Annotated in this window: 182 protein-coding genes, 4 tRNA genes, 3 rRNA genes and 1 pseudogene (2 of these 190 running past the window's edge); 112 read left to right on the top strand and 78 right to left on the bottom strand. The window is 35.8% G+C overall.

Going from position 1 to position 230686, the window contains the following annotated elements; translation table 11 throughout:
- The 3 genes from HOO91_01910 to HOO91_01920 all read right to left on the bottom strand — a co-directional run.
- Positions 1-51 carry the 5' end (the start) of a DUF2185 domain-containing protein gene (locus HOO91_01910; GenBank protein ID NOU16301.1) on the bottom strand. The gene continues 282 nt to the left of window position 1, outside the view, so only the first 51 of its 333 coding nucleotides appear in the window; its start codon is at positions 49-51; the stop codon falls past the left edge of the window.
- 27 nt (positions 52-78) lie between these two features.
- On the bottom strand, positions 79-720 hold the full coding sequence (locus HOO91_01915) for a hemolysin III family protein (GenBank protein NOU16302.1): 642 nt from the start codon (positions 718-720) through the stop codon (positions 79-81).
- 219 nt (positions 721-939) lie between these two features.
- Positions 940-1197 (bottom strand): SemiSWEET transporter, encoded by a 258-nt coding sequence (locus HOO91_01920; protein ID NOU16303.1) that lies wholly within the window; start codon positions 1195-1197, stop codon positions 940-942.
- Positions 1198-1350: 153 nt separating this feature from the next.
- Here HOO91_01920 and HOO91_01925 point away from each other — a divergent pair, with 153 nt between their 5' ends.
- From HOO91_01925 to HOO91_01935, 3 genes are all read left to right on the top strand, one after another.
- Positions 1351-2928, top strand: coding sequence for a serine hydrolase (locus HOO91_01925; GenBank protein NOU16304.1), 1578 nt, complete (start codon positions 1351-1353; stop codon positions 2926-2928).
- Between the two features lie 249 nt (positions 2929-3177).
- Positions 3178-4074 carry a DNA/RNA non-specific endonuclease gene (locus HOO91_01930; protein ID NOU16305.1) on the top strand — a complete coding sequence of 299 codons (897 nt, stop codon included), beginning with the start codon at positions 3178-3180 and terminating at the stop codon, positions 4072-4074.
- A gap of 536 nt (positions 4075-4610) precedes the next feature.
- Positions 4611-5978 (top strand): DNA/RNA non-specific endonuclease, encoded by a 1368-nt coding sequence (locus HOO91_01935; GenBank protein ID NOU16306.1) that lies wholly within the window; start codon positions 4611-4613, stop codon positions 5976-5978.
- Between the two features lie 131 nt (positions 5979-6109).
- Here the strand turns inward: HOO91_01935 and HOO91_01940 are convergent, their stop codons facing one another.
- From HOO91_01940 to fbp, 17 genes are all read right to left on the bottom strand, one after another.
- Positions 6110-8479, bottom strand: coding sequence for an OmpA family protein (locus HOO91_01940; protein NOU16307.1), 2370 nt, complete (start codon positions 8477-8479; stop codon positions 6110-6112).
- Between the two features lie 40 nt (positions 8480-8519).
- A complete protein-coding gene (locus tag HOO91_01945) occupies positions 8520-9881 on the bottom strand; it encodes a hypothetical protein (protein NOU16308.1) in 1362 nt (453 codons plus the stop codon).
- A gap of 12 nt (positions 9882-9893) precedes the next feature.
- Positions 9894-11552 carry a hypothetical protein gene (locus HOO91_01950; GenBank protein NOU16309.1) on the bottom strand — a complete coding sequence of 553 codons (1659 nt, stop codon included), beginning with the start codon at positions 11550-11552 and terminating at the stop codon, positions 9894-9896.
- Positions 11553-11722: 170 nt separating this feature from the next.
- Positions 11723-13828 carry a peptidylprolyl isomerase gene (locus HOO91_01955; GenBank protein NOU16310.1) on the bottom strand — a complete coding sequence of 702 codons (2106 nt, stop codon included), beginning with the start codon at positions 13826-13828 and terminating at the stop codon, positions 11723-11725.
- A 420-nt stretch (positions 13829-14248) separates the two neighbouring features.
- Positions 14249-14860 (bottom strand): LPS export ABC transporter periplasmic protein LptC, encoded by a 612-nt coding sequence (gene lptC / locus HOO91_01960; protein NOU16311.1) that lies wholly within the window; start codon positions 14858-14860, stop codon positions 14249-14251.
- 57 nt (positions 14861-14917) lie between these two features.
- The gene (locus tag HOO91_01965; protein ID NOU16312.1) at positions 14918-16198 is read right to left on the bottom strand and encodes a hypothetical protein; all 1281 of its coding nucleotides are present in this window, start codon (positions 16196-16198) and stop codon (positions 14918-14920) included.
- Entirely contained in the window at positions 16185-16910 is a 726-nt protein-coding gene (locus HOO91_01970; GenBank protein ID NOU16313.1) for a type III pantothenate kinase, read from the bottom strand. Before HOO91_01970 ends, HOO91_01965 begins: the two co-directional genes overlap by 14 nt.
- Positions 16911-16937: 27 nt before the next feature.
- A complete protein-coding gene (gene mfd, locus HOO91_01975) occupies positions 16938-20294 on the bottom strand; it encodes a transcription-repair coupling factor (GenBank protein NOU16314.1) in 3357 nt (1118 codons plus the stop codon).
- Positions 20295-21306: 1012 nt separating this feature from the next.
- Positions 21307-21450 carry a hypothetical protein gene (locus tag HOO91_01980; GenBank protein ID NOU16315.1) on the bottom strand — a complete coding sequence of 48 codons (144 nt, stop codon included), beginning with the start codon at positions 21448-21450 and terminating at the stop codon, positions 21307-21309.
- Between the two features lie 30 nt (positions 21451-21480).
- Positions 21481-21627: a hypothetical protein gene (locus tag HOO91_01985; GenBank protein NOU16316.1), complete on the bottom strand. Its 147-nt coding sequence runs from the start codon at positions 21625-21627 to the stop codon at positions 21481-21483.
- Positions 21628-22047: 420 nt separating this feature from the next.
- Entirely contained in the window at positions 22048-23283 is a 1236-nt protein-coding gene (locus HOO91_01990) for a hypothetical protein (GenBank protein ID NOU16317.1), read from the bottom strand.
- A 118-nt stretch (positions 23284-23401) separates the two neighbouring features.
- Positions 23402-23569 carry a hypothetical protein gene (locus HOO91_01995; GenBank protein NOU16318.1) on the bottom strand — a complete coding sequence of 56 codons (168 nt, stop codon included), beginning with the start codon at positions 23567-23569 and terminating at the stop codon, positions 23402-23404.
- Between the two features lie 20 nt (positions 23570-23589).
- Entirely contained in the window at positions 23590-23745 is a 156-nt protein-coding gene (locus HOO91_02000) for a class IIb bacteriocin, lactobin A/cerein 7B family (protein ID NOU16319.1), read from the bottom strand.
- 61 nt (positions 23746-23806) lie between these two features.
- Positions 23807-24148, bottom strand: coding sequence for a DNA-binding protein (locus tag HOO91_02005; GenBank protein ID NOU16320.1), 342 nt, complete (start codon positions 24146-24148; stop codon positions 23807-23809).
- A 17-nt stretch (positions 24149-24165) separates the two neighbouring features.
- The gene (locus tag HOO91_02010) at positions 24166-26322 is read right to left on the bottom strand and encodes a peptidase domain-containing ABC transporter (GenBank protein ID NOU16321.1); all 2157 of its coding nucleotides are present in this window, start codon (positions 26320-26322) and stop codon (positions 24166-24168) included.
- Entirely contained in the window at positions 26323-27510 is a 1188-nt protein-coding gene (locus HOO91_02015) for an HlyD family efflux transporter periplasmic adaptor subunit (protein NOU16322.1), read from the bottom strand. It lies immediately after the preceding gene.
- Positions 27511-27777: 267 nt separating this feature from the next.
- Positions 27778-28788: a class 1 fructose-bisphosphatase gene (gene fbp / locus HOO91_02020; protein NOU16323.1), complete on the bottom strand. Its 1011-nt coding sequence runs from the start codon at positions 28786-28788 to the stop codon at positions 27778-27780.
- A 185-nt stretch (positions 28789-28973) separates the two neighbouring features.
- Between fbp and HOO91_02025 the strand changes: the two genes are divergently transcribed.
- Positions 28974-30242, top strand: a complete 1269-nt coding sequence (locus HOO91_02025; protein ID NOU16324.1) for an aspartate kinase — start codon at positions 28974-28976, stop codon at positions 30240-30242.
- On the opposite strand, the gene HOO91_02030 is transcribed toward HOO91_02025, so the two are convergent.
- The 3 genes from HOO91_02030 to HOO91_02040 are packed head-to-tail and all read right to left on the bottom strand — an operon-like array spanning position 30229 to position 32894.
- The gene (locus tag HOO91_02030) at positions 30229-30735 is read right to left on the bottom strand and encodes a hypothetical protein (protein NOU16325.1); all 507 of its coding nucleotides are present in this window, start codon (positions 30733-30735) and stop codon (positions 30229-30231) included. The two genes, HOO91_02025 and HOO91_02030, sit on opposite strands and share 14 nt — an antisense overlap.
- A 29-nt stretch (positions 30736-30764) precedes the next feature.
- Entirely contained in the window at positions 30765-32114 is a 1350-nt protein-coding gene (locus tag HOO91_02035) for a dihydroorotase (GenBank protein ID NOU16326.1), read from the bottom strand.
- Positions 32115-32150: 36 nt separating this feature from the next.
- A complete protein-coding gene (locus HOO91_02040) occupies positions 32151-32894 on the bottom strand; it encodes a polyprenol monophosphomannose synthase (GenBank protein ID NOU16327.1) in 744 nt (247 codons plus the stop codon).
- A gap of 549 nt (positions 32895-33443) precedes the next feature.
- On the opposite strand from HOO91_02040, the gene HOO91_02045 reads away from it, so the two are divergent.
- The 5 genes from HOO91_02045 to rrf all read left to right on the top strand — a co-directional run bounded on the left by HOO91_02045 (position 33444) and on the right by rrf (position 38397).
- A 16S ribosomal RNA gene (locus tag HOO91_02045) occupies positions 33444-34972 on the top strand.
- 110 nt (positions 34973-35082) lie between these two features.
- A tRNA-Ile gene (locus tag HOO91_02050) sits at positions 35083-35157 on the top strand.
- A 6-nt stretch (positions 35158-35163) separates the two neighbouring features.
- A tRNA-Ala gene (locus HOO91_02055) sits at positions 35164-35237 on the top strand.
- Positions 35238-35379: 142 nt separating this feature from the next.
- Positions 35380-38200: ribosomal RNA gene (locus HOO91_02060) — 23S ribosomal RNA — on the top strand.
- An 88-nt stretch (positions 38201-38288) separates the two neighbouring features.
- Positions 38289-38397: ribosomal RNA gene (gene rrf, locus HOO91_02065) — 5S ribosomal RNA — on the top strand.
- The 16S, 23S and 5S rRNA genes sit together here with 2 tRNA genes alongside, the layout of an rRNA operon.
- A 155-nt stretch (positions 38398-38552) precedes the next feature.
- On the opposite strand, the gene HOO91_02070 is transcribed toward rrf, so the two are convergent.
- Positions 38553-40460 (bottom strand): AMP-binding protein, encoded by a 1908-nt coding sequence (locus HOO91_02070; protein ID NOU16328.1) that lies wholly within the window; start codon positions 40458-40460, stop codon positions 38553-38555.
- 172 nt (positions 40461-40632) lie between these two features.
- On the opposite strand from HOO91_02070, the gene HOO91_02075 reads away from it, so the two are divergent.
- From HOO91_02075 to HOO91_02100, 6 genes are all read left to right on the top strand, one after another.
- Entirely contained in the window at positions 40633-41562 is a 930-nt protein-coding gene (locus HOO91_02075) for a 4Fe-4S cluster-binding domain-containing protein (GenBank protein NOU16329.1), read from the top strand.
- A gap of 129 nt (positions 41563-41691) precedes the next feature.
- Positions 41692-42135: an SPOR domain-containing protein gene (locus HOO91_02080; protein ID NOU16330.1), complete on the top strand. Its 444-nt coding sequence runs from the start codon at positions 41692-41694 to the stop codon at positions 42133-42135.
- Positions 42136-42300: 165 nt separating this feature from the next.
- Entirely contained in the window at positions 42301-43692 is a 1392-nt protein-coding gene (locus tag HOO91_02085) for an MFS transporter (protein NOU16331.1), read from the top strand.
- Between the two features lie 110 nt (positions 43693-43802).
- Complete coding sequence (locus HOO91_02090; GenBank protein ID NOU16332.1) at positions 43803-45887, top strand: hypothetical protein; 2085 nt, start codon at positions 43803-43805, stop codon at positions 45885-45887.
- A gap of 32 nt (positions 45888-45919) precedes the next feature.
- Positions 45920-47953 (top strand): DUF3857 domain-containing protein, encoded by a 2034-nt coding sequence (locus HOO91_02095; GenBank protein NOU16333.1) that lies wholly within the window; start codon positions 45920-45922, stop codon positions 47951-47953.
- 20 nt (positions 47954-47973) lie between these two features.
- Positions 47974-49869 carry a DUF3857 domain-containing protein gene (locus HOO91_02100; GenBank protein NOU16334.1) on the top strand — a complete coding sequence of 632 codons (1896 nt, stop codon included), beginning with the start codon at positions 47974-47976 and terminating at the stop codon, positions 49867-49869.
- A 44-nt stretch (positions 49870-49913) separates the two neighbouring features.
- Here HOO91_02100 and HOO91_02105 read toward each other — a convergent pair whose 3' ends face one another.
- The 8 genes from HOO91_02105 to HOO91_02140 all read right to left on the bottom strand — a co-directional run bounded on the left by HOO91_02105 (position 49914) and on the right by HOO91_02140 (position 59332).
- Positions 49914-51176: an adenylosuccinate synthase gene (locus HOO91_02105; GenBank protein ID NOU16335.1), complete on the bottom strand. Its 1263-nt coding sequence runs from the start codon at positions 51174-51176 to the stop codon at positions 49914-49916.
- Between the two features lie 197 nt (positions 51177-51373).
- Positions 51374-51838, bottom strand: a complete 465-nt coding sequence (locus tag HOO91_02110; protein NOU16336.1) for a transcriptional repressor — start codon at positions 51836-51838, stop codon at positions 51374-51376.
- 97 nt (positions 51839-51935) lie between these two features.
- Positions 51936-54203 carry a bifunctional (p)ppGpp synthetase/guanosine-3',5'-bis(diphosphate) 3'-pyrophosphohydrolase gene (locus HOO91_02115; GenBank protein ID NOU16337.1) on the bottom strand — a complete coding sequence of 756 codons (2268 nt, stop codon included), beginning with the start codon at positions 54201-54203 and terminating at the stop codon, positions 51936-51938.
- 213 nt (positions 54204-54416) lie between these two features.
- Complete coding sequence (locus tag HOO91_02120; GenBank protein ID NOU16338.1) at positions 54417-55991, bottom strand: hypothetical protein; 1575 nt, start codon at positions 55989-55991, stop codon at positions 54417-54419.
- A gap of 19 nt (positions 55992-56010) precedes the next feature.
- The gene (locus tag HOO91_02125) at positions 56011-56364 is read right to left on the bottom strand and encodes a DUF86 domain-containing protein (GenBank protein ID NOU16339.1); all 354 of its coding nucleotides are present in this window, start codon (positions 56362-56364) and stop codon (positions 56011-56013) included.
- On the bottom strand, positions 56357-56653 hold the full coding sequence (locus tag HOO91_02130; protein NOU16340.1) for a hypothetical protein: 297 nt from the start codon (positions 56651-56653) through the stop codon (positions 56357-56359). The genes HOO91_02125 and HOO91_02130 overlap by 8 nt, the downstream gene beginning before the upstream one ends.
- A 106-nt stretch (positions 56654-56759) precedes the next feature.
- Positions 56760-58052 (bottom strand): insulinase family protein, encoded by a 1293-nt coding sequence (locus HOO91_02135; GenBank protein ID NOU16341.1) that lies wholly within the window; start codon positions 58050-58052, stop codon positions 56760-56762.
- Between the two features lie 41 nt (positions 58053-58093).
- Complete coding sequence (locus tag HOO91_02140; protein ID NOU16342.1) at positions 58094-59332, bottom strand: insulinase family protein; 1239 nt, start codon at positions 59330-59332, stop codon at positions 58094-58096.
- Between the two features lie 254 nt (positions 59333-59586).
- On the opposite strand from HOO91_02140, the gene HOO91_02145 reads away from it, so the two are divergent.
- Positions 59587-61362, top strand: a complete 1776-nt coding sequence (locus HOO91_02145) for a chloride channel protein (GenBank protein ID NOU16343.1) — start codon at positions 59587-59589, stop codon at positions 61360-61362.
- A gap of 270 nt (positions 61363-61632) precedes the next feature.
- Entirely contained in the window at positions 61633-62913 is a 1281-nt protein-coding gene (locus HOO91_02150; GenBank protein ID NOU16344.1) for a serine hydroxymethyltransferase, read from the top strand.
- A 95-nt stretch (positions 62914-63008) separates the two neighbouring features.
- On the opposite strand, the gene HOO91_02155 is transcribed toward HOO91_02150, so the two are convergent.
- The 5 genes from HOO91_02155 to HOO91_02175 all read right to left on the bottom strand — a co-directional run bounded on the left by HOO91_02155 (position 63009) and on the right by HOO91_02175 (position 67333).
- A complete protein-coding gene (locus tag HOO91_02155; protein NOU16345.1) occupies positions 63009-63359 on the bottom strand; it encodes a hypothetical protein in 351 nt (116 codons plus the stop codon).
- Positions 63360-63701: 342 nt separating this feature from the next.
- Positions 63702-63923, bottom strand: coding sequence for a type II toxin-antitoxin system Phd/YefM family antitoxin (locus HOO91_02160; GenBank protein NOU16346.1), 222 nt, complete (start codon positions 63921-63923; stop codon positions 63702-63704).
- A 309-nt stretch (positions 63924-64232) separates the two neighbouring features.
- A complete protein-coding gene (locus HOO91_02165; protein NOU16347.1) occupies positions 64233-64472 on the bottom strand; it encodes a tRNA pseudouridine synthase A in 240 nt (79 codons plus the stop codon).
- 249 nt (positions 64473-64721) lie between these two features.
- On the bottom strand, positions 64722-65261 hold the full coding sequence (locus HOO91_02170) for a hypothetical protein (protein ID NOU16348.1): 540 nt from the start codon (positions 65259-65261) through the stop codon (positions 64722-64724).
- 5 nt (positions 65262-65266) lie between these two features.
- The gene (locus HOO91_02175; GenBank protein NOU16349.1) at positions 65267-67333 is read right to left on the bottom strand and encodes a hypothetical protein; all 2067 of its coding nucleotides are present in this window, start codon (positions 67331-67333) and stop codon (positions 65267-65269) included.
- 581 nt (positions 67334-67914) lie between these two features.
- On the opposite strand from HOO91_02175, the gene HOO91_02180 reads away from it, so the two are divergent.
- Both HOO91_02180 and HOO91_02185 read left to right on the top strand, forming a co-directional pair.
- Complete coding sequence (locus tag HOO91_02180; GenBank protein NOU16350.1) at positions 67915-68418, top strand: hypothetical protein; 504 nt, start codon at positions 67915-67917, stop codon at positions 68416-68418.
- A complete protein-coding gene (locus HOO91_02185) occupies positions 68418-69167 on the top strand; it encodes a sulfite exporter TauE/SafE family protein (GenBank protein NOU16351.1) in 750 nt (249 codons plus the stop codon). The genes HOO91_02180 and HOO91_02185 overlap by 1 nt, the downstream gene beginning before the upstream one ends.
- Positions 69168-69423: 256 nt before the next feature.
- Here HOO91_02185 and HOO91_02190 read toward each other — a convergent pair whose 3' ends face one another.
- Positions 69424-70275: a TonB family protein gene (locus HOO91_02190; GenBank protein ID NOU16352.1), complete on the bottom strand. Its 852-nt coding sequence runs from the start codon at positions 70273-70275 to the stop codon at positions 69424-69426.
- Between the two features lie 397 nt (positions 70276-70672).
- Complete coding sequence (locus tag HOO91_02195) at positions 70673-74857, bottom strand: hypothetical protein (GenBank protein NOU16353.1); 4185 nt, start codon at positions 74855-74857, stop codon at positions 70673-70675.
- Between the two features lie 484 nt (positions 74858-75341).
- Between HOO91_02195 and tsaD the strand changes: the two genes are divergently transcribed.
- The 10 genes from tsaD to HOO91_02245 all read left to right on the top strand — a co-directional run bounded on the left by tsaD (position 75342) and on the right by HOO91_02245 (position 83872).
- Complete coding sequence (gene tsaD / locus HOO91_02200; GenBank protein ID NOU16354.1) at positions 75342-76358, top strand: tRNA (adenosine(37)-N6)-threonylcarbamoyltransferase complex transferase subunit TsaD; 1017 nt, start codon at positions 75342-75344, stop codon at positions 76356-76358.
- Positions 76359-76401: 43 nt separating this feature from the next.
- Positions 76402-77811, top strand: a complete 1410-nt coding sequence (locus HOO91_02205) for a radical SAM protein (protein ID NOU16355.1) — start codon at positions 76402-76404, stop codon at positions 77809-77811.
- A gap of 18 nt (positions 77812-77829) precedes the next feature.
- Complete coding sequence (locus HOO91_02210) at positions 77830-78858, top strand: bile acid:sodium symporter (GenBank protein NOU16356.1); 1029 nt, start codon at positions 77830-77832, stop codon at positions 78856-78858.
- Between the two features lie 30 nt (positions 78859-78888).
- On the top strand, positions 78889-79692 hold the full coding sequence (locus HOO91_02215) for an alpha/beta hydrolase (protein NOU16357.1): 804 nt from the start codon (positions 78889-78891) through the stop codon (positions 79690-79692).
- Positions 79693-79891: 199 nt separating this feature from the next.
- On the top strand, positions 79892-80404 hold the full coding sequence (locus HOO91_02220; protein ID NOU16358.1) for a hypothetical protein: 513 nt from the start codon (positions 79892-79894) through the stop codon (positions 80402-80404).
- A 230-nt stretch (positions 80405-80634) separates the two neighbouring features.
- Positions 80635-81225, top strand: coding sequence for an MBL fold metallo-hydrolase (locus HOO91_02225; GenBank protein ID NOU16359.1), 591 nt, complete (start codon positions 80635-80637; stop codon positions 81223-81225).
- Positions 81226-81709: 484 nt separating this feature from the next.
- Entirely contained in the window at positions 81710-82423 is a 714-nt protein-coding gene (locus tag HOO91_02230) for a DNA repair protein (GenBank protein ID NOU16360.1), read from the top strand.
- A 117-nt stretch (positions 82424-82540) separates the two neighbouring features.
- Positions 82541-83269 carry a hypothetical protein gene (locus HOO91_02235; GenBank protein ID NOU16361.1) on the top strand — a complete coding sequence of 243 codons (729 nt, stop codon included), beginning with the start codon at positions 82541-82543 and terminating at the stop codon, positions 83267-83269.
- A gap of 11 nt (positions 83270-83280) precedes the next feature.
- Positions 83281-83466: a hypothetical protein gene (locus HOO91_02240; GenBank protein ID NOU16362.1), complete on the top strand. Its 186-nt coding sequence runs from the start codon at positions 83281-83283 to the stop codon at positions 83464-83466.
- The gene (locus HOO91_02245; GenBank protein NOU16363.1) at positions 83456-83872 is read left to right on the top strand and encodes a hypothetical protein; all 417 of its coding nucleotides are present in this window, start codon (positions 83456-83458) and stop codon (positions 83870-83872) included. Before HOO91_02240 ends, HOO91_02245 begins: the two co-directional genes overlap by 11 nt.
- A 265-nt stretch (positions 83873-84137) precedes the next feature.
- Here HOO91_02245 and HOO91_02250 read toward each other — a convergent pair whose 3' ends face one another.
- The 14 genes from HOO91_02250 to HOO91_02315 form a co-directional block, all read right to left on the bottom strand.
- The gene (locus tag HOO91_02250; GenBank protein NOU16364.1) at positions 84138-85046 is read right to left on the bottom strand and encodes a protoheme IX farnesyltransferase; all 909 of its coding nucleotides are present in this window, start codon (positions 85044-85046) and stop codon (positions 84138-84140) included.
- Complete coding sequence (gene coxB, locus HOO91_02255) at positions 85018-85941, bottom strand: cytochrome c oxidase subunit II (GenBank protein NOU16365.1); 924 nt, start codon at positions 85939-85941, stop codon at positions 85018-85020. The genes HOO91_02250 and coxB overlap by 29 nt, the downstream gene beginning before the upstream one ends.
- A gap of 143 nt (positions 85942-86084) precedes the next feature.
- Positions 86085-86366: a cytochrome-c oxidase gene (locus HOO91_02260; protein NOU16366.1), complete on the bottom strand. Its 282-nt coding sequence runs from the start codon at positions 86364-86366 to the stop codon at positions 86085-86087.
- 12 nt (positions 86367-86378) lie between these two features.
- Complete coding sequence (locus tag HOO91_02265; protein NOU16367.1) at positions 86379-86996, bottom strand: cytochrome c oxidase subunit 3 family protein; 618 nt, start codon at positions 86994-86996, stop codon at positions 86379-86381.
- A 10-nt stretch (positions 86997-87006) separates the two neighbouring features.
- Positions 87007-88617: a cytochrome c oxidase subunit I gene (locus tag HOO91_02270; GenBank protein ID NOU16368.1), complete on the bottom strand. Its 1611-nt coding sequence runs from the start codon at positions 88615-88617 to the stop codon at positions 87007-87009.
- 15 nt (positions 88618-88632) lie between these two features.
- Positions 88633-89388: an SCO family protein gene (locus HOO91_02275; GenBank protein NOU16369.1), complete on the bottom strand. Its 756-nt coding sequence runs from the start codon at positions 89386-89388 to the stop codon at positions 88633-88635.
- Positions 89389-89404: 16 nt separating this feature from the next.
- On the bottom strand, positions 89405-89794 hold the full coding sequence (locus tag HOO91_02280) for a DoxX family protein (GenBank protein NOU16370.1): 390 nt from the start codon (positions 89792-89794) through the stop codon (positions 89405-89407).
- Between the two features lie 139 nt (positions 89795-89933).
- Positions 89934-90311 carry a GxxExxY protein gene (locus tag HOO91_02285; protein ID NOU16371.1) on the bottom strand — a complete coding sequence of 126 codons (378 nt, stop codon included), beginning with the start codon at positions 90309-90311 and terminating at the stop codon, positions 89934-89936.
- A gap of 44 nt (positions 90312-90355) precedes the next feature.
- Positions 90356-91249, bottom strand: coding sequence for a c-type cytochrome (locus HOO91_02290; GenBank protein NOU16372.1), 894 nt, complete (start codon positions 91247-91249; stop codon positions 90356-90358).
- A gap of 12 nt (positions 91250-91261) precedes the next feature.
- Positions 91262-92605: a polysulfide reductase NrfD gene (nrfD, locus tag HOO91_02295; GenBank protein ID NOU16373.1), complete on the bottom strand. Its 1344-nt coding sequence runs from the start codon at positions 92603-92605 to the stop codon at positions 91262-91264.
- A gap of 3 nt (positions 92606-92608) precedes the next feature.
- A complete protein-coding gene (locus HOO91_02300; protein NOU16374.1) occupies positions 92609-93547 on the bottom strand; it encodes a 4Fe-4S dicluster domain-containing protein in 939 nt (312 codons plus the stop codon).
- A gap of 163 nt (positions 93548-93710) precedes the next feature.
- The gene (locus tag HOO91_02305) at positions 93711-94067 is read right to left on the bottom strand and encodes a DUF4870 domain-containing protein (GenBank protein ID NOU16375.1); all 357 of its coding nucleotides are present in this window, start codon (positions 94065-94067) and stop codon (positions 93711-93713) included.
- 49 nt (positions 94068-94116) lie between these two features.
- Positions 94117-95790 carry an energy-dependent translational throttle protein EttA gene (ettA, locus tag HOO91_02310; protein ID NOU16376.1) on the bottom strand — a complete coding sequence of 558 codons (1674 nt, stop codon included), beginning with the start codon at positions 95788-95790 and terminating at the stop codon, positions 94117-94119.
- A 97-nt stretch (positions 95791-95887) separates the two neighbouring features.
- On the bottom strand, positions 95888-96742 hold the full coding sequence (locus tag HOO91_02315; protein ID NOU16377.1) for a hypothetical protein: 855 nt from the start codon (positions 96740-96742) through the stop codon (positions 95888-95890).
- Between the two features lie 446 nt (positions 96743-97188).
- On the opposite strand from HOO91_02315, the gene HOO91_02320 reads away from it, so the two are divergent.
- From HOO91_02320 to HOO91_02350, 7 genes are all read left to right on the top strand, one after another.
- Positions 97189-99009 carry a lysophospholipid acyltransferase family protein gene (locus tag HOO91_02320; protein NOU16378.1) on the top strand — a complete coding sequence of 607 codons (1821 nt, stop codon included), beginning with the start codon at positions 97189-97191 and terminating at the stop codon, positions 99007-99009.
- 205 nt (positions 99010-99214) lie between these two features.
- Positions 99215-100450: a membrane dipeptidase gene (locus HOO91_02325; protein NOU16379.1), complete on the top strand. Its 1236-nt coding sequence runs from the start codon at positions 99215-99217 to the stop codon at positions 100448-100450.
- Positions 100451-100793: 343 nt separating this feature from the next.
- Positions 100794-101411, top strand: coding sequence for a YihA family ribosome biogenesis GTP-binding protein (locus tag HOO91_02330; protein ID NOU16380.1), 618 nt, complete (start codon positions 100794-100796; stop codon positions 101409-101411).
- A 61-nt stretch (positions 101412-101472) separates the two neighbouring features.
- Entirely contained in the window at positions 101473-102420 is a 948-nt protein-coding gene (locus HOO91_02335) for a ribose-phosphate pyrophosphokinase (GenBank protein NOU16381.1), read from the top strand.
- 157 nt (positions 102421-102577) lie between these two features.
- Positions 102578-103183: a 50S ribosomal protein L25 gene (locus HOO91_02340; GenBank protein ID NOU16382.1), complete on the top strand. Its 606-nt coding sequence runs from the start codon at positions 102578-102580 to the stop codon at positions 103181-103183.
- A 25-nt stretch (positions 103184-103208) separates the two neighbouring features.
- Positions 103209-103793, top strand: a complete 585-nt coding sequence (locus HOO91_02345) for an aminoacyl-tRNA hydrolase (protein ID NOU16383.1) — start codon at positions 103209-103211, stop codon at positions 103791-103793.
- Entirely contained in the window at positions 103774-104196 is a 423-nt protein-coding gene (locus tag HOO91_02350; protein ID NOU16384.1) for an RNA-binding S4 domain-containing protein, read from the top strand. Before HOO91_02345 ends, HOO91_02350 begins: the two co-directional genes overlap by 20 nt.
- Positions 104197-104306: 110 nt before the next feature.
- Here HOO91_02350 and HOO91_02355 read toward each other — a convergent pair whose 3' ends face one another.
- From HOO91_02355 to HOO91_02370, 4 genes are all read right to left on the bottom strand, one after another.
- Positions 104307-104825, bottom strand: a complete 519-nt coding sequence (locus HOO91_02355; protein NOU16385.1) for a flavin reductase family protein — start codon at positions 104823-104825, stop codon at positions 104307-104309.
- A 66-nt stretch (positions 104826-104891) separates the two neighbouring features.
- Positions 104892-105869, bottom strand: coding sequence for a hypothetical protein (locus HOO91_02360; GenBank protein ID NOU16386.1), 978 nt, complete (start codon positions 105867-105869; stop codon positions 104892-104894).
- A 122-nt stretch (positions 105870-105991) separates the two neighbouring features.
- On the bottom strand, positions 105992-106576 hold the full coding sequence (locus tag HOO91_02365; protein ID NOU16387.1) for a hypothetical protein: 585 nt from the start codon (positions 106574-106576) through the stop codon (positions 105992-105994).
- Positions 106577-106702: 126 nt separating this feature from the next.
- Complete coding sequence (locus HOO91_02370) at positions 106703-107689, bottom strand: class I mannose-6-phosphate isomerase (protein ID NOU16388.1); 987 nt, start codon at positions 107687-107689, stop codon at positions 106703-106705.
- 133 nt (positions 107690-107822) lie between these two features.
- On the opposite strand from HOO91_02370, the gene udk reads away from it, so the two are divergent.
- On the top strand, positions 107823-108446 hold the full coding sequence (gene udk / locus HOO91_02375) for a uridine kinase (GenBank protein NOU16389.1): 624 nt from the start codon (positions 107823-107825) through the stop codon (positions 108444-108446).
- 6 nt (positions 108447-108452) lie between these two features.
- Positions 108453-109175 carry a 3'-5' exonuclease gene (locus HOO91_02380; GenBank protein ID NOU16390.1) on the top strand — a complete coding sequence of 241 codons (723 nt, stop codon included), beginning with the start codon at positions 108453-108455 and terminating at the stop codon, positions 109173-109175.
- Positions 109176-109187: 12 nt separating this feature from the next.
- On the opposite strand, the gene HOO91_02385 is transcribed toward HOO91_02380, so the two are convergent.
- Both HOO91_02385 and HOO91_02390 read right to left on the bottom strand, forming a co-directional pair.
- Positions 109188-109991, bottom strand: a complete 804-nt coding sequence (locus tag HOO91_02385) for an alpha/beta fold hydrolase (protein NOU16391.1) — start codon at positions 109989-109991, stop codon at positions 109188-109190.
- Positions 109992-110705 carry a pyridoxine 5'-phosphate synthase gene (locus HOO91_02390; protein ID NOU16392.1) on the bottom strand — a complete coding sequence of 238 codons (714 nt, stop codon included), beginning with the start codon at positions 110703-110705 and terminating at the stop codon, positions 109992-109994.
- A gap of 62 nt (positions 110706-110767) precedes the next feature.
- On the opposite strand from HOO91_02390, the gene HOO91_02395 reads away from it, so the two are divergent.
- The 32 genes and pseudogenes from HOO91_02395 (at position 110768) to HOO91_02550 (ending at position 149860) form a co-directional block, all read left to right on the top strand.
- On the top strand, positions 110768-111433 hold the full coding sequence (locus HOO91_02395) for a CBS domain-containing protein (protein NOU16393.1): 666 nt from the start codon (positions 110768-110770) through the stop codon (positions 111431-111433).
- Between the two features lie 11 nt (positions 111434-111444).
- Positions 111445-112359: an NAD kinase gene (locus tag HOO91_02400; protein ID NOU16394.1), complete on the top strand. Its 915-nt coding sequence runs from the start codon at positions 111445-111447 to the stop codon at positions 112357-112359.
- Between the two features lie 138 nt (positions 112360-112497).
- Complete coding sequence (locus tag HOO91_02405) at positions 112498-113253, top strand: hypothetical protein (GenBank protein ID NOU16395.1); 756 nt, start codon at positions 112498-112500, stop codon at positions 113251-113253.
- Positions 113254-113277: 24 nt separating this feature from the next.
- On the top strand, positions 113278-113925 hold the full coding sequence (locus HOO91_02410) for a hypothetical protein (GenBank protein ID NOU16396.1): 648 nt from the start codon (positions 113278-113280) through the stop codon (positions 113923-113925).
- 12 nt (positions 113926-113937) lie between these two features.
- Positions 113938-114675 (top strand): isoprenyl transferase, encoded by a 738-nt coding sequence (locus tag HOO91_02415; GenBank protein NOU16397.1) that lies wholly within the window; start codon positions 113938-113940, stop codon positions 114673-114675.
- A gap of 121 nt (positions 114676-114796) precedes the next feature.
- Positions 114797-117385: an outer membrane protein assembly factor BamA gene (bamA, locus tag HOO91_02420; protein ID NOU16398.1), complete on the top strand. Its 2589-nt coding sequence runs from the start codon at positions 114797-114799 to the stop codon at positions 117383-117385.
- 84 nt (positions 117386-117469) lie between these two features.
- On the top strand, positions 117470-117982 hold the full coding sequence (locus HOO91_02425) for an OmpH family outer membrane protein (protein NOU16399.1): 513 nt from the start codon (positions 117470-117472) through the stop codon (positions 117980-117982).
- A gap of 39 nt (positions 117983-118021) precedes the next feature.
- On the top strand, positions 118022-118552 hold the full coding sequence (locus HOO91_02430) for an OmpH family outer membrane protein (protein NOU16400.1): 531 nt from the start codon (positions 118022-118024) through the stop codon (positions 118550-118552).
- Positions 118553-118637: 85 nt separating this feature from the next.
- The gene (murI, locus tag HOO91_02435) at positions 118638-119459 is read left to right on the top strand and encodes a glutamate racemase (GenBank protein ID NOU16401.1); all 822 of its coding nucleotides are present in this window, start codon (positions 118638-118640) and stop codon (positions 119457-119459) included.
- 74 nt (positions 119460-119533) lie between these two features.
- On the top strand, positions 119534-121204 hold the full coding sequence (locus tag HOO91_02440; GenBank protein ID NOU16402.1) for a nucleoside kinase: 1671 nt from the start codon (positions 119534-119536) through the stop codon (positions 121202-121204).
- Between the two features lie 213 nt (positions 121205-121417).
- Positions 121418-122794: an SPOR domain-containing protein gene (locus HOO91_02445; protein NOU16403.1), complete on the top strand. Its 1377-nt coding sequence runs from the start codon at positions 121418-121420 to the stop codon at positions 122792-122794.
- 22 nt (positions 122795-122816) lie between these two features.
- On the top strand, positions 122817-124247 hold the full coding sequence (locus HOO91_02450; protein ID NOU16404.1) for a hypothetical protein: 1431 nt from the start codon (positions 122817-122819) through the stop codon (positions 124245-124247).
- Positions 124248-124609: 362 nt separating this feature from the next.
- Positions 124610-125827, top strand: a complete 1218-nt coding sequence (locus HOO91_02455; protein ID NOU16405.1) for a PQQ-binding-like beta-propeller repeat protein — start codon at positions 124610-124612, stop codon at positions 125825-125827.
- Positions 125828-125894: 67 nt separating this feature from the next.
- A complete protein-coding gene (locus HOO91_02460; protein ID NOU16406.1) occupies positions 125895-127112 on the top strand; it encodes a PQQ-like beta-propeller repeat protein in 1218 nt (405 codons plus the stop codon).
- Positions 127113-127154: 42 nt separating this feature from the next.
- Complete coding sequence (locus HOO91_02465; protein NOU16407.1) at positions 127155-128372, top strand: PQQ-like beta-propeller repeat protein; 1218 nt, start codon at positions 127155-127157, stop codon at positions 128370-128372.
- Between the two features lie 23 nt (positions 128373-128395).
- Positions 128396-129613 carry a PQQ-like beta-propeller repeat protein gene (locus HOO91_02470; protein NOU16408.1) on the top strand — a complete coding sequence of 406 codons (1218 nt, stop codon included), beginning with the start codon at positions 128396-128398 and terminating at the stop codon, positions 129611-129613.
- Positions 129614-129782: 169 nt separating this feature from the next.
- A complete protein-coding gene (locus tag HOO91_02475) occupies positions 129783-131054 on the top strand; it encodes a PQQ-binding-like beta-propeller repeat protein (GenBank protein NOU16409.1) in 1272 nt (423 codons plus the stop codon).
- Between the two features lie 125 nt (positions 131055-131179).
- The gene (locus tag HOO91_02480) at positions 131180-132607 is read left to right on the top strand and encodes a PQQ-binding-like beta-propeller repeat protein (GenBank protein ID NOU16410.1); all 1428 of its coding nucleotides are present in this window, start codon (positions 131180-131182) and stop codon (positions 132605-132607) included.
- Between the two features lie 121 nt (positions 132608-132728).
- Positions 132729-133081, top strand: a pseudogene (locus HOO91_02485) (endonuclease domain-containing protein).
- Between the two features lie 128 nt (positions 133082-133209).
- Positions 133210-134172, top strand: coding sequence for a hypothetical protein (locus tag HOO91_02490; protein NOU16411.1), 963 nt, complete (start codon positions 133210-133212; stop codon positions 134170-134172).
- A gap of 9 nt (positions 134173-134181) precedes the next feature.
- Positions 134182-134379 carry a hypothetical protein gene (locus HOO91_02495; protein NOU16412.1) on the top strand — a complete coding sequence of 66 codons (198 nt, stop codon included), beginning with the start codon at positions 134182-134184 and terminating at the stop codon, positions 134377-134379.
- 43 nt (positions 134380-134422) lie between these two features.
- Entirely contained in the window at positions 134423-135007 is a 585-nt protein-coding gene (locus tag HOO91_02500; GenBank protein NOU16413.1) for a ferredoxin, read from the top strand.
- A 56-nt stretch (positions 135008-135063) separates the two neighbouring features.
- Complete coding sequence (locus HOO91_02505) at positions 135064-136329, top strand: 4Fe-4S binding protein (GenBank protein ID NOU16414.1); 1266 nt, start codon at positions 135064-135066, stop codon at positions 136327-136329.
- A 41-nt stretch (positions 136330-136370) separates the two neighbouring features.
- A complete protein-coding gene (locus HOO91_02510) occupies positions 136371-138254 on the top strand; it encodes a PQQ-binding-like beta-propeller repeat protein (protein NOU16415.1) in 1884 nt (627 codons plus the stop codon).
- An 82-nt stretch (positions 138255-138336) separates the two neighbouring features.
- Complete coding sequence (locus HOO91_02515) at positions 138337-140673, top strand: 4Fe-4S binding protein (protein ID NOU16416.1); 2337 nt, start codon at positions 138337-138339, stop codon at positions 140671-140673.
- 94 nt (positions 140674-140767) lie between these two features.
- Positions 140768-141142 carry a four helix bundle protein gene (locus HOO91_02520; protein NOU16417.1) on the top strand — a complete coding sequence of 125 codons (375 nt, stop codon included), beginning with the start codon at positions 140768-140770 and terminating at the stop codon, positions 141140-141142.
- A 10-nt stretch (positions 141143-141152) separates the two neighbouring features.
- Positions 141153-142721, top strand: coding sequence for an FAD-dependent oxidoreductase (locus tag HOO91_02525; protein ID NOU16418.1), 1569 nt, complete (start codon positions 141153-141155; stop codon positions 142719-142721).
- A gap of 85 nt (positions 142722-142806) precedes the next feature.
- Positions 142807-143160: an endonuclease domain-containing protein gene (locus HOO91_02530; GenBank protein NOU16419.1), complete on the top strand. Its 354-nt coding sequence runs from the start codon at positions 142807-142809 to the stop codon at positions 143158-143160.
- A gap of 58 nt (positions 143161-143218) precedes the next feature.
- Positions 143219-144322 carry a PQQ-binding-like beta-propeller repeat protein gene (locus HOO91_02535; protein ID NOU16420.1) on the top strand — a complete coding sequence of 368 codons (1104 nt, stop codon included), beginning with the start codon at positions 143219-143221 and terminating at the stop codon, positions 144320-144322.
- A 122-nt stretch (positions 144323-144444) separates the two neighbouring features.
- On the top strand, positions 144445-145740 hold the full coding sequence (locus HOO91_02540; GenBank protein NOU16421.1) for a glycosyltransferase family 4 protein: 1296 nt from the start codon (positions 144445-144447) through the stop codon (positions 145738-145740).
- Positions 145741-145807: 67 nt separating this feature from the next.
- Positions 145808-146482: an ABC transporter ATP-binding protein gene (locus tag HOO91_02545; protein ID NOU16422.1), complete on the top strand. Its 675-nt coding sequence runs from the start codon at positions 145808-145810 to the stop codon at positions 146480-146482.
- A 78-nt stretch (positions 146483-146560) separates the two neighbouring features.
- Positions 146561-149860: an FtsX-like permease family protein gene (locus HOO91_02550; GenBank protein ID NOU16423.1), complete on the top strand. Its 3300-nt coding sequence runs from the start codon at positions 146561-146563 to the stop codon at positions 149858-149860.
- A gap of 107 nt (positions 149861-149967) precedes the next feature.
- Here HOO91_02550 and HOO91_02555 read toward each other — a convergent pair whose 3' ends face one another.
- A complete protein-coding gene (locus HOO91_02555; protein NOU16424.1) occupies positions 149968-152196 on the bottom strand; it encodes a PQQ-binding-like beta-propeller repeat protein in 2229 nt (742 codons plus the stop codon).
- A 435-nt stretch (positions 152197-152631) separates the two neighbouring features.
- Between HOO91_02555 and HOO91_02560 the strand changes: the two genes are divergently transcribed.
- Together HOO91_02560 and HOO91_02565 are read left to right on the top strand one after the other, a co-directional pair.
- Positions 152632-154227: a T9SS type A sorting domain-containing protein gene (locus HOO91_02560; protein ID NOU16425.1), complete on the top strand. Its 1596-nt coding sequence runs from the start codon at positions 152632-152634 to the stop codon at positions 154225-154227.
- Positions 154228-154229: 2 nt separating this feature from the next.
- Positions 154230-155915, top strand: coding sequence for a T9SS type A sorting domain-containing protein (locus HOO91_02565; GenBank protein NOU16426.1), 1686 nt, complete (start codon positions 154230-154232; stop codon positions 155913-155915).
- 145 nt (positions 155916-156060) lie between these two features.
- On the opposite strand, the gene HOO91_02570 is transcribed toward HOO91_02565, so the two are convergent.
- Complete coding sequence (locus HOO91_02570) at positions 156061-156891, bottom strand: glycerol acyltransferase (GenBank protein NOU16427.1); 831 nt, start codon at positions 156889-156891, stop codon at positions 156061-156063.
- Positions 156892-157090: 199 nt separating this feature from the next.
- Here HOO91_02570 and HOO91_02575 point away from each other — a divergent pair, with 199 nt between their 5' ends.
- From HOO91_02575 to HOO91_02595, 5 genes are all read left to right on the top strand, one after another.
- Positions 157091-159922: a tetratricopeptide repeat protein gene (locus HOO91_02575; GenBank protein ID NOU16428.1), complete on the top strand. Its 2832-nt coding sequence runs from the start codon at positions 157091-157093 to the stop codon at positions 159920-159922.
- 27 nt (positions 159923-159949) lie between these two features.
- Positions 159950-160237, top strand: a complete 288-nt coding sequence (locus tag HOO91_02580; GenBank protein ID NOU16429.1) for an ATP-dependent Clp protease adaptor ClpS — start codon at positions 159950-159952, stop codon at positions 160235-160237.
- A gap of 239 nt (positions 160238-160476) precedes the next feature.
- Positions 160477-160568, top strand: a tRNA-Ser gene (locus HOO91_02585).
- A 10-nt stretch (positions 160569-160578) separates the two neighbouring features.
- A tRNA-Pro gene (locus HOO91_02590) sits at positions 160579-160653 on the top strand.
- A gap of 114 nt (positions 160654-160767) precedes the next feature.
- Positions 160768-161241 carry a hypothetical protein gene (locus HOO91_02595; GenBank protein ID NOU16430.1) on the top strand — a complete coding sequence of 158 codons (474 nt, stop codon included), beginning with the start codon at positions 160768-160770 and terminating at the stop codon, positions 161239-161241.
- Here HOO91_02595 and ribD read toward each other — a convergent pair.
- The gene (gene ribD / locus HOO91_02600) at positions 161236-162336 is read right to left on the bottom strand and encodes a bifunctional diaminohydroxyphosphoribosylaminopyrimidine deaminase/5-amino-6-(5-phosphoribosylamino)uracil reductase RibD (protein NOU16431.1); all 1101 of its coding nucleotides are present in this window, start codon (positions 162334-162336) and stop codon (positions 161236-161238) included. The genes HOO91_02595 and ribD overlap by 6 nt on opposite strands.
- A gap of 43 nt (positions 162337-162379) precedes the next feature.
- Here ribD and prmC point away from each other — a divergent pair, with 43 nt between their 5' ends.
- From prmC to HOO91_02630, 6 genes are all read left to right on the top strand, one after another.
- Positions 162380-163240 carry a peptide chain release factor N(5)-glutamine methyltransferase gene (gene prmC, locus HOO91_02605; GenBank protein ID NOU16432.1) on the top strand — a complete coding sequence of 287 codons (861 nt, stop codon included), beginning with the start codon at positions 162380-162382 and terminating at the stop codon, positions 163238-163240.
- Entirely contained in the window at positions 163237-163707 is a 471-nt protein-coding gene (locus HOO91_02610) for a RecX family transcriptional regulator (protein NOU16433.1), read from the top strand. The genes prmC and HOO91_02610 overlap by 4 nt, the downstream gene beginning before the upstream one ends.
- Before the next feature lie 65 nt (positions 163708-163772).
- Positions 163773-164138 carry a response regulator gene (locus HOO91_02615; protein NOU16434.1) on the top strand — a complete coding sequence of 122 codons (366 nt, stop codon included), beginning with the start codon at positions 163773-163775 and terminating at the stop codon, positions 164136-164138.
- Between the two features lie 6 nt (positions 164139-164144).
- The gene (locus tag HOO91_02620) at positions 164145-164741 is read left to right on the top strand and encodes a hypothetical protein (protein NOU16435.1); all 597 of its coding nucleotides are present in this window, start codon (positions 164145-164147) and stop codon (positions 164739-164741) included.
- A 5-nt stretch (positions 164742-164746) separates the two neighbouring features.
- Positions 164747-165931, top strand: a complete 1185-nt coding sequence (locus tag HOO91_02625; protein ID NOU16436.1) for a PAS domain-containing sensor histidine kinase — start codon at positions 164747-164749, stop codon at positions 165929-165931.
- Between the two features lie 161 nt (positions 165932-166092).
- Entirely contained in the window at positions 166093-167028 is a 936-nt protein-coding gene (locus HOO91_02630; GenBank protein ID NOU16437.1) for a TerC family protein, read from the top strand.
- 61 nt (positions 167029-167089) lie between these two features.
- On the opposite strand, the gene HOO91_02635 is transcribed toward HOO91_02630, so the two are convergent.
- The 6 genes from HOO91_02635 to HOO91_02660 all read right to left on the bottom strand — a co-directional run bounded on the left by HOO91_02635 (position 167090) and on the right by HOO91_02660 (position 173157).
- Positions 167090-167890, bottom strand: a complete 801-nt coding sequence (locus HOO91_02635; protein NOU16438.1) for a hypothetical protein — start codon at positions 167888-167890, stop codon at positions 167090-167092.
- A 15-nt stretch (positions 167891-167905) separates the two neighbouring features.
- Positions 167906-168520 carry a L,D-transpeptidase gene (locus HOO91_02640; protein ID NOU16439.1) on the bottom strand — a complete coding sequence of 205 codons (615 nt, stop codon included), beginning with the start codon at positions 168518-168520 and terminating at the stop codon, positions 167906-167908.
- A 174-nt stretch (positions 168521-168694) separates the two neighbouring features.
- Positions 168695-169801 carry a L,D-transpeptidase gene (locus HOO91_02645; GenBank protein ID NOU16440.1) on the bottom strand — a complete coding sequence of 369 codons (1107 nt, stop codon included), beginning with the start codon at positions 169799-169801 and terminating at the stop codon, positions 168695-168697.
- 81 nt (positions 169802-169882) lie between these two features.
- Positions 169883-170479, bottom strand: a complete 597-nt coding sequence (locus tag HOO91_02650) for a hypothetical protein (protein NOU16441.1) — start codon at positions 170477-170479, stop codon at positions 169883-169885.
- Positions 170480-170853: 374 nt separating this feature from the next.
- Positions 170854-171780, bottom strand: a complete 927-nt coding sequence (locus tag HOO91_02655) for an SPFH domain-containing protein (protein ID NOU16442.1) — start codon at positions 171778-171780, stop codon at positions 170854-170856.
- 114 nt (positions 171781-171894) lie between these two features.
- Positions 171895-173157, bottom strand: a complete 1263-nt coding sequence (locus HOO91_02660) for an Nramp family divalent metal transporter (protein NOU16443.1) — start codon at positions 173155-173157, stop codon at positions 171895-171897.
- Between the two features lie 721 nt (positions 173158-173878).
- Between HOO91_02660 and HOO91_02665 the strand changes: the two genes are divergently transcribed.
- The 4 genes from HOO91_02665 (at position 173879) to HOO91_02680 (ending at position 184046) form a co-directional block, all read left to right on the top strand.
- A complete protein-coding gene (locus HOO91_02665) occupies positions 173879-174628 on the top strand; it encodes a DUF169 domain-containing protein (GenBank protein ID NOU16444.1) in 750 nt (249 codons plus the stop codon).
- A gap of 229 nt (positions 174629-174857) precedes the next feature.
- Positions 174858-178211 carry a SpoIIE family protein phosphatase gene (locus tag HOO91_02670; GenBank protein ID NOU16445.1) on the top strand — a complete coding sequence of 1118 codons (3354 nt, stop codon included), beginning with the start codon at positions 174858-174860 and terminating at the stop codon, positions 178209-178211.
- Between the two features lie 475 nt (positions 178212-178686).
- Positions 178687-181779 carry a tetratricopeptide repeat protein gene (locus tag HOO91_02675; GenBank protein NOU16446.1) on the top strand — a complete coding sequence of 1031 codons (3093 nt, stop codon included), beginning with the start codon at positions 178687-178689 and terminating at the stop codon, positions 181777-181779.
- A 179-nt stretch (positions 181780-181958) separates the two neighbouring features.
- The gene (locus HOO91_02680; GenBank protein ID NOU16447.1) at positions 181959-184046 is read left to right on the top strand and encodes a S9 family peptidase; all 2088 of its coding nucleotides are present in this window, start codon (positions 181959-181961) and stop codon (positions 184044-184046) included.
- A 280-nt stretch (positions 184047-184326) separates the two neighbouring features.
- Here the strand turns inward: HOO91_02680 and HOO91_02685 are convergent, their stop codons facing one another.
- Both HOO91_02685 and HOO91_02690 read right to left on the bottom strand, forming a co-directional pair.
- The gene (locus HOO91_02685; protein NOU16448.1) at positions 184327-186279 is read right to left on the bottom strand and encodes a hypothetical protein; all 1953 of its coding nucleotides are present in this window, start codon (positions 186277-186279) and stop codon (positions 184327-184329) included.
- Positions 186280-186346: 67 nt separating this feature from the next.
- On the bottom strand, positions 186347-187960 hold the full coding sequence (locus HOO91_02690) for a M28 family peptidase (protein ID NOU16449.1): 1614 nt from the start codon (positions 187958-187960) through the stop codon (positions 186347-186349).
- Between the two features lie 276 nt (positions 187961-188236).
- Between HOO91_02690 and HOO91_02695 the strand changes: the two genes are divergently transcribed.
- Complete coding sequence (locus HOO91_02695; GenBank protein NOU16450.1) at positions 188237-190348, top strand: S9 family peptidase; 2112 nt, start codon at positions 188237-188239, stop codon at positions 190346-190348.
- Positions 190349-190646: 298 nt separating this feature from the next.
- Here HOO91_02695 and miaA read toward each other — a convergent pair whose 3' ends face one another.
- Complete coding sequence (gene miaA, locus HOO91_02700; protein NOU16451.1) at positions 190647-191579, bottom strand: tRNA (adenosine(37)-N6)-dimethylallyltransferase MiaA; 933 nt, start codon at positions 191577-191579, stop codon at positions 190647-190649.
- 225 nt (positions 191580-191804) lie between these two features.
- Between miaA and smpB the strand changes: the two genes are divergently transcribed.
- From smpB to HOO91_02770, 14 genes are all read left to right on the top strand, one after another.
- Positions 191805-192254 carry an SsrA-binding protein SmpB gene (gene smpB, locus HOO91_02705; GenBank protein ID NOU16452.1) on the top strand — a complete coding sequence of 150 codons (450 nt, stop codon included), beginning with the start codon at positions 191805-191807 and terminating at the stop codon, positions 192252-192254.
- Positions 192255-192663: 409 nt separating this feature from the next.
- Positions 192664-193347 (top strand): hypothetical protein, encoded by a 684-nt coding sequence (locus HOO91_02710; GenBank protein NOU16453.1) that lies wholly within the window; start codon positions 192664-192666, stop codon positions 193345-193347.
- A 102-nt stretch (positions 193348-193449) separates the two neighbouring features.
- Entirely contained in the window at positions 193450-193842 is a 393-nt protein-coding gene (locus HOO91_02715; protein ID NOU16454.1) for a hypothetical protein, read from the top strand.
- 87 nt (positions 193843-193929) lie between these two features.
- The gene (locus HOO91_02720; protein ID NOU16455.1) at positions 193930-194304 is read left to right on the top strand and encodes a hypothetical protein; all 375 of its coding nucleotides are present in this window, start codon (positions 193930-193932) and stop codon (positions 194302-194304) included.
- Positions 194305-194324: 20 nt separating this feature from the next.
- On the top strand, positions 194325-195209 hold the full coding sequence (locus HOO91_02725) for a hypothetical protein (GenBank protein ID NOU16456.1): 885 nt from the start codon (positions 194325-194327) through the stop codon (positions 195207-195209).
- Positions 195210-195250: 41 nt separating this feature from the next.
- The gene (locus HOO91_02730) at positions 195251-195796 is read left to right on the top strand and encodes a YceI family protein (GenBank protein ID NOU16457.1); all 546 of its coding nucleotides are present in this window, start codon (positions 195251-195253) and stop codon (positions 195794-195796) included.
- A 47-nt stretch (positions 195797-195843) separates the two neighbouring features.
- Positions 195844-196263, top strand: a complete 420-nt coding sequence (locus HOO91_02735; protein ID NOU16458.1) for a hypothetical protein — start codon at positions 195844-195846, stop codon at positions 196261-196263.
- A 144-nt stretch (positions 196264-196407) separates the two neighbouring features.
- Positions 196408-197892: a B12-binding domain-containing radical SAM protein gene (locus tag HOO91_02740; GenBank protein ID NOU16459.1), complete on the top strand. Its 1485-nt coding sequence runs from the start codon at positions 196408-196410 to the stop codon at positions 197890-197892.
- A gap of 180 nt (positions 197893-198072) precedes the next feature.
- A complete protein-coding gene (locus tag HOO91_02745; GenBank protein NOU16460.1) occupies positions 198073-199293 on the top strand; it encodes a PQQ-like beta-propeller repeat protein in 1221 nt (406 codons plus the stop codon).
- Positions 199294-199316: 23 nt separating this feature from the next.
- Positions 199317-200039, top strand: coding sequence for a hypothetical protein (locus tag HOO91_02750; protein NOU16461.1), 723 nt, complete (start codon positions 199317-199319; stop codon positions 200037-200039).
- A gap of 275 nt (positions 200040-200314) precedes the next feature.
- A complete protein-coding gene (locus tag HOO91_02755) occupies positions 200315-200890 on the top strand; it encodes a TetR/AcrR family transcriptional regulator (protein ID NOU16462.1) in 576 nt (191 codons plus the stop codon).
- 50 nt (positions 200891-200940) lie between these two features.
- On the top strand, positions 200941-201723 hold the full coding sequence (locus HOO91_02760) for an SDR family oxidoreductase (GenBank protein ID NOU16463.1): 783 nt from the start codon (positions 200941-200943) through the stop codon (positions 201721-201723).
- Between the two features lie 355 nt (positions 201724-202078).
- Positions 202079-202273 carry a YwbE family protein gene (locus HOO91_02765; GenBank protein NOU16464.1) on the top strand — a complete coding sequence of 65 codons (195 nt, stop codon included), beginning with the start codon at positions 202079-202081 and terminating at the stop codon, positions 202271-202273.
- Complete coding sequence (locus tag HOO91_02770) at positions 202274-203182, top strand: RluA family pseudouridine synthase (GenBank protein NOU16465.1); 909 nt, start codon at positions 202274-202276, stop codon at positions 203180-203182.
- Positions 203183-203398: 216 nt separating this feature from the next.
- On the opposite strand, the gene HOO91_02775 is transcribed toward HOO91_02770, so the two are convergent.
- The 4 genes from HOO91_02775 to HOO91_02790 form a co-directional block, all read right to left on the bottom strand.
- Positions 203399-205354: a patatin-like phospholipase family protein gene (locus HOO91_02775; protein ID NOU16466.1), complete on the bottom strand. Its 1956-nt coding sequence runs from the start codon at positions 205352-205354 to the stop codon at positions 203399-203401.
- A gap of 251 nt (positions 205355-205605) precedes the next feature.
- Positions 205606-206160 carry a DNA-3-methyladenine glycosylase I gene (locus HOO91_02780; GenBank protein NOU16467.1) on the bottom strand — a complete coding sequence of 185 codons (555 nt, stop codon included), beginning with the start codon at positions 206158-206160 and terminating at the stop codon, positions 205606-205608.
- A 126-nt stretch (positions 206161-206286) separates the two neighbouring features.
- The gene (locus HOO91_02785) at positions 206287-207930 is read right to left on the bottom strand and encodes a hypothetical protein (protein ID NOU16468.1); all 1644 of its coding nucleotides are present in this window, start codon (positions 207928-207930) and stop codon (positions 206287-206289) included.
- A gap of 2 nt (positions 207931-207932) precedes the next feature.
- Positions 207933-208721, bottom strand: coding sequence for an ABC transporter ATP-binding protein (locus HOO91_02790; GenBank protein NOU16469.1), 789 nt, complete (start codon positions 208719-208721; stop codon positions 207933-207935).
- A gap of 687 nt (positions 208722-209408) precedes the next feature.
- Here HOO91_02790 and bcp point away from each other — a divergent pair.
- The 4 genes from bcp to HOO91_02810 all read left to right on the top strand — a co-directional run bounded on the left by bcp (position 209409) and on the right by HOO91_02810 (position 214844).
- Positions 209409-209873, top strand: coding sequence for a thioredoxin-dependent thiol peroxidase (gene bcp, locus HOO91_02795; protein ID NOU16470.1), 465 nt, complete (start codon positions 209409-209411; stop codon positions 209871-209873).
- A 16-nt stretch (positions 209874-209889) separates the two neighbouring features.
- The gene (gene recA / locus HOO91_02800; protein NOU16471.1) at positions 209890-210912 is read left to right on the top strand and encodes a recombinase RecA; all 1023 of its coding nucleotides are present in this window, start codon (positions 209890-209892) and stop codon (positions 210910-210912) included.
- A 214-nt stretch (positions 210913-211126) separates the two neighbouring features.
- Positions 211127-214228: an N-6 DNA methylase gene (locus HOO91_02805; protein NOU16472.1), complete on the top strand. Its 3102-nt coding sequence runs from the start codon at positions 211127-211129 to the stop codon at positions 214226-214228.
- Position 214229: 1 nt separating this feature from the next.
- Positions 214230-214844, top strand: a complete 615-nt coding sequence (locus tag HOO91_02810) for a hypothetical protein (protein NOU16473.1) — start codon at positions 214230-214232, stop codon at positions 214842-214844.
- A 102-nt stretch (positions 214845-214946) separates the two neighbouring features.
- Here the strand turns inward: HOO91_02810 and HOO91_02815 are convergent.
- Positions 214947-216036, bottom strand: a protein-coding gene (locus HOO91_02815; protein NOU16474.1) for a peptide chain release factor 2 whose coding sequence is annotated in 2 segments (ribosomal slippage) — positions 214947-215972 and positions 215974-216036 — 1089 coding nt in all. Because the reading frame shifts where the segments join, the coding sequence is not laid out codon by codon here.
- Positions 216037-216339: 303 nt separating this feature from the next.
- Here HOO91_02815 and HOO91_02820 point away from each other — a divergent pair.
- The 4 genes from HOO91_02820 to HOO91_02835 all read left to right on the top strand — a co-directional run bounded on the left by HOO91_02820 (position 216340) and on the right by HOO91_02835 (position 220243).
- Positions 216340-217374 (top strand): threonine aldolase, encoded by a 1035-nt coding sequence (locus tag HOO91_02820; GenBank protein ID NOU16475.1) that lies wholly within the window; start codon positions 216340-216342, stop codon positions 217372-217374.
- 471 nt (positions 217375-217845) lie between these two features.
- Complete coding sequence (locus HOO91_02825; protein NOU16476.1) at positions 217846-218016, top strand: hypothetical protein; 171 nt, start codon at positions 217846-217848, stop codon at positions 218014-218016.
- Between the two features lie 209 nt (positions 218017-218225).
- Positions 218226-218984: a cyclase family protein gene (locus HOO91_02830; GenBank protein ID NOU16477.1), complete on the top strand. Its 759-nt coding sequence runs from the start codon at positions 218226-218228 to the stop codon at positions 218982-218984.
- Between the two features lie 149 nt (positions 218985-219133).
- The gene (locus tag HOO91_02835; protein ID NOU16478.1) at positions 219134-220243 is read left to right on the top strand and encodes a hypothetical protein; all 1110 of its coding nucleotides are present in this window, start codon (positions 219134-219136) and stop codon (positions 220241-220243) included.
- 298 nt (positions 220244-220541) lie between these two features.
- Here the strand turns inward: HOO91_02835 and HOO91_02840 are convergent, their stop codons facing one another.
- Positions 220542-223775: a SpoIIE family protein phosphatase gene (locus HOO91_02840; protein NOU16479.1), complete on the bottom strand. Its 3234-nt coding sequence runs from the start codon at positions 223773-223775 to the stop codon at positions 220542-220544.
- 3 nt (positions 223776-223778) lie between these two features.
- The gene (locus HOO91_02845; GenBank protein ID NOU16480.1) at positions 223779-225635 is read right to left on the bottom strand and encodes a caspase family protein; all 1857 of its coding nucleotides are present in this window, start codon (positions 225633-225635) and stop codon (positions 223779-223781) included.
- Between the two features lie 495 nt (positions 225636-226130).
- On the opposite strand from HOO91_02845, the gene HOO91_02850 reads away from it, so the two are divergent.
- Entirely contained in the window at positions 226131-227264 is a 1134-nt protein-coding gene (locus HOO91_02850; GenBank protein NOU16481.1) for a helix-turn-helix domain-containing protein, read from the top strand.
- Between the two features lie 136 nt (positions 227265-227400).
- A protein-coding gene (locus HOO91_02855; GenBank protein ID NOU16482.1) for a PKD domain-containing protein crosses the window boundary here: on the top strand, positions 227401-230686 show its start. 4403 nt of this gene lie beyond the right edge of the window; 3286 of the gene's 7689 nt are visible here — the first part of the coding sequence; it begins with the start codon at positions 227401-227403; the stop codon falls past the right edge of the window.

Genomic DNA, 230686 nt, shown 5'->3' on the forward strand with positions numbered 1-230686 from the left:
GTGAATCAAATCTTTGATATCCTCAGGTTTTATCTTGTAATTATTATTCATTTTGTTCATTCTTTAAGATATTCAAAGTTAAATCATAAATATTAAAGAGAAAAAGTGGCAGATACTTCCACCGATTATAAGTAGGTGGAACACACCGTGTCCAAAAGGAATTTTTTCTATTAAGTAAAAGATTACGCTAAAAGAATACGTTAAACATCCTGCCATCAAAAACCATAAAGAGGTTATTGGAACATTCCTAATAATTGGAACAATTGCAATTATTCCAGTCCAGCCCATAATGACATATAGCCATGTCGATAAACGTCTGTATTTTAGAGAATAAAACCAAATCTTAAAGATAACACCCGAAATAGCCATTGCCCACAGAAGTCCAAAAATTACCCATCCGAATGCACCTCTAATGCCCACTAATGCAAAAGGCGTGTAGGTTGCTGCAATTAGGATATAAATTGATGAGTGATCGAATCGGTTAAGGTTTGATTTGGTTTTTAGATTTACTGCACTATGAAATAGAGTAGATGCGGTATAAAGATTAATCATGCCCGCCCCAAAGATGCTAAATGTTACTATATGCCAAACATTACCATAGTATGCACCTCTAATAATCAATAAAGCAGTACATGCAAATGCAATAAGTAATCCAATTCCATGAGAAGTGCTGTTTACAATTTCCTCGTTCTTAATTCGTTGTTTTGTTTTTGGAACCATTTTCTCAGCAAGAATTTTATTATATGATTGTCCGCAATGATACCTAGTGGATAATAAATAATCCAAATTGTCATTGCCTTGCGGCGAACTCGCAAAAAAACGCTCGGTTCCTGCGAATGCAGGAATCCATCTCTTTAGCTAGATTCCGGGACTTCGCCCGGAATGACAATGGAGTGTGTTTTGCTTATAGGTAATATAGCGAATATGTATTTTTTATTATTATGATTCTCTATATTTCACTTTAAAAAAAAGCATAATTAATGAAAATACTAAAACAATTACATTGGTGAAGGTCAAAGCAAAACTCTGGATCAGAATACCATAAAGAAGCCACAGTGCGCTACCCAGTGCTGCTATAATAAACATCAATAAAGAAACATCATCTGTCGATTTTGACCTATACGTTTTAATTACCTGTGGTAAAAAGGTTGTACAGGATAATACTCCAGCCACAATACCTATAATCTCTACATTCATACTTTCACCTATTAAACAATTTAGCTGTAAAATAAAGCATAAGATTTTTAATATGGTAGTAAATGATTTATTTTTCCAAAAAAAGAAAGTTGAAAAACGCAAAGAATGATTTGTTTTTTGTTATACCTTTATTTTCTCTAACCTAGAATTTATATGACAGTTAAGACTCTTAATCGTAATAATATCCAAATGAAAGGTATTATTACATTTCTGTGCTATTTTTTATTATCAGCAGGTTATCCAACATTTGCCCAAACGGATAATGAAAAGAATCTAAAATGTTTAGATGAATATTATGCAAAGGCAATAAATGATTGGCGAGTTCCTGGGATGGCTATAGCCATTGTTAAGGATGATTCAGTAATCTTTGCTAAAGGTTATGGGGTTAGAGAGATAGGCAAACCCGAAAAAGTTGATAAAAATACTCTATTCGCCATTGCTTCCAACACAAAAGCTTTTACCTCTGCAGCAATGGCAATTCTGGTTGATGAAGGGAAAGTAAATTGGGACGACAAGGTCATTAAATATCTTCCTTGGTTTCAAATGTATGATCCTTATGTAACGTATAATATGACAATTCGCGACCTCCTTTGCCATAGAAGCGGTTTGGCTACCTTTAGTGGAGATTTAATTTGGTTTGCTTCAAATTATTCAAGAGAAGAGGTAATTAAAAGGGTAAGATTTTTAAAACCAGTTTATGGTTTTCGTGAGCGATTTGGTTATTCAAATATTATGTATTTAACCGCTGGGGAGGTGATTCATTCCGTAAGTGGTAAATCTTGGGATATTTTTGTTGCTGAGAAGATATTCAAGCCATTGGGAATGAGTAGAACTTTTACATCTGTAAATGACTTGAAGAGTATGGATAATGTAGCAATGTGCCATACTCAGTACAATGATAAGATCATATCAATTCCCTATCTAAATTGGGATAATATTGCTCCTGCTGGCGCAATTAATTCTTGCGTTGCAGATCTTGCAAAATGGATGAAACTTCAATTAAGGAATGGGAAAATTGGCTCAAATCAGATTTTTTCGGAAAAACGAAGTAAGGAAATGTGGTCGCCTAATACACCTCAGAATATATCATTCTTTTCAGAAAAGCAGTTTCCATCTACCCATTTTAAAGCATACGCTTTGGGTTGGGGTGTTAGTGATTATCTTGGTAAAAAAATTGTATCTCATAGCGGAGGATATGATGGTATGTTATCTTACACCTGCTTGATCCCAGAAGAAAAAGTAGGTTTTGTTATCCTTACAAACTGCAATAATTCTGTTTATAATCCATTAGTTTTTAAAACGCTTGATGTTCTTTTAGGCGGGAAGGAAACAGATTGGAGTCAGCTAATGTTAGAAAATATGAAGAGGCAACAAGAACTTGAAAAGAAGAGTAGCCTTGAGGAAGAGCAAAAAAGGGTAAAAGAATCTCATCCAACTCTTAACTTAAAAGAATATGAGGGATTATATGGTGGTGAACTATATGGAAATGCAATAATTACAAATGAGAATGGTTCTCTTAAACTATCATTTGTTCCGGCACCTAAGTTCCATTCATTACTAAAACATTGGCAGTACGATACTTTCTTTATACAATTTCCTGATTTTCCATCATTACCCGAAGGTAAAGTTACTTTTATCATTAATGCTGCTGGAAAAGTAGAAGAGATGAGAGTTAATGTTCCAAACCCCGATTTTGATTTTAAAGAATTGTTATTTAAAAAATTAGAATAGATTCATTAAAACCTGTTTTTATATTTTTTGCATTAAACCAAAACTTTGATATTTGGAAAATAAGTATATAAAGCAAGCCTTTATATTTATTAAACCCCAAACAACACAGTAATTTAACGTCATTATTCTAAAAAACACTCCGTAAATATATAGAAAAGTTCTATTTTTTTACTGAATTTTTTTGAGGCTATTTACAAGTGGTTATAATCGCTCTAATTTGGAGAACCTAACTTTTTAAAATTATAACCTATGAAAAAATTAATTTCAAGAAGCAGAATTATCGCATTAACTGCTCTTATAGCTATGTCAGCTATTATAATCTCTTGCCAAAAAGAGAATATTGAACCATCGAACCCTCCTCAAACTGGAATTCAAAAAGCAGCCGCTACTCGTGACAATAATATGGCACTGGGTAACCCATCTGGCGCAGTTGCTAGTACAAGTTATCCAACTAACTACCTGATGACTAAAACCCAATACACAATGTCATATAACAACACTAAGAAGACTTGTAATTGGGTATCTTGGCATCTAAGTACCGCATGGCTTGGCTCTACAGCGAGGCAGGATAATTTCAGGAATGATACTTCTCTTCCCACAGGTTGGGTTCAAGTAGGGGGTACCGATTATTCAGGTTCAGGATTTGATAGAGGTCATATGTGTCCAAGCGCAGATAGAACAGGTTCTGTAACTGATAACTCTGCAACTTTCCTAATGACCAATATGATTCCACAGGCACCAGTTAATAATCAACAAACTTGGGCTAACCTTGAGAATTATTGCAGAACCCTTGTTAATGCAGGTAATGAGTTATATATAATTTCGGGTCCTTCAGGACAAGGGGGAACAGGTTCTGCTGGAACAAAAACTACAATTTCAACCAAAAGTATTGTAGTTCCAGCTTATACTTGGAAGGTAATTGTTGTACTTCCTAATGGAACAAGCGATGTAACCAGAATAACCTCAGCTACTCGTGTTATTGCTATATGGGTACCAAATACCCAAAGTGTTAGTAGCTCATGGGGAAGTTATCGTAAAACCGTAGATTATATTGAAAGTCAAACAGGATATGATTTTCTAAATAGTGTATCTACTACAATACAAAGCGCAATTGAATCTAAAGTTGATACTGGTGCAACCAGCTAGTATTTAATCAGGTTTATCTCCCGCTAATAAGCAATTAAGTCATAGAGGATAAATAAGATTTTCTTTAATAGAAAGGAATCATCTCAAAAATATATCGAGATGGTTCCTTTTTTAATTGTTATTAGATTCTCCTGATTTTTCAATATTCATCGAGAAAAAATATTTTGCAAACAATTCGATTTACTTGTTCAAATATCTACAGTTCAATGCTGCAATTTCAATCTTGTTAATTCAACTATAAACCCTGATATATAGTGCAATAAACTTATCAAATAGAAAATAAAACTGATAGGATTAAACTTAATTTCAGTGTTTTTATTTAAAAGACAAAAGTTCATTTTTTGGAAAAATCACCCAGAAGAAGTGACTAGATATATTCTTTTTTCATAAAAAGGAAAGAACAGATTCTTTTCGTCTAAAACAATCGTTTAGCTGTAAAGAACAATTCTATTTATTAACGTACTGTTAATATTTAATTTTCATTCTTAGTAATAAATACCCTTACATTTAGTTACCTAACTTTTAAACTATATATCATGAAAAAAAATTTACTACGAAGCAGAATCATAGTATTATCAGCCTTGATAGCTATTACTGCTTTTTTTATCTCCTGCCAAAAGGAGTATGTTGAGCCAACAGTTTCAACACAGGAAACACTTCGTAAAGCAACAGCATCACCAATGGCTGAGAATTTTGAAAGTGGGACTAAAACTGCTTATACGGCAGCGAGTGTAACCCTTACAAGCGGATCTTGGTATTTTAACGATGCGCTTCTAGGAACACTGTCTACCGATAGAAAGAACGGTACAAAATCGGCCAGAATTAGGAATACTGGAAAAATAACTATGCAGTTTGATTATGCAAATGGTGCCAGCACTGTCGATATTTACCATGCTAAATTTGGTACAGATGCTACAAGTACTTGGGATCTTTACCTTTCAACGAATGGCGGAACAAGTTGGACAAAAATGGGTTCAACTGTAACCACCTCATCAACAACTCTTACAAAAGTTTCATTTACCGTTAGCCAATCAGGGAATGTTAGATTTGAAATCCGGAAAATTTCAGGAGGTACAGCACGTATTAATATTGATGATTTCACAATTAACGACTATTCTGGCGGTGGTGGAGGCGGTGGAACCCCATCATGTGATGATAATATGGCACTAGGAAATCCTTCAGGTGCTGTTACAAGCACATCTTATCCCAATAATTACCTAATGACCAAAACGCAGTATACAATGTCATATAATGATAGTAAGAGAACTTGTAACTGGGTATCATGGCATCTTAGTACCGCATGGATTGGTACTACTCCAAGGCAGGACGATTTTCGTGCTGATGTTACTTTACCTGCTGGTTGGGTACAAGTAGGGGCTACAGATTTTTCAGGTTCGGGATTTGATAGAGGACATATGTGTCCAAGTGCGGATAGAACTGGTTCCGTAGCTGATAACTCCGCAACATTCCTAATGACCAATATGATTCCACAGGCACCAATTAATAATCAACAAACCTGGGTTAACCTTGAAAATTATTGCAGAACTCTTATTAATGCTGGTAATGAATTATATATCATATCAGGCCCATGGGGACAAGGCGGAACAGGTTCTGCTGGAGCAAAAACTTTAATTTCGACCAAAAACATTGTAGTTCCTGCTTATGTTTGGAAAATAGTCGTTGTGCTTCCAGTTGGAACTAACGATGTAACAAGAATAACCTCAGCTACTCGTGTAATTGCTATATGGACACCGAATACTCAAAGTGTAAGTAGTGCATGGGGAGGATATCGTACTACAGTAGATTATATTGAAAATCAAACTGGTTATGATTTTCTAAATAGTGTATCTACTACAATACAAAGCGCAATTGAATCTACGGTTGATACGGGTGCAACAAGCTAATAACTAGATTGGCTATATATTTTATAAAACAATAGGTTTACAAAGGTTAATTAAGGTTTTGAATGAAAAGGAAGAGACCGTCTCAAAAGTAAAACGAGACGGTCTCTTTTTTTAAACGATCAATAAATAGTCTATATTCCAGTAATCATAAACTCAACTCTTCTATTTTTTGCTCTTCCCTGAGCCGTTTTATTGGTGTATTTGGGCTTAGTTAAACCATATCCCTTAGAAACAACCCTTGACGCTTGTACGCCCATAGAGATGACATATTCTGCAACTGACTGGGCTCTTTTTTCTGATATGGACATGTTAATATATGCGGCACCAACATTATCGGTATGCCCACTAATCTCAACCCGTACATTTGGGTACTCATTTAGGAATGAAACTAGAGCATTAAGAGATTTAAATGATGCCGGTTTTAGTTCTGCTTTTGCAGTTTCAAAGAAAACATGCTCAATATCAACCGATTGACCAACCTCAATAGGAGTAACATAAAAATTCTTTGGGATTTTGGTCATTGCAGCAACCTTGGTAAGATCTAGGGGTTCATATTTATTGTAGAAATTGTAAACCGATGGAGTAAGATCGTATACAAAACCAACGGGGAGTTTAAGTGTATACTCCAATTTAACAGAATCGTATTTAAATGCTGCAGAAACAACCCCATTAATTTTTAGTTTAACTGGAATACCGATTTCAAGGGGTTTGTCTGTTTTAGTATTTATAACTTTACCTGAAAGAATGGCCATTTTTGCATCCTTTCGCTCACCGAATACATTATGTTTTACCGTTGTAAACTCAACATAGCCAGATAGATCAAGTTCGTTTTCAATAGTATTATAATCCTTAGAAGCGATAGCAGTTTTGTATTTCTTACCATAAGGAAGTCGAATAGTAAATTCACCCGATGCAGGATCAATAATAATACTATCAACTCGAACACCATCTATAACAAGTTTTGGATTTGAATTTCCAATAATTGGGGTAAACGAATTATTATCGAGTGCTACCCCTTTGACTTCAATCCATGGATGAGAGGATAGATATAGATTGACCTCACGTTCTTGGTAAACAGTCTCCTTTAATACATCTACTGTATCTGCTTTTGATATAAAATTTTTAACTTTTGCTTCTACCACATACTTTGAGCCAAGTGGAAGGAGTACTTGGTAGCTTGCCGAGAATTGATCGTATTTAACGGAGTCATATTCCAGACCGTTGATAAGAACCCTTGGATTTTTCTCAAGAGAAATGGGCAGGTTAGTTCTTTTATCAATGATTTTTCCTTTAATTAAAACAAACGGTATTGTTGATAGGTAAAGGTTTAATTTAGATTCAGAATATTCCTTTACATTCCTTACATCGATATCGCTTGATATCCCATTCCAGTTTTTTAAGACAGGTTTTATAGAGTAAAGGCTACCCAGGGGGAGTAATACCTCATATGAAGCGGATGCTTTATCAATTTTGATGTTAGGATGAAATTCTCCATTAACTAATATTTGATAACAGGTATCAACTTGCATTAGAGTTTCATCCAGTTTGTTAAGAATTAAACCGGATACCTTCACAAAAGGGTTCTCTTCAAAGAGTTTAATTCTAAAAATATCAGATTTACCCAGAGAGTTGGTAATTGAGCAGTAGTAAGCCCAACTTCCTTTGACATTAAGTTTATAGTACGAATCCCAATTGGGTGTGTTTATGGAGTCAGTGATTAATTCAGGTTTTGACCATTTTCGAAATGAATCATCAGTACGTTCACATTTGTAAAAATCAAAATTATCACGACCATTACCATAGTTGGCAGAAAAGTAAATAGTCTTTCGATCTGCACTAAGAAATGGTGCTTCGGCACTTTTACCTTTATTTAATTCACCTTTAAGCTCTTTGGGTTTATCGTATCTTAAGCTATCACTTTGCCTAGATACGTAAATGGTTAACTTTGAATTATTAGGTTTTGGAGAATAGGCCAAGAATAAAAGATCTCTATTGGGTGAAATATAAGCATTTGAAACCTTGCCTTTGTTCATTCGTGAATAACCTTTGATATGAATGCGTTTGGGTTTACCCCAAGTATGGTCATCAATCTTTTCAATGATAGAATATCCGCGCTCTAGCCACAAAGTTCCTCTTCTATTATAGACGCCATTAATTAGAAATGATTTGCCATCGCTTAGGGCTGCAAGAATAGCGTTATAGCGACCAATGTTAACCTCTTTTGGTAGTCGTTTAGCGAGACTCCATGTACCATCATCATTTAGGGTACTATACCAAACATCTTGACTATTTAAACGACCAGCAGTGTTTTCTGGGTGATTAACTCTAGAAAAATACAACGTTTTACCATCTATAGATAAAACAGGGTTAATCTCAGAATATTCTGAGTTTATACTTGATCCTAGATTTTGGGGTGCAAAGGTTGATTGTGCTGGTACATTAGCAACAATCAGTAAAAATCCTACTGCAATTGGGAGTATATGTTTAATGAGTTTTTTCATAGTGGTCTTTGTTGAGTTCTTCATAACATAAAAATTGCAATTATCGGTAAGGTAATCCAACCGCCGATTTAACCCTTCCAAATACTAGATTTACTCCAAACCTGAAATTAACGTTTGTAGTATAAAGCGGATTAATTGCAGGATAAACATTATCAGCAATTATATAAATCTGCATAGGCCCTGGCTTAATAACCAAACCTACGCCAAGGTTATTAATTGTTTTCTGGTTGTAGGATATTGTTGAGATCAGATTAAGAAATCTACCTAAACCCTGTGAGAGTCCTAGCGTAAATGCGGGGTAAAGTTTTTTATTGTAAACCCCTGTGGCTGATATTCCAATGGTTGTTCGGCGGAATATATCGTAACTTGCCGATACTAAGAATTTAGGATGTAGGTATGTTCTATAGTTGCTATGAATTGTATCGCGAACAAAATCATCCTTCATCTTATTAATCAAAGAATCAGTATTAATTTCATTGTTGTATAACCATCCAGTTAGCATATCGACACCACCAAAGTTAGTTGTACCTTTCATAGTGTAGTTTGTAACGCTATCCTTCCAGTTTATATACCCCAGATCAGAAAAGGCGGCAGAAAATCTTGTTTTATCATCTAATTTATATGTTACCCCAGCACTGAGGGATACCCCCTTATTATTAAAATTAGAAAAATAGTTTGTTAAATAGGTTATATCCTGAGCATGATCGAAACTGAAATCGCCCTTACTATTTTTGGGTATACCGGCTGTATTCATTTTCACGTCAGCTTCAGCGGTATGAACATACATGTCATTATCAATGCTGATGTTAAAACTTTTAGGTTCAAACTGAACATTTGATAATCCTTGCAGTAGACTCACTCTTCCACCGAATACCCATCGATTAAGTTCTTTTGCCATACCGAAGGAATACTCATTGTAAAGGGTCACATCAACTCTAGTATTAGATAAATCAAGGCTATTACCAATAAATTGCTTATTCCCATTTATTATTAGGGACATGAGGCTTTTGGGGTACTGTAACCCTAAATTAAGATTGTTTCTTATACCAATCCAATAGTAGCCATTGCGAACTTTTATGCGTAAGTGAAAAATATCTACAGTTGTCCCTGTGTAAATAAGATTTTTATCACTTAGTCCAGCTAATAGTTTATTGGGGTTAATATGTGTTGTGTCGTTCCTGAAATCCGTAAAATCTTTCAAAACAAGACCATTTTGGATAACCTGACCATAAACCGAAGACATCCCTGGTAATCCCAGACTAACTGTATGTTCAGGAAGAACAGTAGGGTTAATATATGAGGATTGAAAAACATCCCTTAAGAAAGGCAATGTTAGCTCCGATTGAGCCTTAACATGTAAAACCAATCCTATGCTGAGTATTATAATTGATATTCTTTTCACGGGTTAACAATTTTAGAGTTTAGGCTTAACTGTTCCACTAACTTCTACGCTCATATCAACTGCAATTGAATTTGTTGAAAGAATAGTAATATTCTGAGGAGGAATGTTGTCAGCACCACCCGTTTTAAATCTAAAGAGCAAAATCATGTTTTTGGATGTTGATATTTTATCGTATTTGACTTTATTCATTTTGACATAAGAATAAGCATTGGTTGAGCCAGAAGACTCCCCTGTTGCCGCAGCAACCGGAGCACTTTTTATAAACCAATTGGATCCAGTATTGTATAATGAGTCAACAGCTAATCCTACCTGATTCAGAAAGTACGCTTGGAGGTACATATCTAAAGGTAACTCATTTGAAAACTTAAACTTTAAGGTAACTTTTGTTGAATCATCAAGGAGGATATCCGAATTTTGAAGATCTGGCCAATTAATATTTGCTATTGTATCAGCAATCTGATTGGTAACCACCCAGCCAAGAAGTGGTATTTCTATTTCAGATAATAGTTGAAACTTGCTATCGTTTCTTATAAAATAATCGTGATTTGTAGTTGCATCACCGATACCAAAGGTTGCACCAAAACCAATAGTGCGGGGGGCAATATCAAAAACATCTTCAATATTAGAATTAGTATGGTCAAGTTTAAGTTTAGTAGTATCAACGGGTTTACTGATTGTGGCGTATTTAAGCATATTAGGAGTTCCTATCAGCAGGTCTCCAGGTTGAGTTGTTGCACTGTTTGTAACCGAAATAATAGTACCCAGATTATTCTCAACATCAAAACGAGTAAAATTCACATTTGAGGGTATGCCAAAACTATTTATAAAATCCAATGAAAGTTTTGGTTCTGCCAAATGCTGTTGTGCAAGAATTGTTGAATTGAAAATGCTGATTGAGTAGGGTTGGTTTGTATGAATAAAAGAGTAGTTAATTTTCCCTGTTATCTTTTGATAGGTAGGGCTATTTATTGATAATTGTATTGCTATATTCCCTGCTAAACTCGGGTTCCCGCTTGAGGTGATTGTGGCGGTTACGGAGTATTTTACATTATTGTAAGTACTTGGGGCATCTAAAAGATCTAAGTAGTATCCGTTTAGGTTAATAGAATTATTATAGGTTGAACCATTATTAGGTAACGTAAAATTTAATACAGTTGAACTATTGGATACATTTTTAAGCGAAGTGATGGTAATATCTCCGCTGATACTGTGGTTAAATGTATTAGTAAGACTTACCTGAAGTGTTCCTCCTGATAAATCAACTCTTTTCAGTTCGGCTCCAGCAAAAGTCGTATAGGTTTGATCATATGTTTTTGTAAGTGGTCCCAGTACAGTTCCTGCAGGAAAAATGGGAGGAATTTCACCTGCAGAAAGTCCGTAGGTATCGTTAAATGTTATTGGAGGGATGTTAAATAGTGAGGTTGCCAATCCAATGTCAATAGTGTCTCGGAAGGCCAGAAAATACATGTTACTTCCGGGATGCTGTTCAACTAGCGTATTGGCTCCACTTTTTTCTGCAAGTTCTTTAAATGTAATCTTGGATTTCACCACAGGAAATACAAACGATGGAGAGAAAGGATCAATAGCGATGTTCTGAAAATTTGAGTAGTCGTAACAGCCAGTCATCCCTATTAATAAAACTCCAAGCCATTTAACAATTCTGGTTTTCATATATGTAGTGGTTAGGTTTCTATTTGCACTTTTACGTATAAAATGCCAAATTGATTAAATATAAGCGATGTAATTTAGATATTTATTTATTGTTGATCAAGTAAAAATGGATTTAGAGCAAAAAAGGAGGGTTAAAACCCTCCTTTTTTATTCGTAATTTATTGAAAATATTAATAAAATTTCGAGCGATTATCCTTAATATTTGCATCTTTCTTTACGGCTTCATAAGCTTCGTAGTAAGCCCGTGAGGCATATGAACCTTGAATTCTATTTTTTTCAGATATTAAATCCCCTTCTTCTTTATTCAAGGCTGTTACGCTAAGTATAAAGACGCCACTATTTCCAATAACTGGACCTACAATTTTTCCTTCGGGACTAATAGTTGCTGTAGCAATTACTGATGGCTCAACCCCAGCATTTGGTAATGAGAAAGAGCTGAAAGATACCCTTGAAGCTTGTTCTACCCTAGAACCAATATTTTGCGCAATTGATTCAATATTTTGTGAACCTTTCATCGCATCACGGAGTTTTTGTGACAGAACTTCTCCCTTCTTTTCAAGAATAACTTTTAACCTTATTTCTTCCCTAACCTGAGAAAGAGGGGCAAAACCTTCCTCACGAATTTCTGAAAGAGTTGCAACTACAAAATTTTCTCCAAGTTCAAAAACTTCTGATACATTTCCTTTTTTAGATTTGAATGCCCAGCGGATAACTTCCCTAGGATTATCAAGGCCAGCAATTTTACGATCGTTTGCAAGAAGGTTTGAAGCAATGCGTGGGGTTAATTTTTTACTAGTAGCAGCTTTTGTGAATAGCTCTTTGGTTGTATTTGTTCCAGCAAATTGGGATGCTTCTGAAAATATTGATTGAATAGTTTTGGAACTAGCAGTAACTTTTCTTTCAACAACAGCAACTTGAACCTTTTTAACCTCTTTACCTTTGTCAACCACATTTATTATATGATAACCATATTGTGTTTCAACAACAGAAAGTTCTCCCTTTTTCCCATTAAAACACGCATCGTTAAATGGTTTAACCATCATACCTTCACGCACCCAACCTAGTTCTCCACTTTTATCTTTTGAGCCAGGATCACTAGAGTATTCCTTTGCAAGTTTTTCAAAACTTCCACCTCTTTTCAAAACTGCTAATAAACTATCTGCAGTTGCTTTAGCTTTATTAACGGACTCTTGGGTTTTTTCCATGGGGCTAATTAGGATGTGGCGAACTTTTACAGAATCTGGCAAGTAGTTAATACTTGCAAGTCTTACAAGTTTATAGCTATTCCCATCGTAAATTGGTCCCATTATATCGCTTTGCTTTGCAAGAAAAGCCCAATTATTATAATCTTTTGGCAGTTCACCATCTTTATAGTTTTTACCGTCAAATGGGGTATCGGAATTAAGGGTTGCGTACTGTTTTGCATCAGGAGCATTTTGAAACTCTCCCTTAACTTTATTGATCCACTCTTCTACAATTTTATTATCTTCATCGGAAGGACGAATTGGAAAAATAACATATTCAATATCACGTGTTGCCTTTTGCTCATAATCCTGTTTGTGAGAATCGTAGTATTTTTCTAAATCAGATTGAGTGTATTTAACTAAAGAATCTGATATTGAAGAGTAAGGTTTATTTACATAAGCAAAATCAACCTTAGTATTTTTGTCATTTATGGATCTACGAGTTTCTAGGTTAGTTGCGTAAAGACCTTTGCGAATTAAATTTGTATACTTTGTAAAAATACGCTCAGTTTTAATCTCGTTCTCAACATATAGCCATATTGTTTTTTGACGACCGCTCGGATCTTCATCCATCCTCTTAAGGAATTGGATAATTGCTTCCTTTTTCACCTCGCCTGTTTGAGGATTTCCGAAAAGTTGCTGAATCATGGGATGAATATTACGACCCTGAACCATATCAAACAGCTCATCGGGATGTAATGCCAGACCAAGATCTTTATACTGATCATCCATCACATTCTCTCTCACGAGTTGTTGCCATACCTGTTCACGCAAGTTCTCTGAGGTTTGTTCATCAAGATTGTTTTTACCTGTAAAAAGTTTATTAATCTCATAGATTTCCTCAACTTTTCCTTGGTATAACTGGTAAGGAATTGATCTTCCTGCTATTTTAGCTAGTTCATGTTCAGAATTTGCAAAAATCGATTTACCTGGTTTGACAAAATCACCTAGGATGAATGAAAAAAGTGCTATTCCAATTACAACTGCTAGAAGAACACCTGCTCGGTTTCTTAATTTCTCTAGTGTAGCCATTTAATTCTTATTTAGTTCTCTTTTTAATTTCGTTTTTTTGAAGCTACGAATATAGCAATTTTAGTTTTTGCCTTTCAAAAGTCGAGCTTCAATTTTTAAAAAATAGCCGATTATTAATTATATTAGAAATAATATGCTTTTTTAGGGAGTAGTGAATGTTGAAAAAAGCAATTTTGAAAAGCCTCAAGATTGCTTTAAACGTCTAGATCTTCTCATAAGGTACATAAGGAACGCAACTATGCTTAAGACCAAAAACATAGAATTTGCCTTTATTCCAGGAAAAATAAATGTATACAATGCAATGGCTAAACAAATTGCAGATAGACTTAACCATGTCATTTCAAGGATATAGGCTAATTTTTTCATCAAATATTAGAGTACAACTGAAGACAAGTATTTACACAAAAAGACACTAATGAATTATTTCTTGCTTAAAGTAGAATCCTTTTTCACCTCTGTATTTTCATCCAAATAATAGAAACTGTTAGGTTTCTTTATTTCCCAATTATTAAAAGCTTCATCAGAAACAAAACCTTGACCATATTGAATACCATCTGCTGTGGTTATTTTAACCATATCTTCGGTATAGATTGTTCTTTTGTTTTGATCCCAAAAAAGATGCTCAGTATTTAGGGTTTCTCCTTTTTTGTTTTTAGCTATAACATTGTTACTGGCAGACCAAAGTTTCTTTTTATCGTAGTAATTGGCATAATTTGAGGTAAGTTCTGATTCAATTTCCATTGAGTCAGAAAAGTTGTACACCGTTATACCTTCTGGAAATTCTGTGTATGGTTGTTCAACGTTTTGAAAGATTTTGGTTACCGGGGCAATTACTTTAAGTTTAACCTTCCCATTCTCTGTATATATAATTTCTGACTTTTTTGCAGTTATTGAAGCTTTATCCTCTTTATTCTCTAGTACACTTGCTATATCTATATTATTAGTGCATGAAAAAAGTGTAATAACCCATGAACTTACAAGGGTAAAGAATATCAGATTTTTATGGTTCTTCTTTAAGTTAAAGCTACTCACAAGTTCAGATAATATTTCAACCGTAATAAAAATGGAACAATAAAGTATTAGAGGGAATTAGTTGTACTTTCTCTTAATAAACCAGAAATCATAGAATGTTAAACTAAGACTAAATAATCCGTAGGTTTCTCTTACAAGATTATTGTTAGTTGTTCCTCGTCTTCCCAACTCAAAAGAAACGTTGAATTTTGTGTTATTCCGAAAAGGGAAACCCATTCCAGCACTAACTCCATACTCATTAATTTGATCATCATTAATCTTAATATATGAGTTGGTATAGTGTGAGCCGAATCTGTAATTGACCCTTTTGAAATAACTCTTTAAATCATTACGATTTGGTGTATACTCAACTCCAAAACGATAAGTTTGGGAGTTTGAAAGAGGCTGTTTTGTCCCCAAAAACATGGAGTTAGACCAATTCTGAGTGGAGTATTCAATTGAAGTGAAAATCTTGTTTTTATAATTATAGGCAGCACCTACGCTAATATTTCGCGGGAAAGTTATATGACCATATGTGCTATCCTTAAATGAAACCGTATCGGCACTACCAGCAAGTTCCGATTGTGCAAAGTATTTTCGTTTGGCTCTAATACTGGATTCGTTATCTAAAGTAGCGCCAAATTGAAAGTAGTTATTATCTTGTTTATTAACAAACAATGTGTATTGTGCTCCAACACTGAGAGCGACATCACCTATAACGATACTGTTTCTTTCCTTAAAATTAGCATAGGAACTTTGTTTATCTAAAGGGTAAACAATCTCATTAATATAATCGAGGCTACCAAAGAAGTATGAAAGGTTAAAACCAACCGATAAGTTTTTTAACTTAAAGGCATTCCCAATAAATGCTTGATTAATTCCTCCTTCGCCGCTATGATAGTATTTAATACGACCAATGGAACTAAGCAGAATTGGATCTGTTTCATAATTCTTAATTTTATAACCAACATGGCTATATGGTACAATACCAATACTTGCTCCCCACCACTTTGTCATTGGGAAAGATATGGCGATATGGTGAATTCCTCCGGATCCGTTGGTTGCTGATTGATCCAAGGTCTCATATTTAGTTCCACCAGTTTCCATTCCAAAATCTAGGATAAACGACATTGAGTCCTGAGCGGTATATGAAGCAGGGTTTAGGTAGTTTATTCCAAAAGGGTTTCTTATGGTCTGTGAAATTCCTCCCATTGCTTTTGTTGCAGCAAATCCACGGGTTGGTATTTGACCAACCCCATAGCGTGAATAGGGTGAATATGTATTGACACTTTGAGTGTAAGCAAAAATTGAGGCAATAACTAATGCGCTGGTTAAGAATGTTTTTTTAATGTTTTGCATTGAATTCAAGTATTCGGTTTAAGCCTATTATTACTAAATTTTGGACTACAAAGATGCTATTTTTTAACTTATTAACAAAGAAATTCACATCACCCCCTGTTACTATTACCATTGGCGAGGGAAACTCTTCTTTTATTCGATTTATATAGTAATCAATCTCACCAATAACCCCGTTTAGCACTCCTGACTCAATACATTCTGATGTACTTGAGCCAATCAATTCAAATGTATCTACTCGTTCTAAAAGCGGGAGGTTTGCGGTGTGCTGATGTAATGATTTAAATCTTAGTGCAATACCAGGTGATATTGCACCTCCATGGTACTGACTTTTATTATCTATTAGATCATATGTAATAGCGGTACCACAACCTATTACAAGTAGATTTGTAGAAGGGTAGAGATAATTAGCACCAACCACTAAAGCTATTCTATCTAGCCCCAAGGTTTGTGGCGTTTTATAATTATTGGTGATAGGTATTTTAGTTAAACTGTTAAATTCAATTGTTGGAATAATACTTATTAAATGACTTGCAACTTCTTTATCAATCTTGCCTACGTTTGAAATAATTGCTTTATCAGGAGAATATTTCGATATGGTTTTATCAATAACTTCAGTTGATAAAAATTCATATTTATCAACATTGATTATAGTTTCACCCTCGGCAATAGCAACTTTAGTTAAAGAATTTCCGATATCGATAACAAGGTTCATCCTGTAAAAAAATTTATTTACACGCAGCTAGTTAGTAATTTGTTGTAATACTTTAATAGCGTTTTCGATATTTTCAATTTTTTTAACAGTTAGCGAGAGCTTTTCCTTCGATTCTTTAAACTGGAATAATTGATGGTGTTTTTGAATGTATCCTATAATATTTGCAAATGTTTCAGAGCGATAGAACGATGATTGTTGGTTGGAAATAAAATACCCTACTAATATTTCATTCTTAAGTACAATCTTCTCCATCCCAAGTTCTATGGCTATCCATCGCAAACGAACAACATTAAGCAATTCAATTGCTTGCTTTGGTATTTCACCGAAGCGATCCTTTAGATGAGTTTCGAATTTTTGAAGATCTTCTGCTCTCTCAATACTATCAAGCTCTCTATAAAGCCTCATTCGCTCAGGGACACTATTTACATAATTATCAGGGAGTAAAAGTTCAAAATCTGTTTCGATATGACAATCTGCATGTAATGGTTTCCATGCCATATCTTTTTCATCATTTTCGGATTCAAACACCGATTTAAACTCAGTTTCCTTAAGCTCTTGAATAGCTTCGTCCAGAATTCGGTGATATGTTTCAAACCCTATATCAGCAATGAATCCACTTTGTTCACCACCAAGCAAGTTTCCAGCACCTCTAATATCTAAATCTTGCATGGCAATACTAAATCCGCTTCCAAGATCTGAAAACTCTTCTATTGCCTTCAACCTTCTTCGAGCCTCATTGGTAAGAGTTTCAATAGGAGGGGTGATCAAATAGCAAAAGGCTTTCTTGTTTGATCGACCTACGCGACCGCGGAGCTGATGTAAATCGCTCAAACCAAACATATGAGCGTTGTTTATGATAATTGTATTTGCATTCGGTATATCAAGACCTGATTCAATAATAGAAGTTGCTATCAGTACATCATAATCACCGCTAATAAAATCAAGCATAGTTTTTTCAAGCCTTGAGGGTTCCATTTGTCCATGACCTATAACGGTTCTAACATGTGGACATAATTTATGGATCATCACCTGAATCTCGATAATATTCTGTACACGGTTGTGAACAAAAAATATCTGTCCACCCCTTGAAACCTCATATTCAATGGCCTCTTTTATAATCTGTGAGCTGAATACATGAATTTCGGTGGATATTGGATGCCTGTTTGGAGGAGGAGTATTAATAATGGACAAATCCCGAGCTCCCATTAACGAGAATTGAAGAGTTCTTGGGATTGGTGTGGCTGTTAGTGTTAGAGTATCAACATTAACCCTTAGTTGCTTAAGTTTTTCTTTAGCGGCAACGCCAAATTTTTGCTCTTCATCAACAATCAGTAGACCAAGATCTTTAAATTTCAGGGTATCTTTAATTAGGGCATGTGTACCTATTATAATATCAATCTTTCCTTCGATCACCTTTTGAGTAATCTCCTTCTGCATTTTAGCAGATTTCATTCTGCTTATAAAATCAATAGAACAAGGAAAATCCTTTAATCTTGAGGTAAATGTTTGATGATGCTGAAGTGCAAGAATTGTAGTGGGAACTAAAATAGCAACCTGTTTGCTATCAGCAACCGCTTTAAAAGCCGCTCGGACGGCAACCTCTGTTTTTCCAAAACCCACATCACCACATATTAGCCTATCCATAGGGATTCGTGACTCCATATCCTCCTTTACAGCAATGGTTGCTTTTTCTTGATCGGGTGTATCTTCAAAAATAAATGATGCTTCGAGTTCTTGCTGCATGTATGTGTCGGGAGAGAAAGCAAATCCGTGCTCCGCTTTGCGCTTTGCGTATAAGGCAATTAAATCCTTGGCAATATCTTTAATCTTCCGTTTTGTATTCTGCTTCAATCTTTGCCAAGCACCACTACCAAGTTTATGCACTTTAGGGGCGTCTGAATCTTTGCCCCTGTATTTCGAGATGCGGTGTAGATTATGGATATTAACAAGAAGGGTATCGCTATCCTGATAGATCAATCTTACAGCCTCCTGCTTTTTCCCATTCACATCAGTTTTAACCAGCCCACCAAAGACTCCAACCCCATGATCGATATGGACAACATAATCTCCCGGTTTTAAATTAATCAACTCCTGTATCGATATGGCATCTTTGCGATTAAATTCATGTTTCAGAGTAAACTTATGATATCTATCGAATAGTTGGTGGTCAGTATAAAGGCAGATTTTAAGTGTATGATCGATAAACCCCTCGTGAATTGTAGTTGGAACTGAAGTAAAATGAATTTGTTTATTGATGCTTTGAAAAATTCCTGAAAGTCTTTCAAACTGAGTTCTATTATCGGCTAGAATATATGTTTTGTAATCCTTTCCTGTATTCTCTTCGATATTTTGAGCTATCAACTCAAAATTTTTATGAAATAAAGGTTGAGGTGAAGTTTCAAAATTAATTATATAATCGGGTTTAAAGAGATGCTTAAGGCCAAAATCCACAGATCCTTTATCTTTTAAAAAATCAAATAACTCCTTTCCTTTTGCAAAATTCGATTCAATATTTCCAGAATAGCCTTCATTATTTGAGGTAGATGCAAGTTCATAAAGTTCGTTCATTCTGCCAATGGCAACTTCACTATTTTTCGCCCAAACGGATATATTTTTGGGAAGAGTATTGGAGAGAAAAGTACGTGCAAGATTTTCACCTCCTATATGCATATTCGGGATGATTGTTATTTCATTCAGCTGCTCGCGTGAAAGTTGATCCTCTACATCAAAAACTCTAATGGATTCAACCTCATCGCCAAAAAAATCTACTCGATAAGGATTTGCGTCAGAAAATGAGAATATATCGACTATGCTACCACGAATTGAGTATTGTCCAGGTTCATACACAAACTCAATCCTCTCAAAACCATACTCATCCAAAAGATCCATTATAAATGAAGGTGGAATCTTCTCTCCTTTCTTTATAATGAGCGTATTTTTTTCAAGATTCTCTATGGTTACTACCTTTTCAAATAGGGCATCGGGGTAGGTAACTATTGCTATATTAAGGTTTGAGTTATGAGCCAGCCTTGGTAGAAGATTAAGAACATCGGTTCTTTGAATTACAGCTTCAGATAAGGTTTGGCTATACTGTACAGATCGTTTAAAGGATGAAGGGAAGAAAAAGATTTGCTCAGGTGATAATATATTAGAAAGATCATTAAAAAAATAAGCTGCCTCCTCCTTATCAGTTAGTATAAAAAGGAATGGTCTATTTGATTTTTTAATACACGCAGAGGCTACTAATCCAATTGATGAGCCCGATAAACCCTTGATAAATAAATTTGTAGGTTGATTCTTTGAAAGGCTATCTACAACATTTAAGGTATTACTGTTTTGAAGGTAGAGTTCAAGGATATTATCAATATTAAGCACCTGTTCCATTGGCAGACTTAAAGTTTAATCCGCAAAGTTATACCAATTGCATTGATATTTAAACCAAGGTCAAAATATAAATTGGTATACCTTTGTTTTAAACTTTCAAGTTCATTTGTGCTATCTTACTTACATGGGTTTTTCATATGTCATCTTATTCCTTTTCAAAAGGTACAATAAAAAAATTATTGCGAAGAAAAGAAGTACACTAAAAATCTTAAAAGCTGAACTGAAACTTTGGAATGACTCTAAAAAATAATCCCAGAATTCGCTTCTTAATGGATTACTCATGTAGCATAAGGATTCAACCAAACAGTAGGCACTTCTTAACAATACTAGCAGACCTATTGAAATGGTAATTGATTGTAAGTAGAAATGAGCCTTTGTCATAAAAATAAAATTAAGTTATATTATTGTTTATCTTCATGTTGAAGATATCAAGGCATAACATTTCAACTTTATCGATGAAAAATCATTCATTTTTTTTAAATAGTAAAAGAGTAGGAATAATTGTGCAAATGCTTATCATCCCACATATTATTGGGTATTGCAAATCATTTGTTTTTATGTACACAAAGATGGTTAAACCAATAAGTATTAAATTAATACCTATAGCTAATACCCTAAAATAAAACTTCTCGTTTTTCATTTTTTTAGAATAACAAAACCAACCACATCTTAGTCAAGTTTATACTCTTTTCAATTGTTTTATAATATTTGCCTTCGAGTCAAAAACAAATTGTAAGGCTAGGCTAACCAAGCATAAAACTATTTATTTTTTATAAAAAAGTAGACTCATAGCAACAGCTGTGATAGTGCACCCCAAAAAAATAAAATATTGTTGTTTAAATAAAAAAATACCAAGTAACACAGTAACTAGTCCTAAAAAACTTAGTATTAAACCAATTGTTTTTATCATAACTTTATATTATTTATTGAGATACATGGATTACAGATCCATACATCTCAAAGGTTATAATTAATTATCACTTGTAAGAGTGCCAATAGCATAACCTGCAGCTTAAGAAGCGGATAAGCCTAATGCAAGACCCGCAAATACTTCTCCTAGAAGGGGTAGTATTCCCCCTGAACATTCTAATAATTCATTTTGATCGAGGGGAACAAGTTTTGTATCCTCTAAATTATTGATATCTTGGTTATTCATTTTCGTAATTTCATTAAGTTATGTTAATAATTAGTTTTTTTGAGCAGCATCATATCCTGCTTGAAATGACCCATAAAAAGCAAGACCCCAAAAAGTTGCAGTTACTGCTACAACAAGGTAAGGAATTATACCACCTTCAAATTCCTTTTGATAATATTGTTCCTGTAATAATCCCACTAAAAAAAATTACTAAAGTCCAGATAATCTTTTTTTAGAATTGGCTGATTTCATTTATGCAAAATTTAGCAAAAATAATACTTATGGTTTCTTCTTATAGAGGAAAAGGTTTACTATTAAAGCGATTGATATAAAATCAATAAAATTTATGTAATAAAAAGGAACTTTACTTTCAATATTTTTTAAATATGTGAGTAATAAATTGAGTATTATTACAATACTAAAAGTTGCGAAGGTTCCGATAATTGCTTTATATAATAGTTCAGTTTTTTTTGACTTTATGGTGTAATAAAGTAATACTAAACATATTATATATTTAGCAATAAAAATAATAACTTCATAGTTTTCCATTCGTACAAAATGTTAAATTTATTAATAATCGGTGCTTTGATCCTCAAATCCCCAGAATTTTCAAAGTACTTAAAGATATATACTTGCTCCAATTCTAACTCCAAAATATTCTTTAAGATAAACTTCTTCTGGAAGAAATCCTTTGGTTTTGTATATTATTCCCAGATCAATTGAAAATCCATTAAACGAAGTATTATGCTTGTTAAGGAAAAAATATCTTAAATCCATATCAACAGCTCCGCCAGTAAAAGAATCGCTAGTATTAAAATCAAGGTTAGTGGGTTGCTGCCAAAAATGACCATATAGACTGGCTGATAGTTTCTCAAAAGGTTTGTAATCATTCAAACTTACCCCAAAACCATTAAACCAATTTTCTTTGTTTTGAAATTGACGAATATATACTCCAACATTTATTGATTTATGTTTGAACCACACATTTTCATCAATAAAATCACCAAAGGGCGACATAGTGTAGCCCATTCCAATGTTAAAACTTGAATTTTCTGTTAATCTGAAATTACCTTTTCCTATTAGTAATGGATTTAATAAGTTCAATAATGAACGATAACCAACTTTAGTTACATATTTTTTTTCATCAGCAGTTAAATCTTTATATTGAGTATATCTGTAAAAAGCCATTGTTGGTCTATGTAGGTGTTTCACAGCACCATAGGTGTCAAAACCGACAATGTCTCTGTTAAGTTCATTGGTTTCTTCTTTTAAATTAATTTCGTATTTAAAAAGTCCTAATACATAGTATTGAAGTATTGCAAGTTTTCGAAAACAATATTCCCATTTATAATATTTGAATTTATCTTGCCCAAAACTACCTATTGTTTCCATTCTTTTTGTAAGCATGTAATCTGATTCTAGCCCTGCTGTATGCAACCTTATGTAAGTTGGTAAGTTGTTGTCCCGTAAGTTCTGCAATGTTTGGTCAGTTACTCCTTTTACATATGCAGCACCATATTTATTGAAAAAGGGTTGAGAAATTGAACCTATATTATTAGCCGTTAATATCGACCTATGTCCTTCCTCATGAGATAAAGGCATCAAAAATAAAGTTTCTAGGCCAATTTGTAATAAGTCAGACACTTTATCATTTTTTGAAACGGAATATAGTCCTCTAGTAAAAAGTCTATAACCCGACAAATAGTTCTGATTGAATTGTCTCATCGTAAAAAGTTGAGAAGGAGAGTCTTGAATGATGAAACTATAATAGGTTTTCTTTTTTAAAGAATCATTCTGAGCAAAAACATTATAAAAAGAGAAAAACATTAAGGCAAAAATCAATGTATTCTTCATTGTGAGAGTATCTTTTATATTAGTAATGCAAATATAAATTAAATAAAAAAATGAAAAATCACAGAGAGTCAAATATAATTTAAATACACGCTCTGTGATTATTCATATTAAAATTATGTTATTCTGTTGTTACAGGATCTCCTCCCATCCAACGACCCAAAAAATAGCCCATTCCAAAAGCAGCCATTAGGCCTATAATTGCTAAGACAAAACCACCATTGATGTTTTTTTTATCTTCAAGAGTTAATTCAGTAGTTCCAAATTGTTCTATGTCAATAGTTTTCATAATTTAATTGTGTTTTAAGATTAACTTTCTTGTGATTTACCAGCATCGGAAAGACCATACGCAACACCAGCGATTAAAGCAATTAGTCCGAAAACTAACCATAACGCAATACCTCCATTGGTGTCTTGACATTCTTTCTTTGTTAGTTCCTTAAGTCCATACTTTTCAAGTTCCATAACAAATTGTATTAAATTCAATAAGCAAAAACAACCCTCATTCTTTACCCTGCCGAGAGCTTTAGCACTGTAACGTTACAGATGCTAAGGTAGATTCCCAGCGTTCACAAAAAAAGAACGGAAGTAAAAAACCTCCACCATTTGTCTCCACACACTCTTTTTTGTTCAAGGGTTGCATTATATATTCCAAACTAATACTGTAGGGGTATTCATAGTAAAAAGTATTACCTATTTTGGAGTAAATTATTGGTGCTCCTTTAGATTTAAGTTCATCAATTATTACGTATAATCTAGTACGTCCAATGCCAAGTCTTGCTGCGAATTCATCAGGCGTCCCAGTTTTTCTATTATAAATCAATTTATGCATTAAATTAATACGGTCGATGTATTCAAAAATCTTCATTTTGTTTTACTATTTGGTTAAACTAACTGATTTTCTAATGTTTGGTGCTGCCACATCTTGCAAAAAATGCTCTTGCTTGAGGTTAGCTCTTTAAACGTTCCTTGCTCAACAACCGTTCCTTTATCCAGCACTACAATCTGATCGGCAAGGGCAATGGTGGATAGCCTATGGGCTATTACTATCACCGTTTTCCCTTTTTCCCGCATCAATTGTATGGTTCTTTGCACATAGCCTTCAGCTATGGAATCGAGCGAGGAGGTTGCCTCATCAAGTATCAGAATTTCGGGGTTTCGGTAAAGCGCACGGGCAATGGCAATGCGTTGCTTTTGTCCACCCGAAAGGGATGCCCCATTCTCACCGATATAGGTATTGAACCTATTGGGGAGATTCTCAATAAATTGGGTCATTCCCAGTTGGTTGCAGATATCCATAATCTGTTCCATATCAGGAGCAAACTCACCAACGGCAATATTATCAATAATATTACCTGCAAAAAGATCTATGTTTTGTGGTACTACAACTACTTTCTCGCGCAATGACTCATTTGTAAAGTAGCGGATATCATAGTTTCCAAGGTAAATATTGCCGTTTTGTATTGGGTATATATTTTGTAAAATGGAGATAAGTGTGGTTTTTCCAGAACCGCTCTCGCCAACCACAGCTGTTACCTTACCAGCTTGTATGTTAAGGTTTAAACCTTTAAAGACTTCTACCCTTGTACCATACCTAAAATCAACATTTTGGAAACGGATATCTCCAATATGTTCCGTTTTTAGCATCATTTTATTGATCTCATCCTCAACTTCCAGATCAAAGATTTCAAACAGACGATCAGAAGCAATTTTGGCATCCTGATAGGTTTTATTAAAGCCTATAATGCTTGTAACAGGGCTTGTAAAGTACCCTATCACTGAGTAGAACGAGAGTAACTCACCTGGCGTAATTGTATTTTCTAACACAAATCCAGCTCCTACCCAGAGCAGTACTATTGTTATTACCTGTGATATTAGACCGGTTGAGGCCGATGAGAAAATAACATTAATTCCCGAACTGTATATGGTTTTTAATAGTGATACAAACCTAGTTTCGGTTTTTAGGTTAGAAAAACCTTCCAACCCAAACCTTTTAATAGTTGCAACTGAATTTAACGATTCAACAAGATGGGCTTCCAGTTCCGCTGAGTTCTCCATTATCTTCCTTTGAACTTTTTTGTTTAACCTGTTAAGGATAAAATAGGTGATTGCGTAAAGAGGAATAACCATTAACATTATAGCTGCAAGTTTCCAGTAAAAACTGAACATAAGGAGGAATGATACAATAAGGATTAGAATATTTACGATGAGATTTACTGTAACCTCGTTTACAAAAAGTCTGATTTTTACGGCATCGTTTATCCTTGATATAATTTCGCCAACCCTCATGTTATCGAAAAACGATTGAGGTAGCCTTAGCAGGTGTTGGTAGTAGCCTAAAATCAAGGTAGCGTCAATCTTCTGACCTATCTTCAACACAAATACTGATTGAATAGTGCTTAGCAAAACTCTTATTCCCACAACGATAAGCATAGCAATACCAAGCAGGTTTAAAAGGTTAAGATTTCCACTAGGTATAGCATAGTCTACAATTTTTCCAACATAAATTGAGGTGGAAAGCCCTAGAACTGCGTATAGAATAGCCCCAATAAGTGCTTGGGACAAAACTCCTTTATGAGGTTTTATGAGTTGCCAAAACCTTATGGATGTAGATATCCTTTCGGATTTTGGTTGAAAGGTATCCCCTGGTGTCAGAAGAACAAGAACCCCTGTCCATGATTTCTTAAAATCTTCGTGCGGAATTTTATGATACTCCCCATCTCCAGGATCCATTACTTCTATGTAATCTTTCGTTACCTTTATTAATACAACATAATGTTGAAGAACTTCTTTTACAACAACATGGGCTATTGTGGGCATTGGAATTTTAAACAAGCTATCCCAATCGCCTCTTACCCCTTTGGCGTGAAAACCCATTTTCTGAGCTGCTTCAATCATTCCCAGAACATTTGTTCCTTTCTTATCAGTACCCGCCATCTGCCTGATTTTTGCAATTGGCAAATTTAATTTATGGTGAGCGGCAACTGAGGCTAAACAAGCTGCGCCACAATCGGTGATATCACGTTGTTTTATTTTCACAATTTAATCGGTTCTTTGTAAATTATTATGTGGGTTGAACCAGTTATCGGCTTTATCAAAGAGTAAGTTGTAAAGTGAACGCTTGGTTACAATTATTCGTGATGAAACGGTCATCCCTTTTTTAATGTACCCTTTATACCCATTTTTGAGTGTGAGATAATTTTTTGAGAGTATACACTTCACTCTAAAGTAGGCTTTATTCCCATTATCCATTAGTACGTCATCAGATATTTCGTTAATCTTTGCTGGTAAAAACCCCCATTGGTTATAGTTAAAGGCTGCAACCTGTAATTTTGCCTCCTGATCAACTTTTATGTAACCAATATCTTCGGGTTTTACATAGCAGATTGCAATCAACTCACAATCTGGCGATAGTTCCGCAATGCTTTGATTGGTATAAACATTATTTCCAACTTGTAATTCATTGCTTTGCTGGATAGTACCTTTTAAAGGAGAGATAATAAAGTGTTTTGATAACTCTGAGTAAGAGTTATTAAGGTTGGATTTTATTTTTTCAACTTCCTCTTTAAGCGCAGCCAAACTATTCTGCCAATCGGATATCTGCTGACTTAGTTGTTGATTATAAAGTAGTTGTTCATTATTTAAGTTAAATCGTGAAGTCTCAAAATCAACCTCTGAAATTACTTTTTGCCTATACAATAAGGTATTCCTGTCGTGATCTTTCTTAAACTTCTCGATCTTTCTTTTAGATGTTGATAGTTGCTTCAAGAACTTATCCAGTTCCATCCTATATTTTGGTGTTCCCGCATAATTCTTGTAGTTTATCCTCTTATTAAAATCGATTTTTAGCAGAGTATCTAGATCTTTAATGAAAAGTAGATCCTCTTTCTTATTATATTCAAGTACTCTAATACTCGATTTTATTGGCAGCGTATCAAGAATCAGTAGCGTGTCACCAGCAAGTACTTTTGAATCGTTCCTAAGGTTGGTGTAGATTATTTTCCCGTTAAGAGAGGATATTATAGGTTGTTTTTCAATGCTTGCCTGAATCATCCCGGTTGTTTGAACGGTAATATCAATATAGATTATAGGGAGTAGGACTAGCACTGCTATTATCGAAATAATTATTATCCAAAGAATAGACTTGCTTTTGCTGGATATCCCATGTAGATAGGATTCTATTGAACTTTGAATGATAAAAGAAGGATAAATTTTATTTTCAGATGACATTTTATACAATTAATTGCTAATATAAGGTTTCAAATATTTTTTTTGGTTTTTGTAAAATCTATATCAAAATTAATAGAAATTGTTAAGAATCAAAGAGCGGCTTAGTTTTTTTAACTTTTTTTAAGATTCTAACTTTAGAATTATCAGGGAGGTTTGTGTATGGTAATAGGGAGGAGTGTGGGCAAAGTAATAACTTACCCTAATTTTGGAGGATGGTTGTCTTGTCTATCGGTTTCGCTTTAGGATATTTTACAAGGAAACCCTAACTTATTTCGAATTCTGAAACTCTTCAAGTTTATTAACCATATTAGTAGAACCAACTATAAAGGGTACACGTTGATGAAGCGATTGAGGTTTAATGTCTAAGATACGTTGAGTTCCATCGGTAGCTTTTCCTCCTGCTTGCTCAGCAAGGAATGCTATTGGATTACACTCGTACATTAAGCGAAGCTTGCCGTTTGGAGCAGCAGAAGTTTGTGGGTAAATAAAAATTCCACCTTTGAGCAGATTCCTATGGAAATCGGCAACCAGTGAACCAATGTAGCGAGCAGAATAGGGTCTATTGGTGGATTTATCAATTTCCTTACAATAGTCTATATAGTCCTTAACCCCCTGTGGGAATGATTTATAATTTCCTTCATTTATTGAATATATGCTTCCATCGCTAGGTGTGCTAATGCTATAGTTTGACAAACAGAACTCTCCTATAGAGGGATCAAGAGTAAACCCATATACTCCATTTCCTGTAGTGTACACGAGCATTGTTGAAGAACCATAAATAACATAACCTGCTGCTACCTGCTTGTCTCCACCTTGAAGAAAATCTGCTATGGTAGGCTTCTCTCCTCGAGGGCTAACTCTTCGATAAATACTAAATATCGTTCCAATTCCAACATTAACATCAATATTTGAAGAGCCATCCAGAGGATCCATACAGAAAATATAGTTACCATCACGGGTAAGATCATCGTCCCAAGTAATAATCTCCTGATCTTCCTCCGATGCAGCACCGCAGCATTCGCTGCTATTTTTAAGAGCCTGAATTAGTTGCCAGTTCGCAAAAAGATCGAGCTTTTTCTGTTCTTCTCCTTGGACGTTTATATCACCTGCAGTGCCAAGAATATCCACAAGTCCAGCCTTATTAACCTTTTTATTGATAACCTTTGCTGCAACTCCCACATGATAAAGTAGTCGGGTGAATTCTCCGGTGGCATAAGGTATGTCCGCTTGCCTTTCAATAATAAACTGGGTAAGTGTTTTAATCTTATATCCTTCCATTTCCGGTATATGAAAAGTGTAATTTCGATAAAGGTAATAATTTTAAGTAATTTGAATATTCATGTGAGTATTTTTTGTAGAGTTAAAACGATTGCGCTTGTAAATTGCATGATTCTTTATTTGATATTTGAATTCTCTACACTATGTTTGTTAAGCATTTCAAAATTGATTTTATGTCATCATCAATGGTAAAAGTATTTAAGTTTGGTGGAGCATCTGTTCGCTCTGCTGAAGGGGTTCGCAATTTAGTCGAAGTAGTAAAAAGGTATACCGAGAACCTTGTAATTGTTGTCTCGGCAATGGGTAAGTCCACCAATGCACTCGAGATAATCCTTGCAAAGTATTTAGAAAACGACCTTTCATATTCCAACGATATAGCCAAACTGAAGAATTTTCATCTCGATATTTTAAAGGAACTATTTAGCAAAACCTTTGATACCGAGAGTCAGAAGATGAATGCCTTATTCTCAGAAATGGAAGAGTTCATCAAGTCAAATAAAAATACCGATTACAATTATTGTTATGATCAGATAGTTTCATACGGCGAATTAATCTCCACTACAATTGTTAGCGCATACCTTAATGGTATGGAAATTAAAAATCAGTGGGTCGATATTCGTACGTGTATAAAATCTGATGCTACTTATCGTGAAGGGAATATAGATTATAAAAAATCGGAAGTGCTTTCTAAAGATACATTTACTTTTAAAAATGATAGAATCTATTTAACTCAAGGATTTATTGCAGGAACACCATTTAGAACAACAACAACCCTTGGGAGGGAGGGCTCTGACTACACTGCGGCTATTCTGGCAAATCTCCTCAATGCACAAGATGTAACCATTTGGAAAGATGTGGAGGGTGTTTTAAATGCAGATCCGAAATTCTTTAAAAATACATGCAAGTTAGATTTTGTCTCTTTTCAGGAGGCTATAGAGTTGGCATATTGTGGAGCTCAGATAATACATCCCAAGACAATAAAGCCATTACAGAATAAAAAAATACCACTTTACGTAAAGTCATTCATTAAACCCGAAGCAGTTGGTACAAAGATTCTCCATTCCGATGTACCGCTCCAGCTACCACCTGTATTGGTATTAAAGCAAAATCAGGTTCTTATATCAATATCACCCAAAGATTTCTCATTTGTAATAGAAGATAGTTTGAGTCAAATCTTTGCACTTCTTTACAAGCACAGAGTTAAAGTGAATATGATTCACACATCTGCTATATCATTCTCAATTTGTGTTGATGAGGAGAAGCATTACCTTCCAGCAGCAATAGCGGATTTACAAAAAGATTTTAATGTTAAGTATAATAAAAACCTTGAATTGCTTACTGTTAGGCACTATACTACAAAAGTGATTGATGATCAAATATCAGGTCGACAGGTTTATATGCAGCAAAGGACAAGAAGTACAGCTCGATTCGTGATGGATGCTATTGAGCGATAGGCTTAAACTTTATGGTAAAAAGGGCATTATATCCAGTAAAATTTCCTTGGTTGCTGTATGATTCTATCCCGAAGGTCATGCTGTTAACACGTTTGTTTAGCATACCATTATTATCGAAGTACCATTGTTCGTTGAACTGCACCTTACCAATCTTAGTTCGACTAAAACCATTCGCTTTTTCAATCTCTCGAATCTCTTTAATACTGAGTTCTTTATCAGAGAAGAAATCATAGGCTTTGAGTTTTCCATCATACAACTTTTCAAAAATGGCACTAATCAATTTACCATGAAGGAACGATTTAAATCTATCATTCTCATACGTATCAATATTCTCACTTACATGTGTTACAATCCCGTATACTAGGCTATCTTCAAGGATATTTGCGTTTATTGGAGTTATTTTATCAGATGTATTAGTAATTTCGGTTGTATTGTTTTTGCAAGAGACAAATGCCATAGCAGTTACAACTAATCCAGTTAATAGATATTTCATGTTTTCTAATAATATAGTTGATGAATTTATTATCGTGAGAACTTCAAAGCCGATCCCCTAAAACTTTCATCAAATCGGCCATTATCGAATACAATTTTACCATTAATAATAGTATAAGTTACTTTCGATGATAATTTTTGACCTTCAAGCGGTGACCAGCCGCATTTGTAAAGCAGGTTATCCTTATTTACATACCAACTCTCGTTCGGGTCAACTAAAACTAAATCAGCAAAATAGTCCTCTCTTACAAACCCCCTATTCTCTATGCCATAAACAATTGCGGGTGCATGACACATTTTTTGCGCAACAAGCTCGAGGCCAAAATAACCCCTTTTAGAAAGCTCAATCATCGCAACAAGGGAATGTTGAACCATTGGCCCTCCTGAAGCAGATTTAAAATACCCAGCCTCCTTTTCTGCTAAAAGATGAGGGGCGTGGTCTGTAGCAACTATATCAATCTGATTGCGTTTCAAACCACTGATAAGAGCTAATCTATCACTCTCTTTCTTTATAGATGGATTCCATTTAATTCTCCATCCATACTTTTCATAATCATCTTGCGAGAACCATAAATGGTGTATACAAACTTCTGATGTAATTCGCTTATTATATAAAGGTATACTCTCGTCGAAAAGTTCAAGTTCTTTTTCAGTAGATAGATGTAATATATGAAGCCTTGAGTTATACCTTTTTGCAAGCCTTACAGCTAGTGATGATGATAGGTAACAGGCCTCTTCACCCCTTATGTCAGCATGATATCGGAACGGAACATCCTCTCCGTAAAGCTCTTTATACTTGATGATATTTTCTTTAATTGTAGTTTCATCTTCGCAATGAGTAGCAATAAGTACTGGAGATAGTTTAAAGATCTTCTCAAGCGACTCAACTTTATCAACAAGCATATTTCCAGTTGAGGAACCCATGAACACCTTAATTCCACAAACATTTTTTGGGTCAACCTTGATAATCTCCTCTATATTATCGTTAGTTGCACCAAGATAAAAAGAATAATTTGCCAATGATTTTTCAGATGCGATTTTGAATTTATCATTGAGAAGGCTTATCGTGGTTGTTTGTGGACTTGTATTGGGCATCTCCATAAATGAAGTAACTCCGCCCGAAACACCCGCTTTTGATTCAGTATAGATATCACCTTTATGAGTCAATCCAGGCTCTCTAAAATGAACTTGATCATCAATTACACCTGGGAATAGAAGTTTCCCCTTTGCCTCAATTAGTTGGTCTGTTTTGTAATTATAAATTTCATCGGGATTATCAGTAATAACACGGTCAATTAATTCATCACGAATCAGAATGCTTGCTGTTATTACCTTGCCCTCGTTAACCAGAGTGGCATTTGCTATACTAATAGTTGCCATACCCGATAAACAGCTTTTTGGTTTTATTGTTTTTCGCTAGTTTGAAAATCTTGAATAGGTTTTGAAAAAGCTACCAAACTTCATTTTCAGAACGCCCCATAATGCCTCATTAAAAATACCCCCGCTCATTTTTGAGGATCCTATTCTCCTATCGGTAAAAATAATAGGAACTTCAACAATCTTAAAACCAAGTTTCCAAACGGTAAACTTCATTTCTACCTGAAAACCATAACCTATTAACCGAATTTTGTCAAAATTGATTGCTTTAAGAGTATTCAAACGGTAGCATTTGAAACCAGCCGTTGTATCCATAATCTTCATGCGGGTTACAAATCTTACATACATCGAAGCACCATATGACATTAGTACCCTTCCCATTGGCCAGTTAACTACGTTAACCCCTGATATATACCTTGAGCCAATTGCGAGATCAGCCCCGACCTTACATGCTTCAAAGAGTTTAAATAAATCATCAGGATTATGAGAGAAATCAGCATCCATTTCGAAAACATACTCATAACCTTCTTGAATAGCCCACCTAAAACCATTTATATATGCGGTTCCTAAGCCAAGTTTACCCTTTCTTTCAACCAAAAAGATCCTGCCATTAAATTCCTGTTGAAGATTTTTCACTATAAGGGCCGTACCATCCGGAGAGCCATCATCAATAATTAGGATATTAAAAGCTCCGTCTAGAGACATTACTTTTCGAATTATATTCTCAATATTCTCTTTCTCGTTGTAAGTTGGAATAATTACTAGTTTCTCTTTTGTATTCATTATTTGCTTAAAAGTTTAAAGTTCTCTTTTTGACGACTCCTTATATATACATAAATGTGTATGCGAAGATAGTTTATTTTCACTTTACTCGGTATAATTCATAAATTGAATAAAAAATATACAAAAAACGATATTGATTTTCAGCCAGATGAAAAATAATTTGAAAAAAGTGTAAAAATATTTTTTCTATCTATTGCAGAAAGAGAAAATCCCTTTATATTTGCACCCGCTTTACAGAGGTATGGCGAGGAGGAAGCGGGGTGATTAAGGGGGGAGCCGGGGTCGGAAAAAAAGTTTTAAAAAAAGATGGCCCGGGAGTTGGAGAAGAGAAAAAGATGATTACCTTTGCAGCCCGGTTCGAAAGAAGCGGGGGATAAAATGAACGGAAGGTTCGCCCAGCGGGGCGGGCACGATATACCGGAGTTCTTTGACGCGATGGCACCAAGAATAGGAAATTGAAAGATTTTTGAAGAGTATAGGAAAGGCGAACACGAAAACGACGGTCAGGAATCGGAAAAATAAAGATAAGTTTAGTTTCAAAGTTCTTCGTTACAGCGAAGAGTTTGATCCTGGCTCAGGATGAACGCTAGCGGCAGGCCTAACACATGCAAGTCGAGGGGCAGCGGGGGTAGCAATACCCGCCGGCGACCGGCGCACGGGTGAGTAACGCGTATGCAACCTGCCCTTCACAGGGGGATAGCCCGCCGAAAGGCGGATTAATACCCCACGGGCCCGTAGCTCGGCATCGAGCAGCGGGTAAAGGAGCGATCCGGTGAAGGATGGGCATGCGTGCCATTAGCTGGTTGGCGGGGTAACGGCCCACCAAGGCGACGATGGCTCGGGGGTCTGAGAGGATGGTCCCCCACACTGGTACTGAGACACGGACCAGACTCCTACGGGAGGCAGCAGTGAGGAATATTGGTCAATGGGCGGAAGCCTGAACCAGCCATGCCGCGTGCAGGAAGACGGCCCTACGGGTTGTAAACTGCTTTTCCGGGGGAAGAATAAGGCCCACGTGTGGGCCGATGCCGGTACCCCGGGAATAAGGATCGGCTAACTCCGTGCCAGCAGCCGCGGTAATACGGAGGATCCGAGCGTTATCCGGATTTACTGGGTTTAAAGGGTGCGTAGGCGGGCTCCTAAGTCAGCGGTGAAAGTCTGCGGCTCAACCGTAGGATTGCCGTTGATACTGGGGGCCTTGGATTCGGTCGAGGCGGGCGGAATGCGACATGTAGCGGTGAAATGCTTAGATATGTCGCAGAACGCCGATTGCGAAGGCAGCTCGCCGGGCCGACATCGACGCTGAGGCACGAAAGCGTGGGGATCAAACAGGATTAGATACCCTGGTAGTCCACGCCGTAAACGATGATGGCTGGATGTTGGCGATACACCGTCAGCGTCTGAGGGAAACCATTAAGCCATCCACCTGGGGAGTACGGCCGCAAGGCTGAAACTCAAAGGAATTGACGGGGGCCCGCACAAGCGGAGGAACATGTGGTTTAATTCGATGATACGCGAGGAACCTTACCCGGGCTAGAACGTGGTCGGAGTGTATGGGAAACTGTACAGCCCTTCGGGGCCGGCTACGAGGTGCTGCATGGTTGTCGTCAGCTCGTGCCGTGAGGTGTCGGGTTAAGTCCCATAACGAGCGCAACCCCTATCGCTAGTTGCCAGCGGGTCATGCCGGGGACTCTAGCGAAACTGCCAGCGTAAGCTGTGAGGAAGGTGGGGATGACGTCAAATCAGCACGGCCCTTACGTCCGGGGCTACACACGTGTTACAATGGCCGGTACAGAGGGCAGCCACCCCGCGAGGGGGCGCTAATCTCCAAAACCGGTCCCAGTTCGGATCGGAGTCTGCAACCCGACTCCGTGAAGTTGGATTCGCTAGTAATCGCGCATCAGCAACGGCGCGGTGAATACGTTCCCGGGCCTTGTACACACCGCCCGTCAAGCCATGGGAGCCGGGGGTACCTGAAGTCCGTAACCGCGAGGAGCGGCCTAGGGTAAAACCGGTGACTGGGGCTAAGTCGTAACAAGGTAGCCGTACCGGAAGGTGCGGCTGGAATACCTCCTTTCTGGGGTTCGGGCCGTCGGGGTCCGCCGCTCCTGTACATTCTCTGGTGCCAGCGCGTTTATATTGACGAACGGACAGTTTTTTTGGAGAGGGCTTATGCCCTTGCCCGGAGAGTCCCGTAGCTCAGTTTGGTTAGAGCACTACACTGATAATGTAGGGGTCCGCAGTTCAAGTCTGCGCGGGACTACGGCGAGGGGGATTAGCTCAGTTGGCTAGAGCACCTGCTTTGCAAGCAGGGGGTCAAGGGTTCGACTCCCTTATTCTCCACATGGAAAGCGTTCTTTGACGTGGTGGCGTAAAAAGTATTGCAATCGAGAAATCGAGCAACGAGTGATTATATTCATATAAGAGCTAGGAAGAATACGAGGAGCGGTGCGAGCGAGGCGGAAGCCGAGCGGGATCCGCGAGGAAGTGTGCAAGGGCGCACGGGGGATGCCTAGGCTCTCAGAGGCGATGAAGGACGCGACAAGCTGCGAAAATCCGCGGGAAGGCGCAAATGGCCGTAGATCCGCGGGTGTCCGAATGGGGCAACCCGGTACCCGGAAGGGGTATCACCACGCTTCGGCGTGGGGCAAACCCGGAGAACTGAAACATCTAAGTACCCGGAGGAGGAGAAAACAACAGTGATTCCCTGAGTAGTGGCGAGCGAAAGGGGAGGAGCCCAAACCACCCCCGTTACGGCGGGGGCGGGGTAGTAGGGACGCCGCAAGGCCGATCGCGGGGAAGCGGAACCGTCTGGAAAGGCGGGCCGTAGCGGGTGACAGCCCCGTACGCGTAACCCAGCGAGAGGCCGGCGCACCCCTGAGTAGGGCGGGGCACGAGGAACCCTGTCCGAAACCGCCGGGACCATCCGGCAAGGCTAAATACTCCTGAGAGACCGATAGTGAACCAGTACCGTGAGGGAAAGGTGAAAAGAACCGCGAACAGCGGAGTGAAATAGTACCTGAAACCGTGCGCCTACAAGCGGTCGGAGTCCCGTTTACGGGATGACGGCGTGCCTTTTGCATAATGAGCCTACGAGTTGCTCTGTCCGGCGAGGTTAACCCCGTTGACGGGGGGAGCCGAAGCGAAAGCGAGTCCTAATAGGGCGTCCAGTCGGGCGGAGCAGACGCGAAACTTTGTGATCTACCCATGGCCAGGATGAAGTGGCGGTAAAACGCCATGGAGGTCCGAACCGGTAAGCGTTGAAAAGCTTTCGGATGAGCTGTGGGTAGGGGTGAAAGGCTAATCAAACTGAGAAATAGCTCGTACTCCCCGAAATGCCTTTTGGGGCAGCCTTGGGTCGAGCGTGGCGGAGGTAGAGCTACTGATTGGATGCGAGGGCCTCACCGCCTATCAAATCCAGACAAACTCCGAATGCCGCTACGTGGTGCCCAGGAGTGAGCCGTAGGGTGCTAAGGTCCTACGACGAGAGGGGAAGAACCCGGACCAGCAGCTAAGGTCCCCAAGTGTACGCTAAGTCGAGAACAAACGAGGTGCGGCTGCAGTGACAGCTAGGATGTTGGCTTGGAAGCAGCCACTCATTCAAAGAGTGCGTAACAGCTCACTAGTCGAGCGGCCGTGCGTGGATAATAAGCGGGCGTCAAGCGTACCACCGAAGCTCTGGATTTACCCTTAGGGGTATCTGGTAGGGGAGCATTCCGCTCACCGCGAAGTCGGGTCGTGAGGCCCGGTGGAGTGTGCGGAAAAGCAAATGTAGGCATGAGTAACGAGAAGGCGGGTGCAAAACCCGCCCACCGATAGACCAAGGTTTCCTGATCAACGCTAATCGGATCAGGGTTAGCCGGGGCCTAAGGCTAAGCCGAAGGGCGATGCCGATGGACAGCGGGTTAATACTCCCGCGCCCGCGTGCGGTGCGATCCGGGGACGGAGCGCCGTAGCGGCTACGCGCTGACGGATTAGCGCGTTGAGCCTAGCCCTCGGGCGAAGCGAAGCCGTAAGGGTGCTTCCGAGAAAAGCCGGTAAGCTCCAGCCGTACGCGGCCCGTACCGTAAACCGACACAGGTGGTCGAGGAGAGAATCCTGAGGTGCTCGAGTGATCCATGGCTAAGGAACTAGGCAATCTAACCCTGTAACTTCGGGAGAAAGGGTCCCAGCCGCGAGGCTGGGCGCAGAGAAATGGCCCAGGCGACTGTTTATCAAAAACACATGGCTCTGCCAAATCGAAAGATGACGTATAGGGCCTGACACCTGCCCGGTGCTGGAAGGTTAAGAGGGGATGTCAACCGCAAGGCGAAGCATTGAATCGAAGCCCCAGTAAACGGCGGCCGTAACTATAACGGTCCTAAGGTAGCGAAATTCCTTGTCGGGTAAGTTCCGACCTGCACGAATGGTGTAACGATCTGGGCGCTGTCTCAGCCATGAGCTCGGTGAAATTGAAGTCGCGGTGAAGATGCCGCGTACCCGCAACGGGACGGAAAGACCCCGTGCACCTTTACTGCAGCTTAGCGCTGGTTCTGGGCAAGCGATGTGTAGGATAGGCCGGAGGCGACGATCCGGGGGCGCTAGCTCCCGGGGAGCCAACCTTGAAATACGGCCCTTCGCTTGCTTGGGATCTAACCCCGCAGGGGGGACACCGCTTGGCGGGTAGTTTGACTGGGGTGGTCGCCTCCAAAAGAGTAACGGAGGCTTCCCAAGGTGCCCTCAGCACGAATGGTAACCGTGCGCAGAGTGCAATGGCACAAGGGCGCTTGACTGTGAGGCCGACAAGCCGAGCAGGTGCGAAAGCAGGGCATAGTGATCCGGTGGTTCCGTATGGAAGGGCCATCGCTCAAAGGATAAAAGGTACGCCGGGGATAACAGGCTGATCGCTCCCAAGAGCTCATATCGACGGAGCGGTTTGGCACCTCGATGTCGGCTCGTCACATCCTGGGGCTGGAGAAGGTCCCAAGGGTTCGGCTGTTCGCCGATTAAAGTGGCACGCGAGCTGGGTTCAGAACGTCGTGAGACAGTTCGGTCCCTATCTGTTGTGGGCGTAGGAGGCTTGAGGGGCCCTGACACTAGTACGAGAGGACCGTGTTGGACGCACCGCTAGTGGACCTGTTGTGGCGCCAGCTGCATCGCAGGGTAGCTATGTGCGGCAGGGATAAGCGCTGAAAGCATCTAAGCGCGAAGCCCCCCCCGAGATGAGGCCTCCCTTGAGGGGCGTGGGAGACTACCACGTTGATAGGCCGGAGGTGTAAAGGCGGTGACGTCAAAGCTGACCGGTACTAATGACCCGACGACTTCCAGCGGAAAAGCTGGGCTTTCGCGCAGCGAGCGCGCTCCACGCCACCACGTTGAACACATCATCCCCCCTGGGGTAGGGGGGAGCAGCAATACGGTGACCATAGCGGCGGGGCCCCACCCCTTCCCATCCCGAACAGGGACGTTAAGCCCGCCAGCGCCGATGGTACTGCGAAAGCGGGAGAGTAGGACGTCGCCACCCACAGGCCCCTAGGTACACCCTAGGGGCTTTTTTATTTTGCGCTTTTTGGCCCCGCCCCACCCGATTCCGACCCCGGGTTGGTGTTTTGAGATAAATTTGTAAAATAAAAAACCGCCAACAATGACGGTTTAGTTTAATTGACAAATCGCTATATTCTAATTACATAACAGGTTTCTAATAATGTCTCTGTTTTTCTGATTTAGGTAGTTTTTACCTTCTGGTGTATAAAGATGGTTAATTCTGTCTTGATATTTTTCTTCAACTTTTCCACGAACTACTTTCATTGTACTGTTAATAAGACCATTCTGTTCTGAAAAATTCTCATCTAGGATTGCAAATGTTGCAGGAAGCCATCTGTCTGGAAACATATCCCCCATTTCTCCACCTGCTTTAAATTTTCCAATTTCATCGTTTATTAACTTTATTGCTTCTTCTTCTGCTTCAGGAGAGTCATGCTTGATTTGTTTTTCGTTTAATGCACGTTTTAATGATTCTTTTGAAGGTACTAGAAGAGCTGTTGTGTAAGGATTTTGGTTATTATAGAGAATTATTTGATCTACAAAAGTAGAATGTTGAACTAAAGACTCTTCGATTCCTTCTGGGCTATACTTTTCACCATCACTTGCAATAAGAAGACTTTTAAATCTGCCAAGAACATATAGAAAACCATCCTTATCCATATAGCCCATATCCCCTGTATGAAGCCAACCATTTTTTATTGTTTCTGAAGTTGCTTTAGGATTTTTCCAATATCCAATCATTACATTTTCGCCTTTAACAACTATCTCTCCTTTCTCTCCAATTGGCAATTCTTTTCCATTTTCATCACATATTTTTAGTTCTAAATACTTTACTAAGTGCCCTGATGAACCAAATTTGTGTTTTTTTAATGAATTTGAACTTATTATAGGAGTTGCCTCTGAAAGCCCATAGCCTTGAAACATAGGCATTCCTATTGCATAAAAGAATCGCTGTAGGTCTATATCAAGTAATGCGCCACCGCCAATAAAAAAATCGAGTTTGCCACCGAAGCCTTCGCGTATTTTTTGAAAAAGAATCTTGTCATATATTGATAAAAGCGGTTTGTATAAGAACGTAAACCCTTTGCCTCTATTCCAGCCCTCTTTATTATAATTGTATGATAGTTTTAATGCATGATTGAATAATTTTTCAGCAATTGGTCCTTTAGCCCTAATTCCACCCTCTATGTTTTTCTTGAAATTCTTTGCAAGTGCAGGAACGCTAAGCATCAAGTTAGGTTTTAGTTCTTTAATGTTAATAGGAATATTTTTTAAAGTATCTAAAGGGGTTTTTCCTGTTTGAACTGTAGCAATGCTTGCTCCCTTTGACATGAATGAATAAATGCCAGCCACATGTCCAAAACAATGATCAAGAGGTAAAATAATTAATGTACGATATGATTCGGGGATATCCATTAAGGTAAGTGCTTGCTCAACATTAGCAGTATAATTTCTGTGCGAAAGAATAATACCTTTTGGATCTGCCGTTGTTCCGGACGTATAACTTATATTAGCATAGTCATTTGGTTGAATAGCCTGATATGACTCAATAAGGTTATTCTTATTTTCTTTTAAAAATTCGTCTCCAAGTTTGAAAAGATCTCCAATGAAGAGGTCATTAGGGTCTATATTCTCAACGGAATCCAGATAAATAATCTTTTTAACTAATGGTAGTTTATCTCGAATTGAATCAATTTTTGATGATTGATTTTTTGAAACAAAAATTATTGTAGATTCTGAATGCTCCAGTCGGAAAAGAAGATCTGTTCCCTCCAACTTAATAGACAAAGGGATATTCACAGAGCCTGTATAAAGTATTGCTAATTCACTTATTACCCAAAGTTTTCTTCCTTCGGAGAGTAGTGCAATTTTATCACCTTTTTTTACACCCAAACTTAAAAGACCTGCAGCAAGCCTATAAACTTCATCGCGAGTTTCCTTATAGGAAGTCGCATTGTATTCATTGGTTTCTTTTTCCCATATATAAGGGTTATTAGGGTATTTGTTCACACTTTCTTCAAACAAATCAATAATTGTTTTCATATTATATAGGTTGTTTTGTTATTATGTCCTTGTGGATTGATAATTAATATTATAAAATCATAAAAACTCAAATCTAAGAAAATGAAACGAAATTGCAATCAATATTAGTTTTCGTTAATACACTTTGTCAATTTGCTGAATTGTACCTTTGTGCCATCAAAATGTTAATAATATGAATTTGTTTTCCTCTGACAAATGTCTTTCTTGCCCACGCAAATGCGATGTAAATAGAAGTTCAAATCAGGTAGGTTATTGTAAATGTAATAATAAGCCATTGGTATCAAAAATATTTTTGCACAAAGGGGAGGAACCCGTTATATCGGGAAGAAAGGGTATATGCAATGTGTTTTTTGCTCATTGTAACCTACAATGTGTTTACTGCCAAAACTATCAAATAAGTGACAATGATACTTACGACAAATCATGGTTAACTGATTTTGATATGATTGTAAACGAAATAACCGAGCAACTTGATGGTGGGGTTAAAATGCTTGGATTTGTGTCACCATCACATCAAGTAGATCAAATGATTCAGATAATCGAAAACATTTGGACTAGAGGTTATAAACCAACTATAGTATACAACTCTAATGGTTATGATGATGTAGAAACCCTTAAAGAATTGGAAAATATTGTTGATGTTTACCTTCCCGATTTTAAATACTACGACAGTAAACTCGGACAAAGATTTTCGAATGTTAGTAATTATTTTGAAGTGGCATCAAAAGCAATAAAAGAGATGTATCGACAAAAGGGATCAACTATAATTTTAGATAATGAAGGATTAATTGAAAGTGGTGTTATTGTAAGGCATCTTGTTTTGCCAGGATGTGAAAGTGATAGTATTGATGTATTAGAGTATATTGCAAATGAAATATCTCCTTTTTTGCATATTTCATTGATGGCACAATACTTTCCTACTGAAAAATCTAAATCGGATCCATTATTATGTCGAAAACTTAGAAAATCAGAATATGATTTAGTTGTTAAAAAAATGGAAGAGTTGGGTTTTAAAGGTTGGGTTCAAGAGCTTGAGAGTTCAGATTATTATAAACCAGATTTCCTAAGCAATACGCCGTTTCGAGATGCTATAAATGATTAATAGATAGTTTAGTACGATTATTTTCATTATAAAATTCATTAAAATAATTGCAAACATCAATAAATATGGCTTATATTTGGCTTTATTCAATGTTTTATTTAATTTGGTATTCTAAAATTAACCCAACCTATGAAAAGAATAATAATTCCTATTCTACTTATATCGCTCATAGTTAGCGGATGTAAATACTTTGGCGGAAAAAAAGATACAAAAAAAGTTGATACTTTAATTGCATGGCAAGCCAAGCAGGATAGTATTAATAAAGTTCAAGCGGCTTTAGCTGCCAAAGAAAAAGAGGTCAATGATTCTCTTCAAAGAATTCAAGATGAACTCTCCAAATTAAAGTTTAATGTAATTATAGGAAGTTTTAAAGTTCCGACAAATGCGGATAGTTGGCAGCAAGAAGTTAATAAAATGGGATTCAATAGCACAAAAATAATTGATTCCGACAATGGTTTTAAATTAGTGTCAATAGGTGCTTTTGAAACCTATAGCAAAGCATTTGCTCAAATAGGAAAAATCAATGAAGGTAAGGAGGAGCCTATTGAACTTTGGGTCTATGAATCGAAATAGTTAAATTGAAAGTTATAGTATATTATTGAAAGAGTAATGGAATATTCCATTACTCTTTTTATTTCTAGAAGAATACGGGCAGGGTATTTATAGGAAAAATCCGTTTTTTTGTTTTTATTTGCAAGTCTTCAACAAGAAAATTAAAATTATAATAATTAATAAAAAATGGAACAGATAAGACAAACTTTACGTGATTCTGCCGCAGCCAGATGGACCGCTTTAGCGGTTGTAGCCTTTACAATGCTATGCGGTTATTATTTGACCGATGTTGTAGCACCTTTAAAAGGTCTACTCGAAGGAAAATTAGGCTGGGGTAGTTCAGATTTTGGATTTTTTAACAGTGCTTACGGTTGGTTCAACGTTTTCTTAGGAATGTTAATTATCGGTGGTATTATCCTCGATAAAATGGGAGTTAGGTTTACCGGTTTGATGGCAACAATTGTAATGGTGTGTGGTACCTCAATTAAGTTTTGGGCTATTTCTACTCATTCACTTGATGGTATCACTTGGAAAATACTCTCTTTTGAGGCTCCTGCGCAGGTGTTTATTGCAGGTTTAGGGTTTGCTATTTTTGCTGTGGGTGTTGAAGTTGCTGGTATTACTGTTTCCAAGATTATTTATAAATGGTTTAAGGGAAAAGAACTTGCACTTGCCATGGGCCTTGAAATGGCAACAGCACGTTTAGGTACTGGTCTGGCCATTGCAACCTCTGTTCCTATTGCAAAAGCTTTTGGGGTTATTAATGTTTCAAGACCTATTTTACTAGCCTTGATTTTACTTTGTATTGGTCTTATCTCTTTTATCATGTATATGTTCATGGATAAAAAATTGGACGCTTCAGAAGTTCAGAAAACTGAAGCTCAATTAGAAGAAGATGCTTTCAAAATGTCAGATATAATCCAGATAATTACAAATAAGGGTTGGTGGTATATAGCATTCTTGTGTGTGCTTTTTTATTCAGCCGTTTTCCCTTTCCTAAAATTTGCGACTGACTTGATGATAAATAAGTTTGGAGTTAGTGAGGAATTAGCTGGATCAATACCTTCTTTGTTACCTTTTGGAACAATTCTACTTACTCCGTTTTTTGGAAATTTATATGATAGAAAAGGAAAAGGTGCAACCATTATGATGATTGGATCGTTACTAATTATTTCGGTTCATGCATTATTTTCGGTTCCATTCCTTCATCATTGGATTATGGCTATTCTGTTAATTCTAGTTTTAGGTGTTGGTTTCTCATTGGTTCCATCAGCAATGTGGCCATCTGTTCCAAAGATTATTCCTGAAAAACAATTAGGTACAGCTTATGCACTTATTTTCTGGGTACAGAATTGGGGTTTAATGGGTGTACCTGCTTTAATTGGCTGGGTTCTAGAAAAATATTGTATAACAGGTCAAGTTGTTAGAGATGGTCTTACCGTAAATACTTATAACTATACTTTACCTATGATGATTTTTACTGGCTTTGGGCTTCTTGCTCTTATTTTTGCATTCTTGTTAAAAGCTGAAGATAAGAAAAAAGGCTATGGCTTAGAGTTACCTAATATGAAGAAATAGTTCAAAAGATTTTTTGGAGATAAAAAAACGCCCTTTTCGAGGGCGTTTTTTTATTTCCAACGTTTTTGCAATTGTTTTTTTATTAACTTTAAAATAAAAACAACAAGATTATGAAAAATATTTTGCTATCCATTTTGCTTCTATTATGTCTATCGGCATTTGCACAGCAATACGATCAAAAATTTGGTAAAATCTCTATGGCAGAGATGGAGATGAAGGTATGTCCAATTGATTCAAGTGCAGAAGCTGTTGTGCTTTTTGATATAGGAGAAACACGGATGGTATATAATGAAACCATTCAAGATTTTCAACTGGAATATACTAGACAGTTTAGAATTAAAATTTTAAGCGTAGAGGGTATAAATTCTGGTAACTTTGAGATATCTCTATATCGAAACAAGATTAATCAGCCAAATATTTCTAGGTTTAAAGGACTTGGGCTACCTCTGCCGGAGGGAATTCATCCTGGAAATGCCCAAGAAAAATTGTCTATATTTAAAGGTATGACATATAACTTGGTGAATGGGAAGATTGAAAAATATAAAATTGAGAAAGAGAATATACTTATAGAAAGCAAAGATATTAACTACATTGTACAGAAGATATCTTTTCCAAAGGTTGAGAAGGGTTCAATAATAGAGTGTAAGTACTCTATTGTTTCAGATTTTATATTTAATATGCAACCATGGGCTTTCCAAAGATCCATCCCTGTATTGTTAAGTAAATACGATACGTATCTTTTTGATTATTATAAATACAATAGTCATATTTCGGGTTATGAACCAATTCGCGAAGAAAACTCTACCCCGTTAAATAAATACTTTACTTTCGCATGGTTGGAAAGCGAACTATTAGGAAATAAGCGTTTAGGTTATATTCACTATAATTATTTTGAAAACAAAAAATCATATATAGCACAGAATGTTCCTGCTTTAAAGATTGAACCATACGTTGATAATATTAGTAATTATGTCACAAGAATTGATTTTGAATTTCAATATTTACTGATTCCACGATTGATACATGAAGATAATTATTCCTCATGGGAATCTCTTAACAAACGACTTCTTGAAAATGATGATTTTGGAAATCAGTTAGCTGATGGTGAATATTTGATGTCTGATCTTTCAAAAACAATTGAAGGGGTAAATAATCCAGAAGATAAGATTATTAAGATTCGTTCTTTCATTTTTAATAAAATTAAGTGGAATGGAAAGTATGGAATATTTACAGATAAAGGTGTAAAATCGGCATATAATGAGGGCTATGGAAATATAGCCGAAATAAACCTAAATTTAGTTATGGCTCTTAAACAAGCAGGACTGAATGCAGTACCAATAATTTTAAGCACTCGTTCTCATGGCGGAGTATTTGATTGGACTAAAAATCTTGATAGATTTAATTATGTTATTGCTGGAGTAAAAATCGATGATAAAATTCTATTTTCTGATGCTGCTTCAAAATTAACTTTTCTGGGAGTGCTTCCATTAGAATGCCTTAATGGTCAGGTGCTTATTGTTGATGCTAAACAAAGTGAACGGATAAACCTATATCCCGAATTTATATCTAAAAAAAGTAGTTTTGCAACCTTTAGTATTGATAATAAGTGCAATATAGCAGGTAAGGTTTCGATTACGTATAAAAATTATTTTACAACTCAACTCATGGAATCGATAAATGGTGATGATGATTTGAAGCGTAAAAAAGAGGAAATAAGTAATCTATTTAAAAATGGTAATGTTGATAGTTTAACTATAGAATTTGATAAAAACAATCTACCAGAAGCAAAAGTGAGTTATGGTGTTTATAATAATGCTACATCAACATCACCTGATGAAACCCTGAGCATTACTCCTGCTCAATGGCTAGGATTCAAAATTAGCTCCTTTGAAAAAAGTGATCGTAAATATCCTGTAAACTTCACCTTCCCAAGTGACGAGTCTTTCGTTATAAAGATTACATTACCTGATGGTTATAAAGTTGATGAATTACCTTCAAGTGTTAACTATTCACTTCCTGATGGTAATGGAAAGTATATTTATAGTTGTCAAGTTGTTGGTAATGAGCTGGTTTTAATTAGTAAACTTATAATACCTAAGGTTGAGTACAATTCAAGTGAGTATCCCGCTCTTAAGGTATTTGTTGATGAGATAATTAAGAAACAGGGTGAGAAAGTTGTTCTAAAGAAAATATAATCACTTAATTAAATATTTAACCTGTTACCCTAATGAAAAATATTTTGCTGTACATTTTGTTGCTAATATGTCTAAAGACATTTGCACAACCCTATGATCAAAAATTTGGTAAAATTTCTATGGCAGAAATGGAAATGAAAGTTTGTCCAATTGATTCAAGTGCTGCGGCCGTTTTCTTATTTGATATTGGAGAAACCCGGTTTGATTATAATATGGATAAAAGTAGATTTCAATTACTAATCATACGGCATGCACGAGTTAAAATACTTAGCAAGGATGGTTTGAGCTGGGCTGATCTTAGTCTAACCCTTTTCAACGAAAATGATTTTGAAGAAAAATTAGCATCCTTTAAAGGCTTTACTTTTAATCTCGAAAACGGTAAAATTGTAAAAGAAAAAGTTGAAAAGAGTGCAATATTTAGGGAAAAGAAGGATGAAAGGCGCACAGGTGTGAAAATTACTTTCCCGAAGGTAGTTGAGGGTTCTATACTCGAATTTGATTATGAGATTACCTCCGATTACACCTACAATCTTCAACCATGGGATTTTCAATACTCAATTCCTGTACTTTTCAGCCAATATTCGATTGGAATACCAGAGTACTATAGTTATAAAACACATATTTCAGGCTATGAACCAATTTCAGTGAAGGATGAGGTGAATTATAGGTCAATTTATTTTAATACCCAGGAAAGATCAGGAGGAACTAGCCTTCGTAATGCAATTGTAAAGAGTCAGACAAGTAGGGCTGAGGTAAAATATACTGAGCAATCAAAAATATTTACTGCTCAAAATATTCCTGGAGTTGACGATGAGTCATTTGTCGATAATTTGGATAACTATTTAACAAAAGTCAATTTTGAACTTGCATGGGTAAGATATCCGGGTCAATTACAGGAAAACTTCTCAACTTCTTGGGCTGAGGTATCTAAAAAGTTGTTAGATGAAAGGAATTTCGGAAAACAATTAGATAATGGTTCATACCTTGAGGATGATTTGAAGGCTTTCATAGGGACAGCTGAAAGTCCTGAAGAGAAACTTGCAAAAACGGTTTCGTTTATAAAAAGTAGAATAAAATGGAACGATAAATTCCGTCTATACACTGAAAATGGTGTAAAAGCTGCATACAAAGAGGGAGTTGGAAACTCCTCGGAGGTGAATTTGAATTTGGTTGTGGCATTGCGACAAGCAGGATTGGAGGCCTACCCTGTTGCTCTTAGTACTCGATTTCATGGACTTGTAATGGATTGGCAGGTAACAGTTTCGGGATTTAATCATGTTATCGCATATGTCAAAATAGGAGAAAAATTCTACAATTGTGATGCAACAGCTCCTTGTAGTATGCTTGGTTTACTTCCTACCGAATGCCTGAATGGTAAAGCAAGAATAATAGACTTAAAAAATGGTGCTTGGCTTGATTTGTATCCAAAAACCACTTCTAAAAAATCAGTCTTTGCAATCCTTAAAGTTGATGAAAATAATGCTGTTACTGGCAGTGTAAGTTCAACGTATAAGGACTACTTCGCTCTAAGTATGGCTGAAACAATTAAGGGTGATGATAGTTTGAAACATAGGAAAGAGGCACTAATTAAATCTTTTAACAATTCTACTATTGATAGTTTAAAGGTTAAGATTGATGATAACGGTATCGCTGTAGCAAAGGAATCCTACAACATTAGGACAGATGGTACATTGCAGGAGAATACAAGCATCATATACCTATCTCCAATGTCGGGGTTTGGTTTTGGAAAGAATCCGTTTTTAAAGGTTGAACGAAAATTTCCAGTCAACTTCACTTTCCCACGTGATGAGTCTGTAATTGTTAGATATACTTTTCCAAATGGCTACAAGATAGAAGAATTACCAACGAATATTTCCATGTCCATGCCAGAGGGTAAGGCAAAGTTTGTTATTACATACCAAGTTTCAGGAAACGACTTAGTTGTGGTGAGTAAGATTAACATTCCAAATACACTTTACCTTTCCGATGACTACCCTGCGCTAAGAGGTTTTTTCGATGAAATTATCAAGAAGCAAAATGAAAAAGTGGTGCTTACGAAAATTTAATTATTTGAACCAAAAGCAGAATGAAAAAACTATTTAGTCTTGCCTTTGCCGTTTTTTTATTATCGAATGTGGTTTATCCCCAGTGGAAATCGTCAGATATCCCAGATTCTCTTAAAAGGAATGCTGATGCGGTTATTCGACGATTGGCAACTGATATAAAAATAATAGGCCTGAATAAAGTAATTGTATCCGAAAACATAGTTGTCACAGTGCTGAATGAACAAGGAAAGATTTATGGAAATTTTAGTGAATACTATGATAAGGATTCAAGGATTGAATACGTAAAAGGAGTTGTTTGTGATGATCACCTTGAGGTTGTAAAAAGACTGAAACGGTCCGACTTCAAGGATCAAAGCATGGTAGCAGATTATTCAATATATGAGGATAATAGAATTATTACCTATGAGGTGTTTCAAACATCGTATCCGTTTACTGTTGAGTACGAGTGCCGTAAAGTGTTGAATACTGCGATGTTTATTCCTTCGTGGTATCCTCAGAGCGGATATAGGCTTGGAGTTGAAAAGGCAAATATGAAAGTTTCTTGTATTGATTCAAATCCACTTATTTATAAGTTGATGAATATTGATAAACCCTCAAAAACAGTTGATGAGAATGGTTTTGATGTGTTTTTATGGGATGTCAGCAATTTGAAACCAATTGAAAAGGAACCTTACTCACCAAGTTTTTACGAGTTTGCACCAGCAGTTATTCAAAGTGTGACAAGTTTTACGCTTGGAGGTTTCTATGGACACATGGATTCTTGGAAAAGTTACGGACAATGGTTGCATTCACTGAAATTGGGAAGGAGCGACTTGTCTATTGAGGCTCAAACCAAAGTTCAGGAACTTGTGAAGAATGAAACGATCTTGCGTAATAAGGTGCAATTGATTTACAAATATATGCAATCGCATACTCGATATGTAAGCATTCAACTTGGAGTTGGCGGCTGGCAACCTTTTCCCGCATCTTCGGTAGAGAAGAATGGCTATGGTGATTGTAAGGCTCTTGTTAACTATACTTATTCACTTCTTAAGGCTGCTGGTATAAAATCATTCTACTGCCCAATTGGTGTGGGAGATCGGAAAATTATATTCGACGATTTCCCTGGAGCGGGTCAAACAAATCATATCATTTTATGTGTTCCAAACGGGGTAGATAGTTTATGGTTAGAATGTACAAGCCAACAATACCCTTTTGCATTTATATCACATGAGTTTCAAAATCAGAAAGTTTTACTTGTTGATGGCGATTCAAGCCGTTTAGTCCGTATTCCGCGAGGAGTTGCTGAAAAGAATGTTCAAACACGATTGGTCAACATCAAACTAGATAGCATTGGAAATGCTGAAGGTAGGATGGTTACAAAAGAATACAGTGCCGAACTTGAAAACTTATTCCCTGAGGTATGGTCAAACAAGAAAGATCAGGCGGAAATTGTTCAGAGAAAGTATCGAATACCCGGTATAATCTACAGTAGTATTGAATATCAACTTGATGATAATTCTGAACCAACAGGGAATGAAAGAATAAGTTTTAAGGTAAATGGGTATGCATCTCAAACTGGTCGTAGGCTATTTATTCCATTCAACCCCTTTTCTCAAGGAAGCACAGTGCCTGTTAAAGTAAAAAGAAGACTAAGGGATGTCGAAATTGATGAGTGTTTTACTCACATCGATACAATTACTTATAATATACCTAAAGGTTTTACCATTGAGTATAGCCCAAAACCCAAATCGATTTCTGGATTATTTGGAAGCTATAATTCCATCGTAAATGTTGATGGGGATAAACTTATTACGATTAGAAAATATACGCAAAACAGAGGAAAATATCCTGCAAAAGAATACAATAATTTTATTGACTTCCTTTTAGAGGTGTCAAAACAGGATAAACAAAGTTTGGTGCTAGTCAATAAGTAGATATACGGGTTAAAAAGCAGGGTGGATATTATCCACCTTGCTTTTTATCTGATAATCGTAGCATCTCTGTTCGGTCCTACAGAAACTATTTTTATAGGTACACCTGTTTCGGTTTCAATAAATCTTATGTATTCTATCAATCTTTCAGGTAGTTCATTCTCGCTCTTGATTTTGGTAACATCGGCTTTCCAACCCTTAAACTCTTTATAAATTGGTTCAATAGGAGTATCAATTTCGTAGGGCATTGTATAAGTTAATTTGCCATTTACCTTATACGAAACGGCTACTTTAATTGTGTCAAAGGTGTCAAGTACATCAGCCTTCATCATTATTAGCGAGGTTACACCATTTAGCATGATGGCATATTTTAGTGCCACCAAATCAAGCCACCCACATCTGCGCGGCCTACCAGTAGTTGCACCAAACTCAGCCCCAATTCTGCGCATTTCCTCACCAATGGCATTCTCCTGCTCAGTTGGGAATGGTCCAGAGCCAACTCTTGTACAGTATGCTTTGAAAATACCTAAAACTTCACCAATTCGCGATGGAGCAATACCCAAGCCAGTACATGCTCCAGCACAAACAGTATTGGATGATGTAACGTAAGGGTAAGAACCGAAATCGATATCAAGTAAAGAACCTTGAGCCCCTTCTGCTAAGAACCGTTTGCCATTATCGAGCATATGGTTTATGGTTACTTCCGAATCAATAAGCTCAAATTTTTTCATCAACTCAACACCTTTGAACCAAGCATCTTCATGCCGTTCGATATTGCTGTTATAATTATACTGCTTGAGAATGTCTTTATGTTTATTTTTAAGATTTCCATAACGCTCCTTAAAATCAACCCGGAGTATATCGCCAACCCGCAAGCCATTACGACCTGTTTTATCCATGTAGGTTGGGCCAATTCCTTTAAGGGTAGAACCTATCTTACTCTTACCTTTGGCTGCTTCTGATGCAGCATCAAGTTCACGATGCGATGGGAGGATTAGATGTGCTTTTTTTGATATTTTAAGTGTGTTTTGTAAATCCACTCCCATTTTTGATAAAGCCTCAATTTCTTCAGTAAAAATTATGGGATCGATAACAACTCCATTCCCAATAATATTTATAGTCCCTTTATGGAAGACTCCCGAAGGAATTGTATGTAATACATGCTTAATTTGATTAAACTCTAGAGAATGTCCTGCATTGGGGCCGCCTTGAAAACGAGCAATAACATCGTAATTGGAGGTTAATACATCCACAACTTTTCCTTTTCCTTCATCACCCCACTGAAGTCCTAGTAATACATCTGCTTTCATTTATGATTGTTTTAGAAATGTAAACTTATCCCAAAGATGATAGTTTTATAACCTTTTAAAGGTACATAAAAAATTATGTCTAGTCCATGGAAGTTATCAACATGGATGCCTTCTATCCAATTATCAAGCCATCTATTTCATAAAAAAACCGTGGCATTAAGGCAACGGTTTTGGTTTTATAACTATTTAAATGTTAGTTAAACTGTCAGTTCAAGTTCATTTATACAATCATTACATGTTCCGTAAAAGTAAAGGGAGTGATGAGAAATTCTGAAGTTCATTGTTCTCCCTGCAGTGTTTTTAATCTCTTGTACACGTGGATCGCAGAATTCAATTACCTTTCCACATCTTGTGCAGATTAAGTGATCGTGTTGTTTACATTCATAAGCTTTTTCGAACTGAGCGATGTTTTTACCAAATTGGTGTTTAACTACCAGACCACAATCAAGTAATAGTTCAATAGTGTTATATAGTGTAGCACGGCTAACTCTGTATTTCTTATTCTTCATGAAGATATAAAGGGTCTCAATATCAAAATGCCCTTCGTGAGTATAAATTTCCTCTAGGATAGAAAAACGCTCAGGTGTTTTTCTATGACCCTTGCGCTCGAGGTAATCGATAAAAAGTTTTTTAACGGTATCTTTGGTGCTTATGCAAGTCATATTTATCTTATTTGTATAAGTTTTGCGTAAAGATATTATCAAATTTAAGAAATCTCTATTCTATATAATTGAATTAACAAGTTTAAAGTGAAAAGGTTTAATCATCAAACTTTTCGACTCTTTTTACAGAATCAATACCTTTAATTTTCATTACGTTCATTCCTAGGTTGTTTAAGTCGCTGATATTGTGAACATATAAATCGATTGTACTATCGAAGATACCATCGTGACTATCTATATGCAACTTTCGAATATTGACACGTAGCTCATCGGATATAACTTTAACTAGCTCACTTAGAATGCCAATCCTATCCATTCCACGAACCTCAATTCGGGCGAGGAACGAAAGAACCTTGTGTGTAGTCCACTTTGCAGAAACAATTCTATCGCCATGCTGTGACATTAATCGAATTGCCTCAACACAGGTGGCCTTGTGAATGATTACATTTTCTTCGGGAGTAATAAAACCGATTACTTCATCTCCAGGAATAGGGTTGCAACATTTAGCAACGATATACGAAGGGGGATCTTCGTCTTGTGTCTCTCTTAGAAGATACGGTGTTTTTACATCAATTTTCGGATTAGTTACCCAATCCTCATTTTCATCATCTTCGTCATTGTCTATCTCTTTTTTTCGTAAGGAGTTAATTGATAGTTGTAGACCCCAATATTTTATCCATTTACTTTTGGTATTCTTTTTTAAGATCTTTTTAAGATCGTCAAGTGATATAAGGTTTGATCCTATTTTACTATATAGTTCATCTTTAGAAAGACAATCGTAAGCTGGAAGGATTTTTTTGAAAACACGAGATGAAGGGGTTATCCCCAGTTCAGCAAGTTTTTTTTCTATAAGATTTTGCCCCTTTTCAATTCTATTTTTGGTTTCGGCTTTGAGGGTAGCCTTAATTGCTAGTTTTGCCTTGGCTGTAATTACGTAATTTAATGATTCCCAAGATGGTTTTTGCGTAGTAGCTGTAATTATTTCAACTTGATCCCCGCTATTTAGAACATAACTAAGGGGAACCAGTTTGTGATTTACCTTTGCACCAATGGCTTTATTTCCAATTTCAGAATGTATTTCGTAGGCTAAATCGAGGGTGGTAGCACCTTTGGGAAGTGTTTTGGTATCACCTTTGGGGGTAAAAACAACAATTTCAGATGAGAATAGATTAAGTTTGAATTCATCGAGAAATTCTAAGGCATCGGATTGTGGATTATCAAGCATTTCACGAATTCGCTTGATCCATTTATCGAGTTCATTTTCTTGATTGGTAGCATCTACGTCCTTGTACTTCCAGTGAGCTGCAAATCCTCGTTCAGCGATATCATCCATTCTTTGGGTTCGTATTTGAACTTCGACCCATTGCCCATTTGGTCCCATAACAGTACAGTGTAATGCTTCGTAACCATTTGCTTTTGGGGTGCTAACCCAATCTCGTATACGATCAGGTTTGGGCTTGTATATGTCTGTAACTAGCGAATATATATGCCAGCATTGGGTTTTCTCAGGAATGTTAGTGAGAGGTTTAAAAATTATGCGAATAGCCAAAAGATCATAAATATCCTCGAAGGTAACATTCTTTGATTGTATTTTTTTCCAAACAGAGTAAATCGATTTTGGGCGACCAGTTATTTCATAATCAATGTTATTCTCATCTAGTTTATTAATTATTGGAATCGAAAAGTTGTCGATTAGTTGCATTCTCCTTTTCTCGCTATCGGCAACTCTTGTTTGAATCTCTTCGAAAACTTGTGGAAATCGATATTTTAAACTTAGATCTTCGAGTTCGGTTTTTATTGCGTAGAGGCCTAATCTATGCGCTAATGGAGCATATAAATAGATTGTTTCACCAGCAATTTTCATTTGCTTATTAGGCTGCAAGGAATCGAGTGTTCGCATGTTGTGCAGCCTGTCGGCGAGTTTAATAAGAATAACTCGGATATCTTCTGCGATGGTCAGCAACATTTTTCGGAAATTCTCCGCTTGCAATGATGAGTTTGCATCAAAAACCCCCGATATTTTAGTAAGTCCATCGATGATCGAAGCAATTTTAGGTCCGAATAGCCGATTCATATCTTCGACCGTATAATCCGTATCTTCAACTACGTCGTGAAGTAGAGCACACGCGATAGATTTAGCCCCCAAGCCAATTTCTTGAGTAACAATTTTTGCCACAGAAATAGGGTGAATAATATAAGGTTCTCCAGATTTTCTTCGAACACCTTTATGTGCTTCGTTGGCAAGATTAAATGCTTTTAGGATTAACGCCTTGTCCTCTTCAGTGTTGCAACGGGTGCAATTATTAAGAAGGTCTTCGAAGTGTTCCTGAATATTTTTTTTTTCTTCTTCGGTTTGAAGGTTCATATTGTAAATAATCAACTTATTTTATTGTTTCAATAGACATTGTAAAATATTTCAACAAATCTTTTCAAATTCAAAAAAATGTAAGATCCAGTTATTTTTTATAAAACAGGAAAAATCTCTTTTGAATAATTAAAGATGTAAAAGTAGCTAAAAATGAGCTGTTGGAGTAATTGTGATATTTACTTTTTGAGGTTAACGAATACTTAAAGCCTATTAATGATAGATTACAGTAACATTACCTGTTTTAACAAGATCTTTGTTCCCTGATGTGCTAATTACAAGCCTATACACATAAGTACCTTCATTAGCCAGCCTACCGCCAGCCATACTTCCATTCCAACCAATATTTCTGCCTTCAAAAATTAAATTACCCCAACGATTATATATGCTAAGGGAATAATCGGCTTTAAACGTTATGATAGGTATTAGAATATTACGGGCATTACCATTATTTACATAAGTGTCATTAGGTATTATTGCATCTGGCATTACTACTCCAGGAACTACTTCGGTGCATTGAATTCTAGATTTGCTAAGCATGACTAACGATCCGCTTAAATCTCTTTCAGATCCTTCAATTTGGTAGCAAAATTTAACCGAATAGCCTTGACCTTCGAAAATCTTAACATCATCAGTTATTTCGAGTTGATCTGTTTCAGGCAGGTAAACTGGAGGCATTGCAATATCTGCATAAGCATATCGGGTTATTCTATATCTTGCATAGTTATTTTTGTGCTCAGCGAGTGAAGTATCAATGTAAAGTTTTTCCCATTCAATGTGATTTGATAAACCTCGATTATGTACTTTGGGAATAATAGTATTGGCTAGATTAGTTTTCTTTACAACCTGATTACAAGTATTTAAGGCATCAGTTTTATAGAAGAATGGGCGTGTTCGAGCAGTCCAGCTATCTAAAGTATCACCAAAATAGTTAATTCTAGGATCATAAAATTCATCAAGCATTTTTTTACTAAAAATACTCTTAATTGAATCGGATTGCTCCCACCTCATAACTTGGAAACGTTTAATTTCAGTGGCTTGGTCGATTTGAAAATAGATATTAACTTTTTTATCCTCAGCAATAATTGAATCAACCGACATACTATTAGGACGGATAGGCATATCGGTGAACCTATGATAGAGGCTGGAATACGTAGTAAAAGGTTTATCGACTCTTCTGGCCGTAAGATAAAAGTAGTAATCCCTGTTCTCAATTACGTTTTTCAAACTGTACTGATTGGTGAATTTGTAAATTGAGTCTTTAAATGTAAAAGAATTCAAAGCAGGTGTATTACTAACATATAAATAGTAATAAGCGTAAGTACTATCATTTTTCCATCCTTCATACAAATTCCAAGTAAGATCAATTTTGGAGTAACAACTGTCGTATTTGGATGTAATAAAGATATTAGAATGTGCAGTCCATAGCGGACTTGTTTGCGTTGTCCCCAATGTCGCAACGTTGTATGTTTCTTTGCTTAGGTTACAATTGGCTGTTATATCAGTATAGGAAAAAACATTGGCTGCAACAGTATCGATAGAACAATTATTACCAACGCAGCTACCCGAGGTTTGTTTTCTGTAAATAATATAACCTATAGTTGGTTCACATAACGGATCGAACTGTTCTTTTGACCAGTAGATTGTTGGATGCCCTGTGCTTAGATCGTTTGTTATATATTTTATAGTGGGATGATTTGGTTTTTTTGTTTGAGCTAAAGAATCCAAACTGAAAAGCAGAATAACAAATATTATTATTGAGTAACTTATAGTATTATAAGATGACATAATATGATTACCCTTTAGTTTAATTTCTTTTCAACCTCAGAAAGAATGGCAATGATCTAAATTTATCATTGGGGAGTTCATTTAACGCTATATCCCAAACGATACTTTCGTCAAGGCTATGGTAGGAATGAGTAATTATGTTTCGCATCCTATACATGTCCATCCAATCAATGCTTGGGAATTTGCTTTTTAGTTTTTGGCTTAACTTATCGGCAGATTCTCCAATACTCATGAGTTTAACTATAATAGAATCAAATTTTTCCTCGTTTTGAGCAAACTCCTCAATTGAGGTTACGCTTTTCAGGCTATTTTCTATTTTTTCAATAGCCCAGATAATGTTATTAAGATTTGCTATGTCGTTTTGTTTAAACATAAAGCGCCTCCTTATCTATTATATTCTTAAAAGCTGGTAAAACTTTTCTAATGTCAACATTTTTATTAAGATGGCTTGATAAATCATTCTGGAGGTTGTAATATATTTTAAATATTCGATGGTTTTTTGCTTCTGGAAGGAAATAGACTATCAAATCCACATCGCTATTGCTATCATAGTCTCCCCTGGCATAAGAACCTATGATGGCCATCCTATCCACGAAATGTTTTTCTCGGAAGCAGGATTTGTTTTCAGATAGATATTTTATCAGCCCCTCTTTTTTCAGCATGAATACTAGATTTTTCCTTTTGTTAATCAGTATTTATTCTGTTACAAATTTACTAATTAATCCGAGATCAACTTTGGATTATAATGATTCGCTAATAATTGTGGTTTCAAATATTACTTACTGACCCTGCAACGCACTCAATCAAATCATCTTCACGAAGATAGCTATTTGCTAGTTTCATTAATTGTTCTGGCGTAATTGTTTTTATAGTATGTATTGTGTTTTCAAAGAAAGTGTAATCTAAGTTGTTGAATTCGAATAAACTTATTAAGGTATCAGCAATTGTAAAAGCGCCGTCAAAAGATCGGAGCAGTTCTCCCAAAAGGTAATTTCTAACTAAATCAAGTTCATCGTTACTTACCAGCTCATTTCTTAAACGGGAAATCTCAAAATATATTTCTTTAATAGCTGGGGAAGTGTACTCAGCCCCAACCTCTGTTCCGATTACAAATACACAAAACTCTCTGAGAGTTAATATTGTAGAGGAGATTCCATAGGTGTAGCCTTTATCTTCTCGAATATTCTTCATTAACCTTGATCCAAAATACCCACCAAGCAGAGTATTTAATATTACTAATGCGGAATAATCGGGATGTTTGCGATCAACGAGTATTCTTCCTATTCGAATGGCCGATTGTAAAGCATCTTCTTTATGTGAAAAATGTTTCCTTTGTTTTGGTATCGTTATTTTGGGTAAGATTTCAAGATTTGTTAGTTCGTTACCCCATTTTTCTTTCCCAAAATGATTAATAACATCATTAATTTCAGTTTTCCCAACTTTTCCCGATAATACTATTGTGCAAAGATTAGATGTGAGGTGACTTTGATGGAAATTTACCAAATCGGAGCGTTGTATATTCAAATAATCTTGGGGTTCAGCAAAAAATCCGTATGGATGGTTGAATCCAAATAACCCTTTAAAAAAATCTTGTCTTGATAGTGTAGTTACTTTCTCTAGTTCAACTATTAACGATTGTTTCCCTTTAATTCTATAGGTCTCAACCTCTTTTTCGGGGAATATAGGACTTTTAATAACCTGTTCAAGTAAATCAAGAGATTCGTTTAGGAATTTACCAAGAGAGAACATGGAAATTTTACCAAAATCCCTATCGCTATTTTGTTCGCAAAAACTACCATAAAAATCAAATTTTTCGGCAATTTGGTGTGATGTTAGATTTTTGGTACCTTCTGTTAGTAAAGATATTGCAGCTCTGGATTCTGCAGGTTTGCTTTGATATCTTGAACCTGCCGAAAAGTGTAAATCAATTTTGCAAACATCCTCAGAGCCTACATTTATTGAAAGCAAGCGGATACCATTTGGAAGAATAATTTCATCCGCTTTTGTTACTACTATTTTATCGGGAATTTGCCTTATTGGGGCTATTTTTCTATTTAACATTTGCTTGTTGTTGAAAAATCAATCTATACTAAAAGGCGATTTTACTTTTTTGCTTTATAGAATAATGTTGAGCAATTATTATCTGAAAATAGGGTTGAAGCAACTTCTTTAATTTTCTCTTGGGTTACTTCTCGATATTTTTCTACTTCAAGATTAATATCCTCGGCTTTTCCTAAAAGTTCGTGAAAAGCAAGGTTCATAGCTTTTTCTAGTGGGTTAACTTCACCAAACTTATAATTTGATTCGAATTGATTCTTAACCTTTTCCAGTTCGTAATTGTCAAACGATTTGTTTTTAATTTGATCCAATTCTTCGTTTATTGTAGACTCAGCAACTTGGAAGGAGGTTTTTTCATAAAGTCTTCCTGTTATAACAAAAAGACCTTCGTCAATATCTCCTGTGATATATGCATTAATTTCGCTAAAGATATTTTGTTCCTGAACTAGTTTATTGTAAAGCCTGGACGATTTTCCATTTGATAGAATGTCCGAAATTAAATCGGTAGTGTGAAAATCGGCATGTTTACGATCACACATATGATAAACTTTAAAGATAGAGTCAAAAGGAACATCTCGCTCAACCTCAAGTATTCTCGGCTCAGTTTGCCTAGGTTCTTTAGGTATTTGGCGTATTGGAATGGGCCTTTTTTCAATTTCACCAAACCATTTTTTCGAATATTCAAGAATTTCCTTAGTTGTTACAGGTCCAGTAATGGTAAGAATAGCATTATTTGGCGCATAATGCTTATAAAAGAAATCTTTAACATCGGTGAGAGTTGCATTTTTAATATGTTGTGGTTCAATCCCAATGGTTGGCCATTTGTATGGGTGAACCTTGTAAGCCAATGGTCTAAGTAAATGCCATACATCTCCGTAAGGTTTATTGAGGTAGCGTTGATTGAACTCTTCTAAAACCACATTCTTTTGAACAGAAAGACTTTTCCTGGAAAATGCTAGGTTCAGCATCCTATCACTCTCAAGCCAAAAGGCGGTTTCTAGGTTCTCTTTTGGTATGGTTATATAGTAATTTGTGAAATCGTTATTGGTAAATGCGTTGTTCTCGCCTCCTGTTCTTTCAAGAGGATCATCAAATTTTGGAATATTAATTGAGCCTCCAAACATTAAGTGTTCAAAAAGATGTGCAAATCCTGTGTGTTCAGGATCCTCGTCCTTTGAACCTACATTGTAAAGTAGGTTGAACGATACAATAGGTGTGCTATTATCGTTGTGAACAACAACTCGTAAGCCATTCTCAAGACAAAACTTTTCAACTTCAACCATTCTTTGAGTTTGCTACTTAATTAAAAGTTAGAAATAGTAATTGCTATTATAGAGAAAAATGTGGATGAATAATAAGAGAACCAAATATATAACACTATCAAACAATAATGGTTCAAATATAGTTGTTTTGCTCTGTTTCTAATAAATATATCAACTATTATTGATAGTTCAAACAAACAAATTGATGTTTTTAATTTTGTATTTATCAGCGTTAAATAAATTAGTCGTAATTTTGAGGCGCAGATCCTTTCTCAATGAGATATATTCATAATCTTTCCCATAAACTATTAATTTTTAGTCGCTTTCTTGGTCAAAGGCGATTGATACTTCTGTTGAGTTTTATTGTTGGTATCTTTAGCGGTTTGGCCGCCGTTTTGCTAAAAAACACTGTCCATTTTCTAATTAATCTGCTTCAAAAAATTATTAACGAAGGTTCATTCAACTTACTTTTTTTGGCTTTGCCGGGTATTGGAATAATTCTCACGATCATGTACGTTAAGTACTTTGTTAAGGATAATATTGGACATGGAGTTTCTAAGGTTCTTTTTTCGATATCAAAATTAGGCAGTAAAATTAAACGACATAACACCTATAGTTCAATTGTAGGAAGCACAATAACCATTGGATTTGGGGGCTCAGTTGGAGCAGAAGCTCCGATTGTACTAACAGGTTCAGCAATAGGATCGAATATTGGACAATTTTTCCGGGTGAACTACAGAACGCTAACCCTTTTAGTGGGTTGCGGGGCAGCAGGTGCAGTTGCAGCTATTTTTAAAGCTCCCCTTGCAGGATTGGTGTTTACTTTAGAGGTTCTAATGCTCGATTTAACAATGTCCTCAATTGTTCCTCTTTTGATATCGGCGGTTTCTGCGGCTTCTGTATCTTTCTTTTTGTTGGGTCGAGGTGTAGTTTTTGATTACCAAGTGGTACGACCTTTTTACTTGCACAATATCCCTTGGTTTATTGTTTTAGGTCTATTTTGCGGATTAGTTTCTGCTTATTTCATCCGTTTTTCTATAAAAGTTGAGAGTAGCTATTCAAAAATACTCAATCCCTACAAAAAATGGATAATAGGTAGTTTGGTTCTTGGCACTCTCATTTTTGTTTTCCCTCCCCTTTATGGTGAGGGATATAAAACCCTTCAGTTACTGCTAGATGGGCGTTCTTCTGAATTATTCAAAGGCAGCCCATTTGCTTCGTTTCAGAACGATTATTGGTTGTTACTCATTGCGTTGTTAATGCTTTTGGTAACCAAAGTAATAGCAACAGCATCAACAACAGGGGCTGGTGGGGTTGGGGGTACATTTGCACCAACCCTATTTATGGGAGGTGTTGCCGGATTCTTTGTTGCCAAGTTGATTAATCAATTCAGCTTTATTAACGTTTCTGAGAGTAACTTTGCATTGGTTGGTATGGCTGGCATGATGGCAGGTGTAATGCACGCCCCCCTTACTGCGGTTTTTCTTATTGCGGAGATAACAGGTGGTTATGCTCTCCTAATTCCATTAATGATTACATCAACGATATCCTTTATCACAATACTTTATTTTGAACCACATTCAATTTACTCAAAACAATTGGCTGCTAGGGGAGAGCTAATCACGCATCATAAAGATAAAGCAGTTCTAACCATTCTCCAGCTTAGTAATCTGGTTGAGACCGACTTAGCCATTGTAAATCCCAACGATACTCTTGGAAAGCTTATTAATGTTATAAGCAAATCGAAGCGAAATATCTTCCCAGTGCTTGATGATAATGGAAAATTCATGGGAATTATTCTGCTTGATGAGATTCGGGATATCATGTTCAATTCAGAACTTTATGATAGTACTTATGTTAGAGATTATATTTCAATTCCCCCAGCGTTTATCACTTTAAATGAGTCTATGGATAGTGTTATGCGAAAGTTTGAGGAAACAGATTCATGGAATTTACCTGTTTTAGATAAGGATAAATATGTGGGATTTGTGTCTAAATCCAAGATATTCTCAGCGTATAGAGATATTTTAGTTCAATTCTCTGAGGAGTAATCAATTTGTTATTTCTCGCAATGACGCTAAGTTCACAAAAAAAACTAAAGGACTCAACCAAAGAGTTCCGAACTCTTATCAAACTCAAAGCGATTTAATCTAATAACATCTAATGCTTATTTTGTTAAAACATTTCGCATTAAATTTTCAACATTTTGAGTCTCTTTGCGGCTTAGCGACTTTGCGTGAGGATTCTGAATTTCAAATCGAAATATTTTTTTTTCCCCGTTCAAAAGCCTTACTTTTGCGTTCAAATTAAAAAAATAACTCATGGTAAGAGATACTCAAATATTTGATCTGATTGAAAAGGAACGTCAACGTCAGATGCACGGTATAGAGCTAATAGCTTCCGAAAATTTTGTAAGCCCCCAAGTGCTTGAGGCAATGGGATCTGTCCTAACAAACAAATATGCTGAAGGTTACCCTGGTGCCAGATATTATGGTGGTTGCGAGATTGTTGACCAAACCGAACAAATTGCTATTGATAGGCTAAAAGAACTATTCGGTGCAGAATACGCCAACGTTCAGCCTCACTCAGGCGCACAGGCAAACATGGCTGTTTTTGTGGCTGTACTAAAACCTGGAGATACCTTCTTAGGCCTCGATTTATCGCACGGTGGTCACCTATCGCATGGTTCACCTGTAAACTTCTCGGGATTATGGTACAAGGCTGTATCCTATGGGGTTAAGGAGGATACTGGTCTTGTTGATTACGATATGATGGAGAAAATGGCCATTGAGCATAAGCCAAAGCTTATTGTTGGTGGTGCTTCAGCGTATTCCAGAGAATGGGACTACAAGCGCATGCGTGAGATTGCCGATAAGGTTGGCGCAATGTTGATGGTGGATATGGCTCACCCTGCTGGTTTAATTGCTGCAGGATTGCTTGATAACCCAGTTAAATACGCACACATTGTAACTTCTACAACCCACAAAACACTTCGTGGCCCTCGTGGTGGTATTATCCTAATGGGTAAAGATTTTCCAAATCCGTGGGGATTAACAACACCAAAAGGAGAAGTTAAGATGATGTCGCAGGTGCTGAATGGTAGTGTATTCCCAGGAATTCAGGGTGGCCCGCTTGAGCATGTTATTGCATCTAAAGCTGTTTCATTTGGTGAGGCTTTAAGACCTGAGTATAAGGAGTATCAAATGCAAGTAAAAAAGAATGCTGCTGCTTTGGCAAAAGCATTTATGGCAAAAGGTTACAAAGTAGTATCTGGTGGCACCGATAACCACTTGATGCTAATCGATCTTCGTACCAAATTCCCTGATATAACTGGCAAAAAGGCTGAAAATACCTTGGTTAAAGCCGATATCACCATTAACAAAAATATGGTACCATTCGATAGCCGTTCACCATTCCAAACCTCAGGTATTCGTGTTGGAACACCAGCAATTACAACCAGAGGTTTAAAAGAAAACCACATGGCAACGATTGTTGAACTAATTGATCGAGTAATCTCAAATTGCGATGATCAGAGGGTGATTGATGATGTTCGTGCTGATGTGAATAAGCTGATGATGGATTTTCCGCTTTTTGCTTGGTAAAAAAGTTAAGCCCCGACTTTTGGTCGGGGTTTTTTGTTACTGTTACAAATTGCAAGTCCATGTCAGCAGTTAATTTATTGCCTTTTCCTCAAGGCTCAGAAGAGGATATCTACGTTGGAGTTCACGTCAGCACCAAGAGCATTCCTTCCCATTAAAGGTTTATTAATGATCATTAATGAAGCATTCCTTGCCAGTAATGGAGCATTACTTCCCAGTAATGGAACAATCCTTGCCATTAATTGAGTGTTTCTCACCATTAAGAACTCATTAATAATCATTAGTTGGCTATTCCTACCCATTAAAGGTTCGTTAATAATCCCTAATAGGGTATTACTTATCATTAAAGGTTCATTAATAATCATTATTGGAGCATTCCTTATCATTAAAGATTTATTAATGGTAAGGAATGAGATATTACTTACCGCTAATTTTCTATTAATGGACATTACCTTTATAAGGTTAAATGATACGTTAAGTTAAATACTGATTAAGCCAAAAAAATTAAGCCGAAGATTAAGGCTGTTTCTGATTTCTCATCAAAATTAGGTATACTGATATAAAATTGAATGTTAAAACTGACTCTTTTAAAGGGTTTAATTGGTAATGAGTGCTTATAGCTAGCTTTACTGAAATCAGTTAAGGATAGTAACAATAGGCTTGCCGAGGCTTCAATAAAGATGGAGAAAGGGAACAATTTGGAAATTGTTAATGGGAGGTGCAAATAGATTTCTCAGGCGAAGCCTGAAATAATGATCTCAATAGAGCAGAGGTAGAATTGCTACCAGCATTCAATTTCTTAATTTTTCAATTGCAGAATCAAGTCGTTTTTCGTTGATTTTAGATGATAGTTCGTGCTGTGTTGCACAAAGAGAGTTGTACTCATTCAAAGACATTATTGCCACTCCATTATCCTTACCCCGATTAATAATCAAAGTTTCAGAATTTTTAGTGATCCTATCAAGGTAGTGCTTTATATTTTTTTTGAAAGCAGAAATTGTTACGGGTAACATAGCTTTAAGGCAATTTGATTTTTCAAGTAGAGTTATTTGTCTATTTCTTTTGGTCTGTTGGTTCTTTCTGAAACTTTACGAAACCAAAAACCTCAATATTTTCCTCATTTATACGAAACACAATTGTGTAGCTTTTAAAAATTAAATCTCTAATGGTTTCTTCTTCAAAACAGATTGATTTCCTGTATTGGTAGGGATTTGATTTCTTTGATTCTATTCAATAAATCGGATTTGAATTTTCTGGCTCTTGAAGGACTGTCAAGTGATATATACTCAATCTGGTTTTCTAGTCTATGTAAAAATGTATCCTTAAATACGATTTTCATTTTTTTTGATGATGTTTTCAAGCCTTTCTTCAGCCTCTTCCATTTCAACAAACTTGGCTTTACCGTTTAGTATTTCGTTTAGCTCACCAGCCAGATATTTTTGATTTTTTGTAAAATCATTAGTTTCAGGAATTACCTCAATTTCATCCTTATTGAATTTACTAAGAAGCCATATAAACTTATCGTAAATCCTATCATTTACTCTTAATCTCAGGGTATGCATAGCAATCTTCTTTTTTACAAAAATAAGTAAAAAGGGATAGCGTTTCCAAATTTCATCTACTACTGCAATATTATAATCCTGTCTTGGTCAGTTAGGTCTATTTGCCGAAGTTTTGAGAAAGATGGAGAATGGGAACAAGTAGATATTTTTCAGACGAAGACTGAAATAATAAAATCATCTTGGCAAATCCCAAAATTGACATTGAATTATAGCGGTGTGAAAGCCAATCTGATCGACTTTTACTACCTATCAACGCCCTCGATTAACCATAGAATTTTCTTCAATGTTTTTAAAATATTCACAAATATTACGAATAGAATTATTTAAAACGGAAGTTTCAATTTGTTCGTTTTTAGAATACTTCAATAATATTTCAAATGATGATTCAACTTTCTGTTCATAGAAAACAATATATAAGTCAATAAATTTTGATGTTAAACTTGGATTTATATTAATAGTTTTAATTAGTACTTTAAAATGCAAAATAGAGATAAGTAGTTCACTTTTATCTAATTCTGATTTAAGTAACTCCTTCAAAGAGTTTTTTTGTGTATAAAGTTTTGATTCAAAATGGACAATTAATTTATTTGTATCATCCTTCTTGCTTTTGTCAATTAAATAGTCAAAAAGAAAAAAACCTAAAATAATTAAACCAAGGTTAATCAATGCTTTATACCATTCTTCGGTGAAAACGGATAAATCAAATGATAATTTTTCAATCCAAAAAAATGGAATAAAAGATAGAACAATTATCAATATACAGGAACCCATGAGAATTTTCTTTTCCATAAAAATTATTTTTGCGAATTAACGACTGATAATTCAAAAAAAGATTTGATAGCGTTGATTTTATTCTCTAAAGTATTATTTCTAGTCAACAACTCAGAAGTATTTTTACTGTCACCTTTCAAATTTTTTACTTTTTCCTTAGCGATTAAAAGTATTTTTTCAGCAATAAACTGAGTAAATGATATTGGGTTTGACTTTATAATAAATTCATTTCTATACTTTTCATAACCAATTCTTGTGAAACCATTTATCATTTCCGATTCCTTTTTAAACAAATAGTCAATAAAAGCAATAATGGATTTATATCTTTCAATAAAACCACGTGTGTTAATGCAATCGGATATTGTGACATCAATATCATAGTCAATATCATCCTTCATGTATGACAAATATTCAAAATTTGATAGAAGATTTTCAAAATAGTAACGACCTGTCGGCTCGATAGAAATCTCTTTTATTTTTTCCAGACTTTGTTCATTGTCGATTGAGAAAAACTCTTCCGTATTAATAATTCTATAATTTATTAATGATAATATTGAATTGTTAAAACTTCTGAAAATACTAGGTTTATGCTCTTTCTTAAATAGGTTTATGTATTCATTTCTAAATAACCTGAGATCAACAGATTCATTTATAATTAAATAACTTAATATTTGAATCTTCATAAAAAGAGATGTGATAGTATGGTTCCTGCTTGCAAAAAGATTAATAATGAACTCTTCAGATCGTTCTGATTCTCTATTCCCTCCAAAATATGTATGGTAATTATTTGTTATTATTGATATAAAAAGAAGCCAGTCAGGTAAAACTGTTATGCTTTCATTAACAAATCTTAAAAAGATATTATTGTAGTTAACAAATCCAGTGCTATAATATTTGCGTAGTAATCTACCTAAATTACGAATGTCACCAGAAGAAATATTTGAGATAAATGAAAAATTTTCATTTTTCTCAATTAGTTCTGTCATTTTTATGTAAAACTCAATTGCTTTTGATTTATCTATTTGATTATCATCATATTTAATTACAATACCAGTGTTTTCATTTTTAAACTGGAGTATCCTTTGTTTTCTAGAGTTAATGTACAGTTCTAAAATAGGCTTTTTTAAATCCATTATTGTTGGACTAATAATTTCCATAAGATGGTTGTCGTTTTTAAATACTCCATGAAAAGTACTAGGACGAGCGGCAAAAATTACTTTAAAATCATATTTATGAGAAAGTTTATGCAACTCTTCCAGTATATCTTTATTCCATTGAATATCTATTCTATCTGCATCATCAATTATTATGACAGGAGTTTTATGCAATTCGTTAGATAAATATTTTAATGCATAAAATAAAATGTCGGATATAATTTTTTGATATGTAGCCCTAAGTTGCAAAATATTTTTATGGGCTAACAAAGGATTGTCTTTAAAAATCTTCGAATAATTTCCTACTTCCCTTTTGTAATCAACACAATCAGGAAAATCTACAATATAATCCCAAAATTTATCATTCTCTATATCAATTATTTCCTCACAAATTTTTTTCAACCTTGGCACAAGTAATTTCTCGTAGAAAAACGATTTTATACTAAAAGTTTCACCTTTTTGATTAATTTGTTCATTAATTTCTCTGTGTAAGGAAATGAAAATTGGATAAATATTTTTTGTTAGTTTTTCACTCTTTTGAATTAAATAAAAAAAGAAATATTGCAGTAGAGTTGTCTTTCCCCATCCAACTTTCCCCAGAATTATTAAAAGTTTAGAGTCAATTTTCATTAAATAATCAAGTAAATCTTTTTCTCGTGTGCAAATAACTAATTCTGTATCATTAAAATAGTCATAAACGGTTGAATTTTCGTCACGATTAATAATTATTCCAATATGAATATATGAATTTTGATAATATTCAATCTCTTTTGTGTTTAATGTATAGTGGAAGGAATCTGAATACTTTAAGTATTTCTCATCTATAGTCGGTGTAATTGATAGAATATTAAAAAAGAAATCTTGAATATGCTTTGACCAAAATGAGTTCTCAGATAAAGCATAATCATCTGCTATGTATCTTTTTGTCAACTTCATGTTTTAAATTTTATGATTAGCAATTGAAGGTAATGCGGCGTAAAAAAACTGAATTACTAAATTACCACAGGTTACGTAATATGGGTGGTGAAATTGCATATTGCTCCTAAGCCCTAACTTTTGTATTGTGTGCTTTATTTAGTCCCCGTTTTTTTATTTGTTTATATAGGAAATTGATTGTAATAACACTAACCTTATTAGGATTATTATCGTTATTTTTCATTCTATTATATTTGAAATTTCAATGTTCGTTAAAGAATTATTGGTTTTTTATTGGTTTGTTTGCAATAATGATTCTAGTTTCTAACAACTATTTTTTGTGATAAAGTTTACTTTATAAAACTAAACAATAATTTTCAAAATAACCAACATTATTTCAACAGTTTAGGTTGGCATAAAGAAATTAGTTATAAATCAACTGAAGTAGGTGACTAAAATATTACAAGGCAATAATTCGAATAGCAGAAGGTTATAAATGCCATAACCCCCTAAATTTTGTACCTTTGATTTTGTACTATTATTGCTAAACCCTTTGGTAAATCTGTATATTTAAAGAATTTATTTCCAAAAAAACTAAACCGATGACATCCTTCTATGTGGATTTAAACGAAGCATCAAGCAAGAAACCACGAATTCGAAGACTTTTGATATTCGGTGCAGCTATTTGTTTGGGATTTATGCTACTATCCCTTTCAATTTTTATGTTTTTTAGGAGTTCGTTGGAGTGGTTCTTTTTGGTAGCAGGGCTGTACCTTGCCCTTTACCTATACTATGCATGGGTAACCTATAAGACCTCGCTTTTTGTTAAGGCGGATAAGGTTTGTTTTGAATATAAGTTTGGCTCGTTAAAAGGCTCTAAAAGTGCTATTCTATGGGATGTTGTATCAAGGGTTAAGTTGGGGCCGGCTTACGTTGCATTCTATAAAAAATCAGGGAGGCGAAAGTTGGTTCAGCTTAACTGGTTACCCTATAGTAAAGTGGTTGAGATTAAAGAATCTCTAATTAAACTATGTGAGTTTAAAAATATCGAATACCAAAAGGTTGATTTAATTAAATATACCAAAAAGGTAAAAAAATTGAAATGATGGATTGGCTTATATATCTCTTAGTTGTTCTTGTTGGTTTTATTTCGGGTTTTATTAATACGCTTGCTGGCAGTGGTTCACTTCTAACTTTGCCATTGCTAATATTCATGGGTCTTCCAGTTACTGTTGCAAATGGAACAAATCGGATTGCAATTCTCCTCCAAAGCATTGTTGGGGTTAGAGAGTTTAAACAGAAAAAGGTTTTTGAATGGAAGGATGGTTTGTGGCTAACAATTCCCGCAACTATTGGGGCGTTATTCGGCTCAATCCTTGCCGTTGAATTGGATGAAAGGTTGATGAATAGAATAATTGGAGGATTACTAGTTGTAATGTTTTTTGTAATACTCTATAAACCTGAAAAATGGGTGAACGAGCAGGTTGGAGTTGCTAAGGCAAAACCTAACTTTTTACGATTTGTAATTTTTTTTGCAATAGGTTTTTATGGTGGATTTATACAGGCTGGCGTTGGCTTCTTTCTTCTGGCAGGCTTGGTTTTAGGTGCAGGATACGATTTGCTTAAGGCAAATGCCATTAAAGTTCTAATTGTGTTGGTTTATACCATTGTTGCATTAGCTGTTTTTATAATAAACAAACAGGTGGATTACTTTTTAGGAATTGTTCTTGGGGTTGGAAGTATGTTTGGTGCTTGGTTGGCAACGCATGTAGCTGTAACGAGGGGGATTGGCTTTATAAGATGGTTTTTGCTGGTTACGTTACTTGCGGTTGCAATAAAGATGTTGTTCTTTTAGTAATAAATCCTTAGTGGAGGGTGTCCGAAAAGTCAAAATTAGTTCACGCAAAGCCACAAAGAAAAAACGCTAAGAACGCAAAGTGTTGATATAATGAATAATATACTTAGCGAACTTTGCGAAAACTTGGCGATCTTTGCGTGAACCCCGAAGGACTCAACGAAGTTAAATATTTTTTAGACAGCCTCATTCTATAAACATTGGTCTGTTGAATATCTAAAAATATCAACATTTAAAACGAATTATAATAATCTACTTATTGAAGTTTAAAGATATAGGTAATAGTGCCTGTTTGGTACGCTGGAGCGTTTGGGCTAACATCAAATTTGGCTAATAGTGCTGCTTTTTCTGCGGCTTTAAGTAAATCGTTATCAAGGGTTGTAGATCCTTTAACTCCCGGAACTGCTTTGGTAACATTTCCCTGCTTATCCACTGTTACCTGAACAACAACAATTCCCTGTTTCTGCTTCAGATAATCAGGTCTTGGTAACTTTAAGGCACTTCTGCCACCAAGATTATAATTAATTCCTTTTCCATTGCCATCGCCAATACCGTTATTACCCGAAGCACCACCTACACGGTTTGTTGATTCTGGAGATCCCTCCAATGAGCCTTGGTTACCCTCTTTGCCAGTTATACCTTCGCCAGTTGTCCCCCCAGTAGAGGATTTACCTGGGAATAAAGCTTTCTTATTTACAGTTTGCTGTTTTACAGGTTCAGTGGTTTTAATCTCCTCGGTTTGTTTTTTAGTGGTAGTTTTTTCGGTTACCTTTTGTGGTGTATTTTTCTTGATCTCTTTTTTGGTAGTTTTCTTTTTTGCTTCAATGGTTGGAGCATCCTCAAAATCCTGAGTAAGGATTTTTTTCTCATCAATTCTAGGAGGTTTGGTATGGGATGGGAGCGAAATCATTACCGCATTTTCGTAGTTAACCATTGGTTCAATTTTACCAGAACCATCCTCGCTATTGCCAAAATTAATTAAAAGGCCTTCGTTGGCTTCATCGGGAAGGGATGCTGAAAAAGTTAGTAGCATTAGAAGAGCAATGGCAATAGAGTGTACTATAATTGTTCCAGCAAAACCTTGTAGTTTATTTGAGTTTCCAATCATAGTCTTAATTTTTAGAAAAGTGATGTTATTGAAATATTTCCGAAAATTAATAAAAAAACGTTTACCAAAGGTTTATTATTGTTTGGTTTAACACAAAATAGTAATAATTCAAACGGCCAATTATTCGGCAATAAAAAAATATCTCACGCAAAGTCGCAAAGAAGATAAGATAGATTAGAAGCACAGTTAAAATTAACTGAAATATCATGATTAGATTATACAAACTGAAGATATGGTTTGTACGCAAAGAGAAAAATCTTTAGATTTTTCTTTCTTTGCGTGCATTGCGACTTTGCGTGAACCCAACAGAACTCAACGGAATTAAACTTTAAGGATTACAATAACTTGTAATCCTTACTTTCAAAGAAAATAATTGATGAAATATAAAACTGAGTAGTTACAATCTCTGAAATGAAACTGTATCAACGGTTTTTGTTGAATCCTTTTGGTCTTGAGGTTGTTGTATCTCCTTTAGCGGAATAACAACGGGTTCCTGATTAAAAGTATTTTTTATTCTATGAAGAAGATCATTTAAATTGTTGAACTCCTCCTTATACATAATCCCAGCCCCAGTAGTATAGGTTTGGGCTGTGGTATTTGTTATTAGCTCATCATTTGAACGGGCAAAAGCTTTAAAGCGTAGTTTTCCTGTTTTATTAAGTTTGATATCGAGGTTAAAGTCACCAGCAATTGGGTTTGTATTATTTCTGGCGCCCATATTTACGTTACCATTTATCGAAACCCTATCATCAAGAATCTGAGTGGAAACGGCAAGCTCATACTCATCGGAACTTAGGTTGTTTGTGGTTGATCCAGGTCTATAATTCAAACCAATATCAAATGTTTTGCTCCATTGAGAAATCCAGTTACTTAGCTGATTCGAAAGCATTTCACTAACAGTGTTGGAAACGCCTGTGCCAATCCCTGTATTGCTGGTATTGCTATTTCGATCCTGCGAAGGTGCTATAAAGCTGTTAATTACAAGCAACGAAAGGAATTGCCTGTTGATATTATCCTCGGTATTCAGAGCACTTTCAACAAGACCTTTGGTTTCATTATCGGCATTTGGTACATCGATGTTGAACTTTATACCTGGAGCCATTAGTTTTTGTGTAAGCAGTATTTGGCAATTAACGGGAACTCTTGCATCGTATTTTCCAGTGTTTTCCGACTCAATTAAAAGATTTTTCAAAGGAGTCCTGACCTGATATATTGCCTTGATATTCATTGTAGCATCGGTAGGGTCACCATTCCACGAAAGGGAGCTTCCTCCATCTATTTTAAACTTCTTGTTTATCACCCCTTTAAGGGTAAAAAGATAATCTCCTTTTTCGATTATATAATCTCCAAAGATTTTGAATATACTTTCGTTCGGATTTACGTCCATCTTTAGATTTCCCGAGCCATTTGCTTTAATAATATCACCAAGTTTTTTATCAATAATAATCTGAACCTCAGCCTCTGGGGTAATTTGAAGGTCAAAGGTTAAATTCATCTTTGTACCGCTTTCAGTTTTGATTGGAGTAGCCTCTTCAATAAAAATATCATCGGGGTTATTATTGGCGAATGTGATGAAATTATTTTCGGCTACCTCTCCATTGTTTGAGAGGGGAAGGAATAGAATGGTTTTATTATCAGTCCGAACAGCAATGTTCATGTTTATATCATCTGGTTTTCCTGTAATAGCAACCAAACCAGTTGCGTAAACAGTTCCGTAGAACAGCTCATTGTCCCTTTCGGTTGTGTTAATACATTGAAAATTAGATGGGTTGATGTTTAAGTATAGGTTAAAGTCCTTAAAATATTTGGTGCTTATACTTCCGTTTACGGTTGCTTTGTGTTTGTTAACATCAACTATTTTGAATTCTTTGAATACAATATTGCTGTTCTCTAAGGCTATATGATCGTCAATGGAGTAGGGGGCTTTCATGAAATCGACGGTTAGCTTTCCCTTATCAATATTCAGAATTCCATTGAGTAATGGTTTACCGGTTGTGCCTGTAAGCCTTAAATTCCCTTTTAATGCCCCTGATATTCCAGAAACTACGCCATTGAGCATTGGTTGAAAGTGGGCTAATAAAATCTTAGAAATATTAATTTGAAAATCTAATTTATTAGTTTCGGTATATATATTTCCTTTGGTTTCAAAGGTTAATGTATCATTTTTAAAATTATCGAGTTTTATTGATAATCTTTTCTCGTCATTAAACCATGTGCTTGAGAATTTGACATCGCCAACCAACCGTTTGTTAACCACAAATTTGTTTAAGCCGATATCGGCAAAGAGGGTAGGATTTGAGTATATTCCAGTTACGTTGGCAAATCCATTGATACGCCCTCCGAGATCATATCCAATACTCTTTGTGTAGAAGTTAAAGTTTGAAATATCAATATTTTGTAGATTTACTTGAACCGAATCTAATGGATTATTGGATACATTGCCGGTTATGGAGAATGATTGGTTTTGGTTGTGTATGTTAAATTGATTAATAGCAATATGCGATGAATCGATATTTACTGAGCTAGGTGTGATGCTCCATATCGAATCGTTTATTATAAATTCCGATGATTTTATGTTGATTTTTGCAATAGACCTTTTTGTTGTGTCGGATTGGTTGAAATCGGCAATAGCTTTAATTGAACCCTTGTTTATTGGAGTTTGCTTATTGTCCCATCCAAAGGTAAAATCGAGTTTATTTAGCTTGGTTAATGATGATAGGCTTATATTACGAATAATTGATCCGCCGAGGTTTATGTAAGGGACGGTAATACTTGCATCGAAAAGGCTATCCTTGGTTTGACCATCAATTGAAATATCTTTGAATGTGTTTGTTCCAATTGACATTTCGGGAACCTTCACTTTTAGGGTTAACGTTTTATAATCGGGGTTAAAGATTCCGAAGATACTTGTGTTTTCCGCTATTCGAAAATTTGGCGCAAGAACATCGGTGAGTTTCTTGGTTTTTTTAAGCCTGAACTTTATGATGTAATCGTTATATTCTGGATTACCTACAGTTGCCGTAACAGTTTCTTTCTGATCCCCTTTTAAAGCTGGAACATACTTAAAGAGTAGGTTTTGGAGATTATCAAGAATGTTAGCATAATTGTACTTACTTCTTAGCTCACCTTCGGCAAATTCCGATTGGAGTGATATTACCTTACTATCCTTATTATTATCAGCATTAATAGTAATATCGGATAGTTTAAATTCTCCGTTTTGATTTCGATAGGATGAGTTAATCACCTTTATTTCCCCTTTGCTATTATCAAGGTTATTGCCAGATATTTTTGCTGTAAAGAGGAATGATGCTTGGGAGATTGAGTCGGCTTTATTAATGTTAAGTTTTACGAAATCTATCTTTGGAACAAGAGCCGAGAAGTCGAATACAGGAATGGTATCGGAAAAATCAACCTTACCAAGAAAATTCAACTTGCAATTTGGGTCGTTGAGGGCAATGGAACCAATATATGTGTTGTTTGTTAATGTACCGCTTACTTTAATATTTGAGAAGTTGTAGTTATTGGCTTCAAGTTGACTTATTGTAGCATCGGTGTAGGCATTAATTTGGGCTTTTTTATCGGATGTGCCTTTTAGCTTTGCATTCAGGCTGATTTTTCCTAATGTACTAGTACCTGCAATTTTCCCTAAATCGAGGTTAATTGTAGAAACATTACCATTAAACTCTGTGTTTTGAGTCCCATCGGGCTTTATGGAGAGGTCAAGTGATAGTTTGCCAACCGCTGAGGTTAGACTACCATATGCAACGAAATCATTGATAAAACCTGTAAAATTACCTTTGTAAGATATTTTCTTTAGCTCATTCAAATTCGATGGAAGTTCAATTATCGGCTGATTTGTACTGGTCATCTTAAAACTTTCAATATCCTTTGATGAAGTTGAGAATTCTTTAACATCAATAATCATCATGGTTTGTTCGATGTTTGGCAAACCAGATAGATGAAAGTTGGTTGCCAATCGGGTTTGAATCCCGGTAGTAATGACGATATTTTTACCTCTTATATCACTCAACGGCCCTTTCATTGACCCGTTTAGTACTGCCGTAAAACCATAATCTTTAAGGGAAGGGATAATGTATGATAGCGTTTTTGAATCAACCAAAGAATTTTCAAACTGCATGTCAAGTTTAACATCCTGAATGAAACTACTCATCTTATCCATACCATCAAAGCTCATGTGAAGATATGGCATTTGGAGATTTGAGCCCTCGGCTTTAATTCTAAGCTTATCGAAAAAAAGGTGCTTATTACACATGCTGAATTCTGTTCTAAACTTTTCTGCACTAAAACCACTTTTTTCAATAAAACTCATACTGTTAATTAAAATGGATACAGTATCACTGTTTATTGCAAAATCTTTGGCATCAATATTTAGATTTTTTAAGTCAAGGTCTTCGAAGTTTATTCCAAAATCAAGTTTTTCGGGTTTATATGATGCTAGCCTAAACCTACTATTCTCAATACTTATATTGTTAATTTCAAAACCAAAAGGTTTTCCTTCTTGTTTGGTAGTCTTTGTTGTATCAGGTGGAGATATCTTATTAAGGAAATCATCAAGATTCATTACACCTAATGAATCGGTTTTGAAGTTAATTAGGGCATTGTTGAGTAAAACGGAGTTGATGTTAAGAGAATTTTGTTCTCGGTTAAACCACTGTAACGATACCTTTAAGGATTTTGCCGAAATGAGAGTGTCGTTATTTAAATCTTTAATCAGAACATCTTTAAGTAAAACTTTGTTAAATAGACGGAAGTCAACCTTGCCAATAGAAATATTGGTGTGTAATTTTTCCTGAAGTATACTGGTTGCTTGCGATACAAGATAGGTTTGAACCTGGCTATTTTGAATTATAAGCCAGATGAAAATTATAATAGAGAGTATGATGCTAACTCCCCAAACAAATATTCTAACTAATTTTTTGATACTTTTGTTGGTTTAAAAGCCGTTTTTACATAAAGTATGCCCGAAAAGTACAAAAAAAAGTAAATTTAACTTAATAAGTCGGTGCTATTATCAATTTCTTTTGTTAAGTATAAAAAAAATAACGATGAGTGTAGTAATTCTTGGGATTGAGTCTTCGTGCGACGATACTTCTGCTGCCATAATTCGAGATGGATGTCTGCTTTCAAATCTGATTAGTAATCAGGATGTTCACATGGCATTTGGGGGCGTTGTTCCCGAGTTAGCATCTCGAGCTCATCAGGCTAATATCATTCCAGTAGTTGATAGGGCAATAAAGCAAGCAAATATTTCTAAAAGCGAGATTAGCGCTGTTGCATTTACCCGTGGCCCAGGTCTTCTAGGCTCATTGCTGGTTGGTTCATCATTTGCAAAGGGCTTTTCGCTTGCTCAAAATATTCCTTTAATTGGTATAAATCACTTACAAGGTCATATTTTGGCTCACTTTATTCAGGATAAAAGTATTTTAAAACATCCAACTTTTCCTTTTCTCTGTTTGCTCGTTTCTGGGGGGCACACGCAATTGGTAGTTGTGCGTGATTTCCTTGAGATGGAGATAATAGGGCAAACCATTGATGATGCTGCTGGTGAGGCGTTCGATAAATGTGCTAAAATTATGGGTTTGCCTTACCCCGGAGGTCCTGTTATTGATAAACTTGCGGCAATTGGCAATCCTACTGCATTTAAATTTGCAAAACCACTTCAAAAAGGACTTGACTTTAGTTTTAGCGGTCTTAAAACATCATTTCTTTACTTTTTACGAGATAGAATTGCAGAAAATCCCAATTTCATTGAAGAAAACAAAGCGGATTTGTGTGCCTCGTTACAGTTTACAATAATCTCAATTCTTTTGGAGAAAACGGAAAAGGCAGCCAAGGCAACTAAAATAAAGGAGATTGCTATTGCTGGAGGTGTTTCTGCAAATTCTGGATTGCGTGGTGCTCTTACACAACTTGGGGCTAAAAATGGATGGAATGTGTATATTCCTGAATTCAGATTTACTACAGATAATGCCGCCATGATTGCCATTGCTGGCTATTATAAATATCTAAAGGGGGAATTTTCTGGGCATGATGTTATGCCTTTAGCACGATTTCCATTGTAGATTGAGAAATAAAGGTTTAACACAAAGGCAAGGTAGTTTTAAAATGAGAATTGGACTTATAAACCCTAATAGAGAGATTAAGGAACCAGCGGTACACCTTGGTCTTGGATATATTGCCTCTTACGCATCACAGAGTTATAGTGATTTAAACTTTGAATTACTGGATACCCGTGTAGCCAAAACTCATGAGGTGAAAGATTTTCTGAATAAATCGTTTGATTTTATTGGAATTTCAGCAACAAGCCAAACCTTTCTTGAGGCGGTGGAACTTGCTCAGTCTTATCGTAACATATGGACAAAAACACCAATTGTAATTGGTGGTGCGCATTGTTCAACAGTCAAAGAAGAAGTGCTTCATGGTTTTCCGTTTGATTATGTAGTATATGGCGAGGGGGAGGTGACTTTTACCGAGTTGATAGGCTTTTTCAAGGGGGAGAAGAATTTATCGGAGATTAACGGGTTGATGTATCGTAACAGGGTAGGGGAGATTGTTGTAAATCCAGTAAGAGAATTGATAGCAGACTTAGATACTATCCCATTCCCAATGTATAGCCTTTTCAAAATGAGTCTATACGCACAGCATCGGATGATAACCACACGTGGTTGTCCACATAGGTGTGTTTTTTGTAACTCGCACTCTATTTGGACAAACAAGTACCGAAAGCGTTCTGCCGAAAATATAATAGCAGAGATAGAGCATCTATCTACTAATTATTCCATGAAATCCTTTTCTTTCAATGACGATAGTTTTAATATTGACCTTGATCGGGTTGAGAAAATATGTGATTATTTGATTGAAAAAAAGATAGGAATCATTTGGTCAACATCTGTTCGGATAGAAAGAATTTCTGAGGCTATAGCAAAGAAGATGAAACGTGCTGGCTGCTATAATGTTTGTATAGGCGTGGAATCGGCTAACAACGAGGTTTTAAAATTGATGTCAAAAAGCAATACTCGTGAGAAGATATACGATGGCATTCAAATCTTTCGTAATGCCGGAATTGATGTGATGGGGCAATTTATGATTGGAAATCCGGGAGATACTTTAAAAACTATTGAGGAATCGGTTGAGTATGCTAAAACATCAAACCTTAATGGGGTAGAATTCTACACTGCATTGCCATACAAGGATACACAATTATGGGAATATGCAAACACGCATGGTCGAATGCTTACCAATAAGCCTATATGGGAGTATCACACCATAAATCCTAGAATTGTATTTGATACGCCAGAATTTCCTTTTGAAGATCGGCTAAAAGCCGTTGAGTTGGTAACTCAGAATGGATTCTACCATGCTTTAAGTACTGATAAACGGAATTTACTTCTTGATTTAGGAAAGCATACCGCTAAACTGGCTCAGTCTATCTTTAAGGGAAAAATTGGCAACCATATCTATCTATTTCTTAGAAATGTTTATCGAAGATTTTTTAGGAATGGTACTAAAAATTGATTTTGACGATTTAACAATATGAGGAGAATATCAGTTTTCTGGAAGGGTTTTCGGTCATTGGCTCTAAAAGTTGGCTTGGATTGGTTTATCCTTGCTCTAATTTGTATGGTTATTATTGCCTCAGTATGGCCATCGCCAGGAATACAGAAAGGATATTTTTCACTCAGGAGCATTACAGGTTATGGAGTTTCGCTAATATTTTTCTTTTATGGATTACGATTAAGCCCGAAGAAACTTCGGGAGGGGCTTAGCAATTGGAGATTGCACACCGTAATACAGCTATCTACGTTTATTCTATTCCCCATCCTAATTCTGGTATTAAAAAGATATTTTGGATCCAATGGAAATGAACTTTTCTGGTTAGGAGCCTTTTACGTTGCAGCTTTACCCTCCACAGTATCCTCAGCAGTAGTAATGGTATCAATTGCTGGGGGTAATGTTCCGGCAGCAATTTTCAATGCAAGCATATCAAGCTTAATAGGCGTTTTCATTACTCCTCTATGGATGGGAATTGTACTTACCACAAGCGCACAGGGTTTTGATTTAGCTGACGTTATTATCAAGTTGATATTACAAATCCTAGGACCTGTAACGCTTGGTATACTCCTAAATTATAAACTTGGAGCATTTGCTGAAAAGCATCGTAAAAAAATGCGTTACTTCGATCAAAGTATAATCCTTCTTATTATCTATACCGCATTCTGTGAATCTTTCTCCAATAATATGTTCAGTGGGCACGGAGTATCTGATATTTTAATACTTGGAGTGTGCATGATGGCTCTCTTCTTTTTCGTTTATGGTATAATATTTTTAGTTAGCAAGTTCATGCATTTTAATCGAGAGAATAATATCACCGCTGTTTTCTGTGGTTCTAAAAAATCCCTTGTTCATGGAACGGCAATGTCAAAAGTACTTTTCCCAAATGCAGCAGCGGCAGGAATAATCCTACTCCCGTTAATGATATATCATGCTTTACAGCTAATGGTGGTGAGCATTATTGCTCAGAAAATGGCTAGGAAGGAGGGAATTGATAAGAGAGGTGAATGAAATTTGATAATTTGACACTGGAGACAACAAATGACCGACTGGAGTACAGCAATCTGCGAAACAAACGGAATTTACATACACTATACAAGAACCGGGGGAAACAAACAGCCTTTAATTTTGCTGCATGGGTTAATGACTAATGGCTTGTGCTGGATAGATTTGGCACATGCTCTGGAGAAAGAATATGACGTAATCATGCCGGATGCTAGGGGGCATGGTAAGTCGAGTGTACCAGATTATGGATACCGATATGATGACCATGCAAATGATGTTACTGGTTTGATAAATGCTTTAAGGCTTCCTCCTCCGATCCTGCTCGGACATTCCATGGGAGGGATGACTGCGGCCGTAGTGGCAAGTCGTAAACCAAATCTACTCCGTAGTCTAATCTTAGCGGATCCAACGTTCTTGAGTCCAAAAGTTCAACGCAAAGTTTGCGATAGCGATGTGGCAGATCAGCATCGGCGAATTCTCAAAATGTCATTGGAGGAGGTGGTGGCAGAAGCGCGGACAAGACACCCTAATCGGTCAACGGAGATACTTGAGCTATTCGCTTTAGCACGATTTCAAACCAGTATGAGTGCTTTCGATGTTCTTACGCCACCAAACCCCGATTATAGACAGTTAGTGAACGCAATCGATGTTCCAAGCCTCCTCGTACTTGGTGATAATGGTGTTGTTTCCTCTGCTGTTGCCGAAGAGTTACAACGTATTAACCCGAGATTTCAGATTGAACAAATCCGGGAAGCTGGTCATGTGGTACACTTAGATCAGCCAGAGCAATTTACGGCTATTGTCAAATCCTTTTTACGTTCAATTAGTACAGTGCTTTAACCATGGAGTAAAAAGAAATGGAATAAATAGTACAGGCGTGCAACATGCAGTCATAAAACATTGGGATTTAATTGGTTTGTCAGGCGTATTTTTCTTGCTGGTTGATAGGTTTGTAGTCCTGAAATTTTCAAAGTTTCATGCTGTTATATGTTGGTTATTATTTCCACAAAAAATAGTGATTAATGAAAAGTATTGAGTAATGATTTTACCAAAAGAGAGGGACCCACGATTTATAACCATAAGACGAGGAGGAGTGTTAACAGATTCGAATCATCATTTACTTGCTTTATGGGCCGCCACTTGTGCAGAACATGTACTGCACCTTTTTGAGCAAGTCAATACTAACGATAAGCGACCAAGACAGGCTATCGAATTAACACGGGCATGGGTGAATGGAGAGATACCAATGAAACAAGCCCACAATACTGCCCTTGCTTTAAATGCAGTTGCAAAGGGATTGCCCGATGCTGCTCGGTTTGCAGTATTGTCAGCAGGACAGGCTGTGGCAGTAGCTCACGTTGCAGCACACGAACTTGGTGCTGCTGCTTACGCAATTAAAGCTGTTAGAGCATCGGTTAAAGAAAATGAAAAGGATATAATGGGACAAAAAGAATGTCAATGGCAACGAGACCAACTTCCTGATGATATTCGAGAACTTGTTCTTGAAGACCAAAAATTAAGAAATCATATATGCTGGTATGTATTCAATTGATGGAATAGTTTTGATTCAATAAAACAATTTGCAAGAGAAAGATGCGATACGACAGTTGTACCAAAACTTTTACAAGACATTATGATAAAATAAGATATTATGATGTTGGTGATAAAACCCATTAATTGGATATTTTGATATCAAAACAAAGAATCGCTAATAATTGTTAGGCGTATTGTTTCGAGTTAGCAAATCTGAAAGGTAGACTAAGAAGTTTAGCAAATTTGAATATGCAAATTTTTAATGTAGGCTCAGATGCAATTAACATCTATTTGATAGATAGTGGCTCACATCGATTATTGATTGACTCTGGATTTCCTAATAAATTAAATGATTTAGGTCGCGAAATGCGTAAAACAGGATTTAAAATTCGTGATATAGACTACCTTATAGTTACACATTTTCATATAGACCATGCGGGTGCAATTCAAGAATTAAAAGAACAAGGAGTTAAATTTATTTTGTTCGATATACAGATTGGTCATATTGGTTCAATGGAAAGAATGGCTATAGGGAAATGGGAATATTTACAATTGAATATGAGAGATAATATCATCATGAGCATTGATAAATCAACAGATTTTCTAAATAAGATGGGATTACAAGCCCAGGTAATATCTACACCAGGACACTCAGATGATAGTATTACTTTGCTCTTTAATAGTGGCGAAGCATTTATTGGAGATTTATGTGCTGATTATTTGGCTGATGATAAGGATTCTATAAATTATAAAACTTGGATAAAACTTAAAGGCGCAAATGCAAGAATAATTTATCCGAGTCATGGAAAGGTTTATGAAATAAAAAGCACATATACCTAACATTCGCTATAAACAATGAGGGTATTAGGGATTTTTACCAATACCTGCCTGCTAAAGAAAAGGCATAAAGCGTACATTAACGTCAGTTCAATGTAAGGTGTCATTGGCTACGCCGAACTCGCAAACTCGGTTCTGAGCGGAGCGAAGGATCTAAAGACTAGATGTTTCACTCCGTTCAGCATGACAAGAAACAGTATGTTCTGGAAATTACAATCCCTTTCCTTAATAATGATGAGTTGTAAAATGAAACCTTTGTCATCCTGAGCGGAGCGAAGGATCTATCATTTCGATTTAAGAACAACTATCAACCATTTATGATGTCTGCTACTTACGTAATCAGCTTGTTTTCTTGATTCTTCTAAAATCAAAAATCGTTGATCCTTGTTCGATATTCAATTTGGATATAAAATTCTGACGTTAAGGGCAGACTCTCCCAATCCAAAATTTTCCTACATTTGTTTCCACTGAACCGAAAATGTACCCCATGACCATAAAGCTCACCCGCAAGCAGCGCATAAAAATCCGAAGCTCCGATGATGCCTTCAAAGTAATGCAGGAGATACTCCTCCGTGAGGAGAAGATAGATCAGTATAAGGAGCACTTCTGGGTAATGGGCCTTGCCCCGAGCACCCGCATACTCTACGTTGAGCTGGTTAGCTTGGGCTGCATAGCAAATACCTATGCTGAGCCCATAAACGTATTCCGCTTTGCGTTGACGAAGGGTTGCGTAAACGTAATCCTGATTCACAACCACCCCAGCGAGAGGCTCAAACCCTCCGAGAAGGACTTAGACCTCACCGACCACCTAATTCAGGTAGGGCGTATAATCAAGGTTGAGGTATTGGACCACCTCATAATCTCCACCAAATCCCACATGAGCTTTGCCGATACTGGTTTATTGGAGAAGCTGGCAGAGAGCCCCAAGTACGTACCCCCGTATGAGCTGGCTGAGCGAATCCGCGCCGAGGAGAAGCAGATTCGTGAGGAAGCCGTAAGGCTTGAAAGGGAAAGAATGGATAGAATCATAAAGGTTGCAAAAACAGTATGGACGAAATCAGGTATAAAAGAGGGCGTGGAAAAAGGAAAAAAGAGGGAAAAGATTGAGATTGCAAGAGGGATGAAAAAGGATAATGAGCCAATTGAAAAAATTATGAAATATACAGGGCTAACGAAAAAGGTGATAGAGAAGATAAAATAGAATTCACTCGAAGTATACATTAATTTTGTATGGTTTTATCATACAAAAAATGAAAAAAGGGTGGGGTTCATACATATAATTGGTCGCAAACATACAACGATAAACACATAGATACTAATGATAACAAAAATTGAAAAACTAATAGAAGAAATATACGATCTTCCTTACACAGGAGATGGATTTGAATTAATTGATAAATACTTGAAAAAGTTGAAAAACTTTGTTGAGAGTAATCATTTCCTAAAAGGCAAAGATTATTTATACAATATCGAAGAAATTAAGGAAATATCTAGAAAACTTTCAACATATAAAAGTGATGAAGACAGACTATTACAAAGGCAACTACAGAAAAAAATTGCTAATCTTGCAAGAACAATTTTAGATGAAAATAAAAAGATATTTATAGTTCATGGGCGCAATATAAATATGCGAGATAAAGTTTGCGCACTAATAGGGCGTCTTAAACTTGATTATGTTGTTTTAGAATCGGAACATAACTCTGGTGCAACAATTATTGAAAAATTTATTAGAAATGCTGAGGATTGTCGTTATGCAGTTGTTCTATTCTCTGCAGACGATGTTGGTAAACTAAATCAAAATGAATCAACTCTTAAAAGTAGAGTTCGACAAAATGTTATTTTAGAACTCGGTTATTTTTTAAGTAAAGTAGGTCGGAATAATATTGTAATTCTTCATGAAGTTGACCAAGATATTGAAAGACCAAGCGATTTTGACGGTATTGTCTATGAACCACTAGATGAGTATGGTGCATGGAAAGGAAAGTTAATTAAAGAATTGAAGGAAGCGAGTATTTATATAGACCAGAATCTTGCAGAACGAGTTTAACTGAACCTATTATGAATCCCAACGATCAGCAGCAATTTAATTGTATTTGGGTTGATGATGTTTTGGTGAGTTCAACGCTTTTTGCTTACTTTACTATCGTGGGACAAGAAAGCAGGTTTAAACGCCTAAACGCAACCAATTTGCGCAACGTCGACTACAACTATATCGAAAAACCCCATATTCAAAATGAAACTTAAAGTAATTGCATATTCCTATTTAGTACCATTGTTTTTTTTGACCCTCTTTGCGTTAAAAATTACCGTTCCAGACTTTATTTTAGTACGCTTCTTCAAAGCTAGTTTTTTAGGAGGATTTGCTTTAGGTTCATTAATTGTTCGGTTATGGGTTATCAGAAAATATCTAATATCTTTTACTCAAAACAATAATGAGATTAGTTTAATCTACGTGACATCTTTGGGTAGACAAAATCAGATTACTTTACTTTATGACAGTATAACAGAAATTAAAATTAAAAAACGAGATTGGTTAATCACTGAATTCTCTAAAGTAACCATTGTTTGTCAGGACAATGAATACTGTTTTGAAATTTTTAAAGAGAAGTTAATAATTAACTTTGAAGTTTTAATTCAAAAATCAAACTGAAATAAACTCGAAAACCCCGTTAAATCGAGGCTATAAAAACCAAAAATGATTGGGTTGGGCGGTTGGCTGCGCCGCCGTCCATCTATTATTACAGGCTTTGCCTGCACAAATACTCAAACAACAAAACCCTACTTTCGTAGAATTCATCATACCAATAACATTCAACCACTCTGTGGTTGTTTTTTTCTCACACCTTACCCCGCATTGCATACGGAACTATTCACCTTCAATCCCTTCGGGATTAAAAATAAAGAGTTTAACGGTATTATACAGTCAAACTATCCAATATCAAAGTCAACATAAACCCTGCCTGCATCAGATTGGTGGTGATGAAAGGTGTTTTTAAATCTTGGTATCCTTTTTTACCAAGTATCCCTTTTCCTACAACCATTAAAACGAGGAGCGATATTATAAGAATTATTACACCAGATATTTTGTGATGTGTGATACCAAAAAGAGGTATCAGCAGGGACGCAATGCAACTTGCAATCATCCAGATGTAGGAGATAAGAACTATTTTTCCGACGGCTAATTTTTGTGTGACTGATGCTAACCCAGCCTGCTCATACTCCTTCCCATATTTGCTGATGAGTAAGAAAAAATGAGGAATTTGCCAGAGAAACATGTAAAAAGCAATAAAATAATCCGAATGAATAGGAGAATGGTTTGTTGCTGCAATCGTCCCCATGAATAATGGTATAATCCCCGTTATTGTTCCTGCAAATACAGCCCAAACACTTATCTTCTTTAAAGGGGTATAAACCAAATTATACCATACGGCATTGAATAACCCAAGTGCTGCACACACAGGATTTATGAAAAACAGTATTAAAGTTCCTGAAAGCAGAAAAATTGAAGCCCATATACTGGCGTGAAGAACAGTCATTCTTCCAGAAGATAAAGGTCTGTCGTTAGTGCGTGGCATTAGAGAGTCAGTTCTACGCTCGATGATATGATTGACGGTTGATGCCCCAGCAGCCATGAGGAAAACACCAATCAATGTTAGAAAAAGGGTGGAGTCGATGATCCCTTTTGCAATAACATAGCCTGTTAGTGTAGTAAATGTAATGGATGCCGAAATAATCAGTTTTGCAAGCGATGAAATATCTTTTATATATTGATAAAAGAAAATGCTCCAAGAGCCTTTATTTTTGAAGTTCTGATTGTTTTTCAAAGTAAACGATAATAGATTTTATATCATCCTTCTTTATTGCTGTGCTATAGGCTCGCATCATTCCTGATTTAAAACCTTTTACAATCTGCTTGTCGGGTTCAAGAATCGATGTTCTTATGTAGGTTGAATCTGCAATTACAGTTTTCTCTTCACCATCTTCAATTACTACTCGCTTTGAACCATATAACCCTTTAAAAGTGGGTCCAACTAGGGGTGAGCCATCCAATGAATGACATCCTGTACAAGCATTGTCTTGTATCACTTTTAGTCCCATGCTTTCGAGAATCACAGGTGATTTCTCATTAAACCATTTCTGGAACTCCTCTTCCGTTACTACTCGTGTTTTAGCCTCCATGAATGAATGGCGAAGCCCACAGTATGCTGAACATAATATCTCATAGGTTCCCTTGGTAGTTGGAATGAACCACATATAGTTATCTTTCCCGGGTACAACATCCTCTTTGATTCTAAACGCAGGGATATAAAGGCTATGAATAACATCTGGTGAGAACAAATTCAATTTTACTGCTTTATTTGCAGGGAGCACAAGCTCATTCGATATCTTTCCATTTGTATACTCGAACGACCAATTCCACATTCTGCCTGTAACCTTAACTACCATGGCATCCTTAGGAACAATACGCATTGGATTGAACACAACAATACCATAGTAAAACATAAACATTACAAGAATAATTGGAATAACTGTCCATGTAATCTCCAGTTTCATGTTGTCCTTTATCTGCTCAGCCTTTGGGTGTTTCTTGCGGCTATAATGGATTACAAACCATATCATCATTACCGTTATTCCTATTAGAAAGAACATTGAAACAACGAAAATGAAAAGAAATGCGCCATCGACACCTTTAGCAAAATTTGATGCTCCTTGGAACATGGTTGCTTATTTTTAAGTTATTAACGATTGATAATGAGTTATTATATATAGATATTCTGATCTTACAGGTTTGGAATATTGGAATGGTGGAAGGATGGGTTATGTAATCTTTCTTCATCCAATATTCCATTATTCCAGCATTCCTATCTAAACAGATAATCGAAAAAAGTAATAATAAATACCACTGCTAGCAGCATGATTACTACAGCTGCCAAGATTTTAAAAATCAACTCATCAAACTTCAAATGCATAAAGTATAACAGAACAAGCGATACTTTAATGCAAGCAATAAACATTGCCACTCCAACGCTTAGAGAACCTGCATCAAACCAAGTAACAGTAATGGTTATTGCAGTAAGGAATAATAGTATGACTAGAATTATTCCGTAAGATCGATAGCTGGTTATATGGGCTGTATGTTCCATTCCATTCATTTTTTAGGTGATAAGATATAAAAGAGGAAAAAGGAAAATCCAAATCAGGTCAACTAGGTGCCAGTACAAACCTGCATTTTCGAGTAGTTGAAAGTTATCTGATCTGATTTTGTCATTCTTTACTTTAAAAATTACAACACCAATAAGCGACATCCCAATAATGATGTGAAGGGCATGTAATCCAGTCATGAAGAAATACAATCCAAAGAACAGAATCTCACCATGAGTCAAGGTAAGAACAAGGTCAGAACCTGGATATAGATGGTGGTGTATCTTTAATCCCCACTCAAAGTATTTGTTTACCAAGAAAATGAAAGCCAGAAAGAAAGTGATAGATAGCAGGATTAAAGCAACTTTCTTTTGATTTTTTTGAATGGCTGTTATAGACATTGCAATTGTCATACTACTAACCAATAGAGCGAGTGTATTAATCGATCCAATAAATACGTTGAGCTGATGCGCTGCAACATGGAAATCCTGAAAGTATTTAGCTCGTAATACGGCATAAACAAGGAATAATCCACCGAATAGGAGAAGTTCGGTAAAAATGAAAATCCACATACCTAATTTTGAGCCAACATCATCACGATGCTCGTGTTCTTCTAATGTGTTATGATCCATATTCCCTAGTTTACTTGTAATTGTATGGGGATTCAGTAATTACAATTTCTCGGTCAAAATTTTCTAATGGAGGTGGCGATGCAATTGTCCATTCCAATGTTTGTCCATTCCATGGATTCATTGGAGCAAGTTCCCCTTTTCGGGCAGATCTTACAAGGTTATACACCATTAAAATCAACCCTGTGATAAGCACAAACGCTCCTATCGATGATATGAATTGTCCTGTTGAATATTCTGGAAGGTAATCGAAATAGCGGCGGGGCATGCCCTGTAGTCCAAGAACAAACATTGGGAAGTAAAGTAGGTTGAATCCCCCGAATACAATTCCCCAAGCAATATTCCCTAATCGTTCCTTATACATTCTTCCAAACATTTTGGGAAACCAATAGTGAATGGCCGCAAAGAAGGCAAAACCCATCCCTCCAAACACGATGTAATGGAAGTGGGCAACAACATAGTATGTATCGTGAACATGAACGTTGATTGCCAAAGATCCAAGGGTAAGGCCTGTTAAACCGCCAATCATAAACAGGAAGATAAAGGATAATGTGTAAAGGAAGGGTGTCCTTACAAGTATAGAGCCTTTGTACATTGTGGTTATCCAGTTGAAAACCTTTATGGCGCTGGGAATTGCAACAACAAAAGTAAGAAAGGAGAATGCTATTCTTGCAAAATTGCTCATTCCTGAAGTAAACATATGATGCCCCCATACCAAATAGCCAACTCCAGCTATTGCCATACTAGAAAAAGCAATTGCCTTATATCCGAATACATTACGTTGACAAAAGGTTGGAATAATTTCGGTGATTACACCCATTGCAGGTAGAATCATTATGTAAACGGCAGGGTGGGAGTATATCCAGAAAAGATGCTGGTAAAGAATTGGATCGCCCCCGAGTGAGGGATCAAAAAAGCCTATTCGTAAAGTTCTTTCAGCAATAACCATAAGCAAGGTTATACCAATAATTGGCGTTGCAAGAACCTGAATCCATGCTGTTGCATAGATTGACCAAGGGAATAGTGGCATCTTAAACCAGGTCATTCCCTTTGCTCGCATACGATGTATGGTAACGATAAAATTCAACCCGGTAAGAATTGATGAAAAACCAAGAACAAATGCGGCAAGTACTGCGGGTATTACATTTGTGTTTGTGTTTATGCTGTAAGGTGCATAAAATGTCCAACCAGTATCTGGAGCCCCATGACCCCCAAATTGAGAATAAATAGCAATTGCAGAACCCGCAAGATAAATGTACCATGAGAAAAGGTTTAGACGGGGGAATGCAACATCTTTCGCCCCTATCATGATGGGTAGAAAGAAGTTCCCGAAAACTGCCGATAGTCCTGGTATTACAACCATGAAAATCATGATAATACCATGAACAGTAAAGAAACCGTTATAGGTTTGTGGTCCAAAGTATTGTTGTCCAGCTTTAAGGAGTTCAAGTTTCATGATTCCTCCAAGCGTAGCACCTACCAGAAAGAAAATCGCAATACAAGAGAGGTAAAGAATTGCAATTCGTTTATGATCGGTGGAGGTCAGCCAGCCTAAAATTCCTTTGTATTTTCCTTGCTGATCGAGATAGCTGCCAGTGGGAAGTGCAACAGGTTTTGATCCCATATAATATTTTATTTGTTAATCTTTTTTCTTTCGTCTTGACACCAATACTATAAAAAGCGCTGCAATGACAATTAGAGTGAAAACACCTACTAGTTTTGTAATTTCAAGAGTATATCGTCTTCCTTCTGGCTCATAAGTATAGCAGAATTGTAGAACTCTGTTAATAGTTGGTTGGCTAATTCCTTTTCTAGCCTCAATAACCGACATTTTTAGGTCGAAAGGAAGAAATGTAAGACCATATAAATATCTTGTAATTTTTCCCTTTGGGCTTAGCATAATAATTGCCGAAGGATGTATATAATCTACTCCCGCAACCTTTATTTTATAGCCAACGCTATTCAGAATTTTAACGATTGCTAAACTGTCGCCAGTGAGGTAGTACCAGTATGGGGCTTTGTCCTTTCCAATTTTAGTCGTAAAGTTGGCTTTCTTCTGAATTGCCTTTTCAGGGGTGTCTTTATAGTTGAAGCTAATTGTGATTATATTGTAATCCTTCCCAAGCACAAGATCTGACTTGTCCACTAAATCTGAAATTCCTTCCTGCAGAGGACTACAAAGTCCTGGGCAGTCGAAGTATACAAAAGCAAGTATTGTCGGTTTATTAATGAGCTGACCAAGGGTTACGCTTTGATTCTGCTCATTGATAAACGCTAGGTTTAAAGGAACGGTATCATTCAAGTGCTCATCAATCCCTACCTCATTGGTAAAAGGCTGACTGAATGAGAGTAATGAATATCCAACGAGTAGTAGTGAAATAAGAATCTTCTTCATATTAGTATGGTTTGAATTACTTTTCTTCAATTGTATCTTCCTTATAAATTCCTGCAATGATAAGCGCACCACCCATTAAACCAGTATCCTTTAGGAGTTCCATAAATGCAAATTGAGCTTTATCTGCCTCAAATAGTTGTGGAATATGAATAGTAAGAATGAAAATTAGTAGAAGTAATGCAAGTAATAGGCAGGATAGTTTAATGTATTTCTTTAAAATGATACTTATGCTTGCTGCAATAAGACAGGCTCCTGTGAAAAGAATCATAAAACCACCGGGGATAAATGAGGTGAGCATGCCATTAAAGAAGTCGCTTACAATAAAGTGATTAATGCCGATTATACCAAATGGAAGCGCAAAGAGAATGCGCCCTAAGGTAGTGAGGAAGGAGTTTTTGCTTTGCATAATCAGATTTATTTGTTTTGTTTTTAGTTGTTTAACTACGTTGAGCCCTTCGGGGTTCTCACAAAGTTTATTTTTTTTCTCGCAAAGACGCAAAGGGCGCGAAGAGAAAAAATAATTTATTTTTTCTCTCTTTGCGGGCTCATAAATTGTTAACAATTCTAGTAATTCCATCTTTAATCAAAACAACATTAAAATTCACAAGAAGCCCTAATTTAATATTTGTCAATCTTAAGTAGGTGAGCAGTTGTTTTGGATGAATTGCGGCTATTGATTCTACAGATTTTATTTCAACAATTACTTTTTCTTCAACAATAATATCTGCTCTAAAGCCCAAATCTAATTTGACGTTTTCATATGAAACAGCAATATCGGTCTGTCTTCTATATTTCAAATCTATTTTATCTAGTTCATGACAAATCGCAGCTTCGTAAACCGATTCCAACAATCCAGGACCTAGTATCCTATGAACTTTCAGAAAAATATTAACCAATATTTTAGAAATTTCATTTTCAGTCATAAATTTTAAACTTAGCGCACTTAGCGTCTTTGCGAGAAAAATTTTTATTTGTTTTGGTTTATTTTCTTTATCTTTTGAAGTTGAAATAAAATATATATAACGGTTGATAAAATACCCAAAATACCCAATGTATATATGGATATTAACCATATTGGAGCCATTTTGTTGATATTCCACCAAGCCCTTTGTTCAAGTAGTTTCTTAGGTTTGGTAATTATACCAATCTTTTCATTTAATGTACTTGTAAGTTCTTTGCTATTACCCTGAGTTTTTGCAATTAAAGATAATGTGCCGATGGAGTCTCCTGGGATATCTCTTGGAATATTGAAATAACCAATACCATCTTTACCCGTTGTTGTTTCGGCGATTAGTAAATTTCCGAAAGTCCGTTTAATAAATATTTTAATGGATATATCAGATAATGGTTTTCTTAAACCTGCTATACTGTCAGTGATTGTTGCGAAAATCATCTTTTTATTTGAATCGTAAGCGAGAGTCATTTTAGCGGTTTCAGTTTTTACGACTCCCGCAACTTTTATTGCAGGTTGTGTGTAATTCTTATTAAAACTTCTAACGAAAGATATTACTTGCCAACGTTGCTCCTCACTTAACGTGTTAACGAAATTAGGCATTAATCCTCTTCCATTTGAAAGGATAAAGAACATCTCACCATCAGTGTTTTTCTGGTATTCTGGAGATGCAGGATCTTTAGGGATTGGTACTAGTTTTGCATAGTTAGCTTTTCCTGGATCACCATGGCATGATTTGCAATTGGTGTTGAAAATCTGCTCGCCAGATTTAACCGTTTCAGGAGAGAATATGAGTGGTGCAGTTTTGCTTTTTGCTTCAGCGGGAATAGGTGTGGTTTGAGAAAACGAGTTATCAGCTGACATTATCAGCAAAAGAAGAGAAGCAAGTAGAGTTTTATTTAGTTGCATATGCAATAGTAATTATTCATTTTGATCTTTAGTTTCGATCTCATCCTTAATTAATCCCTTATGAACGGCTGTTTCCCAAATTGGAATTACTGGAAAAAGTTTTGCTAAAACAGAGATTATCATTAAAACCATGATTATCGGTGCAATTGAAATCAAAATTTCAATCAAAGTAGGAGAATAAACCATGAAGTTACTTGGTTCGTGCTGAATTGGGAGAAATGGGTGCTCTTGTACTGGAACGACAATGATATAACGTTTTAGCCAAGATCCAATAAGCACGAAGATTCCGATTATCAACATTGGTAATGGTTTTCGGAATGGCTTCATTAATAGAAGAATGATAGGGATTATTAAACCAAGCCCTTGAACTCCCCAAAAAAGTAAAGCATGCTCACCTGCAAATAGTTGACGTAGATGAACAGCATCAAACTTTTTCATCTTATATCCAGGAACCAAAAATTCGTTAAGATTAAAATAGAGATAAACTAATGAAACTAGGACTAAAAGTTTAGCAACTTTATCAAAATGAAAATCAGTTATATAGTTCTCCAGTTTATAGTTTTTTCTAAAGAAAAACATCGCAATAATTAAGCATGAAAGACCTGATACAAATGCGCCACTAACGAAATAAGGTCCGAAAATTGATGAATCCCACCCAGGACGCAAGGTTACCGCAAAAAGCCACGAAGTTACAGTGTGAATGGATAAAGCAACTGGGATAATCAAAATCAACATTACAACAGTTGATTTTTTTATGATCTTAACCTCCTCTTTTGTTCCTCTCCAGCCAAGTGAAAGAATCTCGTACAGTTTCTGTAGTAGTTTGGGTCTACCTTCAAGATTACCTTTCCCGTAAGCTAAATCAGGAATTAACGTGATATATAAAAGAAGTAAACTGATTAAAAAATAGGTTGAAACAACGGTAACATCCCAAAGTATAGGCGATTGAACTCTGCCATGGATAAAAACATTGGCTAACCTTTCGGGGCGCCCCATATCAGAGACAATTACTAATCCAGCAACAGCAGCAAATGCAACTGCAATAATCTCAGCAATTCTTGTTAAAGGAGTAACCCATTTTTGTCCCGATAATCCAACAACTCCGCTAACTAGCATTCCAACTAAACTCGTTGCAACAAAGAAAACAAAGTTTGAAATGTAAATACCCCATGACACGTAATCGCGAATACCTGCAACCCCTAATCCGTCTCGAAGTTGAATGGAATATGCGTAGAGACAAATTAGTAGAACTAATGAAAGGAATCCCATCCAAATATGAAACTCTTTGTTGAGCCTAACTGTTCGAAATAGATCTTTTGAAAGATTTTCTACAGTATTGGTTTGTAATTCCGCCATATCCTATGATTTATTTTCAGTTTCAGAACTATCGGAGAATGGAAACAATCTATTCTTTGGAGGTAGATAGAAAACTCTTGGTTTTGTTCCCAACTCTTCCATTAGTTGATATGCACCATTATCTTTTAATAGTTGACTTAAGCGAACGGTTTCTTTTGTTGTACCGTTTGTAACAGCATCCTCGTTCTCATCTCCAAAATAGTAAACACCATTAGGACAAGCTGAAACGCAGTAGGGGAGTTTGTTTATTCTAAGTCTATCTGCACTGAAACAACACTTTGTGATTGTTCCTTTCTTCTGTGGTACATTCAGTTCAATATCATAAGCCAACTCTTTATCCTTTTCGGCATCCTTAGGTTCAAACCAGTTGAACGAGCGGGCAGAGTATGGGCAAGCAGCAATGCAAAACCGACAACCAATGCATCTTTCATTATCAATAAGTACAATTCCATCGTTACGCTTAAAGGTTGCATCAACAGGGCAAACGGAAACGCAAGGTGGGTTGTCGCAGTGTTGACAAGGCTTAGGCATATGGTAAGCAGGGGTTCTGTCGGTATCCTTCATCTGAAGAGTGTTGATATGATATTGCTCGGGTCTCAGATGATGAGCCGATTGGCAAGAATCGATACATTTTCGTGCATTACGACATTTTGAAAGGTCAACAACCATTACCCAACTCTTTCCAGGAATACCTTCTCTACCTCGTTCCTGAAGTTCAGTTAAACGATCAACATCAATTGACTTAATATCTAAAGAATCTACCTCTACCAACTTGCCATCAGCAGTGAGTAATTTAACGTTTTGACCCTTCTTTTTTTCTTCGAAACGCTTGGCTGCATAGAGCGAACTTCCTAAGGCAATCCCCCCTAAACCAATTAGACCAATATTTTTAACAAAATCTCTTCGTGATTTAGGTTTTGGGTTTTTGGATTCATCTTCCATAGGTAATAGAAAGTTATAAAATGAGAATTTGTTGATTTTCAAATGTATCGAAAAATGGCATATCAATCAACAGCATAAAACAGAAAAACCGCAAAGATTGATATTAATCACTCTGCGGTTAGTCTAACAATTATCTTTTGAAAAATGTTTAACTTTTTGAAATTTATTTAATAAACGCAATTGTAAGTGGATATTTAAACCTTTCCCCGTTATTAGATTTTACTGATGCTACAATAATCATAACAAGATTCAATACACCTAAGGCAATTAATGCAAAGATTCCAATAACTAGAAGGATCATAATCCCTGAAACAAGCATCCAGAGAGTCATAGAGATTTGAAAGTTTAGTGCATCCTTTCCCTGACGATCAACTTCAGAATATTGATCCTTTTTCATCAACCAAAAAATTAATGGTCCAAAAATATGTCCTAAAGGAATAATAGCACCACTTAAAGCGCTTAGATGGCAAAGCGTTGAGAATGTTTGCTCTTCGGAGTTGATGTAGTTTATTTCTCGCATATTAATGATGTTTAAGTTGCTTGATTTTGGTTTTCACTTTTCACTTTTTTTACTCCATCAACTTCCTATACTTTATTCTATGTGGCCCTTCATCACCTAGTCGCTTGCGACGATTCTCAACATAGTCAGAGTATGATCCTTCAAAGAAAAATACCTGTGAGTTTCCCTCAAAAGCAAGTATATGTGTTGCAACTCGATCGAGGAACCAACGGTCGTGAGAGATGATTACTGCACAGCCTGCAAAATTATCGATACCCTCTTCAAGTGCACGTAAAGTATTTACATCGATGTCGTTGGTGGGCTCATCGAGTAAGATAACATTTCCTTCCTCCTGCAACGCAAGGGCTAGATGTAACCTGTTACGCTCACCACCCGAAAGAATATTGCACTTCTTCTCCTGATCTGCCCCTGAGAAGTTGAATCGGGCAACGTAAGCTCTAGCATTTATTTGCTTACCTCCAAGCATGATATTGTCGGCACCTCTTGAAATAACCTCATAAACGGTTTTATCGGGTTCAATAGATTTATGCTGCTGATCAACATAGGCTATTTTAACTGTTTCACCAACATTGAACTCTCCACTATCAACCTTATCGATACCCATCATTAATCGGAAAAGCGTTGTTTTACCTGCTCCATTAGGACCAATTACGCCAACAATACCGTTGGGTGGGAGGTTAAATTCAAGGTTTTCGAATAGTAATTTATCACCATAAGCTTTAGTAACTTGCTTAACTTCAATTACAACGTTACCCAACCGAGGTCCATTTGGAATGAAAAGTTCTAGTTTATCTTCTTTCTGCTTTACATCCTCATTTAAAAGTCTATCGTAGGCTGATAATCTAGCTTTTGATTTTGCTTGTCTTGCCTTGGGCGACATTCTAACCCATTCAAGTTCGCGCTCAAGCGTTTTCTTGCGTTTGCTTTCGGTCTTTTCCTCTTGAGCCATTCGCTTGGTCTTCTGATCTAACCAAGATGAGTAGTTTCCTTTCCAAGGAATACCTTCCCCTCGGTCGAGTTCAAGAATCCAACCGGCGACGTTATCGAGGAAGTAGCGGTCGTGGGTTATTGCAATTACTGTACCTTTATACTGCTGGAGGTGCATTTCGAGCCATTGTACGGATTCCGCATCAAGGTGGTTGGTGGGTTCGTCGAGTAAGAGTATTTCAGGTTCGCGGAGTAGAAGGCGGCAAAGAGCAACTCTACGACGTTCTCCCCCAGAAAGAACTTTTACCATTGCATCGGGCTCAGGACAGCGAAGTGCATCCATAGCACGTTCAAGTTTTGAATCTAGATTCCATCCATCAGTATGGTCTATCTTTTCGGTTATTTCACCTTGGCGTTCAATCAGTTTATTCATCTGATCATCGTCCATGGGTTCACCGAATTTGACATTTATTTCTTCATACTCTTTTAATAGGTCAACGACTTCTTGAACTCCTTCTTGCACAATCTCCTTTACCGTTTTTGTCTCATCGAGTTGTGGATCTTGCTCAAGATATCCAACTCTGTAACCAGGAGAAAAGACAACTTCTCCTTGAAACGATTTTTCTACCCCAGCAATAATCTTTAAAAGAGTTGACTTTCCTGATCCGTTTAACCCTATAATGCCAATCTTTGCTCCATAGAAGAAAGAAAGGTATATGTTGTTTAGTACTTTCTTGTGAGGTGGGAATGTTTTGCTCAACCCAACCATCGAAAAAATAATCTTTTCGTCAGCCATAATATATATTTGTCGTCAATTATAAACTATGTAATAAAAGCAACCGCTGTCAGTAAATTATACCAGACAGCGGTAAAGTTATAAAATGTTAGTGTATTTACTTTCTTCCTATTTTTTTGAAATCAGAATCGAGGAAACCATCACCTTCTCCATCCGACTTAGATATTGTATGATAGTCGAAGTAGTAGGCTTGGTCATCACCCGCACTAAGCAATATTTTATAGCAACGTGCTTGCAACCTTGTACCATCAGGACCTACTTTATGTAGGTAAATAACGTTTGGATTTTTTTCAGCAATTGCCTTTTCGATATTATCTGTAGTAACAACTTTAACGGTATAAGGATAGTTTTTTCTTATTTTTACTAGTTCTCTCGTGGTTTTTTCAAGATCATTTTCAACAACCCAAAGCTCTTTATTCTTTACATCCTTGGTGTTTTTGTTGTAGTAATCAAAAATGTTATTCTTTATTAATGTTGGGTTCTGATCGATAAGTTTGATATGTGCTTGCATAAATCGAATCAACCCTTCAATTTTATAAATGTAGTTGTCTTCAGGAACACTAAAGTAACTTAGTGGTACTGAACATACATCAGGCATATCAGTAAGTTTTTTCACGGCAGCACCCATCGAAAGGCTCATGAAATTATATACAGCTGGAATTTTGTCCTTATCGAACTTCATTTGAATCAAAACTAAAAACGATTTTTCTATATCGCTACGCATGGTTTCAAACTCCTTTGTAGTAATAAATTTATAAGGTGTGATTTTCCATGATTTTTCAACGGCATCCTTTATTTTAAAATTGTAGCCCGACATAGGATTGTCCTCTAAAACTACGTATGTTGTAGATTTAAGGAATGCTTTAACATCCTCTGATCTTACAAGGTTTCGCTCAGCAAATGAGGATATACAGAAACTAACCAAAAGGGTTAAAAAAACTATTTTTTTCATTTTATATGGTTTTAAAGTTATTTCTAATTGCAAAGTTAAAAGAATGTTTGGGTTGATTATAAAACTTTTGGTAGGATTTCATTTAAAACATCAACAACATGTAAAACGAAAATTTGTTGATAGTTAAGTAAAATGCTATGACATCGAGTTAAAGGGAATTTTATGAAATCCAATAATCTTGTTGTATACAATACTGTTATTAAAAAACAATTTTGAATTGACGTTATCCGAAGTTTTATACGAATAAAAGCATTTGAACTAGTTATTGTTTTTTTTGTACTTTTGCTCGGTGTGGTTTGGATTATCTGGAAATTTTAAAAGGTTAATGGGTTGAATAATAGATTAGTCGTTATGCGACTTAATTATTCAACTTGTATGGTTTTTTGGATTTGTATCTGTTAATTTATTTGATATCCCGATTATTTCAAATTTTATTTATTAAGAAAATGAATCTATTCGATAGAGAAGAACTTAAGAGAGCAACGAATCTTAAAATTGGGGGGAATAGTATTGCAAGGCTACTTATGATACTACTTAGGCTAAATAAAGTTAATCAACTTTATACTAAAATAGCCAATAAACAAGGATTAGAGTTTCTTGACTCGGCATTAGATTCAATTCAAGTAAAATATGAAATTAACCCAGAAGAACTAAAGAGAATTCCCAAAACAGGGCCGTTTATTGCGATATCAAATCACCCCTATGGTGGAATCGACGGTATGTTAAGCATTAAGTTGATGGTTGAGACTCGACCTGATTTCAAGAATCTTGGCAATTACCTTATTCAGAAAATACCTCAACTTCAGGAATTTATTATCCCAGTTGATCCATTTGAGGGAAAAAATAACAAGTTCAATAGCGTTGGCGGAATTAAAACGGCATTAAATCATATAAAAGAGGGCAAAGCATTGGGAATTTTCCCTGCTGGAGAAGTTTCAACCTATCATAACAATGAGGATGAGGGAGCTGTCGACCGCCAATGGCAGCTTTCCATGATTAAATTCATTCGAAAAGCTGAAGTACCTGTAGTCCCTATCTTTTTTCAGGGAACCAATAGCAGGTTGTTTCACCTACTTGGGCTAATCCATCCATCTCTCCGAACAGCTAAACTACCGTCGGAGATGCTCAACAAGAGGAATAAAGTTATCAAAATTCGCATTGGCAATCCGATATCGGTTCAAGATCAAAGCGAATATACCGATATTGAGAGATTTGGAAGATTCTTGAGGTTGAAAACCTATGCTCTTGGATCAACTATTGAGGTTAGTAATTTCTTCAACTATAAATTAAAACCATCAGAAAAGCCTGAACCTATTATTGCACCTGCATCCAAGGAGATGATTGAGTGTGAGGTGGAAAAACTTCAGAGTCGCTACCTGCTTTTTAAGAGTAAGAATTTTAGCGTGATTTGCGCACCTTCAGTTGAAATGCCTAATCTGATGACAGAAATCGGTCGTCTACGAGAGGAAACTTTTCGTGATGTAGGAGAGGGAACAAATCGTTCAATTGATATTGATGAATTTGACTTATACTACTGGCAACTATTTATATGGGATGAAGACGAGAAGAGGGTAGTTGGTGCCTATAGAGCTGGAAAAGGAAAAGAAATATTGGATAGATATGGTGTAAAGGGATTTTACATTAATAGTTTATTCAAAATTGACGAGAAATTCTCATTTATTCTTGAACAAAGCATAGAATTGGGTAGATCATTTATTGTAAAGGATTATCAGCGCAAACCATTACCCTTGTTTTTACTCTGGAAAGGAATTTTATATTTTTTGATAAAAAACCCAGAATATCGATATCTCATTGGTCCAGTAAGCATATCAAACAGGTTTTCCAGCTATACAAAAGGGTTGATAATTTCATTCATGAAGTCCAACTATTACAATCAGGATTTTGCTAGGTATATCAAACCACGAAACATGTTTCGTGTTCCTATAAACAAGGAGGACTACGATATTATATTCAATAATTGCAGTGATATAAGCAGACTCGATAACTTGATTAAAGATATTGAACCCGATGATTTTAGAATGCCTGTACTTTTGAAGAAGTATGTCAAGCTGAACGGGAAAATAATAAGTTTTAACGTAGATCCTAAATTTAACGATGCACTGGATGGTCTTCTTATCCTAGACCTATTTCAGGTGCCAATCGATACAATTACCTCTCTTTCAAAAGAGATTAATGACAAATCCCTACTCGATCGATTCAACTTATCCGATTATACTTTTGAAAAGGAAGAGGTTAAAAATATCTAAACACCCAATAACAATTTACTAATTATAAGGCAATTCTGATCATTTTCGATCACATGGATTGAGAACCCATTGCATTAGCAATAATTTCAATTACCATAAACTTTTATGGGTGATAGTATATGTTATATTGATAGATAGGTATTAAACTAATTAACCTGTGCACTGTCAAACAAATCAACCAAAACTAAATTGAAAAAACTATTTTATGAGAAAAATTCAAATTGTTACGTTGGTTCTCTGTCTTGGAATTCTTTTTTCCTGCAATAATGGACATAATAAGCCAACAGAAGCGGAATTAATTGAGCATGCGGTGGAATTACATAAAAAAATGGTAACTATTGATACTCATAATGACACCCCAATGAATTTTATTCGTCGTGGCTTTGATTTTAGTGGTGAAAAGAATACTGCCCGCGGAAGTCGTGTCGATTTACTTAGAATGGAAAAAGGAGGTCTTGATGCTGCATTCTTTGCAGTTTTTATTTCTCAAGGTGAGTGTACTCCAGATAAATACGAAAAGGTTAATAAGCGGGCTTTAGAAATACTTGATGCCGTTCATACACAGGTTGCTCATTTTCCAAACCGAGCGTCTATTGCAACAGATTCCTATGATATTTATAAACTAAAAAACGAGGGTAAGAGAGCAATTTATATTGGAATTGAAAACGGTTATCCGATTGGAACAGATATTTCTTTGCTAAAAAAATATTATGATCTTGGGGCAAGATATGTAACCCTTTGCCATACAAGAAATAATCAGATATGCACCTCATCAACAGATCCCGATACATTAAACAAAAATGGACTTAGTGAATTTGGTCGTGAAGTGGTTAAGGAGATGAATAGATTGGGGATGATTGTAGATGTTTCTCATATTTCCGATAAATCTTTCTATGATGTCCTCGAACTTTCATCGGCCCCAGTTATAGCATCCCATAGTTGTTCAAGAGCAATTTGCAATAACCCTCGTAATTTATCTGATGAGATGCTTTTAAAACTAGCAGCAAAGGGTGGTGTTGTTCAGATGTGTATACTTAGCGATTATGTTAAAAAAATCGAAAAAACGCCAAAGAGAGATAGCGCAAGAATGGCTCTAAGAAAAAAATATAACAATTTTCAGGATTTAACGGCACAACAGGATAGTCTAGCATCAATTGAGTGGCATGAAATAGAGGAAAAATACCCTCAAAAACTAGCCACAGTTTCTGATGTTGTAGATCACATCGATTATATGGTTAAAGTAATGGGTATTGAGCATGTTGGGATTGGAACCGATTTAGATGGAGGCGGTGGTGTTGATGGATGTAAGGATGCTTCGCAAATGATGAATATTACCGTTGAATTAATTCGAAGGGGCTATTCCGATGAGGATATCAAAAAGATATGGGGAGAAAATTTCTTAAAGGTTTTTAGAGAGGTTCAGTCATTTTCCAAGAATTAAATTTACATTGACATTAATCTCTAGTTAGGGTTGCACAAACTTTTGGCTATTTCCCAGTCCGGACTTATAAATTTGTTTCCATGAGAGAACTTCTAACTGAACGAAGAAAATTTAGTTTTCTTCATTCAGTTTTAATTAAATAAGCCAAAAGCAATGATATTCGGCATTTTAAGCGAAAGAATTTGGAATTAATCAGTATCCTATAAAATCCATATATTAGATAAATATCAGATATTCATAATATTAGCATATTAGGTTTGGAATTGTTAAAATAAGTGCCGTATATTTGTAAGGATAGTCTGGGACGATTATCAAATTAAACTTTATTAAAATAGTTTACTACATGGTGATTCGATCAGCTAAGTTCGTTATAAGTAGCCCTAGCATTGAGAAATGTCCAAAACCATCTTTACCGGAGTATGCATTTATTGGACGATCAAATGTTGGTAAGTCATCACTTATCAACATGATAACAGGTATTAAGACTCTTGCCAAAGTCTCCCAAACTCCAGGCAAAACACAAATAATCAACCACTTTTTGATTAACGAAAAGTGGTATATTGTCGATCTTCCTGGTTATGGGTATGCTAAAGTCTCAAAAACCTCAAGAAAACTTTTTTCAGGAATGATTACCAGTTACATACAAAATAGGGAGAATTTATACTGCCTATTTGTACTTATAGATTCAAGACTGGAACCTCAGAAAATTGACATAGAATTTATTAACTGGCTGGGAGAGAAAGAAATACCATTCGCGCTTATTTTCACCAAGACTGATAAAATAAATACTCCTACCCTGCAAAGTAACATAGCAATCTATAAAAAGGAAATATTAAACTATTGGGAGGAACTACCAAAAATATTTACATGTTCAGCGGTTACCCGCATTGGGCGTGATGAAATTATTGAGTACATAGAGGAGATAAATAAAGAGTCAAAAAGTATTCTTAAGGTGAATTAAAGGAAAAATTGCTATTTTTTTTTAATTTTGCGACCAGAAAACCTAGACAAACATTATTTTTATGCATACCCCTGATCATGCAATAAAATTCTTCACAGGTCGCAATTCTCGTTATCTTTCTGAGAGTATTGCAAAAAGTTTTGGTGTTGAAATGGGAAAATCCTCTGTTACCGTTTTTAGCGACGGTGAATTCAGCACTGCTTATGACGAATCTGTAAGAGGAGCAACCGTTTTTATTATCCAGTCAACTTTTCCTCCCACTGATAATCTTTTTGAGTTACTTCTAATGGTTGATGCGGCTCATAGAGCATCAGCTTATAAAGTTGTGGCTGTTTTACCATACTTTGGTTGGGCTCGTCAGGATCGAAAGGATAGACCCAGAGTGGCAATTGGTGCTAAGCTGGTTGCTAACCTTCTTTGCGCTGCTGGTGTGGACAGGGTAATGACAATGGATCTTCATGCCGATCAAATTCAAGGATTCTTTGATGTTCCTGTTGATCATCTTTATGCCTCCTCGATATTTGTTCCATATATCAAAAACCTAAACCTTAATAATATTGCAATCGCGGCACCGGATATGGGTGGTGCAAAAAGGGCCAATGCTTACGCTCGATTCTTAGATTCAACATTGGTGATCTGTCATAAGAATCGAGATAGAGCAAATCAGGTTGGCGAAATGACTGCTATTGGTGATGTTGAAGGAAAGAATGTTGTTATTCTTGATGATATGATTGATACTGCAGGAACAATAACAAAAGCAGCGGATATGATGATAGCCAAGGGCGCAATAAGTGTTAGAGCCGTTGCAACTCACGCCGTACTTTCTGGCCCGGCATATGAACGAATTGCTGAATCAAAGATTACAGAACTAGTTGTTACTGATACAATACCCCTACGTAAGGATAAGGATATTAGTAAAATCAGGGTTCTATCTGTTGCAGATCTTTTTGCCGATGTAATTAACAAAGTATACAACTACCAATCTATTAGCACAAAATTCATTATTTAATCTAAATAGATTAGTGATTTGATTTTTTGATGTTTGGTCACTATATTTGCAACCCAATTTTATCCCCTCAAGAATAATAACGTGATGGGGGGCTGACTAGAAGTTGAGGGGCAGCCCTGAGTAACGTTAATTATTAACTTTTTATAAAAATTTTAAAATGAAAACTATTGAAATTAAAGGTTCGTTGAGAAACGAAACAGGTAAGAAAGTGGCAAAAATTTACCGTAAGAATGAGCAGGTACCTGCAATTCTTTATGGTGGTGATACTAATATTATGCTGGTAGTGAACGAAAGAGATTTAAGGCCAATTATTTATACACCTGCCGTTCATATCGTAAATATTAACATTGACGGGAAAACTTATGAATCTATTGTAAAAGATATTCAATTTCACCCAGTATCAGATAAAATTCTTCATGTTGATTTTCTTCACGTTTTCGATGACAAGAAAGTTACTGTAGCATTACCAGTTTTATTAACTGGACTGGCTGAAGCTGCAAAACAAGGTGGAAAGGTGTTGCTTATTACTAGAAAACTTCGTGCTTGTGGATTCCCTCAAGAATTACCCGAAATGCTTGAAGTGGATATTACAAACCTTGGACTTGGTAAAACTATAATGGTAGGTGATTTAAGCTTTAAAAATGTTGAATTAGTAGATCTTAAATCTACAGTAGTTGCATCTGCACAATTAACAAGAGCTGCTAAGGGCACACAAACTGCTGAGGAAACTGCTGCTGCACCTGCTGCAGAAACTAAGGCATAAAGCACACAATTAAAACAATTAGGTTTTGAAATACTTAATTGCAGGGTTAGGTAATATTGGTTCAGAATATTCCAATACCCGACATAATATTGGGTTTATGGTATTGGACGCTCTTGTTAAGGCGTCCAATATTTCTTTTAAAGATACCCGTTACGGCTTTACCTCAGAGTTGAAACATAAGGGAAGAACTTTTATTCTTTTAAAGCCTTCAACCTACATGAATCTGAGTGGTAAGGCGGTTAGCTATTGGCTTCAGAAAGAAAAAATTCCCATTGAGAACCTATTAGTTGTTGTTGATGACATTGCCCTACCATTGGGTAGTTTACGCTTAAGAGCTGGCGGTAGCGATGGGGGACATAATGGACTAAAGAGCATCGATGGCATTCTTGAGACTCAGAATTATTCAAGGTTAAGATTTGGAATTGGAGGTAATTTTCCTAAGGGTTATCAGGTTGACTTTGTTTTAGGGGAATGGGATGATGAAGAGAAAAAAATACTCCCTGAGCGTATTCAAAAGGCCTATGAAATAATTTTCAGTTTCGGGACTATTGGAATTGAACGAACCATGAATTTCTATAACAAGAAAAAGAATGGAGAAGGAGAGCAATAATCGAATTGATAAATGGCTATGGTCTGTCAGAATTTTTAAAACACGTTCCATTGCCTCCGAATACTGTAAAAGGGGACGTGTTTTTGTTAAAGACAATCCTGTTAAACCATCCAAGGAACTGCATTTAAATGATATTGTTGTTGTTAGGAAGCTTCCAGTTACCTACTCGTTTTGTGTAAAGGGAATACCAAAGAATAGGATAGGGGCTAAACTTGTTCCTGAGTACGTTGAGAACATTACTTCAAAAGAAGAACTTCAGAAACTCGATCCCAATTTTATGGCATTCTATGGTAATCGTGAAAGGGGAGCAGGTAGACCTACAAAAAAAGAAAGACGATCTATTGATGATGCCCTTGCTCCATCTTTTGATGATTTTGATTGGGACGACGATCCTAATGATTAACTTTTGGACGAAAGGCAAAGAACAATCAAAACCATTTATTAACTAAGACTTATTCGATTGAACCTTAGTCTAGCGTAGGAATTTCAATTCATACCTCAAAGTATACCATATTATAATAGGTAGCATCCAATAATTTCGCCTATATAAAATCTATGAAAATCTTTTGATGGGTAAATCTTATCGATTAACGATTTATCAATGAAGTTTGATGATTTTAAGTCATCCGAATAAAGTTTTATGCAATCAATAGATAAGTATGCTTCCTTAAAAGTGATACTATTATTGGGTGTGATGACCGGATTTAGTCCTGCCTCTTTGACTTTGTCAAAATCACGCCCTGATTTTGTACCACAAAAGTTAAGCGCAGGTTTATATTCTTGGTTGAAGAAACAGACATTAAAAGAAGAATTTTCTTCGACAAACTTATATGTATAGCGTTGAGGGCGAATAAATATTGTAACAACTGCCTTATTCCAAAGAACACCCATACCACCCCAAGAAGCAGTCATCATATTGAAATGCTCTTTTGTTCCAGAGGTAATTAGCATCCATTTATTGTCAAGTAGGTTAAAAATATTCTCGTTGATCTTATATGGATCTAAATCAGTATAATCCTTAAGTGTTTCCATTAGATATATTTGTTTAACACCAAATCAATATTGGGGGATAAGAAAAAGATTGGAAAATTTTTTGTTTCAATAATATTCGTAGGTGTATTTGTAAAGAACCTTGTATTTGTAATCAGAGTAGTACGATTCAACCTCAGCTGGGTTTAACTTCTCATTGTATTTATAATTTTTACTAGATAAATCGCTTTGTATGCCATCGAACCATTTTTCTTCCAAAACATTTCCTTTTTCGTCGTATTTGTAAGCCCGACTCAATGTTTTGGATCCATCGGGATTAACCTGAATTATTTCAATAAGTTGATTCTTATTGTTGTACCTGTATTGAAATGTTTTTGAAATTTTACCCGAGTAATACTCTGAGGATGAAATAATATTGTTGTTTCCTCCAAATTCGAAAGTTGTACGAGAAACTTCTTTGCCTTTTGAGTCTTTTCTAGTTTCTTCAATAATATTGTCCTTGGTATCAGTTTTCCTAATAAGAGAATAATCAAGGTTTTTCCCTTGTCTTAAAATGCTAATAGTTTGTACATTAACATTATATGATGATTCCCATTTTTCATTTATCGAATTATCAGCATTATATTTTGTAATGTCTTTTGTTTTTCCATCAGGTAGATAATTGTAAATAATCCGATAATTGGTTATTCCATCGAAACCAGTTTCAATTTTTTTATTCCCTTTACCATCGTAAGTAAAATTCTGCTTATAAGTTAATTCGATTTCGGATTTATCTCTTTTTTCAAATTTCTGATATTCAATTCGATTATTATTTTTATCGTATTTATATAAAAGCTTCGAGGAGATTTGCCCAGTTGATTTATAGTTAATCACCTCAATAACATTTCCTCTTTCATCAAATTTGCTTTCTGTTGTAATGTAACCTTTAGTGTTTACTTTGCCTTGAGAGTACTTATATGTCCATTGATTTGATTTTAAAATCTTGCTATTTGCAATACGAACTCTCTCCTTATCATCTGGTTTGCTTTGTGGATAAAGGGATAAGCAAAATGTAAAAAACAAAATGGTTATTGCGAATTGTTTCATCTTTATATACCAAATATTATGTCAATAATTTAAACATCACACAATTATAACTAAAATTATTGAGATTAAAGTATGGAGAACTTATATATTGTGAGTTTAATAATTCTTGAACAGAAAGAATATTAATCCTCATCAGTCTCTTCTTCTTCGGTCATCACTGGGATGGTTACGCCAAGAATAAAGAAATATCGCTGATTATCGTATGGTACAAAATGATAGTAAAGTTTTTTACCTGACTTACGAGCAATATCAATTAGACCAAGACCAGCTCCCCCTTTTTCATTAAGTTCCCCTTCAATCATCTGCTTTAAAAATAAATGCTTTAAGTCTTTAGGACTTGATGAATTGAGTTTCTCTAATCTACTTTCAAGAACGATCATTTTTTCATTTTTAACCAGATTGCCGGTTATAACATAAAATGAATCTTTGTTTTCTCCAACGATAAAAAGACCATTGCCAATCTGTTTTTCTTTTTCATCGTAATCATCTGAATGCTTAGTAATATTTTGCAAACATTCTATCATTACATGAAAAACTCTCTTGCGAGTGGGGGTGGAAATATTTTTTTCAGCGATTTTACGATTAGCCATAAAAGCAAACGAACGCATGATCTGGTGATTCATCTCCCCCTTGTAAATCAAGGGAAAACCACTAGATGCCATCTCGCTAGTCAGGGTCGATTTTATGAAGTAAATTACGTTATCCATCGAATGATGAAATTAAAAAAAAATCTAGATATAAACCAAACAAGTACCAAAATTTCTTAGTTTATTTTATAGAATGACATTAATTTGAATTGAATCACACTTTTTATTTAGCTAACGTTAATAAATCTATTTTAGAAAAACCTCCAATATTGTTGCTGATCTCAGCGGATTAAGAGATACTATTTTTAAATCCGCAGGTATTAAAACGGTTTCTCCTTTAACCAAATGCTCACCTGCTTCCTCTCCGTAAACTATGTCAAGTTCTCCGTCAAGGCATAAATATATAACAAATGAATCTAGTAAATGGTAATCTTTTTCAATAGGTTTGTTGAAAATAAGACGATTCACATCAAAAAAAACGGAGTTAATCAGTTCGGTTGACTCATTTTTTTCTAAGGGTTTTGTGAATTTATAGCTATCATATTTATTGAAATCAATAACATCTAGAGCTAAATCAGTGTGTAACTCCCTTGGTTTACCATTTTTATCGACTCTGTCCCAATCAAAAATACGGTAAGTAATATCAGAAGCCTGTTGGATTTCAGCCAGTAAAATGCCTTTGCCAATGGCATGGATTCTTCCAGATGGGAGGAAGAAAATATCGTCCTTGGATGCTTGTTCAACATTAAGTATATCTTTTAAAGTGTGGTTAATTAAATGCTCTTGATACTCTTTTTTTGTAACATTACGGTTAAAGCCAGTAATAATTTGCGAGTTCGGTTCGCTTTCTAGCACGTACCACATTTCGGTTTTACCAAAGGCATGATGCCTTCTCATTGCAACCTCATCATTGGGATGCACCTGAATTGAGAGGGTATCAGTTGCATCGATAAGTTTTATTAGGATTGGGAATTCGTTTCCAAATTTGTTGTAAACTTTATCCCCAACTATATCTCCCATATAAACCTCAATAACCTCTTGAAGGTTATTTCCCGCTAAAAAACCATTGGATACAACAGATAAGTTCTCTTGAATAGATGATATTTCCCAACTTTCAGCACAAAGAGATATACTAGATGGTATTTTCTTGTTTAGGTTGTTTTTTAATTTTGCCCCCCCCCAGATATACTCCTTATATATAGGCTCAAATTTTAAGGGATATAAATTACTCATTAGTTTTTTATTAAAAATGGTATAACAAATTAATTTCTTGCAAAATTAGTTAATGGATAAAATTAAAAAAGATTTGTAATTTAGCCATTCCTAAAATGGCTTACAAAGTTACAAAAATTAAAGATTTTTAAAAATGCTTGTAGTTGGTATTGCTGGTGGAACTGGATCTGGAAAAACAACCGTTGTAAATAGGATAGTTAACCTATTGCCTCCCGGAGAGGTAGTTGTTATCCCTCAGGATTCTTATTACTATGATAGTTCTCATTTACCCATTGAGGAAAGGCAGGAGATTAATTTTGATCACCCTTCATCAATTGAGTTTGAGTTGCTAAACGAACATGTTAAGCAATTGAAAAATGGTTATCCAATTGATCAACCTATTTATTCATACCTTACTTGTACTCGGGCCAAAGAAACTTTACCTATCATCCCTCGGCATGTAATTATTATTGAAGGAATTCTCGTCCTTACTAATCCGGATTTGCGAGATTTAATGGATGTAAAGGTATTTGTAGATGCTGATGCTGATGATAGGCTTTCTAGAGTTGTATGTCGTGATATTATAGAACGTGGTCGTTCTGTTAACAAGGTTCTTGAGCGGTATGAGAAAACTGTTAAACCAATGCACCTTCAGTTCATTGAACCAACTAAACGTTATGCTGATATTATAGTTCCTCAAGGAGGAAATAATTCGGTAGCCATAAACATTCTTGCATCTCTAATTGAAAAAACATTGCGAAGTCACGGTTTAACTTAAAATGTTATGCTGAAAGATATAAGACAGGAGGATGTGCTTTTTTTAGATATTGAAACAGTACCTCAATATGCTACTTACGATGAAATGCCAGAAAACCTCAAGCATTTTTGGAATAAAAAAGCCAATAATTTGGTGAAGGAAAATGAAACACCTGATAGTATATTTAGTAGATCTGGTATTTATGCAGAGTTTGGCAAAATAATCTGTATTTCTGCGGGTTTTATAGTACAACGTAATGGAACAAAATACTTTAGGGTTAAATCGTTTTATGGAGATAATGAAAAGGAGATTTTAAGCGGTTTTGCTATGATGTTAAGTAGATTTGGGGCTAAACCCAAATCCAATATATGCGCCCATAATGGTAAGGAGTTTGATTTTCCATACATCTCTCGTAGAATGCTATTAAATAAAGTTGAACTCCCGAATTTACTAGATGTTGCCGGGAAAAAACCCTGGGATGTTAAGTTCCTTGATACTATGGAACTATGGAAATTTGGTGATTATAAGAGTTATACATCTCTGGATCTTCTTGCGAATATCTTTGAAATACCATCACCTAAGGATGATATTGATGGCAGTCAGGTAGCTGAGGTGTTTTATGTACAAAAAGATATTGAAAGAATAGTAAAGTATTGCGAAAAGGATGCGTTAGCTGTTGCTCAGCTTTTCTTGCGTTACAAGAATGAACCAATCATAGATGCTGAGAGTATAGAAAGAGTTCTTGAATAGTATGATAATTTCTTAGTGGTCTAGGAAGTGATTAATCTCCATTAAAAACTCTGTTGGCTTTTCAGCATGAACCCAATGGCCTGCATTTTCTATTGTTACTAGTTTTGATTCCGGAAAAATTTTCTTGATTTCCTCCACTCTACTATAAGGTATATAGTTAGATTGCTCTCCTTTAATGAAGAGTGTTTTGATTTTGCTATGAATTTCCTTATTGGCTGGGTTTATTCCTTCCAATAGTGAATCAATACTTGAGGCAATAGCGGGAAGATTAAATCGCCAACTAAATGAGCCATTATCTTCTCTTTTTAAATTTTTCAGCAAAAATTGTCTTACTTTTTCTGATTTAACAAAGTATGAGAGTTTTTCATCAGCCTCTGCTCTTGTTGAGATTGTATTAATAGGTATAGACAATAATCCTTGTAATATTTGATGATGTTCAGTGTCAAGTTGCTTTAATGAGTTATTTTCATTGAGATAACTCCAAGGGGCAATATCTACAACTACTAATGAAGAAATTTTTTCAGGGTGATCAATTGTAAACCGCATTGCAACTTTTCCACCCATTGAATGTCCTATTAGGTTGGCTTTTTCTATTTGCAGATTGTCAAACAGTTCAAATAAATCATTTGATAGCGCTTTATAATTATGTTCATTGGAATGTGGACTTTGCCCGTGATTTCGTTGATCAACCAGAATAGCCCTAGAATGAGACCCTAATTCTTTGCCAATGGTAACCCAATTATCGGATGAGCCATATAATCCATGGAGTATGATTATTGGAAACCCTTGACCAAACTCTCTATAAAATAATTTCACCTATCGGATTTGTTTTAAATACATCTGGATGGTATTCTCAAGACCAAAGTACAAAGAATCAGCGATTAGGGCATGTCCAATAGATACCTCAAGTAGATTAGGTATGTTTTTAGCAAAGAAATTAAGATTTTCAAGATTTAAATCATGGCCTGCATTTAATCCTAAACCAACTTTTTTTGCTGCTTCGGCAGCAATGATAAAAGGTTCAATGGCTAATTGCTGGTTAGTGTTAAATGAAGATGCATAGGGCTCAGTGTAGAGTTCAACTCGCTCGGTGCCAGTATCTGCAGCATGTTTTACCATCTCGGGATCAGGATCAACGAAAATAGAGGTACGAATGCCATTTTTCTTAAAAGTTGAAACAACTTGTTTTAGGTAATCCTTATTTTTGATAGTATCCCAACCTGCACTGGAAGTCAGAGCATTGGGGGGGTCAGGAACAAGTGTTACCTGATGAGGATGTACGCTAAGTACAAGTTGGATGAATGAATCAGAAGGATAACCTTCTATGTTAAACTCAGTGGTTATTATGGGTTTAATATCATGAACATCCTGATAGCGAATATGACGTTCATCTGGACGGGGGTGAACAGTAATGCCTTCAGCGCCATAACTCTGACAATCCACAGCGATTTTAAAAACATTTGGTATATTGCCACCACGAGCATTTCTTAAGGTTGCAATTTTGTTAATATTAACACTTAACCGGATCATAATGCCAATTTTTCGAATTACATTTGTACAAATGTAGTTGTTTTTCCAAACGCTTTGAAGCTATGCTAGCAAAAGAAATGATATCAGAAATAATTCCAGCGCTAAAAACTTCGGATACAGGAATTACAGCCTTAAATTGGATGGATGTTTTCAAAGTTTCACACCTTCCAATTGTTAACGACAAGGAGTTTTTGGGTCTTATTTCCGAAATTGATATCTTCGATATGAATATGCCTGAAGAATCACTTGGAAATCATCAACTTTCTCTCTTAAGGCCTTATGTGATTGAAAATCAGCATATATTTGAAGTCATGGAAGTTGCATCAAAGCTCAAACTTTCAATTATTCCTGTGCTTGATGTGCAAAAAAACTATTTGGGAGTTATTACTATCATGGAGTTGTTGCAACATTTCACTGAATTCTCGGCATTGAGAAGCCCGGGTGGAATTATCGTTATAGAACTTAATAGTAATGATTTCTCAATGTCTCAAATTTCCCAAATTGTTGAGGGGAATGATGCAAAAATATTGAGTTCTTACATCTCTTCACATCCAGATTCAACCAAATTAGAGTTAACCCTCAAACTTAACGTAATTGATTTAACTTCAATAATTCAGACTTTTAATCGCTATAATTATACCATTCGAGGCTCATTTATGAAGTATGATGATGAGGAGGAACTTTTGGATGAACGGTATGATCTTTTGATGCGATTCCTTAATACATAGATTAGTGAAAAATGGAAAATGAAATCGAAATAAAAAAACTCAAAAAGGTTGTTATTGCAATATATGGGAAATATTTAGAAATCTCTTTTAAGAAAGAACTAGAGTTGCTATTTGCGATTTTACAAAAGAATCAGGTTGAAGTTGTTATATATGCACCATTTCACGAATACTTGATAAAAGAATTCAATTTGCAGATTTCTACCCGAGCATTATTTCGTACTTCGGGAGAAGTTAAACATCTTGCAGATTATATGCTTAGTTTAGGCGGGGATGGTACTTTTTTAGAATCTGTTGCATTTATCGAAGAGTCATGTATTCCAGTACTCGGAATTAACTTTGGGCGTTTGGGTTTCCTTGCTAACATTTCAACAGAAGATATTGGTAATGCAATTGATTTACTTCTTAGCAATAATTATAGTATCGAAAATCGCTCATTACTTCAAGTTTTTACTGAAAAAAATCCATTTAGCAACTTCCCATTTGGGTTAAACGATCTTACAATACAAAAAAAGGGTACATCAATGATTAACGTTAATGCATATATTGACGATGATTTTCTATGTACGTACTGGGCTGATGGTTTGATAATTTCAACTCCAACAGGATCTACAGCATACTCATTAAGTGTTGGCGGGCCAATTGTAAGCCCATCATTACCATCATTTCTGATTTCGCCAATTGCACCTCATCATTTGACGGTACGTCCATTTGTTATCCCCGATTCATGTACATTGAAATTAGAAGTTACTGGACGTTCAGGCGAAGTTGATATTTCACTTGACTCACATTCATATTCAATTGCTCTCCCATTAACACTTGAGGTAAAGAAAGCACCTTTTCATATTGGATTAGTTAATCTACAAGGTACAAATTTTTTTAAAACTTTACGTAATAAACTTCTATGGGGTGTAGATAAACGGAATTAACCTTTTTACCTAAGATGCTCTATTGATAGAATTATTCTTTGACTATGAATAATTAGTCAACAAGTTGACCGTTTGTTTTGTTAATGCCATAGATTAATTAACTGCATTTTATATATTTGTAGAATAGTTTCAATAAAAATGAAGCGATTTTTTCTTATAATTATACTATGTTTCGCAGTCATATCGGGATATTCACAAATGTGGAAATTCCGTAGGTATGAGGTTTGGAGTGCTTTTTCAGTCTATCAATATTATGGAGATATTGGTGCTCTTGCCGATAAACATAACCTAGGGGGGCTGACTCAAATAAGTTTTACTTCAAATCGCCCAGGAATTTCGTTCGGGGGTATTTTTAGATACGATGAGAGATTTTATATCCAAGCGAGCAATTCATTGGGTTTTTTTGCAAAAAGTGATAAAGATACTAAGAGGAATTATACTAGGGATTTCGCTTTTAGAACAATTACCGATGAGTTATCTATACAAGGGTACTACTTTTTTGTTAAGGAGAATGAGAAGAACTACTTTTACTCCCCCTTTAACTACGGAAGAGGTCGTGGGATAGAACGTTATATTAGGCCATTCAGTTTTTATGTATTTGCTGGAGTCGGTGGTATCTTTTATAAGGTAACACCTAAGGAAAGTTTAGCTAGCTCCCCTCGTTTTGTAGGTAATAAGCATATATCAGTTGCGTTCCCTATTGGTTTAGGTGCTAAATTTACTGTTAATCCTGACTTTTCATTGGCCTTAGAGCTTGGTCGAAGATTCACCCTTACCGATTATCTTGATGGATTTACCTCCGTTTACTCTGAGCATAATGATGTTTACTACATATTAAGTTTTAAGGCAATTTATCGTTTGAAAAAAGCCAAACAGATTCGTTACGTATTCTGATAAATAGCCGTGAATCAAACCTCTATGACCAAAAAGATAATTATAGTTATTCTACTTTTCTTTTGCCTCAATAATTTTATTTATTCTCAGGAAAGAGGGGATTTAGGCATTCAGACTGGTGGTACATACTATATGGGTGATTATAATCTTGAAACTCCGTTGTATCAACCGTCACTAGGGATCGGGGTAATCTATAGGTATAATCTGAGTAAGTATTATTCGCTTCGAATGTCAGCTTATTACGGCGGACTTAAGGGAAATTACTCAACAAAAGGTTTTTACCTACCAGGAATTACTGGATCATTTTCTAAAAAGATAATTGAAGCAAATGGTTTATGTGAAATTAATTTTATGTCTTTTAACACTAGGCACTTAAAAAAAGATAACTTTTCTCCTTATGTGGTATTAGGATTAGGGATTGCTTATATTGGAGGAGATATTATTCCAAATTTGCCCTTTGGTATTGGAGTCAAATACTGTCCTGTCTCAAGAATTACCATTGGATGTGAATGGAAATTAAGTAAAACTATTTTTGATGGAATAGATAACTACCAAAATGTTTATGATGGATCAAAAGCAACTTTACACAATAACGATTGGTTCTCTTTTATAGGAATATTTGTAACTTTCCGACTTTATAATTATAACAACACCTGTCCTGTTTACCAGTAATGCTTATATGATATGTCAGTAGTTGATGAGATAAATAAAGATTTGCTTCCTAATCATATTGCTATTATAATGGATGGTAACGGAAGATGGGCAAAACAAAGGGGAACGCAGAGAATATTTGGCCATAGAAATGGTGTAAGTTCTGTTCGTGCCGCAATTGAAGCATCAGCAGAGTTAGGAGTGAAGTTTTTAACTCTTTATGCTTTCTCTACAGAGAATTGGAACAGGCCTAAAATTGAAATCGATGCTTTAATGGCTTTGCTAATAAATACTATTAATACCGAAACAGAAACATTAATCAAAAATAATATTTCTCTCAAAACAATTGGCGATAGCGATTCTCTCCCAAAAGCAGTTCAGAAAAAACTCAACGAGGTTATCCAAAAAACATCTAAATGTAATGGGTTAACGGTTGTCCTTGCACTGAGTTATAGTTCACGCTGGGAAATTACGAATGCAGTAAAATGTATTATGAGCGATTTTTCCAAAGGAAAAATAAAGCCTGAAAATATTGATGAAGATACTTTCTCAAAATATCTGAACACCTCTGGTATTCCCGATCCAGAGTTAATGATTAGAACAAGTGGGGAGTTCAGAATAAGCAATTTTTTAATGTGGCAGTTAGCTTATACCGAGTTATACTTCACCCCTGTGCTTTGGCCTGATTTTAATAAGGAGGAGTTGTATAAAGCCATTGTTGATTTCCAAAAACGAGAACGGCGATTTGGAAAAATAAGCGAACAGCTATAGCTTATTTTGCAAACTTTAGCTTGCTTCATACAAGTCCCTTAGCTAAATTTGCTGCACTTTAAAAAAAAGTTCCCATCTTTAAGCCTTTTAAAAAACGATTAGGTAGTATACTAGAATACAAATGAATTTCGATAATTCCTTAATAATGATGTTTAGAAAAACTCTATTTCTTATCGCCGCTACGTGCATGTTAACTGCATTATCGGCTCAAGATTTCTCGACCAACTATAACGCTCCCAAAAAGTACTGTATAAAAGGGATTTCAGTGTCTGGAATTAAATTTCTTGATCCGTCAGTATTAATTTCTGTTAGTGGTCTTTCTGTGGGAGATACTGTTACAATTCCAGGCGATGATATAACAAAACCGATTAGAAAATTGTGGAATCAGGGATTGTTTTCGGATATTAAAATTTCTGCAACCAAGGTTGTAAATGATAGTATCTTCTTAGATATTAACTTACAAGAAAGATCTCGGATATCGGGGATTAGTTTCAATGGAGTAAGAAAAGGAGAATCTGATGATCTTAAGGAATTGCTTAAGCTAAGAGTTGGAGGACAGATTACAGAAAGTATATTAGAAAATTCTGAAAGGATAATTAAAAAACATTTTAGAGATAAAGGATTCCTAAATACTCAGGTAGATATAATTCAAAACAATGATACGGTGCTTGCTAATGGCGTTAAAGTTATTTTTGATATCAAAAAGAATGGTAAAGTTAAAATTAGCGATATAACCTTTGAAGGCAGTAAGGCTTTCAAGGCCAGCAGGTTAAGAAAAACAATGAAAAAAACACATAGAAGAGACTTTAACATATTTAAAGCATCAAAGTTTTTAGAATCAGATTATGAAGAAGATAAAAGGAATCTGCTCGCATTTTATAATGAACATGGATACAGAGATGCCGAGATATTGAAGGATTCAGTATTTCCGGTTAATAATAAAAGAATTGGCATTAAAATTAAAGTATCAGAAGGTTCTCAGTATCATATTAGAAATATTTCTTGGATTGGAAATACAAAAATGCCAGCAGAAGCACTTGGCTTTATTCTTGGGATGAAAAAAGGAGATGTTTACGACAAATCGTTACTAGAGAAAAGACTCTTTACAGAAGATAATTCAATAACCACATTATATATGGATGATGGTTATCTATTTTTTCAGCTCGATCCTGTTGAAAGCCATATTGAAAGAGATTCGGTTGATCTAGAAATGAGAATTTCTGAAGGAGATCAAGCTACGATAAATCAGGTAACAATCGTTGGCAATACAAAAACCAACGAACATGTGGTTCGTCGTGAAATTTGGTCAAAACCGGGTGATCTTTTTAGCAAGTCTGATATAACAAGATCAATTCGGCAGTTAGCACAGCTTGGGCATTTTGATCCCGAAAAATTAGATGTTAAACCTTTGCCAAATCCAGCTGGAGAAACTGTTGATTTAAGATATATACTTGAAGAAAAAGCCAACGATCAGTTTGAAATATCTGGGGGTTGGGGTGCAAATATGTTTGTTGGAACTGTGGGTATTCGTTTTTCTAATTTTTCAATTCGCAGAGTATTTGAGAAAGGTGCTTGGCGGCCTGTTCCTTCTGGCGATAGCCAATCATTATCACTAAGAGCATCAACAAACGGAACATATTATAAGGCATTTAGTTTATCTTTTTCCGAACCTTGGTTGGGAGGGAAAAAACCTACTAACCTATCATTTTCTTTATTTCATACAATTCAAAATACACCAAGTTCTAGTTTGCTTAATGCGAGTAGTCAGTACTTTAAAGTTACTGGTGGTTCTGTTGGAATTGGAACACGATTAAAATGGCCTGATGACTACTTTACAATTTACAATGAGGTAACCCTTCAGAATTATCTTCTAAAAGATTGGACAGGTGGTTATTTTATTTTTTCTAATGGAAAGTCAAATAACTTTAGCTATAAAGTCACTTTAGGTAGAAATTCTACCGATCAGCAAATCTATCCTAGAACAGGCTCCAATTTTTCACTTTCCGTTCAATTAACACCTCCATATTCTGCTTTTAAAGAGAAAAATTTTTGGAAGTATTCTGCATCTGCAAGAACGGCAGAATTTACAAGTTTAAAAGCATTGAATCCAAATGTATCGGATAACCAAATTAATGCAATGATTTCTGAAAGGGAGTCCGCAAAACGTTATAAATGGATTGAGTATAATAAATGGACTGGTAGAGCCCAATGGTATATGTCTCTAGTACAAAATCTTGTGCTATATACAAATGCACAATTTGGAATGCTTAACTTCTATAGTAAGAATTTAGGCTTCTCACCTTTTGAAGGGTTCGATTTGGGTGGTGATGGAATGTCAGGTTATAATCTTTATGGTAGAGAAACAATTGGATTAAGGGGTTATGAAAATAGTTCTCTTACACCAATAGTTAATGGCGCAAGAGAAGCAAATATCTATAATAAATATACAATGGAGTTGCGATACCCGCTATCATTAAAACCTCAGGCAGCCATTTATGTCTTAACATTCTTAGAAGCGGGTAATGCTTGGTCAAATTTTGATGATGTAAACCCTTTCAATGTTCATCGTTCAGCAGGAGTAGGAGCTAGGATGTTTTTGCCTATGCTGGGCATGTTGGGTATTGACTGGGCATATGGCTTTGATGCTGTTCAGGGTTTACCAAGTGCTAATAAAGGTCAATTCCATTTTGTTATTGGAATGCCTTTTTAATTTTAGCTTTTTTTAAGACTTATGTTTTTATTAGTTCTGTTATTGGCAGAATAATTGTAATAACTTGCGTCTAAATTCTAACTTATGAGAAAAATAGTTCTTTCAGCAGTATTGAGCCTCCTTGTTGGTACATTAATGGCTCAAAAATTTGCTTTTGTTGATAGCGATTATATTCTAAAAAAAATTCCCACCTATAAAGCGGCGCAGGAACAAATAGATAAGTTGTCTACTCAGTACCAAAAAGAAATTGAGGCAAAGTATGCCGAAGTGGATAAAATGTATCAGGATTACCAAGCAGAAAAAGTATTACTTACCGAGGAGATGAGAAAAAAGCGTGAGGATGATGTTATTGCAAAGGAACGACTAGTTAAGGAGTTACAAGTGAAATACTTTGGTAAAGATGGTCTGCTATTTAAGAAACGCGAAGAGCTGATTAAACCTATTCAAGATCAGGTTTTTAATGCTATTAAAGAGCTAGCAAACGAGGGCGGCTATGCAGTTATTTTCGATGCATCGGCCTCACCAAATATGCTTTACACAAACCCCAGGTATGATAAAAGTGAAGAAGTTTTACAAAAACTTGGATACAGCCAATAAATATTTATTTTTGCCTAACAATTAATAACAATTATAATTATGATTAGAATTACAAAAAGTATAATGATTGTAGCACTTTTTTTATGTGCTGCCAATGTAGGTGCTCAAAATCTGAAGTTTGGACATATCAATAGTCAAGAATTAATGATGGCTATGCCCGAGAGGGATAGCGCTGAGGTAAAACTGAAAAATTATGCCAAACAGCTTCAAGAGCAAATTGAAACACTACAAGTTGAATTTAATAAAAAGTATCAGGATTATATTCAGAAAAAAGCAACTTTCACTGATGCTATTCGCGAGATGAAAGAAAAAGAGCTTAACGATCTTGATCAAAGATCAAAGGAGTTTGAACAAACTGCACAACAGGATTATCAACGCCAACAGGGCGAGTTAATGAAGCCAATTGTTGAAAAGGCTAATGCAACAATCCAAAAGGTTGCTAAAGCAAACGGTTTTATATACGTTTTTGATATTAGTTCTGGTGCTGTTACCTATTTTTCAGATCAGAGTATCGATATACTACCTATGGTTAAAAAAGAACTTGGCCTTGGTGTCGTTGTTAAGAAATAAGAAATATCTTTTCTATAGAGAACTCGGTCACATTATGCGACCGAGTTTTATATTTTTTATGCATTAATAATAATTAAAACTCTATATGACAGATATACGCCGCCCTATTGGAATATTCGATTCCGGCGCAGGTGGATTGTCAGTGTTTAGTGAGTTGGTAAAGGAATTACCGCATGAATCGTTTATATATTTTGCTGATTCTGCAAACTGCCCGTATGGTTCAAAACCTCATGATAAAATTATTGAGTTATCATCCAAGATAACCGAATTTTTAATTTCAAAGCAATGTAAAGCTATTGTTGTTGCTTGTAATACAGCAACAGCTGCCGCAATTGATTTTTTAAGGGAGAATTATAGCATACCATTTATAGGTATGGAGCCTGCAGTAAAACCAGCGGCAATTAATACCAAAACAAAAAGCATTGGTGTTCTGGCAACAGCAGGAACTTTTAAAGGAAGACTATACATTGAAACTACTCAGAAATATGCTTCCGGTATAAATGTTTGCTATCAGGTTGGGGAGGGACTGGTTGAACTTGTTGAACGGGGTGATTTTAGTTCTACTGAAGCAGAAACACTTCTTATGAAATACTTAAACCCAATGCTTGATTGTAATATAGATCAAATTGTATTAGGGTGTACCCATTACCCATTCTTTAAACCCTTATTGTCTAGGCTTCTACCTATTAATATTGATATAATCGATCCGGCACCTGCCGTAGCCAAGCAAACGTGTAAAGTACTAATAGAAAATAATTTAGTTGGAGATTTAAGAAACAATCATTCTTACAATACATTTTATTCAAGTGGTAGTTCCACTGTTTTAAAAAAGATAATTGAAAATATAGAAAAAAGCATAGGGCATAAATTACAGAATGTATCGTTCTTCGATAATTTTATTTTATAATTTCAACATTTTATTTGGAACATACTTAGCATATCATTTTGTTATAGAAAATTGTTTTTAAAAATTCATAAATTATGAGAAGTCAGGTAGAAGTTGTATGTAGCAATACAGGAGAAAAAAGGAATATATTACCAGGGCTTAACTTAGCTGAAATCGCTAATGAGTTTAATGTAAAACTTAATAGTGCTATTCTGGGTGCAATGGTAAATAATACGCTTAAAGAATTGAGCTATGAAGTTTATTCACCTAAGACCATACACTTTATAGATATCTCACATCCATCGGGGATGAGAATGTACCAAAGATCTCTCTTCTTTTTACTTCAAAAGGCGGTTAAGGAGCTTATACCTGGTTCAAGTATTCGAGTTGAACATTCTGTATCCAAAGGATTCTATTGCGAAATTGATAATTGCAACCAACCACTAGAACTTCCTCTTATCTTCAACATTGGCGATAAAATGCGTGAGATAATTGCTGCGGATATTCCTTTCAAGCGTGATAAGGTTCTCACTAAGAATGTAGTCGAAATGTTTGAAGAATTGGGGTATACCGAAAAAGCGAAGCTTTTTAAAACACGTCAAAAATTATATACGTCAGTTTACTATTTGGGCGATACGGCAGATTATTTCTTTGGAAGCCTTGTGCCATCAACTGGCTATCTGAAAGTCTTCGACTTAGTGAAATACTATAAAGGAATGCTACTGCGTATCCCTAAAAGGCATAAACCTGAAGAAGTTGAAGATATTGAGATTCAAAATAAAATGTTTGAAATTTTCCAGGAATATAAAGATTGGGTAGACATCCTTGGCGTTGGAAGTGTGGCAACAATTAATGAACATGTTCAAAAGGGCTATTCCAGTGAGTTGATTAAGATATCTGAAGCCCTTCATGAAAAAAAAGTAGCCCAAATTGCCGACAAAATTTATAGTTTGAAAGATAAGGTTCGTGTAGTGCTAATTTCAGGACCATCTTCATCGGGTAAAACTACATTTGCTAAGAGATTATCTATTCAGCTTAAAGTTTCAGGTTTAAAGCCATATACTATTTCTCTAGACAATTATTTTGTTGATAGGGAACATACCCCCAAAGATGAAAATGGAGATTTAGACTACGAGACTCTAAATGCGTTGGATGTTGATCAGTTTAACAAGGATTTGATAAAGTTATTGAATGGCGAGACAGTTGAACTGCCAAAATATTCATTTGAGACGGGTAAACGTTTCTACGATGGAACATCTATGAAAATAGAGTCAAATGGTATAATTGTAATTGAAGGAATTCATGCCCTTACACCAGAACTTACACCTCTTATTCCAATTGAAAAAAAATATAAGATTTACGTATCGGCGCTTACATCACTCTCGTTTGATAGGATGAATAGAATTCCTACCACTGATAATCGGTTAATTCGAAGAATAATTAGGGATTATAAATATAGAGGCTATAGTGCATTAGATACTATTAGACGATGGGATAGTGTTCGTAGAGGTGAAGATAAAAATATTTTCCCGTATCAGGAACACGCGGATGTTATGTTTAACTCAGCTTTGCTCTGTGAACTGAGTGTTCTAAAAAGTTATGCGGAACCAATTCTTTACGAATTGCCATCTACTGAACCTGAGTATTCTGAAGCCTTAAGGTTGTTAAAATTTTTAAGTTATTTCACACCAATTGCAGATAAAGAAATCCCTCCAACGTCAATCCTTAGAGAATTCCTAGGGGGAAGTACATTTTCTTATAAATAATACGTATTGTTAATCATCTGTTTATAAGTTTTTATTTCTATATAATATATTGTTTGACAATGTATTGGATTGATGATAGTAAGTTATTACCTTTGGTGTGGTTTAATACAAGTCAATAATTTAGGGAATTATGTAGGTTATTTATTGCAATAATTTACTATTATTGTACTTGATAAACCTTAAATCAAATAAACTCTAAGTACAGCAACCGTAATGATCAGGACTATCATCTTTCTTTTCAACATGGTAGGGGTGCTTTCCATAAATTTGCTGTTAAGCGAAGATGTATCTCTTTCAGTAGATGTCCCATCAGAAGTTAGTGCTGGTGCTGAATTTGACGTAGAACTTAATTTGAAAAAAGGTTCGATTGAAAGTTTTGCAAGATTCCAGCAGGACTTACCAAATGGACTTACCGCCCAAGCCGTTGATCCTTCCAATGCAAACTTTACATTCGAAAATCAAAAAATCAAAATTATTTGGTTAAAACTACCCTCCGAAAAGGATATAAAGGTTCTATACCGATTAAGAGTTGATGAACGCTTGAAGGGTCAGTTTGATCTTAAAGGAACTTTCTCATACATTGAGGGAAATGAAAGAAAATCGGTTAATATTACTTCTAATACTATTAACATAAAACCCTCTTTACGTATTGATCCTAATCTGATTGTTGATATACAGGAGTTCCAGCAAATGGTTCCAGTTCAACCACCAGTTTCTCTTGTTGCTAAAAATGTTAGATGTATTCGTCAGATTCCAAGTATTGTTGGAGTTGGTAATGAATATACAGTAAATATCTTAGTAAATAAAGGTAGTACAGAGAAGTTTGCAAAGATTGAGGAGGATATACCACAAGGATTTAAAGCGGAACCTATTCAAACCAAAGATGCCATATTTACTTTTAAAGATCAAAAGGTTAAATTTCTTTGGATGAATCTACCTGTCGAACAGCGATTTGTGGTGTCATATAGATTAATTCCAATTAATAAAACAGAGACCAAGCAGTTAATGCTAAAAGGAACATTCTCTTTTATTATCAACGAAGCAACACAGGTTATTGATATTGTTCAGAAAGAAGTTGACCTATCCAACCTTGATCCTAAAAACATTGAAGGTATTATTGCATCGGTTCCAAATCCAACATTTTCATCAAATACTTCTCAAGGTATTGGTAGTAAAAGCTATACCGAACCTAGCGGGGATGGGGGGAAAGAAATTGAAATAAAATACCAGAAGATAGAAGAGAAGAAACAAGTCGTTAACAAAAGAGTATTTGACTTAAAACCATACATGCTTGAACCAGAAAAAGGGGTTTATTATAGGGTGCAAATCGCAGCAGGGCATAAACCCGTAAATATCAAGCAGTATTTTAAGAAGTATAAAATTTCCGAAGAAATTAGAACCGAAGAGCACGAGGGCTGGTATAAGTACTCAGTAGGATCGTTTCCTGCTTATAAAGAGGCAAGAAATTATCGGGTTAATCTTTGGAAAGCAACAACAATTAACGATGCTTTTGTTGCAGCATATAATAATGGAACTCGAATTACAGTTCAAGAAGCATTGATGATTACTAATCAAAAATGGTGTAGATAATTTATTATATACAATATCGCTCATGCATTTTAGGAGTTTTTGCTATAAAATATTTTTAACGTTATTATTGGCTACCCTTGGGTTGATTGGTTTTGCTCAGGAGGACGAAGAATATTGGAAAAAACTCTTAAATGAAGAGGTTGAGGTTGAGAATCCAGTTTATAAACCTGTTATTTCATTAGGAGCTGGAGTATTGAGTTTTTTTGGTGATGTTAAAAACCCAGGAACAAATCTCTTATCGGGTCAAAATGGTTATAAGTTAAACGTTTCGACTTTTGTTGGTAAAAAAAACTTTTTCAAACTTAACTTTTTTGTTCTCTATGGGAGTTTAAATGGGCAGAACTTTAATATCTCCCGTAATATGCAAACCACACTCCCTTTACCAAAAGACGATTTAAACAATGATATTTACCCCAACTCTTCTTTTTCAACAGACATATTTCAACTAGGAGTAAATTTTGAGTACGGATTTGCCCACCTTATTGGAACCTCAAAACAATTTAGACCATTTATGTCTATTGGTATTGCACCATTTATTTATAGTCCCAAAGGTGATTTAACTTATGGTAGTGGGGATAATTACTACCATTTTTGGTCAGATGGTACTATTCGAAATTTTAACCAAGATGGACCCGATGCATGGAAGGCCGAACCTGTGCCATTTGACAGAAAATATGAGACCGATCTATCTGGAGCAAAATTTTTCAAGGACAAGAGTTATTCTCAAAACTCTTTTACAATTCCATTTGAAGTAGGCTTCGATTTCTACCTATCCTATAGAGTTAATCTTAGAGTTGCAACAACGGTGAATTATACACTTACGGATTTATTAGATAACTATGATGCTGAAGTTGCTAAGAAGATAGGGTTAAAATCCAAAGGGTATAATGATATCTTTACATTTACCTACTTTTCAATGAATTTTGACCTTTTCTCAGATCCAAAGACAATTACAATCGAGAAAATGTTTGCAGATATTGATTATGATCCTATTCTAATATCAGATCAAGATAATGATTATATACTCGACATCATTGATGAATGCCCAGATACACCAATTGGTGTTGAGGTTGATTCAATGGGTTGTCCGTTGGATGTTGATAAGGATGGTGTTTTCGATTATCTTGATAAGGAACAAAATACGCCAATAGGGGCAACGATTGATGATAATGGGGTTCAACTATCTCAGGAAAAATTAGCCGAAATGTTTGATCCAAAGAATGCCGTACTAAGAAAGGAAATCAAAGTAATTCCTGTTGCAAAAATTTGGACTCGTAGTATATCATTTACACCGGGTGTTATCCCTGATAAGTTTAAATTTGTTGATACTGATGGTGATGGTTACATATCTTTTACGGAATTGCTAAAAACAATTGACAACTATTTTGATGAAAAGGCAAACCTGAAACCTGAAGATATATACGATTTGAACGACTTCTTTTTCTCTCAATAAACAAATATACCCTAAAAATCAACCAATTAACCCTGTGATAAATCACAGGGTTAATTTTTGCAAAGAGTTCTTATTCATCAGGTAAAATTTTTGTCAAAGAATTTTTATCTAAATGTAGATTAGTATTAAACTATTAGGCTGTTTGTTAATCGAATATTATGAATTGTTTTTTTTGTTTTATAGTAGTGTATGTTCGTTTACACAAAAAGCAGTAAATGAAATATGCTTGGTGATATTTATGACAACTTAATTTGTAGGGTCAACTAAATTGGTAGAATCTGGTAATTTCATAATTAGAGTCTACTTAACTAGAACAATTTGAAACATACAAATAAACAACTGTTTAATCTAATTTTATACCCATGAAAAAATTATTTCTAATCCCATTCATCGCTCTTTTCTGTTGTTTTATTCCGTTTCAGGAAATTGCACAATGGAGGGGCGCTAACCGCGATGGTATTTACAATGAAACAGGTTTGCTAAAACAATGGCCTGAAAATGGACCAAAATTACTTTGGCATTTCGACGAACTAGGTGATGGACATTCATCTGCGACTGTTACATCAAAAGCCATTTTTACTGCCGGAACTATAAATGGAATGGGTGTAATATTTTCATTTGACTTAAATGGTAAACTTCTTTGGAAAAAGGAGTATGGTAAGGAATGGACTGAAAGTTGGCCAGGTGTTCGATCAACGCCGTTATATGTTAATGGAAATATATACTTAATGAGCGGTTATGGTGTGGTTGTATGTTTAGATGCAGAGATTGGTAATATTATTTGGAGTGTTGATTTAATGAAGGATTATGATGGAAAGAATATTGTTTGGGGAGTAACTGAGAATTTACTTGTTGATGGTAATACCCTTTATTGTACGCCAGGAGGTACTGATGCTAATGTAATTGCATTGGATAGAGTTAGTGGTAAACTAATGTGGAAGAGCCAAGGGAAAGGCGAATCGAGTGCATACTGTTCGCCAATGCTTATTAAGTTACCTAATAATAGAATACTTGTAACGATGACTGCTAATTCAATAATTGGAATTGATGCTTCGAATGGAAATTTTTTATGGAGTCATGAGCAGACAAATCAGTATTCAGTTCATGCAAATACTCCTTTATACAGTGATGGGTATATTTATTGTGTTAGCGGGTATGGCAAAGGGAGTGTTTTATTAAAACTTGCAGATGATGGCTCATGTGTAACTGAGGTATGGAGAAACCAAGTCCTTGATAATCGTATGGGTGGTGTTGTTCTCCTCAATGGGAAATTGTACGGTGCAGGGGATAAAAGTAAGAAATGGTTTGTTCTTGATTGGAAAACTGGGAAGGAGTTGAGTTCATCCGAATTATTATCAAAGACAGGAAATACGATTTTTGCAGACGGAATGCTATACTGCTATAGTGAGAATGGCGAGGTTGCGCTTGTAGAACCCAAGGCAGATGGGTTTAATCTTATTAGTAAATTTAAGGTTCCGTTTGGAGCAAATCAGCATTGGGCGCATTTAGTCATTAATGATAAAAAGTTGTATGTTAGGCATGGAACTTCTTTAATGGTTTACTCAATAGCGGCAAACTAATCAAAAAAATATTATCCCGAAAGAAGAATTAATCTTTCGAGATTTTTTATCAATTAAAATAAACGGCATGAAAAAAACACCTGTTATTGCAATTATTTTATTATTAATAGTTTTAATTAATAATGCTCAAGATAATTCAACATGGAGAGGACCTCAAAGGGATGGTATTTATCCAGAAAGAAACCTGTTAACTAAATGGCCTGATAACGGATTAAATTTGATTTGGAAATATGATGGGCTTGGTGTTGGATATACCTCTGCCGCAGTTACTAAAGATAAAGTATTTATTACTGGAACAACGGATAGTACTAGTTACCTTTTTGCATTTAACCATAACGGTGAGTTGCTCTGGAAAAAAGAATTAGGAAAGGAGTGGATTGTTAACTTTCCGGGTGTTCGTTCTACCCCATTAATTTTCGATGGACGTGGTTATGTTTTGAGTGGTCGTGGAGTTATTTACTGCTTTAATCCAGAAAATAGTGAGATACTTTGGACAGTTGATCTTTACAAGCAGTATGATGGAAGAGTTGTGAAATTTGGAATAACTGAAAATCTTTTAATTGATGGGGATAAACTCTTTTGTACGCCGGGTGGGGTTGATGCTAATGTGATAGCACTTAATAGAAAGAACGGTAATCTAATTTGGAAAAGCAAAGGTGTTGGAGAAGTGAGTGCATATTGCTCGCCTATTTTAATTGAATTTAAAGGCACAAAATATCTTTTAACCATTACGGCAAAGTCAATTTTATCGATTAACCCTGAAAATGGTGATGTTGTTTGGAGTCACGATTTATTATACCCGTATGGAATACATGGGAATACTCCTGTTTATCGGGATGGATATATATTTGCAATGAATGGTTGGGAATGGGGGAGCGTGATGTTGAAACTTGCTGAAGATGGTAAGTCGGTTAGCGAGGTATGGAAGAGTAAACTCTTTGATCTCGAACATGGAGGCGTTGTACTTATTGGAAATAATATTTATGGAGCCGATTGGACTACAAAACATTTCTCCTGTGTTGATTGGAATACGGGTGTTGTTAGGGATTCAGTAAAAACAATTTCCCCTTCATCAGTAATAGTCGCAGAAGGACTGATTTATTGCTATACATATGCAGGAGAGGTTGCTTTAGTAAGACCGCTTGATAATGGATTTGAGGTAATTAGCAAATTTAAGGTGGACGGGGTTAAACGGGATCATATTGCTATTCCTGTTATCGATAAAGGACGACTTTATATAAGATATGCTAATACGTTATGGGTATATAATATTTCATCTAAGTAAATGGACTTTTTATTTAACATAAAATATCTAAAATTTCACATTATGAGACAATTAGTGTTCGTTTTTGTTGCAATTACATTTTTCACCCAATGTAATTCAAAACAGGAGATTGCCCAATGGCGTGGTCCAGAAAGAAATGGTATCTACCCCGAGAAAAATTTGCAAACCCAGTGGCCCGATGGTGGTCCAAAACTACTTTGGAAGTACGATAGTTTAGGTTTTGGTTACTCTTCTGCTGCAGTAACCTCTAATAAAGTTTATACTATTGGAACTATTGATAGTATCAGTTATGTTTTTACTTTCAATACTGCAGGAAAATTGTTATGGAAAAAGCCGCTAGGCAAAGATTGGATGGTGAATTGGCCTGGAATGCGTTCAACTCCCATTATTTATAATGGTTTAGGGTACGTATTGAATGGTTATGGTGTAATTTATTGCTTTGATGCAAACAATGGAGAAGTTATCTGGTCAAAGGATATTGTAAAAGAATTCAAAACAATTCTCCCTAAATTCGGACTTTGTGAAAACCTTGTTGTTGATGGAGATAAATTGTTTTGTACTCCTGCAAGCACTGAGGCTACGGTAGTTGCATTGAATCGGAAAACTGGAACTTTAATATGGAAAAGCCAAGGAACTAACGATAGTACAACTTACTGCACACCAATTTTAATAGAATTAGGAGGAAAGAAGTTTTTTATTAATCAAACTAAACAAGGTCTCATTTCTACTAATGCTGAGACAGGAGAACAGGTCTGGAAGTATCCTTTTAAAGGATTTCCAATTTCACATACTCCAATATTTAGAAATGGGTACTTGTTCACTGTTGATGTTTGGAAAGCAGGTAGTGTTATGCTTAAAATTTCTGACGATGGACTAAAGTATACCGAAGTATGGAGGAATTTGAAGTTTGACCCTCAACAAGGAGATGTAGTTGTTTTAAATGATAGAATGTATGGTGCTGGCGATGAAGGAAATAAATTTATGTGTGTTGATTGGAATACGGGTAAAGAGATTTATTCCGACTCAACAAAAGCAGATATAACAAATGTTATTTCAGCCGAAAATCTACTTTATATCTATGAATTAAGAGGCGGTGCCGTTAAGTTGCTAAAGCCAACAGAAAAAGGATTTGAAAAATTGGGCTCTTTTATAGTTAAAGGAGGAACAGCACAATTACATTGCTCTCATCCCGTTATTAAGAATGGTCGACTATATATTCGGCATGATAATTCTCTTTTTGTCTATGACATTGGAAAGTAGTATAAACCAACCATCCATAAAAAATGAGACTTTTAGTTGCTACAATTATTACAATTACATTTTTCATACAGTGTACTTCAAAGCAGGAAATTGCTCAATGGCGCGGGTCTAATCGTGATGGCATTTACCTTGAAAGCAACCTCTTAACTCAATGGTCCGATAGTGGACCCAGATTGCTTTGGCAATACGATAGCCTAGGTCAAGGTTATGCATCTGCTGCAGTGATATCCAATAGGGTTTATACCATTGGTACGGTTGATAGTATCAGCTATATATTTACATTCGATACTGATGGGAACCTACTATGGAGAAAGAAACTTGGTTTGGATTGGATAGAAAGTTGGCCCGGAATACGTTCCACACCAACGATTTATAATGGTTTCGGGTATGTTCTAAATGGACTGGGTGATCTTTACTGTTTTAATGCTGATAATGGCGACATTATTTGGCAAAAGAATATTCTAAAAGTATACAATGGGCGAAACTTGGATTGGGGAATGTCTGAAAATCTTATGATTGAAGGGAATTACCTTTTTTGTACGCCAGGTGGAATTGATAATAATGTTGTAGCATTAAACCGTAACACTGGTGAAACTATTTGGACCAGTAAGGGAAATAGTGATACTGCTGCCTATTGTACTCCAATTCTTATTGATGTTAGAGGGAAGAAATATTTTGTAAATCAGACCCGCAATTCGATTATCTCATTGAATGCTGAGAATGGTGAGATAGCATGGAAATACCCACTCAGTAATGCTATACATCCTAGTACTCCCTACTATCGCGATGGGTATCTTTTCGCCACTGATGGCATTGCAAATGGCAGTATGCAACTAAAAATTTCTGAGGACGGAAGGAGCGTTAGTGAAGTATGGCGGAATTCTGATTTTAATGCTCAATATGGTCATACTGTTGTTCTTGGAAATCGCATATATGGTGTATGTAGTTTTAAGAAAACTTTTAGTTGTATTGACTGGAATACTGGAAAGGAGATATACTCTGATTCAATTAAAGTAGCTCCAATTACAACTATTTCTGATGGAAGAATGCTATACTGCTATTTTGCTTCAATAGGAGAGGTAAAGCTAATAAAACCCACAGAAAATGGGTTTGAAAACAGGGGTCATTTCACGATTAAGGGTAGTAAAAAGGGTCATTTTGCACATCCAGTAATTAAAGATGGAAGACTTTATGTGAGGCATGAAAACTCACTTTTTGTATACGATATTGCTAAAAAGTAATTTTTTAAAATTTTAAAAAGAACCTAGAATGGTCTTTTAAACTAAAGGCTAATTCTGGGTTCTTTACTTTTCCATAACTAATATTAATATCTGCTAGTATTCTTGTTTTGATTCGTACTAGTTTATAATAATTTTGCAACTTGAATTAACCACAATCAACATAAAGAATATGAAAACTAGAAATCTTTTAATAATTAATGTATTTGTATTGTTGTCTATTGCTTGCAGCAGTGGCTATGCACAAACTATCAGCGAATGGAGAGGTTTGGGCAGAACAGGAGTTTATAATGAATCTGGTTTGCTTAAGGTTTGGCCCGAGAATGGCCCTCAGCTAATGTGGTCAAACGAAAACCTACCTCAGGGCTATTCATCGATGTCAGTCGCAAACGGTATTGTGTACCTCACTGGCATAAAGGACAGTATGGACGTGTTAGTTGCCTTTGATATGATTGGAAACATTAAATGGCAAACCCCTTATGGTCATACTTGGGTTGGTTCATTCCCCGAAAGCCGTTCGACTCCTACTGTTGAGGGGGATAGGGTCTATGTTACGAGTGGATTAGGGTATATTGCTTGTTTAAATGCTATATATGGGCAAGTTATATGGCAAGTTAATGGATATAAAAAGTTTGGAGGCAGGTTTGGTAGCTGGGGCTATACAGAATCACCACTCATTGTTGATAATAAGGTAATATTTACTCCCTGTGGGGAGAATACAACAATAGTTGCTTTAGATAAAAATACTGGAGAAACTATTTGGCAGAGTAAAAGCATGAAGGATACTGTTGCTTACGTATCTCCTTTGTTGGTTAAAGAAGGTGAAAAGAATTTAATTATTACAATTACAGGTACATATTTGCTGGTTGTTGATGCTGATAATGGAGAAATCTTAAGTAGCAGCAATTATGCAGGACTCAAAAATGAGAAATCGATAAAAGCATGGCCGGGTGCTCCTTATACTAATACAAATACTCCAATTTATAAGGATCATAAGATATATATCACAGGAGGTTATGATCACGTAGGTGCTATGTATAGCCTATCCAACGATTTCAAAACCTTAACTTTGAATTGGACTGATGAAACCCTCGATGTTCATCATGGAGGCGTAGTTTTGGTTGATGGGTATTTATATGGATCAAACTGGATTAATAATAAGATAGGTAAGTGGTGCTGCATTGACTGGAATACTGGAAAAACAATGTACGAAAAGGATTGGAAGACTAAGGGTTCAATAATAGCAAATGACGGGTTGCTTTACTGCTACGAAGAGAAAACAGGCTACATTGCCCTTGTTAAGGCTACTCCAGAAGATTTTGCAATTGTTAGTTCCTTCCAAGTTCAATACGGAAAAGGTCCTTGCTGGTCACATCCTGCAATCAGCAATGGTGTTCTTTATTTAAGACATGGAAGTGCCCTGATGGCATACAAAATAAAGTAATTTTAGAGTTAAACGGATTTGTTTTATTATTGTCTAAATTGGGGGAAGGAGATTTCCTGAAGGGCTTAAAGATTAAACAAATCCGTTTTGCTTTTTATAAAATCATAGATTAGGCTAGAAAACTAATGAAACCCATTGAGAAGTATATAATTTCAGTAATAGTATTTGTCTCGTTATTCGCTTTTATATTCTGGTTTTTGAAAAATCCTGTAAAAGAATTCAGAGTAAGTGTACCTGGTCAGGATAATAGACCCAATAAGGGTTCAGATACAAGTGAGGTTATTAAGATTGGAGAGACTTTCGTTGAGTATACATCTGTAACATCAGGATTAACTGGGAAATGGACTCAATTTAGAGGCGCTGATTTTGATAATATCAACAAAGAAAATATCAAACTTATTGATAAGTGGGGAAAGGAGGGGCCAAGGATTACTTGGAAAGTTGATTTGGGCGAAGGTCATGCTGCACCCGTTGTCTTTAATGGTAAAGTATACCTACTTGATTACAACGAGGCGAAAAAATCAGATGCATTAAGATGTTTTTCATTGGAAACAGGAAAGGAATTATGGCGACGTTCGTATAAGGTGCATATCAAACGTAACCATGGAATGTCTCGTACAATACCTGCAATTAACGAAAAATATATTGTGACAATTGGTCCAAGATGTCAGGTTATGTGTGCCAATCCTCAAACTGGAGAATTGCTTTGGGGTGTAGATTTAGTTAAGGAGTACAAAACCGAAGTACCTTTCTGGTATACAGGTCAATGCCCATTTATTGAGAATGATATTGCGGTTATTGCACCGGGTGGAACTTCATTGCTGATTGGTATAGATTGTGCAACAGGTAAGGTGGTATGGAAAACCCCAAACCCAGATAATTGGAAGATGTCGCATTCATCGGTTATGCCAATGGTATTGGGCGGTAAAAAGATGTATGTTTATGCTGCTGTAGGTGGAATTTGTGGTGTTTCTGCTGATGGTGATGATAGAGGGCAGATACTATGGAAAACCATGGAATTTGCCCCATCGGTTGTTGCTCCATCACCACTAATTCTTGATAATGGAAAGATTTTGATCACAGCAGGTTATGGTGCAGGTTCTATGCTTCTTCAATTGGTTAAGAATGGTGGATCCTTTAATGTTAAGGTATTGCAGAAATACAGACCTTTAGAAGGACTTGCATCCGAACAGCAAACACCAATTTTTATGGGAGGCTATATCTTTTCGATTCAACCTAAGGATGCGGGTGGTTCACGTAATCAGTTTATTTGTTGTAAGGCTGATGATTGTAAAAAAATTCTTTGGACAAGCGGTAAAACAGATAGGTTTGGACTTGGTCCATATACTGTTGCCGATGGAAAGTTTTTTATCCTTAATGATGATGGTGTATTAACCATTGCAAAAGCAACCACATCAGGATGGGTTCTAATGGATAAAACAAATATTATTGAAGGGCAAGATTCATGGGGTCCAATTGCCATTGCCGATGGGCGATTACTGATGAGAACCTCTAAACAGATGGTTTGTATTGATATAAGAGCAAATAACTAATTTTGGAATAATCCTTTTCAATCTCTTTTTGAAAAGAAGTGAATACAAGTATTGAGGAGTTATGGATAGACCAGAATCCCCTCCTTTTTTAAGGAGGGGTAGGGGAGGTAAATTGATAACTATGCAAATTCATAATAGACAAGAATTAAAGGAGAATCGTAGGAGTTTACGTTCCAATCTAACTCCTGCAGAGATTAAATTATGGAATGTCTACAGAATAAACAGTTAGATGGTAGAAAGTTTAGACGTCAGCATAGTATAGGTAATTACATAGTGGATTTTTATTGTTCGGAAGAAAGAATTGCAGTTGAATTAGATGGAGAAATTAATTTTAATTCTGTGAATGAAAAGCGCGATAGTTTGAGAGAAGATTATATTAAGTCCTTAGGAATAAAAGTAGTAAGATTTAACAATAATGATGTATTTGAAAGAATTGATAATGTGTTAAATGGAATTAGGGAGTGTTTTAAATAATTTACCACCCCTACCCCTCCTTAAAAAAAGGAGGGGATACAAGTAATTGTATTTATTGTAAATACGATATTCGTGATATTTAATATTGCAAAAAGAGTTATACTCAATGCTATAAAAATCATTTACGCATGAAACAGAAAATTATCATTTGGCTTTCAGTTATCCTTCTCCTAGCCATAGTGGCTTTTATGGTAAAGGATCTCTTTTATCAGTCTAATAGCAGCAATGACAATCCTTACGAATATAAGATGGATAAGCTAAGGCATATCGATTCATCTTTAATTGGCTATAAACAGTATAATTTGATAAAACCAGATATTGAGCAACTACATGGCATAGCAGTGGATAAATCGGATAATATCTTTATAGCGGGTAAGGATAAGGTAATCGTTTACAACAGTGAATTGAAAGAAAAATTATCTTTTAAAACTGGTAAAGAGGCTAAGTGCATTGCGATTGAAGATAATGGTTCAGTTTATTTTGGAATTCAGGATCATTTGGAAGTTTACGACAGTGTTGGAAAATTCTTGAAGTCATGGAACCCTGTAAACGAAAAATCAGTAATCACAAGTATTGCGGTAACTGAGAAATTTGTGTATGTAGCTGATGCGGGCAATAGAATTGTATATCAATATGATAAAACTGGTAATTTGATAAAGAAGATAGGTAAAAAGGATGTTGACAAAGGAATCCCCGGTTTTATAATTCCAAGCCCATATTTTGATTTGCTAATTGGTAGAGAGGGTGAACTATGGGTTGCAAACCCTGGACGACATTCACTTGAATCCTATAATGAAAAGGGTGATCTAATTTCATCATGGACTAAAACCTCGATGGATGTTGACGGTTTTTGCGGATGTTGCAATCCTTCAAATATTGCTATGCTTTCCGATGGATCATTTGTAACTAGCGAAAAGGCAATCGAAAGGGTGAAAATTCATCTCCCATCGGGAGAGTTTAAAACCGTTGTTGCTTCGCCCGAAAACTTTAATGAGGGAACAAAAGGGATTGATCTTGCAGTAGATTCAAAGGATAGGATTTTTGTGTTGGATCCTGTTAAAAAAAGTGTTTGTGTATATATCAAAAAGTAAAAGAGGTTTATGGATAGGCGGAATTTTATTTCAGCACTAGTAAGAGGTGGAATTATTGTGGGATTGACTGCAACTAGTGGTTATCTGCTATTTAAGAAGGAGGGTAATGCCTCCGGATGCAACTCCATTTGTAATGGGTGTAAAAGTTTGCCAATTTGTACTAAAGAGGAAGCTGTTAAGGTTAAGCAAGAGAATAGGGCAAAGTAACTATTAGAAAGAATTAAAGTATTACGAGCCTAAAGATTTTAAAATGGAAAGTTCTGATAATAAGAAAAGTAAAATAAGCCGTCGAGAATTTATAAATAATAGTGTTCGCTTCTCGATAGTTCTGGGAATTGGTGCTATAGGGGGAGGCCTGTTAACTCGATCGCATGCGCGCCAAATGGTATGGCAGTTAGACACATCAAAATGTATTCAGTGCGGACGATGTGCTACGAATTGTGTTAAAACCCCATCTGCTGTTAAGTGTGTGCATGTATATAGCATGTGTGGTTACTGCGATTTGTGTGGTGGCTATTTTAGACCTGAAACCAAAGAATTAACAACTGCCGCAGAGAATCAACTTTGCCCTACAAGTGCCATAAGACGTAAGTTTGTTGAGGATCCCTTTTTTCAGTATGATATCGATGAGAAACTTTGTAATGGTTGCGGTAAGTGCGTTAAGGGGTGTGGTGCTTTTGGAAATGGTTCGTTACAATTGCAGGTTCGTCATGACCTTTGCGATAATTGCAATGAGTGTGCTATTGCCCGCGATTGCCCTGCAGGGGCTTTCAGTCGGGTACCATCAGATAGTCCCTATTTATTTTCGGGATTTGATAGTAAAAAGAAAGGATAATAATTTTCAACTCTATCAGGGTTCTAAACCTTGACAGAGTTTTATAAGTTAAACTAATGAAAAAAACGGTAGCATATACAATACTCGCCCTTATAGTATCTCTGCAACTATATAACTCATTTGCTGTTCAGCGATTTCCAAAACCCGAGTTTGAATCGGGATATATACAGCCACCAACATCTACGCCAGATCCTAGGTCGGAAGCATTGGCAATTCTCGATGTTGTTGTGCTTATTGCCACTTTATCGACTATTACATGGATGGTTCTGAAAAAGCGTAATCGCAATGGGGTATTCTGGATTTCGATTTTCTCAATTGCCTACTTTGGATTTTTTCGCGAAGGATGCATATGTGCTGTTGGATCTGTGCAGAATGTAACATATGCTCTATTCAACCCTGCATATAGCATACCAATAACGGTTATCGCTTTTTTTGCTATTCCTATAATTTTCACAGTATTTTTTGGTCGTACATTTTGCGCTGGGGTTTGCCCTTTGGGAGCAATTCAAGATGTTTTTGTACTACGTCCAGTTACACTTAAGTCATGGTTACTGAAAGTACTTGGTTTGATTCCTTTTATCTACTTAGGTCTTTCTATACTCTATGCGGCAACATCAACCGATTTCATTATCTGCCGTTACGACCCATTTGTTGGATTTTTTAGGCTTAACGCCAGTTTTACAATGTTTATGCTTGGCGGAATCTTTCTTTTGCTTGGCGTTTTCATTGCACGACCATATTGTAGATTTCTTTGCCCTTATGGTGTTATTTTAAATCTTGTAAGCAGGGTATCAAAAAAACACTTAACTATAACCCCTGCTAAGTGCATACAATGTAAACTTTGTGAGAATTCATGCCCCTTTGGTGCAATCGATAAACCAGTTCAGGTTAAAGAGAAGGAGGAGAGTCATAGGGCTGTTCGAAGAATTATGCTGCTGACTGTAATTATTCCGTTGTTAGTTCTGATTGGTGGTTATGTTGGTTCACGATTTCATGAGAGTTTGGCTAGGGTTAACCATAATGTTCAACTTGCACAGGTATTGCTGAATCCAGATAAAAATCAACCCGAAAGTTTTGAGGTTACAGCATTTAAATCATCTGGAAAATCTACCGAGGAGTTCTTTAAAGAAACCGCCTCGATAGTGAATAAATTTTATATTGGGGGTTGGATTTTAGGAGGATTTTTAGGATTAGTTTTTGGATTGACTTTAACAAGTCTATCAATTTTTAAATATCAGGAGGATTATACCCCGAATAAGGGTACATGCCTCAGTTGTGCTAGGTGCGTTGATTTCTGTCCTGTAAAAGAAGATGAACTCTAAGACTCAACGCGTAAAAAATCTGCGTTTAAAAAAAATAAAATATGAGTAAATTGAAAAAAATTATCGAAAATGTTCGCCTTTGGAAAGGTGTAGCCATTGTTTCCGGAGTGTACTCTTTTATCTTCTGTGTACTAATTATTGCAAATTTTACCCAGATAAACAGGGTTGATCCAGTTAACACTAAAGTTTTAAACACGTTGGTTGAACGGTTGAAAGAGAATCCCAACGATAATCAACTTAGAGAAGAAATACGGGAACTCGACCTACTTGCCCGTAAGGCTTACTTTACCAATCAATGGCAAATAAAAAATGGAGGATATATGCTTATGATAGGAGTTCTTGTACTAATTATTGCTTTACAGTTTATTCGGTTGGCTACAAAGGGTCTACCTGTTGTTGATACTGAAAACGATGATAAATTATTATACACCCAGAATAAGGCTCGGAAGTGGGTTTCAATAGGAGGAGCAACTCTCGTTGTTGTTGCACTCGTATTTGCATTTATCACTCAAAATCAGCTAAAATCTACATTTATTAATGCAGCACAAGCATCTAATAATGAGGCGAAGAGCCAAGTATCAAACCCTCCTGCTGTTCAAGAAACAACTGAGACTAAAGTTGTTGAAACACCCCAAAATGTAACCGCAGAAGTTGCTGATGCTAGCAAGGAAAAGAAATTAGAGGTTGCAACAGCTAAAGTGGAGAAAAAAGAGCAGGTTCAACAACCACCAGTTTCTAATCAAGTAGTTACTGCGGTTAATTATCCATCAGATAATGAGTTAAAGAATAATTTCCCCAATTTTAGAGGATTTGGAGGGAATGCAATTGCATATCAAAAGAATATCCCCGTTAGTTGGGATGGTCCATCGGGACAAAATATTCTTTGGAAAGTAGCAATTCCGTTACCGGGCTATAATTCACCCGTTATTTGGGGCGATAAGATATTTGTTGCTGGTGCGAATGCCTCTAAGCGTGAAGTTTACTGTTTCGATAGGAATTCTGGAAAATTACTTTGGACAGCAAATGCCGATAATATTCAAGGCTCACCAGTAAAATCACCTGATGTACAGGGAGATACAGGTCAGTCAGCACCAACAATTTCTACCGATGGCAAGAGGGTTTACGTGATCTTCGCCAATGGCGATATCATGACAGTAGATATGAATGGCACAAGGGTTTGGGCTAAAAACCTCGGGGTACCGCAGAACCACTATGGCCATTCATCATCCTTAATCACTTATAAAAATCTAGTAATAGTTCAATATGATCAGCGAACAAACCCAAGGGTACTAGCCCTGTCATCAACAAATGGTGATGAAGTTTGGAGCACTCCTCGGAAAGTTAAAATATCTTGGTCGTCACCAATAATTGTGAATACAGGAAGTCGCACTGAGCTAATACTTGTAGCCGAACCATTCGTTACATCTTATGATCCAGCAACAGGCAAACAGTTATGGAGTATGGATTGTATTTCAGGCGAGGTTGGCCCATCACTTGCTTATGCCGATGGTGTTGTGTTTGCGCTAAACGAGTATGCAAGCCTAACAGCAATTAAGGTTGGCGATACTCCACAAAAACTTTGGGAGAGTTCGGATTATCTATCCGATGTTCCTAGCCCTGTTGCAACTGATAAGTACTTGTTTGTAGTTACAAGTTATGGCACAGTTGTTTGCTACGATGCGAAGACAGGAACGAGTTATTGGACAAAGGAGTTTGAAAATGGTTTTTACTCATCACCAATAATTGCGGAAGGTAAAATTTATCTTTTAGATAAACAGGGTGTTATGCATATTTTCAATGCTGATAAAACATACACTTCAGTAGGAGAGGCAAAATTAGGAGAGAAATCGGTTTGTACACCAGCATTTGCAAATGGAAGAATTTACATCAGAGGAGATAAAAATTTGTACTGTATTGGTAAATAGTTAATTAGTTAAGAGTGAAAGATGTTTTTAGGATGACCTTTCAGAGTCTAAAAGACCTGAAAGCGTCTAATTGGTTTGAAGTATGGAAAATGACATAATAAGAATTGTAGAAGAGAAGGGGAGAGCGGTTGAGGCGGTAATTCCAATTTTACAGGAAATCCAAAATCATTATAACTACCTTCCACAGGAGGCTTTACAAAGAGTTTGTGAAACAACGGATATCACTCCATCTAGGATATACGGTATATCTACATTCTATACACAGTTCAGGCATAAACCGGTAGGTAAACATATCATCAAGGTGTGCGTTGGAACTGCATGTCATGTTAAGGGTGCAATGCTTGTGTACGATTCTTTCCGACGAAATCTTAATTTAAAAGATAACGAGGATACCGATTCGGAAGGTCAATTCACCATCGAAAAGGTTGCTTGCTTAGGATGTTGTACAATTGCCCCTGTGGTTCAGATAGGTAGCATAACATACGGACATGTAACTTCTGAGACAGTTCCAGAAGTTATTTCAGATTTTCTTTTAGCAAAGAATGGACATTCTACTGGTGTTACTGTACCTTATATAGATAGTAAAGAGATTCAAGGCGAGATAAGAATTGGTTTAGGTTCATGTTGTGTTGCAAGTGGTAGTTCGGGAGTTAAAGAGGAACTTGAGAAAATACTTCTTAAGAGTAAGATAAATGTAAACGTTAAACACGTTGGATGTGTTGGTATTTGTAATCAGGTGCCAATGCTTGAGGTTCATAAACCGGGAGAATCGCCATCATATTACACTAAAATTAAACCCGATGAGGTTAGAGAGGTAATTCATCGTCATTTTAAGCCTCACAACCTATTTAGCAGGATAAAGAGCAATGTTTATAGTTTCTTTGAGGACTTAGTATTTGACAGTGCGCCAAAATCACTTCGACGATACTCATCAGAAAATACGGATACTCCAGTTGCTGAATTTCTTCAAGGGCAGATTAATATTGCAACTGAGCATAGAGGGGTTATCAAACCTAGTGATATCAAAGAATATAAAAAACTGGGTGGATTTAGTGCATTAGGCATATGCCTAAAAGTTAAAACTCCATCAGAGGTTATAGATATAATCAAGGGTAGTGGTCTGAGGGGAAGGGGTGGAGCAGGTTTCCCTACGGGTACTAAATGGCAATTGGTAGCGAATGCAGTTTCGGATAAGAAGTATGTTATCTGTAATGGTGACGAGGGCGATCCTGGTGCTTTTATGGATAGAATGCTACTTGAATCATACCCATTTAGGGTGATTGAAGGAATCATAATAGCGGCCTATGCCGTTGGTGCAAGTGAGGGATTATTCTACATTAGAGCTGAATACCCGTTGGCATTGATTCGGATACGTGAAGCATTAAGTATTTGCGAAAAAGAAGGTCTTCTTGGCAAAAACATTCTTGGAACCAATTTTTCGTTTAACCTAAAAATCTTCGAGGGAGCTGGGGCTTTTGTTTGCGGTGAGGAGACAGCATTAATTGCTTCTGTTGAGGGTAAGCGGGGTTATCCAACAATGCGTCCACCTTACCCTGCCAACGAAGGACTCAGGGGAAAACCAACTTTGATAAACAATGTTGAAACCTATTCCATGGTTTCGTGGATTATTAGGAATAGTGCGGAATCATTTCATAATATTGGAACAAAATTCAGTAAAGGAACTAAAGTTTTTGCGCTTGCAGGTAAGATAAATCGCGGTGGTTTGATTGAAGTTCCCATGGGAATTACAATTAGAAAAATTGTTGAGGACATTGGAGGTGGTATTCCTAATGGAAAGCAATTTAAGGCTGTTCAGATTGGTGGCCCATCTGGGGGATGCATTCCTGCCTCAATGGCAGATACTCCAATTGACTATCACTCATTAATACAGGTTGGCGCGATGATGGGTTCTGGAGGTCTTATTGTACTGGATGAGACCGATTGTATGGTTGATATCGCAAGATATTTCCTAACCTTTACCCAAGACCAATCATGTGGAAGGTGCACATTCTGTCGCATAGGTACAAGAAGAATGCTTGAGATTCTCAATAAGATAACTAGTGGAAAGGGAACTTTAGCTGATTTAGATACACTGGAGAAACTTGCAGCGAGTACAAAGAGAGGCAGTATCTGCGGGTTAGGTAAAAGTGCTCCGAATCCAGTACTCACAACACTAAAGTATTTTAGGGATGAGTACGAGGCGCATATCAATGGTCATTGCCCAACGGGTAAGTGTAAGGAGATGATTACATACGATATCACCAATGAGTGTATTGGCTGCACAAAATGTGCACAGCGATGCCCATCGGATGCAATCAAAGCAAAACCTTACGAATTGCACCATATCGATACCGAGAAATGTATTAAATGTGATATATGCAGGGAGGTTTGCCCTGTGAATGCTGTAATAACAAAGTGAAGAATAATGAACAAGGATTAACGAATGATGAATGTAGAAGTGGCAGATCATCATTCTTAAATCGTTAATCCTTGTTCTTAAATCAAAATAAGAAATGAATAAGTTCGATTTAGAAGAACGATTAATCGATTTTGTTGTATTAATAATTGAATTGACTAAATCAATGCCAGCCTCAAAAGCATCAAATCACTTGATTGACCAAATAATACGTTCAACATCTTCATCTGCATTGAATTATGGAGAGGCTCAAAGTGGTGAGTCAAGAAGGGATTTTATTCATAAAATAAAAATTGTTTTAAAAGAGTTGAGAGAGAGTTATGTTTGTTTGAAAATTATTTATCGCGCAAATCTTTATACCGATAAATCTCAGATAGAAAAGGCCATGCACGAAAACAATGAATTAATTTCAATCTTTGTGAAAAGCGCAGAGACTGCTCAAAAAAACATGTCGAATAAAGGATCGCATTGAAAATTATAAAATGATTCATCTAAAAATAAATAACCAAGCAATTACAGTTCCTGCTGGAACTAGCGTCCTTAATGCTGCTAAGTCAATTGGGGTTGATATTCCTACAATGTGTTATCTCCAGGGAAATAGCAATCATCCATCGTGTATGGTTTGCATTGTAAAGGATATAAGATCAGGGACTCTATTCCCTTCATGTGCCATGCCTGTAGAACAAGAAATGGATATCATTACCAATGATGACGATGTTCGGAATGCCCGCAAGGATGCACTTGAACTGCTACTCAGCGACCATGTTGGCGATTGTGAGGCTCCATGCCGAACAGCTTGCCCTGCATTTATGGATATCCCACAAATGAATAGGCTTATCGCTCAAGGTAAACATCTTGATGCGTTAAGAGTTGTGAAAGAGGAGATAGCACTGCCATTTATTTTAGGACATATCTGCTCAGCCCCATGCGAGAAGGTTTGTAGGAGAAAACAGGTTGATAATCCAGTATCTATTTGCCTTCTGAAAAGATTCACTGCTTTTAACGATTCTAAAAATCAATTAGCATTTCTACCAGAAAAAAATCAAACAACTAATAAAAGGATTGCAATTATTGGGGCAGGACCATCTGGCCTTGCTTGTGCATTCTATCTTTTAAAACTTGGTCATAATTGTGTGATATTTGACTCAAAATTAGAAGCTGGGGGAACATTACTTCAGGTTTCTGAAAATGAGTTGCCCAAAGAGGTTTTGAAAGTTGAAGTAGATTTAATTAAAACCTATGGTGCTGAGTTCCGACTCAACACAACTATAACCCCAGAAATTATTAAGAATGAGATTAAAAACTCATTTAATGCAATTGTGTTTGCAACGGGTGATATCACCAAATCAAATCTAAATGATTTTGGGTATAATGTTAGTAAAACAGGATTAGTAGCCGATTCAGATACTTATGCACTAGATGGAACAGGAGTATTTGCTTGTGGAAGTGTTTTACATCCTCTAAAAATGGCTGTTAAGGCTGTCGCACAGGGAAAGGAAGCAGCATTTTCGGTGCATAAATTTTTAGGAGGGATACCTGTTTCTAATAGATATGATAGATTCAACTCCAAGTTTGGACTCCTTCAACCATCAGAGATTGCCGAATATTTAAAAGAATCAATTGCTGATGATGTAATCACCCCCAAAGGAGGAAGATTGATAGGCTTTACAGCCGAAGAAGCAATGCTTGAGGCTAAGCGATGTATGCATTGTGATTGCCGCAAACCCGATACGTGTAAACTCAGGTTATATGCCGATGAGTATAAGATTGACAGAAAAAAGTATTCCTTAGGTGAGCGTAAAACCCTGAAAAAGCACATTCAACACGAGACAGTTGCTTATGAGCCTGAAAAGTGCATACGCTGTGGTCTTTGCATCGAAATAACATCCAAGAATAAAGAATTGACAGGCCTTACATATATCGGACGAGGCTTTGATGTTAGGGTGGATATTCCATTTAACCGGGAATTAAGCCAAGCTCTAACCCAAACTGCAAAAGATTGTGTTAATGCTTGTCCTACTGGAGCGATATCATTTAAAAAGCAAGAGTAAATTAGTATGCTATTTTGCAGTAAATAAAGTAAATTCCGCATCCCCTCCTTTTTTAAGGAGGGGCAGGGGAGGTAAATTTATCAACATGCAAGTTCATAATAGAAAAGAATTAAAAACTAATCGTAGAAATCTACGTTCCAATTTAACTCCTGCTGTGATAAGATTATGGAAATGTCTTCAAAACAAACAACTTGATGGCAGAAAATTTAGACGTCAACATAGTATTGGTAATTACATTGTAGATTTTTATTGCTCAGAAGAAAAGATCGCCATAGAATTGGATGGTGATGTTCACTTTAATCCAGTGAACGAAAAATATGATATTCAACGGGATGATTATATTAAATCATTAGAAATAAAGGTTATTCGTTTTCGAAATTGTGAGGTTTTTGAAAATATTGACAATATTTTAAATGGAATACGGGAGTGTTTTAAATAGTTTACCACCCCTGCCCCTCCTAAAATAGGAGGGGATACAAGCAACAAAGTTATTTTATATGAGATATTTAGTAATTGTATTTTTATTCTTGAATCAAATTTTAGATGCTCAGGATAACTCCAATTGGCCATGCTTTAGAGGCAATCCATCACTTACAGGTTATTCGAACGTGCAGCTACCAAAAACACTAAAGTTGCTATGGACATTCAAAACCGAGGATGCAATTAAATCATCACCAATAATTCAAAATGGCAGTATCTACATCGGCTCAAACGATGGTTATATCTACTCAATCTCTGATAAAGGGGTATTGAATTGGAAATACAAGTCGGCCACATCAATTGAATCACCTCCTCTTTATCTTGATAATACTATTTATGCTGGTTCGCTTGAGGGTACAGTATATGCATTAGAGGCAAAAACAGGTAAATTGAAATGGGAGTATAAAACCGAAGGTCAAATCTCAGGCTCGGTAAACTGGGTGATATCTCCAGATAAAAAGAGTAAGAGGCTTTTTGTTGGAAGCTATGATTTTAACTTTCATTGTATTGATGCTGCTACTGGCAAATCGGCCTTTAAGTTCGAAACCGAAAATTATATCAATGGAACACCATCAAGTAATGGAGAACTATCTGTTTTTGGTGGTTGTGATGGGAATTTATATCTATTAAATGTTAACACGGAGAAACTTGATAGTAAAATTGAAATAGGAACCTATATGGCTGCATCCACCGCAATTGATGGGGGTAGAGCATATTTTAGTAATTACGATGGTAAAGTTTATTGTGTAGATTTAGCCTCAAAAAAAAATATATGGAAATATGATGGAACTGCCCCATCTATCTCCTCTCCAGCAGTTTCCGGTGATAGAGTTGTTATAGGCTCACAGGATAAAAACGTTTACTGTTTCGAGAAATTAACAGGAAAACTGCTATGGAAATTTAAAACGTTGGGTAAAGTGGATAGCTCACCAGTAATTGCAAGGGATGTAGTAGTGGTAGGTTCGGGCGATGGACGAATTTATATGATAGATTTGAACAAAGGTGAAAAAATTTGGTCTTACGAGATAGGAAAACCCATTACCAGTTCGCCAGCAGTTATTAAGAACATGGTAGTTATTGGTTCGGAGGATGGGAGTGTTTATGCTTTTGGGATAAAATGACTTAATATCGAAAAATGAATGAAGAATAAAGATTAACGAATTTCGAATTCAGATGTATCATAGAATACAATCTTCTTAAATCAAAAATCGTTAATCCTTGTTCTAAAATCAAATTATAAACAATGAAAGTAGTCAACATAGTCCCCGGTTTTGGCGGAACATTCTATTGCGGAAACTGTCTTCGCGATAGTGCCTATGTAAAATCATTGAAAGCAGAGGGTCACGAGGCAATAACATTGCCTTTATACCTCCCATTAACTTCAAAGGATTATACGTCCGAAAATGATATTCCCGTTTTCTATGGTGCGGTGAACATATATCTAGGCCAGAATTTCCGCCTTTTTAGGCGTATGCCTAAATGGCTGCACAACTTTTTTAACTCTCCGTTTATCCTAAGATATGCAGCCAAAAAATCGGGTTCAACCCGTGCTGCTGGTCTTGAGGAGATGACCATATCGATGCTAAAAGGCGCAGATGGCTTTCAAAAAGATGAACTTGATGAGCTGATCTATTTTTTAAAACATCACGAAAAACCCGATGTCGTTCACCTTTCGAACGCTTTACTATTAGGCCTAGCCAGAAAGATTAAAGATGAATTACAAATTCCAGTGGTTTGCTCCCTTCAGGATGAGGATGTTTGGGTTGATGCAATGGATGAGCCATACAGGAGTAGAATATGGAAGTTGATGGGAGAAAAGGCATTCGACACCGATGCCTTAATCGCAGTTAGCGATTTTTTTGCAAAGCAGATGAAACAAAAAATGTCGATCCCTAATGAAATGCTCCATGTAGTTCATATTGGTGTTGATCCATCAAAATACTCTGTTAAAGTTCCAAACCTTGATGTACCTACTATTGGATACCTTTCGAGGCTTAACAAGGAGAATGGCTTTGAGATTCTTGTTGATGCATTTATTAGGTTAAAAGAGAATCCAAAATTTAGCAATGCTAGACTTAAGGTTACTGGAGGTAAAACAGGAGATGATGATAAGTTTATAAGTCGACAAGTTGATAAGCTAAAAAGGGAAGGCTTTCAGAATGATATTGAGTTTATCGAGGATTTTAGAACTGAATCATTGGGCAACTTTTTTGAAGGATTAACGCTTTTATCAGTACCCGTTCTTGAAGGTGAAGCGTTTGGGCTTTACCAGATTGAATCGTTAGCATCAGGAATACCTCTGGTGCAACCCAGACTAGGTGCTTTTCCTGAGATTATTGAGGCATCTGGGGGCGGAGTAATCTATCAACCTAATACATCAGAAGCTTTGGCTCAAAAACTTGCCGAAGTGCTATCAGATTCTGAGCAGATAAAGTTGATGAGCATCAATGGTCGAAAATCGGTTGAGGAAAAATTTAATACTTCAATTCTTATCCAAAGGATGATTGAAGTTTATATGTCGGTAGTTAATAAAAACTGAACGCAAAGGCACGAAGACGCAAAGTCTTCTTAGCGCCTTGGCGTCTTAGCGTTTAAATTTTAGATATATGATAATCGAACTAAACAAGGTTGGCAAATCCTATATAAATCCCGGAACAAATATCCATCGTGATGTTTTAGCGGATATAAATTTTCAGGTTAACTCTGGCGATTCAATTGCTATTGTTGGCCCTTCGGGCTCGGGGAAAAGTACACTGCTAAATATTATTGGAACACTGGATACTCCATCATCTGGAATTGTTAAATTTAAAGGAGATGATGTAGTTTCATTTGATGAAAAGCGATTAGCACAAGTTAGGAATAGGAGCATTGGCTTTGTATTTCAATCTCACCACCTTCTTCCACAGCTTAGTTTGATTGAGAATGTGTTAGTTCCTGTTATCCCCAATGTAAAGGTCAATGGCAAAGCCATATCTGCAAGAGCAATGGAATTGCTCGATAGCGTTGGTCTTGCGGATAGAATTCATCAACGCCCCGGACAGCTATCGGGAGGAGAATGTCAGCGAGCAGCATTGGTAAGGGCTTTAATTAATCAGCCAGAGCTTATCCTTGCCGATGAACCAACCGGTTCTCTTGATCAGGATTCTGCTGCTCAACTTGGCGACTTGCTATTAGATATCAATAAAAAGCATAATGTAGCCATTGTTGTAGTAACCCATTCGTTGACCCTTGCTGAAAAAATGAAAGCAATTTATCGTTTATCGCATGGGAAATTGGAGTAGTATTATAAACTTAGCGTCTTGGCGCCTTTGCGTTAAAGTATTTAAACGCTAAGACACAAAGACGCAAAGAAAAGAAATATGACAGTAATAAAATTCATCATACAAAGCATCCGATTTTATTGGCGTCAGCATCTAGCAGTGTTTCTTGGAACTGTTATTAGTACTGCTGTCCTAACAGGTGCTCTAATTATTGGTGATTCTGTAAAGATGAGCCTTAATAAACTTGTTGATGTTCGTTTGGGTAAAACCCGTTTTGCACTTCAAGCAGGCGACCGTTTTGTTCGTGCTAAATTGGCATCCGAAATAGGCGTAAAGATGAATACCGCAACAGCATCACTTCTTATGGTTCAGGGAATTGCTATAAATCCTGAATCAGAGTCTAGAATAAACAAAATTCAGGTAGTTGGCATTGATAGTAGTTTTTGGAAACTTTCAGATATTAAAATAGATGACTTATCAAGTGATGAAGCCATAATTAGCACTAATATCTCACAAAAACTGAACATTAAGGTTGGTGATGAATTCCTACTAAGGGTTGAAAAAACAAGCGTAATCCCTCTCAATGCACCTTTTTCACAGGATATTGATCCATCTGTTGCCATACGACTTAAGGTCAAATCAATTACAGATGATAGCAGTATGGGACGATTCAGCCTAAAGAGCAATCAGGCAGCACCCTACAATGTTTTTATCTCAAGAGATATTTTATCAAAAAAACTTGATTTAACAGGTAAGGCAAACGTAATTCTAGTTGCTGATAACCTCAATGAGATTTTATCCGATAAAGATGTAAACAACGCTTTTAAGGAGACTTTTCAACTGGAGGATGCAAGTATTAGGATTCGTGAACTAAGCGAATCAAATAGGTACGAGATTCTTTCTGAGAGGATTTTTATTGATGAACCGATTGCAAAATCTATTCTTAATCTTAATATTCCTCACGAAACGGCACTGACCTATCTTGTAAATGCTATCAGTTTTAAAGGCAAAGAGACACCTTACTCCTTTGTATCAGCGGCATCAGCACCCATAGTTGATGAAAATCTCAAGGATGATGAGGTTGTTGTGAATGATTGGTTGGTAAAGGATTTAGGAATTCGCGTTGGTGATTCAATCTCTTTTAAATACTTTATAATTGGTTCTTTAAGAACCATTAAAGAGGTTGGAAAGTCTTTTATTGTTAAGGGTGTTGTTCCCACGCACTCTAGTCTTATTAATAATTCATTGATGCCTCTTTTCCCCGGATTAGCTGATGCTGGTAGTTGCCACGATTGGAATACTGGTGTCCCAATCGATTTAGATAAAATAAGGGATAAGGATGAAAAGTATTGGAACGAATATAAGGGTACTCCAAAAGCTTTAATATCAATGCAAGCAGGATTGAATCTTTGGGGTAATAAATTCGGAAATTATACATCTATCCGTTTTGATAAGAAAAAAATTCAACTTGAAGAGTTAAACCGCGATATTCTCAAAAGCATAAAACCCGAAGATATCGGTTTGACTTTTACACCTGTTTATACTCAAGGGCTGAACTCAGCCAATAATTCAGTAGATTTCGGAAGTTTATTCCTTAGCCTTAGCTTCTTTGTTATTGCCGCAGGAATACTTCTTACGGTGCTGATTTATTCTCTAAATACAGAATCACGCAGGGAGGAAATTGGAATCCTTTCAGGTTTGGGATTTGAGCGAAAGTTGATAGTAAGAATTCGATTTGGAGAATCAATCCTTGTTACTTTGTTGGGCGGTATTGTAGGTTCCTTATTGGGTATCCTTTACAATTATGGACTCCTATGGGGATTAAACTCAGTTTGGCAGGGTGCAGTCCGAACCAGTAATTTGGAAGTATTTATACAACCTACAACTGTATTAATTGGTGCGATTAGCGGAATTATTATTGCGTTGATATCAGTCTACATTGTAACCCGACGAAAGCTAAAGCAACCAATAGTTACATTGATTAAGAGCGGATTCGAAAATCCTTTAAAAGTTGCTAAAAGATATCTTAGCCTAGATAAACTTATTGCTATTGTTTCAATAGTAGGCGCAGTTGCAATATCCATCTATTCATTGTTTTTACCGGGAGAAATAAATGCCGAGATGTTTCTTTCAGCAGGTGGCTTGTTTCTTATCGGATGCATTGCTTTGTTTGGTTGGTATCTGAGGGTTGCAAGGGTTCGGATGCATACAACACCTCTTAGTTTTACCCAACTTGCCCTGAAAAATGCTGGGAGAAGTAAGAATAGGAGTCTTACAACAATAGCTCTTTTAGCCCTTGGAACTTTTAGCATCATTATTACTGGGGCAAACCGAAAGACTTTTTATGGAGTCGAAAACCTTCGTCAATCGGGTACTGGCGGATTTTTATTTTGGACTGAAACCACATTGCCAATTCAGTACAACTTGAATACTCCGAATGGTAAAATTAAGTTAGGTTTAGATAATGAAGATATTCTGAAAGGAGTTGATTTTATACAAATCCATGGTCTATCAGGTGATGATGCCAGTTGTCTAAATCTTAATCAGGTTCAGCGACCTAGGATTTTGGGTGTAAACCCAGAGACATTTGGTAGTAGGCATTCTTTCTCGTTTGTTGGCTATCATAATGGAGTTAACACAAAAAATACATGGCTTGAGTTAAAGAAGAGTTTTGGCGATGATGTTATTCCTGCAATTGCAGACCAAACGGTTATTACATGGGGTCTTAAAAAAGCGGTTGGCGATACTTTGGTTTACCTAAACGAATCTGGGAAAAAAATAAAACTGCTACTGATTGCTGCCCTCGATAACTCTATTTTTCAAGGTAACTTACTGATTGCCGATAGTCTGTTTGTTAAGAACTTCCCATCCTCAAGCGGTTCAAGGATTATGTTGATTGATGCTCCCTCTGCAAAGCAGGAGCAGCTTTCGCAGCTATTAAACACAACCTTTACAGATTATGGTATTGAACTTACTCCAACTACAGCACGCTTAGCCGAATTCAACTCAGTTGAAAATACCTACCTAACCGTTTTTATGGTTCTCGGCGGGCTTGGTGTAATCATTGGCACTTTTGGGTTTGGCGTGGTTTTGCTCCGCAATACCCTCGAACGCCGCTCCGAAATTGCCCTGATGACGGCTATAGGTTATAGAAAGAGCCAAATATTTAGGCTAATATTTATCGAGAATCTATTCCTTCTAATTACAGGGCTTATTTGTGGAATAACATCAGCATTTATAGGAATTCTACCATCAATCCTTTCACCTTCATTCACAATGCCTGCAGAGTTTATTTCAATCCTCGTTTTAATTGTCTTTATAAGCGGTGTAGTTTGGATTTACTTTCCGGCGAGAAATGCGATAAAAGGGAAAATAATTAGGGGGTTGAGGGAGGAGTGATTTTCAACCTCCAGAACCCTAAGTCATCAATCCTTGTTCTTAGATATATTAGATCTAAGAACAAGGATTTACGATTTTAGAAATAAGATTGTTATAGCGAACCGATATTACTTCCTTTCAAAACAGAACAAATGATGTTGACCTCTTACAAAGATTAACCCATCCGAAATTGCTGGGGTAGCCATACATATCTCGCCAATAGGATTTATTGTAATTTGCTCGAACTCTGGACCGGCTTTAACTACAATGATACCCTTTTCTTCGCTGGTAAAATATAATTTTCCATCAGCGGCCACTGGCGAAGCAGTGAATGCTTGCCCATCTTTTAGTGTTTCTTTGTACTTCTTCTCACCAGTATTAGCATCATAACAGGTTAGTGCACCATTGTTACCCAATGTATACAAATAACCATTGTATGCTATTGGAGTTGGCATATAGGTGCCGCCTCGTTTAGTGCGCCATTGAATAAATTGACCGGAATTTAAACTGTCTGCAATCGAGATATTACCAGAGCCTCCCGGTTTAATTGCATAGATAGGTTGAACAGGTGGATAACCGCCAGTTACAAATATCAGATCATTATGAGAAATAGGCGTCCCTACAGTAACTTCTGAATTGGGTGATAATCTCCATAGCTCTTCACCAGTTTTTGGATTATATCCCCTAATAAATTTAGAAGAATTTGTAATCAGCTCATCACGGGTAGCACCTTGATATATTGTTGGAGTTCCCCATGATGATATCTCCTCACGTTTGGTTTTCCATACTTCATTACCAGTCTCTAGATCATAAGCAGCTATAAACGATTCCTTTGATCTATCACATTGTACAATTACTGTACTCCCATATATAATTGGAGAACTTGCATGTCCCCATTGAGTTTCCTCCTCAAAGAACCAGCCTGCATCTAATATCCCAAGATCTTTTCTCCATTTTTCATTCCCTTTTAAATCGTAACAAACCATACCCTCAGATCCAAAAATCGCAACAACATACTCGCCATCAGTTGTTGGGGTTGAGTTTGCCTGAGTTCCCTTTGGATGTCTTTTAACTCTTGGTATTCCTTCATACGCTTTCTTTTCCCAAAGAATCTTTCCGCTTTTCTTGTCGATACAATACATTTTCCAAATATGAGATGAATTGTCCTTTGCAGGTTCAACATCACCATAAAGGCCTACTCGATATTCAGCAGTTGTATCGCTACTCAAAGCGGTAGAAAGAAAAACCTTGTCGTTCCAAATAATAGGGCAGGAATGGGCTAGCCCCGGGATGTATGTTTTCCACATTAAATTTGTCCCTTTGGTAGCATCAAAGTTCAAAGGAGGGAATTGTCCATCGGCTATTCCATTGGCTTGATTTCCTCTAAATGATGGCCAGTTTAAAGGTTTTACAACTTTACCCGTTAAATCTACAAACTCTTCCTTCTTAACAGATGTTTCAGTTTTCGGCTGATCAACAACTTTGAAAAATTGGGTAGTATTTCCTCCTTGATTTACTGTTAGGCTTATGGGGATATTTTGAACTATTTCAAACGAAACGGTAATTCCCGAAACATCAGTTAAAGTGTATTTATTTCCCTCTTGTAATGAAAGGGTATATTCTGGGCTACCATTAAAGCTAACAGTAAGATTTGATTCTTTGATATTGGTAACAATCCTGCTTTCATCTTTGCTTTTATATACCCCAATTAAAGATTTATTAATTTCCCCTTTTGATTCCTGTTTCTCAGGTAGTTTAGCACCGACTTGTGTTAGGGAAGCAATTATGCTCTCGTTTTTTGATGCAGTTGCAGAAACTAATGCCTTTGAGAGTGACGCATCACTAAGTTTTGTGATTTGTAGGATTTGTGAAACTATTTTGGAATTTCCATTTCTAATAGCTGTTAGCAAAGCATTATCTACGCCTGCTGCCCCTTTTTCAATTAGTAACTTAACGACTTCTGGAAGTTCGCCATAAACAGCATAGATTAAAGGTTCATCTGTGCTTATATCGGCACCATGATTAATCATGCTTTTAATAATTTCAACATTATTTTTGATAAGAGCCCATAGAAATGAAGAATATCCGTAAAATGAGTCCTTAATATTTGGATTGGCTCCTCTTTCAAGAAGGAGATTAACCACTTCAAGATTACCTTTATCGGTAGCAAACATTAATGCAGTGGCCCCATACGGAGTTTTGACATTTACATCGATGCCTTTATCGAGTAATTCTTTTAACGTTTTAGTGTCGTTATTCTTTGCTGCTTTCCAGAATATTTCATTCTGATCCTGCGCATAAAGGTTTGTCGTAAAAAGAAATACGAGAATTAGATTTAAGATGGTTTTTGGATTCATAAGCATTTTTTTATTAGTAATAGTGCCTTTTTTAAATATTTTTATCAAAAGTAGCTTTTTAGTAAATATAAGAATTTGATATTGTCTATTTTCTTTAAAAAGTTAATAAAGCAAAACATTTCCAAAATTTGCAGTAGGGTATTTTCATGCTTATTTGTATTATAATCAAAACGCAATAAATCAATTATAATAACTTAAAAAATATAGCCATGATTAACTACATCACTTACCGAAAAGTTAATGTGTCAAATAATGAGGTATTTATTCTAAAAGCAGTTGCTTTGAGCATGATAATAGCATTGATTTGTTTGCAATTAACCCTTTAACTCGATTGAACCCTTTGTTTTTGATGCAAAAAACCTGACCGGAGGAGTAACTGATAACAGGAAATTCTATTCAGCAAAAAATGATGTATTTTCCAAAAAAGAAGGAAATATGGTATTAAAAATTTCAACTATTCTATTTCTGTTCATCGGTGGTGCTATACCAACGAGAAACATGGCACAGACGTTTTCAAATCAAAGTTCACCTTTTGGGATAACTACGCTTTCCACAACAAGTAATACAATAAGTTTTGCAAATGAGGTTGGTGCTAAGTCAGTTCGACTAGCAGGTCCGCAGGCAATTGTATGGGATCGGGTAAAATCTCAAGGATGGAGTGAAAACGATAAAATAATAAATGATTTGTACAATAGCGGTTTTGAAATCTCAGTTGTTGTTCTTGGAGGAAACCCTGTTGCATCAGGAAATCTCGATGAATATTCAAAGTTCATAAGCGAGATGGCAGAACGATATAATGGTGACGGTATTAATGATGCTTCCGGAAGTCCTATAGTCACTTATTTTGAAATTGACAATGAACCTGATCTTTATGAGCCTAACGAAAATTCTGACTGGCACGGAAATTTAAGCGAGACAAAAGATTATGCCTTGGTGCTTAAAACTGCATACGAAGCCATTAAATCAACAAGCCCTAATGCAAAAGTTGCCATTGCGGGGGAAGCTTTTGCAGCACAAAACAGCAAGGTATATTATGATTCAATATTGACAGAACTTGATAAGCTAAAAACGAATGGAGATGATAGATATTTTGATGTATATAACTTTCACTATTACGGATTTTATTATGAATACCTTGCCAACCAGATAAGCGATGTAAAATCACTTTTATCAAAACATGGTTGTTCTAATGTCGAGATAATAGTTACTGAAACAGCAACATATTCAGGAACGTCAATGTTTGGAGGAATATCGAATAATATGCCTTATCAATCAGAAGAACAACAAGCAGAAAGCCTAGTCAAAAGATATGTTTACTCAAAAGCTAATGGAATAGATAAAATATATTGGTATATGCAACACGCCGAAAATGGGCTCTCTTCATCGAGTGGTAGCAAACTTCTTGCATATTATTCATTTAAGAAGATGACAGATATTCTTGAAGGAAGTGAATGGACTAACATTGTAAAAATCCGAGAGGATACGGTCAATAATATTTTCATCTACAAATTCACAAAGAATGGCAACCCGATTTATGCTGCATGGTGGGATTACTTTAATAGTATAGGATATAATTCAGGGGATAGTATGGTGGTAACTATCAGCGGACTTTCTTCAATTGCGGTAATGGTTATTCAGGCCGTTCCTAAATACACTTCGGGTATCAATATTACTGATTACAATGCGGCTTTTGTGAAAAATACTGAGAATGTTCAAAATAGCAGTGTAACATTTTACATCAAAGAAAAACCTGTCTTTGTAGAGGAATTAAATACAACTTCAATTGATGAAATGAAAGGTGGCAATTCGGTTAAAGTTTATCCCAATCCTTCTAACTCCACTATCAACTTGCAGCTGCCAGAAAACAATTGCCAAATAAAAATTTTTGATGTGATGGGAAATCTCGTCTTTGAAAAAACGTTACACTCTAAACAGGAAACCTTAACCTTGAACCTGCCAAAAGGCATGTATTTTTGCCAGATAATAAACGAACAAAAAATTATTTCAGTTAAAAAAATTATAATCCAATAAAAATGAAATTTTTTTTAACTACAATTTTTATCATTCTACTTTCAGCGAATCTAAGAAGCCAAAACACAAACGCAGATTCACCGTTTGGAATGGATCCTGCACAAATAGTTAAGACCGGTTATTTTCAGTCACATTTTGCTGATGCGCAAACGTTGGGTGTCAAGTGGAACAGGCCGTCTCGATTTCTTTTTTGGAGCGAAGTTCAACCTAACTTAAATACATCAACTCTCATTTTTGGCTTTTATGACACTTACTTTGGTGAAGTTCCAATTGGCATAAATATAGTTGCAAATGTTGCGCCAGCACCAAACCCGGTAACAAATTATACTCTACCAAATTCGTATCTACCGATCGATACAGTGAAGTATATAGCTTTTGTGAAAGCTGCTGTTGAACGATATGACGGAGATGGTGTAAATGATATGCCCCAATTGAGCAACCCCATTTTATATTGGCAGGTTGGTAACGAACCAAATTGCATAGTGAAACAAGATTTTGCAAAACTTCAGAAGATGACCTATAAAGCAATTAAAGAGGTTTGTCCACAATGCAAGATTCTTATAGGGGGGACTGCCCAGCCGATTCATTCGGGACAAGGATTTACTACAAACAAAGATGATTACATCACAGGATTCAGCAACACTTATAAACCTATACTGCAAGAGTTAAACGGTGGCGGATTTGATATTTTTGACTTTCATTGGTATGGAAATGCAACGGGTGACTACAAATTAATTCAACCGGTTTATGAACATCTGAAATTAATTTTAGATTCGTTTAATTTCAATAATATTCCGATTTGGATTACAGAAATGGGCTCTTACAGCGGTTTTCCTGCAAGTGAAGCAGGAACTCCGTATTCGTATCAAACTGAATTGCAACAAGCAAGTGATTACCTAAAGCGGTTCGTTTTTTCGCTATCGATAGGCGTTAAGAAAGTATTTCCCGCCTTTGGACTGATGGAAGGACTCACGAATACGGATGGATATTTTGACCATACAGGCTTTATCTATGACGGTGTTGGAAGTAATGATCTTGGGCTGGGTGAGAAAAAACTCTCATATTACACCTACAAAAAGATGGTTGAAATTTTGGAAGGAAGCAATTGGTCTAACATTGTAACTGTTCAGAATGATACTGTTAATAATGTTTTCGTCTACAAATTTACAAAGAATGGTAACCCGATTTATGTTGCATGGTGGGATTATTTTAGTAATAAAGGATATAATCCTGGTGATAGCATTAAAATAACAATTAATGGACTTTCATCAACTGCAAAAAAATCCATAACTCAAGCAATTCCTAATGATACTTCGGGGATAAGCATTACGAATTACAACACAGCTTTTAAAATTGATACTGTAAGTGTTCAAGGGAACAGCGTATCATTTTATCTTAAAGAAAGACCCCTTTTTGTGGAAGAATTAAATACAACTTCAGCTGATGAAACAAAAGGTGATAATGGGGTTAAAGTTTATCCCAATCCTTCAAACTCCACTTTCAACTTTCAGTTGCCCGAAAGCAATTGCCAAATAAAAATTTCTGATGTGATGGGAAATCTCATTTTTGAGAAAACTCTATCCTCTAAACAGGAAACCTTGAATCTGAATTTAACGGGAGGGATATATTTATATCAAATAAGAAATGAACAACAGGTAATTGGAAATGGGAAACTCATAATTCAATGACCTTTTGAATTCTAATGCTTTTTTCAATCCCCTGAAAAATATAAAATTCTTTATAGAGAATTTAAAATTGATGCCTCTAGTAAACTTGCAAATTCGTATTGCGTATGAAAACAGATCCTCTTAAATCGATGCAAAGACCTTATAATTAGAAAGAAGTATCTGTTCCATTTCCCTTTCCAATATTATAAACATGCTTTCTTACCCTCTGCGCCCAATCCCAGTGCGATAATGAAGAATCGAATTTTTGGTATGGAATAGGTTTACCAATCCTAAGACGGATTGTTTGATTTTGCTTCAAAAGCATTTCGCGGGGTAGTAGTATTAGCTCAAAGTTTAGTTTAATTCTCAACATCGTCCTGAATAAGCCAATAGAGTAGAAAAGACGTGAGTTTCGACCATAGAAATGTATGGGAACAATATCCCTTTTCTTGGAAATAGCTTTTGTCACCATGCTTTTTTGCCACTTGCAATCCTGTACCTTCCAGCTATAAACTCTCGAAACTTCGCCTGCAGGGAAGTGGGTGATTGGGGTATCGGAATCAAACACCTCTTCAAGTGCATTTATGTATTCCTTCGAGTTTTGTCCGAATGAGTTAACTGCTGCAATTACAGGTCTTAGATGTGGAATGTACATAAAAGCGTCATTCCCAATTGCTTTAAGCGTTCCGTATTTTTCTCCTATCGTATTGGTGAGAACAAGTCCGTCTATTATCCCAAAAGGATGATTTGCAACAAAAAAGCATCGTCCATTTTCAGGTAAATTCTCTTTCCCTTCAATTACTACAGTTAAATTGTAATCTTTAATTATGCTTGAAAGGAATTTTACTCCAATGCTTTCAGCATTCCTTGTTAAAATATCATTGATTTCTTCCTGTTTGGTAATTTTAATTAACAGCTTAACTACAAATTTTGGTAATTTTTTCAGAAGGCCGAAATTACTATTTTTTATAACACTTTCTAGATCTAAATACTTCATGTTTAGTTGGTTTTTAACATAGTTGGTTTTCGTTGCATTACTTATTTTTTCAAATATAATACTTCCAAAGAGATTTTATCAATAGTTGTAATTCAGTCCTGCCTCAAAATTACAACTAGGTGATTTATTAACAATTATCTATTTACCCCAAATAATGTATTATTTTTACAGGATAAATCATTTAACCAAGCCATTATTCATGAATATTTGTCGTTGGTTTTCTACTACTGCCCTATTATTTTCTGCTTCAACATGTATTGCTCAGGAAGTATATCAAGTTGAGGCAAAATCAGATACCCGTAAATTGGCCGATTCGCTTTTTAATAATGGTAGCTATCAACAAGCCACTCCTGTTTTTCAGGAGTTACGAGATAGATACCCTCAGGACACCTACTATAATTACGCTCTTGGAATTTGTATTCTAAATTCAACCCATAACGCAGAAGCTGCAATTCCATACCTTTCAAAAGCTTCTGCAGGAGAAACTCCTAGCAAAGTTTACTATTACCTTGCAGAAGCATATCGCAAAACGTACCGTTTTGATCAAGCCATAGATTATTATCGACGATTTACCATAAACGGAGGATCTAAGGATATTAAAACAAGTGAAATTGAAAGGACAGTGAATCTTTGCGAGAATGGTAATTCACTCTTAAAATACATCTATTCACCTCAAATTATTGATAAAAAAAGAGTTTCAATAAAAGATTTTTACACCTATTACTCATTGGGTTCTGTCGCAGGTTCTTTTATTAATAAACCAGATGATTTAAAAACCCCTGTAGATCAAAAACAAAACGATAACTCAATAATCTTTTACCCCAAAAATTCCAAGTCGGGTGACTATATTTATTACTCAAGTTTTGGAAAAAGCACAATTTACGGGAGGGATATCTACCGTATAAAACGATTAGAGGATGGGTATTGGAGTAAACCTGAAAATCTTGGTGAAGTAATTAATACCCCCGAGGATGAGGATTATCCATATATGTCCTCCGATGGTGTAACCTTATATTTTGCGTCAAAAGGTCATTATAGTATGGGTGGATACGATATTTACCGTAGCGTATTTGATGTAAATGCAAAAAAATGGAGCACCCCCGAAAATATTGGATTTCCGTTCACCTCCCCTTATGATGATTACCTGTATCTTACTGATGAAAATGATAGTTTGGCTTGCTTTTCAACAAACCGAAGTTGTGAAGGCGATAGCGTTGATGTTGTAATGTATAAAGTCGAAAATAACCCAATTCGAAGATCTTTCACATCTGTTGAAGAGGTTCATGGCATTGCAATGCTGAAAACCAAAAAGGATAAAGTGGTTAAAAACATTAATATTGAAAATGAACCTCAGGATAGGGAGAAACTCCCGATATTAGTCAACAAACCTAAGTCAAAAACAGCCTCATTTAATGCTGTTGAAAATGACCCAGAATATATTCGTGTGATTACAAATGGCTTCAGTAAGCAGAAAGAGACCGATTCATTAAGGATTAGGCTAGAAAAACTACGAGGAAGATTCGACTATATTACTACTGCTGAAGAGCGAAAGTCCCTTGAATCGAAAGTTGTAAAGGTTGAGAATGCTTTACTCTCAGCTCAAGGCGAAGCTGATAAGATGTTTGCCCGTGCCAGCGAAATAGAACAGGAGTACCTTACAGGGAAGAGAAAACCAGAAGGAAAAATTAATACCTCATTTACAACAGATAACCCTGATTACCTCTATCAGGCACAATTTGCTCCAACAGTATTTCGTAGCGATGAGATTAACAAACTTGCTCAGATTGAAAAATTACAAAATCAGATAAATGCTGCAAGAGAAGAGGTTGTTACCGCCAAGGCAAAGTATGATGGATGCGTTTCCTATTCATCAAAAGATTGCAAGGCATTGAATGTTGAGATGTCTAAAAAAATGAATACCTATAATGGCTTAATAGTCAAATGGGTTGAAGTGAAATATAAAATCTATTCCGATTGTGTATTGGTTGCAATAGTTAAAAGCGGGAATAACAATAGCGAGGAGGCAAAAGCAGAAATCGATAGAGCAAACTCGCATTTTAGGGCGGCATTGGCAATTAAGAACAACCTTAGCGATGAGGGAAGAACCGAAAGTCTTTACGAATCATCTCTTTTAAATGAGTTGGGGATTATAAGACTTGAGATTGCTTTTGCTAGAACATGGGGGATGAACCTTTTTGAGCAACAGGCTACTAGTAAGGCCATTAGACTTGAAAAAATAGCTTTTGGAAATCCATTAGTACCAGTGATAAATAAGACCAATAAAGAGGAGATAGACGTAAAAGTTGAAGTAAAGCAAGATATTGGGATTACTAAAGTTGAACCTACCAAAACCGATAGTGAACCAATTCTTATTAAGAAGGATGAGCCAATTACATTTCAGGTGGTAGATCAAACCCCGTATGATGCTCAAAACCCAATACCGGTTAATGAATCATACCCAACAGGGGTAATCTATAAAATTCAACTTGGTGCGTACAGCAAACCCTTGGAAATAGTCTCTTTTAAAGGAATGATTCCTGTATCTATTGAAAAGGTGAATGGTACAAAGGTTTCAAAGTATTTTGTTGGGAAATTCTTTAAACTTACGGATGCAGAAAAATCGCTTCCAATTGTTCGGTCGAAAGGCTTTAAGGATGCATTTATTGTTGCTTGGCTTAATGGTAAATTGCTTCCATTAACAAGAGCCCAAACCATGGAGAGCAATCAAACAGAAGAGGTAAGACTTAAACCTAAAAATCAAAACAACTCAGATTCAACATCAATTATAGGAAAAATCTATATTGTTCAAATAGGTAAATATTCAAATAAATTGCCCGATGATATCTACCAAACAGTAAAAGCAATGACTTCCGGGAAGGATATTGTTCGTAAATCCAATGAACAGGGACAAATGGTTTATTCTATTGGAAATTACGCTACTTTGGAAGAGGCAACCAGAATAAAAGATAATCTTATTGCCAGTGGAATATCAAGCGCCATTGTAATTTGTATTGAAATTGAAAAAAAGTAGTTATATTTGTTCATAAATCTATTGATTATGAGGTCTGAACCTGAAAATGTTCCATCAGAGAATGTTCAAGAGAAATACAAATTGATGAACGAATACTATTTGGTTCTTTTTAACGATGAAATCAATAAGTATGAGTTTGTTGTTGATTGCCTTATTGATATCTGTAGGCACGATCCAATTCAAGCCGAGCAGTGCACATTAATTGCTCATCATAAGGGCAAATGTGATATTAAAAATGGTTCTTGGCCACTTCTTGAGGAGATGAAGAGTGCGTTTGACCAAAAAGGCTTAAGTACTATTATTTGTAAGAATTAGTATAAATCATTCTGTATTATTAGTTATTTTAATAGGGGAGATAATTATATCTCCTTTTTTTTGAAATTAAAGTTCTAAAAGAGGTTTATTTTTTTGGTAAATTGAATTGATTTTATACTTTTGTGCCACTTCTTTTAAAAACAGACAGAGATTATTGATTCAAAGAAAAATCGGATAAAGAAGAAAAGTTCTTTTTAAGTTTTGAAAAATAGCATTAACAATAATTTCAGAACCCATTTGGAGAGGTGGGTGAGTGGCTGAAACCAACAGTTTGCTAAACTGTCGTACTGGGTAACTGGTACCGGGGGTTCGAATCCCCCTCTCTCCGCCATTAGATATTTCGGGGTGTAGCGCAGCCCGGTTAGCGCATCTGGTTTGGGACCAGAGGGTCGTGTGTTCGAATCACACCACCCCGACAAAATGAAGGGAACATCGCAAGGTGTTCCCTTTTTTATTGATAATATCTAGTATCAAAATTTGAATTGGATATAGCCCTGTAAATCCTTAATTTTACCCAGTTTAACTCTCTAATAAAAGCTGAAAAGTTGAATTTAGCATCTAATAAATTTAAACCTTCTGTCAAAAAACCATCCCTATTATTACTATCAGGGGCAATGTGGTTTGCTGTAGGTATAATGCTGAATATATACGCATATCATTGGCTCATTGCATATAGAAGTAATAATGCGTATTTATTTGCAAGCATTGGTTTTGTTGCTGCGTTGGTAATTCATCATTTTGGATTTCTTAAACTCGCTGATAAAAACCTTGGAAGAATATCCTATATGAAGGATAATCCCTGCGTATTTTCATTTATGTCGTGGAAAAGTTATATAATCGTATTCGTTATGATATCCATGGGAATAGCCCTTCGTCACTCCTCAATACCCAAACAGTATTTGTCTGTGTTATACATTGGTATTGGGCTAGCGTTAATCCTTTCAAGCATTCGCTATTTTAGAGTTCTCTTTCTTGAAATGCAAAAGAAAGAGAATGAATTATAGAACTGAAGGTAGAGCTTGTTTATTCCTATATGTGAATAGTTTACTACTTCCTAATTCATCATAGGAGTATAGTTCTCGAGCAAATGAAGGTGCTTTAACCCCATCATAGAAAAATTGATTTCCAACAAACACCCTTGCTTCATCCCATAAATTTTTCTGAACAAAACTATTTATAATAACAGCCCCTCCCTCAATCATTACTGAGTATATATTTCTATCATACAACTCTTTTAACAGTTGCATCTCCATACCCTTGGCAAAATCAATGGTAATTATTTCAAGGTTTGGAATGGCTGCAAATTGAGTTTTTCTAACAGATGCAGCAGCATTATTACCAATAAAAAGTAAAGTGGGAATTGAGCCATCGAATACATTCGCTTCAATAGGTAAGCGAAGTTTACGATCAATTATTACACGTGTTGGTGTGCGTCCACTCCAATCGCGAACATTTAACTTTGGATTATCCTTTTCAACAGTTTTAGTTCCAATTAGAATAGCTTGTTCCTCACTTCTCCAACGATGAACAATTGAACGAGATAGTTCATTGGTTATCCAAATTGGTGCAATTGGATCGGTGGAATTCCTTACAGCATCAATAAAACCATCGATAGTTTGAGCCCATTTTAGTATAATATAGGGACGTTTTTTAGTATGATATGTAAAAAACCTACGATTTAAATCTATGGCTTCATCTTCCAAAATGCCAACAACTACATCACATCCTGCTTTTCGGAGAATTTCAATTCCTCTCCCTGAAACTTTTGGATTCAAATCCATAGCTGCTATAACAATACGAGGAATCTGCATGGCAAGTATTGTGTCGGTACACGGAGGTGTTTTCCCAAAATGTGAGCACGGTTCTAGTGATAAATATAGCGTCGATTTGCTTAGCAAGGATTTATCCCTAACTGAATTAATTGCATTAATTTCTGCATGTGAATCGCCATGTTTGATATGATAACCTTCACCAATGATTATATTATTATGGACTATCACTGCACCAACCATTGGGTTGGGTGCAACATTTCCTTGACCATTAAGTGCAAGTTCAAGGCAGCGTGCCATATACATCCTATCAATGTTCTGGGTATCCATATTTTATTCGTATTTTTGTAATAGTAAATTATCTAAATGAAAGATGAAAAAATACTCAGCATTAAGTCTTTTCCACGAAATAGCCTTTTTGCTTAAGAATGAATTCCCATCTCAGGAAATTCAATCACTTCAAAAAATTATCTTCGAAAAAAAGTTGGGTTTACCCCTTCACAAAATTTATCTAAATCCTTCTGCTATAATAAACCTTCAAGATGCTGAGATAATTATTGACATCGTTTCACAGCTAAAATTACAAAAGCCTATCCAATATATACTCGGCGAAGCCGATTTTTTTGGATTAATCTTTACCGTAACACCTGATGTGCTAATTCCTCGCCAAGAAACAGAGGAGTTAGTTGACTGGATTATTAAATCTACTGGACAAAATTCCAACTCGATTCTTGATATAGGTACTGGAAGCGGGTGTATTGCAATTAGCCTTGCAGCAAATCTTAAAAAATCTCAGGTTACTGCAATAGATATTTCACTATCGGCGCTAGACGTAGCAAAAAAAAATGCGAGTAAGAATAGCGTACTTGTTGATTTTCATACTATAGATATTCTTGATTTTAATAATTCTATTCCAAATACTCCATTCGATATAATAGTAAGCAATCCTCCATACGTCCGTGAATCAGAAAAAGCGATTATGAAAACTAATGTACTTGATCATGAACCTAGTGCTGCATTGTTTGTTGACGATAATAATCCACTTGTCTTTTATAGCACTATTGCAAAAAGAGTGAATGAATTACTTAAACCCGGAGGGGTGATCTATTGCGAAATAAATGAGGCTTTTGGTAAAGAATTATTTCAACTATTCAGCCAAAATGGGTTTAAAAAAGTTGAGATTCGAAAAGATTTGAATGGAAAGGATCGTATGCTAAAAGCAAGCACGAAATGATACAGAGTAAAGCATTAACATTCGAGAAGGCCACCCAAAGAGCACAGTTTCTATGCGCTCGACAGGAAAGATGTTCATACGATATTATGGTTAAATTGCGACAATGGCAGATTCAACCCCATGATATTGAAAAAATCATTGCAAATCTTTCCGAAAATAATTTCATTAACGATAAGCGTTATGCCAGTATGTTTGCTTGCGATAAAAGCAAGTTCAATAAATGGGGTCCAATAAAGATTGCTCAAGCGTTAAGGGCAAAACGTATTTCAGAAATTGTTATTAAAGAATCACTAGCAGGTTTAGAATCGAAGGAGGATGAGAATACATTAATCGATATTTTAAATAAGAAAGCTAGTAGCATTAAATCAAAATCACCCTCGGATTTAAAAGCAAAACTAATACGATTCGGGGTTTCAAGAGGGTTTGAATATGGACGAATTATTGAGATTATAAATAAGCATTATTAATAAATCTTGTTTTGCAAGAAAACCTAAGTCCTAACTAAAATACTGTTATCAAAACAAAACTTGATATGAAAAACGAAAAATTGATATTAGTTGCTGATGACTCACGTACTTCAAGACTTTTTATTTGTTCTTTTTTGGAAAGTGCTGGTTACAAAACCATTCAAGTAGAAAATGGGCTTGAGGCTATTGAAAAATCAATAGAACAAAAACCAATCTGTATTTTCCTTGATCTTCTGATGCCAGGAATGGATGGGTTTGAGGTGCTTAAGAAGTTAAAAGAGCTAAAATCTGATATTCCTATCATTGTTCTTTCTGCGGATATTCAAGAAGTGGTTAAGAACGAATGTTATGAATATGGTGCAAAAGCTTTTTTAAGTAAACCATTTAAGAAAGAAGACCTTATTGACACTCTTTTAAGGGTTGTAAAATAGGCTTATATGAAACTATCAGAAGATCAGGTTGATTATCTCAAAGAGATAATAAATATAGGTATTGGAAGAAGTGCTAACGCCCTAAATAAAATAGTAAAGAACAGGGTGACGCTTAAAGTTCCTATTCTACAAATAATAACTTTTCAAGAATTTAATAGTAGGCTTGAAAGTTCAACTGGTAATCTTCTTTCAATTGTTTCGATGGATTTTAAAGGAGATCTTTCTGGCAAAGTAGAATTAGTATTTCCATCTCCAAGTGCTGTGAAAATAGTAGATATTCTTACCGATAAGGCATACAATGATCTAGAAATGGATCAGCTTCGCTCTAGTACATTGAATGAGGTAGGTAATATTGTTTTAAATTCCTTGATCGGCACTCTTGGAAATCTTTTAAAAACCAGATTTAGATTCTCAATTCCTAGGTTTAAAGAGTGCGCTATAAATGAAGTAACTAGAGCCAACTGCTCTTCAGATTATTTTATTTATGCCGAAACTCATTTTTCTGTTAATGATATCAACATTGATGGTCGTTTTACTTTATTCCTCGAACCTCAATCACATGAACACTTCATTGAACTTCTCAACAAATCAATGAATTTTTAGTTTTTATGGATTCAAATAAATTGGAGTACTCTCTTTTTGACTATATCTCTGTTGGTGTTTGTATTATCAATAGAGATTATAGGGTTCAATTCTGGAATGAGTATATGGAAGCATATACTGGTTACAGTAGTAGTGAAATTATTAATAAACCTCTTAACGAGTTCTTTCCTGCATTTGAAAATGAGAAATATCGTGATCTGGTTGAAAATGTTTTTATTGGATGGCCTCCAGTAATACTTTCTTCAAGGCTACATTCTCCCTTTTTCACTTTTAAAGAACAAGAAAATAAAGACAGGTTTCAAGATTTAACCATTGTCCCTATTCTAGTTCCTAATAGTGAAAGTTATAATGCTATCATTACTGTTACGGATGTAACAGATATCACTAAAAAACTTGAAGAACAGAATACACTGTATCGCCAAGCGCAAGAAGAAATACGGATTAGAAAACAAATTCAGAAAAAACTAAGAGAATCAGAGAAGAACCTCAAAGAGTTAGTATTAACTAAGGATAAATTTTTCTCAATCATTGCGCATGATTTAATAAACCCATTTAATGCGCTATTGGGTTTAAGTAATATTTTAATTTCTGGTTGTGAAGAAAAGGACTATGAAAAGGTAGAAGAGTGTAGTAATCTCATCAACATATCTACTGAAAGTGTATATGCACTACTAATCAATCTGCTTGACTGGTCAAGACTTCAGTTAGGAAAATTTCAACTTAACCCGGAGCAATTTAAAGTAGAAGAATCTATTGATAACATTATATCACAACTGATTAGTTCGGCTGACGGTAAGGAGATAACAATAATTAAGTACGTCCAACCATCATTAACAATTTTTGCAGACAGGAATATGTTTAGCACAGTAATCAGGAATCTGCTTTCGAACGCTATTAAATTTTCATTTAGGAAAGGCAAGATAGAGATTAACGCCTCAATAGTTAATAAAGATATGATAGTCGCCATTTCTGATACTGGCATAGGTATGACTCAGGATGATATTAAGCATCTATTCAAAATTGACTCTAATGCTTCATCTCCAGGAACTGAAAAGGAAAGAGGAACTGGGCTTGGATTAATTCTATGCAAAGAATTTATAGATCAGCATAAAGGTAAGATTTGGGTTGAAAGCGAAATTGGTAAAGGTTCTACTTTTTGCTTTAGCCTACCAATCCACGAACATCTTTAGTTTCTTTAACTCGCATGATTCGCAGTTTAGTTTCATTTTTTCTAGTATATTTGCACTGTTTTTTGTTTGAGAAAAATGGAGTGAATTATATCAAATATTATTAGAATAATATAAAACACATTTCATTCAATCAGATTATTATATATATAAATCATTATAATATGGTTGTAAACGCTACAATTTGGATTGGTTTCATAATTTTTGTATTATTGATGCTGGCCTTGGATCTTTTTGTATTCAATCGCAAACCACACGAAATTAAAATAAAAGAAGCCCTTTTATGGAGCGGTTTCTGGATCGCTCTAGCTTTACTTTTCAACTATGGTGTTTTCATCTGGTTTGGAAAAGAGAAAGCAATAGAGTTTCTTACAGCATACATAGTAGAAGAATCGCTGAGCATTGATAATTTGTTTGTTTTTATATTGATCCTCAGATTTTTTGATATAAAACCACAGCATCAGCATAGAATTCTTTTCTGGGGAATAATTGGTGCGATTATTTTAAGGGCTATTTTCATTATTGCTGGAATTGCTCTGATTGGTATGTTCCATTGGATTATTTACATATTTGGTGTTTTTCTAATTTTTACTGGAGCAAAAATACCTTTTGAAAAGGATAAGAAGTTAGAACCCGATAAGAACATAATGGTGCGGCTTTTTAAAAAATTTATGCCGGTAAGTAATAATACTGAAAAAGGAAAGTTATTCATTAGAGCAAATTATAAAACCTATGCAACTCCTCTCTTTATTGCTCTTATAATGATTGAATTTTCTGATCTAATATTTGCGGTTGATTCAATCCCTGCAGTGCTTGCGATATCAAATGATCCTTTTATAGTTTATACATCTAATGTTTTTGCAATATTAGGTCTTCGCTCACTATACTTTGCCCTTGCAGTAATGGTCGGTTATTTCCGCTATCTAAAATTTGGTCTATCGGCAATTCTTATCTTTGTAGGTACTAAAATGTGCATATCTGGTTACTATAAAATCCCAACAGTTCCATCTCTTCTGGTCATTATTTCGCTAATTTTGATAGCAGTCCTAGCATCACTTGTGATAAAAGAGGAAAATTCTAATGAAAATAGTTTAGGCTGAAATAGCCTAAAGAGGCTGTGAAAATGTGGGTGAAAACTGATTTAGATATTAAGGCATTTAATTACCAGAATACTGTTATTAACCCTTTTTTAGGAATTGCCCTGTAAATAATCTTTGCATCTTTTTTCGGCATTCGAATCTTGATATATAAACGATACTCAGGAATCTCAAAAGCAGTAATTCGCCTTAATGCTTCCAAAGTATTTTTTATCCTATCAGTCAAATCAAATAATACTTGGCTATAAACATCTTTAAACTTGTCATTCTCCTCCTGGTAAACGAATAGCCTAATCCCATTATTCAACTCTAAGATATAATTTACAGGTTCAAAACCAGATGTATCTGGTATTTCATTGGGTTTGTATTCAGAAGTATCCTTTGGTGCCATTTTTACCATTAAAGGGATTTTCTTGATAGTTGCTGTATCTTTAACAATGTTCAAAGGTGATGATAGCATTGATGAAACTGCATAGGAGTTTGCTTTATTAAATGCCTTGCAAATTCGTTGAAAACTTATTTTTGTTTTATGAACCACCACTCCGTTTATTTCCAAAAAAGCTAAACTATCCTTAAAATTAAGAGTTAACCCTATGGAATCGGATTCAGCCATAGCTACTCTTGATTGAATGTAAGCTTTCTCCTTTTGAATTTCCACAAATGATGAGTCAGTAAAGAATCTTTCATCAATCGTGGTCTTTTCAATTTGTTTAAAACTATAGTTATTATTGATTTCGGAAATTTTTTTGGATGTGCTAATCAATGACATTACTGTGTAGTAAAGCATAGATGCAATAACTATAAAACTCAAGCCGAATAGGATGATTTTTTTTACAGCGGAAGTTCTTTTCCTGTTTTTTTCCATACTTTCCTACCAGTATCAGTATATATAAACCTTAGAACCAAAATCAAGTGTTTTATAAATAACAGCCAAATCATCATCATTCAAACGAATACATCCATGGGTAACAGGCATTCCTAGGAATCTTTTATAAATGGTTCCATGTATCATATAACCATTTCCGATATCAAGTGCATAATCACCCAGAACGCCATACTCAAACCTTGAATCATCATTCGCAGAGGGAATTGGTAAACCTTCTTCAACAAAAGCCCAGTCTGGTTTTTTCCAAACAGGGTCAATCATTTTACTATTGATTCTAAATTTACCCCTAGGCGTTTTAAATATCCATTTTTGGGATCCTTCGGTTAATAGTAATATATAACTTCCTGAACTGCAGAATCCCTCACGAACCATCTTTTTGTTTTTATAAAGGTAAAATCGATTATTTGTTGTACTAATAACAATATATGGTTGATTTGGTGTGAAAGCATTTAGTTTATTCGACACTTTTAAAAGTTCCTTCTCTATTAAACTGATTTGCTTCTTATAGGAGGCTTCGCTTTTAAATTCTTTATCGTTGAGTTCAATGCGATTTCTACCTTTACCCAATTCTTGTATTCCGGGAACAACATATAGAACAAATAATATCATTAAGGGTACTATAAAAACAGCAAGAATAATAATTAAAAAAACTCTAATAACTCTTTTAAATCTACTTCTTTGCTTCTTATCAACACCTTCCTCGAGCCCCACAGAAATAACCTCTTCGATTTTTTCTTCAGGTATTAACTCCAAATTACTACACTTATCTTCCATTTCGTTAAATTATCGGGTAAGAATCTGTTGAAGGCTTTTAATCGAGCCAACAATTGTAACAGGTGTTCCTACATTTGCAATCCTGTAAATAACCTCCATCTCTGAATCCTCCAAAGCTATACACCCTTCAGTCCAATCAACCCCTTTTCCTCCGCTTCCATGTATTTCAATTCCGCCACCTATCTTAGCTGTTTTAGGTATTATCCCCCTTGATTTTTCAAGATTGAAACGCTGCTTATCTTCATCGTTCGGGTAATTAATTAAGAGAGCATTATTATACTTTGTACCCGAAAATTTGTTGATTATCTTGTACATCCCTTCTGGAGTTGCTTTGTCTCCCATCTTCTTCTTATCTCCAATCCAATTCCTACCAAGTTCTACGTCAAACTCATACTTTTTGGTTCCTTTATGGTAAACAAAGCACTTTCTTGACAATTTATCAACGATTATAGCATAATCTTGGTTTTTCTTTGATTCTTTAATCGCCGATTCTGCCCATTTTTTCCATCGCGGGTAGGATTTCAGATATTGTTCAAGGTCCGAGTAAGCTTCCTCATAGGCAGATGACAGCAAATCTTCGGCATTATTTAACTTTTTGTTAGCCAACAAAAATTGTCCCTTTTCAAAATCAATCTCCCCCTCTTTTAATTGAAACCTTCCTTTTGATATAGAATTTCTAACATCTGTAGGTAAAGGGTAACGATTAAAGTAAGAGTTTATATCTTCAACGAGTTTATTTAAAACCTCTATTTTATCTTTGAGTTTTACTTTATATGAGTTCAAGCTTAACGTTGATGTTTCACCAGCCCGTTCTGACTTCTTAATTGCAAGTTTGGCAAAACTTGAAACTTTATTGTAATTTCTAAAGTAAATAAATTTGGCATTTTCTTTTTGCCAATTTACCATAGCAGAATCATAATTTGCTTTTGCCTCTCTATATATATCGTTTGAATAAGTATCTGCTCTATTTTTGAAGGCCTTTGATAAGGCTACTCTGGCTTTTTTAACTTCCTTTATTGGGGGGTGGGGAAATTTTATAATAAGTAAATAAACGATTAACGTAATAAAACCAACTACAGCAAATAAAACCAATAGTTTAACATAAATTGTTCTCATCTCAATCTAGATTCGCTTCTTTACAAAAATCCCCGAGCATTACCCGGGGATTTGTATATTACACAAGTAATTAATTACTTATTATCTTCTACCTTTAACTTTAGCAATAGCATCTTTTAATTCGGTATTGATGCCAGTAGCTCTTTCTTTAGCAGCTTTAATTTTGTTTAAAGCATCCATGTAAGCACCTTTATCATAGATACCTTGAGCTTCAACAACAGAAGCGTCAATAGTAGCCATCTCGGTTTTAATTTGCTCTAGAACAGCAGCACCTTCTTTACCTCTAGGAGCTTTTTTGAAAAGTTTAGCGTTTTCTTCAATGATAGCTTTGATGTCAGTCATTGTAGTTTCAACTTCTTTCTTAACTTCTTCTTTCTTGGTAGCTGTATTTGCTACAAGTTGTTTAGTTTGGACTAATAAAGCCTCAAGTTTAATTTTAGCAGGACCAAATTTCTTGAAAAGTTTTGATTTTTGAACTTCAACATCAGCATTAATAGTTTTCATTGAATCTTGAACTGCTGCAAATTCAGTTGGTAAATAAATACCAGCCTCAACTTTTGCTGCACTGTCAATAGCTGCGTTTACAGCATTAATTTGTTCTTGTGGAACTTTTCCACAACTTGAAAGGAAAGCAACCATTACAATAGCTGCTAATCCCATTAAAACTTTGTTCTTCATTTTCTAATTTTTTAATACTTAGGTTTGTTTTCTACTATGGATTGAATTTTAAAATCTCTTTTGAGATAAACACGGCGCAAATGTATAAATATTAAAAGAAATAACAATAACTTTTTTTAGTATAATTTATACATTGTGCTAAAAAAACTAGGCTAGAAGCCCTGTAATAATCTCTGCATTCCAGTTAATTACGGATTTATAGGAAGGTTTAAAAAAAATGCTTTTTCAAAAATTGATTAATGATTAGCTATTATTTTCAAGCCAATACAGTGATAAATATCTACAAATTGTAGAAATAGCACCGCTTTGTGACGAAAAATATTGATTTTAAAAATACCATAGAGATTCACAAAACTCTTTGGAGATATTTAAAACTACTTTTTAACGTCTTCACTAACTTTCATAACACCCATAAGCTGTTGAACAGTTTTTTGCATTCCATCTGTTGAACCATCCAAGAAAATAACATTCCCTTTTCCTGTTTCGGCAAAGTGCTTAATAGCCTCTGTCCACATGGAGAAAAGTAAAAATGATGAGTCAAGGTTTGCATCACTCATTTCTTTTGCAGCATTCGCCATACCTTTAGCCATTTCTTCACGGAATAATGCGATACCTTGACCTCTCATGGTAGCAGCATCACGCTCGGCAGAAGCAGAGATTTTGATAGCATTTCCTTCAGCTTCAGCTGCTTTGGTTTTTGTTATAAGCAGTGCTTGACCTTCATTTTCGGCTGCGGCTTTAAGATTGTTTGATGCTACAACCTTTGCCATTGAAGTTAAAATTTCCTTATCGAAGGTTATATCATTCAGCTGCAAATCGATTAGATGATAACCCCATTGCTCAAGAGTTTGATCAAGGTGTTTTTTCACTTCAAGAACTATTTCTGTACGAAGACCTAGAATTTCTGCTTGTTTTTTTGTTGCAACATAGCTACGAATAGTTCCCTCAATAGTTCTTATAAGTGCTTGCATTAAGTTTCTTTCATCGATAAACTTAAACGCAACGTTTTTGATGGTTTCTTCGGTTTGGTTAATAACGCTATATAGAACCATCGCTTTAAAGTACACATTAGCTTGATCTTGTGTTACAGCTTGAAATTCGAGTTCCACTGAGCGGTTCTGAATTGAAATTCTTCTGTAAATAACCTCAATTAGGGGAATTTTAAAGTTCAACCCTGGGGTCAATATGCGGCGATATTTGCCAAATACTGTAACTACAGCAACATAACCCTGTTTAACTGTTACAAATCCTGATAGCAGTAAAATTACGCCAGCTGCGATAAAAATAAATGGTGTGTACATAATTGAAGTAGTTTATTGGTTTATTAAGTTATAAAAGTAAGAAAAAAATAGGGATATAAGATATGTAATCTACTTATATCTTTTTCTTACACACTCCAATTTATAGTATACACGTTAACTGATGAGACTGATGAATAGCATTATATTTAATATCGTAACAACAATTCCTATAGAATAAATAAGTATGCGCATAAAATGAGTATTCTTATATTTTCCCATCACCTTTTCTGAAGATGTAAGTTTTACTTGTAAAAATATTGTTATAGGTAGTTGTATGCTTAATACCATCTGGGATATTATTAGCCCATTAAAAGGATTTGATATAAATAGAATGATTAGAAATGCGACTATAAGCGATATTGCAACACCTAGTCTTGAATGGTTATCCTTAATATCATAAGGTTCTTTAAATATTCCGGCAAATATTGTTCCTGCTGCCATTCCAGAAGTAATTGTTGAGGCAACCCCAGCGAATAGGAGTGCGACTGCAAATACAACAACAGCATTTGATCCTAATAAAGGGAATAATAATTGATTGGCTTGCTGAAGTTCGGTAACATGAACCTGATTTTTGTGAAATGTTGCAGCAGCAAGAAGAATCATTGCGCTATTTATAGCCCAACCAACTAACATTGAGAAAAGAGTATCAAAAAATTCGAATTTGAGTTGTTTTTTAATAACCTTATCATCGTAAAGATTCCATTGCCTACTCTGTATTATCTCTGAGTGGAGGAAAAGATTATGGGGCATAACAACAGCACCAAGTACGCTCATAATAACAATCATTGAGCCTTCGGGGAAGGAAGGGGTGACCCATGATTGAATGGCATGATTCCAATCTATGTTAACTAAAGAAAGTTCGTAAACAAATGACAAACCTATGATAGAAACAAAAGCAATTATCCACTTTTCTATCATTTTATATGAATTTGTGAAAAGCATAACGACAACAAAAATCAAAACTAGTAACGCTCCTGCTCTTATTGGTATACCAAAGAGCATATTAAGAGCAATAGCCCCTCCTAGAATTTCAGCAAGCGAAGTAGATATTGAGGCCAACATAGCCGTTCCAAGCAAAGTTCTTGCATACTTAGGCTGTAAATAGGTACTTGTAGCCTCGGAAAGGCATAGTCCCGTTGCAATTCCAAGATGTGCTACGTTATGCTGAAGTATAATCAGCATAAAAGTTGATAGGGTAACCATCCATAATAGTGTATACCCATAATCAGCCCCAGCTGCAAGATTTGACGCCCAATTGCCAGGATCAATAAAACCAACGGTAACCAGCAAACCCGGTCCTATATATTTAAAAATATCCTCAGCACCAAGCCGAGGTTTGTGACCAACAGGGTCAATTTTAGATAAGAACTTGAACATATATAATATTATGGTATCAATTCAAATCACAATAAAGTACATCTATATTATTTTCAATAGTACGGTAAATTATTAACCGATATTTTTAAGTTACTGATTTGGTGTAATTTGGTGCTTTTAAGTTTTAGTGGCTAAAAAATATAAAAAGCCACTAAATTACCAAGTCACAAAAATCCACCAAAAAGATAACCGAACCATTGAATTGTAAAATGTTCATTTTAATGATAGCTTCAGTGTATTAATAAATCTTTTCGCAAATTGTTGAAAAATGATTTTGTAAAGTTTTATCCTAAACAAAGCAAAGGCTAATAGATAAAAGACTTTAATTCACAAATTTATATCTTTACATTTATACCTCAAAGATTTTAATCTCTTTAGGTTAATTCCTCGAAGCTCTGCTTCGATAGAATAAATGGCTTCCAAATAATACCTCGACAGCTCTGCTGCGAGGTAGTTTATTTTCTTTCAAGTAAAACATTTGATTAGCACTATTTGTTGGTCAATGAAAATCATTTATTATTGTTTCTTCAAATACAATAGTACGGTAAATTATTAACCGATATTTTTAGGTTACTGATTTGGTGCAATTTGGTGCTTTTGAGTTTTGGTGACTAAAAAATATAAAAAGCCACTAAATCACCAAGTCACAAAAATCCACCAAAAAGATTACCAGATCATTGATATAATAATTATTTGTCAATTCAAACATTAATAATGTTTTATGGATACTATTCTGCGTGATAATTTCATTAGTCTATGGGCTAAATATTTCGGTAATGCTGATTTACCGATAACCTTTTATTTTTCAAACGAAAATGGAGGTGCTGAGCAAGTGACCCCACCAAAGGGTTGGAGTTGTTTAATATGCGAACTAGCCAAAGTGAGAAATGGGCAATCGTTGGCCTATAATGCTGATTCTGTTATTTGTGGTGGTGCAAAACGCTATACTGGCTATAATATAGAGGTAGCTCCAACATTTCGTTATTTTCTTTCTTGTGGAATTGAAGGAAAAGTCAGAGGGGAGCGGTATAAAATATCACCCGAAGTTGTTGATGAAACTCAAAAGAACCTAGTTCCTCTTCCAGTACAAGGGAAAAATCTTGTATTTAAACGATGGGATAAATTAAGCGAGACTGACGAACCGGATGTTGTCGTTTTCTTTGCTCAACCCGAAATACTTTCAGGGCTCTTTACACTTGCCAATTACGATCAGGTTGATCCACAAGGGGTACTAACTCATTTTAGCGCAGGTTGTGGTTCAATTATTCACTATCCTTACCTTGAAAAGGATAAAGAAGATCCTAAATGTTTTCTTGGTATGTTCGATCCATCAGCCAGACCCTGTGTTCCTGTTAATACGCTTTCATTTGCTATTCCATTTAAAAAATTCGTTAGAATTGTTGGCTATATGGAGGAATCTTTCCTAATTACACCAACGTGGGATAAGGTAAAACAAAGATTTGTAAAGTAGGTTTTTAATAAAGTTTGCTATTCCAAGTGTAATATACAATATATATAATTATTTAATTTTCATTTAGTTATCACAATTCCATATATTACCTTTATCATAATTGTAAAAAACTTTGTGCTCTAATATATCGTATACGAATTGGGGCTAGGTAATTTTGGTAAAAAAAATATCAGAATAATAAATTTTTGATATAAAAAATAATATCTTGTTCGCTGATCTTTACTGATATATGAGATTTTGTAAAACATTTCGTTTTATTGTTTGTATTGCTTCAATCTCTCTATCCCTGAGTTGTTTTGCCCAGGAGCTGGGTAGGTATCCTATTCATAATTTTAATCACAGAGATTACAAAGGACATTTGCAAAATTGGGCCGTTGTTCAAGATTTGCGTGGTCTCATTTATGTTGCCAATAACGATGGGGTTTTAGAATACGATGGCAGCAATTGGCGGCAAATCTCTATTAATGATGCAACTACTCGATGCCTTGATATTGACAGTGAAGGCCGTATTTGGGTTGGGGGTCAGGATGAATTTGGTTATCTGGCAGCAGATTCAGCAGGATCAATGAGATATTATTCCCTAGCTAGCAGACTTCCATCAAATTGTTCATCAATTGGACTTGTAAGGCAAGTTTTTGCTACAAAAGAAGGTGTATTTTTTAGTTCAAATCAGCATTTGATTCAAATTAAGGAGAGAAATATTAGAGTCTGGAAACCAAAGACCTACTTTCATAGAGCTTATTTTGTTTCGGGAAAACTTTTTGTAAATCAACCCGATTACGGTTTAACGTATTTACAAAACGATTCCTTGAAACTTGCGCCCCAAGCTCATGAAATCTCAAAAGAGTTGATTTACTTGTTACTTCCCTATAACAATGATAAACTTCTTGTTGGTACACAATTAAATGGTTTCTATACTTATAATATTAATGCTTTTAGAGCCGATACAATAATTCATAAGGACTCTATCCTCTGTAAATTTAAAACATCCGATGATTCGTTTTTTAAAGAAAACTTGGTTTATAACGGTATAAGTCTCCCTAACAATAATTTTGCAGTAAGTACATCAAGAAAAGGTGTTGTGCTGATAAACAAGAATGGCGAAATCCTCCGAAAAATAAATCAATCATCAAATCTACAAGATGAAGCGGTTTGGGGTCTGTTTTTAGACAATCAAGAAAACCTTTGGATGGCACTTAACAACGGGATATCTTATACTTCAATTAACTCACAGTTAACAAATTGGAATGATAATTCGGGACTAAGGGGCACTTTACTATCGATTACTCGATATCAAGGAACGATATACTTATCAACTAATATTGGCATATTTAGATTAGCCAATAACGAATTTCAGGAGGTACAAGGAGTTGCCAAATTCTCTTTTTGCTTATTAAATGCTACTTCAAGTGATAATAAAACATCATTACTTGCAGGAACTGCCGATGGTATTTACCAAATAGAAGGGAATGCCGCTATTAAAGTTGAGAATGGAAAATATGGTACCTACAAATTATTCCAATCAAAAGTATTTCCAAACATTATATATGCTGGCTTAATTAATGGAATTGGTGTTTTAAAATGTGTAAAAGGGAAATGGATGTTTCTGGGGCGATTAGAAGATACTAGAAGTCAAGTTTATTCATTAATCGAAGATCAAAATGGCTTTTTATGGTATACTGAACGCTATAAAGGAATTCATAAGATAAATGTTGTTAATCCCTACCAACTTATTTCTGAACATCTGAAGTTCTATAATCAACTTCCATTCTCACCTAAATACGATGTAATAAACTTATCATTAATCGATAAGTCTTTAAAAGTTTCCACAGAAAAGGGGCTTTGCCAGTTTGATTATATAAATGATCGTTTTCTGCCAGACTCAAGCCTTGGAGTAGAATTCACTGAAGGGAAGACGGGAATAAAAATTCTTAATCAGGATACAAAAGGTAATTTATGGTTTGAGGTATATAAGAATAATCCAAATAGATGGATAGAACGAGCTGTAAAATATCCGGATAATACCTATCGTAGAGTACCTGCACAGTTTAGGACAATTCCCGATATGGTTTTTAATAATGTTTTTAATGAGGAGGGTGACATAAACTGGATAGCGTCATCGGATGGACTTTATAGATTTGATGGCAATATTAGGGTGAACAGCCAATCTATAACTAAGGTGCTAATCAGGCGAATTGTTGCAAATCAATCTAAACTTATATTTAATGGAGCGGTACCTTCGTCTAACAATAGTTCAATATACAGAAGTACCAATTTTTCTCAAACCAATAACACTATTCAAAAATTTCATAGCAATGAGAATTCAGTAATATTCTATTTCTCATCACCCTTTTTTGGGCAAAACCAAAGCATGAAATACAGTTACATTCTTGAGGGTTATGATAAGCAGTGGAGCGAATGGTCTACAGATCAAAAGAAAGAATACACAAACCTCCCATTTGGTAATTTTAAGTTTATTGTTAAAGCTCGTAATATTTTTGACTCCGAAAGTCCAGTTGCATCCTACTCATTTTCCATTAAACGCCCTTGGTATAAAACGGCTTTTTCGTATACACTTCTTCTAATTACTTTAATCAGCTTTATTTGGCTTTATGTAACAGTTAAAACCAAACTGTTAAAGAGGTCAAATATCAGATTACAGGCTCTTGTGGTAGATAGAACAAAGGAAATTTTGGAGTACCATAATGAAATTGTAGAAAAGAATGAGGAGCTGATGCAGCAAAAGGAAGAAATGCAAGTTCAACGCGATGAACTTCATGAACAAAACCGACAAATAACGGCAAGTCTGGAATATGCCAAAACTATTCAGCAAGCTATTCTTCCCGATTTAAGTATTTTGAAAGATAGAATTGAGCATTTTATTATTTATAAACCCAAGGATGTTGTATCAGGAGATTTTTACTGGATATCAAGGATTACCTCCAAAACAAAACAATCGGAGAAAATAATAGTTGCAGTTGTAGATTGCACAGGACATGGGGTTCCTGGAGCATTCATGTCCATGATTGGTAGTCGTATTTTAAGTGAAATTGTTAACGAACGAAAGATTCATAGCCCTGCAGAAATTCTAACCGAACTTAACATCTCTGTAAATCAAGCATTGAGACAAGATGTTAGCGATAGTTTTGACGGAATGGATGCCTGTTTATGCCTAATTGAACCTAAACTTTCAAATCAGTACATAATAACTTTTGCAGGTGCTAACCGCATGCTTTACTACTACCAAAAAGGTACTCATAATATTCAAACCCTTAAAGGGAATCGAAAAACAATAGGAGGCATAATGCCCGAAGTTGATCCAGAATTTGTAAATAATCGAATTTACCTGAGCCCAGATGATATTATCTTTTTAAACTCCGATGGGATTGTCGATCAAAACAATGAAAGCAGGAAAAAATATAAAGCAAGTCGTTTTCATGCATCAATACTAGCTCATGTAGACAAACCTATGTATGAAATGGGAGTAGAAATCAATAAGATGTTTGAAGGATTTAAAGGAAATACTTCTCAGCGTGACGATATAACTGTCCTTGGCCTCCGATTGCTTGAAGATCGTGACTAATCAACGATAGTCTATACACTCTCTTACACTTTCTTCCTAACTCCGCCAAATAATCGCTAAATGTGATATGTTTATCGCATTATATGATATTTATACTAAAACAGCATTCCCTTGTACATCCTTTTCCTCCAGAAAATAAACCCAAATACAGTTCTCAATTAGCCCTCCTTTTCCAATCAAACAAATCACTAAAATCTGTTAAAGCCCCCTATATATTTGTGCCAAATGGCATAGGGGAAAAGCTCTTTGACATATTTCATAGATTTGTTGATTCTTTTTTCAAGGTGGGGTAAGGGAGGTAAATTGGTTGGGAGGTTATTTAAATCAACCATTTGCATAAAACACACACCCGTTTAATAGAACACAACCATATTCAAACATTTTTGATATATTTATGTATAAGAGGATAAAATGTAAAACGGTTGTAAGCTACCTTTAGACGCTTCACCATATACAATAGATAAATATAAAACAGATGAGAAAACTTACCATACTCCTTATCCTTATTTATGCCACCTCGGTAGGGCAAGTATCAAAGCAGCCTGTAGATAGTTCAAAAAAAACCGAAATAAACAGGACGCAGGGCAACAATAATACTACTACCGTAATACAAGGCGATAACAATATAGTAGGCGACAACAATAACACTCAAGTTACACTGGATAATAAAAAAGACAACACAGTGTCAACCCCAAAATCAGGCGGATTCCGTGAATGGATATCCAAAACCAACAACCTGCTTGGTTTACTTGTTTCCATAGCCACATTAATTGTGATGCTTTGGGGAGGAATAAAATTCCTAAAGAAAAAACCTAAAGGACAAGAGGCTGGGCCGTCTTCTGGTAATTTAATCAAACATGGAATAAGCGGGACACACGGGAATAATAATACTATTACCATAATACAAGGCGAAGACGGCATTAAAAAATACAACTTGCACAATGAAAAGGATGCCCAAAAATTTCTCGAATACATAAGAAGCCTACCTAACCTGAACGACAAAATAAAGCAGCTTTTGAAATACGATAAAGCAACGCTTGATATAGTCACCAAAATTTATGATAAAATTACCGATGAGGGTGTTTTTAGCTCCGATAAATTTTTTGAAAGGTATGAGAAGATAATTATAGAAAACGATAAATTAAAGGTAGTGCTCGAAGAGTTTAAAAAACGAACCACCGATGCCGATTTTACCAAAGCATTGGAGGAGGCCAACAAGAAATTGGAGGAGTACGATAACGATGGCTACCAAAAAGTATTAGGGGATTATAGAACGAAGAAAGAAGATAAAATTAGGGAAGAATTAAAAGAAGTTGCGCAGGCTTCCTACCTACAAGCTCAAAATAGTCACAATAACTACAATAATTTAGTAGCCCTATCCCAAATTAGCAAGGCATTAGAGTATGATAGCGAGAATATCGATTACCTATTCTTAAAGGCACAAATCTATTCTGATATAGCAAATTATGACGAGAGCCTTGCTCTTTATCTTAATTTAATTACATACAATACGAATGATACTTTAAAATCTAGTGCATATAATAACATTGGTGCGGTATATGATGAGAAGGGTGATTACGACCAAGCCCTGGAGTACTACCGCAAAGGGTTGGCTATTGAGGAAAAAGTACTCGGTACAGACCACCCCAACATAGCCAATACGTATAGCAACATTGGCTTGGTATATCATGAGAAAGATGATTATGATCAAGCCTTGGAGTACTACCGCAAAGGGTTGGCTATTAATGAAAAAGTACTCGGAAAAGATCATCCCAGCACGGCCACCTCGTATAATAGCATTGGTGTAGTGTATGATGATAAAGGTGATTATGACCAAGCAATGGAGTATTACCGCAAAGGGTTGGCTATTGAGGAAAAAGTACTCGGAAAAGACCACCCCAGTACAGCCACCTCATTCAGTAACATTGGCTTGGTGTATTGTAATAAAGGCGAATACGACCAAGCCTTGGAGTACTTCCGCAAAGGGTTGGCTATTCAAGAACAAGTACTCGGGAAGGATCACCCCTGCACAGCCATCTTGTATTGTAACATTGGCTCGGTGTATTATGATAAGGGTGAATACGACCAAGCCATGGAGTACTTCCGCAAAGGGTTAGCTATTAATGAAAAAGTACTCGGAAAAGATCACCCCAGTACAGCCATTTTGTATTGTAACATTGGCTCGGTATTTTGTGATAAGGGTGAATATGACCAAGCCATAGAGTACTACCGCAAGGGGTTAACTATTCAAGAAAAAGCACTCGGGAAAGAGCACCCCAACACCGCCACTTCTTATAATAATATTGGCTTAGTTTATAAGGAAAAGGGCGATTATACTAAAGCATTGGAATACCATAGAAAAGCATTGGCTATTTATGAAAAAGTACTCGGGAAAGGCCACCCCAGTACGGCTACTTCATATAAAAACTTTGGCTTGGTTTATAAGGAAAAAGGAGATTATGTTAAAGCGTTGGAGTACTATGACAAAGCGTTAGCCATTTATGAAAAAGTACTCGGCACAGAACACCCTCTCACAGCCACCTCGTATAATAATATTGGTGAGGTGTATAGTGATAAAGGAGATTATGACCAAGCCTTGGAGTACTACCACAAAGGATTGGCTATTAGAGAAAAAGTACTCGGCACACAACACCCCAGCACTGCCAATACGTTTAGTAACATTGGAGTTGTGTATAAAGGAAAAGGTGATTGTGACAAAGCATTGGAGTACTTTGGCAAAGCATCAGCTATTCTGGAAAAAGGATCAAATAAAGAACATTCTAGTACAGCCAATTTGTATATTAACATTGGATTGTTGTATCACGAGATGGGCGATTATGACAAAGGGTTGGAGTACTATTGCAAAGCATTAGCCATTCAGGAAAAAGTATTCGGTGCAGAACACTCCACCATAGCCACCTCCTATAATATTATTGGGGGGATGTATGATACAAAACACGATTACGACAAAGCGTTGGAGTACTACGGAAAGGCATTAGCCATTCAGGAAAAAGTATTCGGCACAGAACACTCCACTACTGCTAATTCATATAGTAACATTGGTGGGATGTACGATGCAAAACACGATTACGACAAAGCATTAGAGTACTATAGCATAGCATTAGCTATACTGGAAAAAATATTCGAAAAAGATCACCCCAGCACCATAATTACCAATGAAAATATCGGGTTGCTGTTTATTACAAAAGGCGATAAGGAGAATGGGCTAAGCTATATGGAAAAGACACACTTTTCGGAATTATCAGCCTATAAAAAATCAGAATACCTGAATAGCTATGGATTATTTATTTTTGAAAATAGTAAGTGTAAAGAAGCATTGAATTTTTACCAGCTGGCACTTGAACTTTTAGAGAAAAGTAATACCCCTACTGATGCCATGTGGGCAAACATCTACCAAAACATGGCAAACGCATATAGTTACAATGGGCAAAAGGATAAAGCAATCCCTTTGTTCGAGAAAGCATTGTTGCTATGTAAAGATGTAAAAGAAGGAGAAATAGATATTGAGGAAATAAAAAAGAATTACGAGGAGTGTAAATCAAAATAGTGCTGGCAACGGCCTATAACCCTGTCAGAGTTTAAAACTCTGACAGGGTTGTAAAAGAACAACCATCCTTAAACCCTAGAGTTCCGAACTTTTTAAAAGTTCGGAACTCTTATCATTAAACTTTAATTTTTATTCCTAGTCATACTTCTTTCACTAATAAAACCTTAAACCATTTACATATGAACCAAAAAATTCTTGTTGGTGTAGCTATGACTCTCCTATTGTTCTCCTGCGGCAAAAAGGAGCAACCTACAGAATCGGTCATTGGTCCTAAAAAGCTAAAGATTGAAAATGGAATCTTAACCCCCGAAGTCCTCTGGTCGTTTGGTAGATTAGGCGAAACCGCAGTATCACCTAATGGAAACCTCGTTGCATACACCGTAAGTTGGTACTCAATTGAGGAGAACAAAAGTAATTCAGATATTTATATTATGAATTCCGATGGTAGTAATAAAAAACAGCTAACCGTTACAAGCGCTCATGAGTTTAACCCAGTTTGGGTTAGCGATAGCCAAATTGCATATCTATCAACAGAAGGTGAAACAGCCCAAATCTGGACAATTGACGTTGACGGAAACAACAAGAAAAAAATATCATCATTTGAATCCGATATTAATGGTTTTCAAATATCCCCAAAAGGCGATAAAATCCTATTCATTAGTGAGGTTAAAATTGATAAAAACACTGCCGATGTATACCCCGATCTTTCAAAAGCAAGTGGAATGATTATTACCGATTTGATGTACAGGCATTGGGATACATGGGAGGATGGACTTTACAGCCACGTTTTTGTTGCCGATTTTACCGATGGTATGGTTAAAAACACCAAGGATATAATGGTAGAAGAACCTTATGATAGCCCTCAAAAACCTTTCGGTGGAATGGAGGAAATATCATGGACTCCCGATGGAAAACAGATTGCCTACACCTGCAAAAAACTCAAAGGGAAAGCATACGCTTTTAGCACCAACTCCGATATCTACCTATATAATTTAGAGAATGGCAATGTAAAAAACCTTACCGAGGGTATGCCTGGGTACGACAAATGCCCCGTGTTCTCCCCCGATGGCAATAAAATGATATGGCTATCGATGGAGCGTGCGGGCTTTGAGGCAGATAAAGATCGTCTTTTCGTAATGGACATTCCAACAGGTCAAAAGACATATTTAACTCCAAACTTTGACTACTCCGTATCAAACATACAATGGATGCCTGATGGAAAGACTATTTATATGATTGCTGGTGTTGAAGCAACATTTCAGATTTATAGGATGGATTTAACCACTAATGAGTTAAAACCTATTACCCAAGGAAATCATGATTACCATTCAGCTGTAATTGCAGGTAATAAGCTGATTGGCGATAAAGTTAATATTACCAAACCTGCTGAAATTTATTCTATCAACCCATCAACTGGTAAGGAGGAAGAATTATCTTTTATCAATAAGGATATTCTCGATCAACTCACTATGCCTAATGTTGAGAAACGATGGGTAAAATCTACCGATGGTAAAATGGTACATAGTTGGATTATTCTACCTCCAAATTTTGATAAAACAAAAAAATATCCGACCCTACTCTTCTGCGAAGGCGGACCTCAAAGCCCCGTGAGCCAATTCTGGAGTTATCGTTGGAATTTCTCAATAATGGCGTCGAACGGATACATTGTTGTTGCTCCAAGTAGAAGAGGAACCTTAACTTTTGGACAAGCATGGACTGATCAAGTTAGTAAAGATCATGGTGGACAGGAGATGAAAGATCTTCTTTCATCAATAGACGAGATAAGTAAAGATCCATGGGTAGATAAAGATCATTTAGGCGCAGTTGGTGCTAGTTATGGAGGACAAACCGTATTCTGGTTAGCGGGAAATCATCATAAACGCTTCAAAGCACTTATCGCTCATTGTGGTGTTTTTAACTCCGAAATGGAATATTTAACTACAGAGGAGATGTTCTTTGATGATTGGGAAATTGGCGGAGCGCCATGGGAAAGTGACAATAATGTTGCAATGCATAGCTACGCTCAAAGCGCACATAAGTTTGTGAAGAATTGGGATACACCAATCCTTATTATACATGGAGGTAAAGACTTCCGTATTCCGTACACACAGGGTATGGCAGCATTTAATTCGGCTCAGATATTAGGAGTTCCAAGCAAATTTTTATTTTTTCCAGATGAAAACCATTGGGTACTTAAACCTCAGAATGGAATTCTTTGGCAAAGAGAGTTCTTTGGTTGGCTCGATAAATGGCTAAAAGTTAAGTAGTAAGGTATTTACGAACCTGAGTTGGATATAATTTTTAACACAGAGGTCTTAAATTCTGGATTTAACATAATGGTCGTTTTAATAGGATGCAAACTTGCCATAATGATGTACATTGATATTGAGAAACACGGAGAACACAGAGATTTGTAGATTTTGCATAAATGCAAAATCTACAATGTGTAACACCTTAACTTCTCTTCTTTTCAATGTAATTCCTTTTTTCGAACTGACGTTAATTATATCTAAAAGCAAAGAGGTCTGAATTATCAGACCTCTTTGCTTATCGCTTAAAGCAGTATCCCACCTGATAATCATCTATCAGATAGGTGCTTTTATTTCTATTTAGGATGTATAATTTCAGGTTTCCGTTAAAAGAAATTTCAGTCGACAAGTTCATTTTGTACTCAAGGTTGGACCAATTATTTAGGCTGATATTTTTAGGCTCTAATAGAATTTCATTGCGGTATACCTGTTTGTTATCCTTAGTCACCTCAACTACATACAACAATGGTTTGTTAAGGGTGTCTTTATAGCAAATTTTTAGTTTAAGGTAAAGTTCTAGGGGCCTTTCAAAGCTGATTGTTGACAAATCAAACTCGTTTTCTAAGTATTTTTCTTTTGACGAATCTATTCGTAAACATTTAGTATCGTATTTATCATCGAAGGCAAAATACAATGAATCTGCTTTATTATATCTTCTCTCAAAATCATAAAAGGCCAAAGATTTAAACTCTTCTTTAGAGCCATAAGCCACCATCCTATTCTGAGTTAATACCAAACTATCTGGTTTTATCCGTTTAAAAATGGCAACACGATAGTCGCGACCATAAACTCGAAGACTTCTATCAAACTCAAATATTTTTTGAAGTTCTAAGTTGTGATTGTTTACTAATGAATCAAACTCAACTTTCTCAATAGGGAAAAAACGCTCATCGTATAAAACTAAAGAACCAACTTCAATGTTTTTACTGAAATCTTCTGGATTGTTAGCTATTCTCTGACATTTACTTTCATCGAATGGATTTAAGCCAAGCATATAGGGGAAAGTAGCGTCCATAAAGTAAACTTTACTTTTCCTAAAATCTTCTTGCTTTAGCCAATTTGATGCATGTTCAATTACTTTAGTGTAAGGATCGGAAGAAACTGGATAGTTCTGTACTACAAAGGGAATATGAATAACAGAAAGGATACCAATGTATAAAGCGGCTGTTTTAACCCATGCACTTTTAAAGATTATCTCAAACATTAGTGAAAAAAGTGTTAACCCTCTAGTTGACATTACAGCCATAAAGGGAACAATCGCTGCCATATAGTTATTATTTCCTTGGGAGTTACCAATACCCGACCACCACATGAACGAGTGAACAAAGAAATATGTTAAAAAAGGAAGAAAAACGAGTAAAAACTCTCGGATTAGCGCTTTTTTATCTCTTAAAAGAAGGGTAATGCCAGCAACAAATCCCATTACATAAAAAATCTCATTTGGTATTCCAAAAAAGCCAGGGCTTCGCTTAATAAATTGGAAAAAACTTCCAGTTCCATACATACCCGTATTTACAAAAAAAGGATTTTTGGTTATCAGCCAGAAAAATTCGTGGTTTACAAAACCTCCTATGATGCTATAAACTAACGTGCCTGTTAACATTAGTAGTATGGACCAGTATTGTTTTCGATATATTAGAAATATTGCAAAAATTGGAATTAAGAAGATCCCTTCGGTTCGAATTAGCGGCAGGAACGAAACAATAATAGAAGCAATAATATATCTATTCTTGAGAAGTAAATATGAGGTGAGGATTGCTACAAATGCAAATAGAATCTCCGCAAGTCCCGAAAAAAGGTTGTATGCAAAAACTGGAGTAAAAATACAAAGTATTACAGCAAGGATTGGTTGTTTCATTTTTAATTCCTTTGCAACCAGATAGGAGAGGTATCCTGCAGCAATTCCAACTAGTATATTAAATAATTGTAAACCTTTTAATCCAAAAATTGCAAATGGAACACTTAGTAAAGTAAATACAGGTTTAGCCAAAATATCAAAAAAGAATTTAGGCGATTTTAAAGCGTAGTGGGTATAATTAAAATTACCAATACTCTCGGCTCCACCGGCAAAACCATTGGATAGAAATAGTACTATAAGAAATAATGCAAATATCAATGATACAGAGAGTAGAACGAATCGTTTTTCGATGAAGTACCCATTCAGTGAGCGGAATATATCAGATATTTTCATTTTTTTATTTTGAGCAAAAATATTGTTTTTTATTTTAATGCAAATTGTTATCTCCTATTTTACAAACTTACCGTTGAATATAGAATTCGGATTGCTTATACCATTTTGGAAAGTAATTCTCATTTGCTAATCGATTACCTATACTATAAAACAGTTTTGCATCCTCGCACAACCCATCAAGGGATTGGGTTTTGGGATTATAAACATCACACTGTTTATGGTAAATAGTTTTCCAGTACTCATCGATTTTTTCTTGAGTTTTTGATTTTCCTAAATTAACCTGGTTGCTATACCCCTTGGCAAATATCGCAGGTACTCCTGCTTTTAAAAAAGGTAATTGATCCGATCGGAAAAACATTCCATTCTCAGGGTTTGGATCAGCGCAAACATAACGACCTTGCTTACGTGCCTCCTCTTCAATATACTTATCTAATTCTGAGTGACCCAAGCCTGTTACAGTAACATCTTTAAACTTACCAAGGAATAGTATTACATCGGTATTTATGCATGCTACCATTTTAGATGTTAAAAACGGAGAATGGTTAACAAAATAAGTTGAACCAAGCAAACCCGCTTCTTCCGCCGTTGGCGAGAAAAACAAAACGGAACGCTTAGATCCTCCTTCAATTTTAAATGCTTTGGCAATAGAAAGCATCCAGCTTATAGCGGCAGCATTATCTGAGGCTCCATTGTATATTGAATCACCATTTACTGGATTCCCAATTCCTAAATGATCCCAATGGGCACAATAAACTATAACCTCATCGGGTCTTTCGATTCCTTTTATTACACCTGCAACATTTTTTGAAGCCGCCTTCACCCATTTGTTCTCGATATTAATATCATACTTGGCATTCATGCTAATTGGATGAAATCCTTTTGTTAAGGCCTTCATTTTCATTGTTTCGTAATCCATATTGCATGAACTGAATAACCTAATAGCAGCATCTTTTGTAATCCAGCCTGTTAATAAGCAATTAGGTTCTTCAAGATGTTGATCATCAACATCTAATTCTGCCTTATTTGTTTGCAAATTTGTAACACTCCAAGGGTAGCCAGCTGCCGCAGTTTCATGAACAATTAGACAGGCAATAGCACCTTGTCGCTCAGCTTCTTCAAACTTATAGCGCCATCTCCCCTGATAGGTCATGGCTTTACCATTGAACAAAGTTGTATCGCCAGTGTAAAAATCGGGATCGTTAACTAGGACAACAATTGTTTTACCCTTAACATCAATACCTTCAAAATCGTTCCAACCTTTTTCAGGTGCATTTACTCCAAAACCTGCAAAAATTATCTCGGATGATTTGATATCTATTTCTTCCTTCAAAATGGGACATCTGGCGGTATAGTCATCACCTGATTTTAAAGAGATTTGACCTTTAGGTGTGTGAATAATAAAGTTATCAGGAACATGGCTGGTTAGCTGAACCAAAGGCACTTCTTGTGTGTAACTATCACCAAATGCCGGTTCAAGTCCAATCTCCTTCATTCTTTTTTGGAGATAACCAACAGTTCTTGTTTCACCTATTGTAAGTGGAGCTCTTCCTTGAAGGCTATCATCCGATAATATCAAAAGATCCTTTGCTAAATCCTGATTATTTATCGATGATATTGCCAATTCATGCTTGTTTACACAAGAACAGAATATTAGAACAAATGCTATTAATATATATCTCATCTAATTGTTTTTAAGCAAATTGGATTGGTAAATAATTAATAATTGCAAATTTCTTAACTGCTAAAACTATACTAATTATTTCATTTATTTTGTTCTTGTTAATAAAAATAAATACTCCTTATATAATTACACTAGAGAGTAATGTTAGAGAAACGCAAGAAAATGAAAGTTAATTTGTGTTGATATTACTGATTAAAGAATTAGTAATTTTATACGTTCTTCAACTTGTGTTTTTTACAGAAATCATTTAAGCATTAAGTTAATAATCTCAAGACAATGAAAAGGAAAGTTAAATTCATCAACCTAATTGCTATGGCTTTATTAGTGGCAGCCACCTCTTGCACACCCGAAAAAAAGGAGCAAGCAAAGGAACCTCTCAAAATTGATGTTTCGCTAACACAGAGCGAAATATCAAAGGGTATCTTAACACCTGAAATTATGTGGAAATTTGGTAGGGTTGATAACCCAAACCTATCTCCAGATGGGAAAATGTTAGCGTTTACAACCACTTACTATAATTTGCAGGAAAACAAAGGGATAACTCATCTTTATGTAGTATCAACTGACGGAGGAGAGCCCAAGAAGTTAACAAACAGTGTTGGTTCAGAATCAAACCCACAGTGGGCTTCGGATGGGCAGATTATCAGATTTCTTTCGACCGAAAGTGGTAGTTCTCAGCTATGGGAAGTAAAAACTGATGGAACTGGTCTACGTCAAATTAGCAATGTAGAAGGCGATATCGATGGATTTTGTATTTCACCCGATGGTACCAAAATCCTATACTCTAAAGCAGTTAAGTTGGAGAAACTCAGCCTTGATATTCATCCTGATATGGACAAGGCAAACGTTAGGATTATTGATAATTTAATGTATCGACATTTTGATTATTGGGAAGATGGCGACTATAGCCATATTTTCGTTGCCGATTTAAAGGGTGGAGTTATTTCTAATCCAAAAGATATTAATGAAGGCGAAAAATGGGATACCCCAATGGCAACCGATTTTGAGATCAACGAGGTTCAGTGGAGTCCTGATGGTGAAAAGATCGTTTATTGTTCAAAAAAACTCTACGGAAAAGATTATGCCGTTAGCACAAATTCAGATATCTACGTCTACGATTTGGAAAGTGGAAAAACTGAAGATATAACTAGCGAAAATATTGGCTATGATAGAAATCCTTCCTACTCGCCAGATGGGCAGTGTATTGCTTGGTGCAGCATGGAAACTCCGGGGAATGAGGCTGATCAAAAGAGATTATTTATTCTTGATGTTAAAACAGGTCAAAAAACCTATTTAACCCAAGGGTTTGACCAAAATGTTGATCAATACGTTTGGGGTGAAAATAATCAATCAATCTACTTTTCAAGCGGCATAAAAGGTACAAAGCAATTATACAAAATAAATGTTGGCACAAAGGAAATAACCCAAATTACAAAAGGGGTACATGATTATACTCTTTGTCAAAAACAAAAAGGTGTGTTAATTGGTCAGAAGATGAGCATGAGCAGGGCTCCAGAATTCTTTAAAATAGATGAAACTACTGGGACTGAAACTCAAATAACATTCACCAATAAAAATATCTACGATAATATTAAGATGGGCGAAGTTCAGGAGCGCTGGATTAAAACCACAGATGGTAAGGATATGCTTGCATGGGTTATTTTCCCTCCAAATTTCGATAAAACCAAGAAATACCCAACACTACTTTACTGCCAGGGCGGGCCACAAAGTACAGTTAGCCAATTCTGGAGTTTCCGTTGGAATCTTCAGATAATGGCCGCAAACGGTTACGTTATTGTTGCACCTAATCGTAGGGGAGTTCCATCGTTCGGACAGGCTTGGAATCTTCAAATTTCTGGTGATTATAGCGGACAAAATATTAAGGACTACCTGAGTGCAATTGATGATGTAAGAAAAGAACCTTGGGTTAATAACGATAAGCTAGGTTGCGTGGGAGCAAGCTATGGCGGATATTCGGCATTTTACCTAGCAGGTCATCATCAAAAAAGATTTAAGACTTTTATAGCCCATTGCGGGATGTACAACCTTGAGAGTTTCTATGGTGCTACCGAAGAAACCTTTTTCCCAAATAACGATCTTGGTGGACCATTCTGGGATAAGAATAATAAGATTGCTCAGAAATCATTTGAGAATTCGCCTCACAAGTTCATTCAAAATTGGGATACCCCAATTATGATAATAACTGGCGAAAGGGACTATAGGATTCCATATACAGAGAGTTTACAAGCATTTAATGCAGCACAGCTTCGAGGTATTCCAAGCAAACTTTTAGTATTCCCCAACGAGACTCATTTTGTTACAAAGCCTCAGAATGCAGTAGTATGGCAGCGTGAGTTTTTTGGTTGGTTGGATAAATGGTTGAAATAATTATTGGTTCGATTATCTGTATTGTAATATTTGAAAAACCTTGGATTGAAACCCGAGGTTTTTTTTATATCAGATTATCTATTTAACGTGAGTTCAATATAATAAATCACATTAACAATATAATAAACAGATATCTACAAATACAATAATTATGGATGGAATGGTGGAATAATGGAACTGGAGCGAAGCGGAACTCGACGAAGTCAAAACAAGAGGCTAGATTCTTGCTTATATCTTCCAGCTTTCCATTGATCCAAATTAAATAAATTGATTGATATATAGATTAATACATTGTTTCTTACGTCGAACTCATGTTAATTAGATTCAAGACTATATTTAATTTTTCGGCTATGGGCAAATTCCCTTGGATCCATTTAATATCAATCCCATTTCGTTCCATTCTCCTAAACCAAGTCATCTGACGTTTAGCAAACTGCGCAATTGCGTTATTTAATTGAATAAACATTTCATCCCAGCTAATTTCTCCAAGTATGTGTTGAGTAAGATATTTGTACTCCAAACCATAGTAAATTAAATCTTCGGCTTTAATACCTGAATCTAGGAGAGCCTTAACCTCATCAACCATTCCATCCTTTAATCGCTGCTTTAGTCGGCACGATATCCTGTTCCTCTCGTTATTTCGGCTATATCTAACACCAAATATTATATTATTTAATTTCGGCAAGGGCGATTCATCAACATCATTGTTAGCATAATATTCCTCAATCTCAATAGCCCTTTCGAGTCTTTTCCGATTAGTTGTATCCGTTTCGTTGTGTAGTTTTTTATACGATGATAGCTGCTTTATCAGCTCATCATCGCTTTTGCCTTTCATAATAAGCCTTAGTTCTGTGTTATCAGGTACGGCAATCAGTTTATAGCCCTTAATTACAGATTCGATATAAAGACCGCTACCGCCACAAAGTATTGGAATATTCCCCCTTGACTTAATTTCGTTGTAAACTCTAAAAAAATCTTTCTGAAACTCATAAACATTATACTTAGTGCCAGCATCTACAATATCAATTAAATGGTAAGGTATATTGATATTGTTTACCGTATAATCCTGATAATCCTTTCCTGTACCAAGATTCATTCCTCTATAGACTTGCCGTGAATCTCCGCTTATAATCTCGCCATTGAGTTTTTGAGCCACATAAGCAGCTAGTTGGGTTTTTCCACTTGCGGTAGGGCCCAATATAGTAATCAAATCGTATTTTGAGGTTTTCATTATTAAGTGTTTATTATAAAAAAGGAGATTTCTTATCCTAGCTAATCTTTAAAATTTGCGTCTATCAATTAATTAGCAATAATATGCCATGACAATAATTAGCTATATTTCAAAATATCAGAGCAAATCGAATAAATTTGTTCTCCCAATGCTGTAAAAATAGCTATTTTTGCAACTGCATTTTAAAATGAACCAGTATCAATATAATTCGATTCAACATAACCGATGTATAGCAACCCACAGGTAAAGAACAAAAAAGCCTACTTTGAGTTCGAGATTATCGAAAAATATATTGCGGGTATTGTACTTACTGGAACTGAGATAAAATCAATAAGATTAGGCAAAGCCAATTTTCTTGATGCTTACTGCCATTTTGTTAACGGGGAGCTTTGGGTAAAAGGATTAAATATTGCTGAATATGATTGGGGTACATACAATAATCACGATCCCAGGCAAGAGCGTAAACTTCTGCTCAATCGTAAAGAACTCATTAAACTTTCGCGTCAATCCAACGAAAAAGGGCTTACAATAGTAGCATTAAAGCTATTTGTTAACGATAAAGGCTACGCCAAAATTGAAATAGCTGTAGCTCGTGGTAAGAAAACTCACGATAAACGTGAAACCATTAAGCAAAATGATGCAAAAAGGGAAATTGATCGGTATTCAAAACGTTAACATCTTTAAGTCTTAAATTGATTGCTTATCTCTCATTTAGAAAATATATTTCAAGCCATTCGATCATTGTTATGCAATTCAAACAATATTGCCTATAGTTATTTGCTAATTTGTATTTGATAATAAAAACCAATAACTTGTTTGCTAATTAACAAAGTGCATCTCTAAAATTTAAAAAATCATTTGCAAGAATCTTTAGTAGTACATAAGCCACGGATTTGCTCCGATGATTTTCTTTTAATTTTTTTAGATATTGATAAATATAGCGACTCAGAGTAGTTTTTAGAGATGTTTTTAAGAAATAGTTCAAGAATTGTTGAGTATTAATGAACACTAAGCATTACTCTTTTGTTAAAAACTCTTTCAGAGATATTATTTTTTTTGGATTCAGACAATTTTTCTAGTATTTATGGAGTATGTCGTAATCATTGTACTTTTCGTATATATTGTGTTTCTTCATTTTCAGTTAAGTAAGAAAAACCATCTAATTGAAACGATGGTTGGTAAGCTAACTAAATTTGAAAAGGAATGGGATAATGATCATGTATTGAATCTGCTAGAGAAACTTCGATTATTAGGCAATGAAACAATCATAAAGCGCGATAGACTCTTCGATGAACCTGTAATGAAATTCCTTTTTGCAAACGAGAAAGATTCAAAAATTTTTGTGCACTATACAAAGGATATAAGTGTTGCCAAAAAAATATTTGAAGAGGGATTTAAGTTTGCTGATTCCTTCGAGAAAACTGCAGAGCAAATAATTAACGATAGCGTTGATTTAACCTACAAACATAACATCCGAAAATACTACGGTAAGTATATAATAGTTATCTGTATATCGAATAGTATATATAACCATTACGACGAAGAGATCAAGCATATAAGCAAACAAAACATGCAGGTTGAACAGGTTTTAACTGACATTGCACCTTGTTTCAACGATAATATGGACGAGGTATTTACGTTATCAAATCATTATATCAAGGGCTACGTTAATTACGAAACTGGCGAGGTGGTAAGTAATAAACAATTTAATCCCAACTACAATTCAGAGGCTTTTAACTCAAACCTTAAGAGGATTAGAACTACCTAAGTAATTATTTAGATACTCAGTTGTTTTAAGTTGATATATATCAATTTTTGGTTGTGAATACCAATTTCATTGTACCTTCGAGCATTCCTAATGTATAATATTATGATTTTAAAAAGAATTGTATACCCTTTAATGCTAATGATTGTAATGTTTTCCTTATTTTTTAGCAGCTCATGTAAACATGATCCCATGGGCATTAGTCAACTTGACACTGTTTGCTTCCAAGCTCAGATTTTACCTATTCTGCAAACATCATGCGGTATAGCTGGGTGTCATGATGCAGGCGGAGAGGGAGGCGAGTTCACAACCGATAGTTACCAAACAATTATGTCAATTGTTACTCCAGGCAGTGCTGCTAAAAGTACGCTATACCAAGTAATTACAGCAGTTAATGGTCAGATAATGCCCCCAAAAAGACCACTGACAAAGGATCAACGGACTTTAATCTTAGTTTGGATAGAACAAGGGGCAAATAATACTACTTGTAATCCTTAGAGGTACTGGAACTCAACAAAACATGAAATCTTACCCAGACAGGAATGCTAAATAATGATTAAAAATCCACGTAATCTTCTTAAATTTATGAAAATAATCATTCCCATTATCGCTATATTTCTTTTTGCCATATCAGGCTGTTACTATGATAGTAAAGAGTTTCTATATCCAGAACTTAGCACATCTTGCGATACAACAAACTTTACCTATTCGGGATCAGTTAAACCCATTCTTGAAAACTCTTGTCTCTCGTGCCACAGTAATAGCACCGCAGCATCATTTGGAGGAAGTATTAAACTTGAAAATTATGCTGATGTTAAACTCAGGGTTGATGATGGAAAACTATTAAGCTCTATAATTTGGACAAGCAGTTACCCAATGCCAAAGGGTTCATCACAACTAGAAAGCTGTAAAATTACAATTATCCAAAAATGGATTAACGCTAGCGCACCCAACAATTAGCAAATTTTAAACTGAAAGATATGCGATTAAGAATAATTCTCCTGCTAGTTATATTTTTACCAGCACTAGCAAGCTATTCCCAAGATATTGATAAACTATTAGAGGAAGCTGCAGGTAGCGATACTGAATACACTACGGCAACCTTTAAATCAACCAGAATAATCAATGGACATTCCATTGAACGAATGCCCGAAGGGCAACTTGATTTTAGAATCTCACATCGATTTGGGCAATTCAACAGCGGATACTATAACCTTTGGGGGTTGGATCAGGCAAATATTCATTTTGGTCTCGAATATGGAATTACAAATTGGCTTATGGTTGGAATTGGTCGTGGAACATACGAAAAAACCTACGATGGTTCAATAAAACTTTCAATACTCAGGCAATCCAAGGGAAAGAAAAATATGCCGATATCCCTTTCCTATTTCACTAGTATTGCCATTAATACCCTAAAAACAGATTTACCTAAACTCTACTTCTGGGATAGGGCCAGTTTCGTACATCAGCTGTTAGTTGCCCGTAAATTTAATGAGCGTTTCTCGCTTGAGATTAACCCTACCTACGTTCATCGGAATATGGTAGGTACCGAGATGGATCCAAATGATGTTTGGTCGGTAGGTGCTGGGGCTAGATTTAAACTTACATCAAGAATGTCGATAAATGCCGAATACTATTACGTTATTCCTCCTATTAACGATTTTAGAACTACTAAAACCTACAATCCATTAGCTATTGGCTTTGATCTCGAAACAGGAGGACATGTTTTCCAAATAATGCTTACTAACTCCTTAGCCATGATTGAAAAGGGCTTTATTGGTGAAACTACAAGTAAATGGAATGATGCAGGAATACATTTAGGATTTAATATCTCTAGAGTTTTTGGTTTAAAGCGAGCTAAATAGGCGTTAGTTTGTTATAGATACAAACATTAAATTAAATGGCCATGAAGGCAAAATTCTTGTTTCTATCACTTTTTTTAATTGCTCAGGTTGCATTTGCGCAGAAGCATATCGCTAAAACAGGGCATATCTGGTTTTATTCTTACACGTCAATGGAGGTAATTGAGGCTCACAACCATCAGGTAGTTAGTATTCTTGATATCTCAACTGGCGATATTATGTTTAACCTGCTGGTCAAATCATTTGAGTTTAAAGTTACATTAATGCAGGAGCACTTCAATGAGAATTATATTGAATCAACTAAATTCCCAAAATCAACATTTAGAGGAAAAATAACAAATCTCGATAAGATAGATTTCAAGAAAGATGGAACATATCAAGCCGATGTTACTGGAGATTTAGCAATTCATGGGGTAACAAAGAATATTACAACATCAGGAACAATAGAAATTGCTGGTAGCGTAATTACCGCAAAGGCAAAATTTAAAATAGTTCCAAAGGATTATGGCATTCAAATTCCCCAACTCGTAGAGAATAAAATTGCTAAGGAGATGGAAATAACGGTTGATATACCATATACTGCAAATTGATATACTGTTTGTTGATTGTATTTGATAAACCCATTAACCCAATAGTGATGAAAAAGACAATCTGGTTTGCCGTAGCAATAGTCTTCTTTGGATTAATAGTTGCAATATTCGTTTGGTTGTATGCATTCCGTAAAGCTGATTTAAGCGTTTCCTCGCAAAAAGCTGAAATCGAAATAGCTGCAACCGGCCTATTAAAGAAATTTGAATCGAACGAGGCTGAGGCAAACACCGCATACCTAGGCAAAGTAATAATCGTTTCGGGTACAATTGATAAAATAACCGAGGATAGCACCACCGTTTCGGTGTATCTGAAAAACCCAGAGGATGTTTCTGGTGTGATGTGCGGTTTTAACAAAACCATGATTGATAAATCAATCATAAAACCCGGTAATTCAGTAAGGGTAAAGGGAATTTGCACGGGCTACCTAATGGATGTGGTGCTTAATAAATGCTCTATGGAGAAATAGAAGAATTTTCTTTTCAAACGAAGGGTTATTGCCAAAGCGATAACCCTTCGTTTTTTTTGTATCAATAAAATACTATCTTTGATTACAATTATGTTTTTATATAGAATTTGTAAAGAAGATTGTTAATATTTGTTTAATAAAAAGATGAACATTTTATTGGTTTACCCTCAAAATCCCGACACTTTCTGGAGTTTTAAACATGCACTTCGCTTTACTTCAAAAAAATCATCAATTCCACCTTTGGGTTTAATAACCGTATCTGCTATGTTACCACCAACATGGCAGAAAAAACTAGTGGACTTGAATGTATCATCGTTGTTACCATGTGACATTAAATGGGCAGACTATGTGTTCATAAGCGCAATGTATGTTCAAACTGAATCTGTGGACAAAATAATTGAAGAATGTAAAAAGTATGAGGCTAAAATTGTTGCAGGTGGTCCACTTTTCACTCAGAATTTCAATCATTACCCTCAAATAGACCATTTAATACTTAATGAAGCAGAAATTACTTTACCATTATTTCTTAAAGATTTAGAGATTGGAAATCCCCTCCAAAGAATATATAGAAGCGATGATTATGCTGATATGACAAAAACACCTGTTCCTGATTTCAAATTGCTATCGATGAAGGATTATTTTGCAATGAATTTACAAGTAACACGAGGCTGTCCTTTTGCTTGCGATTTTTGTGAAATCACATCACTTTTAGGACATAAAGTTAGGATGAAGCATACCCATCAAATTATTGAAGAGCTTGATACTCTTTATAATCTTAATTGGCGTGGTATTGTTTCGGTGGTTGATGATAATTTCATTGGGAACAAAGCAGAAATTAAAAACGACCTGCTTCCAGCGATGATTGAATGGATGAAACAGCATAAATATCCATTTACCTTTAATACTCAAACCTCTATCAATCTTGCCGATGACGATGAGTTAATGGCGATGATGATTGAAGCAGGTTTCTTTTCCGTATTTATTGGGATAGAAACGCCTGAAGAATTAGGCTTAAAGGATTGCAACAAGACCCAAAACAGAAATAGGGATTTACTTCAAAGCGTGAAAACAATACAAAACGCTGGATTTCAAGTTACAGCCGGTTTTATTGTAGGTTTTGATAGCGATTCCTCATCCATTTTTCAGCAACAGATTGACTTTATTCAGAAAAGCGGAATTGTTTCTGCATTGATTGGGATGCTAAATGCGCCAAAAAACACCAAACTGTACCATCGACTTGAGGAGGAAAACAGGATTATTACAGATGCAACTGGAAATACTACCGACCTTTCCATCAATTTTATTCCCAAAATGAATGCAAACGAATTACTGAGTGGATATAAATCAATAATTCAAAATATATATTCCTCAAAGCCTTACTATAAAAGGGCACGCATGTTCTTACTAAATCATAAACAGCATCATAAAAGGCAAAAGAAATTTGAGTTTTCTCTTATAGGTAGTTTTATAAAATCTGTTATTATAATTGGGATTATTAAAAGGGGTAGGGGCGAATACTGGAAATTTATCCTCTGGACTCTGCTAAACCGGCCCAACCTTTTTGTAAATGCTGCAACATTAACCGTTTTTGGTTATCATTATAGAACGGTGTTTAAATTAAGGAAATAAAGTAATGGTGGGTATTACATTCAAGGTACTATTGAAAGAGTTATTATCTACCAATCTTTTTTCACACCCTAATTAAACAAATTCCGTTAAATTGCATCAAAATGTTTAATTACAAAGTTTTTGTAATAAATACTTGATGGACAATTTTTATACTAACAACTTAAATCTAAAATAATTACTATGAATTTAAAAAGAATACTTTTTCTTTCGGCTGCATGTTTAATTTTTTCAGCAAGCCTTACTGCTCAGGAGGTTCTTCAATTTCGTGGTGCGGATCGAAGCGGAGTTTATAAAGAATCAAACTTATTAAAAAGTTGGCCAGTTGCAGGACCAAATCTTCTTTGGGAATCCGAGGGCATTGGCAATGGATATGGCTCCCCAGCTATAACCTCGAAAAATATTTTTATTGAAGGAGAAATTGACACTGTCAACTACCTGTTTGCCCTTGATTTATCGGGGAAAATTCAATGGAAAACCAAAATTGGTAAGGAATGGGTTATCAACTATCCTGGAGTTCGCACTACACCTACAGTTGTAAATGATCTAATCTATATTTCCACTGGTTGGGGGAAAGTTGCATGTATCGAGGCCAATACTGGCAAGGAAAAATGGTCGGTTGATATGATAAAAGATTTCCATGCAAAGCAAATTAGCTTTGGCTTCTCTGAATCGCTTCTAACAGAGGATAATAAAGTTTACATTTCGCCTGGTAGTGCTGATACAAATATCGTTGCACTCGACCGTTTTACTGGTACAACACTATGGATTAGCAAAGCACTAGGGGAAAAGACTGCATATTGCTCACCACTGCTAATAAAACTGCCTCAGCGAAATATTTTAGTCACCTTTTCCTCACATGCCCTACTGGGTATTGACACAAAAGATGGAAAATTACTATGGTCGCATGTGCAAGATTCAAAAGGTGATGTTCAGGTAAATACTCCTCTTTACGAAAATGGTTATATCTATTACATCTCTGGTGATGGGAATGGTTCCGTTAAACTTAAATTATCCGATGATGGAACCTCTATTACTCAAGTATGGAGAAACAAAAAAAGCGATAATACATTTGGTGCGTTCATCAAGGTAAACGATTACATATATACCTCTGGTTACGAAAAATGGTTATACTATACACTCGATGCAAATAGTGGTGCAATAACTGATTCAGTAAAGTTCTCCCGTGGCTCAATAATTTCAGCTGATAATCTACTTTACCTTTACAACGAAAAGGGTCAAGTGGGTTTATTCAATCCAAATGGACCGAAACTTGATCAGATCAGTACATTTAAAATAACAAAAGGTACAAAGGCGCATTACTCTCATCCAATAATTTGCAACGGGATTTTATATATAAGGCATGGAAAATCATTACTAGCCTACGATATCAAAAACAAATAGCACAACCTCTAATCTCATTAATTATGAAAAAATATCTATTCTTGGTTGGAGTACTATTTTTAGCAACTTCAACATTATATTCTCAGGAGTTTAAACTTGAAGACGTACTCAATAACTTTTATAAAGCATCAGGGTTTGATAAACTTCAAAATGTCAAATCCGTTATAATGACTGGATCTACAACTACATGGGTAGTAATGCCTACCAAAACATACAGAGTAAGGCCAAACAAATTCAGAATGGAGCGAGATGTTAACGACATCACTGGGTTAACAGTTTACGATGGACAAACGGCTTGGACAACTGCACCATGGTCAAAGAACCCTAAACCACAAGTTGTAACAGAACCAAATCTAAGCGATTTAAAAATTCAAGCAGATTTTGATGGAGTACTTTACAATTGGAAGGAGAAAGGTCATATAGTTGAACTTGTTGGGCTAGAAAAACTAGGCGATTCGGATGTTTACCGAATTAAATTAACACGTAGCGATAGCATTGTTGAATACTATTTAATCGATAGCAAAAGTTTTCTTATTCAGAAGAAATTAGGCATTCGAAATTTTAAAGGGAAAGATTACAAAATAGATATCACTTTCAGCGACTATCGAGACATTGATGGTATCATGTTTCCTTTTAATATTATGAACAATTCTGAAGGGCAACCAACCAGTGCCGAAACTCAGTATGAAACCATTGAAGTGAACAGACCAGTTGATGATAACCTATTTGTTATGCCAGTGAAATAGATTACGTATCTCAATATTTGCTTTTTATTGACATTTACAAACGATTAAACAATCATATAGAGTTATAAAAGATTCACGCAAAGTACACTGAGATTATATTCGCAGAGAACGCAAGACCCTTTCATATTTAAGGTTTTGCGTTCCTTGCTTTTGACTTTTGTGATCTTTGTGAGAATCCTTCAGTATTCTACTAAGCTAAATTTAACAATATTTTTTTGAGTAAATATTTTTTAATGAATATATATTCGCTTATATTTGCGCCATCAAACTAATTTATGCCAAAGATTAAAGACGATAGTAAGGTTAAGGCTATTCACAAAGCTGCAATGAAACTGGTAATTAAAACGGGTTTTGTAGGGCTAAGGATGGCTGATGTAGCTGTTGAAGCAGGCTTGGCAACTGGAACACTTTATGTATACTACAAGAGCAAAGAAGCATTAATTAATGATGTTTTTTATGAAACGAAGAAAGAGGTTGTTGACAATATATTAGATCCCAAGCATCAATCGGAAACATTCTATTCAACATTCCGAAACATTTGGTTCTCTTATTTCAAATTTTGCTTTGAGAACCCTGAGAAGATGCTTTTCTGTGAACAATTCCTTTATAGCGGCTATATCTCCAAGGATTTGATTGATAAGGTTGAACTGATGTTTGAACCGCTCCATCAAACGCTTATAGATGCACAGAAAAACGGACTTATTAAACAGGTGGATGTTGAGATATTGATAGCTCAAATGCATGGAGCAATTCACGAAATAGTTAAAATTCTAATGAAACAAAAAAAACAATTGGGTAAAATCCAACTTCAAAGATGTTTTGATATGGCATGGGATAGCGTTAAGCAATAATTTTTTTATCAAGTAAATGAATATATATTCACCTTTAAGTTAATAGACAAATGAAAAAGACAGCATTAATTACGGGCGCATCAAGCGGAATTGGTTTAGAACTAGCAAGAATTCATGCAGCAAAAGGCGGTAACCTTGTTTTGGTTGCACGCAGTAAAAGCAAATTGGATGAGCTAAAGATTGAACTTGAGAAGAAACATGGCATTTCAGTTTATGTCATTGGTAAAGATCTATCATCGCCAAATGCGGCAGCAGAGGTATATGCCGAATTAAAACAACAAAAAATTGATATTGATTATCTTATCAATAACGCAGGTTTTGGCGATTACGGATTATTTTTTGACTCAGATTGGGAGAAGCAGGAGCAAATGATAAATCTAAATATCTTGGCTCTTACTCACTTTACAAAACTTTTCTTGAAAGATATGGTTGAACGCAAAAATGGGAAAATCTTAAATATTGCATCTACTGCATCCTTTCAACCTGGCCCAACAATGGCAGTATACTGCGCCACTAAATCCTATGTTCTAAGTTTCTCCGAAGCAATAAATAATGAGGTTAGAGAATTTGGAGTAACCGTTACAGCACTTTGCCCAGGTGCAACTACAAGCGGCTTTCAGGCAGCAGCATCATTGGAGGGAAGCAATCTTTTCGAGGGGAAAAAACTTCCTACCTCAATGGAGGTTGCAAAATATGGCTACAAAGCAATGATGAAAGGGAAAGCAGTTGCCATTCATGGCTTAATGAATTCAATAATGGCAAATTCTATCAGATTTACACCTCGCTCTCTTGTAGTTAAGATAACTAGAATGATCCTTGAGAAAAAGAATTGATAATAAACTTCCTTTTTAGAGGCTGTTTGAAAAGTCCAAAACAATTAATTAACGTCAGTTCGAAATAAGGAATTACATTGAAAAGTTGAGAATTTAAAGTATTTTGCATAAATGCAAAATTAATGAACCTCTGTGTTCTCCGTGCTTCTCAATATCAATAAACATCATTATGGTAAATTTGTATCTTATTAAATCGACCATTTTGATAGAGCTAGAACTTAAAATCTCTGTGTTAAAACTTATATCGAACACAGGTTAATTATTAACTCGTCTTTTTGGCACTTGAAATAAGTAACCATTCTTCAAACTCCAAACAGTTTCATATCTTTGCACTTTCTTCTCAACCCTCAAAAATATGGATGGAAATAAACGAATTGATATTAAGCCTGGCCTTCATGTGAACATAATACTAAAGAAGGATCAACGCTCAGGAGTTTTAACCGAGGGTTTTGTTAAGGATATTCTTACCAGCGCACCGGTGCATCATCGGGGGATAAAAGTTAGGTTAGAGGATGGTCAAATTGGAAGAGTAAAAGAGATACTGGAGTAAATGGATAGTAAAGAATATCTACATAAAACTGATAGCAAGAAGAAATCAGAGGTAAAACTGACTGTGTCAGAAGGGACAGTCCTTATGAAGTTTTTGCTTGCGCAAATACCGTATAAGAATCGCGATAATTTCAAAACTCTTTTATTTGATAAACAAATTAAGGTTGATGGCGAAATTGTAACATGGTACAATTATCCTTTAACACCCGGACAAGAGGTTACAGTTGGTTGGGACAAGACACCCCCAGTTAAGCAGTACATCGGAGTTAAGATAATGTTTGAGGATCAATACCTGATTGTTATTGAAAAAAACACTGGAGTACTCTCAATTGCTACGGAAAAGGAGAAAGTTCAGACCGCTTACAGCATCTTGAGCCGCCATGTTAAAGTGCAAAACCCATCGAACAGGATATTTGTAGTTCATAGAATTGATAGGGAGACATCTGGGGTTATGGTTTTTGCTAAGAGCGAGGAAATTCAGCTAAAACTGCAAGAGAATTGGAACGATACTATCCTAGAACGAACCTACCTTGCCGTAGTAGAAGGCGAAATTGATAGGCCAAAAGGCACAATTGTTTCATACCTCAGGGAGAGCATTGCGCTTATTGTTTACTCAAGCAATAAATCTACCGAAGGGCAAAAAGCAATAACCAACTACAAGGTGGTTCAAAAGAATGCACGCTACACATTGCTTGAGGTAAATCTTGAGACTGGTCGTAAAAACCAGATAAGGGTTCACATGCAATTAATTGGGCATAGCGTAATTGGCGATAAAAAGTATGGCTCAACCGTAAATCCTATTAGCCGCTTAGGGCTGCATGCACAAGTACTTTCATTTACACACCCAATCAGCAAAGAGCCAATGCGATTTGAAACACCAATTCCAAAGGCGTTTTTAAAACTGTTTTAGGTGATTTTCTTTTAGATATCTTAGAGTTCCGAGTTGGCAATTCTTCCCATTCTTTATTATTATCGCAAAATGCGATTATTTTACTTGTGATGGATGCTAATCACCTATAGGACTTGCAGTCTATAATATAATTTCATTACAAATTTATTTCTTATTGAACAAAAAACCTAGCTTGTTACGGCTAGGTTTTTTGGTTGTTTTTGGCACATGGACTACTTAATGCATTAGCTCAAGAATCTGCTTTTTCTGAGTAAGCCAGGGGTTGCTTTTTATCTGTTTATCCATAATATTCATGGCTTTATCGGACAGGCACCAGCCTAACGGTAAGTTTTCTCCCTTATTACGCACAAGTTGAATGGTAATAACTGTGTCTTTATTCGCTGTAAGTATAGCACTTAGCATGTCCAAAGAGTTCTCAGGTCTTACGGTTCTTGCGTTTAAGAATGTAGTAGGCACAGTAAGTAATTCGTATGCACACTTTAATGGTTTAGGGTTTTCTGGAACGTTATCGCCATTTAAAATCATTAGTACTACAATTCTTAATTGTGAGGGTTTGTATACTTTTCTAATATCATAGTATAAATTGGCAGCGGTTACAGTTCCGTAATTATCGTAATATCCGCCGTCTACAAGGGTACCCCAATATGTATTAAGTGAGTCAATTTTTGCTCCGGGAGTTAAAATGGGGAAACGTGCGCTTAAAAGCGTGGCGGTACTTAGCGGCATATCTTTGCCAATTAGATTGTTTACATTGTTTGATCGCCACTCATTCTCATCCCATGAAAGGTTTGATGCTACTGCCCTGCGTCCGCTTTCGGTGTGTGTACTGTTAATGAAAAGGTTTGGCAGCATACTGTTATTTGCATATAATTCTTGCATGCCATCGGAGAAAGGATTTATTTTACCAGAGAAATTCTTTGCCCAACCTTTCTCCCATGATTGTTCCAAATACCTAGCCCTATCGAATGGACCGAATGGGAAAAACAAAAAGCGTTGAAAAGCATCGGGGAAAAGAAATGCAGCAGTAACAGGCGAAAGGTAATCCTCCTTCATGAATTTCCGTACCTGTTTTGTTAAACTATCATTCTTATCATTGAATTTCAGTATGGAGTTGTATGCTGATGCTCCAAGGCTGCCACCTGAAACACTACTTAAAGCGAAAAGATGGTTTGGAAATTTGGGATCAGAATCGGTTAAGGATGCTAATATCGAAGCAGTCCAGTACGCAGCCCTAATGCCGCCTCCTTCGCCACAAGCAATGTAGAGCGTTTTTATTTTGCCTGAATCGGAGGGTAGCTGGTTAACCCATTTCTCAACAGAACTTTCAATGGATTCAGTTTTTGAAGCAGTTTCTATTGTTCTTACCGTATGGTTGTTGTTTATAAAGCTAAAGGCAAAGATTAAAATAACTACTACTAGCAATAGTACCAAAGGGCTTTTCACATTTTTCTCCAATACCATAAAGGCAGTGCCTAGGGCTGTCCAAACAGCAATACCTAGCAATATAATAATTGTTGGTGTGCAGCTTGTTGGGAATGCAACTGGGAATATCCAAATTGTTATAACTAGCAGGGGAAAGAGTATCAGTGACAATACAAAAAACCATTTTTCTACTTTTGAAACCCCAGCATATTCAAGGGCTTGATCTGATAAAGCGGTTGTTTCAATTTGAAAGTCGATCATTCCCGATATGCTTGATTTGTTCCATATATTGATTAGATTCTTGCCGTTGAGAATAATATAGCAATAAAGAATTATAGGTAGGATAAGGATAATTTTATCCACCCACCATTGGGTTTCGCTAAAACACCAATATGATATATAAAAAACCGTTGTGGATAGAAACCCAAGGATTATGGGTAACCAAACAGGCAATATGCCATCTCGTTTATAGTTTATTTCACCAATATTTGATAAGTTGAGAGCTAAACGTGCACCAAACCAGCTTTGAATACCCCATAATAGCATACATGATGCGGTAGCAAGCGACATTAACGGATTGGTATGCTCATTGAATGCTGTTACAACATCCTGACCCTGATCGTTGAGGAGGAATGCGTATGCTCCAACCAATAGCATTACAATACTTAACCAGCATTTGGAAAGGAGTAGTAAGAAGTCCTGAATGGCAAGAAGTACAGACTGAATTTTTGATTGATTTGATAATTTCATAGATATAGTTTTTTGTGATAGTTTGAAGGTAAAAATATAAAACTATTTGTTAATATTTTACAAATATTAATTGCTTTTTCAATGGTTAATAATCATATTGATTTTAATCTCAGGCGCAACCTGCTGCAATAGAACGACGCAGGTACGCCTTGTTAACCTGCGTCGAGCATAATGGTTTTTGTTTTTTATTTACGACCTCCGGCTTAACGGGGTATTTATAGGCTAATTGATTCTGATGAAATGGGAGTGATCTATTTTTTTACCCAAGCAGGTTTTAATTTAACAACCTTTTTGTGTATTGGGCAATTCTCTATGTGTGCACCGGGCAGATAGCCTGTGCTCATTAGGAATTCGTTTACAATTTCGCCTCCTGTGAATTTGAATGTTTTCTTGAATAGTTTAGTCCATTCCTCCTTGGTTTTTGGATGATGATGATCCAACCATTTTTTGAATGATCCATGTTCCTTTTGCAGCTGCATGATGATGTTAGCGTTGTGAATTGCAGCATCAACCTTTAAACGGTTACGAATAATGCCTTCATCGCTCAGTAAACGTTGTCTATCCGCTTCGTTGTAGGAGGCAACTTTTGCGATGCTGAACTGATGGTACGCTTTTTTGAAGTTTTGCTGCTTGTTTAGGATGGTTGACCAGCTTAATCCTGCCTGATTAATTTCCAGCACCAATCGTTCGAAAAGCTCATTATCATCCTCAATTGGGAAACCATAGGCTGTATCGTGATAGATACGGTGAACATTGGTTTCGTTGTAGTTTAGTATTGCTTCGCAGTATGATTTTGGTTTTTCCATGGTTGTTCAGGTTGTTAATGTTTTATGAATAAACCCCAACCCCTTAAAAAGGGGCTATAACAGAGCGATGCAGTGGTTTCCCCTCCTTTTTTAAGGAGGGGTAGTGGTTTATAGTTATTATTAGCACTAGCTAATTATATATTCTCTCTTCCTAATTATGCTATACGCATTTATAATCATCAATATAATTAGTACGCAAAAGGCTGCAACAATCCAAATGCTTAGGTTTAGGATAAGGGAAACCAAAAATATTGATACCCCCAATAAAGCCATTAGAAAGAACATCTTAGCCATATTGCTGCCTTTTTGCTGCATATCACGGGCTTGGGTAAATGGGAGCGGCATTTTTGTTAGGATGATTGAGTAGAGGTTTATCAAAATAATTAGCATGCTTCCCATAACCAGCCCGGGTACTTTTGAAACTCCCCAAATCATTAATGTTATTGCTAAAAGCACCATCACCAAAGGGAGAAAGAATTTAAGGAGTAGGGCTTTAATTGCACCAGTCAGGATATGCCCATGATTTTTGATTGGGAGCGCCTTGTAAATCCATGCTCCTTCGGGGGTATCGGTGTATGGTAGTTGCGTGATTGCGGTTGTTCCAAAGAACCCGAAGAATAGGAAGAAGTAAAAGTTTTTGCTCTCGCTAAGCTTTTGGATGGTGTTCGCGAAGCTGGAGAAATCGGGTTTAATCATCAGTACTGCCATTACTATAATAATTCCGAATGATGGGTAAACCGCTTGTTTAAATTTTCGATCACGCTTGGTGATTGACATGGCTAGTTTCCATCCTATTTGCTCCATTTCGGAGATGCAGAAGAGACGAAGTGGGCTAAATTTGGTTTTACCTCTTTCAACCGTTTTCTCACTTTCAACGCTCTCGGCTGCTCCTTCGCTTAGCACTCTGCTATAACCCCCCGAAAGGAATCGTACCAAGAATATTGCTCCTGCAATGCAGACTAAAAGGGCTATTGATGCAAGTAACATTATCTCCAAATTTATCTCTTGGAAATTAAAGACCTCAACAAAGCCTGCAAGCCAAGCCGGGGGGATAAGGTATGTCCACCAATGGATTGTCATGGTTGAATTACGAAGCGCATCGCTCTCCATTATCCGTGGGAGGAACTGATAACCCCCGAATATTATCACGGCCATGACTATTTGGAGGTACGAGACCATGTCTTTGAATCGCTCGCCAGAGATTACCCTTGATAAAGCCATGTAGAAGAACGTGGTGATAAGTAGGGTTATCCATGCACACAGCCCAACGGCAATTAGAAAGGCAAGGAATGCTATTGCACCGTGTTTGTATGCTATTACGATGGATGATATCGCAGAAAGCGATAGTGCCATAAATCCTATGTAAAATTGTATATGAAGCAGTCGGGCTAGGAGTAGTGTTCTATGGCTTATTGGGCGGACGAGTAATATTTGATTATCCCGATGATCCAAAAGTACGCTGGAGAACTCGGTAATTATGGATGATCCGAGCATTGTCATGATAATCCCAAAGCATATTGTAAGGTTAAGTAGAAAACTACTGATTTTTGAGAATCCAACGGCAATAAATATCCCAAGGATTAGGAGAATTACTAGCTGGAATGTAAAAGTTTTTTCCGATTTCCCCGATGCGTGAAACATCGAGGGGCTACGGCGAAAATCCATTGATAGCTTTGTTCTAAGGATTATTTCTACCTGATTGTAATCGGCTCCCCACCATTGGATTGGATGCTTTAGCAGACGGATTATGAACATTGCAATTTTTTCCATGGCTACTTCTCCTCAAAGGCTTTGCTGAAAATATCGGAATTAAATCCGCTATCCTGATTCCCAGTAAGGTTTGCAAATAGCTTTTCGAGGGTTTCGGCCTTCTCGGTTTTTAGCTCATCGAAAGTTCCATCGGCAAGCACTTTGCCATCGTTAATAAGGATTATCCTATCCGATATCTTTTCAACAACATCCATTAAATGGGAGCAGAAGAAGATTGTTTTGCCCTCGGCAGCCATCCGGGTAAGCATTTCCTTAACAAGGATAACCGAATTGGCATCAAGTCCGGAAAGCGGTTCGTCAAGGAAGATAATATCGGGATTGTTTATAATACCAGCCATGATTAGGATTTTCTGCTTCATCCCTTTGGAGAAGGTATCCATGCGCTGATCGGCATTTTTCTCCATTCCAAAAAAGGAGATCAAATGGTTAATTCTCGATTCTAAATTATTCTTCGCAATTCCGTATAGAGTTCCAATGAAATTTAAGTATTCACGGGGAGTTAGGAGATCGTATAGTGCGCCATTCTCTGGAACATATCCAATTCGTTTTTTAATCTCAAGGCCTTGATCCTTTAAATTCATGCCGAATACCTGAATATCGCCTTCGAAATCTGTTATAATACCACAGAGTATCTTCACCGTAGTACTCTTGCCCGCTCCATTAGGGCCAATATACCCGATAATCTGCCCTGCCTTAATATCCAAATCGATTCCCTTCAACACCTCATTACTCGATTTTCCTTGAGAGTAGGTTTTTCTAAGCCCTCGAATTGAAATTAATAGATTTTCCATTTGTTCTCCGTATTAAATCCATGTTGATTATAAGAAACTGTTTAAGTTTTATAAAGAATGCTGAATGTCTATTATATGCATTCTTGAACGATGTATGGTTAAAGGAATCCCCTCCTTTTTTAAGGAGGGGTAGGGGTGGTAATCAATACAAATGCAATTATTCCAAATTTACCCCCTTGTGTTCCCCCTTAAAATAAGGGGGAAATCCTACCCACATTGACCCATCAAATATCTTTAAATATCAAACTATAATAATTTAAACAGTTTCTAAAAGTTGATAAAATTATAAAATCTTTATTCATCCAAATACTTATTTGAAAATAAGATAATAATCAACTTGTAACCAATAGTTAGTGTAATGTTAAGTATGAATTTTAACTGACGGGTTTACCCGTCAGTTATACCGCTGATTATTAATACTACAGAGTGGTAACAGACGGGTAAACCCGTCTGTTATACCCCTAACTATTATTACATCTGGATTTGATTAACATTACACTAACAACTTTGATTAATCTTGTAAACCTAACGCTGCTATGGAGAATTATCGAGCCTGAACTATTTTATCAACACCTTTGTTTGTAGGGTAAACCATGATTGTTAATAAATGCTTTTAACCCAATTGCATTTAGGCAAAGAATTATTGAACAAACTTTTTACCTTTACAAATATTTAGCTATGACGACAATAAATTTAAAATCAGGCGATAAGGCTCCCGAGTTTACCTCGGTTGACCAGAATGGTAAGCCGATTAAGCTATCGGATTACAAGGGGAAGAAACTTATTCTTTACTTCTACCCGAAGGATAATACATCTGGCTGCACTGCCGAGGCATGTAGTCTTCGCGATGGTTACGAGCAACTTGGCAACCTAGGATACGAGGTGGTTGGGGTTAGCCCCGATAGCGAGAAATCGCATCAGAATTTTATTAAGAAGTACGAGTTGCCATTCCAATTAATTGCCGACAGCGATCAAACTGTTGCAAATCTATACGGCGTTTGGGCTGAAAAGAAGATGTATGGCAGAAGTTACATGGGTATTCTAAGAACAACATTTCTGATTGATGAAAAGGGTGTTATAACCCACATAATATCTAAAGTTAACACTAGTGATCACGTAAATCAAATCCTCCAAATAGTTGAAAAAACCTAAAAACATTAATCATATAATGGAAAAAACTGAAAACAAAGAGAAGAAGGAGATCAGTAAAGATAAATTAAAAGCCCTTCAGCTCACTCTCGATAAAATCGAAAAGGATTTTGGGAAAGGTTCTATTATGAAGATGGGCGATAAGGCCATTTCTGATATACCTAGCATTTCATCTGGCTCTATTGCACTGGATATTGCCCTTGGAATTGGTGGTTACCCAAGAGGACGTGTTGTTGAGATTTTTGGCCCTGAGTCATCGGGAAAAACAACCCTTGCAATACATGCAATTGCTGAAGCACAGAAACTTGGTGGTATTGCTGCAATAATCGATGCTGAACATGCTTTCGACCGCACATATGCTGAGAAGTTGGGTGTTGATGTTGAAACTCTACTTATCTCTCAACCCGATAACGGTGAGCAAGCACTTGAGATAGCCGATAATCTTATTCGCTCAGGTGCAATTGATATTATTGTGATTGACTCTGTTGCAGCCCTTACACCAAAAGCCGAAATTGAAGGTGAGATGGGTGATAGCAAAATGGGATTACAGGCTCGACTCATGTCGCAAGCACTACGTAAACTTACAGGAACAATCAGCAAAACCAATACGTGCTGCGTTTTCATCAACCAGCTACGCGATAAAATTGGTGTGATGTTTGGCAATCCCGAAACCACTACAGGTGGTAATGCCCTTAAATTCTACGCTACCGTTCGTGTTGATATTCGTAAGCTAAACCAAATAAAGGATGGCGATGAATCAACAGGTAATCGTGTACGTGTAAAGATTGTAAAGAATAAACTTGCGCCACCATTCAAAAAGGCTGAGTTTGATCTTGTTTACGGAGAAGGTATCTCCAAAACTGGTGAAATTATCGACTTGGGAGTAGAATTGAACATCGTTAAAAAGAGCGGCTCATGGTTTAGCTATGGCGAAACCCGCTTAGGACAAGGTCGTGACGCTGTACGTCAACTTTTAATCGATAATGTTGAGTTATCGGATGAGTTGGAGAAGAAGATTAGGGAAGCACTAAAGAATAAATAAGATATTTGGAACATTAACCCAATCAGGGTTTTAAACCCTGATTGGGTTTTGATACCATATTTATATACGATTTACGTGCATCCATAAATTGAGTTGGAATCCCAAAAAACATCATATAAATCTCCTATTAGCAACATCAATTTAGCGAAATCATTTGTAAATTTAAAGTTTTAGATCAATATCCTAATTTGATAAATTTGGAGCAATAAGATAGATGACAGCACAAAATGTAATAGAACAATTAGGTTTAGATAGGGCTGTATCTATTGATTCAGATAAGAATAATATATCTGAAAGTCAATTTATTGTTTTAAATCAAGTAAAAGAAAAAGAGTTTGGCGTTGACGAGGTATATTTTTGCACAGATGAAAAGGGAAATAGTTATCCAGCCGTTTTTATAAAAAAGGTAAATTCATTCGATACTGAAACCTTCAAAGAAATATCCGAAATTCATAGAAAGATATGGAATTATAAGAAAGTAATTTTTTTGTATGTTTATTCTGAAACCGAAATTCGTATTTATAACTGTGCAGAACAACCACTTATAATAAAAAAAGATGAATTTGATTATAGCAAAGAACTTGAGAAACTTGAAATAAAATCGTATAAATTTTCCGATAAGAAAAACCTTGAAGAACTCAACACCTTATTCTCCTCAATAGCCATTGATACAGGAATAATTTGGACAATCGAGGAAGCCGAATCAATTAGGAAAAAAATAAATTTACAACGTAGAGTTGATAAATATCTTGTTGAAAGCCTTGTTAATACAGCTAAACAACTTGAAAAGCAAGGTCTAGAAATTAATTTTATTCACAAAATCATTATGCGTTCTTTGTTCCTTCTATATCTTGAAGATAGAGGAGCAACCGATGAGAAATTTTACTCCCAAATAATAGAAGGAGCAAAATCATATTTTGATATTTTAGAAGATAGAAAGGCAACTTATGATTTATTTAAAAAATTAGAATCCCATTTTAATGGGAATGTATTTACTTTAGATGATGGAGAATCAATAAACGAAGAGCAACTCCGATTAATAAAAAAGTGTTTTATTAGTGGTATTGACAACACACCACAAACAAAACTTTTTGAGGATTGGAGATTATTCGATTTTAATATTATTCAAATAGAATTACTAAGCGAGATTTACGAAAATTTTCTATTCGCAGTTGACCCCCAAAAAAAGCAACAAACAGGTACTTATTATACTCCTCCATCATTGGTTGAACTTATTTTAAACGAAAAATTACCAATAAATAGCTACGAGTATAAATATGACCTAAAGATTTTAGATCCCTCTTGTGGTTCGGGAATTTTTTTGGTGGAAAGTTTTAAACGTTTAGTAAAACGATACGAAAACAAGCATAAGGAAAAGTTAACGGATTTTAATAGGTTAAAACAACTGCTTACCGATAATATATTTGGTATTGAGATAAACCGTCAATCTATTAAAGTAGCGGCTTTCAGTTTATACTTGGCTTTAGTTGACAATTTGAATCCTAAAACACTTTGGCAAAGCAAGAACTATAGATTCCCTTATCTCATAAATGATCCCGAAGATATAACACTTAAAGAACAAGGGAAAAATTTATATCGAAGGGATACTATTGAAACTAATAAAGAAATTGAAAACATTGAGTTTGATTTAGTCATAGGAAACCCACCATTTGGGACAGATAAATTACTTTCATCCATAAGGAATTATTGTGACAAATATGGTTTCGCAAAAGAAATGGTCCTACCATTTTTGCATAAAGCCACAAAATTCTCACCTAATGGTGAAATTGCTCTAATTTTCAATACTAAGGTCTTAACAAATACAGGAAGCACATATCAAAACTTTAGAAAATGGTTGTTTAATGAATGCTATGTAGAAAAAGTTTACAATTTCTCAATTCTTCGCAAAGCACCAAAAGATTTCGGTGGTCAACTATTCGGCTCTGCTACGGGTCCTATTAGTATTGTGTTTTATAGAAAAGAAACACCTAAGAACGCTTCAGATCGAATCATTTACTATGCACCAAAAACCTATATAAAATCCAACGTAATTGAAGGGGTAAACATTGACAGTACGGATGTAAAATATCTACCAAGAGAAGAATGCCAAAAACCTGAAACCAAAATTTGGAAGGTTACAATGTGGGGAGGAATGGGAGATTGGAATTTGATGCAGAAATTAAGTAATCATCCAAAACTTTCTAATTTTATAGAAAAACAGAATATAGTGAAAGGTCTGGGGCTTCAGTTTTTAGATGAGTCAACTATTAATCCAATCAAAGACGACGAAATCCCAAGAGAATATATATTGCCTAAAAATATTAAAAGATATGCCTCTTTCGTTTTTTCAGATTTAAATGAAGGATTAACAGAAGAATCAAAAATCCATTATGCTAATTACTATAAAGTTAGTTCTAGTAAAATACCTCCAATCAATGTATTTAGACGAGTTGGGACAAAATTAGCATTTAAATCTTCACATATATTAATAAAGGAGGGACTTTCAGATTGGAAAGTTTGTGCTTCATATATTGAAAGGGAATGCTCTTTCAACAGCAAGGTTTTAGGTTTAAGGCATCAGGATACCAATATCCTTAAAGGATTAACATGTTTTCTAAATTCGCAGTTTGCATACTATTACCTATTGCTTTATTCTGCTTCTATTGGCATTGAACGAGAAGAAGTTAAACCTAATGAAATTTATCAAATACCATTTTGCCTTTCGATTGATAATTTGTATGAGTTGTCAAAAATGTATGATATGTTTATTTCTGACAATGAAAAAATGTCAAATACAGCCTTGGTAGATTTTGAATCAAATATTAACAAATATATTTTTGAATCTTATAATTTTCCAATAAATGAGAATGTTTTAATAAAGGATTTTTTAGAGTTTAGCGTTCCATTATTAACCAAACAATATGAAAATACTTTAAGTTACACAAAGACAGTGAAAAGTTATGCTGTTAAAATATCTGACTTACTAAACGATTTCCTTGAGGGACAAAATTTATATGCGAACACTACAATTTTTAATATACAAAGGTTTTCACCTTTGATGATGATTAAAATTTCTTTTGATACTTCACCAAAAGAGATTTTTGAATCACAAGAATTCGTTAATGACGAATTGAAAAAAATTGATAATCATTTATGGATAAAAGAAGCAACCAATATTTATTTCAGAAAAAAATTAAACTATAAAACTGGAGATGATATTTATATAATTCGTCCAAATCAGCGTCGATTCTGGTCACAGTCAATGGCCTTGGAAGATGCTTCAGAATTAATTCTTGAAATTTTAAATGAGAATTAATATGGGGTTAAACAACGACAAAATTCTTGTTTTTAAAAATGCTTTTGAGAGTAAATGTTTTCAATTAATTGTTGGTGCATACAATAATGTGGTAGTTGACAAATCAATTTCATTGAACCTTGAGGAAAATGATATTTCAGCAATTTTACACCACAATATTACTTTAAACCCTTTATCAATAAAATGGCAAATATTTTCAAAAACAGAAAATTATATTTATAAAGAAAATCGAAAAATCGAAAAGGGTTTTGCGAGTAAACAATCAAGGATTGACTTTGTTTTTTCAGTTTTTCATACAAATTTACGATTTGAATACTTTATTGAGGCAAAGAACCTTAATGAAAATGATTCTGCCCTAAAGCGAAGGTATATCGACACAGGAATTAACAGTTATATTTCAAAAAAATATGAAAACGGAAGTTTAGTCGGCTATTTAATTGAAGGCAACTTGGATTTGACAATTAGTGGAATTAATTCTTTGTTAAAAAAAGATGGTAGAAATACAGAAGTACTGCAACGTAAAACCTTCAAGTTACATAAAGACTATTTCGAGTCTGAACATAAAGAAGTAGGTGTTTTGAAGCATCTGATCTTTGAGTTTGCGAATAATTTGTAAACAAAAATGCCAAATTCAAAATCGTTCTAATTTTCTATGGATTACTACTTCTTCTGACAGATTCAACCTAAGCAACTCCATAATGACAAATTATTTTAAATTCTATTCCCCTCCATACTGCATCAGGTAAGCCTTTAGGAAATCGTTTAAGTCGCCATCCAAAATATCCTGAACGTTTGAGGTTTCATAACCTGTACGAAGATCTTTCACTAATTTATAGGGATGAAGAACGTAGTTTCGGATTTGTGAACCCCACTCAATTTTCTTTTTCTTGCCCTCAATCTCATCCTGAACTTCCCTTCTCTTTCTAAGCTCCAATTCGTAAAGGTGAGCCTTAAGGATTCGCATAGCGTTCTCCTTATTCTGAATCTGAGAGCGTGTTTCGGTATTCTCAACTACTATCCCCGAAGGGTTATGGTATAATCTTACACCCGTTTCAACTTTATTTACATTTTGCCCGCCAGCTCCTCCTGAACGGTATGTATCCCACTTAATATCGGCAGGATTTACCTGAATCTCTATGGTATCGTCAATTGCAGGGGAAACAAAAACTGAAGCGAAAGTGGTATGTCGTTTGGCATTTGAATCGAATGGTGAAATTCGAACAAGGCGGTGAACTCCATTCTCGCTCTTCAAATAGCCATAAGCCATTTCGCCAATAAACTCAATGGTTACAGACTTAACACCAGCCTCCTCGCCATTCTGTATATCAACTATTTTAGTGTTGTAACTATTTCGCTCGCCCCAGCGCAAATACATACGCATCAGCATCTCCACCCAATCCAAACTCTCTGTTCCACCTGCTCCAGAGTTTATCTTCATAATTGCACCAAGACGATCCTCCTCCTTACGAAGCATGTTCTTTAGCTCAAGATCCTCAATTTTAGATAGCGTCAAAGAGTATTGCTTAGCTACCTCATCCTCGGTTGCCTCACCCTCTTTAGCAAAATCGAATAGAACCTGAAGGTCGTCTATGCTCTGCTTTACATTGTTGTAAGATTGTGTCCAGCCTTTTATAGATGCAACTAGCTTAAGCTGTTTTTCTGCTTCCGTGGGGTTATCCCAGAAATTTGGTGAGTGAGTTTTCTCCTCCTCTTCCTCTAATTTAATAAGTTTGTTATCGATGTCAAAGATGCCTCCTCAGCGCACCTTCGCGCTTTACAAACTCTTTGATCTGTTCAATTGTTACCATTCTTCCTGATTTTGTGCAAAAGTAATAAAAAGAGTATAATGGGTGCTATTCTTTATAAAACCATTTGGTATATCTTTGGGTTAACAAAAAAGGTTTTCACGCAAAGTCGCTAAGCCGCAAAGAACATAAGATTGATGAAGAACACCGTTAAAAATAAATTGAAATATTATGATTAGAGTATGCCTAATTGAACTTACAGTTTGTGCGCAAAGAGAAAAAATCTTAGTTTTTTCTCCCTTGGCGTGCCTTGCGCCTTTGCGAGAAACCAACATGATGCAATGAAATTAATTATAAATCTAAAATATGACTAATAGCTTATTTATCGATTTACGTAGCGATACCGTTACCCGCCCAACTCCCGGAATGCTTGATGCAATGATGACCGCCAAGGTTGGCGATGATGTTTTTGGTGAAGATCCTACCGTTAATGCGCTTGAGGAAAAAGTAGCAGCAATGTTTGGTAAGCAAGCCGCACTTTACTGCCCATCGGGAACAATGACAAACCAAATTGCGATAAATGTCCATGTTAGACCCGGCGATGAGGTTATATGTGATCAAACAGCCCATATTTATAATTTTGAGGGAGGTGGCATTGCTCGCAATTCATCTGCATCTGTACGTTTACTTCAAGGCGATAGGGGCAGATATACTTCCGATGATGTTTTGGCAAATATCAATCCCGATAATATTCATAATGCTAGAACAAAACTGGTTGAAATAGAAAATACTGTTAATAAAGCGGGTGGTAGCTACTGGGATATCAAAGAGATTAGGAGGATTAGAGAGGTAGTAGACAAATTTGGGTTAAAACTTCATCTCGATGGGGCTAGACTTTTTAATGCAATTGTTGAAACGGGTGAGAAGCCAAAGGATTATGGAGATTTATTCGATTCAATTTCAATTTGCTTATCAAAAGGTTTAGGAGCACCAGTTGGTTCTGTACTTTTAGGAACCAGCGATTTTATTAAAGAGGCTCGTAGAACACGCAAAGCGTTTGGTGGAGCTATGCGTCAGGCAGGATTCATGGCTGCTGCTGGACTTTATGCTCTCAACAATAATATCAACAGGCTAAAGGAAGATCACCAACGAGCCAAAGCAATTGCTGATGTTTTAGCAAAACAATCATATGTAGAAGTGGTTTATCCTGCACAAACCAATATTCTTGTTTTCAAACTAAACCAATCCATAAAGGACAAGGATTTTATAAAGATATTGGGAGATAAAAATATTCATTGCCTCACAATGGGACCACAAACTATAAGAATGGTTACACATTTGGATTTCACCAGTGAAATGCTTGATTTGACGATTGGTGCTTTAGGGGAAATTAAAAATTAGGGTGTATTTATAAACGCTTAGTAGCAAGCGTAGAACAACGAAGACAACTTGAAACTTACAAGCCGAAAATAATTTCATAAGTGCTTATTTTGTATCTTTGTTTAATGAAAAAAACCAGAGAAAATAGGACTTGATTTTGAGGTTGACAGACTGACTAATATTGCAGCTTAAAACTCATTAATAAACATTAGTGTCCGATAAAAATAACAGCAATTTATTAAAGAAAAGAAACAACGAGGTTTTGAGATATATTGCGCCCCTACAGGGCTTATTTCTCTGCGGATATCATTTTTTCTACAAATATTATCGCGGTGCTACCGCTTTAAAAGCTGCAGAGCAGCAAAATATTTGTAGTAAATAAATTACAAATAATGGTCAAAGCTGCAGAGCAGCGTAATATTAATATACATTCTAAAACAGATGTCATTCAAAATTTCATCGGATAACAATGATTAATAAATATTTTCCAAAATGAAACGTAAATCAACAGAACTAGATGTGGATTTTATTGGTGGCCAAGATCCTATGACAAAGGAAGAAGAAAAAGCTATTAGCGAATTTATAAAAGTTCAGAAATTGCTTAGGGCTAAGAAACAGAATCGAAGTGCTAAAGCAGTTCGACAAAGTAAAAGTATTGTTTAATACCGATAATTATTCTTCCAGAGAACATAACGCCAGCCAATGACAAAGGATACATTCAAGAGAAGGTATTGGAAGATTTTGCATTCTAAATACTTTATTATTTTTTGAGTAGGAAGTGCATCTAACTCCCGCATTGTAATTGCTCTCAAACGTAATCTAAACCCCTAATCCCAAGAAATATCTAACAATACCATTAAACCAATACAACAATGAAAATTATCGACCTATCAAAATCAATTCAGTATAATCAGAATGATCCTTGGTTTATGAAAATCAAGGTAAAGCATACTTCTCATCGCAAATCGAAATTGCTGATTCGAATTTTGGGATTACCAGCTAAACTTTTTCCAAAAGGTTTTCAGGGATGGGCTATTGAAACTATCAAAATGGGGACTCACTCCTCCACGCACATCGATGCTCCTTGGCACTATTCCCCAGTTTGCAATGGTAATCCATCAAAAACTATCGATCAAATTCCTTTGGAATGGTGCTATAGCGATGGTATTGTTATAGATATGGCGCATAAACCCGATTTTGAAGCAATTACCGTAAAGGATATCGAAGAATTCCTAACCAGAGAAAAACTTGCGCTAAAGGAAGGTATGATTGTTCTGATAAAAACTGGAAGAGATAAGCTAGTTGGAACAAGAGATTACCCTAAACTGGGTACTGGTATGAGTGCTGATGCTACTAGATGGTTAATTGACCAAGGGATAAAAGTAATGGGCATCGATTCATGGGGATGGGATATACCCCTAAAATATCAAATAGAGCAAGCAAAAAAAACATCAAACCCTAATTTGTTTTGGGAGGCACACCTAGTTGGTATCGACAAAGAGTATTGCCATATGGAGCAACTTGTGAATCTTGATCAATTACCGTACACAGGGTTTAAAGTTGCCGTATTCCCCTTGAAAATTGTAGGAGCATCGGGGGCTCCTGCTAGAGTTGTGGCTATATTTGAATAGGTTTTTACAAATGAAATAGCGGAGTAAAACTATAAACCTAAGAAAATCTCCTTTGTGAATTGAAAGGCTTTTTATAATTTAGTCCTTTAAGAAGTTATATGTTCTGTTAAAATATATTTTAAAATTCTAATAATTAAAAAGTATTAGCTATGAAAAGGATAATTAAATTTTGGTGCTATCCATTATTCTTGATGGGTATTTTAACTGTTGCTACAAGCAGCTGCAAAAAAAGTGATGACGCATCCGATAGAAATTATTATAAGGGTTCAGCATCAAGGGGCGATTTGGTAACCTTTGAAATTAATAAGACCGATAAATCATATTCAATTAATAACGAAACAACAGGAAACACTGAAAGTGGAATCTATTCCATAATGGATGGTCAATTAAGCGGGGTTTACAAAGTTACCACAGGAGCCAATAATTTTTATGCCGTTGAATTGGACGATCAAGTTATTGCTGCCAACTTCCCATCGGGAAATAGCGAGAATAAGTTAACATTCGGAATATCTTCCAGTATTAACAATGTTGGAAAAGAGGCACAAATTGCTGGCGATTATATCTACATTCATTTTAGCAATACTGCCGTAAATGGTAATGTTCGAAATAAGGAGTGGGGAATTGTATCTGTTCTTCAAAGCGGAACTCTTTATATAAAACCTTATGCTACAGGAGGTACTCCGGGCATTTCAGGATTAACAACACTAGCACCCGAAAACTTTAATCTAACACTTCCTTTATCTACTGGAGATCTTCAAGGATCTTGGAGCGTAAATGGGAACGATAAGGTTAAACTTAACGTAGGAATCAATGGAACTCAATATACGGGCTTTTCTTATACATCTTCTACATCTGCAGTTTTTATGCTCGATATGGGTGTTGGTAATGGCTATATTCTTGGACTTAAAATTCCTGCTACACCTGTAAACATTAGTCAGCTAGCTGGTACGTATAAATATGTTGGTGTAGTTTCCGACGGAAAAAAACTTGCTGGAAATGCCATTATCAAAACTGATGGAACAGGCACCTGTGCAATTGAAAGCAACGGAATTCTTTCCGATAATGAATATTTTACAGGAATTACTCAATGTCCACATCTGTCAAATGTGCTATATGCTAACCATTTTGATCCCGATTTTCCTACCTACCAAGGGAAAGCATATTTTGTTTTAATGGGAGATATAATGATGTACTTTATATTTGATAATCAAGGTCTATTCAACGCCTATGGGGCTGGTGCAAAGATTACAGTGCCTTAGTTAACATGAGTTTGATATAATTTTTAACACGGAGATCTTAAGTTCTGAATCTAACAAAATGGTCGTTTTAATAAGATATAATCTTGATTTTATGATGTTTATTGATATTGAGAAACGCTGAGAACACAGAGGATTGTAGATTTTGCATAAATGCAAAATTTACAATGTAATTTCTTATTTCGAACAGACGTTAATTTAGTAAAACCTTCAAAAGATTATTAATTTCTTACCAAAGACTTTAAAAATCAATAGTACAGAGGTATAAAACTTCAATTTTCTGTGGTTTTATACCTCTCATTTATATTGAAAAACCTAGTACAAGAATGTCGTCCATTTGATCTAACTCCCCATTTGGTAGCGAAGGGTTTTTACGCCAATTCTCAATGTTGCTTTCCAGAATATCCCTTTGTTCGCAGAATGGTTTTTGGTGTATTGATAATAGTAATTCTCGAAGGTTTTTTCGCATAAATTTCCGACCATCAGGTCCACCCATCTGATCCTGATAACCATCGGAAAATAGGTAAATGCAATCGCCTTTTTTTAGCTGACGGGTTTCAGGAGTAAAATTATTCATTATTATGTGTAGCCCAACTGGCATGCGATCGGCCTTAATCTCTTCCACCTCGTTGTTTGATATCACAATCGCAGGATTGTAAGCTCCAGCAAAGGTTAACAACAGCGTATCAAGATCGATCACACAAAGAGCCATATCCATACCATCTTTGGTGGTTCCCTCGTAATTACCCTGCTTTAAGGATGTAATTACATTGCTACGCATTTGCCCCAAAATCTCATCGGGTAGATCAATCTTTTGCTCTTTAATAATCTTATTCATAAAACTGATACCCAACATGCTCATAAAAGCTCCCGGAACACCATGACCTGTACAATCTGCCGCAGTTACAATTAGTCGATTATTACTTTTACCAATCCAGTAAAAATCGCCACTTACAATATCCCGTGGTTTGTAAAGCACAAAACTATCGGACGTATTCTCGGCTAAGATTTCAATACCTGGCAAAACGGCTTGCTGTATCCTACGAGCATAGGTAATACTGGCTGTTATCTCATGTTTTTGAGCCAAAACAATTTGATGCTGACCCTCAATATGCTCCTTTTGAGCAACCACCTCGGCTGTACGTTCTTTTACAACCTGTTCAAGATGTTCTTTCTCCTTTTTGAGTTTCTGCTCGCGCCAACGAATGTAAAAAACAAGGGATGTTACAATTCCAATTATACAAAGAATATAAAACCAAAGAGTTTTCCAGAAGGGAGGCGAAATAGTTAAACTATATGCTACAGGTTTAGACCAATGTACACCATCAGAGGTGGCGCAAACATTAAAAATATAATTCCCATTATTCAAACCTGCATAGGTTACGCTACTATTACTAACAGAAGGTGACCAGTTGGTTTCGTTTGGTTCGAGTTTATAACGATACCGAACTTTTTCGGAATTCCGAAGGAAAAGACCATCAAAATCGAAGGTAATATGGTTCTGGTAGTACTTAAGTAAGAGATCTTGGGGTACGCTAAACCATTCCAAGAGTTTTTTGCCTTTTGCCTTCCAATCCACCGATTCGAATGAAAGCCGAATACCTGTAATGTGAATCACAGGGGTTTCCGTAATTGTATCTTCTAACTCTGGTTGATACTGGGTTAGTCCATTTACAGTTCCAAACCAAATTTGATTCTTAACATCTTTACAAATTGAGTTTTGAGCCGTTTCACTCAGCTTAAACCCATTAGTTTTGTCATACGAAGCAATTTTAATGAGCTTGGTTAAACTTCTATCAAAATAAATCTTATTAAAACCAAGTGTAGTTCCAGCAATTAGAATGGTATCGTTATAAAAGAGTAGCGAGTTTATGGTTTTTGCATTGAGCGAGTTACTAAGAAATGGAACAATAGTATCTTTCTTAGCATCATATCTATAAATACCATTACTTGTGCCAATATAAAGTTGGTTTAGTTTATCAACTGCCAAAGCATGTATCTGCAGATCAAATAGCCCTTCGGCTTCATTAAAGTCACGATAATTTCCAGTTATGGGATGAAATTTTGCCAATCCTCCCATGGTTCCCATCCAAATATTACCATTTAGATCGGAGATAACCGTTTGCACTTCGGGGTGAATTAAGCCATTCTCTTCATTTATTGTGTAGATTTTATTCGTTTTAATCTCGTTGTATCCAACATCGGTTCCAGCATAGATTGACCCAAACTTATTCCAATAAACACAATTAATGTTATTGTCTGCCATTCCATCGTAGGTGGTTAGATATTTGAATCTCCCATCTTGCATTATCGCTAGTCCTTCGCTTCTGGTTCCTATGATCAGATTTCCAGAATTATCAAAATCGATGGATTTTACTTCATTGCTATTAAAACCGTTATTCTTACTAAAGAATTGAGAATTAAGTCTATTGTTGAAGAATGAAACTTTTGCAAGACCTTTGCCATCCCCTCCAACCCATAATGAGCCATGAGAATCTGCTTTAATAGCAAGAACTTGCGTTCCGGGGAGTCCATCCTCTGATGTATAATGTACTAGATGAAACCCTTTGAACATGGAGAGTCCATTCATTGATCCCAACCATAGGTTACGATTCCTGTCGCGATAAATGTTAAGTATTTGATTTCCGGGCAAGCCATTCTTACTCGTAATATTTAGCATCAGCCCATTATTCCATCGATACAGCCCATTCTCCTTTGATCCAAACCAAACCTGATCAGTACCCTCGCAAAAGATATCCCAAATGCTCCGATCGGCTATACCCTCTTTAGTTCCAAAGGGAATTACATTATAGCCGCTCTTCTTTTTGACAAGTTTAAAAGCACCAGCATCAAGAGTTCCAAACCAAAGATTTCCTTTGGCATCTTTATCAATGCAGGTAATCTGATTGCTTGGTATTGCCACCGAATCCTCCAGATTGTAAACCTTAAGGTTACTTGTAACCATATTTATCCCACCAATCATGGCAATCCAAGATTTTCCATTTGAGTCATGTAGGATATCGAACACAAAATCTGATGAAAGACCCTTCTTTTTGTCAATATTTTCAATAGAAAGGCTATCATTTTTCAAGGAAATAATATTAACCCCGGCATCGTTTGTGGCAACCCAAACACGATCCTTGCTGTCGGGTACAAGTTTTATAACTGCAGAGCCAAGTAATCCGTCCTTGGCTGTAATTTTTTTCCAATTTGTACCATTGAAGATGCCTATGCCCATATCGGTTCCAACCCAGATGTTTCCATCGGGTCCTTCAACAATACTGCGAACAATATTTCCGGGTAAACCCGAACTGCGATCGAATACGGTAAATTGTGAGCCATTAAATCGAGCAACACCACTTTCAGTTCCTAACCATAAGTAGCCCCGAGCATCCTGAAAAACAGAAAAGACAGTTGATTGAGGTAGCCCATTTTCAAGGCTATAGTTAGTGAAATTATAGAGTTGACTGTAGCCTTTGAAAGTTAGAGTCAGCCCGATAATAAGTGTTGCTAGAACGAGATACCGTTTCACCATTCTTTACGGGTTTTGCTTCTTTATGAAAATAAACTGACCTCCTTCATCACCAGTGTTGACAATAGGACTAAAACCAGGAGTTTGATTTGAATTATTGATTACTGCAACTTTAAGATCGTTATAAAGTTGGCTGGCATCGAAGAACTGATTCTGATTGTTGCTCAACGATTTAAGTAGATAGTAAGTAAATACTGAGTGTCCATCCTTACCTCCATCCATCACAGGTTCAACTCCACCCGAGGTTAATGCAGTACGTGAAGGTTTTGAGTAAATCTGATTATAATACTTAAATGAGTTCTCGTAAGGAATGGTAAGCGTTTTGCCTCTAAAAATATCGCCGCTAAAACAAGCATCAGCAATTAGAAATGTGTGCTTTGATTTTATTCCACTAAGGAATGCTTGAATATCAGTATTTGAAATTAACCCTGAAACGGAGCTATTGGTAGCATCAACGGGTACCCAAAAACCTCGCTGTAGCGTTTCATTATAATCACCATGACCCGAATAGAATATCAATAGGTTATCATTCTCACGAACGTTTGCCATCAACCATTCATATTCCTTAAGGATATTGGTTCTAGTGGCTTGCTCGTTGAATAGAGTACGTATTGATTGAAACTCATAATTTTCAGTTAGCTTTTCGTTAACAGCTTTTGCATCGTTAACTGCATTTTTTAAAGGTTTCCATTCCCCAGAATAGTTATCAATTCCAATGATTAGAGCAAAGTAACGTCCAATAGAAACTTCCTGAATAGCTTTTGCCGCTTTAAGGCCTTTTAATGGGTCGTTACTACCACGCATCAAGGCAAAGTCCTGTACATTTTGCACATCACCTGTTTGAACTGGTTGATTTAATGTAACGGAAAAAGCCTTTTCTGATTGTCCCTCCAACTGAGCACCTTCAGCCTTTAGTTTTATTTCAATACTTTTTAAATCAACGCCTTTGTTGACATAGAAAACTAATTCAACATCTTTTTGAGTACCTGCTTTCAGCTGCAAATTGGTTTCACTTTCCAACAAAAGGATGTTTGCAGGTAGGGTATAGAGCAGTTTTACATTATTAGCATCTTCTGCTGATTTATTGCTTATGGTAAAATTTAATTTAACGGATTGACCTGCAGTAATCAAACCAGATGTTGATGAAAATTTTTCGTTTGTAATAGCCAGATTTGGGAGCTGAGCATTAGCCGTTGTAGATAGTTGCCAAACCTTCAAATAGTCAATTTGGGTTGATGATTTTTCGGCTACCTGAAAACCTATACCATTACCAAAAAATGGTTCAAAAGGCATTGAATAAACAAGTTGTTGATTTAAGAAAAAATAATACTTTGTTCCGATTTTACGTACTGTAAGGGTGTTATAAGTATAATTATTAATGAGTTTTGTGGCAGTAACAGGAACAAAATCAATAAAAGATTTACCAGTAAACTTATCGATGGTAAATTGACCTTGTCCATTAAAAAAGAAATCGAACTGCTTAGATTCAGCAGCCGATTTCCCCCATTGTAAACCATTAAACTTGTTCTGTATTCCTTTATCGAGGCGTATTTTTAGTTCAATTTCAAAATCTTTGCTTTGATCAATAAAAACCTCTTTGAAATCCTCCTTTGGGACATTCTCATACGATTGGAAAAAAAGAGTTCCATCTTGAAGATTCTGAAACCATACATTCTCTTTAATCCCCAAATACCAATTGTTCTTGTTATCAGTAAAGTCATCGGTAAATAGGGCCACTTTCTGATCAAGAGAATAGGCATTATAAATCTCTGGGTTAACTGCAACTTGACTTTGTGCTTTACTAAAATTAGTAAATCCCACTAAAACAGTTAAAACGATTTGGCAAAAAGTAGATGGTTTCATCTGTACAAAATTTTATAAAGAATTAATATATAATTACTTATCATTTTTCTTCGAATGATATAAATTACTTAGGCTCAGATGAACCCCAAGGGGCTCAGCGAAGCTAAATGTCCATGTTTTGGTATTTGCGCTTGGTCCCGCCTAACGCGGGATGGACATTTCATAGTTAGGATTAAAATTATTCAAAAAAGAAGACACTTTTCAGCATGGCAAATAACGCCATGTTTTTCTTAATCTCATTTATCAATTCGTACAAAATGGCGTTCAAATTGACAAAAAACGACATTCAATTCGATTAATTTTTTTGTTTTCTGAGATGATAATAATCAACAAATTTATTTTTCAATCATTTCACGCTGTGTATCAGCAATATAACAAGCAAAAAACTATTAAAACCGACAATCAAATTGAATAAAGTTTCATAGGAGGGAATAGTAAAGATGACTATTTTAGCAGCATTGGATAATTACGAGGCTGGATATAATCTTAACTTTTATGAGTTCGAATTTTCATTTTTTAACTAATTCGCTTTTAGTTGTTGTATGTTTGGTAATGGGGTCGTCTTTTCTATCGATACCTATACCAAAAAAAGAGGGTTTAAAAAGCTATCGGATATCACTTAAAGTATTGTCTGGAGCATATTTCGCAATGAGTTTATTAACAATTGCTGTTCTAGCCTTTAATCTTGCCGACAATTCTAGAGAACATTTTACATTTATTAGCATTCTTATATCTTCTTCACAGGCGCTATTATTCACTTTTACTCTGATTTCACTGATCAACCCAAATTTCGTTAAACTCAAAAATGTATTTAACCATTTAGTACCATACATTTTATTTCTTAGTCTTTACCTTATTTCGAATTCAATATACGATGATCCCAAAATTATCCTATTAAGATCTGTAACTGAAAATGTGAATAACCCAACAATATGGGTTAGAATGCTGTTCTTAGCATACCTAATTTTTCAGCTAATTTACTATACCTTTCTATTTATCAGGGAGGCAAAAAAGTACGATAATGAATTACTTAATTACTTCTCGGAGGTAGTTCAGCTAAAAATGAAATGGGTTAGAATCGCATTTTTTTCAGCACTTACTGTAGGCATTATTTCTATGGTTGTAAATTTTTTCCCTAAGCAGTATGATTGGTTAGCAACATTGCTATTTGCCATTTTTTATTTTGGATTTGCACAGGAGTACATCAAGTACAATAAGATTTTCAGCATTATTGAACCTGCAATACTAGTTGAAACAATCGAACCTACTCCAATACAGCCTCAGGTTCGTACAAAAGCTGATTGGAAATTCTACAAGCAGCAGATAGTTAGCCATCGCTACTATTGTGAAATAGGCATCAATATCGAAGAGATGGCTAGTAAGTTAAATATTGGAAGAACAACCCTTTCTACATATATTAACCGCGAAGAGGGTGTAAATTTTAATACATGGATTAATATGCTACGCATTGAGGATGCAAAACATATTCTTATTGATAATCCTGATTATTCCATTGCTATAATCTCCGAAATGGTAGGCTACACAGAGCAAGCCAATTTTAGCCGGCAGTTTAAGTTGATTACAGGAGAATCACCTTTAGTTTGGCGCAAGAAGTCAGCGGCTTCGTAAATATTTTCATTCCTCAAATAAAATCGTTTTTATCAATTCGTACACCACTTTGTATGAATTGATAAATAGTCTTGTTAATGAGAATCTATCTTTGCATGCCTTAAGTCCATCTTTTAAGAAAAACACTTAACTTATTATGATACAGTCACAAATCAACTCATCATTTACCCTTATTACTTGGGTATCAAAAGTATTTAAAGCAACTATGCTGGGGGTATTGTTTCTACTTTTTCCAATGATTAGTAATGCTCAAAATAACTGTCTTTCCTTTGATGGTACAGATGATTATGTAAATCTTGGACCACTTTCACCAACCGGTAACTTTTCAACAGGGTTTACCTTTATGGGCTGGGTGAAATGGAATGCATTTAACTTTTATGCACCGGTGTTCGTTTTTGGCGATGGTGTTAATAATAGCGACAATGCTAATCAAATTTCGATTTCAGGTTACGCTACACTCAATGGTATAAGCGTACGCTGCTCAAATACTAGTTTAATAGTTCAAGGTTGTACAGCATTAAACCAATGGGTACATATTGCTGTAACAGTTACAGAGACAGGTAGTATGACTATCTACGTAAACGGATCAAGTGTTTCATGGTATAATGTAAGCCCAATTTCCAATGTTGTTCGAACTTCTTGTACTTTAGGAACAGCAACTTATTACAATAAATTTAATGGTTGTTTAGATGAAATCAGCGTATGGTCTCGTGCACTCACCGTTACTGAGATTCAAAACAAAATGAATTCTTCATTAGCGGGCAATGAAAGTGGATTATATGCCTATTACCATTTCAATCAGGCTGCGCCGGGCGGAACCAATACAGGTTGTACAACTCTTTTGGATGCAGGGGTTAATGCAAAGAATGGTACACTTACAAATTTTGCATTAACTGGCACATCATCTAACTGGCTTTCAAGTGATATTCCAGTAACAATCGATAATAATGCTCTTGCATTTGACGGTACAAACGATTATGTAAATTTAGGAACAGTATCCCCAACTGGAAATTTCTCAGCAGGTTATACCTATATGGGTTGGGTGAAATGGGGCGCATTTAATTCTTGGTCACGACTTTTCGATTTTGGAACAGGTGCTGGCTATAACAATATCATGTTGGCAAATAATTCAACAAGTAACTCTCTTACATTATCAAATTATTTAAACACAACCCCGTATCAGCTAACCACTGGAAATATTTTAAGTCCGAATCAATGGGTTCATGTGGCGGCAACCGTTTCAAATACGGGAGCAGCAAAAATATATGTTAATGGAGTTGTAGCTGCATCCGGAAACGTTTCAGCACCAGTTAATATAGCACGAAACCTATGTTACTTAGGCAAAAGTAACTGGGTTGCTGATGCCTATTTGAATGCAAGCATGGATGAGGTAAGCTTTTGGACTAGAGCCCTTACAGCAGATGAGATTAATACTAATATGAATTCCTCTCTTACTGGTGGGGAAACAGGCCTTTATGCATATTACCGATTTAATCAGGCCTCGGCAAATGGAACAAATACGGGATTATCAACCCTGTTTGATGCAACGGCTAATGGGAAAAATGGAATACTTACAAATATGTCGTTGTCAGGTATCTCTTCAAATTGGATTTCAAGCGGAGCTCCTGCATCAACACAAAACAATGCACTCTCTTTTGATGGCACTAACGATTTTGTAGCCATACCAGCATTAGCTAGCAACCTTACACAGTTTACCATCGAAACATGGTTTAACGCAAATAACTTTATATCAACTCCTTTCAGCGGAATCTTTAATACAAATAGTTGGGTTAATGGTGATGTTCATTTCCAGTTAACTAACGCAACGATTCAACTTGCTGTTTGTGGCTCAACTGTTGCAACTGTGAACTATTCCTTTTCGCCAAACACTTGGTATCATCTGGCTGCAACATACAATTCATCGACTAAAAAAGTAAATGTTTATGTAAATGGTACTTTAGTTCAGAATGTAACCTTAGCTACCGCTTTAAATGCAAATTTCACAGCTGCAGAAATTGGTGCTTTTGGCGCATCCCGCTACTTTGCTGGGAAGTTGGACGAATATCGGATATGGAACACAGAGAGGACAGCAACCGATATCAGCACTAATATGTACAAATCTTTTAATGGAACAGAATCAGGATTAATTGCTTATTTTAATTTCAATGAAGGAAATGCTGCTGGGACAAATGCAGGTATAACATCTTTAAATAATGGAATTGGAACAAACCATGGCACCCTAACCAACTTTGCACTAAGCGGTACAACATCCAACTGGGTAACTGGTATAAAAGATAAACCTAGTAGCCACGTAACCAATTTTAGTGGTTCTGTGGTTAGTAGCAAAATGACATTAAAATGGACTGATGTCATAAATGGTAATTCTCCCGATGGTTACTATATTTTTGCTTCAAAAACGAACTCATTTACAGATCCCGTTAACGGTGTAGAACCTTCAATTGACAACGATCTTACCGATGGAGTTGGCGTTGTTAAGGTGCTTCAAGGTGTTCAAGTTTATAATGGTTGGATTAACGATGAGCTCAATACTCCCTATTATTTTAGAATTTACCCATATACAAATTCAGGTGTAAATACTTTGTATAACACCATCGCAACTGTACCTCAAGTTCAAGTGACTTCTGCAGGGCAATTTTCAATACAAGATGGAATAGCCTTCCCATCTCTTAATTATAGTGCCTTTGCTTGGGGTGATTATGACAATGATGGTAATTTAGATTTAATTATGACTGGCGACTCGTCTTCGGTTCCAATAACACGAATATTTAAAGGTAACGGACTTGGTGGCTTTGCACCTCAGTATCAAATAAAAATGCAGGGAGTAGAATACGGTTCCGTTGCGTGGGGTGATTATAACAACGATGGATATCTGGATGTTCTTTTAACAGGTTCTACAACATCTGCTTGGCCTCATACTATGTTCTCTAGGATTTATAAAAATAATAAAAACGGAACATTTACTGAGCAATCTCAAATAGATATTTTCCCAATAAATAACGGCTCAGCAATTTGGGGTGATTTTGATAACGATGGCGATTTGGATATCCTTTTAGCTGGAAGTGGTGTAGCAAAAATATATAGGAATAATGGCGATAATTCATTTACCGATTTAATTTCGTTGATTGGAGTAACTTACGGAGCCGCTACTTGGGGCGATTATGATAATGATGGCTATTTAGATGTTGTTTATTCAGGAATCGGTAGCGAAGGTAATAGAACCACAAAATTGTATAGAAACAATGGTGATAATACATTTTCGTTACAAACCAATACTGGATTACCAAATTTCTTGGGTCCTGTTGCGTTGGGTGATTATAATAACGATGGATTACTCGATTTATTTCTTGGTAATTATGATGGCAGCAAGATTTATAAAAATATGGGTAATAATTCCTTTACAG

Source organism: Bacteroidales bacterium (assembly GCA_013141385.1).
Taxonomy (GTDB): domain Bacteria; phylum Bacteroidota; class Bacteroidia; order Bacteroidales; family Tenuifilaceae; genus UBA8529.

Coding starts and splice junctions, on each gene's coding strand:
- HOO91_02695 (NOU16450.1), top strand. CDS start 188,237: ATGAAAAGGAAAGTTAAATTCATCAACCTAATTGCTATGGCTTTATTA.
- HOO91_02650 (NOU16441.1), bottom strand. CDS start 170,479: ATGAAGAACAAAGTTTTAATGGGATTAGCAGCTATTGTAATGGTTGCT.
- HOO91_02825 (NOU16476.1), top strand. CDS start 217,846: ATGAAACGTAAATCAACAGAACTAGATGTGGATTTTATTGGTGGCCAA.
- HOO91_02810 (NOU16473.1), top strand. CDS start 214,230: ATGGGGTTAAACAACGACAAAATTCTTGTTTTTAAAAATGCTTTTGAG.
- HOO91_02555 (NOU16424.1), bottom strand. CDS start 152,196: ATGAATCCAAAAACCATCTTAAATCTAATTCTCGTATTTCTTTTTACG.
- HOO91_02465 (NOU16407.1), top strand. CDS start 127,155: ATGAGACAATTAGTGTTCGTTTTTGTTGCAATTACATTTTTCACCCAA.
- HOO91_02780 (NOU16467.1), bottom strand. CDS start 206,160: ATGGAAAAACCAAAATCATACTGCGAAGCAATACTAAACTACAACGAA.
- HOO91_02730 (NOU16457.1), top strand. CDS start 195,251: ATGAAGGCAAAATTCTTGTTTCTATCACTTTTTTTAATTGCTCAGGTT.
- HOO91_02550 (NOU16423.1), top strand. CDS start 146,561: ATGACAGTAATAAAATTCATCATACAAAGCATCCGATTTTATTGGCGT.
- HOO91_02665 (NOU16444.1), top strand. CDS start 173,879: ATGGATACTATTCTGCGTGATAATTTCATTAGTCTATGGGCTAAATAT.
- HOO91_01920 (NOU16303.1), bottom strand. CDS start 1,197: ATGAATGTAGAGATTATAGGTATTGTGGCTGGAGTATTATCCTGTACA.
- HOO91_02720 (NOU16455.1), top strand. CDS start 193,930: ATGAAAATAATCATTCCCATTATCGCTATATTTCTTTTTGCCATATCA.
- HOO91_02560 (NOU16425.1), top strand. CDS start 152,632: ATGGTATTAAAAATTTCAACTATTCTATTTCTGTTCATCGGTGGTGCT.
- HOO91_02540 (NOU16421.1), top strand. CDS start 144,445: ATGAAAGTAGTCAACATAGTCCCCGGTTTTGGCGGAACATTCTATTGC.
- HOO91_02005 (NOU16320.1), bottom strand. CDS start 24,148: ATGAAGATTTTTGAATACATCGACCGTATTAATTTAATGCATAAATTG.
- HOO91_02470 (NOU16408.1), top strand. CDS start 128,396: ATGAGACTTTTAGTTGCTACAATTATTACAATTACATTTTTCATACAG.
- HOO91_02030 (NOU16325.1), bottom strand. CDS start 30,735: ATGAAATATCTATTAACTGGATTAGTTGTAACTGCTATGGCATTTGTC.
- HOO91_02145 (NOU16343.1), top strand. CDS start 59,587: ATGAGATATATTCATAATCTTTCCCATAAACTATTAATTTTTAGTCGC.
- ribD (NOU16431.1), bottom strand. CDS start 162,336: ATGGATACCCAGAACATTGATAGGATGTATATGGCACGCTGCCTTGAA.
- HOO91_02150 (NOU16344.1), top strand. CDS start 61,633: ATGGTAAGAGATACTCAAATATTTGATCTGATTGAAAAGGAACGTCAA.
- HOO91_02340 (NOU16382.1), top strand. CDS start 102,578: ATGAAAACTATTGAAATTAAAGGTTCGTTGAGAAACGAAACAGGTAAG.
- HOO91_02285 (NOU16371.1), bottom strand. CDS start 90,311: ATGACTGAAAATGAAATTTCTAAAATATTGGTTAATATTTTTCTGAAA.
- fbp (NOU16323.1), bottom strand. CDS start 28,788: ATGGAAGGATATAAGATTAAAACACTTACCCAGTTTATTATTGAAAGG.
- HOO91_02490 (NOU16411.1), top strand. CDS start 133,210: ATGAAACAGAAAATTATCATTTGGCTTTCAGTTATCCTTCTCCTAGCC.
- coxB (NOU16365.1), bottom strand. CDS start 85,941: ATGTTCCAAGGAGCATCAAATTTTGCTAAAGGTGTCGATGGCGCATTT.
- HOO91_02775 (NOU16466.1), bottom strand. CDS start 205,354: ATGAAATTATCAAATCAATCAAAAATTCAGTCTGTACTTCTTGCCATT.
- HOO91_02710 (NOU16453.1), top strand. CDS start 192,664: ATGGAGTATGTCGTAATCATTGTACTTTTCGTATATATTGTGTTTCTT.
- prmC (NOU16432.1), top strand. CDS start 162,380: ATGAAAAAATACTCAGCATTAAGTCTTTTCCACGAAATAGCCTTTTTG.
- HOO91_02690 (NOU16449.1), bottom strand. CDS start 187,960: ATGAGATATATATTAATAGCATTTGTTCTAATATTCTGTTCTTGTGTA.
- HOO91_02430 (NOU16400.1), top strand. CDS start 118,022: ATGATTAGAATTACAAAAAGTATAATGATTGTAGCACTTTTTTTATGT.
- HOO91_02130 (NOU16340.1), bottom strand. CDS start 56,653: ATGCTGAAAAAAGAGGGGCTGATAAAATATCTATCTGAAAACAAATCC.
- HOO91_02395 (NOU16393.1), top strand. CDS start 110,768: ATGCTAGCAAAAGAAATGATATCAGAAATAATTCCAGCGCTAAAAACT.
- HOO91_02415 (NOU16397.1), top strand. CDS start 113,938: ATGTCAGTAGTTGATGAGATAAATAAAGATTTGCTTCCTAATCATATT.
- HOO91_02630 (NOU16437.1), top strand. CDS start 166,093: ATGGTTGTAAACGCTACAATTTGGATTGGTTTCATAATTTTTGTATTA.
- HOO91_02085 (NOU16331.1), top strand. CDS start 42,301: ATGGAACAGATAAGACAAACTTTACGTGATTCTGCCGCAGCCAGATGG.
- HOO91_02280 (NOU16370.1), bottom strand. CDS start 89,794: ATGCAAAGCAAAAACTCCTTCCTCACTACCTTAGGGCGCATTCTCTTT.
- HOO91_01965 (NOU16312.1), bottom strand. CDS start 16,198: ATGCAAAACATTAAAAAAACATTCTTAACCAGCGCATTAGTTATTGCC.
- HOO91_02620 (NOU16435.1), top strand. CDS start 164,145: ATGAAACTATCAGAAGATCAGGTTGATTATCTCAAAGAGATAATAAAT.
- HOO91_02315 (NOU16377.1), bottom strand. CDS start 96,742: ATGAAAAAAATAGTTTTTTTAACCCTTTTGGTTAGTTTCTGTATATCC.
- HOO91_02190 (NOU16352.1), bottom strand. CDS start 70,275: ATGATTGGAAACTCAAATAAACTACAAGGTTTTGCTGGAACAATTATA.
- HOO91_02360 (NOU16386.1), bottom strand. CDS start 105,869: ATGAAACAATTCGCAATAACCATTTTGTTTTTTACATTTTGCTTATCC.
- HOO91_02475 (NOU16409.1), top strand. CDS start 129,783: ATGAAAACTAGAAATCTTTTAATAATTAATGTATTTGTATTGTTGTCT.
- HOO91_02750 (NOU16461.1), top strand. CDS start 199,317: ATGAAAAAATATCTATTCTTGGTTGGAGTACTATTTTTAGCAACTTCA.
- HOO91_02440 (NOU16402.1), top strand. CDS start 119,534: ATGAGAAGTCAGGTAGAAGTTGTATGTAGCAATACAGGAGAAAAAAGG.
- HOO91_02110 (NOU16336.1), bottom strand. CDS start 51,838: ATGACTTGCATAAGCACCAAAGATACCGTTAAAAAACTTTTTATCGAT.
- HOO91_02820 (NOU16475.1), top strand. CDS start 216,340: ATGACTAATAGCTTATTTATCGATTTACGTAGCGATACCGTTACCCGC.
- HOO91_02195 (NOU16353.1), bottom strand. CDS start 74,857: ATGAATCTTGATGATTTCCTTAATAAGATATCTCCACCTGATACAACA.
- miaA (NOU16451.1), bottom strand. CDS start 191,579: ATGAAAACCTCAAAATACGATTTGATTACTATATTGGGCCCTACCGCA.
- HOO91_02355 (NOU16385.1), bottom strand. CDS start 104,825: ATGGAAACACTTAAGGATTATACTGATTTAGATCCATATAAGATCAAC.
- HOO91_02215 (NOU16357.1), top strand. CDS start 78,889: ATGACCGACTGGAGTACAGCAATCTGCGAAACAAACGGAATTTACATA.
- HOO91_01980 (NOU16315.1), bottom strand. CDS start 21,450: ATGAATAACCAAGATATCAATAATTTAGAGGATACAAAACTTGTTCCC.
- HOO91_02660 (NOU16443.1), bottom strand. CDS start 173,157: ATGTTCAAGTTCTTATCTAAAATTGACCCTGTTGGTCACAAACCTCGG.
- HOO91_02765 (NOU16464.1), top strand. CDS start 202,079: ATGGATGGAAATAAACGAATTGATATTAAGCCTGGCCTTCATGTGAAC.
- HOO91_02175 (NOU16349.1), bottom strand. CDS start 67,333: ATGAAGTTGACAAAAAGATACATAGCAGATGATTATGCTTTATCTGAG.
- HOO91_02455 (NOU16405.1), top strand. CDS start 124,610: ATGAAAAAATTATTTCTAATCCCATTCATCGCTCTTTTCTGTTGTTTT.
- HOO91_02570 (NOU16427.1), bottom strand. CDS start 156,891: ATGAAGTATTTAGATCTAGAAAGTGTTATAAAAAATAGTAATTTCGGC.
- HOO91_02405 (NOU16395.1), top strand. CDS start 112,498: ATGAAGCGATTTTTTCTTATAATTATACTATGTTTCGCAGTCATATCG.
- HOO91_02070 (NOU16328.1), bottom strand. CDS start 40,460: ATGAAAACAATTATTGATTTGTTTGAAGAAAGTGTGAACAAATACCCT.
- HOO91_01995 (NOU16318.1), bottom strand. CDS start 23,569: ATGAAAACTATTGACATAGAACAATTTGGAACTACTGAATTAACTCTT.
- HOO91_02235 (NOU16361.1), top strand. CDS start 82,541: ATGATAACAAAAATTGAAAAACTAATAGAAGAAATATACGATCTTCCT.
- HOO91_02500 (NOU16413.1), top strand. CDS start 134,423: ATGGAAAGTTCTGATAATAAGAAAAGTAAAATAAGCCGTCGAGAATTT.
- mfd (NOU16314.1), bottom strand. CDS start 20,294: ATGGAACAGGTGCTTAATATTGATAATATCCTTGAACTCTACCTTCAA.
- HOO91_02805 (NOU16472.1), top strand. CDS start 211,127: ATGACAGCACAAAATGTAATAGAACAATTAGGTTTAGATAGGGCTGTA.
- ettA (NOU16376.1), bottom strand. CDS start 95,790: ATGGCTGACGAAAAGATTATTTTTTCGATGGTTGGGTTGAGCAAAACA.
- HOO91_02715 (NOU16454.1), top strand. CDS start 193,450: ATGATTTTAAAAAGAATTGTATACCCTTTAATGCTAATGATTGTAATG.
- HOO91_02645 (NOU16440.1), bottom strand. CDS start 169,801: ATGAGAACAATTTATGTTAAACTATTGGTTTTATTTGCTGTAGTTGGT.
- HOO91_02635 (NOU16438.1), bottom strand. CDS start 167,890: ATGGAAAAAAACAGGAAAAGAACTTCCGCTGTAAAAAAAATCATCCTA.
- HOO91_02725 (NOU16456.1), top strand. CDS start 194,325: ATGCGATTAAGAATAATTCTCCTGCTAGTTATATTTTTACCAGCACTA.
- HOO91_02530 (NOU16419.1), top strand. CDS start 142,807: ATGCAAGTTCATAATAGAAAAGAATTAAAAACTAATCGTAGAAATCTA.
- HOO91_02740 (NOU16459.1), top strand. CDS start 196,408: ATGAACATTTTATTGGTTTACCCTCAAAATCCCGACACTTTCTGGAGT.
- HOO91_02075 (NOU16329.1), top strand. CDS start 40,633: ATGAATTTGTTTTCCTCTGACAAATGTCTTTCTTGCCCACGCAAATGC.
- HOO91_02370 (NOU16388.1), bottom strand. CDS start 107,689: ATGAGTAATTTATATCCCTTAAAATTTGAGCCTATATATAAGGAGTAT.
- HOO91_02105 (NOU16335.1), bottom strand. CDS start 51,176: ATGAAAGCAGATGTATTACTAGGACTTCAGTGGGGTGATGAAGGAAAA.
- HOO91_02565 (NOU16426.1), top strand. CDS start 154,230: ATGAAATTTTTTTTAACTACAATTTTTATCATTCTACTTTCAGCGAAT.
- HOO91_02755 (NOU16462.1), top strand. CDS start 200,315: ATGCCAAAGATTAAAGACGATAGTAAGGTTAAGGCTATTCACAAAGCT.
- tsaD (NOU16354.1), top strand. CDS start 75,342: ATGAGTGTAGTAATTCTTGGGATTGAGTCTTCGTGCGACGATACTTCT.
- HOO91_02165 (NOU16347.1), bottom strand. CDS start 64,472: ATGCATACCCTGAGATTAAGAGTAAATGATAGGATTTACGATAAGTTT.
- HOO91_01955 (NOU16310.1), bottom strand. CDS start 13,828: ATGGCTACACTAGAGAAATTAAGAAACCGAGCAGGTGTTCTTCTAGCA.
- HOO91_02835 (NOU16478.1), top strand. CDS start 219,134: ATGAAAAGGATAATTAAATTTTGGTGCTATCCATTATTCTTGATGGGT.
- HOO91_02845 (NOU16480.1), bottom strand. CDS start 225,635: ATGAAACCATCTACTTTTTGCCAAATCGTTTTAACTGTTTTAGTGGGA.
- HOO91_02265 (NOU16367.1), bottom strand. CDS start 86,996: ATGGATCATAACACATTAGAAGAACACGAGCATCGTGATGATGTTGGC.
- nrfD (NOU16373.1), bottom strand. CDS start 92,605: ATGGCGGAATTACAAACCAATACTGTAGAAAATCTTTCAAAAGATCTA.
- HOO91_02770 (NOU16465.1), top strand. CDS start 202,274: ATGGATAGTAAAGAATATCTACATAAAACTGATAGCAAGAAGAAATCA.
- HOO91_01990 (NOU16317.1), bottom strand. CDS start 23,283: ATGAAGAATACATTGATTTTTGCCTTAATGTTTTTCTCTTTTTATAAT.
- HOO91_02290 (NOU16372.1), bottom strand. CDS start 91,249: ATGCAACTAAATAAAACTCTACTTGCTTCTCTTCTTTTGCTGATAATG.
- HOO91_02380 (NOU16390.1), top strand. CDS start 108,453: ATGCTGAAAGATATAAGACAGGAGGATGTGCTTTTTTTAGATATTGAA.
- HOO91_02520 (NOU16417.1), top strand. CDS start 140,768: ATGAATAAGTTCGATTTAGAAGAACGATTAATCGATTTTGTTGTATTA.
- HOO91_02580 (NOU16429.1), top strand. CDS start 159,950: ATGAGGTCTGAACCTGAAAATGTTCCATCAGAGAATGTTCAAGAGAAA.
- HOO91_02225 (NOU16359.1), top strand. CDS start 80,635: ATGCAAATTTTTAATGTAGGCTCAGATGCAATTAACATCTATTTGATA.
- HOO91_02220 (NOU16358.1), top strand. CDS start 79,892: ATGATTTTACCAAAAGAGAGGGACCCACGATTTATAACCATAAGACGA.
- HOO91_02670 (NOU16445.1), top strand. CDS start 174,858: ATGAGATTTTGTAAAACATTTCGTTTTATTGTTTGTATTGCTTCAATC.
- HOO91_02015 (NOU16322.1), bottom strand. CDS start 27,510: ATGTCATCTGAAAATAAAATTTATCCTTCTTTTATCATTCAAAGTTCA.
- HOO91_02525 (NOU16418.1), top strand. CDS start 141,153: ATGATTCATCTAAAAATAAATAACCAAGCAATTACAGTTCCTGCTGGA.
- HOO91_01935 (NOU16306.1), top strand. CDS start 4,611: ATGAAAAAAAATTTACTACGAAGCAGAATCATAGTATTATCAGCCTTG.
- HOO91_02460 (NOU16406.1), top strand. CDS start 125,895: ATGAAAAAAACACCTGTTATTGCAATTATTTTATTATTAATAGTTTTA.
- HOO91_02425 (NOU16399.1), top strand. CDS start 117,470: ATGAGAAAAATAGTTCTTTCAGCAGTATTGAGCCTCCTTGTTGGTACA.
- HOO91_01915 (NOU16302.1), bottom strand. CDS start 720: ATGGTTCCAAAAACAAAACAACGAATTAAGAACGAGGAAATTGTAAAC.
- HOO91_02155 (NOU16345.1), bottom strand. CDS start 63,359: ATGTCCATTAATAGAAAATTAGCGGTAAGTAATATCTCATTCCTTACC.
- smpB (NOU16452.1), top strand. CDS start 191,805: ATGTATAGCAACCCACAGGTAAAGAACAAAAAAGCCTACTTTGAGTTC.
- HOO91_02325 (NOU16379.1), top strand. CDS start 99,215: ATGAGAAAAATTCAAATTGTTACGTTGGTTCTCTGTCTTGGAATTCTT.
- murI (NOU16401.1), top strand. CDS start 118,638: ATGACAGATATACGCCGCCCTATTGGAATATTCGATTCCGGCGCAGGT.
- HOO91_02135 (NOU16341.1), bottom strand. CDS start 58,052: ATGTTAAATAGAAAAATAGCCCCAATAAGGCAAATTCCCGATAAAATA.
- HOO91_02160 (NOU16346.1), bottom strand. CDS start 63,923: ATGTTACCCGTAACAATTTCTGCTTTCAAAAAAAATATAAAGCACTAC.
- HOO91_02535 (NOU16420.1), top strand. CDS start 143,219: ATGAGATATTTAGTAATTGTATTTTTATTCTTGAATCAAATTTTAGAT.
- recA (NOU16471.1), top strand. CDS start 209,890: ATGGAAAAAACTGAAAACAAAGAGAAGAAGGAGATCAGTAAAGATAAA.
- HOO91_02260 (NOU16366.1), bottom strand. CDS start 86,366: ATGGAACATACAGCCCATATAACCAGCTATCGATCTTACGGAATAATT.
- HOO91_02510 (NOU16415.1), top strand. CDS start 136,371: ATGAGTAAATTGAAAAAAATTATCGAAAATGTTCGCCTTTGGAAAGGT.
- HOO91_02655 (NOU16442.1), bottom strand. CDS start 171,780: ATGTACACACCATTTATTTTTATCGCAGCTGGCGTAATTTTACTGCTA.
- HOO91_02000 (NOU16319.1), bottom strand. CDS start 23,745: ATGGAACTTGAAAAGTATGGACTTAAGGAACTAACAAAGAAAGAATGT.
- HOO91_02495 (NOU16412.1), top strand. CDS start 134,182: ATGGATAGGCGGAATTTTATTTCAGCACTAGTAAGAGGTGGAATTATT.
- HOO91_02445 (NOU16403.1), top strand. CDS start 121,418: ATGATCAGGACTATCATCTTTCTTTTCAACATGGTAGGGGTGCTTTCC.
- HOO91_02095 (NOU16333.1), top strand. CDS start 45,920: ATGAAAAATATTTTGCTGTACATTTTGTTGCTAATATGTCTAAAGACA.
- HOO91_02515 (NOU16416.1), top strand. CDS start 138,337: ATGGAAAATGACATAATAAGAATTGTAGAAGAGAAGGGGAGAGCGGTT.
- HOO91_01925 (NOU16304.1), top strand. CDS start 1,351: ATGACAGTTAAGACTCTTAATCGTAATAATATCCAAATGAAAGGTATT.
- HOO91_02610 (NOU16433.1), top strand. CDS start 163,237: ATGATACAGAGTAAAGCATTAACATTCGAGAAGGCCACCCAAAGAGCA.
- HOO91_02040 (NOU16327.1), bottom strand. CDS start 32,894: ATGAATACAAAAGAGAAACTAGTAATTATTCCAACTTACAACGAGAAA.
- HOO91_02140 (NOU16342.1), bottom strand. CDS start 59,332: ATGGTTGAAGTTGAAAAGTTTTGTCTTGAGAATGGCTTACGAGTTGTT.
- HOO91_02035 (NOU16326.1), bottom strand. CDS start 32,114: ATGGCAACTATTAGTATAGCAAATGCCACTCTGGTTAACGAGGGCAAG.
- udk (NOU16389.1), top strand. CDS start 107,823: ATGCTTGTAGTTGGTATTGCTGGTGGAACTGGATCTGGAAAAACAACC.
- HOO91_02790 (NOU16469.1), bottom strand. CDS start 208,721: ATGGAAAATCTATTAATTTCAATTCGAGGGCTTAGAAAAACCTACTCT.
- HOO91_02090 (NOU16332.1), top strand. CDS start 43,803: ATGAAAAATATTTTGCTATCCATTTTGCTTCTATTATGTCTATCGGCA.
- HOO91_02850 (NOU16481.1), top strand. CDS start 226,131: ATGAGTTCGAATTTTCATTTTTTAACTAATTCGCTTTTAGTTGTTGTA.
- HOO91_02735 (NOU16458.1), top strand. CDS start 195,844: ATGAAAAAGACAATCTGGTTTGCCGTAGCAATAGTCTTCTTTGGATTA.
- HOO91_02185 (NOU16351.1), top strand. CDS start 68,418: ATGGATTGGCTTATATATCTCTTAGTTGTTCTTGTTGGTTTTATTTCG.
- HOO91_02575 (NOU16428.1), top strand. CDS start 157,091: ATGAATATTTGTCGTTGGTTTTCTACTACTGCCCTATTATTTTCTGCT.
- HOO91_02300 (NOU16374.1), bottom strand. CDS start 93,547: ATGGAAGATGAATCCAAAAACCCAAAACCTAAATCACGAAGAGATTTT.
- HOO91_02335 (NOU16381.1), top strand. CDS start 101,473: ATGCATACCCCTGATCATGCAATAAAATTCTTCACAGGTCGCAATTCT.
- HOO91_02080 (NOU16330.1), top strand. CDS start 41,692: ATGAAAAGAATAATAATTCCTATTCTACTTATATCGCTCATAGTTAGC.
- HOO91_02275 (NOU16369.1), bottom strand. CDS start 89,388: ATGAAGAAGATTCTTATTTCACTACTACTCGTTGGATATTCATTACTC.
- HOO91_02365 (NOU16387.1), bottom strand. CDS start 106,576: ATGGATAACGTAATTTACTTCATAAAATCGACCCTGACTAGCGAGATG.
- HOO91_02330 (NOU16380.1), top strand. CDS start 100,794: ATGGTGATTCGATCAGCTAAGTTCGTTATAAGTAGCCCTAGCATTGAG.
- HOO91_02615 (NOU16434.1), top strand. CDS start 163,773: ATGAAAAACGAAAAATTGATATTAGTTGCTGATGACTCACGTACTTCA.
- HOO91_02685 (NOU16448.1), bottom strand. CDS start 186,279: ATGAAAATATCTGATATATTCCGCTCACTGAATGGGTACTTCATCGAA.
- HOO91_02240 (NOU16362.1), top strand. CDS start 83,281: ATGAATCCCAACGATCAGCAGCAATTTAATTGTATTTGGGTTGATGAT.
- HOO91_02115 (NOU16337.1), bottom strand. CDS start 54,203: ATGAACCTTCAAACCGAAGAAGAAAAAAAAAATATTCAGGAACACTTC.
- HOO91_02680 (NOU16447.1), top strand. CDS start 181,959: ATGAACCAAAAAATTCTTGTTGGTGTAGCTATGACTCTCCTATTGTTC.
- HOO91_02170 (NOU16348.1), bottom strand. CDS start 65,261: ATGGAAAAGAAAATTCTCATGGGTTCCTGTATATTGATAATTGTTCTA.
- HOO91_02320 (NOU16378.1), top strand. CDS start 97,189: ATGAATCTATTCGATAGAGAAGAACTTAAGAGAGCAACGAATCTTAAA.
- HOO91_02025 (NOU16324.1), top strand. CDS start 28,974: ATGGTAAAAGTATTTAAGTTTGGTGGAGCATCTGTTCGCTCTGCTGAA.
- HOO91_02100 (NOU16334.1), top strand. CDS start 47,974: ATGAAAAAACTATTTAGTCTTGCCTTTGCCGTTTTTTTATTATCGAAT.
- HOO91_02400 (NOU16394.1), top strand. CDS start 111,445: ATGGAAAATGAAATCGAAATAAAAAAACTCAAAAAGGTTGTTATTGCA.
- HOO91_02410 (NOU16396.1), top strand. CDS start 113,278: ATGACCAAAAAGATAATTATAGTTATTCTACTTTTCTTTTGCCTCAAT.
- HOO91_01970 (NOU16313.1), bottom strand. CDS start 16,910: ATGAACCTTGTTATCGATATCGGAAATTCTTTAACTAAAGTTGCTATT.
- HOO91_02640 (NOU16439.1), bottom strand. CDS start 168,520: ATGATATTATTTGTTCTATATGTTGTTCCCGGAATACAAGAATTGGGT.
- HOO91_02210 (NOU16356.1), top strand. CDS start 77,830: ATGAGGAGAATATCAGTTTTCTGGAAGGGTTTTCGGTCATTGGCTCTA.
- bamA (NOU16398.1), top strand. CDS start 114,797: ATGAATTTCGATAATTCCTTAATAATGATGTTTAGAAAAACTCTATTT.
- HOO91_02350 (NOU16384.1), top strand. CDS start 103,774: ATGGAGAAGGAGAGCAATAATCGAATTGATAAATGGCTATGGTCTGTC.
- HOO91_02305 (NOU16375.1), bottom strand. CDS start 94,067: ATGCGAGAAATAAACTACATCAACTCCGAAGAGCAAACATTCTCAACG.
- HOO91_02505 (NOU16414.1), top strand. CDS start 135,064: ATGAAAAAAACGGTAGCATATACAATACTCGCCCTTATAGTATCTCTG.
- HOO91_02180 (NOU16350.1), top strand. CDS start 67,915: ATGACATCCTTCTATGTGGATTTAAACGAAGCATCAAGCAAGAAACCA.
- HOO91_02840 (NOU16479.1), bottom strand. CDS start 223,775: ATGGTGAAACGGTATCTCGTTCTAGCAACACTTATTATCGGGCTGACT.
- HOO91_02450 (NOU16404.1), top strand. CDS start 122,817: ATGCATTTTAGGAGTTTTTGCTATAAAATATTTTTAACGTTATTATTG.
- HOO91_02625 (NOU16436.1), top strand. CDS start 164,747: ATGGATTCAAATAAATTGGAGTACTCTCTTTTTGACTATATCTCTGTT.
- HOO91_02120 (NOU16338.1), bottom strand. CDS start 55,991: ATGTCATCTTATAATACTATAAGTTACTCAATAATAATATTTGTTATT.
- HOO91_02760 (NOU16463.1), top strand. CDS start 200,941: ATGAAAAAGACAGCATTAATTACGGGCGCATCAAGCGGAATTGGTTTA.
- HOO91_01950 (NOU16309.1), bottom strand. CDS start 11,552: ATGAAAACCAGAATTGTTAAATGGCTTGGAGTTTTATTAATAGGGATG.
- HOO91_02230 (NOU16360.1), top strand. CDS start 81,710: ATGACCATAAAGCTCACCCGCAAGCAGCGCATAAAAATCCGAAGCTCC.
- HOO91_02390 (NOU16392.1), bottom strand. CDS start 110,705: ATGATCCGGTTAAGTGTTAATATTAACAAAATTGCAACCTTAAGAAAT.
- HOO91_01940 (NOU16307.1), bottom strand. CDS start 8,479: ATGAAAAAACTCATTAAACATATACTCCCAATTGCAGTAGGATTTTTA.
- HOO91_02125 (NOU16339.1), bottom strand. CDS start 56,364: ATGTTTAAACAAAACGACATAGCAAATCTTAATAACATTATCTGGGCT.
- HOO91_02745 (NOU16460.1), top strand. CDS start 198,073: ATGAATTTAAAAAGAATACTTTTTCTTTCGGCTGCATGTTTAATTTTT.
- HOO91_02830 (NOU16477.1), top strand. CDS start 218,226: ATGAAAATTATCGACCTATCAAAATCAATTCAGTATAATCAGAATGAT.
- HOO91_02785 (NOU16468.1), bottom strand. CDS start 207,930: ATGGAAAAAATTGCAATGTTCATAATCCGTCTGCTAAAGCATCCAATC.
- HOO91_01930 (NOU16305.1), top strand. CDS start 3,178: ATGAAAAAATTAATTTCAAGAAGCAGAATTATCGCATTAACTGCTCTT.
- HOO91_02480 (NOU16410.1), top strand. CDS start 131,180: ATGAAACCCATTGAGAAGTATATAATTTCAGTAATAGTATTTGTCTCG.
- HOO91_02245 (NOU16363.1), top strand. CDS start 83,456: ATGAAACTTAAAGTAATTGCATATTCCTATTTAGTACCATTGTTTTTT.
- HOO91_02675 (NOU16446.1), top strand. CDS start 178,687: ATGAGAAAACTTACCATACTCCTTATCCTTATTTATGCCACCTCGGTA.
- HOO91_02545 (NOU16422.1), top strand. CDS start 145,808: ATGATAATCGAACTAAACAAGGTTGGCAAATCCTATATAAATCCCGGA.
- HOO91_02270 (NOU16368.1), bottom strand. CDS start 88,617: ATGGGATCAAAACCTGTTGCACTTCCCACTGGCAGCTATCTCGATCAG.
- HOO91_02205 (NOU16355.1), top strand. CDS start 76,402: ATGAGAATTGGACTTATAAACCCTAATAGAGAGATTAAGGAACCAGCG.